Consider the following 230686-nt stretch of genomic DNA (forward strand, 5'->3'; position numbering starts at 1 on the left):
CCTCCAGACTCTCGCCATTGCCGCGGGCCAGAGTCACTCGCTCGACCAGCAGCTCCACCGCCAATTGCTGACACACGGCTTCACAATGAGCGACCCACTCATCGGCATGGGGGCTGAGGCCGTGGTGCACGTGCAGGGCGCGAAGTGGCAGGCCATGCTCGCGGGCATACTGCACCGCCAGCGCCAGCAGCAGGGTTGAGTCGAGGCCGCCACTGAAGGCCACCAGCAGACCGGTGGAACCTTCCGGCGCAGGCATAGTCAGACAAAAGCGAGAATAAAGATGAGAAATCATAGGCTTCCCCAAAACGGACCGGCCGATCTTAGCAGAGTCGGGCTTATCAAGCTGCAACCCTGCTGCTAGAGTGAGGCTCGCCCGCCCTCTCCACCAGGCTGGCCGCAAGGCGGTCGCACAACCGGTTGGAGCAAGGAAGATGGGCAGGGAAGCAAACAACCCGAATTGGAATCAAACAAGATGAACAATAAGAAAAGCTTACTGGCCGGCCTGATTGGACTGGCACTGCTGGCTGGCTGCAGTCAGGCACCGCAAGACTCCCCCAAACACTCCGGGCTGGCGCTGGCCAATATGGACACCCAGGTCAAACCCGGCGATGACTTCTTCCGCTACGTCAATGGCAAGTGGCTCGCCACCGCCAAGATCCCTGACGATCGCCCCGCCGATGGCGCCTTCTACATGCTGCGGGACAAATCCCTCGCCGATGTGCGGGTGCTGGTCGAGGGGCTGGCCAAGCAGGAGGCCGCCACCGGCACGCCGACCCAGCAGATCCGCGATCTCTACGCCAGCTATCTGGATCAGGCAGGCCGTGACGCCAAGGGGCTCACCCCGCTGGCACCGGCGCTGGCCGACATCGATCGGATCGGTGATCAGGCCGCGCTGGCCCGTGCCTTTGCCCAGTCGGGCCGCATGGGCGGCGGCGCACCGTTTGGCATCTGGATCGACGCCGATGCCAAATCCCCCGACCGCTATGCGGTCTACCTCTATCAAGGTGGACTGGGGCTGCCGGATCGGGACTACTACCTCAAGCAGGATAACGAGAGTCAGGCCCTGCGCCAGAAGTACCAACAGCATATCGCCGCCATGCTGAGCCGCCTCGGGGAATCTGACCCGAGCGGCAAGGCCAAGCGGATTCTGGCCCTCGAAACCCGGCTCGCCACCATCCAGTGGGACAATGTCGCCCTGCGGGATCGGGAGAAGAACTACAACAAGCGCCCCGCCAGCGAACTGGCACGGCTCGCCCCCCATCTCGACTGGCAGGCTTATCTCAATGCCGCGGGCATTGCTAGCCAGCCGGATCTCATCATCGGCCAGCCGACCTATCTGAGCGCGCTGGATCAGGTGATGGCCCAGACCCCCATCGCCGACTGGCAGGCCTACCTCAAGTGGCAACTGCTGACCGATTACGCCCCCTATCTCGACAGCGAGACCGACCGCGCCAACTTCGCCTTCTACGGCACCACATTGAGCGGCACGCCCAAGCAGCGGGCCAGCTGGGAGCGGGCGCTCGGGGTGCTGAACGATCATCTGGGTGAAGCAGTCGGCCAGCTCTATGTGGCCCGCTACTTCCCGCCAGCAGCCAAGGAGCGGATGGAGCAGCTGGTGGAGAACCTGCGCACCGCCTACGGCCAGAGCATCAAGGAGCTCGACTGGATGTCGCCCGAGACCAAGGCGCAGGCACTCGAGAAGCTGGCCAAGTTCCGCCCCAAGATCGGCTACCCCGACAAGTGGAAGGATTACAGCGCCATCACCATCAAACCGGATGATCTGGTGGGCAACCTGCAACGCTCGCAAGCCTTTGAATACGCAGACAGTCTGGCGCGCCTCGGCAAGCCGGTCGACCGGGACGAGTGGCACATGTCGCCGCAGACGGTGAACGCCTACTACAACCCGAGCAACAACGAGATCGTCTTCCCGGCGGCCATTTTGCAGCCCCCCTTCTTCGACATGACGGCGGATGATGCGGTCAACTACGGCGCCATCGGCGGGGTCATTGGTCACGAGATGGGCCACGGTTTTGATGATCAGGGGGCCAAATCCGACGGCGACGGCATGATGCGCGACTGGTGGACGCCGCAAGATCTCAAGGAGTTCCGCTTCCGCACCAGCCGTCTGGTGGCCCAGTACAACCGCTTCGAGCCCATCAACGGCCAGTTCGTCAACGGCCAGTTTACCCTGGGGGAGAACATCGGTGATCTGGGCGGCCTAACCATCGCCCACAAGGCTTACGAGTTGTCGCTTGATGGCAAGGAGGCACCGGTGCTGGATGGCTTCACCGGCGAGCAGCGCTTCTTCCTCGGCTGGGCGCAGGTATGGAAAGGGATGTATCGTCCCGAACTGATGCAGATGTTGCTGCGCTCCGACCCCCACTCGCCGCCCGAGTACCGGGTCAACGGCGTGGTGCCGAACATTCCCGCCTTCTACGAGGCATTCAACATCCAGCCGGGGGACAAACTCTATCTGCCGCCCCAGAAACGGGTGAAGATCTGGTAATGCACGCCTCTTGTGAGGCATAACAGAGGGGCGGATGCCATGTGTCGGCACCGCCCCATCTCCATACGTTGACGTCAGTGAACGGCCCTGCCGCTCACCGCAGTAACAAGGGTAACGCCTATGAAAACCTTGCTGATGACACTCGGTCTGCTCACTCTGCCCTTGACCGGCCAGGCAGCGGAGAGCTTCTTCAAACAGCTGACACTCCCCTCCGGTCAGGTGATCACGGTGGCCGAAGGACGCGGTGAACCCGCCTCCATCGGCAGCTACGATGTGCGCCTCTACTCCGGCGCCAATCCCCAGTTCCCGCTGGATCAGTTCATCGATGGCAAGGTGCTGCCGCGTGATGGCTCCATCAAGGAGCTGAAATTGCTGGATCTCAACGGTGACAAGCAGCCCGAGCTGGTGGTCATCATGGAGAGCGCCGGCAGCGGCAGCTACCTGAGTGCCGACGCCTTTACCATCAGTGCGCAGGAGGGGCTCGACACCTTCAACCATGTCGAGGGACTCGGCCCCAAGGAGGATGTGATCGAGGCGCTCAAGGATCCCAAGGATTAAGGCGCGACAGCCCCACATCCTTCAGAAATAGAAAAAGCCCTGACCAGCAGGGCTTTTTTGTATCCAGAATCGGCGACGCTGCTACTCAAGGCGAGTGGCCCGGGTACGCACCAGCGGCAACGCCATTTCGTGCTGGGCCGCCACCAGTTGCAGCTCGTAGGCCCCCGTCAGCCAGGTGCGAGCCAGCACCGCATCAACACTGGCGTTGGTGCGCTCGAACGCCACCACCGGAGTGAAACCGGCCAGCAGATTGGCCAGCATGGTGGCGCTCAGCAGATCCCCCACCCCGATGGGGTGGCGGGCAAAAGGGTAGAGCGGGCGCGAGAGGTGAAACGCCCCCTCCTCGCACACCAGCAGCATCTCGAAGCGGTCCATGGCAAAACCTGCCTTGCCAAGATGCTTGACCATCACCAGCTTGACCCCTTGCGCGCGCAGCTGCTGGCACGCCTCGATAGCCTCCGGCACATTGCGGATATCGCGGCCGGTGAGCTGTTCCAGCTCCAGCAGATTGGGGGCCAGCATATCGGCGCAGGCCAGTGCCCTGGTTTTCAGAAAATCGGCGACGCCGGGTGCCACTATGCACCCCTTGTCGGGGTGACCCATCACGGGGTCACAAAAATAGAGGGCGGCCGGATTGAGCGCCTTGAGCCGGGCCACCGCCGCCAGGATCTCCTCCCCCTGTTCGGCCGAACCGAGGTAGCCGCTCAAGATCGCATCGCACTCGGCCAGCACGCCGATCTCCGCCAGGCCGTTTACCAGCTGACGGATATGGCCGCCGGGCATCACCATCCCCTGCCAGCCTTCGCGGTATTGGGTGTGGTTGGAGAACTGCACCGTGTTCATCGGCCACACCTCGATCCCGAGGCGACGCATGGGAAAAACGGCGGCGCTGTTGCCGGCACAGCCAAAGACTACGTGGGATTGAATGGAGAGCACTCGCTTCATGGTTGGCGACTCACGCAATAAGAACAGGAATTCCGGAGGGAAAAACGGGCCTTGCGGCCCGTTGTTGTCACTTTCGATGGTTGTCGATATCGATTAACGCAGCACCTTGACGGTGTAGCTGCCATCGGCCTGACGATAGAGGCCGTGGATGTCGGTCTCGAAGCCCGGGTAGTGGGCACCGATCTCGCACAGCATCTCGAGGAACTCGAGCACCGGCAGAGAATCCTGAGTCACCATCTCGCCCGGCAGAACCAGCGGTACTCCCGGCGGGTACGGCAGGATCATGTTGGCGCTGATGCGGTCAACCATGTCACGCAGCGGCACTTCCACCACGTTGCCGGCCAGCTCTTGCTGCCATGCGGCGTGCGGAGTCATCTTCATTTCCGGCAGTACGTCGAACGCCTTGAACATCAGCTCCGGCAGACGGTACTTGCTGGTCAGCTCGTGAATGCGCTGCGCCAGCTCCTGGATACGCATCCCTTCGTAGAAGCTCGGGTCTTCACGATAGAGGCTCGGCAGGATGTTCTTGATGGTCAGGTTCAGGTCATAACCACGTTTGAACTCGGTCAGGGCGCGCAGCAGCTGCATCGCCTTGGACTGATCGATACCGATGGAGAAGAGGAACAGCATGTTGTAGGGGCCGGTCTTCTCGACCACAATGCCGCGCTCGTCCAGGAACTTGGAGACCAGAGAGGCAGGGATGCCCTTCTCCAGCAGCTGGCCATCACGACCCATACCCGGAGTCAGCAGGGTGACCTTGATCGGATCCAGGTACATGTGGTTGTCATCGATGTCCTTGAAGCCGTGCCAGTCATCTTTCGGATCCAGCTTCCAGCACTCGACGGTGTCGATGTTGTCCGGCTGCCATACGTCGAAGAACCAGCCTTCGCTCTGATCACGCAGACGCTTGATCTCTTTGCGGAAGGAGATGGCGCGATCGATGGAGTCCTTGATCAGACGCTTGCCGGTGTTGCCACGCATCATGGCAGCGGAGATCTCGGTCGATGCCACTATGCCGTACTGCGGCGAGGTGGAAGTGTGCATCATGAAGGCTTCGTTGAAGGTCTCTTCCTCCACGTCACCCTTGATGTGGATCATCGAGGCCTGGGAGAAGGCCGCCAGCAGCTTGTGGGTGGACTGGGTTTCATAGAACACCTTGCCCGGCATGGCTTCGCCACTCATGCCGCACTTGCCTTCATAGATCGGGCTGAAGTTGGTGTAAGGGACCCAGGCACTGTCGAAGTGGATGTAAGGGGTATCCAGACTCTCCTTGATGAAGCCGGTGTTGTAGAGCAGGCCATCATAGGTGGAGTTGGTGACTACGGCGTAACGGGGAGCCTGGGCACCCGGTGTCGCGGCAACCTTGGCAGCTATGGTGTCGCGGCTGAATTCGCTCTGCGGGATACCACCCAGAATGCCGTAGGCGTTGCGGGTCGGACGGAAGTAGATCGGCGTCACGTCGTTCATCATCATCAGGTGAGTGAGCGACTTGTGGCAGTTGCGGTCAACCAGCACTGTGCTGCCGGCCGGCGCGGAGTACATGCCGACGATCTTGTTGGCAGTGGAGGTACCGTTGGTAACGATGTAGGAGCGATCGGCGTTGAAAGTACGGGCGATATACTCTTCGGCTTCCTTGTGCGGACCGGAGTGATCCAGCAGGGAGCCCAGCTCCGGCATGGAGATGGAGACGTCAGCCTTGAACGCGTTCGGGCCGTAGAAGTCATAGAAGATGCTGCCGGCCGGGCTCATCTGGAAGGCGGTACCGCCCATGTGACCCGGAGTACAGAAGGTGTATTTACCCTCTTCCACGTACTTGAACAGCGCCTTGGTGAACGGCGGCAGGATGGCGTCCTGATACTCCTGAGTGGCTTGATCCATCTTGAGGGCGATGTCGTCAGCCATGCCGAGACGGTACTCGAAGAAGTGCACATTCAGACGCAGGTCGGTCAGGTGAATATCCAGAGTGGACTGGTCGTTGGCAAAGGCGAAGATCGGCAGCTTCTCGTTGCGATCGTGGATCTCCTTGCACAGACCCAGGGAGTATTTGTCCCAATCGAAGATGGCGCCGCAAACGCGGGGGTTCTTCTCGATCAGTTTCAGCAGGTCGGCCACATCGACCGGATAAACAACCTCGAAACCCTTGCGCTCGAGGGAGGCTTGCAGCTGGCGAATGGGTTCTTCTTTAAAGAAAACGCCCAGGTGGTTGAGGATGGCAATGATATTCATCGTAATGCTCCACACGTAATGGGGCGCTCTCCATCAGGGATGGTGAGTGAAGAGCGCTCGGAAGATAAAAGGGGGAATTAGTTGCTGGGCTGTTCGCTCAGCAGGGCATCGTGCTGACGCAGACCCTGTTTTTTGGCGTAGAACATCAGGATGATGAGCGACACCACGAAGGTAGCGGTAAGGTTGGAACCCTTGGCACCCATCAGGGCCACCAGACAGAAGACACAGGCCACACCGGAGAAGATCATCGCGCCGATGCTGCGGGAGGTCATGCCCTCGAAGCGGATCAGGTTAATGCTGGAGTAGAAGTAGGGCAGCATGGTCAGCAGCACCGCATCTGTGGTCAGCACGTTGAAGAGATCGGCAGCGTGAGCGGACTGGGAGGTGAAGGCGGTCAGGCCAACCATCAGGGCAGTCATCTTGAGGGAGCCCAGGATCAGACCCTTCTTGGCCACGCCGTTCTTGTCCACTTCGCCGTAGATTTTCGGGAAGTTGCCGTCGTTGGCGGCACGCTTGCCCGCCTCGCCCACCAGCATCATCCAGGAACCGAGCGAGGTGAAGCAGGCCAGAGCGGTGAAGGCAGAAACAAACGGCGCAGACCAGCTACCGAAGATGGCGGAAGAGGCCATGGCAAACGGGGCGCCGGAGGCAGCCACTTCACCAGCCGGGAACATGCCGCTGATCACCTGGGTAGAGAGGATGTAGATAACACCCGCGATACCGGTACCCAGCATGGTAGCGAGCGGTACGGTGCGCTTGGGGTTCTTCACCATGCCGGAAGAGACGGCGGCAGATTCAACACCGACGAAGGACCAGAGGCAGATCAGCACGGCACTGATGATCGCATGCAGGTCGCTACCGCTGGTGGTGTTCCAGTTCTGGCTGTAGACGGTGGCATCAAAATGACCCCAACCCATCACCGCAGTACCGACAACCGGCAGCAGGATCAGCACCAGACCCAGAGTACAGAGTCGGCTCACCCAACTACCGCCAAGCAGGTTGACGAAAGTGAAGATCCAGACGGCAGCGATGGTGGCTGCGGCGGCCGGAATTGGGCTGTTGAGAATGGGGAAGAAGACCGAGAGGTAGGAGACGCCGGTAATGGCGATTGCCAGGTTACCGATCCAGTTGGCGTGGTAATAAAGCACACCGGTCTGGAAACCGAACACCGGAGAGATCTCGCCAGCGTAAGCAATGGGGCCACCCTCTTGCGGGTTCTTGGTAGCCAGGCGGGCAAAGACAAAGGCGAGGCCCATGGCGCCGACTAGACAGATTGCCCAGCTAAAGACAGAGATGGAGCCGATGGTGGCCAGTGCCGAAGGCAGCAGCGCGATGCCACTCCCCATCATGTTGCCGGCCACCACACCTGTACAGGCGATAAGGCCAATCTTCTTGCTCGTATCTAGGGACATAAGATCTCCGGTTCTATAAAAGGTCGGGTCGTCACATACACATTTGGCGGAACGCCCCGCCAAAGAATGGGCACAGACTAGGCCTCTCATCCCCGGAAAACATAAAGACCAGCTAACGGATAAAAATATGAGCCAACTTTTTTCGCCGCCTCGTCACTTTTGATAAAAACCATTTAAAAACAGCAAATTGACATCAGGCCACACCGCCACCTTGATAAAACCTTGATATCCTTCCGCCCCATTTTTTCCCCTTGATAACCCCCTTATCACGCCGTCTTGATATTTTTGGCCAGATAAACCCGCGATAAAGCAGCTCCCATTGTGCCCCCCTGCCCTTGCGGCCATTTGGAAGCCCTGCGGATCATCACCCTGAGTGGCCGCTCACCTCCTGCTTTCCCCTTCGCTCGGCTCATCACAATCCAAACTCAGAGGTAAAGCGCAATGGCGATAACCGGTAAGCAATGAGAAATGGGTCGAGACAGACAGCTTATCCCGCCGCCAACCATGAGCAGATGTCACAAGCTGCACACGGCGTAAAGCCGAACAAACGCGAGTGCAACGAATGCCGTGGGCAAAGCAAAGGCAAGTGGGGATAGTGGGGAGCGGGGGGGGATAAATCATGACTCGCCAGAGCGACTATCCCCAATGGCAAAGAAGCAGGATTGAGACGAGCAGAAACCGCACAGGCCGCCCGAAGGCAGCCTGTGGATGGGGTCGACAACCGCGCCGACCGGGGGAAAACCAACACTGCGGCGCTAGAAGAGCTTCACCTTGCTCTGACCCAACGCATTGAACAGAGCCGGGGTGAGGCTCTCCATATTGCTGTAGAAACCGAGCTGCTGGCAGAGCAGATAGGTCTGCTCGGTCGCCTCCATCAGGAAGGCCTGACTGTAGGCATCACCCGCCGCCTCGGGGCGACCGTCCAGCTCCGCCAGCTTGCCCTGCAGTATGTAATAGAGCACCGAGCGGCCGCGACTCGCCGCCTTCTCCAGCAGATAGTTGGCCTGCTGTTGCTGGCCGTTGAGGATCGCCTGCAGGGTCAACGCCTCCCACACCCGAGCAGGGAGAGCGCCGCTGTTTTGCACCACGCTGGCGAGATGAGTGCCAATCCCCTGCAGCCGCTCGCTCTCGGATTTGCCCGCCAGGGTGGCCAGCGCCTCGCCCGCCAGATAGCGCTCCGCCAGCAGCAGCGGCTGATCCGGATGGGCAATCAGCGCCTGCTCCAGCAGATCGATGCCGCGCTTGAGGGCGACCGGATCCCGGCTGTTGATGTAGTACTGCGCCTCCATCATCGCCATCAGGGAGGCATCATCGGTCGGCCAGCCCATCCCCGGCTCGGCATCGGGCTGGTCGAGGGCGCGCAGCAGATCCTGGCTGCTGGCCTGCAACACGCCGTGCACACTGTGGCGACTGAGCTGGTACTGATGGCTGAACAGCACCCGGTTGGTGTTGATATTGCGATACTCCAGATCGAGATAGGTGCCGCGCGGCTGGCGGGTGACCCGCACACTCAGCTCCTTGCCGGGCATGATGCCCCCCATCAGAGTGGTGGCACCATACTGCACCCGCAGCGGCGTGGCCACCGCCACCTCCCCCATCAGGGCTCGGGTAATGCCATCGGCGAGGCGCACGTTCTCGTTGTTGTCATCCATGCCGGAGTGAAAGCGGAACACCAGCAGATTGGGATCCAGCATGGCATGCACCTGGGGGCTGGTGTGCTGGTAGCTGAGCATGCTGACAATGGCGATCAGCACGATGGCAACGAAGATATCGAAACTCACCATCTTCCAGCGGCTGCGGGCATCCTTGGCATGGGTGGAGATGGCGCGGGTCAGGGGCCCGGCGGGAAAAGGGGCGACATTGGGCTGTGCATCATCATCCTGCTCAGCCGCGGGCGGGCTCAGATCGGAGAGAGTCGGGTTGTCGGAGAGAGCGGTATTGACCGCGGGCACGGGTTGCTCGTCCGCCATCACTACGGAAACCACCTGCAGCGGTCGCACCGGCGCCACCAGCTTGTAGCCGCGCTTGGGCACGGTGACGATATAGTCGGTCGCATCGGTGCGACCATCTTTGAGGATCTTGCGCAGTTCGAAGATGGACTGGGTCACTACCTGATCGGTCACCTCGGCGCCATCCCACACCTCGTTGATCAGGGCATCGCGGCCAAACACGGTGCCGGCATTGTGGGCCAGAAACCGCAACAGATTGACCAGTCTGGGTTCGAGGTAGACCTCGCGGTCGGGGCGACACAGCATGTTGTCGTCAACGCTCAGGGTCCAGTCGTGGATCTCAAAAACCGATTCGCTCATGATTCACTCGCTGCAGATGGTGACAATGCACGATGAGAGAGACGCAAAACCCGGGCTGACTGAACGGAACAAGGCGCTATCACCACAGGTGACAGATAAAAAGAGAACCGAAGCAATCACATCTCTGAGAGTCAGTCTGGCCAGGCCATCCTGTTTACGTCTGAAGGGCATCCTTGCGGGCATTCCGACCACCGGGATCGGAAGGGATCACTTTAAGCAAAACGGGAGCTGGATCCCACTTTTTTTGGCTATAAATCGCCGTTGAGTTGATCCGACACCGCACTTTTCGGCAAATAGCGTGCCAACTAGTATTCATATGAACATCCCATATGCCTGAATCAAAAAGCCCTGAACATCAGGGCTTTCTCATTTCTTCGACCATCGGGGAGACGTTACTTCGCTACCGGGAGCACATCCTGCTGACGACTGCGGCGCAGATGACGCCGCCACAACGAGAAGCCGCCGTAGCCAAGACTGAGCACCACCGCATAGAGCACCTGAGTGGCGAGCGCCACCAGCACCAGAGCACAGAGCAGCACACTCATCCCCGCCAGCCCCTTGCCCACCCCGCCGAGCAGACGCCAGCCCGCCGCCATGCAGAGCAGGTAGACCAGCACGAAATTGCCGTTGGCGTAGCGGATCAGCTCATCGAGCGGCAGTCGCAGCCAGATGATGAGGGTGATGCAGAGCAGACAGATAGCGAGCACCAGACCGAGTGCCCGCAGCGGCGCGCCGCGGGCGGTGAGCACGGCCAGCGAGGGGGGCAACTTGCCTTCCCGCGCCATGCTCCAGATCAGCCGGGCAAAGCCCTGAATGTAGATGTTGATGCTGGCAAAGCAGGAGAGGTAGCCGAGCACCGCCACCAGCCACTTGGCGGTGGGGCCGAACAGCAGCGCCAGCAGAGAGGGGATGGCGGTGGCGTTTTTCGCCTCATCGCCGTAGAGGCCATATTTGAGCACCACCAGCGAGTGTACCCAGTAGATGAGCCCCGCCAGCAGTACACCGCCGAGCAGGGCAATGGGGTAGTCCCGCTCCGGCCGCTTGAACTCCTCCCCCATATGGGCGAAGGCTTCCAGCCCGACGAAACACCAGAACATCACCGCCAGCGCGGTGGCCATAGGGGGCCACTCGTCCGTCGTCGGCAGCGGCCGGGCCGCATCGCGCCAGCTCACCTCCCCCTTGAACCAGATAAGCAGGGTGAGCCCCAGAATGGCGAGCGCGATAAGCAACTGCAGGTTGCCGGAGGAGCGCGCCCCGCGCAGCCCCAGCAGAAAGACCCCGAGCAGGGTCAGCAGCTGGATGGCCCAGAGGGTCCACTCCCCCATCTCGAACAGGGCGTGCCAGAAGCCGGCGGCAATCATCAGGGCGGCGGGCAGCCCCACCGGCAGCACAGCCAGAAACAGGAAGGCGGAGAAGCGCTCGGCGCCGTTGCCAAAGGCGAGGCCGATGAGGTGCGGCGCGCCGCCCGCATGGGGATAGCGACGGCCGAGGCGAGCGAAGGTAAAGGCGATGGGCAGCACCAGCGCAATCAGCAGCAACCAGGCCCAGAGCGAGGCCCCACCCGCCAGCGAGGCGGCGGTCGCCGGTACCACGAAGATCCCGGTGCCGAGCAGCGAGGTGGCGAGCAGCCCCATCCCCTGCCAGAGCCCGAGATCCTTTTTCAACCCAGACATATCCTTTTGTCCTGACTAAAAAAACATCCCGCCATGTTAGGCCTGCCCCGCCCCTTTGTTAAGCACGGCAGCGAGAATATGCAGCCTTTTATTCAGGCTCGGACTCAGCTTGCAGGGATTCGGCCAGAAAATCCCCCAGCAGGGTGATTTTGAGCACCTGCCGCCGCGCCGCCGGATAGATGAAGTAGAGGGTCTTGGCCGGGCTCTGATAGTTGCCAAGCAGTGGCAGCAGACGTCCCGCAGCGATATGGTCACGCACCTGTTCGGCTGGCTGCAAGGTGATGCCAGCCCCCGAGAGCGCAGCCGTCAACAGCGCCGGCCAGTGATTGATGCGCAGGCGCGAGGCGACCCGTACCTCCTCGCTCTGGCCATCCTCACCGACAAACTGCCAACGCTCGTGCTCGCCCCAGTTGCCGTGCAGACACTGGTGGCGAACTAGATCGGCTGGATGACGGGGCACGCCGTGGCGATTGAGGTAGTCGGGAGCAGCGCAGAGCCGGTAGTGCTGGGTCAGCAGCGGACGGGCAATCAGCGCCTCATCCTGCGGGCGCAGGGTGCGGATGGCGGCATCGACCCCCTCCTCCACCAGATCGACCCAGCGGGGGGTGAGCTGCAGATCCAGATCCAGCTTGGGGTAACGGTCGAGAAAAGCAGGCAGCAGCGGCACCAGCCGGTGGTGGCCAAAGCTGAGGGGGGCGGCGATGCGCAGCCGTCCGGCCGGCTCGGCCAGCAGGTTCTGGGTGAGCGACTCGGTCAGTGCCAGCTCCTCCAGCACCCGCTGGCAGCGAGCCAAAAACAGCTGGCCCAGCTCGGTGAGAGTCTGCTGGCGGGTGGTCTTGTGAAACAGCTTGCCCCCCAGCCATTGCTCCAGCCCCAGCACATGCTTGCCCACCATCTGGGCGCTGATCCCCTCTTCGCTCGCCACCGCGCTGTAGGAGCCGAGATCCACCACCCGGGTGAAGATACGCATGCTGGTCAATCGGTCCACAACCCCTCCTTTTTGCCGGTTTCAAGGCCGTTTGGCCCGCGACAAGGGCCCTGATTCACAACCAAAAGTTTAGTAAGAAATGGATTTTAGCCAATTTATTCAACTTTTAGTTACCAATACAGTGATGCCATCCCTCCCCCACAGGATAAATTCCCATGAAAAGTACCTATCTGGCCGCATTACTGGTCGGTCTGCTGGCCAGCGGCGCCAGTCAGGCCGCCGAGAGCAGCTTTATCAGCAACCACGATCATACCCCTGCCTCAGCAACTCAGGCCCGGCCCGATATCTTTCGGGTCAGCCTGCTCGGCACCGGCACTCCGGTACCCCAGATCAGTCGGGGCGGTTACAGCACTCTGGTCGAAGCGGGCAACCAGAAGCTGGTGTTCGATTTTGGCCGCAACTCCGCTACTCGCCTGTGGCAGCTGCATATCCCCATCGGCCGGGTCAACGCCTTCTTCCTAACCCACTTTCACTCAGACCACACCAACGGGCTGGCGGATCTCTGGCTGACCGGCTGGCTGCAACCGGCCTATGGCCAGCGCCACGCGCCGATGGAACTCTACGGCCCCAAAGGCACCACAGCTCTCGCCCGTGGCTTGCAGCAGGCCTACGCCACCGATATCGCTACCCGGGTCAAGGATGAGGGAACGCCGCTGGATGGGGTGGAGATCAACAGCCACGAGGTCACCGCCGGGGTGGTCTACAACCATGACGGGGTAAAGGTAACCGCCTTTGACAACGACCACGGAGTCAACATCAAGCCGTCATTCGGCTATCGCATCGACTACCACGGCCACAGCGTGGTGCTCTCCGGCGATACCCGCTACAGCCCCGAAGTGGTGAAGCAGGCCAAAGGGGCCGATCTGCTGGTGCACTGCGTCTCCATGACCTCTGCAGAGCAGATGAAGGCCAACCCCGGCTACAAGGCGATCGCCGGTCACCTCGCCTCCCCCGAGCAGGCGGCCCGGGTAATGAACGAAGCCAAACCGGCGCTGACGGTATTCAGCCATATCGGCCTCAACGGCAAGATCAGGGTGAAGGATCTGGCGCAGGATCTGCGCGCCCGCTACTCGGGCCCCTTTGTCATCGGCAACGACCTGATGCAGATTGATCTGCCTACCACGGCCTCCGGCAAGGGCTATGCCCTCTGGCAGTCGGAGAATATCGACAATAAATAGCTGGCACGGATGCCGGTCAGCCATGGCCGGCATTCGCAATCGACACCGGGGGCTATCTTTAAGGGGTGTTTGACCACAAGGAGTTATCTCTATGAGCCTGAAATGGAAGCACCTCGCCCTGGCCACTCTTCCCTTGTTCGGCATGACGGCCGCGCAGGCGGCGGTGTTGACCAGCCTTGAATGGCCCCCTTACACCAGCGCCAGCCTGCCTGAACAGGGCAAGAGCAGTCAGGTGGTGACCGCAGCCTTTGCCCTGGCTGGCGACCCGCTGACCATCAAGTTCTATCCCTGGCAACGGGCCGTGGACGAGGCGACCAACAACCCCGAGGTACTGGGTTATTTCCCCGAGTATCTCGACCCCAAGAGCAGTTGCCTCTTCTCTGACCCCATAGGTAACGGCCCCCTCGGCTTTGCCGAGCGATCCGATCAGCCGATCCCCTGGCAGAGCCTTGATGACCTCAAGGGCAAGAAAATTGGTGTCGTCACCGGCTATGTGAATACCACCGAGTTCGACGAAAAAGTGGCCAGCAAGGCACTCTCGGCTGACGCCACCAGCTCGGACAGCCAGAACCTGCTCAAGCTCGGCAACGGTCGGCTCGATCTGGCGGTCATCGACCAGAATGTGATGACCTATCTGCTGGAAAGCGATCCCCAGCTCAAGGACGTTGCCGCCAACCTCGGCTTCAACGACAAGATCCTCGAGGACAAGTCGCTCCACGTCTGCTTTACCAACTCTGCCAAGGGGAAAGAGGCGCGGGACAAATTCAACAAGGCGCTGGCCAGCGACGAGGTGAAGAAGCTGATGAAGTAGCGATACCGCATCCGCTCGCCGCCCCAAACAGCCATAAAAAAAGCCGCCTCTTGCGAGGCGGCTTCTTCATTCAACTTGGTAACCGGCGTTATCAGGCAATCAGCTTGTAGATGATACCGGACATGGCGATCAGGCCGATGATGGTCACGAAGCCGTTGCTGATGTTGCCAGCGTATTTGCGCATGGCCGGAACCTTGGTGATGGCGTACATCGGCATCAGGAACAGCAGCATTGCGATGATCGGGCCGCCCAGGTCTTCAATCATGCCGAGGATGCTCGGGTTGATGGTGGCGATGGCCCAGGTGGTCAGGATCATGAACACAGCAGTGACTTTGTTCAGTTGCTTGGTGTCAACGTTCTTGCCCTTCTCGCGCAGCGCCTTGGCCATCAGGCCGTTCATGCCTTCTTGCGCCCCCAGGTAGTGACCCAGGAAGGATTTGCTAATGGCAACCATGGCGATCAGCGGAGCCACAGTACCGATAACCGGGTTATCGAAGTGGTTGGCCAGGTAGGACAGGATGGAGATGTTCTGTTCTTTGGCAGCAGCCAGGTCAGCCGGGGAGAGGCTCAGTACGCAGCTGAATACGAAGAACATAACGGTCATCACCATCATGACGTGGGCGCCCAGCAGGATGTTGCTGCACTTCTTCTCGGCACCTTCACCGTAACGACCTTTGTTGTCCACCGCGAAGGAGGAGATGATCGGGGAGTGGTTGAAGGAGAACACCATTACAGGGATAGCCAGCCACAGGGTCTTGATGAAGTCACCGTTGAAGGCGTCGGACAGGGCCGGAGCTTCAGTGATGATGGCACCGTTCCAGTGCGGGATCAGGTAGAACGCCAGACCCATCAGGGTGAGCACGAACGGGAATACCAGCACGCTCATCGCTTTAACGATAACCTGGCCGCCCAGACGAACAACCGCCATCAGACCGAGGATCAGGGCCAGTGACAGAACGGCACGGGGAGGTGCAGACATGCCCAGCTGGTGAACAATCACGCTCTCGACGGTGTTGGTGATGGCGACTGAATACATCAGCACGATCGGGTAGATGGCAAAGAAGTAGAGCAGGGTGATGAATTTGCCTGCGGTCTTGCCGAAGTGCTCTTCTACTACTTCAGTGATGTCGCCATCACGGGTAGAGCCGGACAGCACGAAGCGGGTCAGACCACGGTGAGCAAAGAAAGTCAGCGGCAGCGCCAGGATCAACATGGCAACCAGCGGCCACAGGCCACCTACACCGGCGTTGATTGGCAGGAAGAGCACACCGGCACCGATCGCGGTACCGTACAGACCCAGCATCCAGACCACATCGGCCTTGTTGACGCCGCGGGAGGTGTTGCTGGCTAAACGACCATCAGCTGCAATATTCATGTCAGACATACGTTGTTCCTGTCATCTAGGAAAATGGGATTCTTGTTTGGTCGGGCCTTGGCCCGGTTCCATCTCCCTGGAACGCCTGCTGTCCGTCCTTGAAATTAACCTCTCGCCCCCCGGCAACCTGGCCATCACTCCTTGTGACAACAGGATTGCAACAAACAACAGTGCGAGATTTTGACCCTGAGGGTCGGCGCCCGTCTCACTTAACAACCGATTAACGTGCACCACTCTTGATGGGCTGACTTTAATTAAATGCCCTTATTAATCACAGCGTTTTTTTGAATTAATCAACCAAAGTTTGATTTTGGTCGCCTTTCGGACGACCAAGATCACACTCAAAGCGCCTTATTGTGAGTTTTTTTTAACAATTCAACTTAGTTTCACTGGAATCAATGGCCTGCGAGCAGCTACATATTTGCAACAAGCCACCCATTTTGCGCGGATTGTGTGCAGCACGGCCTTGGCGTACCCTTGTGACTCACGCCTTTTTGTTGATTGATGATGACCATTACCCGTACCGATCTCGCCGAACTGGCGGTGTTTGCCGCCGTCGCCCGTCACCGCAGTTTCAGCAAGGCCGCCCTCGAACTCGGGGTCTCCGCCTCCGCCCTCAGCCATAGCCTGAAGGGGCTGGAAGCCCGTCTGGGAGTACGGCTGCTCAACCGCAGCACCCGCGCCGTGGTACCGACCGAAGCGGGCCAGCGGCTGCTCAAGCAGCTGCTCCCCACCCTCAATACCCTGGAAGAGGCGCTTTGCGAGCTGGCCCGCAACAGCGATGAACCGGTGGGACGACTCAAGCTCTGCGCTCCGCGCGGCGCAATCGACAGTCTGCTGGCACCTGTGCTGATCGACTATCTGGCCCGCTATCCGCGGATGCAGGTGGAGGTAGTGGAACAGGAGCTGATGCCCCGGCTGATTGAAGATGGTTACGATGCCGCGCTCTTTTATGGCGATCTGCTGCCCAAGGAGATGATCGGCATCCCCCTCGGCCCGCCCCAGCGTTATCTGGTGGTGGGCTCCCCGGCCTATCTGGCGGAGCACGGTACGCCGGAGCACCCGAGCGAGCTGAGCCGCCACGCCTGTATCGGCTATCGCCTCACTCCGCACCATCACTATCGCTGGGCCTTTGCCGCCGACGGCACCATGCTGGAGATAGAGGTAACCGGGCCGCTCACCACCAGCACCCCGGCCCTCTATCTGGGCGCCGCCGAGGCGGGGCTGGGGCTCGCCTACTGTCTGGAAGAAGAGGTGAGCCAGAAGGTCGCGGAGGGGAAACTGCTCACCGTGCTGGAGCCCTGGTGCCCCACCTTTGCCGGCTTCTACCTCTTCTATCCCAGTCGGCATCAACTGGGCAGTGGCCTGCGCATCCTGATCGACATGCTCAAGGCCCACTACCAAAACCCCGGATTAGTGAGTAATACTCAGCAATTCATCAAGTGAAACCCTGATTATCACCAAATAAGTATTAATCTAGACTAGCTGTTCGATAATCGAACTCCCCGAGAGAACAGATATGTCTGCCTATTTAACACTGCGGCAACGGGCCATGACCCGTCGCTTCTGGGCTTACGCCCTCCCCTCCATTCTTGCCATGCTGGTCTCGGGGGCCTACTACCTCATCGACGGCATCTTCGTCGGCCACTATGTCGGCGCCGCTGGCCTCGCCGGGATAAACCTGGTCTATCCGGTCATCATGGTGCTGATCGGTCTGGCCGCCATGATCAGCATGGGGGCGGCCACCGCCATCTCCTTCCTGCAAGGGGCGAAAAACGACACGCTGGCCCGTCAGGCGCTGGTCAACGCCCTCTGGCTGCTGGCCGGACTCGGGGGCGTTGCGCCGGTGCTGCTCTATTACACCCACACCGATATCCTGCTGGGGCTGGGGATTGAACAGGGCACCGAGACCTGGAAACAGGCGAGCGACTACCTCACCTGGATTGGCGGCGGTACCCTGCTGCTGGCCAGCAATCTGGCGGTGCCCTATCTGCTGCGCAACGATGGTCGCCCGAAACTGGCCATGGTGCTGGTGAGCAGCGGCGCCGTGCTCAATATCATCCTCAACTACATCATGGTGGGTCGGCTGGGGCTGGGATTGATCGGTACCGCGCAAGCCACCCTGATGGCAGAGGGTGCGGTGAGCCTGATCGGCCTTGGCTACTTCTTTACCCCCTGGGCGCGGCTGCGCCTCAGCTGGCGGGATCTGGTGCCCAACCTCCCCGCCATGCCGCACCTGCTCTTTACCGGCCTGCCAAGCCTGATTGCCCAGTTCAACCTCGGCCTGCTGCTGATGCTGCACAACAGCCAGCTGATGGTGTATGGCAATGTGAAGGATCTGGCGGGTTTTACCGTGGCCGGTTACACCGAAGCGGTCTTTATCGTCATTCTGCAGGGGCTGGCGTTCGGCATTCAGCCGCTGATCAGCAAGGCGGCAGGGGCCAAGCGCCATCGCAACCTCAAGTACCTGATGGAGATGGGGCTCAAGTTCACCTTTATCTACGGCATGCTGGTGTGGCTCACCATCCAGTTGCTGCCGGGACAGGTCGCCATGCTCTATACCGGCGACAAGGATCCCGAACTGCTGGCCGCTGCCATCAGCAGCCTGACCCTCAACCTCGGCGCCATTCCGCTGGAGGGGATCATCATGTTCGGCATAGTGCTGCTGCAATCCATGGCGCGTACCCGTCAGGCACTGGTCATCTCCATCGCCAAAACCGTGTTGCTGCTGCCGCTCATCTTCCTGCTGCCGCAACTGTGGGGCCGTGATGGGGTGCTGATGGCCCAGCCCGCGACCGTGCTGCTGCTCACCCTGCCGCTCTGCTGGCTGCTGTGGCGCGAGTGGCTGCGCCTGAAGATGGCCTGCGCGCCAAAAGCCAAACAGCGCCCACAACCGGCCCGCGCACGCGCCGCCGTCCAGCTGGCCCGTTAAGGCCACCCATCCCGCAAAACAATAAAAAACCGGCATCCCCTGATGCCGGTTTTTGCTATATGGGCGGGTCTGCCTGCCCTTACACAAGGATTCAGGCCAGCACCGCTACTCACACTTATGCCAATACTTCTGGCCTGAGCTGGGCCATCAGCCCCGGGTTGTCGGAGTAATCCACCGGGATCGCCACCACCGCAGGCCCCTCCACCGCCAGTGCGGCCCGCAGGGTGGCGCGCAGCTCGTCGGCAGAGCGCACCGCGAAACCGGCCGCCCCGAACGATTCGGCATAGCGTTTGAAGTCTATGGGGCCAAAAGAGACGCCGGAGGTGCGGCAATATTTCTGCTGCTCCTGCATCGCGACCATGTTGTAGCCGTTATCGACCCAGATGATGTGAACGATATTGCTCTTGAGCCGCACCGCCGTCTCCAGCTCCATGCTCGACTGCATAAAGCTGCCATCCCCCGATACCGAGATCACCTTCTCACCCGGCCGTACCAGCGCCGCACCGATGGCCCACGGCAGGGCCACCCCCATGGTCTGCTGACCATTGGAGATCAACACCTGACGAGCGCGGAAGCTGTAGAGGTAGCGGGCAATCCAGATATGGAAGCTGCCCATGTCGACGCAGAGTGTCATGTCGTCGCGCACCAGATCCTGCAGCTCGCGCACGATACGCAAGGGGTGAACCGGATTGCCGTGCAGATCGTCTGCCCGCATCGCCAGTCGCAACCGCTGCTGGCGAACCCCTTGCAGCAGCCGATCCACCTCGGGGGGGCGGATTTTCGGATTGCCCATGATGCGGGTCAGCTGCAACAGGTTGGCGCGGATCGACCCCACCAGCTCGGCGGTCGGGCAGTAGCTGCTGTCGATATCGGCAGGCAGCACGTCGATATGGAGGATGCGCCGCTCCCTGTCGCCATTCCACAACACGGGGTCGTACTCGATGGGGCTGTAGCCGATGCAGATCACCAGATCAGCCCCAGCCAGCAGCTGATCCCCCGGCTGGTTGTTAAAGAGCCCGACCCGTCCTGCAAAGTCATCGAAGTGGCAGCTGTCCACCACCCCGGCGGCCTGATAGGTACCGGTCACCGGCAGCCGCGCCTTGTCGAGGAAGGCGCGTACCGCTTCGGCATTTTCCGGCCGGCTCGCCATCAGGCCGAGCAGCACCACCGGATTCTGGGCGTTGTGCAGCAGGGTCAATGCCTGCTCCATATTCTGTTCATCGGCGCAGCCCGGCTCCGGCACCTCGCGGGGTACCAGCACATTGCCCTGCACCGGCTTGTTGATGATATCCATCGGCAGGCTGACAAAGGCCGCCCCCGGCCGCCCCAGCTCGGCAGCGCGAAAGGCGTTGGCCATCACTTCCGAAATTGCCGCCCCGCTGTTGACCTGAGCGCTGAACTTGGTGACCGGACGGCAGAGGTTGACCGTATCCATGCTCTGATGAGTGAGTTTGAGGCCGTCGGCACGGCGCACCGCACCGCCCAGCGCCACCATGGGGTCCCCTTCCGAGGTGGCGGTCGCCAGCCCGGTAATAAGGTTGGAGCAGCCGGGGCCCGAGGTGACCAGCGCCACCCCCGCCTTGCCGGTGAGACGCCCCACGGCGGCCGCCATAAAGGCGGCGTTCGCCTCGTGGCGCACCACTATGGTCTCGATGGGGGAGTCCTCCAGCGCATCGAACACCCGATCAATCTTGGCACCGGGAATACCGAACACCTGCTTGACCCCTTGCGCCTCCAGATGACGAACCACCAACTCGGCACCGCACTTCCACTGTCTGTTTTCCATGATATTGCTCCTTGTCTATCAGCCTTCGGCGGCCTGAATGGCGCGATCGAGATCGGCGGGGTTGAGGTCGGCATGCCGGAAAGCGGGATCCGATGGCAGGGCCAGATTGAGGTGACGCACCACAGAAAGTCGCAGGGTGCCGTGGGCCATGGTGTAGTCGAGCAGATGGCCGCCCCCCTTGCGATCGGCGGTGATCATGTGCTCGTGAAAACCCGCCACATTGACCCCCTGCACGAACGGCGGGCAGCGAAAGCCCACCAGAGTTCCCGCCACCTCGGCAAAGCGGAATAGCGGCTGCTGTTCGATGGCTTCCAGCATGGGGCGATAGGGGGGCTCCTGACGCGGCACGGTACGGACCTTGGCTGTTTCAAACTGGCCGTCGAGGCGCAGGGCGACGAAGACGTTGTCGGAGCCCACCAGCCGATCCACCCACTGGTGGATCTCGTCACGGCTCAGGGGATGGTCGAAGCGACGCTCCAGACAGGGGCGAAAATGGGTCATCACCGCAAAGGGGGTCTTCTGATCGGCGCGGGCGGGCCGGGCCGAGCCATCGGAGCGCAACTGGTGGATCTGGCGCTCGAAGGCGATCAGCTCGCCATCGAGGTGGTTGAAGGTGCCGAGGCCAAAGTCGCCGTGGCGCAGCAGCTCGCTCATGGTGGTCTCCCCTTCGTAGACCCCCGCCAGCAGGGCGCTCATCAGGGAACTCTGGTAGATCTCGCCACCGTCATGCTGCCTGCGCCAGCGGGAAAACTGCTGGCTCACTTCAAGGGCACAGCTGCACCCGGCACTGTCAGATGTTGCAATATGTTCCATTCGGGTTTCACCTCCACCGTGAATCCTGTTAGCGTTCGGATCCAATGGTGACTTGGTTCACATTTCAACACCAATACGCTGATCCCATGACTTTGAGACTCAATCGATATGGAACTTCGTACGCTCCGCTACTTCATGGCCGTTGTTGAAAAGCAGAATTTCACCCGCGCAGCCGAATCACTCAACATGGCCCAGCCGCCGCTGAGCCAGCAGATCCGCAAGCTGGAAGAGACCCTGGGCACCCCGCTACTGCGCCGTTTGACCCGCAGTGTCGAGCTGACCGAGGCGGGCGAGAGCCTCTATCGGGATGCGGCGCAGATCCTGGCGCTGGCCGATGCGGCAAAGCAGAAGGTAAAGCGGATTGCCCGGGGCGAGCAGGGGGCACTGCGGATCGGCTTTGCCGGCTCCACCGTGCTCCACCCCGCGGTGCTGACCCTGCTGCACGACTATCGGGAGCGCTACCCCGAGGTGGCCCTCAGCCCGCAGGAGGGCACCATGCCGTCACTGGTGGAGGCGCTGCGCAACGATCGGCTGGATGCGGCCATCTTGCGGCTCCCCTGCCGGGGTAGCGAGGGCTTTGCCCATCACCTTATCGAGCAGGAGCCGCTGCTGATCGCCCTGCCCACCAGCCACCCCAAAGCCAAGCCGGGCCCCTTGCCACTGGCCAGCCTGAAGGACGAGAGTTTTATTCTGTTTCCCCACGCCATCGGGCCCGGGCTCTATGATGGCATCGTGGGTCTCTGTCGGGAGGCGGGGTTCGAGCCTATATTGGGGCCCGAATGCCCGCAGGTGATCTCCACCGTCGGCATGGTGCAGGCGGGCTTTGGCGTGACCCTGGTGCCAAGCTCGGTGGCGGCGCTGCGCCCGCTCGGGGTCAGTTATCACCCCATTGAGGGCAACGGCATGATGACCAGTATCAGTCTGGCGACACGGCCACACCCAAGCAGTGCCGTGCTGCGGCACTTTATCGCCCAGATCCGTGCCGCCCAGATACGACAAGGCCTCCCGAAGGAGGCCCTGTTGAACAAGCTTGAACCGGCCTGATGGCCAGCTTGCCTGATGCGACTGCTTATTTGACGGTACTGCTTATTTGACAGTCACCCGGGCAAACTTGCGCTTGCCGACCTGATAGACGGCGGTACCGGCACCGATGAGTGCCTTGCCATCTTCCAGCTTCTCGCCATCCACCTTGACCGCGCCCTGCTTGATCATCCGCAGCGCTTCGGAGGTGGTGGCCACCAGATCGGCCTCTTTCAGCAGGTTGGCAATGGCCAGACCTTCACCTTCCAGTGCCAGCTCGATTTCCGGCATCTCGTCCGGAATGGCGTTCTTGGAGAAACGCTGGGTGAAATCTTCGTGGGCCGCTTCGGCCGCCGCTTCGTCGTGATAACGGGCGATGATCTCTTTGGCCAGCCAGATCTTCACATCGCGCGGGTTGAGGGTACCGGCAGCGATGCCTGCCTTGAACTCTTCGATTTCGGCCAGCGGACGGAAGGAGAGCAGCTCGTAGTAGTTCCACATCAGATCGTCGGTGATGGACATGATCTTGCCGAACATCTCGCCCGGAGCGTCGTGGACGCCGATGTAGTTGCCTGCGGACTTGGACATCTTCTTGACGCCATCCAGACCCACCAGCAGCGGCATCATCAGCACGCACTGGGTCGCCATGCCGGCATCTTTTTGCAGCTCGCGGCCCATCAGCAGGTTGAACTTCTGGTCGGTACCACCCAGCTCGACGTCCGCCTTCAGCGCGACCGAGTCATAGCCTTGCAGCAGCGGATAGAGGAATTCGTGAATCGCGATGGATTGGCCGCCGGTGTAGCGCTTTTTGAAGTCGTCACGCTCCATCATGCGGGCCACGGTCTGCTTGGCCGCCAGCTTGATCATGCCGGTCGCACCCAGCTCGCTCAGCCAGGTCGAGTTGTACTCGATGCGGGTCTTGGCGGGGTCGAGGATCTTGAACGCCTGCTCGGCATAGGTGAGGGCGTTGTGCTTGATAGCCTCTTCGGAGAGCGGCGGACGGGTAGCGTTCTTGCCGGAGGGGTCACCCACCATGGCAGTGAAGTCACCGATCAGCAGGATCACTTCATGGCCCAGATCCTGGAAGGTCTTCAGCTTGTTGAGGATCACGGTATGACCCAGGTGAATGTCGGGGGCCGTCGGGTCCATGCCCAACTTGATGCGCAGCGGGCGCCCTTCCTTCAACTTGGCGACAAGTTCTTCTTCAACCAGAATTTCTTCCGCTCCGCGCTTGATCTCGGCTAGCGCCACCTCGAGCTGGGACATTTTTTGACTCTCCATCACGATTCCACAGGGCCAAACATATTACTGGAATGGCGGGCCAATTGGAAAGGCTGTAAAATCCGTCCATTCTGCCCGACTTCATCTGCTTCTCATGGTTATTTGGCACGCCTTCAACGCACTCCCCCACTGGCACCGCAAGATGGTGCTGATCTTGAGCATCATGATCATGATGCTGGCTGCCTGGCCAAGCGAACAGGCAGTAGCAACACGGGTCGATGAAAACGGCAACGAAATTGCCCTGCGGGAACCGGCCAACGACAACACTCTGAACGACGAGCTGACCGCCGAGGCCGCCCCGTCTGTCACCCCGCCCAAACCGCGCTACATCACCAAGCAGGTGAAGGTACGCCGTGGCGACAACATGGGAGTCATCTTCCAGCGCATTGGCCTGAGCACCACGGATCTGCACCTGATCGATCAGCTCGAGGGCAGCGATCCCTTGCGGATGCTGCAACCGGGGCAGGAGCTCACCTTCAAGCTCACCGAGAACGGCGAGCTACACAGCCTCTATTACCCCCACAGTCTGGAGCAGGCGCTCAAGGTGAGCCGCAAGGAGGAGACCTTTGTCGCCCGCAACGTCAAAATCGCCCTCGACACCCGCGAACAGGTGAGCAAGGGCGAGATCCGCTCCAGCTTCTGGGGCGCCGCAGTGGATGCGGGGATGACCGAAGATCAGATCATGGACTTGGCCGCCATCTTCGGCTGGGACATCGACTTTGCCCAGGACTTGCAGCCGGGGGACAGCTTCCGGGTGGTCTATGAAGACAAGTTCCGCGACGACGAGCGGGTCGCCTCCGGCGATATTCTGGCGGCGGAGTTCGTCAACCAGGGCACCGCCTACCGCGCCGTGCTCAATGAAGATGGCAACTACTACACCCCGGAAGGGAAGGCGATGCGCAAGAGCTTCCTGCGTGCACCGGTCAACTTCAAATACATCAGCTCCAACTTCAACCCGCGCCGCCTCCATCCGGTGACCGGCAAGATCCGCCCCCATAACGGCATCGACTATGTAGCGCCGGTGGGTACCCCCATCATGGCGGCGGGCTCCGGCAGCGTGGTGGCCGCCGGTTACAACCAGTTCAACGGCAACTACGTCTTTATCAAGCATGCTGGCAACTATGTAACCAAGTACCTGCACCTCTCCAAGCGCACCGTCAACAAGGGACAGCGGGTGAAGCAGGGGCAGACCATCGGCACTCTGGGTGGCACCGGCCGCGTCACCGGCCCGCACCTGCACTACGAATTCGTGGTGGGCGGCATTCACAAGAACCCGCGCACCCTCACCCTGCCGCAGGCAGAGACCCTGAGCGGACGCGAGCTGGCCAACTTCAAAAAGCTGGCGATGCCGCAACTGGCCAAGCTCGACAACCCCGAGCTGCAGCTGGCCCAGAACAAGCGGGATAGTCGCGGCAACTAAGCTATCAGGGCTGGCAGGGTGAAGGCCCTGCCAGCCCCTTTTATTGAACCCGCGCCAAGCAACCAGATTGAAATGAGTCCACTTTCGGACATAAGATGAGATGGAACACCGGGAGCGGCATGTGGCACGGAAGCAAGGGCTTATCTATCCTGTCTCTCTCACTCTTTTTCCGGTCCGCATTGAGGATGCCCCATGGTTGAGCGTTATATCGGTCTGATGTCAAAGACCACGCCATGTGGCATGGGATGAAAGCCGTTCCCCTCTTCACCCTCTCTGCACACCGCATTTTCAAGCAGCAATGTAAGGAGACACATGGCTGAACGCTATATCGGTCTGATGTCGGGAACCAGCATGGACGGCATTGATGCCGTGCTGGTGATGATCGCCGGGGATGAACTGCGGGTCGAAGCGGCGCTTTGTCACCCCTGGCCACAAGAGACCGCACGCACGCTGCATGCACTCTGCACCCCGGGCGACAACGAAATCGACCGCATGGGGGTGGCCGATAATCTGGTGGCGCGAGAGTTTGCCGCCGCCACCCACGCGCTGCTGACCAAGGCGAAGCTTGAGCCCAAAAATATTCGCGCCATCGGCAGCCACGGCCAAACCATCCGCCATCGCCCCCAGCTCGGGTTTACCCTGCAGATCGGCAACGCCGCCCTGCTGGCCGCCCTGACCGGCATCGACGTTATCACCGATTTTCGCACCATGGATATGGCCCTCGGCGGTCAGGGGGCGCCGCTGGTGCCCGCCTTCCATCAGGCGCTGTTTGCCAAACCCGGCGCCCTGCGAGTGGTACTGAACCTCGGCGGCATCGCCAATATCTCGGTGCTGCCAGGCAATCCGGGCGGTGTCTATGGTTTTGATACCGGCCCGGCCAATACCCTGCTCGATGGCTGGTATCGCCGTCATCAGCCCCACGGCGGCAGCTATGACGCCGGTGGCAAATGGGCCGCCAGTGGCAAGCCCATCCCGGCCCTGCTGGAGAAACTGCTGGCTCACCCCTACTTCGCCGCCCCCGCCCCCAAGAGCACCGGACGGGAGATGTTTACCCTCGATTGGCTCGATGGGGAGCTGGCAGGCACTTCATACGCCCCCGTGGATGTGCAGCGCACCCTGCAGGCGCTCACCTGCCACAGCATCGCCCGCCAACTGCCCGCTCGGCCCGAATCAGTCGGTGCCAGCCAGCCGAAAGCCGAGCTGTTTGTCTGCGGCGGCGGTGCCCATAACGCCCCCTTGCTGAAGGAGCTGGCCAGCCTGCTGCCTGCATGGCGCATCGCCAGCACCGCCGAGCTGGGCCTTGCCCCCGACTGGGTGGAAGGCGCAGCCTTTGCCTGGCTGGCCATGTGCTTTGTTCACCGCAAGCCGGGGAACCTGCCCGCCGTCACCGGCGCCAGCCGTCCGGCTGTACTGGGGGCGCTTTATCCTGCCTGAGTGATGACAAGGGGGCTGCGGATCAGTGTGCCCCCTTGAACAGACGCACAACCTGTTGCCGGAACGGTGCAAACAGCGGGGGCTTTGGCGGCTCCAGATTGATATGGCGCCGCCCGGCACGGGTTTCACAGCGAAGCAGATTCTGGATGTAGTGGTGGTGGGAGCGATGGATCAGCTGTGAGGCTTGATACGCCCACTGTCTGGGCACGCCCCACAGAGTGCTGGCAATCGCCCCGACGATGCAGAAGAAAGCGGGCTCCTGAATTCCCATCCGGCTGGCATTCTCCAGCGCCTCCTTGAGCGAGTTGGAGTGGGCAATACAGGTCATGATATTGACCATGAAGGCGTCGTAATCATCCTCCCCACCCTTGCCAACACGCGCTGTCAGGGTCGCCGCGGGCTGATAACCAAACTGATGGCCGATATTTTCCAACACCGTATTCCGCTGGCGGATCACCTTGCCATAAAACATCAGCATCACCATGCAGTCGATCGCCTTGCACAGCGCCTCGTAGTGGGGATGGCTCTTCTTGGGACGCGGCGCCGTGGCGAGGGCCAGCTCTTCAGAGATGGCCAGCAGGCCCACAGGTACGGCGGTGCTGACAAACGAGAGATCAATCGACAGCTCCAGCCCCTCCTCCCCTTCCATGCGGGCCACAATCACATGTTCGCCAAACAGCCGACGCTGGCGCTCGATAAAGGCGCCAAAGACCAGATCACGAAACTGCTTTTGCGGATAAGGGGTATCGAGCAGGCTCTCGATGGTCATGATGGCGGCGGATACCCGGCCGCGCAGTCGGTAATCGGCAGGAATGGGAAAGCTCTTTCCCAGGCGAGGAGGTAACCGCTGCCCAGATGTTTGACAATACATATCGCCCAGAACGAAACCCAGCATAAATCCTCCACAGTCAGGTAATGATGATCGCGACGCGATCTCGTTTGCCAATCCTGGGCAATGGCCTGCCGGTGCTTCGATGCTCTCCGTCAGGGCTCCTTGATCACCTTATTAATCATACGATTAATAGCAATTGAAAAAAGCGACCTGACTCGCAATCACGCCACTAATTAACAGTTTCATCAAGAAACAATAAAAAGCGGTCGATAAATCCATTTTTTGACGCATTTCCCTTTAAAAACAGCATATTGAAATTTATTCCTGCGAAATCATCTAAACTGTTCATGAGCCCTGAAAACCATCCCAATCATCACAACCAGCAACAGATAACAGGGAGATCAGACAAAGCCACAAAAAGTGGAAAAAGCGATGACGCGGGGCAACCCCACCCATCGGGGGATACAACCGGCGTGAAGAGACGCGGATTGCCACCACATCCTCCTTCCTTATCCAGCACCACCTCTCATCCAACACCACTGCTCCCGCACGCCGTCACGCCAACGCCATGCTTCCCACTCCTGTGCAGCAGAGGCAGATCCGCCGTGCAAATTCATGGCATAGAACTTTATGGCGTTAATAACAGATCCAAGCTGCCAGCAAGGCGTCATCGAGTATGCCGGAATAATCATTTACAGAGAGGAATGCAAAAGCCGTGAATTATATTCCAGAGGTATCTTTAATAATGTTGATATGCATATTCACGGGAATTTTCATAGCCCCTTAAAAGAGCTGAAAACAGATATCCATGCACCATAATATGCATTATTTGCACATCGGCGCATAATATTAACCCTTTATTCACACGCCAATATCCCGAAGAGGGGGAGAGCAAACCCAGTCAGGGCAAGGCTGTTCGCCGGTTCGGCACCATTTGCGCACGAATTGGCTGCAATTTCGGGTGAATTGAATAGCAATATGATTAAATTTGCACCCATTGAGCCATCTCATAGAAATGCAATCAGCGGTTTGCAACCCCTGATAGCCACTCATAGAATCGCAGCGTCTGAAATATCTACCCTGTCCTCTTCTCCCTTATTCCTCTCAGTAATTGAGTGGATCACAAATAATAACCGGGGATGCCGCCGCTGGCGCAGTTGCCATGGCGCACCACAAGATGGGGTAAACCTGTACCTGAATGAACAACAAATATTAAAAAGAGGCATATCTATGAGTGGCACCATCATCAAGTCGGCAAGAAATACCCCCCATGCACCCCAGGACCTGAGCCCCAGCACCCAAACGGTGGCGTTTTCTCATTACAACAATATCTCCGCCCAGCTGCCGGTCGATCCCGCCACCGGCAAGATGGTGAGCGGCGATGTCACCGCGCAGGCCAGACAGTGCCTGAGCAACCTCAAGGCAATCATCGAGAGCATCGGCCATGTGATGGACGATATGGTGAAAGCGACCATCTTCCTGAAAGAGATGGCGGATCTGGAAGCGGTCAACGCCGTCTATCGCGAATTCTTCCCGGGCTATCTGCCGACCCGCACCACCCTCGCCGTCGCCGCCCTGCCGCTGGGTGCGCTGGTGCAGATCGATGCCATCATCTCCAACGGCGAAGGCACCTTCCCGCAAGATCCTTGCCCGCTGGTGAAGCTCGCCCGCAACAGTGACAAGGCGCCGCACAATCCGCTCTCCACCCACACCGTGGCCTTCTCCCACTACAACAATATCGGCGCCCAGCTGCCGGTCGATGCAGCCTCTGGCCAGCTGGTTGCCGGTGGCATCAAGGAGCAGGCGGGCCAGTGCCTGCGCAATATCAAGGCGGTGCTGGAGAGCATCGACGTGCCGTTTGACGATATCGTCAAGGTCACCGTCTATCTGACCGATCTGGCCGATCTGGAGGCCGTCAACGAGGTCTACACCACCTTCTTCCCCGACTCTGCCATTGCCCGCGCCGTCGCTTATCTGCCCGCCCGCTCGGTAGTCAGTGCCGCCGCCCTGCCCATGGGGGCGCGGGTGCAGATGGATGCGGTCATCTCCCACGGTGACGGCACCCCGCCGCAACTGGTGGAAGATCGTCACAATCTGGTGATCCGCGCCCGCAATACCGACAAGGCACCGCGCAGCCCGCTCCATTGCCAGACTGTCGCCTTCTCCCACTACAACCATCTCTCTGCCCAACTGCCGATAGACCCCGCCACCGGCAAGATCCTGGCTGGCTGCATCAAGGAGCAGACCGCCCAGTGCCTGAGCAATATCAAGGCGATTGTGGAGAGCATCGGCCATGTGATGGACGATATCGTCAAGGTGAATATCCAACTCGGCAATATCGCGGATCTGGAGGCGGTCAACGCCGTCTACACCAAATATTTCCCGGGTTATCTGCCTGCCCGCACCGTGATTGGCGTGAGCGAGCTGCCCGCTGGCGCCTTGGTGCAAATTGATGCGGTAATGTCCAATGCGGAAAGCACCCCGCCGCAGGTGTAATGTTGCGGGAAATAAAAAAGAGACCGGCTGATGGCCGGTCTATTTTTACATGCCAGACAAAGGGATGGCCCCTCAGCCCTCGATATCGCGGTTCCTGATCGCCACTCTGACCGCCTCTGCGGTAGTGGCCACCCCCAGCCGACGGCGGGCACTGCGCAGATGGTTCTCGACCGTGCGCACCGAAAGCTTCAGGGTGGTGGCGATATCGGCATGGCGCCAACCCCGGGAGACCCACTCCAGCACTTCGCGCTCGCGCCCAGTGAGGCCACGCTCGTGACCCGCTACCGGCATCTCCATCAGGCGACGAGCTGCATGAAAAGCCGCCGCCGCGATCAGCGCAAGGCCAACCCGAGTGTGGGCACTGGCATCGATCTGATCGCCGCCAAAGCTCATCGCCCCTTCCAGCCCCAACGGCCCATAGACGGGAACCTGCAAGCCATGTCGGCCCGGCCCCTCAGGCTGGCGAACGATACGGTACTGCTCGCCAGCAGCGCCAACCGTTTTGCTCCAGAAGAAGGGCTGGTCTCGCTCCCTGATATGCATCGCCATCGGGCACTCGCGCATATAGGCATGCAGGTCGACCGCCTCGCCGCTCTCCAGCCACTCCCCCTCCAGCCAGTAGAGATGCTCGACCACCCCCTCCTCGCTAGCACTGATGGAGAAGAGCGCAAAGCGGTGATACCCCAGCGGGGTGGCAAAAGCGCGCACCAGTTGCTGGATCTCCTCCAACCGCTGGCACCCTTCCAGCGCCACCGCGACCTGCAGCGCATTCGCTGGCGACGACGACAACCTCATCGCTTGGCAACCGCCTCCAGCAAGGTGGTAGCGGCCAGCTTGCCGAGGTTATTGCCCGCCAGCGGGCTGTCACCGGTCAGCAGATTGCGATCCCGGCACACCTCTCCCGAGATGCCGTTGTTGACGATCTCGAAGCCAATCTCTTTGAGCTTCTCGCCAAACTTCCAGGTGAGGTGGCCCGGCATATAGCCAATTGTCGGGGTCTGGGCATCCAGCTCGTCGGGGAAGGCGCAGATCTTGTAGCCCGCGAAGGTCTCTGGATTGGCCACCGCCAGCAACGCAGCAGGCCCGTGACAGAGGGAGATGATGAAGCGATCGTTGGCCATCGCCCACTCCAGCAGCGCTTTCACCTCGGCACTCTGCGGCAACCCCATCAGGGCGCCGTGGCCGCCGGGAATAAAGACGCCGATATAGTCCGAGTCGGCGGCCAGCGCCTCTTTCAGCAGATCGGCCAGCTTGGCCGGTTGGCGGAACTGCGCCTGATATTTGGCATAGAGCCCCAACACCTCTTCATCTTCGCCGGGCATGGCCCACCACTCGAACTTGACCGGATTGCCGGAGAGGGTGGCCACGTCAAAGGCAAAGCCCGCCTTGTCGAGGTGATACATGGGCAGCAGGGTTTCGACCGGATGGTTACCGGTGGAAAACAGGGTACCGTTGTCGGTGGGCAGATAGCGCTCATCGGCCCCGATCAGCAGGATCTTCCAGCGCCCCTCCCGATAGGGAGCGGGATAGTCGGCCCCGGCAAGGTCAGATTTGCGCGAGGTGAACTGGCTCAGGGAGTAGGGCGACGGGAAGAAGGCATTCTGCTCTGCCGGATCCGGGGTTGGTTGTTTATCGTCAACAAGCATGTCGGTCATGGGTCAGGCTCCAGTAGTGGTGGACTCGGTCTCACAGTATTGACTGTCAGAGACCAAGTAAATGAGGGTTTTCCCTCAACCGCCATGACTATGGCAAGAGGTGTGACCGCGCTGCGACAAAACCTGAACAGAATCCCCGCCAGATTTAGGCCATCGCGGCAAATGCCCTGACGATGGCATCCATGACCGCTCTAACCCGCGCGGCATGTTGCACATCCTGATGGGTCACCAGCCACACATCGTAGGATTGCTGTAACTGCCGCTCGGGCCAGACCCGCACCAACCCGGCTTGCTCTGCGAGCGGAACCGCTACCTCGCCAAGTCCCAGCCCCATCAACAGGGCCTGACGCAGCATCAGGCTGGTATTGACCCCCGCGGCGACCGTGGCCCCCTCGGCCGCCTCTTCGAGCATCATTGGCGAGCGAGCGCTCTGCCAGTGGGGCTCATACACCACCAGCGAATGGCCCGTAAAAGCGGTGCCCACTTCGGGTATGCCATGGCGAGCCAGATAGTCGGCGGAGGCATACAACCCGACCGGCCAGGAGGCCAGCTTGCGAATAATCAGGTCGGGATTGTCCGGCTTCACCGTCCGGATCGCGATATCCGCTTCCCGCAGGGACAGATTGACCACCTGGGTCGAGGTATTGAGGATGACCCTGATATCGGGATAACGCTGATGCAGCTCGGTCAGGGCCGGTATCAGAAAATCCATCCCCAGGGTGTCTGTGGTCGCCACACTGACCTCCCCGACCAGGCGGTTGTCGACCCCTTGCGCCGCCCGCACAAAATCAATGGCCGCCAGCTCCATCTGCTGGGCGCTGGCCAGCACTATCTCCCCGACATGGGTCAGCACATACCCTTTGGATGTGCGGAGAAACAACGTGGCAGCCAGACGATGCTCCAGTGCGGCAATCCGCCTGCCAATGGTTGCCTGATCGACCCCGACCACACGGGCGGCGCCCCTCAGGCTCCCCTCCCGATGCAACGCCAGAAAAATTTTCGCATCATCCCAGTTCATCACGACTCCCGGTTGAAATGCATTTTTGCATCACAGGTGAGGGATAATACTGCGTTTATTCATCGGCAATCTCCACTATCTTGGTGCTCATCCCACTCGGGGAACCTCATATCACCTCGTTACAAGGAGCCGCTGATGCATAACGCCTATTCCATTCCCGCCACCATGAGCGCGGTAGAGATTACCCAGCCAGGTGGCCCCGATGTCTTGCAGCTGACCACCCGCGCCACACCCAAGCCCAAGCCGGATGAGGTCTTGATCCGGCACTATGCAACCGGCATCAATGGGCCGGATGTGATGCAGCGCAAAGGGCTCTACCCGCCTCCGGCAGGAGCATCGGATATTCCCGGGCTGGAGGTCGCCGGGGTCGTGGTCGCCAAGGGGGAGCAGGTGGACCATCTCAAGGTTGGCGACAAGGTCGCCGCGCTGATTTCGGGTGGCGGCTATGCCGAGTACAGCGTCGCCCACCAGAGCAATGTCCTGCCCCTGCCGCCCGGATTAAGCTTTGTCGAAGCCGCGGCACTGCCGGAAACCTTTATGACGGTCTGGTCAAATATGCTTGAACGGGGTCAGTTCAAAAAAGGGGACATTATCTTGATCCATGGCGGCGCCTCCGGTATCGGCACGACCGCCACCATGCTGGCCAAGGCATTTGGCGCCGCCAAAATCATCACCACGGTCGGCTCACCCGAGCAGCAGGCCGCCAGCATCAAGCTGGGCGCGGATGTGGCCGTACTCTACAAGGAGGAAGATTTTGTCGAGGCCGTGCATGCCGCCACCGATGGCCATGGCGCCGACATCATTCTCGATATCATTGGCGGGGAGTATGTCGCGCGCAACTATGCGGCGGCCGCCATCAATGGTCGCATAGTCCAGATCGGCATTATTGCGGGCGCCGCCCCCAATCTGGATCTGTTTCCCATGCTGCAAAAGCGACTGACCCATATCGGCTCTACCCTGCGATCGCGTACTCCGCAGGAAAAAGCCGAACTGATTGCCCAGCTGCAAACTCATGTCTGGCCATTTATCGAACGCGGTGAGGTCAAACCGCAGGTTTACCAGACCTTCCCGCTGGATGAGGCCGCCGCCGCCCACCATTTGCTGGACTCAGGCCGCCATATCGGCAAGCTGGTGTTAACCATGGCACCGTTATCGTCAGATTGATAAAGCCCATAGTGGATCAGGCCGAGGTGGATGCGGTGATATCCAACGCGGAAAGTACCCCGCCGCAGGCGTAAGGGTTGCAATAAATAAAAAGAGACCGGCTAAATGCCGGTCTCTTTTTAGGTAACAGGAAGGGGTATTATTTTTATGGCATCGTCTTAAAGAACGCGAACGTCCGATTACGCTTCGCTAATCGAACCTGCGAGCTCTGTCTCATCAGTATGAAACATTCTTCTTATGAAGAACCGAAAGTAACTTTGTGAAGTTAGATAGTCAACTCCAAGATATGGCATGTCACCATGAATGGGATGTTCAGTAAGGCCATAAAAATGAGATGCTTTATAATCAAGATCTGTTACATCTTCATATAACCGCCTTAACAAGCCTGTTGGTCTTACAAGAAAGTTATGACAGTAAACATCCTCTAGAAGAGACCATTGATATTCTTCCCAATCTAAAAAGCCTTGATCAATATCTCCTTTTTTCCCATCTGTTGTCTGAGTGACCGCTTCAACCACACTCCGACCTATTATAGATAGCTGAGAGCTCCACACCGCATATAAATCAAACATTGTATCTTCATTATCATCGCGTGGAACTCCTTTTTTAATTAAGTCACAAATATTTGGCAAATAATTTAGTGGCGCAGGAATCTCACTTGGTTTAATTTTTATATTATCGACCAAGTACTGTGCACTTGCAGCCGCATAAGGATTCAACCCAACTAATACGAGGGAGTTGGTGTATGGGAATTTTTCAGACAGCTCTGACCAAAGTTGAGAGCAATATACAAAACCATGAATCCCTGATTCTTCCATTTTCTGAGCGGCAATTGTCGATATACTATTGAATTGCTCTCTTAATTCCGCAGAGGGATTTTCTCCCTTAGGAGCATCCCAACGTTCTTCATCGTACTCCCAGACAATCTTACAAACACTAAAGTTATCTTCTTTAAAAATAACATGACTGAACGTTGCTAACTCATTATCTGTCGGAATCCATAACTTCAGCCTCAAAGAGGTTATATTACTTGGATCGTCAAAATAGGGGATCAGAGCAACTATTTTTCGATTATCAAATGTTAATGTTTGAATGACAGCATCTCGCGCGATACGAGTTTCCATCGGTGATATCAAAATATAAACACTATCTTCTCTACTCATAGCAGGAAATAATGTTGTTAGATGGTTTGAATATGCAAGCAACTCAGTAAATGCTTGTCTTTCAGTCTGTTCACTTTTCTTTAGCTCTATAATTCCCACCCCAGTATCGCCAGGGAATGTAGCTAAAAAATCAGCTCTAATTGTTGAGTTTGATTGCTGTTCTAAAGGAACTTCACACCCAATTAATTTAATGCTGTATAGTTTGGCATGAAACTCCTCCAGTTTTTTATTAATTCTATTTCTTATTAAATTCTGTGCTGAAACATTTGATAAGTCATCTTCAAATTTAAAAATATCTAGACCTACAGGTTCATCTAAAAACGAGTCAAAGCTCTCTCGATTACTCCAAATATAATCTTGTATTTCTCTTTCGGTAAAAGATATTTTTCCCATGTCGCTCCTTGTTTGTAACTTATTAAAGTTTAACTTTTCGCATTACTTATAACCTATCAATATTATTTACTTATATCCATAAATGATATTTATAAATTTCAATAAAAAAACGCCTCCCAAGGGAGGCGCTTTTCAATTCAGTTCCAAGCAATCAGCTATTACAGGGATTCAGCGGTCGCAACCACGTTTTCCACGGTAAAGCCGAATTCCTTGAACAGCAGCTCGGCCGGTGCGGACTCACCAAAGGTGGTCATACCGATGATCTTGCCGCCGAAACCGACGTACTTGTACCAGTAGTCAGCGATGCCGGCTTCGATGGCCACACGCTTGGTGACGGAGGCCGGCAGGACTGACTCTTTGTACTCGGCAGACTGGGCGTCGAACACGTCGGTAGACGGCAGAGAGACCACGCGTACGGCACGGCCCTTGGCAGTCAGCTGCTCATAGGCGGCAACGGCCAGTTCCACTTCGGAACCGGTGGCGATCAGGATCAGCTCCGGAGTACCGGCGCAATCCTTCAGCACGTAGCCCCCCTTGGCGGTATCAGCCAGCTGCTGGGCGGTACGGTCCATCTGGGCCAGGTTCTGACGAGAGAAGATCAGAGAGGTCGGGCCGTCGGTACGCTCGATGGCGTGTTTCCAGGCGATGGCAGATTCAACCTGGTCACACGGACGCCAGGTGCTCATGTTCGGGGTCAGACGCAGGGAGGCAATCTGCTCAACCGGCTGGTGAGTCGGGCCATCTTCACCCAGACCGATGGAGTCGTGGGTGTAAACGAAGATGGCGCGCTGCTTCATCAGGGCGGCCATGCGCAGGGCGTTGCGAGCGTACTCCATAAACATCAGGAAGGTAGCGCCGTAGGGGATGAAACCACCGTGCAGAGCGATACCGTTCATGATGGCGGACATGCCGAACTCGCGTACACCGTAGTGGATGTAGTTGCCGGAGGCATCGTCGTTGGTCAGGGACTTGGAGCCGGACCACATGGTCAGGTTGGACGGAGCCAGGTCGGCAGAGCCGCCCATGAACTCCGGCAGCAGCTTGCCGAACGCTTCCAGAGAGTTCTGGGACGCTTTACGGGTCGCGATCTTGGCCGGGTTGGCTTGCAGGGTTTCGATGATCTTGGCGGATTCAGCAGCCCAGTTGGCCGGCAGTTCGCCAGCGGTGCGACGCTTGAATTCGGCAGCCAGAGTCGGGTGAGCGGCTTCATAGGCAGCGAACTTGGCAGCCCAGTCGGCTTCCAGTGCAGCGCCCTTCTCCTGAGCGTTCCACTCGGCAGCGATATCAGCCGGGATAACGAACGGCGCGTGGTCCCACTTCAGGAAGGCGCGAGCAGCGGCGATCTCGTCGTTGCCGAGCGGTGAGCCGTGGCAGTCGTGAGAACCGGATTTGTTCGGAGAACCGTAACCGATGATGGTGCGGCAGCAGATCAGAGTCGGCTTGCCGGTCTCGGCCTTGGCGGCTTCGATGGCGGCATTGATGGCTTCCGGGCTGTGACCGTCAACAGCCGGGATAACGTGCCAACCGTAAGCTTCGAAGCGCTTGACGGTGTCGTCGGTGAACCAGCCTTCTACGTGACCGTCGATGGAGATACCGTTGTCATCCCAGAACGCGATCAGTTTGCCCAGTTGCAGGGTACCTGCCAGGGAGCACGCTTCGTGGGAGATACCTTCCATCAGGCAGCCGTCGCCCATAAAGGCATAGGTGTAGTGGTCAACGATGTCGTGGCCCGGCTGGTTGAACTGCTCAGCCATGGCTTTCTCGGCGATCGCCATACCAACGGCGTTGGTGATGCCCTGACCCAGCGGGCCTGTGGTGGTTTCAACGCCCGGTGCATAGCCGTACTCCGGGTGACCCGGGGTGCGAGAGTGCAGTTGGCGGAAGTTTTTCAGATCGTCGATGGAGAGGTCATAACCGGAGAGGTGCAGCAGGGAGTACAGCAGCATGGAGCCGTGGCCGTTGGAGAGAATGAAACGGTCGCGGTCGGCCCACTTGGGGTTGTTCGGGTTATGTCTGAGGTGGCTACGCCACAGCACTTCGGCGATATCCGCCATTCCCATGGGGGCGCCCGGGTGACCGGAGTTGGCTTTTTGAACGGCATCCATACTCAATGCACGAATGGCATTGGCAAGCTCTTTACGAGAAGGCATCTGAATCTCCTGCGATTGCTTCATTTGATGGCCAAGATTAAGGCGCGTTATTGTCCCAGCAGGGCGCGCGGCGTGCAAATATTATCTGGATGAATAAAGTGGCTTTGGGAGGACAATCGCTTTTCTTGCTCTCTATTGACCAAAGCAACCAGAGAAAAACGTTTGATTTCCATCCCTTTCGGGATAGGAGAGCACCGCTTGTGACCCATTGGACACTGCGCGACAAAATAGTGCTGGCAATCACGGGGGGCGCTAATTAAAATAGACGTCCAGATGTAGATACCTCTACACCATCCCATTCATCCGGTTATTGCTGTGGCGATAACCCAGACAAGCTGAGACTCTTATCATGGCAAAGCTGTTTACTTCCGAGTCGGTCTCCGAAGGCCATCCCGACAAGATTGCGGACCAGATCTCCGATGCGGTACTGGACGCCATCCTCAAGCAAGATACCAAGGCCCGTGTCGCCTGCGAGACCCTGGTCAAGACCGGTATGGTCATGGTGGCCGGCGAAGTAACCACCTCTGCCTGGGTTGATATCGAAGAGATCGTGCGTGATACCGTACGTGAAATCGGCTACACCCACTCCGACATGGGCTTCGATGCTGACTCCTGCGCCGTGCTGAACGCCATCGGCAAGCAGTCCCCGGACATCAACCAGGGTGTTGACCGCAGCGATCCGCTGGAGCAGGGCGCGGGCGACCAGGGCCTGATGTTCGGCTACGCCACCAACGAAACCGACGTGCTGATGCCGGCCCCCATCACCTACTCTCACCTGCTGGTGAAGCGTCAGGCTGAAGTGCGCAAGAACGGCACCCTGCCGTGGCTGCGTCCGGATGCCAAGAGCCAGCTGACCTTTGCCTACGACGACGCAGGCAAGATCATCGGTGTGGATGCCGTTGTACTGTCTACCCAGCACGCTGAATCCATCAGCCACAAGGATCTGGTTGAAGCGGTACGCGAAGAGATCATCAAGCCGGTGCTGCCGGCCGAGTGGGTCAACAAGGACACCAAATACTTCATCAACCCGACCGGCCGTTTCGTTATCGGCGGCCCGATGGGTGACTGCGGTCTGACCGGTCGCAAGATCATCGTCGACACCTACGGCGGCATGGCCCGTCACGGTGGTGGCGCCTTCTCCGGTAAGGATCCGTCCAAGGTTGACCGCTCCGCTGCTTACGCCGCCCGCTACGTTGCCAAAAACATCGTTGCTGCCGGTCTGGCCGATCGCTGTGAAATCCAGATCTCCTACGCCATCGGTGTGGCCGAGCCGACCTCTATCAGCGTGGAAACTTTCGGTACCGCCAAAGTCGCCGAAGATCTGCTGGTCAAGCTGGTACGCGAGCACTTCGAACTGCGCCCGTATGGCCTGATCGAAATGCTGGATCTGAAGCGCCCGATCTACCAGGCCACTGCCGCCTACGGTCACTTCGGTCGCGACGAGTTCCCGTGGGAGCAGACCGACAAGGCCGAACTGCTGCGTTCTGCCGCTGGCCTGTAAGGCTCGCTGTTGTGATAAAAGGGGAGCCTGGCTCCCCTTTTGCTTATCCGCCATTTGACGAGATGTTGATGTCTGCCACTCCTTCCCAGCTTGTCGCCCTGCTGCAACAACGCGTAGAAGCCTGCTTTGTGCAGGCCGAGGCGCGCCTTGGCCGCACCTTCCCCCGCCCGCGGATCTACTGCAATATGCGGGGCCGGGCGGCGGGATCGGCGCGGCTGCAAACTTGGGAGCTGCGCTTCAACCCTGCCCTCTATCAGGCCAACCAGCAGGCGTTTCTGGATGAGGTGGTGCCCCACGAGGTGGCCCATCTGCTGGTCTATGCCCTGTGGGGGGAAGGACGCGGCAAAAACAGGGTCTTACCCCACGGCAAGCAGTGGCAGTCGGTGATGCGGGAAGTGTTCGGCCTTGAGCCCAGAACCACCCACAGCTTCGATCTGGCGGTACTGGCCCAGCGCACCATCCCCTATCGCTGCCTCTGCCAGCAGCATCAGCTGTCGGTACGCCGCCACAACAAGGTGGTGCGCGGCGAAGCCCGCTATCACTGCCGCCGCTGCAAGCAGCCGCTGGAGCGGGAACGGCCGGAGCCCGAACAGTAAGCCAGCCGGTGTCGCGCTCTTGTGGTAGGGTGCCCGCCATCGTTCTTCTATCATCCCGTTTGCAAGGAATCCCATGCGTTTCATCTCCTCCCTCGCCCTGACCCTGCTGGCCGGTTTGCCGCTACTCAGCACGCCTCTACACGCCCAGACCTTTCGCGAAGCCAAACAGGATCTGGTGAAGCTCTATCGCAGCCAGCCTGCGGTCACCACCTTCTACTGCGGCTGCGACATCGACTATCAGGGCAAGAAAATGAGCCCGGATCTCGCCAGTTGCGGCTATGAGCCGCGCAAGCAGGCCAAGCGCGCCGCCCGCATCGAGTGGGAACACGTGGTCCCGGCCTGGGAGTTCGGCCACCAGCTGCAGTGCTGGCAGGATGGCGGTCGCAAGAACTGCGAAAAAGCGAGCCCCGAGTTCAACAAGATGGAGGGGGACATGCACAACCTCTTCCCCGCCATCGGCGAGGTGAACGGCGATCGGGCCAACTACCGCTTCTCAGACTGGAACGGCAAGCCGGATCAGTACGGTCAGTGCCAGATGCTAGTGGATTTCAAGGATCGTCGGGTGCAGCCGCCCAAGGGGCCGGTACGGGGCCAGATCGCCCGCGCCTACCTCTACATGAGCCATCAGTATGGGCTGCGTCTGGCAGCGCAACAGCGTAAACTGTTCGAAGCCTGGGATCGCCAGTACCCGGCAGAGGGCTGGGAGTGCGAGCGCAACCGCCGCATCGGCAAGCTGCAGGGCAATACCAATCCCTTTATTGAAAAGCAGTGCCAATAACCCCATGTGACCAGGGAGGGGATCGCCCCTCCTAATCATGAAACTCTTTCCTTCTGCCGCGTGAGCCTTGCTCACCGCCTCGCAGCAGGATATGAAGGGTTTCCAAGCAAGAGACTGACAAGCAGCCATGCGCATTCCACGTATCTATGAACCGGCCACCCTGCAAGTTGGCCAGACCATCGCCCTGTCGGAAGACGGCGCCAACCATATCGGCCGGGTACTGCGCATGCAGCCGGGCCAGCAGCTCGAGTTGTTCAACGGCGATGGCAATCAATATCCCGCCACCATCGCCAGCGTCGGCAAGAAGTCGGTGGAAGTGACCATCGACCGCTGCGATGCCCAATCGGTGGAGTCACCGTTGGCCATCCATCTGGGTCAGGTGATCAGCCGTGGCGACAAGATGGACTTCACCATCCAGAAATCGGTGGAGCTGGGCGTCACCTGCATCACCCCGCTCTTCTCCGAGCGCTGTGGCGTCAAGCTGCCGGCCGATCGACTGGAGAAGAAGCGCGAGCAGTGGCAGAAGGTGGTGATCAGCGCCTGCGAACAGTGCGGCCGCAACGTGGTGCCCGAAGTGCGTATGCCGATGGAGCTGGATGCCTGGCTGGCGGAAGAGACCAAAGAGCTCAAGCTCAACCTGCACCCGCGCGCCGAGTACAGCATCAACACCCTGCCCGTTCCCGAGCACGGCGTGCGCCTGCTGATTGGCCCGGAAGGGGGATTGTCGAGCGACGAGATCGCCCGTACCGTGCAGGAAGATTTCAAAGAGATGCTGCTGGGGCCGCGGGTGCTGCGCACCGAAACCGCCGCCCTGACTGCGATTACTGCGCTGCAGTGCCGCTTTGGCGATCTAGCTTGATACTATCGGCCGCATCAATCAGCCCCATGGCTGCATCGACGCAGCCTCAAGCGGACGATTACGCTGCGCTAATCGACCCTACAACCCTATCGAGCCATTAAAAAGGAACAGCGGATGACCATTAAACTCGGCATCGTGATGGACCCCATCTCGGCCATCAACATCAAGAAAGATTCCAGCTTTGCCATGCTCGAAGAGGCGCAAAAGCGCGGCTATGAGCTCTTCTATCTGGAGATGAAGGATCTCTACATGGAAGCCGGTCGCGCCTTTGGCACCATGCGCCCGCTCACCGTCAAATATGACTATGCCGACTGGTACACCCTGGGCGAGGTGGTGGATCAGCCCCTCTCCAACCTCGATGTGATCCTGATGCGCAAGGATCCGCCGTTCGACACCGAATTTATCTATGCCACCTACATGCTGGAGCGGGCCGAGGATGAGGGTTGCCTTATCGTCAACAAGCCGCAGAGCCTGCGCGACGCCAACGAGAAGCTCTACACGGCCTGGTTTGCCGAGCATACCCCGACCACGCTGGTGACACGCCGCGCCGACAAGCTGCGCGCCTTCCACGCGAAGCATAAGGACGTGATCCTCAAGCCGCTGGACGGCATGGGCGGCGCCTCCATCTTCCGCATGAAGGAAGATGACGCCAACGTCGGCGTGATTATCGAAACCCTGACCGCCCACGGCAGCCAGTACTGCATGGCGCAGACCTATCTGCCCGCCATCAAGGAGGGCGACAAGCGGGTACTGGTAGTGGACGGTGAACCGGTTCCCTACTGCCTCGCCCGTATTCCGGCGCAGGGCGAAACCCGTGGCAATCTGGCGGCCGGTGGCCGTGGTGAAGCGCGTCCCCTGAGCGAAGCGGACTGGGCCATCGCTCGCGCAGTGGGCCCTACTCTGAAAGAGAAAGGCCTTATCTTCGTCGGCCTCGACATCATCGGCGATCGCCTGACCGAGATTAACGTCACCAGCCCGACCTGCATTCGCGAGATTGAAGCAACCTTCGACGTGCACATCACCGGTATGCTGATGGATGCCATCGAGCGTCGGCTGGGCAAATAATCGCCAGGCAGGCTAAGCCGGCCTGTTCAGGGGTAACCGCCACTGACAAGCCCGGAAACAGAGAGGGTGGCCCGGCGCCACCCCCTCTGTTTCAAGACAATCCGGAAAGGGGCGGGATCTCGCCCAGCCCAAAAAGCGGTTTTTCCCATGGGGATCAACTGCCATAATTGACCTCAAATACCTTTGCACTATTTGGCCTCTATGCAAACACTGCAAAATCACTTCCTGCTTGCCATGCCAAGCCTGACGGATCCCTACTTCGAGCGCTCGCTGGTCTATCTGTGCGAGCACAACGAAGAGGGCGCCATGGGACTGGTCGTCAACATTCCGGTCGAGATGTCGCTGGAAACCATGCTGACCCAGCTCCAGCTCAATCCGCCCAACAACCCGGAGCTCAAGCAGCCGGTGCTGCAAGGGGGGCCGGTTCACGCCGATCGCGGCTTCGTGCTGCACAGCTTCCGCCCCGGTTTCAACTCCACCCTGCAGGTGGGGGATGAGATGATGGTGACCACCTCCAAGGATATTCTGGAAACCCTGGGTACGAGCGAAGCCCCTGCCCATTGGCTGGTGGCCCTTGGCTATGCCGGCTGGAGCGCCGGGCAGCTGGAGCAGGAGCTGGTGGACGGCGCCTGGCTGGTGATCCCCCCCAATCCGGCTCTGGTGTTCAAGACCCCCATTCACAAACGTTGGCAGCAAGCTGCCGCCAGCATAGGGGTGAACCCGGTTCACCTCTCCAGCGACATCGGCCACAGCTGATCGGCTGGCCCGCTCCGCTCTCTATTTCAAGGATTTATCAGTTATGTCATCACGCAGCATCATGGGCTTTGACTATGGCACCAAGAGCATTGGCGTCGCCATCGGTCAGGAGCTGACTGGCACAGCCCAGCCTCTGCGCGCCCTCAAGGCCAACGACGGCATCCCCAACTGGGACGAGATTGAGAAGCTGCTCAAGGAGTGGCAACCGGACCTGCTAGTGGTCGGTCTGCCGCTGAACATGGATGGCACCGATCAGGAGATCACGGTACGGGCCCGCAAATTCGGCAACCGGCTGCATGGCCGCTTCGGCAAACCGGTGGAGTTCAAGGATGAGCGACTCACCACCACAGATGCCCGCGCCCGGCTGTTTGAGCGAGGCGGCTATCGCGCGCTGGAAAAAGGCAGTGTGGACGGGGTATCGGCGCAGCTGATCGTCGAAGCCTGGATGGAAGAGCAGTACAACTAAGCCATCAACAGCAAGGCAAGGGTCGCAGCCCTTGCCTTGTCTCGCACTATCCTCCCCTCATTACGCCTGTGATTGTCCCGCCACCAGCCCCTCGGCCTCTGTCGGCGTCGCATTCATCATCCGGTTGAGCCAGGGCACCATCAGCCCCATCACCACCGCAATCAGCAGGGTCGCCATCCCGATCTTGCCAAACACGCCGGTGTAAATCGGCAAGGTCTGCAGCGGATCCGTCATCCCTTGCGGCACGGCGGTAAAAGTCGCCACATAGCCACCCAGCAGGGACGCCATCGCTTGAGTCAGGAACCACATTCCGAGAATGAAGCCCATCAGGCGTTGTGGCACCAGCGCGGCGACCATCGCCAGTCCCAGGGCACTGATCATCAGCTCGCCCAGACTCTGGAACAGGTAGATAAGCACCATAAACCAGGGGGAGGTAAGCCCCTGCTCATCGGCAAACCACCAGCCGGATGCTGCCGCCGTCAGAAAGCCCAGCGAGCAGAAGAACATCCCGAGAGTGAACTTGAGCGGCATGGTGAGATCCCGCCCCTTGCTGCCCATTCGGGTATAGATCATCGCGAGTACCGGGCTACCCACCACCACCCAGAAGGGGTTGAGCGCCTGGAAGCTGACCGGGTTGACGCTCATGCCCAGCATTTCGTGGTGCATGTTGTTGATGGCAAAGAAGTTCAGAGACGTCGGCATCTGGGCATACAGCACATAGAAGAGCACCGCCTCCAGCATCAGCACGAAGGCCACATACATCTTGTTGCGGCCCACGGTATCGAGCCTGAACGCCTCGCGAAAGAAGAAGATCACCACGGCGATGGTCACCGTCATCAGCACCATGTTGGCGATCACCACGTGGTGCATCAGCCAGGCGCAGAAGAAGACCATGGCTACCGAACCCAATATAACCAGCAGCAGCTTGCTGTAATTAAGTGGCAGGTGATCCGGCTCGGAGCCAATATCCTTGACCATATTGCGACAGGCAAAGAAGGTGAGCAGCGCAATAATCAGCCCCACCCCGCACAGGTTATAGGTCACTGTATAGCCGTAGTGATCGGCAATCACCGGCGCGAGCGAGAGGGAAATAAGGGAGCCGATATTGATCGACATATAGAACAGGGTAAACGCCCCATCCAGCCGCGGATCTTTTGGCTGGTAGCATTTTGACAGCAGGCTGGCCGGATTGGCCTTGAACAGGCAGTTACCGACCGCGATGGTGCCCAGCGCATAGAAAATCAGGTCGGGATTGTAGATCGACAGGCCGGTCATAAAATAACCGACCACCAGCACTACGGCCCCCAGCACCATGGTGCGCTTGGTCCCGAGTACATGGTCACCGACATAGCCACCGACCGAGATCAGACCATATACCAGCGCCGAGAAGGCACCGAAAGTAATAAAGGATTGCTCTTGGGAAAATCCCAGTTGTTGCACAAAGAAAACCGCCAATATCCCCTGCACGCCGTAATAACCGAAGCGCTCCCAGAGTTCGACGAAAAATATCATAAAGAAGGGTTTGGGTTGTTGTAACAACCCGGTCGGTGCTGTTGCTGGACGCATATCAACCTGCCTTTGCTGAGATTTATTTTTATTAATCTGGTGGTGGCTACCGCACTATTTTTTTGCCCGCCATTGCCATAACGGGGAGCACAGTCAGCCTGCCAATCTGGCTATTTTCGGGTGCACGGGCCCCGTTCGATGAAAGGTGTTTTTCATCTAGCCGGTTTCAATTACGGGTTATCGGGGGATGGTGAGTGGCGTCTCCCAGTACAGTTACCGGCTCCGGGTTCTACCTTTGCTGCATCCCTTCACTCAAGCCGGTTTATCAACCTTGATGCTTATTCCCCTCTGCTCCATCACTCATGGCTGGTGGCCAGATAGCCGGGGCATGACACGGCCACAGACGACCTGTGGGGCTGGCTCACGCCGCGCTCTACTGGCAGTCACCTACGCAGGCGCTATCTAACCCCGCCATTCCAAGGGGAGTCATGCTATATCACTGCAAATACAGGAACTTAATGGTCGATCACACTTTAAAAGTGACCATCAGTGAAGTTTTCTAATGAAACAACATGAATTTTTTTCGTGAAAAGAGCTTCCCTCGAGACGTGCAACCAAGGCCAATATGTGCATAAAGAGAGTTGAATGGCACACATTTTGAACCCGATCTCGGCACTTAAGTCGTGCAAAAGCCCACTCATCCGGGCGATACGACAACAAAAGCCGGAGCAGATGGCTCCGGCTCATCGATAGGCACCGTCACGGCCACATTAGCGTGGCGATTCGTCGTTGTAGAGTCGCCGGATCTCGTTGCGCAGCCACATCACCTTGGCATCCTGATTGTGCCGCTTGTGCCACAGCAGGATGAAGGCGATCTCCAGCTGGGCGTAGAGCTTCTCGGGTAACGGCAGCGGCATGGCGATCAGATTGTCGTGATGCCGACTGGCATACCCCCCGCAGTAGGAGGGGGCCACCGCAATCAGCTCGTGGCTCGACTGGGAGGCAATATGCAGCGCCTGCTCGAAGCTGGAGACCATGATGGGCACCTCCCGCTTCAGCCCCTCGTCCTCCAGCAGACTGTCGAGAGCCCAGGTATCGTTCGCTTCCCACACCATGCTGATCTGGGGGCAGGCCAGAAAGTTCTCCAGCGACCACTTCTGCTGGAGCAAGGGGTGATCCTTGCGCAGGAACACCACTGGGCGATCGGTGAACAGCACCTCATGATCGATGTAATAAGGCAAGCGGTTGACCTTGGCCAGAGAGCGGCCATGGGTCTCGCGGGCACAAAAGCCGAGATCTGCATCGCCATTGACGATGTCGTTGAGGGAGTGGTGATCCCACCCCAGCATCCTGACCACCGAGTTGGGGTACTTCTGGTAGATGGTCATGGGCAGATCGCTCAGGAAGCTGATGTAGAAGGGGGACTCCATCACCAGGGTGAAGCGGGCACCATCGGGGATCGCCTCGCTATTGAGCGAGGTGATGCTGTCAGTGAGCTGGAACCAGACCTTCAGCTCCTCCTCCAGGGTCAGGGAGAGGTTGGTGGGCTGCAACCCCTGCCGTACCCGTACAAACAGGGGATCGTCAAACCACTCCCGCAATTTGGCCAAAGACTTGCTCACCGCCGACGGAGTGACACAGAGCTTTTTCGCCGCCCCTGCCACACTGCGCTCCTGCATCAGGTACTTGAATACCACCAGCAGGTTCAAATCGAGTTCACCCAGATTGCGCATATCCCCTCTCATCTTCCATCAGCCCTGCGACCGCGCTTCACGAAGCGCGAGCCATGGTAACAGCCCTTTGACAGCCAGGTAACTGAGCAGTGCCAGCAGCAGAGCGCAGATCAGCATCTCGGACGGAGTAAAGCCGAGCTGGCCAAGCAACCAGATATAGAGGCCGGAGAGGCTGATCTGCATGATGCAGAGCACCGCGCTGGCGAACGCCACATTGTGTTGACAACCATCGAGCGCCTCCCCCATCGCCACCCCGAAGCCACAGGAGAAGCCGACACAGACCAGTGCAAATCCCGGCAGCAGCAGATGGATATCGCCCCCCGTCTGCCAGCTGCCGAACAGTGAGCACGCCGCCAGCAGATAGCAGAGATGAGACACCGCCAGCACTTTCTGTTTGCCCAACCAGCGCAACAGCAGGGGCGTCAGGAAGGAGGTGGACATACTCACGCCGGCCATCACCATCATCACGATGGAGTACTGCTCGGTAGTGAAGCCAAACTCCTTCATCAGGATCAACGGCGAGACGCTGACATAGACCAGAATAGAGGTCACGCTGGCACTGGTCAGCAGGGATAGCAACATAAAGCGCGGGGAGCGCAGCAGGGCAAAGGGCAGCGCAGCACCACTGTCCGGTTGCCGAGCCGGACGGGTCTCCTTGAGCAGAAGCAGGTTGACCAGACCGCTGACGGCCGCCACCAGCGCCATCGCCATGAAGATCCCGCGCCAGTCAAAATGGGACAGGATGAGGTAACCGAGCACCGGCGCCAGCACCGGGATCACGCAGATCACCCCGTTAATCATCGAGAGCGCCATCGCCAACCGCTCCTGACTCAGCACATCCCGCAGCACGGTAAAGGTCATGATATAGAGCGCCCCCGCCCCGACTCCCTGCCAGAAACGGCCGAAATAGAACTGGCCAATCCCCTCCGCATGGCCTGCCACCAGCGAGGCAAGGACAAAAATCAGCGCGCCCCCGAGCACCACCCAGCGCCGCCCGTAGCGATCGGCAATCATCCCCCCCAGCAGCACGGTGGCCGCCATACCGAACAGATAGATAGAGAAGGCGGTGTGGATCTGCGCCTCGCTAGCCTGCAGGGTATCGGCAATCTGGGGCACGGCGACCAGATAGAGATCGATCCCGACCGGATAGAGAATGATCATCAGAAAAGTGCACAACAGGAATACAGGCATGGATGCTCCATAACAGATTGGCGTGCTGATACCTGCCAGATCACAGCGACAGGCGAACAGTGGCGGGGCCAAGGTGATGACAAAGGTAGCAACACAGCGCGTCGCAATGGGGGCAACTATATGGGTGCCCACCGCCCTCACCTAGTGAAGAGATGGCGATCGGTACATTCCAATCAGGAAATATTGTATTGAGCTGCGTGCCTGGGCGGCCATACTGAATCGACCAGAGGCCGTAATAAACCGGGTCACCTCCCGCTCATAGCCATCCCTGCGCTGCACTTTACCGCCCGTCTGTTATCTGCCTTGGCCCTTGCTGGCGTATAAGCTGTAGGTGCGACGCAATACAGGGAATGTGTATGAAGGGAATGAAAAGAGAAGAGCAGATTGCCGGGCTGCTGGCGGCACTGGAGCAAGTCATTCTGGGCAAGCCGCTGCAACTGAAAATCGCGCTTGTGGCCCTACTGGCGCGCGGTCATCTGCTGATCGAGGATCTGCCCGGCATGGGCAAAACCACCCTGGCCCACGCGCTGGCGCAGGTGCTGGGGCTGGCATGCAGGCGCATGCAGTTCACCGCCGATCTGCTCCCCGCCGACCTGCTGGGGCTGCAGATTTTTGACCCCCAGCAACAAACATTTCGCTTTCACCCCGGCCCCATATTCACCCAAGTGCTGCTAGCAGACGAGATCAACCGCGCCAGCCCCAAAGTACAAAGCGCCCTGCTGGAGGCGATGGCAGAGGGCAAGGTGAGCATCGAGGGCCACACGCACCCACTCCCCGATCCATTTTTCGTCATCGCCACCCAGAATCCGGCGGATCAGGCGGGCACCTATCCGCTGCCGGAGTCCCAGCTCGACCGCTTCGCCGTGCGACTCTCGCTGGGTTTTCCGCCGCGAGAGGCGGAGCGCCAGCTACTGCGGGGCCACCAACCGACTGGCCCATTGCCCGCCATGCTGGATGCTGCCGGACTCGCCACCTTGCAAAGCGAAGGGGATGCCATCCATGTTTCGGATGCCACCCTCGACTACCTGCTGGCACTGGTGCACCAGAGCCGCTTTGATGGGGATCTGCCACAGCCCCTCTCCCCCCGGGCAGCCCAGACCTTGCTGGCGGTGAGCCGGGCCTGGGCGCTGGTGGCGGGGCGGCGCTTTGTCACGGTGGAGGATGTGCAGGCAGTCTTCCCCTATGTGGCCGAGCATCGGCTGCGGGGCAGCTTTGGCGTACAGCACGGCGAAGCCTATCCCCATAGCCAGCGATTGCTGGCCCGGGTCGATCCGGACAATCCCTGATGAGCAAATTGCTTGACCGCTTGCAGCAGTGGCGAGCCCGCTGGCAACGACGCTGGCTCGACCGCCGCATTCCCCCGGCCCGCCAGATCACGCTGGGTACCCGCAGCCTCTTTATCCTCCCCACCCGCATGGGGCTGCTCTATCTGCTGGTGCTGCTCGCCATCTATCTGCTAGGCACCAACTACCAGAACAATCTGGTACTGCTGCTGGCCTACTGCCTCGGCAGCCTGTTTATGGCAGCCATGTGGCTCACCCACCGCAATCTGCTGGGGCTGGAGCTGCTGGGTGGCCCGCTGATGCTCGGGGAAGCGGGTAGCCAGCTTCCTATCCGTATCTTGGTGCAGAGCCCGCGCCCGGTGCAGGCACTTCACTTTAGCCTCAACGAAGGCACCCTCTGGCTAGCACAGGCCGACGCTGTGCCCAGCTCAGTTATCCTGCCTGTATCGGGCTCGCGCCGCGGGCCACTGCCCCTTGGTCGATTGCGGGTCGAGAGCCGCTACCCCCTCGGTCTGTTTCGCTGCTGGTCCCTGCTGGACTTGCAACTGGAGGGCTGGCTCGCCCCCAAACCGGCGTTCGGGGCGCTAAGAGGGGAACATGCGACCGAAAGCAAGGGGCATCAGGGCCAGCCCGCTCCGGCCACTCTCGGTGACTTTGATACCCTGCGGACACATCAGGCCGGTGAGCCACTGAGCCGGGTCGCCTGGAAGCAACTTGCCCAAGGGCGCGGCCTGCTGACCAAGCAGTTCCATGAACCACCGCTGGATGACACTCACCTCACCTTGCAGCGGGTCGCGGGCGGGGATCTGGAGCAGCGGCTGGCGGTGCTGGCCTGGTGGTGCGCCGATTACGGCAAGCGGGGCATCCCCTTTACCCTGACACTGTCAAACCAGACACTGGGGCCCGATAGCGGCGCCGCCTTTGTGCAGCGCTGCCTGCTGGCACTGGCCCAATTCGATGCCACACCACCGAAGAGCACGCCAGATGCTGCTCGATAACCGCCGCCTGTTGCCACTCATCATCCTGCAACAGCAGCTGCTGGTCGCGGCGCTCTGGCCCCAGTTGCAACTCTGGGTAGTGGCAGTGGGCGCCATCACTCTCGGCGTCCGGGCCATGATGCTGTGGCGCGGCTTGCCGCCCCTGCCTGCCCGCTGGTTGGCGCTGCTGGCCATCACAACCGTGGTGTTGCTGGGGTTGCAGTGGCGCACATTGGGCACCCTGCCCGCCCTGATCAATCTGCTCTGGCTCGGCTATAGCCTCAAGATGATCGAGGTACGGCGCGAGCGGGATATCGAGCAGGTGCTGCTGCTCGCCTTCTTCCTCATCGCGCTGGCGCTGGTACAACGCCAAAGCATCGGCTGGACAGCCGGGATGGCAGTGGCACTCTGGCTGGCAGTGACCGCGCTGGTGACCGCCGTCGTCCCCGAGCAGAAACGGCCTTGGCGCAGTGCGGGGAGCGCCCTGCTGCTGGCGCTGCCCTTGCTTATCACCCTGTTTATACTACTGCCAAGGCTGCCGCCCCTCTGGCAGATGCCCACCACCAGCCGTGCCCTGTCCGGCCTCTCGGAAGAGCTGGCCCCCGGCGATATCAGCGAACTGGTCAACTCCTCGGAACTGGCGTTTCGGGTCACCTTTGCCGATGGCCCGCCCCCTGTCCGCGAGCGCTATTTTCCGGTGATGCGCCAAGAAGTTTTCGATGGTCAGCGCTGGTTGCTGAGCCCCGAGGTCAAAGCATGGCAGCAGACAGTGCCGGTGCAGACCGGGCTGACCCTTCTGGCATCATCTTCACGGGCAAGCAATCAGCTGGCAGATAGTCCATTACCCGCCGGGAGCTACGAGGTGATCGCCGAGCCCCAGCGCCACCGCTGGGCCTTTGCCCAAAGTGAACCGACTATTCTGACTGGACCAGTGCTGCTCACCCCCATTCACACCCTCTATCGGCAGGGGAGCGGCGAGGTGGCGATCCGCTATCGCATTGGCCGCGGCGACGCGCAGCCAGAGGACGACAGCCAAGCCGCCCAGCGCAACCTGCAACTGCCAGCCGGGGGCAACCCGAGAGCACGAGCCTATGGCCAAGGGCTGGCGGCACGCTATCCGGATCGCAGCGCGCTGGTCGCCGCCCTGCTCGAACAGTTTCGCAGCCAATCCTATTACTACACCCTGACCCCACCACAACTTGACCGTGACGGAGTGGATGAGTTCCTGTTCGATACCAAGCAGGGCTTTTGCGGCCACTACGCCATGGCGACCGCTTTCGTACTGCGCACCGCCGGTATTCCGGCACGGCTGGTCACCGGTTATCTCGGCGGCGAGTGGAATCCCAGAGGCAACTATCTGGCGGTACACCAGTTCGATGCTCACGCCTGGGTAGAGTATCTCGATGAAGATGGATCATGGCGGCGAATCGACCCCACGGCGGCAGTGGCACCGGAGCGTATTGAAGGCGGCGTGAGGGAGGCGCTGAACGACGAGTTTACCGCTGCCGACCCCCTCGCTTTGCAGCGTTATCGCAACTGGGCCCTGCTCAATCAACTGCGCTGGTGGGGCAACAATATCGACTACCAGTGGAGTCGCTGGGTGATTGATTACGATGCGGGTCAGCTCTGGCAACAAATCGGCCTGCGCTGGCCCGCACTGGCGGGACACACTCCCTGGTTAATCCTCGCCAGCCTGATGCTGGTCGCCCTGCTGGTGAGCCTGCCCCTGCTGTTGCCCGCCCGCCTGCCGCCAGAGCGGCGCATCTGGCAACCCCTGCTCAAACGGGGTAAACGCAGTGGTTACCTACCCCAGCCCGCCGAAAGCATGGGGGCATGGTGCGAGCGGCTGGCACGGCAGCGTACCGACCTTGCCCATCCCCTGCTAAAGAGTGCATGGCTCTATCGCCGCTGGCGTTATGCCCCCCTCAGCGAACGGCAACAAGGGCGCTGCTGGCGCCAGTTGCGACAGCGTATCAGGCAACTCGTTCGGCGCTGGGATCAACAGCCAACGAGTGCGCCATAAAAGAAGGGGGAGCCACCGGCTCCCCCTTCAGGTTTTAATCAAGAGGTCTGACTCACCGCTTGTTACTTTTTGGTCGGATTGTCCCAGATCCCCTCTTCCAGCTGGGAACGGATCTCGGGGTATTTGTTGGCATCGAAGGTGGGCACCTTGCCCAGCCGGAGCTGGTCGTTGTAATCCTTGGCCAGCTTGATGGCGACGCTGGAGAGCAGCAGGATCGCCACCAGGTTGACGATGGCCATCAGTCCCATAGAGACATCCGCCATCGCCCACACAATCGGCAACTCACCCACGGCACCGAACATCACCATCCCCAGCACGAACACCCGGAACAGCATCAGGCCGCCCTTGTGGTTGTGCTCGAGGAACACCAGATTGGTCTCGGCATAGGAGTAGTTCGCCACGATAGAGGTGAAGGCGAAGAAGAAGATGGCCGCCGCAATGAAGATGTTACCACCGCTGCCAATCTGGGAGGAGAGCGCCCGCTGGGTCAGCTCGACACCGGTCACGCCGGATCCCGGCTCAAACTGACCTGACATCAGGATGATGGCGGCGGTACAGCTGCAGATGACGATGGTGTCCATAAAAACCCCCAACATCTGCACATAACCCTGGGAGGCCGGATGCGGCGGATAGGGAGTGGCAGTCGCCGCAGCGTTGGGCGCAGAGCCCATGCCCGCTTCGTTGGAGAAGAGACCGCGCTTGATACCGTTGATCATCGCTTGGGAGATGGCATAACCGAGCGCACCCGAGCCTGCCTGCTCAATCCCGAAGGCGGACTTGATGATCAGCATGAGGACATGAGGCAACTCGGTGATGTTCATCGCCACGATCACCAGCGCCAGCAGGATATATGCCAGTGCCATAAAGGGCACCACCAGCTCGGCAAAACGGGCAATGCCACGAATGCCGCCGAAGATAATCAGGCCGGAGAGCGCCACCAGCGCCAGACCGCTGACCCAGTCAGGAATGCCAAACGCCACCTTCATCGCCAAACTGATGGAGTTGGCCTGCACCGCGTTGAACACCAGACCAAACGCCAGGATCAGGCAGAGCGAGAAGACCACCCCCATCCAGCGCATGCCAAGGCCTTTCTCCATGTAGTAGGCCGGGCCACCACGGTAGTTGCCATCCTCATCCTTGACCTTGTAGAGCTGGGCCAGGGTGCTTTCGACGAAGGCGGTCGCCATGCCGATAAAGGCAATCAGCCACATCCAGAAGATGGCGCCGGGGCCACCCAGATAGATGGCGACAGCCACACCGGCCAGGTTACCGGTGCCGACACGGGCGGCAAGGCTGGTACAGAGGGCCTGGAAGGAGGAGATGCCCGCGTTGTCCGATTTACGGCTGTTTTTCAGCACGGAAAACATGTGACCAAAGTGACGGATCTGGATAAAACCCAGGCGGAAGGTGAAAAAGATACCGACCCCGATGAGCAGGTAGATGAGCACGGCTCCCCACATCAGGTCGTTTAGCATCGCAATCAAGGTGTCCATAATTCTCTCGTTGTTATTCACATCCATGGCCAGTCTGCGCTGACCGTTTTCTGTCTGTCGTTTAATTAGCGTTTCGCTAAAGGGGCGGAATCTAGCACAGCGGGAGAGCCCGGAATAGTGATCCCGGTCACGCGAGACACAAAAAACGAACGGTAAAAGCCCATAAAGCTCCATTTAAATCGCAAACTTTCAACAAACTCAATAATTCAATCAGACAGGCCACCATTAAGCCCCATAAGAGAACCATTTTGATATATCCCTGATGAGCTATCCGAAAACGCAAACGCTTGCATGAAATGGCTTTCAGACGGCGACATTTCGCCAAACGTTTTCGCTGTAATTAAATTTCAAGTACGTAGCGAGATAATTTATGTGATCGACGACACAAATATGGATATTGGCTAAAAAAGTTCAGCTGAAAGCAAACCGGAGCGAGGTCGAAGGTAAATGTAAAAAACCTTACTAATCATATAGTTTCACGCCATAAAACGGGATAACTCAACAGCCTGAATGTTTAACAACCAAGCGCCCCTATTGCAGGATGCAGCACATCAGTATTAATTAGGCAGGCAATGACGATGGGCCGCCCCCATCGCGCTTTTCTGAGCCTGAGGCACCAAGATCCTGTAATTTTATTTCAGAACCACCGTCTCAAGCCCGCAACCCAGGGATTACTCCCTCATTAAGAGATGATATTCGCTATGGCCGATAAATTAACCCAGCTGAAAGCCCTGACCACTGTTGTTGCCGACACCGGTGATATCGAAGCCATCAAACGCTATCAGCCCATCGATGCCACCACCAACCCCTCTCTGGTTCTGAAGGCCTCCGAGATCCCCGAGTACGCTCCGCTGATCGAAGACGCCATCAAATGGGCCAAAGCCCAGAGCCAGGACAAGGCACAGCAAATCATCGACGCGGGCGACAAGCTGGCCGTCAACATCGGTCTGGAAGTGCTGAAGATCGTTCCGGGCCGTATCTCTACCGAAGTGGATGCCCGTCTCTCCTTCGATACCGAAGCCAGCATCGCCAAGGCCCGCAAGCTGATCCGTCTCTACAACGAAGCGGGTATCAGCAACGACCGCATTCTGATCAAGCTGGCCTCCACCTGGGAAGGGATCCGTGCCGCCGAGGTACTGGAGAAAGAGGGTATCCAGTGCAACCTGACCCTGCTGTTCTCCTTCGCCCAAGCCCGTGCCTGTGCCGAAGCCGGTGCCTTCCTGATCTCCCCGTTCGTGGGTCGCATCCTCGACTGGTACAAGGCCAAGCACAACCGTGACTACACCGCCAGCGAAGATCCGGGCGTGGTCTCCGTCACCTCCATCTACAACTACTACAAGCAGCACGACTACCCGACCGTCGTGATGGGCGCCAGCTTCCGTAACACCGGCGAGATCCTGGAACTGGCCGGTTGCGACCGCCTGACCATCGGCCCGGCCCTGCTGGAAGAGCTGAGCAAGACCGAAGGCGCCGTGGTACGCAAACTGGACTACACCGGTGAGCGCAAGGCCAAACCGACCCCGATGACCGAAGCCGAATTCCGCTGGGAACTGAACCAGGATGCCATGGCTCACGAGAAGCTGGGCGAAGGCATCCGCATGTTCGCCATCGACCAGGGCAAGCTGGAAACCATGCTGGCAAGCCGTCTGTAATCAGTTCTTTTTTCTGATAAAAACCGGGCCCCTACCAAGGGGCCCGGTTTTTTTTCATGGGCTTTTTTAGCGCTGTCATAGAGTCGTCACGAAAACGTTTTAATTTCAGATTCGTTATGTTATACGGGTGGTGAAAACGATAAAAACCAAGGAGGGAGCCATGGAAATGTTCAACTTCGATTATGACGAGGTGGTTGAACTCGGTTCGCGTAGCCGCGGGACAACGGGAAAAAAACGTAAATGGCGTGAAATCGAGGCGTTGAAAGACAAACATCGCCTGCAGAAGGAGCTGCAATCCATCGATATCGCCTATGAAGGTCTTACAGACGAGATTGAACTGTAATACCGCCAGACACCTGTAAAAGCGCTCCGCATAGTCGGGGCGCTTTTTTATGCCGCAATAGGATGATCACGTGGCTTGTCATGCCATCGCTAGCGATGCCGCAGGATGCAGCGGGCAGGCGACAGACAACGCGTTGCCACAGTCCCTGACAGCCCTCACCAACAGCGTGGCATACCAACCCTGCCCCTCACCCGCGAAGAGTGAGCGGCGCCGTTTCAGGGCGCGTTGGGGCACTCACCTGAATGACAGATCAACCGCAATAAAAAGCCCCCGTCGATGACGGGGGCCTGAATAGTCGGGGGTGACGGCTGCGCTTAGCAGTAACCGTAGCCCAGCAGACGCTGGTAGCGCTGCTCCAGCAGTTGCTCGGTATCGAGCGGACGCAAGGCGTCCAGATCCTGCTTGATGCGAGCCTTGAGGTTTTTGGCCATCTTCTCCACATCGCGGTGGGCACCGCCGAGGGGCTCGTCGATCACGTGGTCGATCAGCTTGAGCTCTTTCAGACGCTGGGCAGTGATCCCCATCGCTTCGGCAGCCACAGAAGCCTTGTCTGCGCTCTTCCACAGGATGGAGGCACACCCTTCCGGCGAGATGACGGAGTAGGTGGAGTACTGCAGCATGTTGACGCGGTCACCCACGCCAATGGCCAGCGCACCACCGGAGCCACCCTCACCGATCACGGTGCAGACCACCGGCACGGTCAGACCGGCCATCACTTTCAGGTTGCGGGCAATCGCCTCGGACTGGCCACGCTCTTCGGCACCGACGCCAGGGTAAGCGCCCGGGGTGTCGATAAAGGTGATGATCGGCATCTTGAAGCGCTCGGCCATCTCCATCAGACGCAGGGCCTTGCGGTACCCTTCCGGACGCGGCATGCCGAAGTTGCGCTTGATCTTCTCTTTGGTCTCACGACCCTTCTGGTGACCAATCACCATCACCGGCTCACCGTCGAGACGAGCGATGCCGCCGACGATAGCCTTGTCATCGGCATAGGCGCGATCGCCAGCCAACTCGTCGAAATCGGTGAAGATATGCTCGATATAGTCAAAGGTGTAGGGGCGCTGGGGATGACGCGCCATCTGGGATACCTGCCAGGCACCCAGATCACCGAAGATCTTCTTGGTCAGCTCTTCGTTTTTCTTCTCCAGCCGGCGGATCTCGTCTTTCAGATCCACGGCGTGATTGCCTTCACTCACATGTTTGAGTTCATCAATCTGCGCCTGCAACTCGGCAATCGGCTGTTCAAAATCCAGAAAAAGACTCATAGGGCCTTAGAACCTCTAATCAAAAACCAATTCAACCCGCTCTCGTCCAAGCAGGACTCGCAAGTCATCTATCAGTTGATCGGTGGGCGTCACCCGCCACTCGGTACCGAGCGTCAATCGCACCCGGGAGCCGGGGCGACGATAGTTTACCTGAACCGGACAGACTCCGGCACGGGCGGGCTCCAAAATCTCGCACAAACGCGGGAAAAAGCGATCATCAATCCGCTGTTCATCGAGGGAGATGCGGATTGCTCTGGCAAAACGCTCCCTCGCATCGTTGATATCCAGTAATTCTCGAGCCGACATTTTAAGGCCACCGGAGAAGTCATCAAAGCTGACCTGTCCAGAAACCACCAAAATGCGGTCTTTTTGCATCAATTCTTCATATTTTTCCAGCGCTTCACTGAACAGGGTCACATCGAGGCGACCGGAACGGTCGTCCAGGGTGAAGATCCCCATCTTGTTGCCACGCTTGGTCACCATGCTGCGGGCCGCAATCACCAGCCCCGCCGCCGTGGTTACGGTATCGCGGGAGGTGGGATGCAGATCGCACAGGCGACCCGAGGTATAACGACGCAATTCGCTGCTGTACTGGTTGATGGGGTGGCCGGTGAGATAGAGCCCGAGGGTCTCGCGCTCCCCTTCCAACCACACCTTGTCAGGCCAGTGCGGCACGTTGGCAAACGCCTTCTTGACGTCGTCAATCTCTTCGGTGAGCACGCCGAACATGTCGACCTGCCCCACCGCCTGCGCCTTGGCGTGCTGCTCGGCGGCACGCATCGCCTCCTCCAGGGTCGCCATCAGGGCGGCGCGGTGCGGGCCGAGCCGATCCATGGCGCCGGAGAGGATGAGCTTCTCCATCACCCGCTTGTTGAGCTTCTTGATGTCGACCCGGTTACAGAAGTCGAACAGATCTCGGAACGGGCCGTCCTGATCCCGGGCGCTCAAGATCGCATCGATGGGGCCTTCACCGACCCCTTTCACCGCCCCGATCCCGTAGACGATATGGCCATCTTCGTTGACCGAGAAGCGATAGCGACCGGTGTTCACATCCGGCGGGATCACGGTCAGCCCCATCCGCTGGCACTCATCCACCAGGGTCACGATCTTGTCGGTGTTGTCCATATCGGCGGTCATCACCGCCGCCATGAACTCGGCCGGGAAGTGGGTCTTGAGCCAGAGGGTCTGGTAGGAGACCAGCGCATAGGCGGCGGAGTGGGATTTGTTGAAGCCGTAGCCGGCAAACTTCTCCACCAGATCGAAGATCTTCATCGCCAGTTCGCCATCGACGCCATTCTTGACGGCGCCCTCCTCGAAACCGGCCCGCTGCTTGGCCATCTCCTCGGGCTTTTTCTTACCCATCGCCCGGCGCAGCATGTCCGCGCCACCCAGCGTGTAGCCCGCCAGGGTCTGGGCGATCTGCATCACCTGCTCCTGATAGAGGATGATGCCGTAAGTCGGTTCCAGAATCGGTTTCAGGCTCTCGTGCTGCCACTTTTCGTCCGGATAGGAGATCGCTTCATTACCGTGCTTGCGGTCGATGAAGTTATCCACCATGCCTGACTGGAGCGGGCCCGGTCGGAACAGGGCCACCAGTGCGATCATATCTTCGAAGCAGTCGGGGCGCAGCCGCTTGATGAGATCCTTCATGCCGCGGGATTCCAGCTGGAATACCGCCGTGGTCTCGTAGCGCTGCAGCAGGTCGAACGACTTCTTGTCATCGATGGGGATGGCGGCGATGTCCACCGGCGGCTTGCCCTCTTTGGCAAGACGCGGGTTTATCATGCCGAGCGCCCAGTCGATGATGGTGAGGGTCCGCAGACCCAGGAAGTCGAACTTCACCAGCCCGGCGTACTCCACGTCGTTCTTGTCGAACTGGGTGACCGGGTGATGGCCTTCGTCATCGCAGTAGAGCGGCGCAAAGTCGGTGATCTTGGTGGGTGCGATCACCACGCCACCGGCGTGTTTACCGGCGTTGCGCACCACCCCTTCCAGGCGGCGAGCCATGTCGATGAGGTCTTTGACCTCCTCATCCTGTTCGTAGAGCTCGGGCAGCTTGGGCTCAGCCTCGAATGCCTTGGCAAGCGTCATGCCCGGATCCGGCGGGATCAGCTTGGAGATACGATCGACAAAACCGTAGGCGTGGCCCAGCACCCGGCCCACATCCCGCACCACCGCCTTGGCCGCCATGCTGCCGAAGGTGATGATCTGGGAGACCGCCTCCCGACCATACATATCTGAAACGTGCTCGATCACTTCATCGCGCCTGTCCATGCAGAAGTCGACGTCGAAGTCGGGCATGGATACCCGCTCGGGGTTCAGGAAACGTTCGAACAGCAGGTCAAATTCCAGCGGGTCGAGGTCAGTGATCTTGAGGGCGTAGGCCACCAGAGAGCCCGCACCCGAGCCCCGGCCCGGGCCAACGGGGATGCCGTTGTCCTTGGACCACTGGATAAACTCCATCACGATGAGGAAGTAACCCGGGAAGCCCATCTGGTTGATCACTTTCAGCTCAACATCGAGACGCTCGTCATACTCGGGACGACGCTCGGCCCGCACCGCCGGATCCGGGAACAGGAACTCGAGACGCTCCTCCAGACCCTCTTTCGATTTGGCCACCAGAAAATCTTCGGTGGTCATGTCGCCGGTCGGGAAGTTGGGCAGGAAGTACTCGCCAAGACGCACCGTCACGTTGCAGCGCTTGGCGATCTCCACTGTGTTTTCCAGCGCTTCGGGGATATCGGCAAACAGCTCCGCCATCTCCTCCTGACTGCGCAGGTACTGCTGGGGGCTGTAGCGACGGGGACGGCGTTTGTCCATCAGGGTATAGCCATCGTGGATGGCAACCCGGATCTCGTGGGCATCGAAGTCATCGGCGTTAAGGAACACCACCTCGTTGGTGGCGACCACCGGCAGCTCGAACTCGGTAGCGATGGCCACCGCCATGTGCAGATAGACCTCTTCGTCGGGTCGACCGGTGCGCAGCAGTTCGAGATAGTAGGCATCGGGGAAGTGGGTCTGATAGAAGGCGACACACTGCTCGGTCATCTGCCGGTTGCCCTTGAGCAGGAACTTGCCCACATCCCCCTCGCGGCCACCGGAGAGGACGATCACCCCCTTGGCATGCTCGGCGAGCCAGCTCTTGTCGATAACCGGACGACCCTGCACGTGGCCGCGCTGGTAACCGCGGGAAATAAGCAGGGTGATGTTCTGGTAGCCGTCGTTATCCATGGCGAGCAGGGTGAGACGGAACTGCTCGTCGCCGAGCTCATCGCTCTGCACCCAGAAGTCGGCACCGACGATGGGTTTGATCCCCTTGCCGTGGGCTGCGCCATAGAAGCGCACCAGACCACACATGTTCATCTGATCGGTCAGCGCCAGCGCCGGCATGTTGTTGGCCGCAGCCGCCCCGACGATGGGGTTGATCTTCTGCAGGCCATCGACCATGGAGAAGTCGGAGTGGACTCGCAGGTGGATAAAACGGGGGTCAGCCATCGTCATCTCCTCTCGCTGCTCAAACTAAATGACATGGTCTACTCGATCCCCAGTGCGCGGCGCACCGGTTTGAAGCTCTTGCGATATTCTGGCAACGGGCCACGCTCGGCCAGAATGGCGAGGTGCTCCGCAGTCGGATAACCCTTGTGACGGGCAAAACCATATTCGGGATGACGGCTGTCCAGCTCGGTCATCTCGCCGTCGCGGGTCACCTTGGCGAGGATAGAGGCGGCGCTGATGGCGGCCACCAGGCTATCGCCCTTGACCACGGCACGCGCCTCCATCGGCAAACTTGGGCAGCGGTTGCCATCGATAAAGACCAGCTCGGGGGTGACCTTCAACCCCGCCACGGCTCGCTGCATCGCCAGCATGGTGGCATGCAGGATGTTGAGCTCGTCGATCTCCTCCGGAGTGGCGCGACCAATGGCCCAGGCGAGCGCTTTCTCTTTGATCTCGTCAAACAGGGCGAGGCGCTTCTTCTCGGAGAGCGTCTTGGAGTCGTTGAGCCCCGCGATCGGATTGGCGGGATCGAGAATGACCGCAGCGGTGACCACGTCACCCACCAAGGGGCCACGGCCCACTTCGTCCACACCGGCAACCAGCTTGTCGTCAGGAATATCGATCATCATCTTGTAGCCTTGAATCAAAACAGGCCCCGTGGGGCCTGACAGGGGTCGACTGGCGCGGCATCACCGCTCGGAAAACGGATTAACGGGCTGCGCGGCGCAATCGACGGTCCGAAATAGCGTTATCTGCCGAGCAGATCCGCCACCGCATCGGCGGCCTGCGAGTCGGCATTGCAGCGGATCAGCTGGTGCAGCTCGGTGAAGGTGTTGACCAGCGCACTGTTGTCGTGCTCGAAGTACTTGCTCACCTCTTCCACCAGATTCTCCGCTGTGCACTCGTGCTGGATGAGTTCCGGCACCAGCATGCGACCGGCGAGCAGGTTGGGCAGAGAGACAAATTCGGTCTTCACCAGTCGCTGGGCCAGCCAATAGCTGAAGGGCTTGAGCTTGTAACCCACCACCATCGGCTTTTTCACCAGCATGGCTTCAAGTGCCGCGGTGCCGGAGGCCAGCATCACCACGTCGGCGGCGATCATCGCCTCGCGGCCCTGCCCTTCCAGCAGCACCATGTCGAGACCCGGCGCTACCTCGGCCTTGATGGCCATAAACTGCTCACGCCGTTTCTGGTTGACCAGCGGCACGATGAAGCCGAGATCCGGATAGCGCACCGTCAGGTGTTTGCACGCCTCGAGAAACAGGGGGGACATAAAGCCCACTTCTGCGGTGCGGCTGCCCGGCAGCACCGCCAGCCAGCGGCGATTGGCATCGATACCGAGATTGCGACGCACGGCCGCCTGATCCGGCACCAATGGAATATCATCCGCCATGGTGTGACCGACAAAACGGCAAGGGGCGTCGAAACGGTCGTAAAAGGCTTTCTCGAACGGCAGGAAGGCGAGCACCATGTCGGTGGCGGCCTTGATCTTGTGAATGCGGTTCTGGCGCCAGGCCCACACAGAGGGGCTGACATAGTGAACCGTCTTGATACCGGCGCGGCGCAGTTTCAGCTCCACTCCGATATTGAAATCCGGTGCATCCACGCCGATGAAGATATCGGGCGGATTGGCAATAAAGTGGCGCAGCAGTTCGCGACGGACCTTGAGGATGCGCGGCAGACGGCCCAGCACCTCGGTGATCCCCATGACGGAGAGCTCTTCCATCTCGAACAGCGCCTTGACGCCGAGGGCCTGCATACGCGGCCCGGCGATCCCTTCGAACTGCGCATCCGGGTAGCGGGCCTGCAGCTCGCGCACCAGACCGGCAGCCAGAATGTCGCCGGAGACTTCTCCGGCGACGATACCGATACGAACCGGATCAGGCACGGATGATCCCGCGCTCGTTATCTTTGAGGAAGTCCACATAGAGCTGGACGGCCGGTTCGGCTTGCGCCATCTCGATCAGCACCGGCAGCACCTCTTCGATGGTCTTGCCGGAGCGGAAGATCTCTTTGTAGGCACGCTTGACGGCAGATATAGCCTCAGGCGTATAACCGCGACGGCGCAGCCCTTCGGAGTTGACCCCGAACGGCTTGGCGTAGTTGCCGGCAGCCATCACGTAAGGCGGCACGTCCTTGTTCAGGGCTGCGCAGCCACCGACGAAGGCGTGGGAACCGACGCGGCCGAACTGGTGAATGGCGGAGAGACCACCAAAGATCACGAAGTCACCGATCACCACGTGGCCCGCCAGGGTCGCGTTGTTGGCGAAGATGCAGTTGTCACCGATGATGCAGTCGTGGGCAACGTGAACGTTGACCATGAACAGGTTGCCGCTGCCCACCTTGGTCAGGCTCTGATCCTGAATGGTGCCACGGTGGAAGGTGCAGTTCTCGCGAATGACGTTGTTGTCGCCGATCTCAAGGAAAGTGCGCTCACCGGCGTACTTCTTGTCCTGGCAATCCTCACCGATGGAGGTGTGCTGGAAGATCTTGTTGCCGCAACCAATCTTGGTCGGGCCCTTGATCACCACATGGGAACCTACCCAGGTGTTGTCACCGATTTCCACCTCGGCGCCGATGACAGAAAAGGGGCCGATTTCAACCCCTTTACCGATCACGGCAGACTCATGGACGATGGCAGTATCGTGAATGATGGCAGTCTGGTCGATCACGTGTGTTAAACCTCGCGTTTGGCGCACATCAGCTCGGCGGTACAGACCACTTCACCGTCGACGGTGGCGACACCGGTGAACTTGGCAATACCGCGACGCTCTTTCAGGAACTCCACGTCCAGCACCAGTTGGTCACCGGGGCCGACCGGACGCTTGAAACGAGCGTTGTCGATTGAGGCAAAATAATAGAGTTCGTTGGGAGACGGCTTGCCCACCATGGTAAAGGCCAGGATACCGGTGGCCTGTGCCATCGCTTCCAGGATCAGTACGCCCGGGAACACCGGCTTGGCCGGGAAGTGCCCCTGGAAGATCGGCTCGTTGAACGAGACGTTCTTGATGGCACGCAGGGTTTTGCGCTCATCGCTGATCTCGTAGTCGTCTACACGATCCACCATCAGAAACGGATAACGGTGGGGCAGCAGATCCATGATTTCCTGGATACCCAGGCTCTTCTTTTCAGTAGTCAAAACAGTACCCTATACCAATCGTGATTATTCTTGATCCAGCTTCTTCTCAAGCTTGCTTAACCGCTTGTGCATCTCTTCGATACGCATCACCCGGGCGGCGGTCTTGCGCCACTCTTTATTGGTTTGCAGAGGGATGCCGGAAGAGTAGACACCGGGCTCGGTAATGGGTCGCATCACCATGGCCATACCGGTAACGGTGGCCTGGTCGCAGATCTCCATATGCCCGTTAAAGACGGAAGCGCCGCCAATGATACAGTATTTGCCGACCTTGAGACTACCAGCCATCACGGTAGAGCCCGCCACGGCGGTGCCATAGCCGATCTCCACGTTGTGGGCGATCTGGCACTGGTTGTCGATGATGACGTTGTCAGCGATGCGGGTATCTTCCAGCGCACCGCGATCAATGGTGGTACAGGCACCGATCTCGACCCGGTTGCCAATAGTCACACCGCCGAGCTGGGGGATCTTGATCCACTCGCCACGCTCGTTGGCATAACCGAAACCATCGGCGCCGATCACTGTGCCGGATTGAACCAGACAGTCGGTGCCCATGGTCACATTGTGATAGAGGGTAACGTTGGCCCACAGCCGGGAGCGCGCTCCCAGCCGGGTATTTTTGCCAACAAAACAGCCCGGGCCAATGCGTACATCGTCACCCAGCACGACGCCGGATTCGATCACTGCATTGGCGCCGATAGCCACTCTCTCGCCCAGTTGCACGTCAGCCGCGATAACGGCGCTCGGATGAATATCCGTAGCCGGCTGCGGGGTGGTGTCCAGCAGTTGGGCTACCCGGGCAAAGCCCACATAGGGGTCTTTGAGCACCAGGGCATTGGTGGGACAAAATGGCAGATCCGCTTCTGTAATGAGCACGGCGGTCGCCTTGCTCTGCTCCAGATAGTGCCGGTACTTTTTGTTGGACAGGAAGGTGATATCCCCCTCCCCGGCCTTTTCCAGTGTCGCTACCTTGCGGATTTCCAGGGTTCCGTCGCCATGGACCTGGGCCCCCAGTTGCTGGGCCAGCTGTGCGAGAGTGAATGCCATCAATTAGTTGCTCTTGCTTACCTGAGAAATAACCTGGCCGGAGATGTCCAGCTTGCTGGCGGCATACGGGGCGGCATTGCGCTCCAGCACCAGATCGTAACCATTGCTCTTGGCGATGGAATCGATAGCAGCCTGCACCTTGGTCAGGATCTTGTTGCGTTCTTCGGACTGACGGCGACCGTTGTCCTGCTCAAAGGCTTGACGCTTCTGGTTGAACTCCATCTGCAGCTTGGCCAGCCTCTCCTGGTTCTGCTTCTTCTGCTCGGCGCTCATGAAGGCTTCATCCTTGCGGAACTTCTCGACCAGCTTCTGGCCTTCCTGTTCCAGCTTTTGCAGCTCACGCATACGCGGCTCGAATTCACCTTTCAGCTTGGCTGCAACGGCTTCACGCTGGGGCAGCTTTTGGAAGACTTCGCCCATATCGACCACGGCGATCTTGGTCTCAGCGAAGGCAGAACCCATGCCGGCAGCCATCAGTGCAAAGCTCAAACCAGCTACTTTCAACGCTTTATTCACACTTACTCCTTGTTCCCTCATGGCGAGGGCTACCTGATTTACCCGATTATGCAAGCGGCGTTAGGACCGTCTTGTTACCTGGTGAGGCACGCATACCGCGCGTCCCATCATTGAAGACCCCCACCGCATGGGTGGGGGCGAAACTCTGCTTAGAAAGTACGACCGATGTTGAAGGAGAAGAACTCGGTACGATCCCCTTCGTATTTCTTGATCGGCTTGGCCAGGGCGAACACCAGCGGGCCCATCGGCGAGAGCCACTGCAGGGAGACACCGGCAGAGACCCGGATATTGCCCGGGCTGGAGTAGTCCTGGCTCAGATAGTTGCAATCAGAACCGGCGGCGCAAGGATATGCTCCGTTGGCAAAATCAGTGCTCCAGACGGTACCTGCGTCCATAAAAACGGTGGAACGGATCTGCGGACGATAGGTCTCGGAGACGAACGGGGTCGGGAAGACCAGCTCCAGTGTTGCAACGGCCAGAGCGTTACCGCCCACCGAGGTGTCGGAACCTTCATAACTGCCGGTCTCACAAGGTTGACTGCCAGTACAAGTGCCAACCCCCGGTTTGTTGTAGGTCTTGTAAATCGCCTTGGGACCAATGGTGTTGCTCTTGAAGCCACGTACCGTATCGAAACCGCCGGCATAGTAGTTCTCGAAGAACGGCAGCATGGGGTCATCGCCATAGCCGTTACCGTAGGAGACGCGCCCCTTGCCGATCATCACCCAGTTATGATCCGCATCGAGCGGGAAGTAGTGGGCATCTTCGGCGGAAAGCTTGTAGTACTGCAGTTCCATCCCCGGCACGGTCACCTTGGCGTTGACACGCTGGCGGTCACCGGCGGTCGGGAACATCCCCTTGTTCAGGGTGGAGCGGGTCCAACCAGCGGTCACATCGATGGTCACAAAGTCGAGGTTGGAGCCATCCTGCGAATAGAGGTTCCAGAACTGATCCATCTGCACCGACTGGCGGTTGTCGTTCCACTGATCCCAGCAGTAGGTGTTGCCGTTGGTATCCGGATTGTCCTTCAGACACTCCTGATAGTTCTGGCTATTGAATGAGGGACGACTCAGCTTGGTGCTCTCGATACCGGTACTGAAGTCGAGACGGTTGAACTCGTTGACCGGGAAGCCGCTGGAGAGACGGAAACCGATGGTTTCGTTCTCGTAATCGACGATATCGGCATCATCGGCGCGGAACTGGTTATAGTAGACCCGCCCACCCAAGCTGACACCATCCACGGTGAAGTAGGGGTCGTTGTAGCTCAGGTCAACGTTCTTGGAGTAGTCGTTGGTGCTGGCGTTGATAGAGACCGTTTTACCAGTACCCATAAAGTTATTCTGAGAGATCCCCGCCTGCAGGCTCAGACCTGACTCGGTGCCGTAACCGATACCGGCGTTGATGGAGCCAGCAGGCTGCTCCTTGACCTTGAAGTCGAGGTCAACCAGGTCATCGTTGCCCGGTACCCGCTTGGTGTCCACTTCGACACTCTCGAAGTAGCCAAGGCGGTTGAGACGGCTCTTGGACTGCTCGATGTTGTCGGAGGAGAGCCAAGTGCCCTCCATCTGGCGCATCTCGCGACGCAGCACCTGATCTTCGGTAGTGGCGTTACCGCTGAAGTTGATATTGCGCACATAGACACGGGGGCCCGGCTCAACGTTGACGATCAGCTCGACCTCCTTGGTCTTGTCATTGACCTGCGGGAAAGTGACCACTTTCGGATAGGCGTAGCCGTAACGGCCGAGGAACTTGGAGAGCACCTCTTCGGTATGAGTCACCTGACTGGCAGAGTAAATGCTGCCGGCAGCGATCGGGATCAATCCCTTCATCTCGCCACCGCGATCGATCAGGTCACCCTTGAGCTGGACACCGGAGACCTTGTACTGATCCCCTTCCTTGATGTTGAGGGTGACGTAGACGCCCTTCTTGTCGGGGGTCATGGAGACCTGGGTAGACTCTTGCTGGAAGCGGATATAGCCGCGATCCATGTAGTAGGAGCGCAGGGTCTCGATATCGCCGGCCAGTTTCTGCTTCTGATAGCGCTGATCGGCGGTGAAGTTCCACCAGGGCACTTCGTCGCGCAGGGAGAGCTGGGCAATCAACTTCTCTTCAGGGAAGACGCTGTTGCCGACGATGTTGATCTGCTGGATCTTGGCCGCTTCCCCTTCCACGAAGGTGAACTTGAGGTCGACCCGGTTGCGCGGCAACGGGGTGACGATGGCCTTGACCTTGGCGGAGTATTTACCCACGCCATAGTAGAAATCTTCCAGTCCCTTCTCGAGGGAGGTGAGCACGGTGCGATCCAGCGGATCGCCCACACGGATACCGGAGGACTCCAGACTCTGGGTCAGTTGCTCCTCTTTGATATCCTTGTTGCCGGCAAACTCGATGCTGGAGATGGTCGGACGCTCCTTGACCATCACCTGCAATACCTGGCCGTCACGGTAAACCTTCACATCCTCGAAGTTACCCGAGGCATAGAGCTTTTTGATGGCGCTGGCCAGAGCCACGGAATCGACGGTATCACCGACCCGGATCGGCAGGTTCAACAGTGCGGCACCCAGGGTCACCCGTTGCAGACCTTCGACCTGGATATCTTGCACCACAAAAGAGGCAGGGGCCGCCTGGGCCAGGAAACTGGCACCCAGCAGGCAACTCAACACCAATGCTTTTTTAACAGCCATTTTGTTCTTATGTGTCCTTGTTGATGCTCTGGCCTCAGAGGCGAGCGAAATCGTTAAACAGCGCAATGCCCATCAATAACATCAGAATGGCGGCGCCGATCCTGAAACCCACTTCCTGTATTTTCTCTGATACCGGCTTGCCGGTGACCGCTTCGATCAGGAAATAGACCAGATGGCCACCATCGAGCACCGGCAGGGGGAACAGATTGATAATTCCCAGGTTGACGCTGATCAGCGCCAGAAAACTCAAGAAATAGACCAGACCATAGTCGGCACTGCTGCCGGCGCCCTTGGCAATGGAGATGGGGCCACTCAGGTTGTCCAGCGACACGATGCCACCGATCAACTTGCCAATCATGTCAAAGGTGAGCGTGATCAGGCTCCAGGTCTTGTCCGCGCCATGCCACAGCGCCTGCAAAGGCCCATACTGTAACAGAATTCGATATTCATCCGGTAATGGAACCAGTTGTGGCGAGAGACCGACGAATCCTACCAGCTTGCCCTGCACCTTGCGGCTATCCGGGGTCAGGGTCACGTTGAGAGCGCTGTTGTTGCGCTCAACCACCACTTGCAGGGGTTCGCCCGGTGCCTGTTGCACCAACTCGACAAACTGGGCCCACGCGGTAATAGGCTGATCGCCGACCTGTTTGATACGGTCACCGACCTGCAGCCCCGCCTTTTCACTGGCACTCTTGGCCACCACGGCAGCCACGACTGGCAGCACTTTGCCACTCAGGGGGACGATCCCCAAGCTACCGATAGGCGACTCTTTATCCGGATCGAAGGTCCAGCCGGTCAGCGACAAGGTTTTATCGGTGGCATAGCTGGTATTGGGTGCCTGCACTTTCAGGGTGACTGCATCATCACCCAGATGGCTGATAAGGGCGTAAGTGACGCTCTCCCAGTCACCGGTCTGCTCATCACCGACCCCGACAATCTCCATCCCCGGCAGCACACCCGCCTCGGCCACGATGGATGCCGGACGCACTTCACCGATCACCGGCTTGACGCTCGGCACCCCGATGATAAACATCAGCCAGAGGGCGAACAGGGCAAAGACAAAGTTGGCCATGGGGCCTGCGGCGACAATCGCCATCCGCGCCCAGACACTCTTGTGGTTGAAGGCATACTGCTCGTCACCGGGCTTGAGTTCATCGACCCGGCCATCGAGCATCTTGACGTAACCACCGAGCGGGATCAGCGCCAGCACATATTCGGTGCCATCTTTACCCATCCGGCGCCAGATCGCCTTGCCAAAACCGATGGAGAAGCGCTCAACCTTGACGCCACAACGACGGGCCACCCAGAAGTGACCAAACTCGTGCACTGCGACCAGCAGGCCCAGCGCAACAACAAAGGCACCGATATTCCACAACACACCGCCCATCAGCCAAGCTCCTCAATCAAAGTGTGAGCACGGGCTCTTGCCGCACCGTCCAGGGCAAACAGATCATCGAGTGAGCCGACTACGCTGCTCTCCAGCGCCAGCATCACTGCCTCGTTGATCCGGGCAATATCCATAAAGCCGATGCGCCCGGCCAAGAAGGCGGCAACCGCCTCCTCGTTGGCCGCATTGAGCGCAGTGGTCGCCGCTTGTCCCTTCTGGCAGGCATTGATGGCCAACGCCAGACAGGGGTAGCGATCGTAATCAGGCCGGATAAAGCTGAACTCTCCGACACTGAAGAAATCCAAAGGTTCCACACTGGAGGGGATGCGATTGGGATAAGCCAGCGCATGGGCGATGGGGGTACACATATCCGGATTGCCAAGCTGGGCCAGCACGGAGCCATCCTTGTACTGCACCATGGAGTGGATCACCGACTGCGGGTGGATCACCACCTGGATCTGCTCGGGCGCCGCATTGAACAGCCAGCGCGCCTCGATGTACTCCAGCCCCTTGTTGATCATGGTGGCGGAGTCGACCGAAATCTTGGCCCCCATCGACCAGTTGGGATGCGCGATGGCCTGCGCCGGCGTCACCTTCGCCAGATCGCTGATCTCGGTGTAACGGAACGGACCGCCGGAACCGGTCAGCAAAATCTTGCTGATCCCCGCCGCCGCCAGATCGCAAAAACCGGGCTGGCGCTGCACGGCAGTCGGCAGACACTGGAAGATGGCGTTGTGTTCGCTGTCGATGGGCAGCAGCTCGGCGCCATGTTCGCGCACGGCTTCCATGAAGAAAGCACCGGACATCACCAGCGCCTCCTTGTTGGCCAGCAAAATACGCTTGCCGGCACGCACCGCGGCCATGGTCGGGGCCAGACCAGCCGCACCGACGATGGCGGCCATCACGCTATGGGCATCGGGATGGGCGGCCACCTCGCACAGGGCGGTGGCACCAGACATGACCCGGGTCGCACTGCCGTGCGCTTTCAGACGGGCAGCCAGTTCACGGGCGGCATCCTCATCGACCATCACGGCAAAACGGGGGGAGAATTCGAGGCAGTCGCGCAACATGGCATCCACGTTGCGGGCGGCGGTCAACGCCAACACTTGCCAACTGCCCGGGTTATGGCGCAGCACTTTCAAGGTACTCTGACCAATGGAGCCGGAGGCTCCCAGAATAACCAGTGACTTGTGCATCAAAACTCCTGACTGAGTAGCAGATAACTGAGCAGAAACACCGGCAGGGCGGCGGTCAGGCTGTCGATCCGGTCGAGAATCCCGCCATGACCCGGCAACAGGGTGCCGGAGTCCTTGATGCCCGCCTCGCGCTTGAACATGCTCTCGGTCAGATCACCGAGTACGGAGGCTAGCACCGCCAGCAGAGAGCAAAACAGCACGGTGATCATCTTGGCAGGAACAAATCCCATCGACCAGGTGACACCGATGGCCAGCAGGCTGGCGGTAAAGAGGCCGCCACACATTCCTTCGATGGTTTTGCCCGGACTCACAGCCGGTGCCAGCTTGTGCTTACCGAACGCCTTGCCGAAAAAATACGCGCCAGAATCTGCCGCCCAGACCAGTCCCATCACGAACAACAGGATCCAGGCCCCCATCATGGGGTCATGGTAAAAGTTGTAACCACGGATGGCGACCAGCGACCAGAAGAAAGGAACCAGGGTCACCAGACCAAACAGCGACTTGAGCCAGATAGACTCTTTCCACAGCTTGGCGCTCTGGGGATAACGCAGTACCAGCAGCAGACCCAGCAGCCACCAGCTTACCGCGGTCCAGAGCACGCCCATCACGAGGGGGTGCAGATGGGGCGTCCAGAGTTGCTCTACCGGCAGCCAAAAGAGGCTGGCACCGAGCAACAGACAAAATACGATGGGTAACCATTGCTGCGGAGCAGCAGAGACAAACCCACTCCATTCGCGACTGGCCAACAAAAACACCAGCGCAGCCAACAGGGCAAAAAATTTCAATGGCAGAAAGAAGAGCGCCCCCAACACCAGGGGGATCAACATCAAAGCAGTAATAATTCGTTGTTTTAGCAAAAGAAACCTCTCTCTTGGGAGCGGGGTTTAGCCGGTCTGCTGCTCGGCGATCAATTCCCGTATCTGTTCACCCGTGCAACCGAAGCGACGCTCGCGTGCAACGAAAGAGGCGACCGCCTCACTGAACTCGGCCTCGTTGAAATCGGGCCACAATACCGGGGTAAAATAGAGCTCGGCATAGGCGAGCTGCCATAACACAAAGTTGCTGATGCGATGATCGCCACCGGTGCGGATCAACAGGTCCACGGGTGGCAGATCGGCCATGCAAACCTCGCGGGTCAACATGGATTCATCAATGTCGTCAGCGGCCAGTTCACCAGCCGCCACTGCTTTAGCCAGCTTGCGGGCCGCCTGGGCGATATCCCACTGGCCGCCATAGTTGGCCGCAATGTTCAGGGTCAACCCCTTGTTATTGGCGGTCAAGGCTTCCGCCTTGGCGATTTTGGCCTGCAACCGCTCACTAAAGCGAGCAGTATCGCCAATCACCTTGAGCCGGATCCCGTTGTTGTGCAGTTTCTGCACCTCACGACCCAGCACTGTAATGAACAGTTCCATCAAGGCACTGACCTCCCCTTCCGGGCGGCGCCAGTTCTCGCTGGAGAATGCAAACAGGGTCAATGCCTCGATCTTGGCACGCGCAGCAAAGGTAACGGCCTCGCGCACTGACTTGACGCCCGCCTTGTGGCCATAAACCCGCATCTTGCCTCGGTTCTGGGCCCAGCGACCGTTACCATCCATGATGATGGCGACGTGACGGGGTAAAGACGAGTTGGCACAATCACCCAACGCAGCCAAAAGCGACATGTAATTCTCCCACAAAGACAAAAGCGCCGTGCAGGGGCACTACACGGCGCTCGTAATATACCTTTCAGACGGTTAGATTTCCATTAGCTCCTTCTCCTTTACGGCAAGGGCCTCATCGACCAGCTTGATGTAGGAGTCGGTCAGTTTCTGGATCTCTTCCTGGGCGCGACGGTCGTCGTCTTCGGAGATCTCTTTGTCCTTCAGCAGCGCTTTCAGATCGGCGTTGGCGTCACGACGGATGTTGCGCACGGCAACACGAGCGTTTTCCGCTTCGGCACGGACGATCTTGGTCAGGTCGCGACGGCGCTCTTCGGTCAGCGGCGGCAGCGGCACGCGCAGGGTCTGGCCATTGCTGGACGGGTTCAGGCCCAGATCGGAGGTCAGGATCGCCTTCTCTACCGCCTGGATCATGGAGCGGTCAAAAATGGAGATGGAGAGGGTGCGAGCATCTTCTGCCACGACGTTGGCCAACTGTTTCAGCGGAGTGGCAGCACCGTAATACTCAACCTGGATGCCGTCGAGCAGGCTCGGGTGAGCGCGGCCGGTACGGATCTTGGACATTTGGGTCTTGAGCGCTTCTACGCTCTTGCCCATACGGTCCTTGGCGTCGTTTTTAATCTCGTTGATCACAGTGGTTTTCCTTTTGGCGAACGAGCCGCTACACGGCCCGTGTCTATCTTATTTACTGACGTGATGGATAGGGTAAGAGCGCCAGGTGGCTCACTTTTATCTTATTTACCAACGTGGTGGATCAGAGTGCCTTCCGGTTCACCCATGACAACCCGGCGCAGGGCACCCGGTTTGTTCATGTTGAACACGCGGATCGGCAGATCATGGTCACGTGCCAGGGTAAAGGCAGCAAGATCCATCACCTTGAGCTCTTTTTCAAGAACTTCATCATAACTCAGTTCATGATACAGCACGGCATCCGGATTCTTGACCGGATCTTCGTTGTATACACCATCAACCTTGGTGGCTTTGAGCACCACGTCAGCTTCGATCTCGATCCCGCGCAGACAAGCCGCAGAATCGGTAGTGAAGAAGGGGTTGCCGGTACCGGCAGAAAAGATAACGACTTTGCCAGCACGCAGCTGGCTGATTGCCTCGGCCCAGCTGTAGGAGTCGCAGACGCCTTGCAGGGAGATGGCAGACATCAGACGGGCATTCACATAAGCACGATGCAGGGCATCACGCATGGCCAGACCGTTCATCACGGTTGCCAGCATACCCATGTGGTCGCCCACCACGCGGTTCATGCCCGCTTTGGCAAGACCGGCACCACGGAACAGGTTGCCGCCACCGATGACCAGACCGACCTGAACACCCAACTCAACCAGTTCTTTGATCTCTTGGGCCATCCGCTCCAGCACCGCCGGATCAATGCCGAAACCCTCGGATCCTTGCAGGGCTTCACCACTCAACTTCAGAAGAACACGTCTGTATGCAGGTTTGGGATTGGTACTCATGTCACTGATTCCTGGTCATATAAAGACCGCGACATAAGTCGCGGTCTGGGGAAACGGAAAAACCGGTTCGATTAGGCCTTTTGAGCGGCCGCGATTTGGGCTGCAACTTCAGCAGCGAAATCGGTCTCTTGCTTCTCGATGCCTTCGCCCACTTCGAAACGGGTGAAGGAGACAACGTCAGCGCCTTCTTTCTTCAGCAGCTCGGCAACGGTCATGGAAGGATCTTTCACGAACGGTTGACCAGTCAGGGAAACCTCACCGGTGAACTTCTTCATGCGGCCTTCAACCATCTTCTCGGCGATCTCTTTCGGCTTGCCGGAGTTGATGGCGATGTCGATCTGGATTTCGCGCTCTTTGGCAACGACTTCAGCAGACACGTCTTCAGGCTTGACGAATTGCGGGCTGTTGGCAGCAACGTGCATGGCCAGATCTTTGGCCAGCTCGGCAGAACCACCGGTCAGCTTGGTGATAACACCAATGCGGGAACCGTGAACGTAGGTACCCAGGTTGTCACCTTCAACCAGCATCACGCGACGCAGGTTCATGTTCTCACCGATCTTGGCGATCAGGTTGGTGATGGTCAGCTCGACGGATTCGCCGTTACCGAAGTCAGCGGCTTTCAGCGCGTCAACGTCAGCAATTTTCTGGGTCGCAGCGATGTCAGCGATCTTCTGGCCCATTGCCATGAAGCTGGCATCTTTGGCGACGAAGTCGGTTTCGCTGTTCAGCTCGATCATGACGGCAACGTTGCCTTCGGTGCGAGCAAAGATAACGCCTTCAGCGGCGATACGGCCAGCTTTCTTGGCGGCTTTGGCCTGACCGGATTTGCGCATGTTCTCAATTGCCAGCTCGATATCACCAGCAGCTTCTTCCAGTGCTTTTTTGCAATCCATCATGCCAGCGGCAGTGCGCTCGCGCAGTTCTTTTACCAGGGCGGCAGTAACGTTAGCCATGTCCAGTATCCTCGGTCTTGAATTGACAAGAAACAGGGGCCACAAGGGCCCCTGCTAACCAATTACATCAGCTTGGTTAATAAGGGCTTTACAGTCCTTATCAATTACTCAGCTTCAACGAAGCCATCTTGTTCGGCTTGAACAACGATGTCCTGAGCGCGAGCTTCCAGTACGGTGTCAGCAGCAGCATTCAGGTACAGCTGTACGGCACGGATAGCGTCGTCGTTACCCGGGATGACATAGTCAACGCCGTCCGGGTTGGAGTTGGTATCAACGATGGAAACTACCGGGATACCCAGGTTATTGGCTTCTTTGATAGCGATATGCTCGTGGTCGGCATCGACAACGAACAGAACGTCAGGCAGGCCGCCCATGTTCTTGATACCACCCAGGCTCTTCTCCAGCTTTTCCATTTCGCGAGTACGCATCAGCGCCTCTTTCTTGGTCAGCTTGTCGAAGGTACCGTCCTGGCTCTGGGTTTCCAGATCTTTCAGGCGCTTGATAGACTGACGAACGGTTTTCCAGTTGGTCAGCATACCGCCCAGCCAGCGGTGGTTTACATAGAACTGGTCGCAACGCTCAGCGGCTTCTTTTACGGCTTCAGACGCGGCACGCTTGGTACCAACAAACAGTACCTTGCCTTTCTTGGCAGCTACGGAGCTGATGAAGTTCATGGCATCGTCAAACATCGGAACGGTTTTTTCCAGGTTGATGATGTGAACTTTGCTGCGGGCACCGAAGATGTAGGATTTCATTTTCGGGTTCCAGTAACGAGTCTGGTGACCGAAGTGAACGCCGGCTTGCAGCATGTCGCGCATAGAAACTTTAGCCATTTTATACCTCTGTATTGGGGTTAGGCCTCCACACATCCCATATAACCGACCCGTTAAGGCACCCCGGCATATGTGTCGATGTGTGTGTGTTGTTTAAGTAAGGGTGATGAAATCGGGACGCAAGTTCCCCATTCCGGCGCGCTTTATACCATAACTTTGTTCAGGACACCACCGGCCGACACCCTAAACAGGTGTAAATATGGATCCCGCCAGAGGATGCTGCGACGTTGATTTGACGTTGTGATGACAATCACACTGGAAGTACGCGGGGGTTGCGGATAAAATTTTGCCCTGATTGCAAACGCATCTATTTTTCATTACCTGTCCTGTCTGCCCTCACAGGCCCAGCGGCAGGCCGCAAGAGAGATCCCATGTCCATTAAAATCAAGACACCGGAAGAGATTGAAAAGATGCGCGTTGCCGGCCAATTGGCCGCCGATGTGCTGGTCATGATTGCGCCCCATGTCAAAGCTGGCGTCACCACTGACGAACTGAACACCCTCTGCCACGACTATATTGTCGACGTACAACAGGCGGTTCCAGCTCCGCTCAATTACCACGGCTTCCCCAAATCCATCTGCACCTCGGTGAACGATGTGATCTGCCACGGTATCCCGAATCACAAGAAGCTGCGTGATGGCGACATCATCAACCTGGATATCACCGTCATCAAGGATGGCTACCACGGCGATACTTCTGCCATGTTCATCGTGGGTGAAACCACTCCGCTGCGCCGCCAGCTCTGCAAGGTTGCGCAAGAGAGCCTCTACGCCGCCATCAAGAAGGTACGTCCGGGTGCCTGCATTACCGAGATTGGCGCTGTTATTCAGCCCATCGTCGAGAAGGCCGGTTTCTCCGTGGTGCGTGACTACTGCGGCCACGGCATCGGCGCCGAGTTCCACGAAGAGCCGCAGATCCTCCACTACCGCAACAGCGGCAAGCTGGAGCTGAAAGCAGGCATGTGCTTCACCATCGAGCCCATGGTCAACAGCAAGAAATATCACTGCAAGGTCAATCCGAAGGATGGCTGGACCGTGACCACCAAGGATGGCGGCGACTCCGCCCAGTGGGAACACACCCTGCTGGTGACCGAAGATGGCTGCGAGGTGCTCACCCTGCGCCCCGATGACACTATCGACCGCTTCATCAAACACAGCTAACATCGAACCCCGGCCCTGAACTTCCAAAGCGCCGGGGTTTTTACTTCTGTTTCTGCCATTTGCCTGCCACTTGCGTGTGAGATGCCATGGACGCCAGCCTGCTTTCTCCCCATTTGTTACCCGATGACCAGCTCACTCGCGACAACTGCAAAGAGTACCTGAGCCGCTTTCTCGGCTGGCTGCACGCCCGTTTCGATGCCGGTGACAACATCATCGAGCTGGTTGCCACCCGCTCCGAATACATGGATCAGCTGCTCTGCCGGCTGTGGCAGAAGTTCGGCTTCGACAAGAGCGACCTCACCCTCATCGCGGTGGGGGGATATGGTCGCGGCGAGCTGCACCCCCACTCCGATATCGACCTGCTGATCCTCTATGACGGCGACGAGCTGGACGAGGTGCTGGGGCTGCGCATCGGCGAGTTCATCACCTTGCTGTGGGATCTCAAGCTGGAGGTGGGTCAGGCGGTGCGCAACGTGGCGGAGTGCCTCGAGCAGGGGCGCGCCGATATTACGGTCGCCACCAACCTCATTGAGGCCCGCTACATCACAGGTCGCCAGGAGGGTTTCCGACAACTGAAAGAGGCAACCGGCCCCCAGCACTTCTGGCCGAGCGAAGCCTTCTTTCGCGCCAAGCGCCAGGAGCAAGCGGAGCGTCATCAGCAATTTCTCGGCACCGCCTACAAGCTGGAGCCCGATCTCAAGAGTAATCCGGGCGGCCTGCGGGATATTCAAACCCTCGCCTGGGTCGCCCGCCGCCACTTCGGCGCCACTACCTTGTTCGAGATGACCAGCCACGGCTTTCTCAACCGCGCCGAGTACCGCGAGCTGCTCGACTGCCAGAATTTTCTCTGGAAAGTGCGTTTCGCCCTGCATATGGCGATCAACAAGGGAGATAACCGCCTGCTGTTCGATCGCCAGCGCACCGTGGCCCAGATGTTGGGGTTCGAGGGGGAAGGCAACACTCCGGTCGAGCAGATGATGAAGCGCTTCTACCAGACGGTGCGGCGGGTCTCCGAGCTCAACGAGATGCTGCTGCAGCTGTTTGACGAAGCGATCCTCGGCAACACCGCCATGGATGTGCGCCGCCTCTCCGACGAGTTCCAGCTCCGTGGCCGCCTCATCGATGCGGTGGATGCGGAGCTGTTTAGCCGTGAACCGGCCGCTATCCTGCGCCTCTTCTATCAGATGGCCCAACACCCCGAGATTGCGGGTATCCACTCGGCAACCTTGCGCCAACTGCGCGAGGCGCGCCGCAAACTCAACTGCTGGTTGCAAGACTTACCCGACTGCCGTCGCCTCTTTATGGCGCTGCTGCGCCACCCCAACGGCATCGGCCTGCCGCTCACCCTGATGCACAAGTACGGCATTCTGGCGGCCTATCTGCCGCAATGGAACCTGATCGTCGGCCAGATGCAGTTCGACATGTTCCACGCCTACACGGTCGATGAGCATACCCATCGCCTCCTCAAGAACATTCATCAGTTTCCCAATCCGGCCAGTCGCCAGAGCCACCCGCTCTGCCACGAGGTCTTCACCCGGCTGCGCAAACCGGAGCTGCTCAGCATCGCCGCCCTGTTCCACGACATCGCCAAGGGGCGGCGCGGCGATCACTCGGAGCTCGGCGCCGTCGATGCGCTGGAGTTCTGCCAGCTGCACGGTCTGGATCGCTACGAGAGCCGACTGGTCGCCTGGCTGGTGCGCCACCATCTGCTGATGTCGGTTACCGCCCAGCGCCGCGATATCTACGATCCCGACGTGGTCACCGACTTTGCCCAGAAGGTGCGCGACGAGCAGCATCTCGACCTGCTCTACTGCCTTACCGTGGCCGATATCTGCGCCACCAACGACACCCTGTGGAACGACTGGAAGGGCACCCTGCTGCGGGAGCTCTACTTCGCGACCCAGAAGGCGCTGCGCCAAGGGTTGGAGAACCCGCCCGACATGCGGCTGCGCATTCGCGAAAACCAGCGTCAGGCCAAGCAACTGCTGGCGCAACGGGATGTATCGGAAGAGGCAATCAACCTGCTCTGGGCCGATTTCAAGGCCGACTACTTCCTGCGTCACAGCCCGGAGCAGATCGCCTGGCACTGCCGCCATATCATCGAGCATGGCGACAATCCGGCACCGCTGGTGATCATCGGCAAACACCCGACCCGCGGCGGCAGCGAGGTATTTATCTACTGCCGCGATACCCCGAATCTGTTTGCCACCGTGGCCTCGGCGCTCGATCAGAAAAACCTTAACATCCACGACGCCCAGATCATGAACTCGCGCAGCAACTATGTGCTCGATACCTTCGTGGTACTGGAGCCAAGCGGCGAACCCATCAGCCCCAACCGCACCGCCACCATCAAGAAAGCGCTGGAGAAGGCGCTGCAGGAGCCGGGCAAGCTGGTGCTGCGCAACAAGCCGCTGTCGCGGCGCCACCGCCAGTTCAGCGTACCGACCCGGGTAGTCTTTCTGCCCCGCTCTTCGCCCACTAAAGGGGAGAGCCGTCACACCCTGATGGAGCTGACTGCCCTCGATACCCCCGGCCTGCTGGCGCGGATCGGTGCGGTTTTCCAGCAGTGCGGGCTGTCGCTGCACGCCGCCAAAATCGCCACCTTCGGCGAGCGGGTCGAGGACTTTTTCAGCCTGACCAGCCTCGATGGCGAGCCATTGACCGCCGAGCAGCAAAAACAGCTGGAAGAGCGACTGGTACACCAGCTCAATCCCCAGCAGTCGGTACTGGATTAAGCGAAGAGTGATTCGAAAGAGGCTGATTGTCGGGCGTTTTTTACCATACCAAACAACTGGTTGGCGCACACCGGATGAAGAAATGGCCGCTGGCCGGAAGAATTCCGGTCCCCCCCTTAAAAACAGTCGGAAAAGTGTGATACAACAAACAGAATTTTTTAAAGGAAACCTGTCATGACCGAGTTGCAACAGATCATTGAAGCGGCCTTCGAGCGCCGCGACACCATTACTCCGGGCTCCGTGGATAGCGCCACCAAGTCCGCCATCCTGCAAGCCATCGACCTACTGGACTCTGGCAAGGCAAGGGTTGCCGAGAAGATCGCCGGTGAGTGGGTTGTCCATCAGTGGTTGAAGAAAGCGGTATTGCTCTACTTCCGCATCAACGACAACGGCATCATCAAGGGCGACGATGCCCAGTACTACGACAAGGTTCCCCTCAAATTCTCCAACTACACTGCCGAGCAGTTCAAGGAAGCGGGTGTGCGCGTGGTGCCGCCGGCAACAGCCCGCAAAGGCTCTTTTATCGCCCCCAATACCGTGCTGATGCCCTCCTATGTCAACATCGGCGCCTTCGTTGACGAAGGTACCATGGTCGATACCTGGGCTACTGTCGGCTCTTGCGCCCAGATCGGTAAGAACGTCCACCTCTCCGGCGGCGTCGGCATCGGCGGCGTACTGGAACCGCTGCAGGCCAACCCGACCATCATCGAAGACAACTGCTTTATCGGCGCCCGTTCCGAAGTGGTTGAAGGGGTGATCGTCGAGGAAGGTTCCGTTATCTCCATGGGCGTCTTCATCGGCCAGTCCACCCGCATCTATGACCGCGAAACCGGCGAGATCCACTACGGCCGCGTACCGGCTGGCTCCGTGGTCGTCTCCGGCTCCCTGCCCTCCAAATGCGGCAAGTACAGCCTCTACGCGGCGGTGATCGTCAAGAAGGTGGATGCCAAGACTCGCGCCAAAGTCGGCATCAACGCTCTGCTGCGCTCCATCGACGAGTAATCAGTATTGCTGTGAAGAAAAGGGCGCCTGATGGCGCCCTTTTGATTTTGGCGCCCCTGTCACAGGCAAGCCATGAGGCATCGGTTAAGATGGATGGGACAGGATCGTTTCAAACCGAGGAAGCCTGATGTACGAGAATCTGAAGAGCCTGGGGATCCAGGATCCCGCCTCCGTCGACAGCTACACCCTGCGCCAGGAGGCCAACCACGACATCCTCAAGATCTACTTCAAGAAGCAGAAGGGCGAGTTCTTCGCCAAGAGTGTCAAATTCAAGTATCCCCGCCAGCGCAAGACCATGCTGGTCGACTCCGGTACCCATGAGTACAAGGATGTCACCGAGATCAACGCCAACCTCAAATATGTGGTGGATGAGCTGGACAACCTGACCCAGGGCGTCCATCAGCAGGCCGACCCGGACATCAAGCAAAAGATCCTGCGCGACCTGCGCCATCTGGAAAAAGTGGTACAAAACAAGATCAGCGAAATCGAACGGGATCTGGAGAAACTCTAACCCTCCCCCTCTTGCTTAAAGAGCGCCCAATGTGGCGCTCTTTTTATTGGCTGACTTTATATAGGTTTATCAGGTGATGACATGCGATAAGTCGAGCGAGGCACACCAGCGGTTGTGCCGACATAGGGCATCCCGTTACACATCGCATCTTGGGTAACGAGACTCCTGCCGAGTTCGACCTGCTGTGACTCGCACGATCCATAACCAGAAATAGCAAGAGGGAGGCTTTCGCCTCCCTCTTCAAACACGCTGATATTCAGGCAACAGGATTAGTTGCTCTTCATCCAGATGTCCATGTCGGTTTTCAGGTTGTCGGACTTGGTACCGAAGATGGCTTGAACGCCGGAACCAGCCACTACCACACCGGCAGCACCCAGTTTCTTCAGACCAGCCTGGTCAACCTTGGCAACATCTTTCACACCAACACGCAGACGGGTGATGCAGGCATCCAGAGAAGCAATGTTCTCTTTACCACCGAAGGCGGCAACCAGAGCAGCAGACATCTCGTCTTTGCCTTGGCCAACGGCCTCTTCAGCAGTCTCGTCTTCACGACCCGGGGTTTTCAGGTTCATGGCACGGATAACGAAGCTGAATACGACGTAGTAGATAGCCGCGTAAACCAGACCCAGACCAACCAGCAGCAGCATGTTGTCGGCACGCGGTGATTGCACCACGAAGTCGATGAAGCCGTTGGAGAAGGTGTGACCGTGTACGATACCCAGAGAGTTGGTCAGCACATAAGCCAGACCAGCCAGTACAGCGTGGATTGCGTACAGAACCGGAGCGATGAACAGGAAGGAGAATTCAATCGGCTCGGTGATACCGGTCAGGAAAGAGGTCAGGGCTGCAGAGGCCATGATACCAACGATCTTGGCGCGGTTTTCCGGCTTGGCAGCGTGAGCAATGGCGAACGCAGCAGCAGGCAGACCGAACATTTTGAACAGGTAGCCACCAGCCAGCTGACCAAAACCGTTACCGGCAGCGCGGGAAGCGTCATCAGCAGTCAGGAAGCAGGTCATGATACCGTGAACAGTTTCACCGGCACCGTTGACGCAGGTACCAGCCTGATAGAAGAACGGTACGTTCCAGATGTGGTGCAGACCGAACGGGATCAGGGAGCGCTCAACCACGCCGTAGATACCGAAGGCCAGTACCGGGTTCTGGTTGGCAGCCCAGTCAGAGAAGGCACCGATGGCACCACCCACTGGCGGCCAAATCACGGACAGGATCACACCCAGACCGATGGAGAGGAAACCGGTGATGATGGGTACGGCACGTTTGCCCGCGAAGAAGCCCAGGTACTCTGGCAGCTGGATCTTGTAGAAACGGTTGAACGCCCAGGCAGCGATACCACCGGCCAGGATACCACCCAGCACGCCGGTTTCGATGGTTTCAACACCCATCACAGGTGCCATGACCTTCAGGGTTGCGACCATGATGCCGTAGCCAACGATGGCTGACAGACCGGATACACCGTCGTTATTGGTAAAGCCCAGAGCAACACCCACTGCGAACAGCAGGGCCATCTGGCCAAATACGGAACCACCGGCTTGCTCCATTAATTGGGAGACAATTTCCGGCATCCAGCTGAAGTGGGCAGCACCCACCCCCAGCAGAATACCTGCGACTGGCAAGACTGATACTGGCAGCATCAGCGCCTTACCAACCTTTTGCAGATTAGAGAAAGCATTTTTGAACATTGTGTGCGCTCCTGAATGGATTGTCGTCCCTGAACGATCTATCTGGATGAAATAAGGACTGATTCATTCAGATATCTTCGAGTCGGGCTTGTTTATTTTGACCATCAGAATATAACCCAGCGGGTCATAAATTGCTGCTTTCGAAGGCGGGGGAATATTGAATTTGGAGGGAAGATCACAACTTGTTTAGCGGCTAAAAAACGCATCTAATAGAAATTAATAATCCGCATTATCACTCTATTACAAAGACATATAAATAGCAGTTTCACTTTGTATTTTAATAATGCCATTTACATCAAATAGCAACTCACTGTAACAGAATGTAACGGCGTGATTTTTATTTATTACAGTCTACCGATTAAAAAGGCCTCCAACAAGGGAGGCCTCAATAAATATATCTGACCAGCAAACGGTCGTATTACTCTATTGTTGCGAGCGCTTGACCGCATCAATAAACACGCTTTTTGCTTTGGTTGAACCAGCCCGCTCGGCCTCGTTCACCAGCTTCATCGCCTTGTCGATATCCCCCGCCTTGACTGCTTTTTCGATCTGGCTCTGATAGAAGGCTTCAGTTTCACTCAACATGGCAGGAGCAGGTTTGGCTGCGACCGCAGCTGTTGCAGTTGTGGTAACGGCTGCGGTAGTCGCTATCGCTGCAACCTGCTGACCCTGGCTCATAGCCACCTTGTCGGCATATTCGGGTTTGAATACCGCTTCAAGACCACTTCCACGGGCCATATCTTTGACTTTGATCTGCACCAAGCCCCACGGGGAGTGCGGGATCACCGGATCCTTGATATCAGGCTCAACGGTACCATTAGCACGAGCAAACGCTTTTGATGGATGCAGGATTGTTGTGCTGCCTGAGAGCTTATCCGCGGGCGCATAAACGATCATGTATGTTTCGCTGGCCGGGTTGCCAGGCATGCTGCGATCAACAAAAACACGCCCTTCAATACGGTCGTTATCGAGCAAGTGAGCAGGCTGATAGCTGAATACTGACTCACCCAGGACCCGAGTCACCTTGAACTCGGCATCCAGCATAATGACCTTGGGCACCATCACGGTTTTACTCACCTGTGATGCCAGGCTGATCGCCAGATTGCCGGTGTTGGTCGGCAAGCGATAAGCAGCAAAGTAACTCATCCCCTCATCAAACTGAAAAGTGGGTTGCTTGCCATCAATGGCCAGCAAGGTCTCACCTTCAGGCAAGGGGGCATAACTGAAATCTTTAAACGCCACACAGCAGCTTGAGGCTTTGGCCAACGCTTGCTTGGCTTGATCTGCATCGCTCAAGATCGAGCCATGTTCTTGCAGAGGAACAACCATGTTTCCGGCACAACCGGTTAATAGCGCAGTGATTACGGCTGCAATAGACATCTTTACCCGTTTCATTTTTCTTATCTCCATAATCCGGTGGCCGTGATCCGGCGAAACAAAACTGCCCCCATAAGGGGGCAGTCACTAACTTAACTTAAACTTTTGCTTACCACCAAGCTTCTGCTTGAACACCAAACTGGTAGGTGTCTTTGGAGGTATTGCCTTCGAAGACTTTCTTGTCTTCGTCGTTAGCCAGGTAGGAGGCGAACACACGGATTTCCGGACGGGCCCAGAAGCTGGAACCAGCAGACCAGGCTTGAGCCAGGGTCAGCTTGTAGCCGGCATCTTTGTCTTCGCTGCCATTGGTGGACTTGTTGTTGTCCTTGAAGTAACCGCCTTCAAAGATGGTCTTGTTGAAGTCATCCCACTTGTACATCGGGCGAACAACAACAGACATGGTTTCCCACTTGTCGTTGCCGTCCCACATTTCGTTGCCTACACCGTAAACCAGCTGGTGACCCATCTCCCAGGAGTTGCCCATCGGAACAACGCCCCAGTTGATGATACGGAAACCGTCAGCACCGTCTTTGGCTTCAGCGCCGTACCAGGAACCATCGCCATAGAAAGCCATGGTCTTGGAGTAACCTTCGGTACCGTATTGCAGCACGGTTTTGTTGAAACCACCGAGGATGCCAGCGGTCAGTTCAGCAGTCAGCATCACGCCATCTTGCGGATTCTTTTTCAGTGCTTTCTGATCGTTGGTCTCATTGACCAGAGCATAGTCAACGCCCAGTTCCAAGGACGCATCGGTCCACAGCGGGATGCCGGCATAACGCAGATCCAAGGTGTTAACGTTCAGATCTTCATTCTTCTGATAGGTCGGGTTACCGTTGCCATCCACTCCGGTTTGGGTGTACTGGCCAAACACATCGGCAGCGCTGCGATCGTTGCGTACCCATGCGAAAGATACTTTACCCGGACCAGCCTGGATGCCTTCGATACCAGCACCGGCACCGGAGATGTTCCAGTAGTAGAAGTCGGAGATGTGGATGTCATGGCGTTGATAGTAACGCTTACCAGCCCACAGGGTTGCTTCAGGAGCAAAGTTCAGCAAGCCTTTGGCTTGTACGTTGAACTGACGCAGAGCGAAGTCGGAATCACCATTGCACTGCTTGGCATCGAAGTTACAAACAGTACCGGTACCTTCCCAGTCGTTTGAACCGTTGGAAGCCATGGCAAACATGGAATCAACATAGAAAGTCTTGCCATCTTTGTTGAATACTTCCTGACCCAGTTGCACTTCACCGTAGGTATCATTTTCGTTACCAAGACGGCCAACTTTATTGACGTTGTATTTAACCATGTCGCCGTCGCCGGAAACACCGACGCCGGAACGGAAATAACCGTGGAAATCTACGGCAAAGGCGGCTTGGGAAGCCAGGGCGGCAGTAACAGCTGCTGCAATCGGGAGCCACTTCATTTTCATTGTCATATTCCTTATTTCCCGCAGTGAGGAGTGTGATCCTGAATATTCAACTTCTTATCACCATGTAATCCTGTTGGTGATAACCGAGGTTGATTATAGGGAGCGTATTTCACGACAAATATGAAGCGACTCACAAAATGGCGACAAATCGCTCGGCAAACGATCTCCACAACAACAACAAGTAAAAAAGCCATAAACCGCGCAATTAAAATCCGGAAAACAAGAAAAACACACAACAACAACAACTCTGAAAGCGTTATCATTAATTAATTCGCGATAGAACTAAAGTCATTATTTTACGTTCGAATGACAAAAACATGACTGAGATCGCTTTCAAGATGGAACTTTTATTTGGATGACGGGTCTGCGGTGCGCGTGAAACCATTACGGCAATGGAATGCTAAAAGGGGAAAATACCCCTCCGCCATCAGGGGAAATATGCGTTGCAGAGTGAGATGGTTTTTGTGCAAATAACAATCCCCTGCTACTTAAGGCTCAGGGGATTGATATGGCTCTATTCAAGAGAATATTCAGGGCTGAATATCCCACTTTTTCAGCCAGCTGAGTGCCACCTGTTCGGGTTCATCGTGCACGGTGGCATCCAGCTCCAGCGGGGAAATCACTCGCGTGGCCCCCAACTCTTGCAGCAATCCGTCCAGCCGACGGCCCGCGCCACAAAAATGGTCATAGCTGCTGTCCCCCATGGCAATCAGGGCATAACGCAATCCCTTAAGCCAAGGTGCCTTGTCGGCCAGCTCGCTAGCAAAGGGCTGCAGATTGGGAGGAATGTCCCCCTGCCCGGTGGTGGCACTGACCAGCAATAAAAAACGGCCGGGGTCTATGTCCGCCAGCCGTGCTTCTTCGTGCAGGGTACAGTGATGCCCCTTGCGTTCCAGCTCATCTGCCAAGGTCTCGGCCACCAGCATGGCTGCGCCGTAGACAGTTCCTACCACGATATCGATCTGCGCCATTCTCCTCTCCCTGCTTGAGTCACTCTTTTGAGCAACTCTATCAGCAAGCTGGCGTCAGATGCCACCGATTCAAGGCTGAGCATCAGGCGCTTAGTAGTCGCTCTCGCTGGCGGGCCAGCCCAGCTCGGCAAACAGGCGCAGCACATCCTGACCGAGTGGCGCCTGGATCCGCATCGGCACCTTGAGCACCGGATGGGTAAAGCTCAGGGTGCGGGCCACCAGCAGCAGCCGCTCGCAACCGAAGTGCTCGCGAAAGAAACGGTTGTGACGACCATCCCCGTGGGTGGTATCCCCGACGATGGGGTGGAACAGGTGATCCATATGGCGGCGCAACTGATGCTTGCGACCGGTCTTCGGGAACAATCTGACCAGACTGTAGCGACTGGTAGGGTGCTTCTTGGAGACCGCGTGGGGCAGCTCGACCTGATGCAGGCGACGGAAGGTGGTGACGGCATCCTGCGCCGGGCGATCCGGGTTGCTCATGGCATCGGCAATCTTGTCCAACTGCTCCTTGAGGGGATAGTCGATCACCCCCTGCTCGGGCGCCCAGCCACGCACCAATGCCAGATACTCCTTGTGTACCTGACGTTGGGTAAAGGCTTCAGTGAGTGCGCGGGCAATCACCGGATCGAGCGCAAACAGCAGCACGCCTGAGGTGGGACGGTCGAGGCGATGCACCGGATAGACATGGCGACCGCCGATGAGATCCCGGGTCATCTGCATGGCAAAACGGGTCTCGCCCTTGTCGAGCCAGCTGCGATGCACCAGCAGACCGGACGGCTTGTTGACCGCCACCAGCCACTCATCCTGATAGAGCAGGGTCAGCTTCAGGTCACTCTCTTCTCGGGTTTGATCTGGCATCATTGTTCTATCACTTTGCCGGAGAGCAGCAGATCGAAGCGGGCGATCAGGCGCAGCAGCGCTTCAGCTTCGGCCAGATCTTCTTTGTAGACTTCGCTGGCCATGGGATAAAGGGAGACGCTGGTGGGCAGCGGCGCCTGCAACATCACCAGCTGCTCCATGCGCGGGATCAGCACGAACTGCAGCCACTGATCAAAGCTCAGGGTATCGACACAAAAAGGCAGGGTGCTTGCCAGGGCTTCGTCACCGGGATGGTCAGCTTGCCAGCGCTCAAGGCGCTGCAACTCGGCGGTGAGTTCCCCCAACAGGCCAGCTACCAGCAAATATTGATTCATCTCGCTCTCTTCCTCATAACCACAGATTGATCCGCTGACCCGACAGGGTCAGCCAGGATGCCGATACATTCGGTCGCGCAGCACCGGCGATTAAGCCTGCTCGTCGACATACACGGCAGCCAGCGCGGCCTGCCGACTTTAAAAAAGGGCGATACTATACACCTCCCCCCGCATGGCTGCCATGTTGATATCTGCCGCAACGCGCGTCTGCTGCCACTGGCTATCCTCGGCAAGGGCCTTATAATCGGCCCGCATCACCATTAGCCGGATCTCACCATGTCTGTGACGCCTACTGCCATCAATACCTTGACCGAATTTCTGACTCAGGCTGGCACCCAGTTCCAGCTGTTTGACATGGGCCGCCAGGTGCGGCCACTGGCCAGCGACACCTTTGTGCGCATCGAACAGCAGCAAGAGCCCTACCCCTGGCCGCTGCAACAGCACGCCTGGTTGGGTGTGCACTTCTTCCAGCCGAGCGAGTCTCGCCACTACCTCTGGTTCCTCAAGTTCGCCCTCGATGAGCACGGCCTGCTGATGTCAAATGGTCCCAAGCTGTTCATGGATCAGGTGGTGGAGACCCTGGGCTACAAGCTCACCGGCGATCTGGACGAGGAAAAAGCCCAGCGCTTGGCCGACAATCCCTACACCTTCCGCCCGGCGGAGGCAAAAATGGCCAGTCTGCACGCCAAGCTGGCGCGCCAGCTGGAGCAGGCCCCTTCCGCCTATTACGATGCCCTCTGCCACTATCTGGCCGCCCCCAACGACACCGGTTGGCAGACGCTGGGACTACAGGGCTTTGCCGATCTGGCCGAGCGACTGCATGATGAACGCAATCTGGCGCTGATCTGCAAGGCGCTGCCCAAACTGCCGCAAGAGCCGCTCTATGCCCTCTGCCAGAGCCTTGAAAACGCCCCGCTGCCGCCAGCAGTACAAGGCGCCCTGCTTGAGCGGATCGGCAAGGAGCAGGAGTGCGCAGCCCCCAACCCTGAGACCCTGGCCTACCTCTGCCGCGCCATGGCCTCCTGTCCCGGCAGCTCTTTGCGCACCAACAAGCTGCTGACCCTGCTGCAAACCCAGCCGAGCCCGGCACTGCTGCTCGCCATCGCTGGCCGGCTCTGGCCCGATCTGAAGGATGCCAATCTGCTCAGCCACTATCTGGAACAGCTGGCGCTACAACCGACCCAGTTCTTCAATCAGGTTTTTGCCGAGTTGGTCACTTTACCGGCCCTGCGCAATGATATGCTGGCCAGACTGCGTGACCCCAACCGCAGCGATGCGCTGGGCAAGGCCATAGGCCGCTTGTTTGCCTCGGCTTGATCCCTCGCCTCCCCCTCACGCCACGAGGCAACACGGCGGGAAATAGAAAGGAGATCGGGAGTGCCGAGCAGGACTCCCGGTTATCGACATCACGATAAGGAAGCCCGCCTATGGGAGAGATGCTCGGAATTTTGTTGCTGATTGCGATTGCCGGCCTGTTCTGGCTGCAACGCCAACAGGCAGAAGTGGCCTGGCAATATATGCGCCGCTACTGCCAGCACCATGATCTGCAACTGCTGTCACTGGCTCGCCATCGGCGGGAGCTGGCACATAATCCCCTGCGGCTACTGACCCACTATCAGTTTGAATTTTCCAGCGATGGCGAGAGCCGCTATCAGGGCACCCTCAAGATGCAGGGGCTGCACATCGTGGGCGTTGATTTGCCACCCCATCGCATCCCCTCTGCCTGATCCCCAATCTCGTCTCTGCGCCCGATGGCTGTGCCTGTCTATAATCTCAGGGATTAAACAAAGGGAGAGACGAGATGGAACCCCTTGTCCACGATCTGCCAGCCCTGTTTGCCCAGCTCGGGATGGCCAACGACGAGCTGAGCCTGCACCGCTTTGTGCACGACCATCACCTCGACAATGAGACCCTGCTGCCGGAGGCCGGTTTCTGGAACGCCGCCCAGGCAAGCTTTCTGCGCGACGCCCTGTGGAACGACTCCGACTGGTGTGAAGCGATCGACCAGCTCGATGTGATGTTGCGCCAGCCCCGCTAGCCGCCCGCCCCTTTCCTCCCCTGCCGGCTTTGGTTAAGATCCCGCCCCGATATCGATCCCCCCTTCTCACCCAGAGCATGCTTATGTCCGCCCACGAGATCATCCGAATTGCCAACGAGCTGGCCGCCAAGGGCCTGACGCCCACCACTGCCATGATCAAGGCCCGCCTCACCCAGCCTGTGCCGATGGCCGAGCTGCTGAAAGTGCTGAGCCAGTGGAAGCAGCAGCCAGTTGCGACCGCCGAGAGCGAGATCCTGCCAGAGGCTGTGCCTCAGCCAGCACCGGAGCTCACCCTGCAGCAACTCGCCGAACAGCTCGCGCGCATCGAACAGAAGGTGGATCGCCTGACCGACCTGCTCCTCCAGCAGGGGCAAGGCTGAACCATGTATATCGTCGAACTCTGCTTTGAGTGTTACCGCGATACCTCCCTTGGCGACGCCGAGCGGGCCATCGTCAACTACCTCGACATGCTGCGTTATCAGGGCCAGATCCTCGGGCGGGAGTTCCCCACCAGCATGCATGACGGCTATTTCGTCAGTCGGGTGGTCTGCCCGGAGCAGGATAGCCTGCACCCCGACAACCAGAGCGAGCAGGTCAAACTGGCCGAGCAGCAGCTCAATCAGGCGGGGTTGCTGGCGCCAAAACTCCAGCTGCAGGGGGCGGATCTGCTCTCCGATAGCACAGATCCTTGCGGCCAGCAGGGCGAGCGGCCGAGCTGGATGATGCTCTACACCAGCTTCCTGCACACCTGCTCGCCGCTGCGCTGTGGCGACCACTTCGCCCCCATTCCGCTCTACCAACTGCCCGCGGTCGCCAACGGCGATCAGAAACAGATCATCAAGTGGCAGGAGGATTGGGAGGCGTGCGATCAGTTGCAGATGAACGGCTCCATCGCCGAACATGCGGCGCTGCACGAAATCGGCGAAGTGGGCAGCCGCCTCTACCGGCGCGGCAGCGATCTGGCCAAACGGCTGGAAGTGCTGAGCGGCATCCCCACCTACTACTACCTCTACCGGGTGGGCGGGCTGAGCGCCGCCGAGGAGAAGGCGCGCCCCTGCCCAAGCTGTGGCGGTGAGTGGGCGCTAGCTGCGCCGCTGCACGAGATCTTCGACTTCAAATGCGACAGCTGCCGACTGGTCTCCAACCTCTCTTGGGATTTCAAGGATTGAGCCTTCACTTGAAGGCTGCTTTCGCTAATTGAGATGGCAAATGTCCGATTACGCTTCGCTAATCGAACCTACCCCTTGCTCTCAACTCCTGCTGGATGGGGAGCTTATTGCGGCAATGTCTCCAGCCGTTCCAGAAATGCCGGCAAGGAGGGCGCCAGCGTCAGACGGCGGCCGGAATCGAGCCACTCCAGCCACACCTGACCACTCTCGTTATCCAGCGAGATGAGCGTCATCTCGTTGCGGGTGGTGGCAATAAAGATGGAGGGGGTTCGTTTTAGCTTGCGCAGCATCAGCAGGTGGCCGATGAGGTTCTCCCTGAGCAGGTCGAGATCCGCGTCGTTCCACGGCAGGATCAATTCAAGGCGCAGCCCCTTGAAAAGGCAGGGGATGGGGCGGCTGAACCAGTGTCCGAAAAGGGCGATAGCGCTGGGATGAATTGTCAGCTCGAGGGCATCGGCCATGGCTGTAAAATCGGCGGGTTCGGGACGATGGTGAGGACGCCAGGCAACCCGACCATCGGCGGGCTCCCCAAGCTGGCAGGGGGAACGCCAGTCCGCCTCCCACTCGCACAGGGGCAGGCCTCGTCTGGCCTCGCCATCCCGTTGCCAGCGGGCAAAAAAGTGCTCCAGGGCAGACAAAACTTGATCCGACATCGAAAATCCCCACAATTGCTGGCAAAGTCCGCTATTGCACCACCAAACCCGGTAACAGACAAGGTTGCCAGCCGACCTAGTGACCCGGGAAGCAGAACCCGGGATACAGAGAGGCCGACGCCCAAGCCAAGCGGCTGCAACCATCCGGCCCTGCAATGGCCCGTTTCATTCCACTCATCATGAGCACATTACGTGAGCAACCCTGTGAGCAAACAAGATAGATACGCCGGGGCCAGCGCCCTGACCGGCCTGAGCCTGGGCCAGCAATCCGATTACATCAGCCAGTACACCCCCTCCCTGCTGCAGCCGGTTCCACGTAGCCTGAACCGGGATGATCTCCAGCTGGGCGATGACCTGCCCTTTAGCGGTTGCGATCTCTGGACCCTCTATGAGCTCTCCTGGCTCAATGCCAAGGGCAAGCCGATGGTGGCGGTGGGTGAAGTGGCCATTCCGGCCACCAGTGCGAACCTGATCGAATCCAAATCCTTCAAGCTCTACCTCAACTCCTTCAACCAGACCCGTTGCGACTCTATCGAGGCAGTCGCCGCCATGCTGACCAAGGATCTGAGTGCCTGTGCGGGTGAGACCGTCAAGGTGACCCTGTTCCCCCTCGACAAGGCGCCGCACCAGATTGCCCTGCTGCCCGGCGAGTGCATCGATGAGCAGGATATCGAGGTAGACAATTACGAGTTTGATGCGTCCCTGCTGCGAGGGGCTGCCGGTAGCGAGCTGGTCGAGGAGACCCTGCACAGCCACCTGCTCAAATCCAACTGTCTGGTGACCAGCCAGCCGGACTGGGGCTCCGTGGTAATCCGCTACAAGGGGCCGAAACTCGATCGGGAGAAGCTGCTGCGCTATCTCATCTCGTTTCGCCAGCACAACGAGTTCCACGAGCAGTGCATCGAGCGGATCTTTATCGACCTAAAGCACTATTGCCAGCCTGAGCAGTTGACCGTCTATGCCCGCTATACCCGCCGCGGCGGCCTCGACATCAACCCGTTCCGCTCCGATTTCGAAGCCGTGCCCGCCAACCTGCGTCTGATCCGCCAATAAAGTCGAGTTGCGACAGAGAGGGCAGTCGCACTGCCCTCCATGACTGGTAAAAAGGTTTCAATCGATGCTTTACGCAGCTGGGATAAGGGGGCTGGATAATAAAATCCAGACGAAACCCACTTGCCGGCTACCAGCAAACCACAGTAAACGCTGGACTCGCAGGGGGGGGCTTGGATAACATGCCAACACCTCTGCGCCGTCCTTAATCCAATGAATCAACTGTTTTTTCTGGCCATGATGATGTCCTCCCTGTCAGCTCCGAATCTGGATCTGGACAAGGAGCAACTCTCAATCGATCTGCAACAAGCGCAATCGATGGTACTGACCGATCCTGCCAGATGCGTCCAGATCACCACCGCCTTCCTGACGCGCGCAGCCAATAATCCCCAGCAAATCATCAGCAATCGCCAGGAGTTCGGTTATCGCGAACCCATCCTGAGTTACAGCACGGCAGCCCAGACCATAGGCGCCCATCTGCTCAAAGGGGAGTGTCTGCTGCAACTGGGCCAATATCAGGCCACCCAGCAAGCGCTCGACAAGGCGATGGCGCTGGCAGACAAAGAGCGGCAACCGGAACTCAAGGCCCACGGCCTCTATCTCAAGATCCGCAGTCAGGCCCTCAAACCGGATAACCAGAGCACCAGCCGCGCCCTGATGGATCAACTGGACGAACAGTTGGCCGTCCCCACGCTCAAGCAGAGCCAGCTGCAGATCTATGGCCGCCTACAACGCACCAGCTACGACATCGAGAACCAGCACTTCGATGATGCCAAGGCCCACTTGGCAGATGCGCGGATCTGGGCCGCCAAGACCCCCAATCCCCTCGCCAGTGCCTGGGTCAGCGCCATCAGCGGCGACCTCTATCGCGCGCTGCAGCAGCCACAGCTGGCACTGGGGGAATATATCGATGCCCAGCAACAGGCCAAAAGCCTCAACGACCCGCTCTTTCTCGGCCTGCTGTCGAACCAGATAGTCAAACTCTATCAGCAGGAGCAGGAGCCCCAGAAAGCGCTACAGTATGCCAATGAGGCGGCCAACTACTTCCACTCCATCGGCAACCCTTCCCTGCTGTGCGACTCCCTGATGGTGCTGGCGCGACTCAACCGCGAGCAGGGCGACCTCAATATGGCGCTGGTCTACTTCTTCAATGCGCTGGATCTGCTCGATGAGGGGAGCAACCGACCACAAGCCTCCCTGCTCAAATATGAAATCGGCAAGACCTACCTGCAAAGCGGCAACCTCTCGCTGGCCAGCAACTACCTCAATGCGGCCCGTCAGTCTCACGAACTGAGCGATGCCAAAGAGCCGCTGATCGATACCCTGCTGCTGCTCGGCGAGCTCTATCTGAAGAAGCAGGAGGCCGCCATCGCCATTCTGCAGTTGGAGAATGCCCGCGCGCTGGCCAATCAGCTCGGTGATACCCGCCGTCAGTACGAGGTATTCCGCCTGTTGTCGCTGGCCTATGAGCAGAAGGGGTATCTGCGCCAGGCCCTCGACAGCTACAAGCGCTTCCACCGTCTTGGCGAGGAGGTACGCCAGCAGGAACAGGCCATGGAGCAGGCGGCGATCCGCGACAACTATGTCCAGGTCGAGCGGGTGCAACATATCAAGGAGCTGGAGCAGCGACTTAACAACAGCCAGCATCAGCAGGAGCGCTATCTCTGGTCGAGTATCACCACCAGCCTGCTGCTGGCGCTCTTTATCTACCTCTTCTTCACCCTCTGGCTCAAGCTGCGTACTGCCCGCCTGCAACTGAAACGGACCAATGAGGCCTTGCTGATCGAGCCACGCTCGGGGCTGGCCAACTGGCAGCGGCTGATGAACCGCTGGCCGCGGGAGATGGCAAAGCGCCAGCTGAAATCGGATCGCTGGTACCTCAGTGAACAGCCCTCCAGCGAGTTCGATGACAAGCTGCACTATCTGCTGTTCCGGGTGCCCTTCCTGGTCAACACGCTGGAGCGCCACGGCTATCAGGCCAGCAGAGAAATCGAGCAGGCCTTCGGTGCCTATATGGACACCCTGACCCCGCAAGATGGCCGTATCTATGACTTGCGTGAAGGACACATGCTCTATGTGGTACCACAGCGCCACGTCACCAACCTGCATCAACTGGCGGGAGACCTGCTGACCGCCATCGCCGCCTTCCCTTGCAACTATCCGCTGGATCGCCGGATCAGCCTCGGGATTGTCAGTCACCCCTTCCTGCCGAAAGCGGCGACCGCGCTCGATCACAATGGCCTGTTTGACCTCTGCTATCTCGCCCTGTCGGGAGCCATTCAGCTCAGTGAAAAATGCCAGCAAAACGCCTGGTTGGAGCTCGCGGCGATCGATTGCCAACAAGCGGCATTTTTTAATGGAGATGTGTGGCAATGCGGCCTGATGGCAATTGACAAGGGACTGGTAAAAGTCAATTCTTCTCATGAAAAGCAATGGGTTAATTGGCCCAGCCTTGCAAGGAAGCTGGCAGCCGATAACCACCAGGAAACAATGTAGATAACAGGCGAGGATCGAAACCAGGTTCGACCACTGTTGCTATCCAACACCAAAAACAATAATGACAACAGGGCGACCTGATAATGAATGACATCGCTGCCGTAGCAGGACAATTGGCAAGACTCAGGGAATCCCTTCAGCAGAAACAGCTGGAACTCGACGGCGTACTGTCGTTTTCCGATGCAGAGCGTGCTCGCGGCATCCAGTTTATCAACAAGTTAATGCTCTCCTGCCGTGGCTTCGACCGCGAGCTGGACAATCGCTTCGCCAAGCTCAAGCAGAAACTGGATAACAATCCCGCATTTACCTCGCTGGACGCCGACCTGCTGGCCATTGAAAAATTGCTGCAGCAGCACAGCAATGCGCTGGAAGAGTCGATCACCCTGACTCAAACTGCCATCGATCTTGGTTCCAAACAGCTGAAAACCATCAAGGGCTTCCCGGAAGAGACCCGCAAGTCCCTCAAGGAATTTCTGGCAAGTCCCGCCGGTTACGGCATTGCCGATCACCAAAAGAAGGTTATCAAGCTGCTGGAGTTCTACCAGCAGGCGATCAAGATCCAGCTGCTGCCAAGTCAGCCCCTGTTGGCACCTTCAGGTGCAACTCAACAAGAAAGCGATACTGCCAGCAACGATGGCCAGCCCGATGTCGACCCGTTTGATCTCAAGGATCACGCTCGCATCGCCGATGAGCTGCAGCGGCTTATCACCGAACTCGACTTTGCCGGCGCCATCGGCGAGAGCCTGAGCGACATTCGCCGCCAACTACTGATCGGGATCAACCCTGCCCTGCTGGCGGAAACCTGCCTGCAGGTGATCGAGCTCATCATCGAAGGCACCCGTGAGGAGCGTAAAGCCTCTCGCGCCTTCCTCAGCGCCCTCAACGAGAGCCTGTCCGCAGTACATGTCGGCTTTACCGAATCCCTCGATGAGGGGCGCGCGCTGCAAAACGAAACCCGCGAGACCCGCGAGGCGCTGGTCAACGAGTTGCAGGCGATCGATCACTCCCTGGCCAGCTATAACTCCATCGATGCGCTCAAGCGCGCCATCTCCGGCCATATGGGTGCCATCAACCTGCTGCTGCAGGAGCGTGACAGTACGGCGGCGCGGGAGCGTCACCTGCTCACCCGCCTCTCCACCATGGAGTCCAAGCTGCGCTTGATGAAGGAGGAGACCGCCGAGTACAAGAAGCGGCTGACCATTCAAAAACACAAGCTGTTCCTCGACAGCCTGACCCAGGTACACAACCGGGCCGCCCTCGATGAACGGCTGGAGCAGGAGTACAAACGTTGGCTTCGTTACCGCACTCCGCTCTGCATGGCGATCATCGACATCGATCACTTCAAGAATATCAATGACAACTACGGCCATATGGCGGGTGACAAGGCACTGAAAGTGGTCGCCAAAGCACTGCAGAGTGCACTGCGTGACACAGATTTCATCGCCCGTTTTGGTGGGGAAGAGTTCGTGGTGTTGCTGCCCAACATCAACCCGGACAAGTTCCAGAAGCCGCTGGAGACCCTGCGCCAGACCATCAAGAGCATCCCGTTCCGTTTTCGCGATGCCAAGGTGGAGATCACCATCTCCATCGGCGCAACCCTGTTCAAGGATGGGGACAACCCGTCAGATGTGTTCGAGCGGGCGGACAAGGCGCTCTACCACTCCAAGCACACCGGTCGGGATCAAGTGACACTGGCCTGAGTGGTGACTAAAAAAACAGCGAACAGTCGTCGCCCTATTTCCCTCCCCCCTCCGTTGCCACTACTATCAAACTCAGGGGATGCAACATGGCATCCCTTTTCTCCCCAGGGAAAAAACACAACGATAACAAGTGAGTAAAGGGGAACCTATGATTACGCACATCAATCCCGTCGGCAGCATGGATTTGCTGTCACAGCTTGAGGTGGATCGCCTCAAGCAGACTGCCTCCAGCGATATCTATCAACTGTTTCGCAACTGCTCGCTGGCAGTGCTCAATTCCGGTAGCCATACCGACAGCTCCAAGGAGATCCTGGAGCGCTTCAAATCATTCGACATTCATGTGATCCGGCGCGAGCGCGGGGTCAAGCTGGAACTGTTCAACGCCCCCGAGCACGCGTTCGTCGATGGCGAGATCATTCGCGGCATTCAGGAGCACCTCTTCTCGGTGCTGCGCGACATTCTCTATGTCTCCAACCAGCTTGAATCGAACCGGCTGGTCAACCTCACCAATTCGACTCATATCTCCAACGTGGTGTTCGCCATCCTGCGCAACGCCAAGGTGATCCTGCCTGGCGCCGATCCCAACCTGATCGTCTGCTGGGGTGGCCACTCCATCAACGAGATCGAGTACCAGTACACCCGCGCCGTGGGCAGCGAGCTGGGCTTGCGTGAGCTGAACATCTGTACCGGTTGCGGCCCGGGAGCCATGGAGGGCCCGATGAAGGGGGCCGCCGTCGGCCATGCCAAACAGCGGGTGCGCAACGGGCGCTACATCGGCCTCACAGAGCCCTCCATCATTGCGGCCGAGCCGCCCAACCCCATCGTCAACGAGCTGGTGATCCTGCCGGATATCGAGAAACGGCTGGAAGCATTCGTGCGTCTGGGCCATGGCATCATCATCTTCCCGGGCGGGGTCGGCACCGCCGAAGAGCTGCTCTATCTGCTCGGCATCATGATGCATCCGGCCAACGAACGACAACCCATGCCCATCATCCTGACCGGCCCGAAAGAGAGTGCCGACTACTTCCGAGCCATCGACGACTTCATCAAGGCGACCCTCGGTGAACCGGCGACCAAGCTCTACCGGATCATTGTTGGCGATGCACCGGAAGTGGCCCGAGTGATGAAGGAGGCGATGCCGAAAATCCGCGAATACCGCAAATCGGTCGGTGATGCCTACTCCTTCAACTGGTCCCTCAAGATTGAGCCGGAGTTCCAGCTCCCCTTCGAACCGGATCACGCCAGCATGGCCAGTCTGGATCTGCACCGCAACCAGCCGCCCCAGTTGCTGGCCGCCAACCTGCGTCGTGCCTTCTCCGGTATCGTCGCCGGCAACGTCAAGGAAGGGGGCATTCGCGCCATCGAGAAGAAAGGCCCCTTCAAGCTGCACGGCGACAAGGAGCTGATGCACCTGATGGACAAGCTGCTGGAGAGTTTCGTCAAGCAGCAGCGGATGAAGCTGCCGGGCAGCCAGTATGTGCCCTGCTACGAAATCGTCCGCTAGGGTACAGATACATCATCGACAGAGGGGCGCATCGGCGCCCCTCTTTATTGGCTCAATGCCTTCCCGACTGCCATCAATCCCCCATAAGGCGAGCGGTTTGTTACAATGGGGCGTCCCTACCGCCAAGAGTGCCCCATGTCAGCTATCCGGCCACACCTGCTCATCATCGATGCCCTCAATCTCATTCGCCGTCTGCACGCGGTACAGGCCCAGCAGGCACTGACCCCTGCCCAGGCGCTGGTTGCAACTCGCGCCAACCTTATCAATACCTGCCGCAAGCTGCTGGCCAATAGCGAGCCAACCCATGTCATTGCCGTGTTTGATGGCGAGGTGCATAGCTGGCGCAAAGAGGTCTATCCGGCCTACAAGGAGGGGCGAACCCCCATGCCCCCTGAACTGCGTGAGGGGTTGGCGACCCTGCAGGATGCCTTTTGGGAGTGCGGTGTCGATGCCCTGCTCTCCGAGACCGATGAAGCGGATGACCTTATCGCCACCCTGGCCAGCGGCATCGCCAGCCATGGCCATCAGGCGACCATCATCTCCACCGACAAGGGCTTCTGCCAACTGATCTGCCCGCAGATCCGGGTACGCGACTACTTCAACAAACGCTGGCTGGATGCCGCCTTCGTCCAGCAGCAATATGGGGTAGCCCCTGCTCAGCTGGTCGACTTCTGGGCCCTGACCGGTATCAGCGGTTCCAATATCAAGGGGGTTCCGGGGATCGGCCCCAAGACCGCCACCCAGCTGTTGCAGCAATATGGCAATCTGGCAGCCATGCTCGAAGCCTGTCAGCAAGAGGATGCCGCCAAGCCACTGCTCAAGCTGCGCCAGCATCAGGATGAGGCCCTGCTGGCCCAGCGGCTGGTGCGCTTGCAGCGGGATATTCCACTGGGATTCAACCTGCGGGACATCCGCTACCCGCCCCAGCCGGACTAAATGGCCGAACAAAAATGCAGGCAAGGGGGCGAACCATGACGAGACTCACCCTCGCTGTTGATGAAAGTGAGTAGAATGTAAAGGAATGTGGTTGGTTTGCTGAGTAAATGCTATAAAACAGCCCCATCCTCCCCTATACCCTGGAAGTGGAACCCTCTCATGTCCAAAAGAAAAATTACCGTGATCCCCGGCGACGGCATCGGCCCCAGCATCATTGAATCAGCCATCCAGATCCTGACCCATGCGGGTTGTGACTTTGAGTACGAATACGCTGATGCGGGTCTGGTTGCCCTCGAGAAGCATGGCGAGCTGCTGCCCCAATCCACCCTGGATCTGATTGAGAAGAACAAGGTGAGCCTGAAAGGGCCATTGACCACACCGGTCGGCGGCGGTTTTACCTCCATCAACGTCTCCCTGCGCAAGAAGTTCAACCTCTACGCCAACGTGCGCCCGGTCATCTCCTTCAAGGGCACCAGAAGCCGTTACGACAACATCGACATCATCACAGTGCGTGAAAACACCGAAGGGATGTACTCGGGTGCAGGCCAGAAGCGCAGTGATGACAACAAGAGCGCCGAGGCGATGAGCATCATCACCCGCGAAGGGGCCGAGCGCATCGTCAAGTTCGCCTTCGAGCTGGCCCGTCAGGAAGGTCGCAAGAAGGTCACCATCATCCACAAGGCGAACATCCTCAAGTCGACCTCCGGCCTGTTCCTCGAAGTGGCACGTGAAATCGCCAGCCACTACCCGGATATCCAGAGCGAAGAGATGATCGTCGATGCCGCCTGCATGAATTTGGTGATGTATCCGGAGCGTTTCGATGTCATGGTCACTACCAACCTGTTCGGCGACATCCTCTCGGATCTCTGCGCCGGTCTGGTTGGCGGTCTCGGCATGGCGCCCGGCGCCAACATCGGCGATGGCGCGGCCATCTTCGAAGCGGTTCACGGTTCTGCGCCTGACATAGCTGGCAAGAATATCGCCAACCCGACCTCGGTGATCCTCGCCTCCATTCAGATGCTGGAGTACCTCGGCATGCAGGATAAGGCAGAGCGGATCCGCGAGGCAGTACGAGCCACCATCGAATCCGGTGATCGGGTCACCCGCGATCTGGGTGGCACGGCTTCCACCAGCGAATTCACCCAGGCCATCATCGATCGCCTGTGAGTTAATTAATTGATTTTAAAAGGGAGCTTCGGCTCCCTTTTTTATATTTCCGAATCCTTTGCCACTCCCTAAACAGCAACTATGTTCAATAGAGAAGAAGAACAGGGAGTGTTTTTCATGAAGGGATACGGGTGCTATCTGGTTTCGGGTCTGATGCTGGTGTGTGGTACTGCAAGTGCCTTCGAACAGGATCAACAGACCCAAACTGCCAAACTGCCACAGCAGGAAAAACGGACTGCCACCGAGGTATGGCGTTCAAGCCTGGATACCAACGACCTGCTCAAGGCACCCAAACCCCTGTCATTTGGTATTGAAGTCTCCACCGACAACTTTGGTAATCAAAAGATCACCTCCTACCCGCAGCTTAATCTGACCCCGGAAAAGAGCGTCAGTCTGTCGGTCGAACGCTTCAGACCCAAGGTCAAGTTCAAGGCTGGCGGAATGAACACCGCCCTCAGGCTGAGAGGAGACGGGATAAAGATGCAGTTCAATCCGGTAGACAAAACCATCCCGCTGCAGATAGAGATCAAGGTGACCGACGACGAATCCTCCCTGCGCCTCGATTACCGTTTCTGATATTTTCCGGCAGCCGAATAGCAAAAGGCCGACAGGTTTCCCTGTCGGCCTTGGTATTTATCGTACAGGCAGAACTGCTACATCACGCCTTGGGCTCGAGTTTGGAGACCCAGTACTTGTTGTAAACATGCACGGTGATCTCTTCTCGATCGTGATAGAGCTGCTTGGCCTGGATCACGAACGCGTTGTCGATCTCCTTGAGCATTTCGCGCAACACCTCGATATTGTGTACCGATTCAGCATAACGCTTCTTCATCGGCAGCTTGAGGTTGAACATCGCCTCCTGGCAGTCGCCCTCACGGAACCAGTCTGCAATCATGTGAACGACCCGCGCCGGTTTATCGACCATGTCGCACACCAGCCAGTAGGTGTTCTTCTTGCTCGGACGCCAGACGAAACCGTCATCCCGGATATGCTTGACCTGACCGGTATCCATCAGGGATTGGGCCATCATGCCGTTGTCGACCGCCGTCACCATCATGCCACGACGCACCAGCTGATAGGTCCAGCCACCCGGACAGGCACCCAGATCCACCGCCTTCATGCCTGAGCAGAGACGCACATCCCACTCTTCCCGCGGCACGAACACGTAAAACGCCTCCTCCAGCTTGAGGCTGGAGCGGCTCGGCGCGTCGGCCGGGAAGCGCAGGCGCGGGATCCCCATGTGGAATCCGGAGTTGTTGAACGAATAGGAGTAGCCCAGCAAGACATGATCATTGGCCATGAAGAAGGCGTGGAACACCGGACGGTTTGGCGTCTCCTTCTTGGTCAGGATCTCGTTGCTGCGCAGCGCCTGACGAAGCGGCACGGTGAACTTGCGGCAGAAGGCCGACAGCTCTTTCGCTTCGTTGGTGTCCGCGGTTTCGACCCGCAGATCACCGCAAATGGTGTAGTCACTCACAGCCTCAAGGATCGGGGAGATCCTGTCCGCGACATCCAGCTCCTTCAGCTCATGGGTGACCACCAGCATCTGGCGGATGAAGATGAGCTCCCGGAATGGCAGCTTGCGAGCCAGCAGGTCCGCCTGCTCCTCGTCATACAGTTCGAAGATCACATAACCGCTGTCGTCCTTGACCCGGGCGAAACCGTAGCACTGCATGTTACCGGCACGCTCGGTGATCTCTGCAGCCGCCTCTTTCTCAAAACCGGGGCGGCAATAAAGCAGCAGATTATTCATTTTTTCCTCCAAGACGACAGCCAGCCCAGATCAGGGCCGCCCATCCCAACATAAAACAGAGGCCACCGGCCGGAGTAATCAACCCCAGCCCCTTGCTGCCAAGCAGCACCATGGCGTAAATACTGCCGGAGAATCCGATGATCCCCAGCACAAAAGCGGTGCCAGCCAGGTGGATCACCTTGCTACGCACACCACACCAGCCCAGAACCAGCAGGGCCAATGCGTGAAAAAACTGATATTGCACGGCGGTATTGAATGCCGCCAGACGCTCGGGTGTAATACCGGTCGCCGCCAATCCATGGGCGCCATAAGCCCCCAGCATGGTGGCCGTCAACCCGAAGAGACCGGCCAGTATCAGCCAATGTCGATGGATCTGCATCCTCACAATCCCTCTCTCATCACGGCTGGCAATAAAACCAACCCTATCGTGCTATCCATGCTGGGCCACAAAATGGCTGATGGCCGCAGCTGCATGCTGCATATTCTCCTGCTCACTCACGCCACTGGCTTTACGCGGTTTGAAACCATGATCACCATCGGTCAACCAATGGACCGATACGGCGGGTGAGAAGGGGAAATCGGCCAGTTCGGCGCGACTACCGAAGGTATCGCGCTCCCCCTGCAATAGCAGGGTTGGCATTGCAATATGCTTGAGTACCTCGCCTCGCCAGCTGTCGGGCTTGGCCGGAGGGTGGAAAGGATACCCGAGAATGAGCAATCCTGCAGCATTCATCTCACCCTCGCCTTCACGATAGAGTTCCGCCGCCATCCGCCCGCCCATCGACTTGCCCGCCAGAAAGAGTCGTGGATGGGCAAACTCGCGGATCATGTCGTGCCAATGGGCGAGCAGCACAGGCGCCCTGTCAGGCGGGCGGCGCTTGCCATCCTGTGCACGCCTTGTCATGTAGGGAAAGTTGAAGCGCACCACTTCGATGTCGGGGCCAGCCAGCAGGCGTGACAACTCGGCAAGAAAGACATGATCCATCCCCGCGCCTGCCCCGTGGGCCAGCAAAATGCGAACGGGGGCATCAATTGCCCCCTCGCGGATCACATCAGGCATCGGCGAGCCTTGCCCTGCGACGCGCCTCTTCCTGCTCCACCAGCTCCAGCATCCAGTCGCGGAAGGCAACGATCTTGCCCTGATCCGATTGCTGCTCCTGGCACACCAGATAGAAGGCATTTTTGCTCACCAGCACCTGCTCGAACGGGCAGATAAGGCGGCCGGCCTCAATCTCGGGCTGAGCCAGCACGCTGTGACCAAGTGCCACCCCCTGACCGTGGATCGCCGCCTGGATCACCATGGTGGAGTGGCTGAAGATGGGGCCCTGATTGACGTTGGGCGCATCGATGTCGAGCTGGCGGAACCACGCCTTCCAGTCGCGGCGGGAGGTATCGTGCAGCAGGGTATGAAGAGTCAAATCTTGCGGCGTACGCAGCGGTTTGGGCCCGGTCAGCAGCAAGGGGGAACAGACCGGGATCAGGTATTCGGTATGCAGCTTGTCCGAGCGCAGACCCGGCCAGTTGCCGCGCCCGTAGTAGATGGCCACATCCACATCGTCGGTAAGCGACCCTTCATCGAGGTCAACCGCCTTGATCCGCACGTCGATATCGGGGTGGCGCTCGCTGAACTTGACCAACCGCGGCACCAACCACTGGATGGCGAAACTCGGCTGCAAACTGACAGTCAACGCCCCCTTGGCACTGCGGGCCAGCAGCTTGTCGGTCGCCTCAGAAATGGAGGCAAAGATGTCCTTGATATCCAGGAAATAGCCCTGCCCCTCTTCGGTCAACAACAAGGAGCGGTTTTTGCGGCGGAACAGCTTGATGCCAAGATACTCCTCCAGCGCCTTGATCTGGTGACTGATGGCAGCCTGAGTCACAAACAACTCTTCTGCTGCGCGGGTAAAGCTTAAGTGACGAGCCGCTGCTTCAAAGGCCTTGAGGGCATTGAGCGGGGGTAAACGACGAGACATGACACCAGCCGACGATGAGTTTTTCTAATGGGGCGCATTATAATTTGTCGGTTGCGGGTCGACCAGTGAATAAACATAATTCGCCCAGCAATCAGTCGTCATATGGCTCACATTTTCTACTACGTGTTGGTTTACATGTGTTTTTAGTGAGTCTTTCGACTGCGATTGTGGTGTTGTGTTTCTTCCTCTGCGGGAAGAGGGGCTCAAATCTCACCGGTTTGACCCAGTCTGTCATCTGAATGTGTTTGGCGCCTCCAGCTGGATGGCGCCTTTTTTCATCCCTTCTATACCTTGAACTGCCCCACCAGCTGCTGCTGTTTATCCGCCAGCGCAGAGAGCTCGCGACCATTTTCGGCGGATGTCGCCGCCTCGGCCCGGATGGTGTGGCTCACATCACGAATGTTGCTGACGTTGCGGTTGATCTCGTCCGCCACCCGGCTCTGCTCCTGCGCCGCCCGGGCAATCTGCTCGTTCATCTGATGGATGGTGGAGACCGACTGGATAATCTGCTCCAGCACCTGCACCGAGAGATCCACCTTGGCGAGGGTCTCGTCAGCCTGTCCATGACCATCGCGGATCGCCTTGACCACGGCGCCGGTACCGGATTGCAGTTGGCTGATCAGGGTCTGGATCTCGACGATGGCATTCTGGGTGCGACCCGCCAGATTGCGCACCTCATCGGCCACCACGGCAAAGCCACGGCCCTGCTCACCGGCACGCGCCGCTTCAATAGCCGCATTCAGCGCCAGCAAGTTGGTCTGCTCGGCAATTCCCTGGATCACGGTGAGAATATCGTTGATGTTGTCGCTGTTGGCGGAGAGTCGCTCCACCACCGGCTGGGCATCGTTGATGATGGTCATCAGCTTGCGCATCGCCTCCTGGGTGTCGGCAACGACATATTTGCCCTCTTGCGCCGCGGCATCAGTGGTGTTGGCGGCTGCCACCGCCGAGCCGGCATTACCGGAGACCTGCATCGCCGTGGCGCTCAGCTCTTCAAATGCCGTCGCCACCAGATCGATCTCCTGATACTGGGCCTGCATGCCGCTGCTGGTGCGCTCGGCCACTTGCGCGGCTCGCTCGGCACTGTTGCGCGTACCGGAGACGGTATCAATCACCTGACTGATGGTGGATTGCAACTTGTTGAGGAAGCTGTTGAACCACTTGGCCAGTTCGCCGATCTCGTCTTGCCGCTGGATCTCGATACGCTGGGTCAAATCCCCCTCACCACTGGCGATATCCTTGAGGCGGGCAACTACAGCGCGGATGGGCGCCACAATCTGGCGCGCCATCAACCAGATAAAACTCAGGGCCACCAGCGAGATCAGCACCCCGATCGACAGTTGCGAGACCACGCTGCGATTGGCCTCACTGGCCAGCTCATCTTGCAGTTGCTGGGCCGAGGCCAGCACTACGGCCCGTGGCAATTCAATGTAGATGCCCCATTTACGGTCGGTGCCACGCATGGATACCGGGACAAAGGTCTGCAACAGGGTGCCATCGCTGCTCCAGCGAGTCAGCTCCTGAGCCTGACTGAGCCAGCCTTTCAGCTCGCTGGCCAGCCCCTGATACTTCTGATCCAGCCCGCGCCCCATGGTCACATCGAACTCATCGGCTCCCGCCACGCGCCCTTCGTGACTGACCAGCAAGATTCTGCCCTTGCCCTCATAGAGCTCCTTGTCCATGGTGCTGACCAGACTCTGCAAAGTGGCCAGCGAGATATCGACCCCGACCATCCCCAGCAAGGTCTCCTGCTCCAGCAGCGGGACCGTCACCGAGGTCATCAATATCTGTTTATCGCCCACATCGTCCAGATAGGGCTCCAGCAGGCAGAGGGTACGGGCGCGAATGCTGCAGCGATACCACTCGTTTTCGATGCCACCAGCCTCGGTCGGGCTCTCATCGGCCAGTACATCCTCATTCTGCACTTCCGGCTCAATCTTGCCGTTGTCATAGGCCCAGTAACTGGAAAAGCGCCCCTTGTCGTTGGAACCCAGCGCCGTTGAGCCCTGATAGTTGCTGTCTTCCCCATCCAGCTGGTCAGGCTCGAACACCGCATAGACACCAAGCAGATTGGTCGATGAGGCAACGGCATCGTGCAGTTGCTGATTGACGGCGCTGCGCAGCGCCTCCGAATGGACAAAGTTCTCAGCCGCATTCTTGCGCTGGAACAACACGCTCTCTGCCAGCAAACTGGCGCGGAAATAGGCCTCATCGAGATAGCTGGTCACCTTGGCCGCCTGCTCCGAGCCCATCGCCTTCATCCAGTTCTCGGCAGACTGCTGCGCCTCGTGCATGGTGGCTTGCCGCACCTGCTGCTGCATCTTGTTCGCGTTGTAAATCGAAGAGGCAACCAGAGCGGCGGCTGTCACCAACAGACAGCAACCGGCGATCAGGGTAATCCGACCCTGGACAGAAAGAGCGCTCATGCCAATATTCCTACGTCATACAGATATGGATAGATTATCGACTTTATAAACAAAAACTTAACTCTCTCACAGCAAATCCAGCGAGAGTTGATTAACTTCACCCTCTTTTGGCAAACCCACCACCAAGCCCAGCAGGCGAACCGAACGCCCTTGCGCCCGCTGTAGCCCCTCTTTGAGCAGGGGAACGAACAAGGCTGGCTGATAGCCACCCTGACTGCGATAGACGGTGGTCTGGTGGAAGTCGGCAAACTTGAGTTTAATCCCCTGCCCCATCACCTGCTCGGCAGGGCACGCCAGCTGAAATCGCCGCTCAAGCTCCGGCAGCAGTTGCTGCAATACCGTCAGGCAGGCGCCTTCGTCACAAACATCGCTCGCCAAAGTGGTCTCCACCCCGATGGTTTTGCGGATCCGGTGCGCCTGCACCGGCTGTTCATCCAGCCCCCAGATCCGGGTCGTCAACATCTCCCCCAGCTTGCCAAAACGGCTGCACAGCTCTTGTGCCGACAAGGCCCGCGCATCCTCACATGTGTAAAGCCCCTGAGCCTCCAGCCGCTCGGCAGTCTTGCGCCCCACCCCGGGCAGTTTGCCGAGGGGCAACTGGCAGACAAATTCGGCCACTTCGTCGGGACGAATGACAAACAGACCATCGGGTTTGCGCTGCTCCGAGGCGAGCTTGGCGAGAAACTTGTTGGGGGCCACTCCGGCCGAGGCGGTCAATCCCAGTTCGGTGACGATGGCTTGCCGGATCTCTTGCGCCATCAGGGTGGCGCTGCCGCCACAGCAGCGACTGTGGGTCACGTCGAGGTAAGCCTCGTCCAGTGACAGCGGTTCAACCTGATCGGTATAGCGCAGGAAAATGGCCCTGAGCTGACGGGAGATATCCTTGTACACCGCCATTCGCCCAGGGATCAGTACCAGCGGCGGGCAGAGTTTTTTCGCCAGCGCGCTCGGCATGGCGGAGCGCACCCCGAACCGGCGCGCCACATAGTTGCAGGTCGAGATGACACCGCGCCGCTCGGAGGCCCCACCGATGGCGAGCGGCACCTCCCGCAACGCCGGATTGTCCCGCATCTCCACCGCGGCAAAAAAGCAGTCCATGTCGATATGGATGATCTTGCGCATACTACTGTATAAATAAACATACTTGGCATCATCTTACCCCAAGGATAACCGCAGCTCTATCTCTCTCGTTACGGCTAAAATAGTAGACTCCAAGGAGACCTTTACTACCACAATGACAAGGAGCGTTCGGGATGAAATATCTTTGGCTGGGACTCTGTTTGCTGCCGTTGACCGGCATCGGCAAGAACAACCCGACGGCAGAGTGCCGCTGGCTGTACGACCGGATTGAGATACTGGAACAGGCTATCAAGAAAGGAGACAAGCTCGGCACAGAGCAAGAATTGGCACGCTGGAAAACTGAGTACAACAAAAAACAGTGCTCACAGTACGACTACTGAGCCGGACAAGATGGCGTAACCGACAACAGCAGATAACAAACGAGCCCCGATCAAGACGATCGGGGCCCATTTTTCAAAGCATGACCAGCTTGATTCTGCAGCAGAGTGCGCTCAAGGCAGCACCATAGGGCCAGCGACAGTGGCCGCCACTTCGTCCCCACGCAGCATCCGGATCAGTTCAAGCGCAAACTCGATGGCGCTGCCCGGCCCCTGACTGGTGATAAGACGATGAGCCTCATCTCTGACGACCCGCTCATGTGACAGCTGCGATGTCGGTAGTCGGGACTGAAAGCCGGGATGACAGGTAACGATGGCATCACCCAGCAGAGCGTGATGTTGCAACACCACCACAGGGGCGGCGCAGATGGCAGCGCGCCAGCGACCAAGAGCGGCCTGCTCTTTGAGCAGATCGATGGCCAGCGGGGTATCGCGGATCACTTCGCTGCCGGGCAAACCGCCGGGCACCACGATGGCTTCAAAGTCCCGACGGGTCAGCTCGTCGATATGACAATCAGCCACCAGCTGTACCCCACGCGATGCCTTCACCTGACGGGATCCGGCTGGACAACAAGAGGCCAGCACCACCTCGATGCTGGCACGCACCAGGGTATCGACAATCGCAACCGTCTCTATCTCTTCCGACCCAGGGGCCACCAGCACCAGTACACTCACGTTCGCCTCCTTGCTGCTTGCTCTGCCATGTAAAAGGTCAGACGGCCTGACTCTTCTCTTTGATCGCCTGATAGAGACCCTGATTGACCGGTACGGCAATGCCATGCCGGGCAGCCTTGGCCAGCAGGAAGCCGGTGATGGCCTCAATCTCGGTCTCGCGTCCCAGCTCCATATCCTGATGCATGGAGGAGTAATTGTCAGCGGTCAGTTCCACCACTGTCATCACCCGGCGTTGCAACTCCTCTGCCGTGGTCGCAACTCCTTCGGCACACATCACATCCGCCACTTCCACGCAGATCTGCTGCAGGGCATCGGCAAAACGGGGGCCAGCCAGCTCGCCATTTTTCAGCTTGTAGAGAGCCGTCAGGGGATTGATGGCACAGTTGATGGCCAGCTTTTGCCACTGGCGCGTCAATACCTGCTCATCCCAGCCAGCCTGCCCCAATGCAAGCGCCAGCTCGTCCGCGAGCGCAGCATGGGCCTTGGCGGCGTCGTTGATCGGGCCAAGCCAGGTTTCACCCTTGCCAGTATGACGGAAGACAAAATGGCCACACTGCATGGCGCCATGACTGGTGACACCGGCAATCACCGGATTGTGCGGGAACATCTCGACCACCTGCTCGGCAATGCCCATCCCGTTGTGCAGCAGCACGATCGGCACGCCGGCATCCAGCTTACCCACCAGCGGCGTCAGTGCGGCAATCACCTGACTGGCCTTGGTCATCACCAGCAGACGCTGGATCTTGCCGGGTTTGCTGACAAATCCGCGCTCGATATTGAGCAGCTGAACATGCCCCTCCAGCGAGGTGAAATCGATCCCCGGATGGAGCGTGGACTTATGATGTTCGCGCAACAAGACACGGGTTGATTGACCACTCTGGGTCAGCAGGGAGGCAAAAACGCCGCCGAGGGCGCCACAACCCAACAGTGACCACTTCGGAGCAACGGGTGGAATAACGGGCTGTCGGGAATTTTTTAATCCGCTTGGCATGGTGTGACTCTGTCAGGGTAAGGGTTGCAATCCTCTCAACCTGTTACCGGGGATAAGTGAAGATGTCGCTGGTGGACACTAACGGGTCCACCCGTCCTGTGCGCAGGGGATTCTAGCAGAGCAACCCCATCAAAATCAGCAAATTTGCCCGTTTTCTGGTAGATTTGCCCCCCGATAACGCAACATGAGGAGCTCCGGCTATGCCGTCATTCGATATTGTCTCTGAAGTCAAAATGAACGAGGTGTTGAACGCTGTCGACAACGCCAATCGTGAACTGGCCACCCGTTTCGATTTTCGTGGGGTAGAAGCCAGCTTCGAGTTGAACAAGGAAGAGGTAAAACTGGAAGCCGATGCCGATTTCCAGCTCAAGCAGATGGTCGAAATCCTGCGCGGCGCCCTGCTCAAGCGCAACATCGAAAACAGCTCCATGGAAGTGGGTGACTCGGTTCACTCCGGCAAGCGTTTCCACCTGACCGTCAAATTCAAGCAGGGGATCGAGAAAGAGATCGCCAAGAAGCTGGTCAAGCTGATCAAGGACTCCAAAATCAAGGTACAGGTCGCCATCCAGGGTGATGAAGTACGTGTCACCGGCAAGAAGCGTGACGATCTGCAAGAGACCATGGCACTGGTCCGTGGCGCCGAACTGGGTCAACCGATGCAGTTCCAGAACTTCCGCGACTGATTTATCCACTCAGCCGTGGCGCACTTGATGACTCGCGCCACGCTATCTAAATCGCGGCCATAAAAAACCGGAGCAGATGCTCCGGTTTTTTGTACCCCAAGTTTTATTAGAACTTGTAGGTAACAGAGAAGTAGTGGCTGAAGCCGGTGCTCTTCCAAGGAGTACCATCGTATGCAGTGGAACCATCTTTGGTACCATAAGCATCCATAAAGTACTTCAGACCGTAACCAACGGCATAACGATCGGAGTGCCAGTAGATACCGTGGAAAGTAGCCAGGTTGTCGCTGGTACGGTCAGCACGGTCATGGGTATCCAGACCGAACTGATAATCCAGATAGCCTTGGTAGGAGACAAAGCTGCCATTGCCGAAGGTGTAGAAGGGCTTGAACCAGTTCATAGAGAACTGATAACCGTTCCAGTCGCCTTCTTCTTCAGTAAAGAACTGGTTCTCAGTGGAATGACGGGCATACAGGTTCATGCCTACCTTGCCAAACCAAGGAACCATCACATCGGCGCCCAGACCAATCTGATTTTCCATCTGCTTGTCGCCGACGTTGTTCAGGTTGGCAATGTAGAGCTCTTGCACAGGACCAAAGGAGAGATCTTTACCGGTCAGAGCATCCAAAGACATGCGCGGCGCAAACTTCATGAACAGGTTCTGACCATGGTGTTTGTTGCTGTGGCGGGAGTCGAAAATATCGAATACGTCGACATAGCCGTACAGATCAAACAGGCCGGAGCGACCACCGAATTCCATTTCAAAATAGGTATCGTTGTAGTCCTCTTCACCGGTGGTGAAAGGGCGCTGGTCGATGGTGTGCATTACGTTGAACTGCATCCACTTGTAGTCATTCTTGTGGATATCACCGCTGTAGTCAGCAGCGAAGGCCGGGGTAGCGGCAGCAGCCAGCAGACCGGCAGCGATCAGAGTCTTGGTAAATTTGGCCATTTTATTGGTCTCTTGTGCGTTAGTTGAGGTTTTCCGTAGCCTGCCCACAAGGAGCGAGAGGGATTCTAATCAAATAAAATTGGGGGTGAAACAACTTCTCGGGAACTTTATCCGGAAGTGTGAATCTAATCACCCCCGATTCTACGCAAACGCTTGCTATTTGTCAGCCGTTGAGAGCAACTCACTCCCTTCTCTGGCGACAAGCACAATCAACAACAACACGGGCAAGCCCAATAAACTGGTTCCGACAAAGAAGGCACTGTAGCCAATCTGCTCCACAACCTGCCCGGAAAAACCGGCCAGCAACTTGGGTAGCAGCAACATTACCGAGCTGAACAGGGCGTACTGAGTGGCCGAAAATGCCACATTGGTCAGGCTGGAGAGATAGGTCACGAAGGCCGCGGTCGCGATACCTGCACTGAGGTTGTCGAGGGAAATGATGAGCGTCAGAAGTTCCAGATTGTGACCAACCTGATTGAGCAGGGCAAACAGCAGGTTGGTGCTGGCAGTGAGCAGCGCCCCCAAGAACAAGATACGCAGCGTACCGAAGCGCATCACCAGCACGCCCCCCAACGCCGCCCCTACTAGCGTCATGATGACGCCAAACACCTTGGTAATAGTCGCAACCTCGGTCTTGCTGAACTGCATATCCACATAGAAGCTGTTGGACATCACCCCCATCACCACATCGGCAACCCGATAGCAGGCGATCAGAGCCAGGATCAGCAGCGCCGAACTGCCATAGCGACGAAAGAAGTCGGCAAACGGACGCCAGACCGCCTCATAGCCCCAGGCCCCCGCACTCGCCAGCAGCGCAGGCCACCCTTTTTCCAGGAGCTGTGCCTTGCGTTCGGCCTGCTGTTTACCCTGCTCGGCCAGATCGATATCCGGCTCGTGGCAAAACAGCGTGGTGATGACCCCGAGTGACATCAGACCCGCCATCACCAGATAGGTAATCTGCCAGCCACGATAGTCATAGCCGCTGTTGCTGCCAAACCAGGCTGCCAGCGCCAGCGCACCGGCGCCCGCCATGATCATCGCCAGCCGGTAGCCGGTCATATAAGAAGCAGCCATCGCCGCCTGTAGCCGCTCGGGGGCGGATTCGATGCGATAGGCATCGATGACGATATCCTGCGTGGCCGAGGCAAAGGCCACCAGCAGGGCAAACATCGCCAGCTGGGCCAGCTCGGTCTTGGGATCGCAGAACGCCATGCCGACCAGCGCGGCGGCAATCAGCAGCTGGGAGAAGAACATCCAGCTGCGGCGACGTCCCAGCAGCGTGGAGAGCAACGGCAGCGGCATGCGATCCACCAGCGGCGACCACATCCATTTAAAGCCATAGGCGAGCGCCACCCAGCTCATATAGCCGATATCGGTCAGGCTGACATCGGCCTCGCGCAACCAGAATGAGAGGGTACCGAACACCAGTAGCAGCGGCAGACCCGATGAAAAACCCATGGCAAAGAGAATAAACACCCGAAATTCGAGATAGACGGCGAGGGACTCTCTCCAGCTTGGTTTGCGGATCATGTTCAACTACCTGACGACTTTGGAAAAGTGCGTCATTTTGGCAGGTTGATGGCAGATAGCCAAGGCGAGCAAAGAGATAGGTCAAAGAAGCCCGGATAGAGAAAAGGCCCATCCCGAACGGGATGAGCCTTGTATTGTGACCTGACGAAGCGAGGTGACGAACCGCGTCCGGAGAGTTACTTGCCCGCTTTCTTGTCGACTTTCTTGTCTGCCGGAGTTTCTGCCAGCAAGACCACCTTCTTCAGAATGATGGGACTGGTCGGCACATCGTTGGCGCGCAGAATGGGGCTGTAACCGGTCTGTACCTGAGCCAGTTTGTCCAACACCTCCATCCCCTGAACCACCTGACCGAACACGGTATAACCCGCAGAGCCACCGGCGTTGAGGTTATTGTTGTCGACCAGATTGAAGTAGAACTGGCGAGTAGCGCTGTCGACCGCCTGGGTGCGAGCCATGGCGATGGAGCCACGCTTGTTGGGCAGACCGCCACGCGACTCGTTGACCACAGGCTCATAAGTCGGCAGCTGCTGGAACTGCTGGTTGTAGCCCCCACCCTGCACCACGAAATCCTGGATCACCCGGTGGAAGATGCTGCCGTCATAGCTGCCATCAGCCACGTAACGCAGGAAGTTCTTCACCGTCTGGGGCGCCTGCTTGGACGCCAGCTCCACCACGATATTGCCGTGGTTGGTCTCCATTCTGACTTTCGGGCCCGCGAACGCCAGCGGGGCGATCAGCATGGCCAGCAACCAGAGTTTTTTCATCATCAGACCCCTGCACCGTTCGGTTGACCTTTCAGGTAACCGCGCAGCGCATCATCCGCCATGATCTGCTGCAGCACGCTACCCAGTTGCAGGTTCAGTGTAGACTCTAGATCGGCCATGCTTGGCTCGCTCGGGCTCTCCTTGCTGGAAGACATGTTGAACTGCTTGGTCAGACGGTTACCCTGGAAATCAGCGATCACCTGCAGGCTGACGCGGGACTTGGTGACATAGGTAAAGGTCTTCTCTTCCACATTGACTGCGGCGTTGGAGATCACCAGCGTCAGGTTGGTGGTGCCACTGTTGCCCACTTCGAGACCCTGGCTGCGCAGACCTTCGGCCAGCCGCTCGGCTATCAGCAGGTTGAGCGGACGCTCGCTGTTGACCAGCACGGGCGCTTTCTCTTTATGTTTGATGGAGAAGACGTAGGCAGCCTCACGCTTGTCTACCCCTTCCATGGTGATGCGATTGCCAGAGTAGTATTGCTGGTTGGCGGGGATCACCTGCGGATTGAGCAGCGCTGTCTCCGGCCAATGAGTGGCACACCCGCCCAGCATCAGGGCGGCCAGCAGCAAGAGTGACTTTTTCATCATGGTTTCCTTTGGCTTTAGCGTTTGATGGCTTTCAAAATAACGAATTTGCTGTTCGACGCAACGACTTGTGCGTTGGCAAACAAGCGCTTGAGTTTGTTGTGATAGTCCAGATGACGGTTGCCTACTATCCAGAGTTCACCCCCTTGAGGCAACACCCGGTGCGCATCGCTGAACATCTGCCAGGCGATATGATCGGTGATCGCCTGTAACTGATGGAAAGGAGGGTTGCAGAGGATCCGATCCGCCGAGCCGACCGCCACCCCGTCGAGACAGTTATTGACCATAAAGCGGGCGCGCGGCAGTGCATCGGCCAGATTCTGTTCCACATTGAGCCGGGCCGAGGCAACCGCCATGTAGGACTCATCGATAAAGGTCACCTCCACCTCGGGATCCCGCGCCAGCAGCGAGAGTCCCAGCACGCCGTTGCCGCAACCGAGATCGATCACCTGACGTGCGCTGTGGATGGGCAAGTTGTCCAGCATAAAGCGGGCACCAATATCGAGACTGGTGCGCGAGAAGACGTTGGCATGGTTGTGGATGAGCATGCCACTCCCCTCCAGCGGCCAGACAGTCGGGAAGGGGTTGGCCAGCGCGGGACGTTCTGCCTGCGGCTCGCAGTGAATGAGGCGCGCCTTCTTCCAGGCCAGCGAGGTACGGGTAGGCCCCAAATACTTCTCGAACAACTTGAGGGTGGATGTATGAATATCCTTCGCCTTGCCGGCAGCAATAACGCGGGTTGCCGGTGTCACCACCGCACGCAATGCCAGCAGTTGCTGCTCCAGCAGTGCCTGATATTTGGAGACCTTGATCACCACCAGCGCAGGGGCATCGGGCAGCGGCGCCAGCGCATCCTGCAAGCGGATACCACCCACATCCAGTCCGTTTTCGGCCAGATTGACCAGGGTCGCCCGCTCACTGATGTAGGAGTCGGTGACGCAGCAGGGAGAGTGAGGATGCAGATAGGCGGCCAACGCGCCAAAACCATCATTCATGATGATGAGGGGGCCCGCCTGCTCGAGGGGAGACTCCGCCAGGGTGTTGATCAGGTATTCGTCAGCCGCATCCCAAGCTTGCAGGGTCTCCTGACTCTGGCGCGGATAGCGGTAGAGCGTGAGCTGGCAATGGGGTGTGTCGAGAAGGGTTTGCATAGGAAGAGTCCAACCTCGGCTTGATTCGTGTATACAGGCGCCAGGGGCGACGCAAAGTGGCGCTATTCTAGCGAGGAGCAGGAATTTCACCAGTTCGATGCGCATCAAGGGGGCAACTGACGGGTGATTTCCCTCTTACGGGGGCTTATTCCATCCCGCGACTGCCGATAGAATGGCCCGACATTCACTCTGGAAGCCGATCCGATGACCATCCAACAACTGATTGAAGCCAAGCTGACCGCCGCCCTCTCCCCCATCGTGCTGGAGGTGATCAACGAGAGCCACATGCACCGTGTGGAACCGGGATCTGAAAGCCACTTCAAGGTGGTGATCGTCAGCGAGCAATTTGCAGGGCAGCGGCTGCTGGCCCGTCATCGTCAGGTCAATGCTGTGCTGGCCGACGAGCTGGCCGGTGCCGTTCATGCACTGGCACTGCATACCTACACAGAGACCGAGTGGCAGGAAAAAGGCCATGCCCCACGCACTCCGAGCTGCGTTGGCAAACCGTCACTCTCCTGAAACCGGTTGTACCACAGGATTTCCCTCGAGAAACTGCCAACAAAAATTAAACAAATTTCCCCCATTGGCCCCGAAAAGGCTACATCGAAGGGGGTATATTTCGACATCAAGGCTTTTTGCTGATAGTGGAGGCAACGGCAAATACCCCCATCGAGGTATCGAAATAAAAAAACCTTTAAAACCACTACTTACAAGGTGTCAGGGGCTTATTCATTGCAGGTTAATTTTGTGATGGCACGGGGATTTTGCCCATTTGGCATGGCAGAAAATGCACCTTAAGTGGTAAACTCAAGCGCTTTTGAGTGAGCCTGCATGTTGAATAATTGTTGAGCCTGCCCACCTGGCACAACCACAACATCGACTCATTCAACCACCCGTCGTGATGTATTTCTCGGCGCTAACCAACCTCTCCCGTAACGGTAGTGCAAGTAAGTATGATTACAATCAAAAGAGGACTGGACATCCCCGTGCTGGGTGCGCCAGAGCAAGTAATCTACGATGGCCCCGCCATCACCCGTGTTGCGACACTGGGCGAGGAGTTTGTGGGGATGCGACCTACTATGTTCGTCAAAGTAGGTGATCGCGTCATCAAAGGTCAGGATCTTTTTGAAGACAAGAAGAATCCGGGCGTTAAATTCACAGCTCCTGCCACCGGTGTGGTTTCAGAGATCAACCGTGGTGCCAAACGTGTTCTCCAGTCTGTGGTCATCGACCTCGACGGTTCCGATGAACAGGTGACGTTTGAGCATTTTGCCTCTGCCGAGCTTGCCAAGCTCGAGCGCAGCAAGGTGCAAGAGATCCTGGTCGCATCAGGTCAGTGGACTGCGTTGCGTACCCGTCCGTTCAGCAAAGTCCCCGCGGTAGCGTCTGCCCCGCGCGCCATCTTTGTGACTGCAATGGACACCAACCCGCTGGCTGCCGATGCCGAGCTGATTATCAAGGAACAGCCGCAGGCCTTCCTCGATGGTCTGGCCGTATTGACCCGCCTGACCGACGGCGCCGTCTACGTCTGTAAAGGCGAAGGCAGTCTGCCCCACTCTCCGCTGGCTCAGGTCAAGGAAGAGATCTTCGTTGGTCCGCACCCTGCCGGTCTGCCGGGTACCCATATCCACTTCCTGGATCCGGTCAGCAGCACCAAGGTGCAGTGGCACATCAACTATCAGGATGTGATCGCATTCGGCAAGCTGTTCACCACCGGTCAGATCTTCACTGACAAGGTGATCGCGCTGGCTGGCCCGAACGTGCTCAAGCCGCGTCTGCTGCGTACCCGTCTGGGCGCCTGCATCAGCCAGCTCACCAACAATGAGCTGCGTGCCGACGAAAACCGTATCATCTCCGGTTCTATCCTGAGTGGTGCCAAAGCCGAAGGTGTTCACGACTACCTGGGCCGCTACCACAATCAGGTTTGCGTGCTGGGTGAAGGTCGCGAGAAAGAGTTCCTGGGCTGGATCAACCCCAGCGCCAACAAGTTCTCTATCACCCGTACCACCCTCTCTCATCTGATGAAGGGCAAGCTGATCAACTTCACCACCACTACCAACGGTAGTGACCGTTCCATGGTGCCTATCGGCAACTATGAGCGGGTGATGCCACTCGACATCCTGCCGACCCTGCTGCTGCGGGACATGGTCTCCGGCGATACCGACGGTGCGCAAGCACTGGGCTGCCTGGAGCTGGATGAGGAAGATTTGGCGCTCTGTACCTTTGTCTGCCCCGGCAAGACAGAGTACGGCCCGATCTTGCGTGAGTGCCTGACCAAGATTGAACTGGAAGGTTAAGCGATGAGTTTCAAGCAACTTCTTGAAAATATGGAACACCACTTCGAACCGGGTGGAAAGTACGCCAAGTACTATGCCCTGTTCGAAGCGGCGTACACCCTGTTCTACACCCCGGGTAGCGTTACCCGCAACGCCTCCCACGTTCGTGATGCGCTCGATCTGAAGCGCATGATGATCATGGTGTGGCTGGCCGTGTTCCCGGCCATGTTCTGGGGCATGTACAACGTTGGTAACCAGGCGATTGCCGCCATTGCCCACATGGGCTCGGCTGCTGGTGCCAGCAGCTGGCAATATGCCCTGGCTACCATGCTGGGCGCCTCCCTCGATCCGGCTGTAGCCGGTATCGGCAGCAAGATGCTGATCGGCGCCACCCACTTCTTCCCGATCTACATCACCGTCTTCTTTGTCGGTGGTTTCTGGGAAGTGCTGTTCGCCATGGTGCGTAAACACGAGATCAACGAAGGCTTCTTCGTAACCTCCATCCTGTTTGCCCTGATCGTGCCGCCCGAGCTGCCCCTGTGGCAAGCTGCGCTGGGTATCACCTTCGGTGTGGTGATGGCCAAAGAGGTGTTCGGTGGTACCGGCAAGAACTTCCTGAACCCGGCGCTGGCTGGTCGTGCGTTCCTGTTCTTCGCCTACCCGGGCCAGATCTCCGGTGACGCCGTGTGGGTTGCCGTTGACGGCTTCTCCGGCGCGACTGCCCTGAGCCAGTGGGCCCAAGGCGGCCAGATGGCGCTGATCAACGGTGCAACCGGCCAGGCTATCAGCTGGATGGACGCTTTCCTGGGTAACCTGCCGGGTTCCATCGGTGAAGTCTCTACCCTGATGATCCTGCTGGGTGCCGCCATGATCGTCTACATGCGCATCGCCTCCTGGCGCATCATCGCCGGCGTGATGATCGGTATGATCGCCACCTCCCTGCTGTTCAACGTCATCGGTTCCGATACCAACCCCATGTTCAACATGCCGTGGCACTGGCATCTGGTACTGGGTGGCTTCGCCTTCGGTATGGCCTTCATGGCGACCGACCCTGTCTCCGCCGCCTTTACCAACAAAGGCAAGTGGTGGTATGGCGCCCTGATCGGCGTAATGGTCGTGCTGGTTCGCGTGGTTAACCCTGCGTTCCCAGAAGGCATGATGCTGGCCATTCTGTTTGCGAACCTGTTTGCTCCCCTGTTTGACCACTTCGTCGCTCAGGCAAACATCAAGCGGAGGATTGCTCGTGGCGTTTAATAAAGATTCAACCCTCGGCACCGTCAGCGTGGTCACCGGCCTCTGTCTGGCCTGTTCCATCGTGGTATCCGTTGCCGCTGTGGGCCTGCGTTCTACCCAGCAGGAAAACAAGGCGCTGGACAAGCAGAGCAACATTCTCGCCGTAGCCGGTGTGGATGTAAGCGAAGTGGCCAAGCGCGACCTGGCCAAACTGTACGGCGAGAAGATCGAAGCGCGTCTGGTGGATCTGGCGACCGGTGACTTTGTTGACGGCGATGCCGACAACTTCGACACCAAGCAGGCAGCCAAAGATCCGGCCCGCAGCATCCGTCTTGCCGCCGCTGACGACAAGGCCAGCCTGCGTCAGATCTCCAAGCAGATCCCGGTATTCTTCGCCAAGGATGCCGAAGGCAAGATCGACAGCATCATCCTGCCCATCTACGGTCAGGGTCTGTGGTCGACCATGTATGCCTTCGTCGCCGTTGCCGCTGATGGCCAGACCATCAAGGGCATCACCTACTATGACCACGGTGAAACCCCGGGTCTGGGTGGCGAGATCGAAAACCCGGCCTGGCAGGCGCTGTTCAAGGACAAGAAACTGTTCGACCAGAATGGCATGCCGGCGCTGCGCGTCATCAAGGGCCATGCTCCGGCGGGCTCCGAGCACGAGATCGATGGTCTCTCCGGTGCCACTCTGACCGGTAACGGCGTACAGCATACCTTCGACTTCTGGATGGGTCCCAAGGGCTTCGGTCCTTTCCTGGCCAAGGTTCGTGCAGGAGAAATCAACAATGGCTGACAAGAGCGAAATGAAGAAGTTGCTGTTGACGCCTGTGCTGGGCAACAACCCCATCGCCTTGCAGGTGCTGGGTGTCTGTTCTGCACTGGCGGTTACCAGCCAGATGAAAACTGCGTTTGTAATGACCCTCGCGGTCATGGCGGTCACCGCCTTCTCAAACCTGTTCATCTCCCTGATCCGCAACCAGATCCCGAACAGCGTCCGGATTATCGTACAGATGGCGATCATCGCCTCACTGGTTATCGTGGTTGACCAGGTGCTCAAGGCTTACGCCTATGACATCTCCAAGCAACTGTCGGTCTTCGTGGGTCTGATCATCACCAACTGTATCGTAATGGGCCGCGCTGAAGCGTACGCCATGAAGAGTGCCCCGCTGCCCTCCTTCCTAGATGGTATCGGCAACGGTCTGGGCTATGGTGCCATTCTGCTGAGTGTCGCAACCGTGCGTGAACTGCTGGGCTCCGGCACCTGGTTCGGCATCGAGCTGCTGCCGCTGGTGAACAACGGTGGCTGGTATGTGCCCAACGGCCTGCTGCTGCTGCCGCCGAGTGCATTCTTCATCATTGGTCTGATCATTTGGGGCGTACGCACCAAGGATCCCAAGCAGGTGGAGGCGAAGGATTAAGGTATGGAACACTATCTGAGTCTGTTGATTAAATCGATCTTCATCGAAAACCTGGCACTCTCCTTCTTCCTGGGGATGTGTACCTTCCTGGCGGTGTCCAAGAAGGTAAAGACCTCCATGGGTCTGGGTATTGCCGTTATTGTGGTGCAGACCATCGCGGTTCCTGCCAACAACCTGATCTACAACTACGTGCTTAAAGATGGCGCTCTGGTATCCGGTCTGGATCTGAGCTTCCTGAGCTTCATCACCTTCATCGGTGTGATTGCAGCACTGGTACAGATCCTGGAGATGGCGCTGGACAAGTACTTCCCGGCACTCTACAACGCGCTGGGTATCTTCCTGCCGCTCATCACCGTGAACTGCGCCATCTTCGGTGGCGTCTCCTTCATGGTGCAGCGTGACTACAACTTCATGGAGTCTGTGGTCTACGGTGTGGGTTCAGGGGCAGGCTGGATGCTGGCGATCGTTGCGCTGGCAGGTATCCGCGAGAAGATGAAGTATTCCGATGTTCCGGAAGGCCTGCGCGGTCTGGGCATCACCTTCATCACCGCCGGTCTGATGGCGCTGGGCTTCATGTCCTTCTCTGGTATCTCCCTGTAATCGGCTTTCCTGCAATCAGAAAGGAACGATAGATGGAAATTATTTTGGGTGTGGTCATGTTTACCGTGATCCTGCTGGCACTGGTGGCAGTCATTCTGTTCGCCAAGTCCAAGCTGGTGACCGCGGGCGACGTGACAATCAGCATCAATGGTGACCCGGCCAAGGCTGTGACCAGCCCGGCCGGTGGCAAGCTGCTCGGCGTGCTGGCTGGCAGCGGTATCTTCGTCTCCTCCGCCTGTGGCGGCGGTGGCTCCTGCGGCCAGTGCAAGGTACGGGTGAAATCCGGTGGCGGCGACATTCTGCCGACCGAACTGGATCACATCAGCAAGGGCGAAGCCCGTCATGGCGAGCGTCTGGCCTGTCAGGTTACCGTTCGCTCCGACATGGATATCGAACTGCCGGAAGAGATCTTCGGGGTGAAGAAGTGGGAATGTACTGTTATCTCCAACGATAACAAGGCCACCTTCATCAAGGAGCTCAAGCTGCAGATCCCCGATGGCGAGAGCGTGCCGTTCCGCGCCGGTGGTTATATCCAGATTGAGGCCCCGGCTCACCACGTGCACTACAAGAACTTCGATATTCCCGAGGAGTATCGCGGTGACTGGGATCGCTTCAAGATCTTTGAGCTGGAGTCCAAGGTCGATGAGCCAATCATCCGTGCCTACTCCATGGCCAACTATCCGGAAGAGTTCGGCATCATCATGCTGAACGTGCGTATCGCGACCCCGCCCCCGAGCAACTGGACTGCCCCTCCGGGACAGATGTCCTCCTACATCTTCAGCCTGAAGGCTGGCGACAAGGTGACTATCTCCGGTCCGTTCGGTGAGTTCTTCGCCAAAGACACCGATGCCGAAATGGTATTCATCGGTGGTGGTGCAGGTATGGCGCCGATGCGTTCCCATATCTTCGACCAGCTGCGTCGCCTGAAGTCCAAGCGCAAGATGAGCTTCTGGTACGGTGCCCGTTCCAAGCGCGAAATGTTCTATGTCGAAGACTTTGACATGCTCGCCGCCGAGAACGAGAACTTCACCTGGAACGTCGCCCTGTCTGATCCGCAACCGGAAGACAACTGGGACGGCTACACCGGCTTCATCCACAACGTGCTCTACGAGAACTATCTCAAGAATCACGAAGCACCGGAAGATTGCGAGTTCTACATGTGTGGACCTCCGGTGATGAACGCTGCCGTCATCAACATGCTCAAAGACTTGGGCGTTGAAGACGAAAACATCCTGTTGGATGACTTTGGTGGTTAATCCATGCACAGTGTTGTAAAGACCTGGCTAGCCTTCGGGCTAGCCTTTTTCTTGACTGGGTGCGGTCAGGAGACTGTCCAATCCAAACCGGAGATCCACATCACCGGCAGCACCATGGGCACTTATTACTCCATCAAGGTGGCGGACAGCGCCATCAGCGATCCGGCCAAGCTTCAAGCTGAGGTGGATGTGTTGCTGGAGCGGGTCAACGATCAGATGTCGACCTATCGCCCCGATTCCGAACTGTCGCGCTTCAACCAGAGCCGTGACAACAAACCGGTAGTGGTCTCCCGCGATACCGCACGGGTCGTCACAGAGGCCATTCACATTGGCCGTGAGAGCCAGGGGGCGCTGGACGTCACCGTTGGCCCCTTGGTCAATCTGTGGGGCTTTGGCCCGGACAAGAAGCCGACCAAGGTCCCTTCCGATGAGCTGATCACCCAGACTCGCCAGAAGACCGGTCTGGGCAACCTGCACGTCATCACCTCGGTGGATGCCGATACCCTGCAAAAAGATATTCCGGACCTCTACGTCGATCTCTCTGCCATCGCCAAGGGCTTTGGTGTGGACAAGGTAGCCGAGTATCTGGAGTCACTGGGTGCGCGTAACTATCTGGTGGAGATTGGCGGCGAGCTGCGGATCAATGGCGTCAACGGCAAGGGGCACCCCTGGCGCGTGGCCATCGAGAAGCCCACCGCAGGCACCGGCACGGTGCAAGAGGTGATCGTGCCCGGTGACAACGGGGTGGCCACCTCCGGCGATTACCGCAACTACTATGAACTGGATGGTCAGCGCTTCTCCCACACCATAGATCCGCGCAGCGGCAAGCCGATCCAGCACCGTCTGGTGTCGGTCACCGTGATCCACCCCTCCTGCATGACCGCAGACGGGCTGGCCACCGTGTTTATGGTGATGGGGACCGAGAAGAGCCTGGCCTATGCCAACGAGCGCGGCTTGGCGATCTTCGTGATCACCAAGACGGACAACGGCTTTGAAGAGGCTTACTCCGATGCCTTCAAGCCCTATCTGGTCAAGAAGTAAGAGGTAGAGATGCAGATTTTTCTGATCACCTTCGGGGTATTCATGCTGGTGATAGCCGCCATGGCTATCGGTTATATCTTCCAGAAGAAGACCATCTCCGGCTCCTGTGGCGGTCTGGGTAGCGTCGGCATCGAGAAAGAGTGCGATTGCCCGGAACCCTGTGACAACCGCAAGAAGAAGATGGCCAAGGAAGAGGCCCGTCGCAAGATGCTGGAAGAGAACCGCATCATCTGATGACTCTGGTTTTTCGGTAAACAAAAGCGCGCCCGAGGCGCGCTTTTTACTGGCCGTTATCTTGCGTTAACGGTCAGGGCTGACGTTCGATATAGAGGATCACCTCGCCAAGATGGATACCGAACTTGCTGATCTCGGCACGATTGATCAGACGATCTTCGTCCAGCAGATACATCCAGTCATCGAAGCTCACCCGCACTACCTCGCCATCCGGCAGCGCCAGATCAAGCTGATAACGCCAGTTGAGGGCAAACCCTTGGCTTTTGCCCATCGCCTCCCCCACCACATCGGAAGCAGTACCTCGCCAGTGACCGTCAACCCCCTTGCTCAGATACCAGGTACGGGTCTGCTGGCGGCCATCGTCAAAGTAGAACTGCTCGAACAGCTCTCCCTTGCCATCCTTCCAACGACCCACCATCTCGACCCGAAAGCGACTGATCACTTCGCCGCTGCGGTCGGTTACCAGGCCGTGAGCCACCAGTTTGCCGTTGAAGAAACGGGCGAGATCCCAGTTTGGCCCCTGCCCCCGATAGTCATCGAGGCTGGCACCACAGCCACTCAGCAGCAAAAAGGGGAGCAACAGCAACCAGCGGTATGCACGATAGAAAAACATTGGAAACTCCATGTTCAGGGTTGGCCACGCAGGCGGCGGGTCAGGGCGGGATCGCGGCTGTTGTCAGCCAGCCAGATGGCGAGAAAAGCGGCCGAGAATTGCGGATCGGCCAGGGTGCCGAGGGATTTTTCCTGCCACCAGAAGTGGCCTGCCCCGCCCTTGTCGACATAGAAGGTGAGCTTGTCGCCTGCCTGCACATCGGGCCAGAGTGCTGCGAGCTGGCCGAGCCAGCGCTGACGCTCGGCGTCAGAGCCAAGACCGAGCCGCTGCCACTCCGCGGCAGTAGCGCTCAGCAGATCTTCCCGCTCGATGGATCTGGCATAGGTGAGGGTCAGGGCCTGCGGATAGTGACCGGGCTGATAGCGCCCGCTCACACTGTAGAGGGTGGCATCGTAGAGCTTGAACCAGAGCCAGTTCATCTCCCCCTGCCCGACCGGGCGCAGCTGCTGCCAGGGGGCGGCAGAAGCCTGCACTGTGGTTGCAGCCAAGAGCGTAAACGCCAGCAGTAGCGGGTTAATTCCACCCCATATGCCAGTGGTTGGGGTCTTCCAGTTCATGCCAGTCCATCTCCTGTTCCTGCAGGGTGTTGATATCCTGCATCACCACCTGCACCAGCTGCCCCTGCGCATCCCGCTGGCAGGCAACCACCAGATAGAAGCGATCAGTCAGCTCATGCTGGCTCTCTTTGGTCCATTTGGAAAAAAGCAACGAGTCGGTCGAAAAGGTGTTTGTCATGACTCCCCCTCCAGCTTGACCATTACCCACAGGAGTACGGGTAACCACCACATCCAGATCACTGCCAGCAACGCAGTGCTGATCCAGATGCCCCAGGGTAAGTTTACTGCCCCCATGGCGGCCCCCGCCACATAGGAGGAAGCACCGCCAAATACGCCAAACAGCGCCTGCTGCCAGCGAGGCAAGCGCAGCAGCCAGCGCATACCATGGGCCAGCGTCAGGGCAAAACCAAGCCAGAGCAGCACCAGCCAGAGGGGAAAACCGGACGGGAACCGGAACAGGCCGAGCTGCCAGAGCAGCACATCCAGCAGACAGCCGGCAACCGCAATGGGGAGCAGCCGCCAGTCACGCTGGCGGCTGGGTGAGAAGAGAAAGTGCAGCAGCAACATTGCCAGCAGCGGGCCCGGCTGCTGCCACTTCACCGCCAGCAACCAGTAGAGGTTGAACCCCAGCAGGTGAGCCCACTGCCACATGGTCAGTGACCGCTTACTGGCACATCACCCGACCAGCCAGCGGGCCCCGGCTTGGCGGCCTCCAGCTGCACCAGACTGATGGTGCGCTCCCAGAATCCCCCCTCGCAATAGGCAAAGTAGAAGTGCCACAACCGGATGAAATCCTGGCTGTAACCGAGCTTGGGCAGCTCGGGCGCCAACGCCAGAAACCGCTCGCACCAGTGAGCCAGGGTGCGGGCATAGTGATGGCCGTGATCGTGCAACCGCACCAGCTGCATGTCGGTCTCCCGCGCCAGCAACCCCGCCATCTGGGAGACGCTCGGCAAGCAGCCACCGGGGAAGATGTAGCGCTGGATGAAATCGACTCCGCGCAGATATTGGGCGTGGCGCTGATCGGCGATGGTGATGGCCTGAATGAGCAGGCGGCCACCGGGCTTGAGCAGCCGTGACAACTGGCGGAAATAGTCGGGCAGGAAGGCGTGCCCCACCGCCTCGATCATTTCGATGGAGACCAGCTTGTCATAGGTGCCTTCCAGCTTGCGGTAATCCTCCAGCAGCAAGGTGATGCGATCCCCCAGCCCCTCCCGCGCAATCCACTCCTTGGCATAGTCATGCTGGGCCCGGGAGATAGTCGTGGTGGTCACCCGGCAGCCATAGTGGCGGGCGGCATAGACGGCGAGGCCACCCCAGCCGGTGCCGATCTCCAGCAGATGATCGTCAGGCCCCAGCTCCAGCCGCTCGCAGATGGTGCGCAACTTGGCTTGCTGACCCTCTTCCAGAGTGGCGTCGGCGCTCGGGTAGATGGCGCTCGAGTACTGCATATGGCTGTCGAGAAACCCCTGATAGAGGGTATTGCCGAGATCGTAGTGGGCGGCGATGTTGGAGCGTGAACCGGTCAGGGTATTGCGGTTGAGCCAGTGGCGCACCTTGTTGAACGGGAAACTGAGCCAGCCGAGGCGCCGCTCGAGGGAGTCAAGCAGGGTCAGATTGCGGGCCAGCAGCCGTACCAGCGCCACCGGATCCGGGCTGGTCCAGAGCCCCTCCACCCAGGTTTCTCCGGCGGCAATGCTGCCCCCCAGCAACAGGCGACGATAGAAGGCCGGATCCTGCACCACCAGTTCGGCATGCAGATCGGTGCCCGCGACGCCAAAGCTGTGGCGCTCACCGCCATCCCGCAGCAGCAGCTGGCCATGTTCGAGGCGACCCAGCAGATTGAGCAGCAGTTGTCTTGCCCCCTTGTCGATGAAAGAGGCAGAGAGGGTTGATTGAGCAAGTTCCATTAGCGGCTCTCCGGATGGGTAAAAATCGGGGTTCGTTTGATAAATAGACGCAGGGCCTGCCAGTAGATCCCGAGCAGCACCTTCATGGTCATCCATGGCCAGCGGGCCAGCAGGGCCACCAGCCCCTTGCGTGACAAGGGTTCGCGCGTGAGCGCCAGAGTGGCGTCAAACAGCTTTGCTTCACCGGATACGGGATGACTCTCGATATGGATCAGTGTCTCCTGCGCGGGCGGCCTGATCCGCCAGTGATAACGCATCGCCAGCCCCATAAAGGGGGATACGTGAAAATCCTTGTCATGGGGTGCCAGCGCCGCCAAATCCAGCAGGTAGTAGTGACGCTCGTTCCAGGGAGTGTTCGACACCTCTGCCAGCAGATAGCGCGCCTCGCCCTGCCGGTAGCAGAAGTAGAAGTTGACCGGGCTGAAGTAGAACCCCAGACAGCGCACATTGCCGAGCAGCAGCACCCGCCCCTCGGGGTCGGCATCGCCACCCAGCTCGCTCACCTTCTGCCACACCGCCTGCTTGAGGCTTCCCTCACTCCCCTTGAGATAGTCATGGCGGTGAAACGAAAGCAGTCCCGAGCGCTCCACACCGAACCAGCGCCCCTGATCGAGCTGCGGCAGCTCGTCGAGATCCAGTCCCAGCATAAACAGGCTGTAGGAGAAGGCGTGAGCCCGCGGTGCAAAACGGCGGTGGCGCACCGAGCCCTGCCAGATGGCGCTGGTGACGCCAGCCAGTTCGTCTGTACGCTCATGTTCGGTGGCCACGGTGGCGCCGTTCATAGCTCGGCTCCGAAGCGCCTGGCGACATCCAGCGCGCTGCGCACCCCATCCTCGTGGAAGCCGTTGTACCAGTAGGCACCACAGAAGTGTGTGTACTGCTGGCCGCAGATCTCCGCACGCCGTTGCTGGGCGGCAATAGAGGCCAGATTGAACACCGGATGGTGGTAGACGAAGCGGCGCAGCACCTTGCTCTCATCCACCTTGCCCTTGGGATTGAGGCTGACGCAGAAGGGCTCCGGCGAGTTCACCCCCTGCAGGATGTTCATGTTGTAGCTCACCAGCGGCCGCGCCTCGTCGTTGCCATCGAGCTGATAGTTCCAGCTGGCCCATGCCTTGCGGCGAGTGGGCAGACAGCGGGCATCGGTATGGAGCCAGACATCGTTGGCCTGATAGGGCATGTCGCCGAGGATGGCCTGCTCCCGCTCGCAGGGATCCGCCAGCAGTGCCAGCGCCTGATCGCTGTGGCAGGCGAAGATCACCTCGTCAAACCGCTCCTCGCCGTAACTGCTCTGGATCACCACGCCATCCGCGTCCCGCCGTACGCTCTGCACCGGACAGGCGAGGCGGATTTGCGACTGCCAACCCGCGGTAAGGGGGCCGATATATTCCCGCGAGCCACCCGGGATCACGTACCACTGGGGGCGATTGGCCACATCCAGCAGGCCGTGGTTGGCAAAAAAGCGCAGGAAGAAGCCAAGGGGGAAGGCGCGCATATCGGCCAGGGTCGATGACCAGATCGCCGCTCCCATCGGCAAGATGTAGTGGCGGGCGAAGTAGTCGCTAAACTCCCCCGCCAGCAGAAAGTCCCCCAGGGTCAGCTCGGGGCCAGCCCCCTGATGCTGACCATCCGCCAGCCAGGCCCGTGCCTCCCGGTTGAAGCGCAAAATCTCGCCAACAAAACCGTAGAAACGGGGGCTCAACAGATTGCTGCGCTGGGCAAACAGGGTGTCGAGGTTATGGCCGTTATACTCCAGCCCCTCCGGGCTCTTCACCGAGAAGCTCATCTCGGCCGGTTGCCGCGCCATGCCGATCCGTGCCAGCAACTTCAAGAAGTTGGGGTAGGTGCGATCGTTGAAGACGATAAAGCCGGTGTCGATGGCATAGCTGCGGCCAGCCTGATTCACATCGACAGTGGCTGTGTGCCCCCCCAGAGTCGGCGCCGCCTCGAACAGGGTTATGTCATGGAGTTTGTGGAGCAGAAAACCGGCGGTGAGCCCCGAGATCCCTGAACCGACGATGGCGATCTTTTTCTTCATGAATGGCTTCCTTTCGATACGAGTGCGCGGCCAAGGCGCAGCCAGAGCCCCACCGGCAGCGCACCAAGCAGGCGCAGCAACCAGATGAAACGGCGGGGAAAGTGGATCTGGTGACGACCAGCGGTCAGCCCGTCCATGATGGCGCGGGAGGCCTGCTCCACCGTCACCAGGCAGGGCATGGGAAAATCATTTTTGGCGGTGAGCGGCGTCTGGACAAAGCCGGGGCGGATCAGGGTCACCCCGATCCCTTTGCTGGCCAAATCGAGGCGCAAGGTATCCGCCAGATAGTCGAGGGCCGCCTTTGAGGCGCCATAGGCCTCGGCTCGCGGCAGCGGCAGCCAGCTCACCGACGAGCTGACGATGGCCAGCCGTGACCCAGCCCCGAGCAACGGCAAGAAGGCGGCCAGCGCATGGCCGGTGGCGGTCAGATTGGTGTCGATGACACGGGCAAACAGCTCGCTGTCAAACCCCTCCGCCACATCCATGTACTCGCAGTTGCCTGCGTTGAGGATCAGCAGATCGAGGAATGGCAGCGTAGCAGCCACCCCGCTCATTGCGGCCAGATCCCGGGCATCGAACTGCAGCGGCGTGACGCCATCCAGCCCCAGCTCCTGCAGCCGTTCACCATCGCGGCCACAACCCCACACCTGCCAGCCTGCCCGCCGGTAATCCAGCGCCAACTGGCGACCGATGCCGGAGGTCGCGCCGGTGATCAGCACCCGGCCGCTCATGCGCCAAGCCTAATCTTGATGGTGCGCACCACGAGCCCGAGCAGCGGCAACTGCTCGTAGAGCATGGCGCCCAGGTCAAAATAGTCCCGGTGCTGGCACACCTTGCCCGCCTCGTCGAATTCGAGGCGGGTGGCCCCCTCCACCGTCACCGGCTCACCACCACGCAATCTGGGGTGAGAGAAGGTCATGGTCCAGCCGAGCCAGGCCTGCTGCCCTTGTTGCTGCTGACTGGTGATGACGAAACGGCAGTAGGCGAGGCGCTGATAGAGGGTGGCAAAATAGTCGCCAAGGGCCGCCAGCCCCTCGATACGGTGGGCCGGATCGGTAAAGACTACCTGTTCGGCATAGACCTCGGGCAAGCGGTGCAACTGCTGTTTGTCCAGTTGCTGATAGAGGCCAATAAAGCGGGCCAGCGGCTCGTTCATCCTATTTCTCCAGAGAGCGAAACATCTCGATGGCTCTCACCCGGGCAACGGCGTGATCCACCATGGGTGCCGGATAATCACGTCGCCCCTTGAGCCGCAACCAGTCGTGGGGCTGATGCACATAAGCGGCGGGAATATCGGCAAGTTCAGTTACCCAGGTACGGATAAACTCCCCTTGTGGATCAAATCGTTGCCCCTGAGTGGTGGGGTTGAAGACCCGAAAGTAGGGGGCCGCATCGGCGCCGGTGCCCGCCGCCCACTGCCAGCCGCCGTTGTTGGCCGCCAGATCCCCATCGATGAGCCTACTCATGAAATAATCCTCCCCGAGCCGCCAGTGGATATGGAGATCCTTGGTGAGAAAGCTCGCCACTATCATTCGCAGCCGGTTGTGCATCCAACCGGTGGCGTTGAGGCAGCTCATCGCTGCATCAACGATGGGGTAGCCGGTACGGCCCTCGCACCAGGCGGCGAAGGCATCCGGATCCCAGCTCCACGGCAAGGCCGCCGTCTCCGCCTTGAAGGGGCGATTCATGGAGAGAGTCGGGATCAGCACCAGCAGGTGGCGATAGAACTCGCGCCAGATGAGTTCGTTGAGCCAGACAAAGCCGGGCTGAGCCTTGGACTGGGGCCGATAGCCGAGCCGCTGCTGGAGCGCCGCCACACACTGACGGGGACTGATGATGCCCGCCGCCAGATAGGGGGAGAGCACGGACGTGCCCGCGATGGCAGGAAAATCCCGGGTCTCCCCATAGTCGAGCACTGCCTGTTCCAGAAAAATGTTCAAACGGCGCAGAGCTTCCGCCTCCCCCACCGGCCAATGCGGATCAACCGTCAGCTCGCCGAGAGCTTCATCAACCCACGCCCGCTCAGCCAGCGGCTGCCAAGGCAAAGGCTCGCCACGCGGTGTCGGCGCCCGATGAATGACAAACCCCTCCTCGTCGAGGGCCTTGAGCCAGGCGCGGCTGAAAGGGGTGAACACCTTGAACATCTCACCCGAGCCGGTCAGCACCCGCCCCGGTGGCAATACGCAACAGCCGTTGAGCCAGTGACAGCTCACCTCCTGCTCTGCCAGCGCGGCGCTGACGGCATGGTCGCGACGCAGCTCATCGATCTCGATAGCCTGATTGGCGTAGAGCTGGGTCACCCCCAGCTCGCGGCAGAGGTCTGCCAGCGCGACAGGCACCTCGGCAAAAGTCTCCACTCGCAGCAGATGGAGCGGGATGCCAAGGGCCGCCAGCTCGCGGCCCAACTCATCCACCTGCGCCAACATAAAGCGCTGACGGATGGGGGCCATTTTGTGCTGCCGCCACTGGGTGGGGGAGATGATAAAGAGCGCGGCGACCGGCTCATCACCGGCGCAGGCATGCCGCAGCGCGGGGTTGTCGGCGAGGCGCAGATCATTGCGAAACCAGACCAGTTTCATGATTTTTTCCTCCCGCGTCCGCTGGTGCCAGCAGCATCTGGGGCATCCGCTATCAACTCGGCAAGGCTCGCCTGCCAGCCATGGGCTTTAAGCCACTCATCGTCGTAGAGGCGCCCCAGCTCGCCAAACAGGCATGTGCCTGCGGGCCACCCGGCGGCCAGCTCCTGCTTGCCGAGCCCGGCACCCAGCAGCACCAGCCAGGGGGTAACGGCACGCCCCTCCAGCAGGCTGGCATGGCGCGGCTCGATCGCCCCCAGCAGTTGCACCTCATAGCCCTGACCGATCAGCTCGTAGGCGGCCCACACCAGATCGAGGGGGCCAACCTGTCCCCAGCTCGCCAGCGTGATCGGCACGCCTTTCTCCTGCTCGATCAGGTGACGGGCGAAGCGGGTATGGAGCCAGCCCAGCCACACCTGTTGCAGCAGCTCGCCATCGGGCCGCTCGCGCCACAGCCCCAGCAGCCGCTCCACCAGCGGTTGCAGTATCCGGCTGCGCACCAGCTCGAACGGGTAGCTCGCCAGCAGATCGTTGAGTTCAGCCTCCGCCTTGCGCTGGTTGAAGGCGAGCAGCGCCTGACTGAACTGCTCCAGGGTTTGCTGCCAGTGATCGCTCACTGGCTCGGAATGGGGTTCGCTCAAGAGCCCCTTCACCTGCCCGATACTCACTCCCCGCTCCAGCCAGCTCAGGATCTCGCCGATCTGGCGAATATCCTGCTCGCTGTAGAGGCGGTGGCCCTTTTCGGTGCGGGCCGGTTGCACCAGACCATAGCGGCGCTGCCAGGCGCGCAGGGTCACGGCGTTGACACCGGTGAGACGGGAGACCTCGCGAATGGGGTAGATCCCCTCATCAGCCAGAGGAGCAACTTCTTGCGATAAATCAGACATGACAACGTCCATCAAACAAAGGAGTAAGGCTACCCGGCGCAAACCATCCGCCGGGGCAACAGAACGGATTCAGAGCCCGTAACGCAATTTGAGCGTATCGGGGTGTGGATTGAGATATACCTGCTCGGCGAGATAGGGATTGGGGTACTCGCGCAGGTAGTGACGGATCAGGGTGAGCGGCACCAGCAAGGGGAATATGCCGGTGCGGTACTTGTCGATGGTATCGGCAAGCTCCTGCTTCTGGGCCGGGGTCAGCACCCGCTTGAAGTAGCCCTGCAGGTGCATCAGCACATTGGTGTGGCTGCGGCGGTTGGCTCGCAGGGTCAGCGCCGTCATCAATCCCTTGATGTAGTTGTCGGCCACCTCCTGCAAATTGGTGGACTTGCCCAGATTGCCGAGCAGCTTGCCGAGCGCCCTGTAGTGGGTGGTGGCGTGGGAGAGCACCAGATACTTGTAGCGGGAGTGGAAGCGGATCAGCGCAGAGGCAGTAATACCACGCGCACAGAGCTGCTGCCAGTCGTGGTAGGCGAAGACCCTCAGCACGAAGTTCTCCCGCAGGATGGGATCACAGAGCCGACCATCCTCTTCCACCGGCAGCAGGGGGTTGGCCTCCATCAACGCCTTGGCAAAGAGGCCGATCCCCTCCTTGGCGCTCCCCTCGTTGTTGGCGCCATAGACCTTGACCCGCTCCATGCCGCAGCTGGGTGATTTGGCACAGAGGATATAACCGGAGATAAAGTCGAGCTGGCGCGCTTTCTGCTCGCTAAAGGCAATCAGCTTTTCGGTGACATCGAAGCTACCGTTGCTCGCCTCGGCGCGGATCTCGCCGTTGCGCTTGACCAGCCGGATGGCGGCGCGAGGCGCCCCTAGACCGATGGCCATCTCGGGACAGACGGGGTGATAGTCAAAGTGAGCGCCAAGATCCCGTTCACAGAAACTGGAGCGCTTGTGGCCCCCATCGAAACGTACCTCTTGTCCCAGCAGGCAGGCACTGATACCGACTTTAATCTTGTACATGACGACACTCCTTGTATAAGCATTGATTCAGTTATAGCAGTTATACAAAAAAATGGAAGTTGTATAACTATTGCCGACTGATACGACACAAGGAGAAAAAAGAGATCACTGGAAAACGAAAAAACCCATGGCGAACGCCATGGGTAAAAATCAAGACACTACAGACTACTGGAAGGAGGATTAGAAGCTGTACTTCACACCCAGGCTGGAGATGGAACCTTTTTGCAGATCCCAGTTGCGATAGGTGTAATCGGCAGTCAGCGCCCAGTTCTGGTTGAGCTTGTAGGCACCGCCCACCTTGAAGTCGTGCATATCGTCGGTCATGTTGGCGTAGCGGTAGGCCGTGGAGAGCTCGACATTGCCGATGTCGTAGCGCAGACCCACTTCACCGTACATGCTGCCGCTATCTTTGCGAGCGACCGCATCCCAGCCCTTACCGGCAACATTATTCGCCAGCTCACGCTCCAGGGTGTAGCCCATCACACCGGTTTCACCATAGAGATTGAGACCAGTGCTGAGCGGGGTAAAGACACCGACACCGATGCTGGAGATCGACATGCTGTCGTTGCCATCGTTGCGGGAGGTATATTCGGTCCCGGCACGACCGTAGAAGTTGGAACCAAAGCTCTTGGAGAGATCCAGGCTCAGACCGCCAAAATTACGGGTCCCTTTGCTGTCATTGCTGAAGGTACCGTTGAGATAGTCGGATTTGGTGTGCGCCCAGGTAGCCGCGCCCTTGGCGTAGCTGAAGGCATCCTGCGCCATGACGGAAGTAGAGGCAAATCCGGCCAGAACCAGAAGAGAGACAGTTGCTTTTTTCATGATGATAACTCCATGTGATTGGGCCCGTTGCTAGCGAGCTGGTATGGAGTCATTTTGCGATCAGGTTTCCAGCTTGCCGAGCTGCAAGCTGTTGCAGAACCATGTCAGATGTAAGCAGATATTGCAGGGGGTGTCAGCGGCAACAAGTTGCCGGCCCAAGCGGTTTGCATGGGCCGGAACAACGCCAAATCAGCGGAAGACCACCTCGTCAATTTCGACCCGCACCAGCGGCTGACCAGTCAATCCGGCAGGACGGGGGATCTCGAGGGCCAGCGAAGGACGGGCTTGCCCCTTGCGCAGATAGGTCTCCGGCAGACGATTCTCAGCAACCCAGAAGCGGGCCTCCTGACGGCTCAGCTGCACCCCGTCAGCACTGAACAGGGTCACCATGCCACGTACCCCGACCACATTGCGGGTGCCGGTATTGCTCACCATAAAGGTCAGCACCAGCGGGTCAGATCCCTCGATCTTGTCCAGCTTGACCACCACACCGTCACGCGCCATCTGGGCAAGCAGTTCCGGATTGGCCTTGGCCTGATCGGTCAGCACCGGAGCAGCGACGGCCACCACGGCCCCAGCCTTCCCATCAGCAGCCACGCCCTGCACGGGCTCGGCCGGTTTGACCACCAGATACTCCCAGGTGAAGTCGTCGTTGAGCTGAACCTGCCGACCATCGGGCAGCGTCACCTGAGAAAGAGGGGCAGCCTGCGCCAATACGGGGGAGAGGCACAGGGCAATCAGCAGACGGGAGAAGGGTTTCATAGGGCAAAGCTCGGTAACGGGTGAAAGGGCGACAGTATAAACAGTCCCGTCGCCCCTTGCCTATGACGGCACTCACGTTCTGGAACCCGCATCGCTTGCCCGCAGGCTAGATGGCGACATCGTGTCGCTCTTTCTGTGCCATATCCAGGGTCACCAGATCGAACTTGCTCCCCTTGAGGGCAGACAAAATATCCGATTGCATATCAAAGGCCTGCGCACGCTGATGCTCGGGCAGACGCACCCGGGCCAGGGTGGTGGAGCAGTCACACAGGGTATGGAAAAAGACCTGTGCCTCGTCCAGCCCCATGTCGGCCAGCATCTGCTCTGCCTGATCCACCATTCGTAGATAACGCTGCTCAAGCAGCCGTGGATTGGTGAAGCGATTGCTGAGGCAACCGTTGCTCCCCTTGCCCCAACGACCGAGCTGACGCTTGTTGAAGCCGTAACGATAATCGCGGCGCATCAATCCGTTGTCGGCAAAAAACCAGATAGAGTTGGCAGGCAGAGACCCGAACTGGGCAAGATAATCATCACGCTCCTCCACCGCGGCCGGAACCAGCAACGGCAGATGAGACCATTCCGGACGAGCCTGCACATACTCACCAATGCGGCGAACCGGGTCGATCAGCCCTTCAATATTTGGCAGGCGATCGCAAAAGACGATCTCGTCACTCTTGATGACCCAGTGCTCAATGCCATAACGCTGGCAATAACGACGGGCACGGGCCACTTCGCTGCGACTGCGGGTTGGATTATCGAGGGTAATTGCGTGGATTTTCACACCGGCAGCGCGGCACAGCTCGATGCTGTAGCAGGATTCCAACCGTCCCGAAAAAGAGACAACCAGCTCGTCAAAACTTGCCAGTCGCTCAATCAGCAGCTGTTCCCTGGCTTGAAAAGAGTGATCATATCCCTGATTCAGTACAACTACATTGGCACCCATTAAACAGCTCCGGATGATGAACAGGTGCAGTATTGTGCGGCAAACAAACTGAATAGACCCTTAAAGAGTCTGGTTAAAATTAAAACTTGATGATTATTTCCTGTGATTCTGCTGCTAAATCTTCATTTTGGGCGTCATAAATTCGTAATCTTGCTTGGTGAACCCGATGGGCTCGCAAGAAACCCTGCGCCTGATCCAGCGAGGTGAAGGTCAGGTGCCCTCCCTCACTGTCGGTCAGGCAGAGGCACTCCCCTTCTGCCTCAACACAGAGCTGATAACCGCTGCCATCCTTGCAGGCGATGATCAGGGTCGCCTCGGGATAGTGACTGAGCCAATTGCGAAACCGGCCATGCTCCATAGTGCTCCTAGAGGGGCATCACCCCCTGCCGGTGGCGGGCAAACAGCCCAGCTCACCCAGTTGCTGGCGGCAACTCGCCGCGTCGGTAAAGACGATCCCCCTGATACCGAGGGCCTCGGCGGCCGCAATGTTGGCGGGACTGTCATCGATGAAGATGCACTCTGCCGGTTTCAGATCGAACGACACCAGCAGATAGCGGTAGATATCCGGCTCCGGCTTCATCATCCGCACCCGCGCCGAGACCGCCTTGCCGCTGAAGAAGCGCCAGAAATCCTGATGCTGCTCCAACCAGTCGATGCTGGCATGACCCATGTTGGAGAGGGCATACAGAGTGTGCCCCGCCCCGTGCAGCTCGGCTATCAGGGTTAGCATAGCGGGATCTGGCAGCAGGGAAGCGGGAACTGCCTGTAAAATGGCCAGATTCTCCGCCGTCGAGAGGCCGGTGCGCGCTTGCGCTTCCCGGGCCATGGTGTGGAGCGACATGGTGCCTCTGTCTACCTCCAGCCAATCCGGGTGGTTAAAGAGCTGCTCAGCCAACTGTTCGGCCCCTTGCGGACCACGCACGGAACGCACTATGCCTACCGGATCCCAGCTCACCACCACCCGTCCCAGATCGAAAATAATCGCCATCGTCTTTACCTCCCCCACTGGGTTTCAGTCATAAAAACAGAGTCAATAGAACATCGCTCATACGCCATTTTCTTAACCGGATACCCTGCCCCCATCCCCGCCTGCGGGCAAGTTTTACTTGCATCAGACCGGCAAATCCCTTAATGGTTATGACGTTACTTCAAGGACACACCTATGCACGCACCATTCTTCTTTGCTTTCTCGTTTATCCGGCCCGCTTGAGGGAAGGCCTGTCGTCGTGTGAACAGAAAGCAAAGACGAATCGAGCCTCCCCTAGCGGAGGCTTTTTTTTGCATTAATATCAATCGATTACTTGGATAGGGAACAATCATGGCAACGCTCGACGAGATCAGACAAGACATCACCCGGTTGGATCAGGAGCTGCTTGCCCTGCTGGCGAAACGCAAGACCCTCAGCATCGAGGTCGCCCGTGCCAAGCAAGCCAACCCGCGCCCCATTCGTGACCACCAGCGGGAGCAGGAGCTGCTGGTCGCCCTGATCCAGAAAGGGCGCGTGCTGGGGTTGGATGCCCAGTACATCACCCGCATCTATCACACCATCATCGAAGACTCTGTGCTCTCCCAGCAGGCCTATCTGCAGAGCCTGCTCAACCCGGAGCAGCAGGAGCCGATGACCAGCGTCGCCTATCTGGGACCGCGCGGTTCCTACTCCAGCCTGGCCGCCCGCAAATATCTGGCGCGCTACAAGGATCAGGTGATCGAGGTGAACTGCCAGAACTTCCGCGAAGTGCTGGATGCGGTGGAGTCAGGCCGCGCCGCCTTCGGCGTGCTGCCCATCGAGAACACCAGCTCGGGCTCCATCAACGAAGTCTATGACGTGATGCAGCATACCAGCCTCTCCATCGTCGGCGAGCTCACCTACCCCATCGAGCACTGTATCCTCACCGCCGTACCGACCGAGCTGAGTCGCATCAAAACCTTCTATGCCCACCCGCAGGTGTTCCAGCAGTGCTCCCACTATCTGAGCAAGCTGGAAGGGGCGCGTCACGAGATCTGCGACTCCTCCTCCAGTGCCATGATGAAGGTGAAAGAACTGGCCAGCCCGGAGGCCGCCGCCATCGGCAGCGCCGCCGGTGGCGAACTGTATGGTCTGGATGTGCTGGCCGAGCAGCTTGCCAACCAGAAAGAGAACTACAGCCGCTTCATCGTGGTGGCGCGCAAACCAATCGACGTGGCACCGCAGATCCCGGCCAAAACCACCCTCATAATGTCCACCTCCCAGAAGCCGGGTTCGCTGGTCGAGGCGTTGCTGGTACTGCGCAGCCACGAGATCAACATGACCAAACTGGAGTCCCGTCCGGTGCAGGGCAACCCGTGGGAAGAGATGTTCTATCTCGATGTCTCCGCCAACCTGCAGACCCCGGCGATGCAGGCCGCACTGGTGGAGCTGACCAAGATCACCCGCTATATCAAGGTGCTTGGCTGCTACCCGAGCGAGGATGTGAAACCCACCGCAGTGCCGCCGGTGCTGATGGGGAGCTAACCAGCCCACAACGACAAAAGGCGAGCACCCTGCTCGCCTTTTGTTTTGATGCCGGTTTTCACGGCAAGCCCATCAACTCAGAACTGACCGGCCATCAGCTGGTTGATGTTGTAGAGGGCACGGGTATCGAGCTCCATCTCGGTGGCATAGGTGTTACCGCGCGGATAAGAGGCAACCACCCGGGCACCACGCACCACACCGGCGACCGACACATCCAGCGAGTTGGAGGTCTGGGTCAGGTCACGATAGCTGCTCTGACCGCGCACCTGCTGACCATTGAGCTGCTCTGCCAGCTCGCGATAAGCATCCATCTTGGAAGCGCGAATGGCTTGTAGCATCTTCTCCGACTGGGAGGGGCCAGGCTGGATGTCGATCACCGCATAGCCCACCGCCTTGAGCACCGGAAAATCATCGGGCTTGCCACCCTGGGTGTAATCAGTCACCCGGTTGTAGCTGCAACCGGTGAGCAAGAGAGCCAGCAGGCAACTAAACAACATCTTCATGACTCGCTCCTTATGGGGTCAGGTTGACCAGATGACCACCCGGTCGGGCCTGACTGTCACGCATCAGATAACCGCGGTTAATCGATGCCCGACCAAACGAGTTGTTGGCACCGAACAGATATTTCTGCGGGATCAGGCTCTGGGCCGTGGTCTCGACCATCTTGGTGCGCATATCGATGATGCGGGCGTTGACCAGAACCCCCTTGCTGTTGCGACTGAAGGTGCCGACTAGAATGCGCGAGATGGGCAGACGGGGAGAGAGCTCCTTGTAGTTGCGGCTCAACACAAAATCCCCCTGCGGCGTCACCTTGATGCTGCCGGTCAGCTTGAAGTCCACCACCACCTCGCCGCGACGGTTGAGCTCGTAGATAAAGCTCTCCTCAATCTGCTGCCCCATCCAGTTGGTATCCTGCAGGGTATCGAGATCGACAAAAGAGGCTACCGCGATGGGATCGGTCAGGGTGGAGAGCGATTTTCGCTCCATCAGCTGATCGGTCATGCGCGCCACCAGCCAGTTGAGCTCCATCCCCTGCGCCGCCTGACGCGGATCCCCCTGATCCCGATTGATAGGGTCGGAGCCGCAGCCGGCCAATGCCAGAGCGAGCGCCAACGCCGTGATGAATTTGTTCATGGATACCTTTCCTGTATCTGCACCTGATTTGTTATCGGACGCGTCGGCCAAACCTTGAGCCGGGAATGAGGCATGATTCTTGCTGAAACACTCGCTGTTAAGCCAATCTCTGGCGGATGGTCAGAAAAACGCCATCGAACAACTGTTGTGATCCATGTCGGCCCGCCATGCCCTCTTCAAGAGAAGAGGCTGCGAGTCGCCTAATCAAGGTATCTGCTATGAAATTACCGCTGCTGTTGACCCTGCTGCTGGCCAGCCTGAGCGCCCGCGCCGAGCTTATCGAAGCGCAGGGCAGTGCTGCCATTCTGGGGGGGGATGAAGTCTACGCCCGCGAACAGGCGACTCGCGATGCCCTGCGGCAGGCGCTGCTGGCCAGCGGCGCCGCCGTCTCCAGCGTGCAGCGTCTGGAAAATGGCAGCCTGCGATCCGAGCAGATCCAGATCCGCTCCGGCGGCGACATTCGCCAGTACCGCCTCAAACGGGAAGAGGTGCGCAACGGCCGCATGTACATCACGCTAGTGGCCGACATTCAGGCCGAGCGCCAGATCTGCCAGACCCAGCACTTCGCCAAGGATTTGACACTGGTGAGGCTGCGGATGCGCTATCCGGATCAGGCCAGCTACGGCGCCATGGACGACATGCCGGAAAACCTCTCGCGACGGCTGTTCGAAACCCTCGCCAATGCGCCGCAAGGGGTGGCGGTGCGCCAGTGGCTGGATGAAAATCTGCGCATCGATCCGCTCCATCTGCAACAGGGGGATCGCAGCGCCCTCGAGGAGATCAAGGCACTCAGCCTGCGTACCGACAGCCAATATCTGGTGCTCGGCAGCATCGACGATCTCTCCATCGAGCCTCAGGGCAACCAGCTGACCAGCTGGTATGAGGATCCCGTGCGCAACTTTCGCATGCAGCTCTACCTGTTTGACGGCATCAACGGCAGCCTGATCAACCGCAAGGTCTACGAAGGGCGCGCCACCTGGACCTTCGGCAAGCGGGAGCAAGTGGGCAGCAGCAGCGGCCAGTTCTGGCAGTCAAGCTACGGCCAGGAGGTCAACTACCAGCTGAAGCAGGCCGCTCAGGATCTGGTGGCCCAGCTCACCTGTGCCCCGGTCACCGCCCGGGTGGTTGGCCAGAACGAACGCGGTCCCTACATCAATCTCGGCCGACGCAACGGCGTCAAGCTCGGCGACCAGTTCAGGATCCAGCACAACGCCGACTTCATCGACCCCTACGGCAAGTCCCGCATGATGCGCAACCCGGCCGACGGCCTGTTCGAGGTGGTGCAGGTATTCGACGATGGCGCCATCATCAGTAGCCAGAACAAATATTCGCCGTTTAACATCCAGAATGGGGATTTGGCAGTATTGGAATAAGAATCAAGGGTTTAAAAGGGAGTTGCTTCTTGTATAATGCCCGCCACACAGCTCCCGTAGCTCAGCAGGATAGAGCGGTCCCCTCCTAAGGGACAGGTCACTGGTTCGACTCCAGTCGGGAGCGCCATATAAAACAAGGGGTTGGCATCATCATGGTGCCAACCCCTTGGTCGTTTTTGGCGACAATGAATCCGACCATCCAACCGTAATTACCCTCTCCTTTCTGCGTTCAGAGCATGCGCTCTCTGATAGACTGCTTCTCTTCGGCTTGTCTGTGAGGCCAAGCCCTGTTTCATCTTGCAAAGGAGTGTTGGATGTCCGGATGTTCCTGGTGGGATAGATCCACCGGTTTTGCACTGCTGACCATTGTGCTGTGGGCTTCACTGGCGGCGCTGACGTCACGGGTCACCAGCGTGTCACCACTGGTGCTGGTCGGGCTGGTGCTGTTTTTCTGCGGGGTCGGGGCCTTGCCGTTTTGGCGCCAATGGCGCGCTCGCCCTATTACCTGGCTGGTGACGGTTACGGCATTGCTGCTCTACCATCTGCTGCTCTTTATGAGCTTTCGCCATGCCCCGGTGCTGGAGGCCAACCTCATCAACTACCTCTGGCCGCTCTGCATCATTCTGTTCACCCCGCTGTTGTTGCCCGGCCATCCCCTCCATGCCCGTCACCTGCTGGCTGGCGCCTTTGGTCTGGCGGGTTCCATGCTGGTGATGGTCAATAGCGAGCTGCAACTGCAGCAGGCCTATCTGCCGGGATACCTGTTGGCGCTCGGTGCAGCTGTCGTCTGGGGGGCCTATTCGGTGCTATCACGCCGTCTGCCGCCAGCCCCTGCCGTGGTCACTGCGGCAGCCTGCCTGCCCGCTGGTTTGCTGGCTCTGCTGCTCGCCCGTCTGCTGGAGGGGCCCCTGCCACTCGCGCAGATCCCCACCAGTGACTGGTGGCTGATCATCGGGCTGGCGCTGGGCCCGATGGGGGCGGCCTTTGTGACCTGGTATCTGGCACTGCGAGACGGCGATCCACGCCGGATCGGTGCCCTTGCCTACCTAACACCGCTGCTGAGTACCTTGCTGCTGGTGTTGCTCAATGGAGAAACGCTGACCTCGCGCCATCTGCTGGCCGGGGCACTTATCATAGGAGGCGCCCTGCTCGGTATGCTGGGCCAACGCAACAGCGTGCAGGTATCCCAAGCCAGTTAAGTCGGCAAAATGGGGCCACCTGACCATGCTGTCATAAAAACGCCATCATCCCTGTTTAGGCTCTGGCCACGCTCCCCCATGGTCTGTGCTGACAGGAATTACCCCGTGAAAATCGCCCATTACGCCACCCTATCCTCCCTTGTTTTGCTACTGGTTGCTGGAGGACAGGCGCTGGCCCTCTACCACGGCTGGCAACAGCTTGCCCATACCAATCAGGCCCAGCATCAGCACGAGACGCTGCAACAACTGGTGACGGTGAACCTGCAAAACAGCCTGCGTGACTACCTCAACAGCGGCGATCCGCAACAACTGACAGCAGCGGAGAAGGTCCGTCAGCAAGCGCTCTCCTCGCTGGCAGCTCAGGATGATGCCGTGGCAGCCCCGCTCAGACAGCAACTCGAACAGATGGCGCAGCGCATCGCGCACGACTATCAGGCCGCAGGCAAGCTCTCGGGCAACAGCCAGCTGCTGCTGCAAAACGCTGAGAGTGAGCTGGGCAGCCAGGCCATGGCGCTGATCCGCTATGGGGAGCAAGGCGCCAGCACGGAACAATCTGCCGCGGCACAGCAATATCGCAGCAGCGCTGCCGAGATCCTGGCGGGCCTGCCGCGCCTCGCCCATTTGCGCCAAAGCTATATGGAGCAGGGCAATGAAAAGCTGCTCGAAGGGATCCGCTTCGAGCTGGAGGCACTGCAAAAACAGGCGCAAGCGCTGCAAGCCTTGCCGCTGCTCGGCCTGTATGAAGAGGCGCCCGCCGATGAGTTCACGCTGGGGGAGCCGGTGCGCAAGGAGCTGGGAGAGCAACCGCGCAGCGAATTACGCTCGCTGCTGGGCCGCTATCCGCAGGAGCTGGCCAACAGCCGCACGGCGCTACAACAGCAACAGGCTGGCCGCCAGACCGTGCAGCAAGACATCATGGCGATGTTGCAAGCGACCAGACAGATGGGGGAACAACTTGCCCGCGAACGGCAAGCCGTCAATCAGGAGCTGGCCACCATCCTCGGCACGTTAGCGCTCTGTCTGGTGATAGTCGCCCTGCTGTTTGCGCTGGTGCAACGACGTTGGCTGCTCACCCCCTTGTTGCGACTGCGCGGAGCTTTTATGCAACTCGATCAGACGGGGCAGGCCGAGCCGTTGCCTACCGGGCGCGATCGCAACGAGCTGGCTGATATCGTTGCCAGCTACAACCGGCTGATCGGTCGCCTGCAACAGGATCAGCAACAAAAAGAGGGGCAGCTGTCAGCGGTATCCCTCAGTCTGCAAGGGATGGTCAGTCAGGTTGACGAGATCCACCACAGCACCCGCACCACCGAACAGGTGGTCGATGAGAGCGGTCAGATGATGGATGAGCTGAACCAGCTGGCCGGAGAGGTCCATCAGGTCGCCGCCGACATCGCCCAGCATGCCCACCATAACGAACAGGCGATGAGCCAGAGCGAAGATCTGGTGGGGAGCATGCTGCACGCCACTCATCAGACCGGACTGGCGATTGACGAGAGCGATGAGGCGCTGCAAGCCCTCACCCGCTCGGTTGCCGATGTGACGGCCATTGTCGATGTGATCGGTCATATCGCTCAGCAGACCAACTTGCTGGCCCTCAACGCCGCCATCGAAGCGGCCCGCGCAGGGGAACAGGGACGCGGTTTTGCCGTGGTTGCCGATGAAGTGCGCCACCTCTCGGCCAATACCCAGCAATCACTCAACCAGATCACCGATATTCTGGGGCGCCTGACCCAATCCGGCGAACAGCTTGGCACTGTACTGAACCGGATCACCAGCGAGTCAAGCCGTCAGCGGGCGCAGGCGGAACAACTGCGTCAGACCACCCAGGCGGTGCGGGAGATCGCCCGCAACACCGCAGTGATCGCCCTGCAGGGCGCCGACAACGCCAAGAGTCAGGAGCACAAACTGGCCAGTTTTGCCGATCTGATCGCCCGTATCCATCAGCATGCCCGTCAGGTGAGTCAGCTCTCGGTGCAGGTCTCCTCCCATATTCACCATCAGGCGCAGCAGATCCCCCACATCCTCGGCCAGCAAGGCTGAACCCTATTCGCCCCGCATCCTCACCAGATCACTTTCCCTCAACCAGAGGGAAAGTTTTTTTGTAGCACAAAATTATCTGTTATCGGCAGGTTAACTGACACCTTTTCCCCTGTACCGGATGAAAACCCGTACTGGCGCTGGCTGCGGCCTCAAGAAAACGCTCTCATCACCGTGATACCTGCCATGAGGCTGTTTACGACCTTGCCCATGATTATTTGCACTCGGTCATACTTTTGAAACGTTGAGGGAACTTTTCATTGATATTTCGCACCGCGAACGTACTCTTGGGGTTGTCCGATAGCCAAGAATCGGAACATAAAAAAACAACATGTGATGATCAGGACTGCCAACTACAGATGTGCCAAGACATCCGGGTTTGCAGGTAGCCAAGACAAGATTTTTTGCCCTTCGGGGTTTTGATTGCAATGCCAATACCGAGCGGTAGGCCCGATGCCAACTGCCGGAAAAAAAAGCTAAGTCCATAAAATCAGGAGCAATAAAAATGGAAAAAGTGATCTTCAAGCGCGCCGCTTTGAGTGCCGCTGTGGTAGCCGCTCTGGTCGCCCCCGGTATGGCGTTGGCAGCTCAGGATATGATGAGCCCGGAATACGGCCAGTCCTATGAAACCTTCGTTAAAGACTCCAAACTGACCGGCGGTCTGTTCTACTTCCAGCGTGATCGTCAGCGCATCGATGGTGACCCGACTGCAGCCAAGAAAGAAGGCAAATACCAGTCCAACCTGAGCCATTCCACCGTTCAAGCCGCTCTTAACTTCAACTCCGGGTATGCCTGGGACACCGTAGGTCTGGATCTGGGCGGCTTCGGTGCCTATGACCTGGCCGTTACCGAAAATCACCCGGTCAACCAAGAAAACGAATTCTCCTTCGCTGGCCGTTCTTGGGGCAACAACGCCAAAGATGGCTCCCCTGAAGGTGGTTTCAGCCTCTCCAACGCAGCGATGAAGCTGAAATTCCTGGACGGCGGCATCACTGCCAAGGGTGGTTATACCCAGCTGTATGTCCCTGGCCAAATCGGTGTTAACTGGTCTTATCAGCCGGGTACCTATCGTGGTGGTCAAGTTGAAGGTAACTTCGGTGGCCTCTACCTGACCTACGCCATCGCTGACGAGTACAAGGCCCCCTGGTACAAAGAGACTCAGGTCTTCTCCCGTGCCAAAGCGTGGATGGATCCGTTCGCTGATGAAAACGTCATCGACTACATCCACGGTATTGCAGCCCGTTACACCTTCGAAAATGGCACTGCTGTGACCGGTTCTTTCGGTCAGTCCGAAGGCTACATGGACAGCTACCACTTCAAACTGGCTCACAAGTTTGACGTACTGGGCGGCCTCTCCACCAGCTACCAGTTCTACGGTTCCGAGACCGAGACCTACACCAAGGGCGCTTCCCAGATCGAGACTTATGACGGTCTGGCATGGCAACAAGCTCTGACAGCCGCCTGGGGCATGGGCCCGTACGGCTTCCGTCTGGAAGGTCTGTGGACCAAGGCTGAAGGTGCGGAAGGCAACTACCTGCCCCGTCTGACCCGTGGCTACGCCAACTCTCAGGGTGCCAACGAAATTTGGTGGGACTCCCGCTCTGACTGGAACGCCAACAACGAGAAAGCGCTGTTCTTCGGCGTGACCCGTTCTCTGGATGACCTGGTTGGTGCGCCTGGCTGGTCCGTCGGTGTATCCGGTGCTTACGGTTGGGATATCGAAACCGGTCAAGGCAAGAAAGCAGCCAACGGTGAAGATACCGAATGGGCTGCCAACTTCGATGTCACCTATACCGTGCAGGATGGCAAGCTGAAAGGCACCCTGTTCAAACTGCACTACACCGACTACAACAACGACATCAGCCAGGGCGGCGGTTGGACCGATTACCCCAACATCTTCGCCTCCGAGCACGACGTCAAGTTCCACATCATCATGCCGCTTACCTTCATGTAATCAGGCAATACGATGTCAGCAAACCGGGCCACTTGGCCCGGTTTTCTTTTTACCGGTTGGCAGGCTAACATGCGAACCGGATAAGGGTTTTATCCGCTAACCAGCCCGCACGCTTTTGTCAGCAGTCACAAGGACGCCATCATGCCCCGTTTTGTTCTGATCACCGGTTGTTCCAGCGGTATTGGCCTCGCCGCCGCACAGGCGCTCGGGCAGCACGGTTTTACCGTGATCGCCTCGGCGCGCAAGGCGGAAGATGTGGCCCGTTTGCAGCAACAGGGATTGCTGGCAGTTCAGCTGGATCTGGCGGACCCTGCTTCCATCGAACTGGGGGCCAGTGCGGCGCTCCATCTGGCAGGCGGGCGCCTCTATGGCCTGTTCAACAATGGCGCTTATGGCCAACCCGGGGCGCTGGAAGATCTGCCCACCGAGGCGCTCAGGGAACAATTCAATACCAACCTGTTTGGCTGGCACCATCTGATCCGTCAGGTGCTGCCGCCGATGCTGGAAGCCAAAGAGGGGCGGATAGTGCAGAACAGCTCGGTTCTGGGACTGGTTGCCATGAAGTATCGCGGCGCCTACAACGCCAGCAAATTTGCGCTGGAAGGTTATAGCGACACTCTGCGCCTCGAACTGGCGGGTAGCGGGGTACATATCAGCCTAATTGAACCGGGCCCCATCGATACCCGTTTTCGTGCCAATGCCCGCAGCGCCTTCTTGCGGCACATCGATCCGGCCCAGAGCCGTCATCAGTCGGCCTACCGCCAAACCCTGACGCGGCTGGAAAAAGAGGGGGCCACCAGCGGCTTTACCCTCCCGAGCGAAGCCTGCATCCCGCCGCTGCTCCATGCGCTGACCCACGCCCATCCCCAGGCACGCTATCCGGTGACCACGCCAACCCGGCTGTTTGCCTTCTTGCGACGGGTATTGCCCACTCGCTGGCTCGATAAACTGCTGGCCAAATCGGCCTGATCCCGTGATTGGCGACAAGCATCCTGCCGCCCAGTTTGAGTTAGCTGTATAGCGGCGTAATCCAATCCGCCAACCTTGTTTGTCCCTCTTTTCAATGGTGCTCGCCATTGCTGTAGTAGGCACTCTTGACCAAAGGGATCACCTGCACCACCACATAGATCTGCTCCCCCAGCACCCGTTTCAAATGGCGCGTGATAAGGCGCGCGGCGGCGTCCTGCATCTCTTGTGGCCGCTCGAACCAGTGCAACTCGACAAACGGAAATCCCGTCTCTGGCTCGCCGTTGCGGATCCAGCAACTCTCCACCCGCTCCATGGTGACTAACTCCGGCTTGCCGCCGGTCAGCTCGCAAAGCTCGGCCAGCAGCGGGCCGCTCACCTGTTGCAGGGTATCGAGCGCCACGGCGCGAAAACGAAGATGGGGCATGGCAAACCTCTTGGTTATCTGAAATGAGGACTTATCATAGGAGTTATTGTCAGCAAGAGAAGTCACCCGGCGCACATTAAGGATCCCCATGAGATTTCATCGCACCCTCTTTGCCTTCCTGCTCTGCCTGCTGCTACCACTGCACGCCTTTGCCGATCCCGCGTTCTATCGGGTGAGCAAGGGCAACCAGCAACACTGGCTGCTGGGCTCCATCCATGCGGGCAAACCTTCCCTCTATCCTCTGCCCGAGCCGGTGGAGCGTGCCTGGCTGCAGAGTCGCGCACTGGTGATGGAGGTGGACATGAACAGCATCACGCCGGATCAGTGGCAACAGACAGGCTCCCTCACCCGACTGGTGGATGGCAAACCGCTCAAGGATCATCTGCCTGCCGAGCTCTATCAACGCACCCTGATGGCGGGCGCCCGCTATGGCATCGACGAGGCGACCCTCGCCACCCTGCGCCCCTGGTTTGCCGCCATTACCCTGACCCAGGCCGCCATGGCCCGCTCCGACTTCAAGAGTGAACTCGGGATAGACCAGCACTTTGCCGTCCGGGCCGCCAAAGAGGGCAAACCGGTAGTGGGTTTTGAAACCCTGCTGGAGCAGCTCGGTTATCTGGCCAGCGTGGGTGACAACCAGACCCTGATGCTCGCCAGCACCCTGGATGAGCTACCGATGCTGGAGAGTGGTTTCGCCGCCGTGATGAAGGCGTGGCAGCAGGGAGATGAGGCGACGCTGATCAATCTGCTCAAGGAGGAGATGGCCCCGCCCGCGCTACAGAGCTGGATGGAGCAGACCCTACTGGCCGAGCGCAACCATAACTGGCTGAAAAAATGGTCCACCCTGCCCAACGAGAGCTTTATCGTGGTAGGCGCCATGCACCTTTACGGCGAACAGGGGTTGCTGGCGTTGCTGGAGCAGCAGGGGTGGCGCATTACCCCGCTCACCACACCGGGCCCTGTGCAGGCTCGGTCGCAAGGAGTCCAGTGAGAACGATCACAGATCGCGCTGGTTATTAAACAACCTGCAAGGGAGTTGATCGGGATCATCTCGGACGGGACAAAGAGGTATTTATCATACCTGTCATCAACCGGGTGACAGGAGCAATAAAATGGATTTTTGGCTGGACCTGATGTTTGGCAACAGCGTGGGATTGATGTCGATGCTGGTGATTATCGGCACCTTCTTGCTCATCAGCTCTTACGCGGCCTACTTCATCTACAAGGTGATGCACTCGCAACCGCCTCATTCACAGCAACCCCATTCTCAACAACCCAAAGAGGGCAAATAATCCTCTGACCACAGGCGGCAGTTCACACTGACCGCCTGTGCTGCTTTATGGTTCGCGACTGTGATTCCCGGGCCAAGCTGCACTGGTATCCATGCTGGGCCTCCCTTATCCCCCTCCCCCCTTTCCCCGTTTTCTGTGCCAGTTGCGACCGTTATAATGACCCCCACTTTTTCTTATGGGGAGCCTGCCGTGTCTCATAACGACGAACTCTCGCTATTCATGAATGAAGTGGCCGACGTGCGGCCCATTCGCAGCGACAACATCCATCCCCATGCGGCCAAATCCGCCCCGACCGAGGCGCAGCTCGCTCGCCGCCAGGCTGCCACTGCCGAACAACTCGCCCTCGACCACCTCACCATGGAGGCCATCGAGATGCGCGATCCGCACGAAATCGTCGGCTTCAAACGCGATGGGGTGCAGGAGGGGGTCTACAAGAAGCTGCGGCTCGGCAAATACGAGCTGCAGGCCAGCCTGGACTTGCACCAGAAAACCCTCAACGAAGCGCGCCAGACGCTGGTGCAGTTCATTGCGGATTGTGAAGTCCGGGATATCCGCTGCCTGCTTATTCTGCACGGCAAGGGGGAGCGCAGCACCCCACGCGCCCTGCTGAAAAGCTATGTGAGCGCCTGGTTGCCGCAACTGCCCGCCGTCATGGCGATCCACAGCGCAGAGCGTCGCCACGGCGGCAGCGGCGCGCTCTATGTGCTGCTGCGCAAAAGCGAACGCAAAAAAGCGGAAAACCGCGAACGGCACCAGAAGCGGCTCGGCTAATCCGCGTTTCGCCCCCACGCCTTTGGCCCGCCTGCGTGAAGGTGGTCAACTATACAGCGGCGGTGTTAGCATCGAACGGCCCCGAGCATGCCAGGTACGGGGCGGCATACCATCAGGGACGATAATAAGGACAATCCCATGTCATATCAAAAGCTTGAACAACATCAGCAACAGATCCACCGCTTTAGCCACCTCGCCGCCATCTGCGGCTGGGATCAGGCGGCCATGATGCCGGAGGGGGGCAACGATGCTCGCGCCGAAGCGATGGCCGAACTCGGTCTGCTGATCCACCAGAAGCGTACCGCCCCCGAGCTGGGTGACTGGATTGCCAGGGCCGAGAGCGAACCGCTCGATGAAGTGCAACGTGCCAACCTCGGCGAGATCAAGCGCCAGTGGCAAGATGCCAGCCTGCTGCCCGGTGAGCTGGTCGAAGCGCTATCGCTCGCTGGCAGCAAGTGCGAGCACGCCTGGCGCAGCCAGCGCAAGAACAACGACTGGGCCGGTTTTGCCCCCAATCTCGAGGAGGTGGTGAAACTCTCCCGTGAAGTGGCGCAACTGCGGGCCGATGCCCTTGGCGTGCGCCCCTACGACGCCATGCTGGCGCTCTATGAGCCGGGCATGACCAGCGCACGGCTCGATCAGATCTTCGGCGATCTCGCCAGCTGGCTGCCGGCTCTTATCCAGACCGTGAGTGAACAGCAGAAGGGCGATGCCCTGCTGCTGCCGCAAGGCCCCTTCCCCATCCCCACCCAGCAAGCGCTCGGTCAGGAGGTGATGGGACTGCTCGGCTTTGATTTCGCCCACGGCCGCCTCGATGTGAGCAGTCACCCCTTCTGTGGCGGCGTGCCAACCGACGTGCGGATCACCACCCGCTATAACGAGCAGGAGTTTGTCTCCAGCCTGATGGGCATAGTGCACGAGACCGGTCACGCCCGTTACGAGCAGGGGCTGCCGCGCCATCTGCTGGGTCAGCCGGTGGCCGAAGCGCGCTCCATGGCGATCCACGAGAGTCAGAGCCTGTTTTGCGAGATGCAGCTGGGGCATCATCCGGCCTTCCTCGCGCTGCTGGCACCACGCATTCGTCACCACTTCGGCGAGCAGGCGGCGTTTGCGCCGGACAATCTGGCCAAGCTCTACAGCAGGGTCGAGCCGGGCTTTATCCGGGTCGATGCAGACGAGGTGACTTATCCGGCCCACGTTATCCTGCGCTACGAGCTGGAGCGCGATCTGGTGGAAGGGAAGATCGAGGTGGCCGATATCCCCGAGCTGTGGGACACCAAGATGCAGCAGTGGCTGGGGCTCTCCACCAAGGGCAACTACCGCAATGGCTGCATGCAGGATATTCACTGGACCGACGGCTCGTTCGGTTACTTCCCGAGCTACACCCTGGGCGCCATGTATGCCGCCCAGCTGCGCTTTGCCCTCGAGAAAGAGCTGGGCAGCATGGGTGAGGTGATCGCGGCGGGCCGCCTGCCGGAGATCTTCGGCTGGCTCGGACGCAACATCTGGTCACAGGGGAGCCTGCACAGCACCGACGAGCTGGTGCGCCGTGCCACCGGTGAAGCGCTCAACCCGCACTGGCTGCGCCAGCATCTGGAACAGCGTTATCTGAAGTGATGCGTGCTACACGGGTAAAACAAGACGGGGCCATGACAGGCCCCGTTTTTATGGCGGTGCATGGCACAGCACGCCACCACCATGCTGTAAAAAGAGAGGGTTCAGAGGGGGTCCGGGGAACCCAGCAACTCGCGCAGTTGCAGGATATTGCCCTCAGGGTCGAAGGCATTGCGCACCACAAAGCCGGGCCCATTCCACTGCTGTGGCAGCAGGCCACCGCCGAGATCCGCCGCCTTCGCTTCCGCCCAGGCAAGGCTGGGGACGGTGAAGAACAGCTTGATGGCCCCCTCTTCCCGCAGTGCTGGCGGCCGCTTGATAACAACTTGCCCGACATAAGGCTCAGGAATGGCGTGGATCAGCAGCTGGATATCGCTGTTTTCCAGCACTACCAGCTGCTCATCCTGACTACAGACCACCATCTGCAGCAATGTACGATAAAAGTGGGTCAGCAGGCCCGGATCCTTGGCATAGATCAGGGCACCGGCGCGAGCGGGGCCTGGCATGGAGCACTCCTCAATAGTGAACTGCTGGGTGGACAGATCTCCACCTTCTCACAGTTGCGTGCCCCATTCGATCCTTTTTAGCGGCTCACCAGCCTCACTGCACAAAGTGCCACTGCCGCAGTGCCAGCGTCGGAGGCGGCCCCTGGTCGTCCCCCAGATCTGCCATGCCCAGCGCCTCGTCATAGTGCACCCCGCCCGCACCGCTCTCGGTCAAGTGTTTTGCCCGCACCGCCCCGTACAAACCGCCACTTCCGCTGATCTTCATCTCGGTCAGCGGGGCATAGAGGGCGGCATAGAGCGGGGTATTGCCCGACAGCTTGATCCCATCCTTGCCGCTATACGCGGAATAGATGGAGATAGCGGGCGTACCGCCAGCGGTCAGCCCCTGCTTGGCTGCCGTCACCTCGGCACCAGCCCCGAGATCAACCTTGCCGCTGACGATCAGGGTCAGACTGCTCCCCTCGCTCACCGTCAACTTGTTGCTGCCAGTCATGGTGAAATCCTTGTCGATCAGCAGCACCACATCCCCCTTGATGGTGAGACTGGCATCGGCCCCCATATTGAGGCTGTCGAGCTTGTAAACTGTCTGCTCCTTGCCAAACAGCTCCCCCTTGCCGGGTAGCGGCAGCCCGGGCTTGTGCTGATTGCTGCTGGTGACCGAGCCAGTGGCAGGATCCGTGGTCAGCACCATCTGCTGGGTGGCGCCCAGCGTCAACGGGCCATTCAGCGGCAGATTGGCCAGCTTGGGAGAGTTCGGCAGCGCGGTCACATTGAGCGGGTCACACACCTGCCCGGCCACCGGTGGCAACCTGGGATCGTTGCGGTACTCGGGATCCAGATATTTCTGATTCTCCTGATCTTTAAAAAAACCAGCACCACCATAACTGAGTTTGCCGCTGTCGATGCTGGTACCCCAGTCCATGGAGACATTGCCATTGACCGCCACCTGACCACCGATGCGCCCCCCTTTCAGGGTCAAACTGCCGCCCCCTTTCACATTGCCGGAGACCCGGACAATCTTGTCCGAAGAGGGGGAGATAATGACGTCGCTCCCGGCATTCACGTTGCCGGAGATGGGAGAAGATCCGTTCAGGGTCACGGAGCCGGTCGCCCGTACATCGCCCCAAATTGGCGAATTGCCGTCGAGCACTACATTGGCCTTGTCACTGACGGTCGCCACCTTGGCATTCTGGTTAATGTTGGTGCCGCCATATTTGCCCTTGCGCGAGTCATAGCTGTCGATAAAACCGCTACCGGAGAGGCTCAACCCTTCACACGCCACCACCGAATCCTGAAAGATGAGATTGCCGGGTTCGCGCTTGAGGGCAAACAGGGCGTTGAGGCTGGCATTGCCCTCCAGATAGCGGCCATGGCTCTGCAACTCCAGCTTGCTGCCGGCGGAGGCATCAAGCTGCTCGATGCTGAAGCGGCTGCCCGCCATGGCTCCTTCCCCCTTGCCAGGCACCTTCTGCACCAGTTGAGCCCACTCGATGCGCGGTTCGGCGCCAAGGGCCTGATGCAGGGCTCGATAACTCTCGTTCATCCCCTGCTCGGCACTGAGCTGCGCATTGATCTTCTTGTGAAAATTGCCGCTCAGACGAGTCTGCAACTGGTTCTCCTGAATGCTGGTAAACACCAGCAGACTCGACAGCAGGCTCACCACCAACACCACCAGCAGTACGGCTCCCCGCTGCCCCTGCAATCCCTTGTTCATCCCGCTCCCCCTGCTGTGGCGTTGGCACCGGATGTGGCCAACGCTGCCGCCCAGACCGCCTTGCGGCGGGCCACCTGCACCTCGACTCCCGGCGCCAGATAGCTGGGCAGCCCTTCGGGCAAGATGCGGATATTGACCAGCGCCCCCTGCTGGCCGAATTCAAGATCCTGAAGATGGGCCAACAACAGGCGCGGGCCATCCCCGTCATCGCAACTGAGTACCGGCGGCGTGAAGCGGTACTGCTCGGTAAAATCGGCGGTTTTCTGGTTGCCAAGGCAGGAGAGCACCTGACTGCCCCCCTCTACCTTGAAGGCCAGCGTCAGGCGATCAGGGGTCACGGCTATCAGTTGATCCGCCTGCTTGATGCTGTTGGTAAAGGTGAGGGTGGCAAAGCGCAGCACTTCGTTCGCCTGCTCCAGCGCCTTGCTCTGTTCGACCGTGCTCTTGATCGGGGCGTAACCGGCAAAAATCGCCAGCATCAACATCAGACCGAGCACCATGGAGATCATCAGCTCGACGAGACTGACGCCTCGTTGCCGTGAGGGGACGCTCAGCATAAAGGCGGAAATCCTGCGTTCAGCTCCACCCGCTTGGCGCCGGAGACCCGCTCATCCTGCCACTCGATAGCGACCACAAAGTTGTCGCTATAACGGTTCGGCAGCACCAGCCGGTGGCCATCCTGCAGGGTGAAGCGGGCAAGAAAATCGGCCTGGGTGAACCGCTCGGGCTTGCGCTGCACTTCACACAGCGAGCTCCAGATCTGCTCCACGCTGTTGCTCGCCTCGATCGTAGCCAGCGTGCTCTGCAAGCTGTAATGCGCCTGCTGCAACGAGACTACCTGCCCCTTGGCGAGACCGAGAAACACCATCACCGCCAACACCATGGAGACCATGATCTCCACCAGATTGAAGCCCTGCTGGCGGGCAAGTGCGGCGTGTCTCATGAGCAGCTCCCTTGCAGCAGCTGGCCGCTCGGGGCCACGCAGAGCACCCGCTGCTCACCGAGGCGATTGGCCAGAATGATCTCGGCGTGGCTGCTGCTGCCGGTTGGCGCGATCTGGATGGGGTCAAACGGCTTGATCACCACTCCGCCAGCAGGTGCTGCCGCCTTACGCAGCAACTTGCTGTCAGCCATCACCTCCCAGCCACCGTTCTCGGTGCCCTGCAGTACCACCGGCAGGGTCAGCTTGACCGCTTCGCTGCGGGCAAAGCGGTAGGCTGAAGCGAGTTCGGTCGCACTACGATCGAGCCGTTCGGCCGCGAGGCGCTGACTCATGGAGGGCAACCCGACCAATAGCAAGATGGCGGCGATGCCGACCGTGATCATCAACTCAATCAGAGTAAATCCGCGCACATTCATCTTATGATCCCCAGCAGTCATGGCGATTGGCCGCGCGATAACCGGTCTGATCGAGGGTCAGTGTGCCGCACTCATCCTGTTGTCGCGTCGTTGGAATGGCTTTGAGCAGGTAGTCGCCAGCATCTTGCTGGCTGTAGCTGAACTGGTAGAAATCCGTGTTGGAAGGGGTAGCAAACGTGTCTGGATAACGGCCCTGTTGGGTATAGATACGTTCGAGGGCGAGCGCCTGCTCCAGCAATTGCTGCTGCGCTTCGTAACGACGTCCCTGTTGCAGATAACCCTGATACGCTGGCAACGCGATGGCCGCGAGAATGCTGACAACCGTCATGGCGATCAACAACTCGATCAGACTAAAGCCCCGGCAATGGAGCCATGCCTTACAGTCGTTCACTTATCATCCTTGGCAAGTGTTGTTGTTATTGGTCGGCCTAAGGCCGCAGATGTGATGACTTAATAATCATCAAAAATTAACTGACTCGATTGAACAACACAAAATCGCCACACTCAACGTAAAAAAGTTAGTTATGTGATCTGTTATTAATTTTTAAGCAGTTTTCGCCGCCACTAATCTCGCTAAGCAAATAAAGCTAGGCCAATCGTGCCTCCGACCCGTCCGTTATGCCCCCTTCTGTCGAGCCGCGATACATGAAAAACAGCGTGACGAAGAGTGAAACCCGGCCGTGCAATGAAAGAGCAAAATAACCTTTGGCCAATTTTTGCTATCTCTGTCCGTTTCTGGCTAGTCATGGCCCCCGAGCCCCCTTACTCTCTTGCCATCTATTCCAGCAAAGCCGCCAACACCATGAATGCAAAGCCAAGCCCTGAGTCGTCACCGGATGAGGTGATCAACACCCTCAGCCGCGAGCAGTGTCACGCCGCACGGCTCGCCCGCGACGCTCGCTTTGATGGCCGCTTCTTTACCGGCGTGCTCTCGACCGGCATCTACTGCCGGCCAGTCTGCCCGGCACGGCCACCCCACGAGCACAATGTGCGCTACTTCCAAAGCGCCGCGGCCGCCGAGCAGTATGGGCTGCGACCCTGCCTGCGTTGCCGCCCAGAGCTGGCCCCCGCCGCCCGTGGCGATCTGCCGGTTGAACTGGCACGTCTGCTGGCGCGCATCGATCGCGGCGAGCTGGCTGACGGCACGCTCGCTGAATTGGCCGAAGAGGCCGGGATCAGCGAACGCACCCTGCGCCGCCAGTTCGAGCAGCACCTCGGCGCCTCGCCAAAACAGGTGGAGCAGACGCGCCGCCTGCTGCTCGCGAAACGGCTGCTGACCGAAACCGGGCTGCCCATTACCGACATCGCGTTTGCCGCTGGCTTTGCCAGCATCCGCCGCTTCAATGACGCCTGGCTCAACGCCTACGGGCTGGCCCCACGCACCCTGCGCCAGCAGGAGCAGCACGCTGACGCGCCAGAGCACATGAGCGCGCAGCTGCGCGGCGCAACCCTGACGCTGCAACTGCCCTACCGCCCTCCGTATGACGTGGCGGCCATGCTGGCGTTCTACCGGCTGCGGGCGATCCCCGGGCTGGAGCAGGTAGATGGTGAGGTGTATGAGCGGCGCTACCGGGTCGGCGATCAGGTCGCGCTAGTGCGTATCGCGCAGGGCAAGGGGCACAGCCTGCAGCTCACCGTCCATGATCTGCCGCTCGCAGCACTGCCCGATCTGCTCTATCGGGTGCGCCGGATGTGGGATCTCGATGCCGATATGCAGCGGATCGGCGATCTGCTCGGTCAGGATCCGCTGCTCGCCCGCTTGCAGGCGCGCTGGCCCGGCGTACGGCTGCCGGGAGGCTGGGACGAATACGAGGTGATGCTGCGCGCCATCGTCGGCCAGCAGGTCTCGGTCAAGGGAGCAATTACCATACTCGGGCGACTGGTGGCACGCACCGAGGCACAATTCGGGGTAACGCAATTGCCGACCCCCGCCCAGCTGTGCGAACTCGATCTCGACGGTATCGGCATGCCCAGCAGCCGCATTCGCACTCTGCGGGGAGTGGCACAAGCACTGGCCAGCGGTGAGCTGACCCTCACTACGGCCAGTGACGAGCAGTTGCTGGCGCTACCGGGTATAGGCCCCTGGACGGTCTCGTACTGGCGGCTGCGCTGCGGGCTGGATACCGATGCCTTCCCCGCTTCCGATCTGGTGCTGCAAAAGGCACTCGGCGGCGGCACCAAGCTGCCGGTAAAAGAGGTGTTGGCGCAAAGCGCAGCATGGCAGCCGTGGCGCAGCTATGCGGCCAGCTGGCTGTGGCACGCCATGAGTGAAGCGCCCAATTTGCTGCTCCATGCCACCGGCAACGAACAACAGCCAGATAACCAACCATAGGAGATAACCCCATGATCCGCTACGATATCCTGCCGACCCGCTGCGGCAATCTGCTGGTTGCCATCAACGAGTATGGCTTGGTGCACGTGGACTTTGTGGCGGGCCTGCGGGCGCTGCTCGATATGAGCGGCTGGCTGCAAGACCCCGCAGCGCTGGCCCCCTTCCTCGCCGAATTTGACGCCTATTTTGCCGGTCGCTTGCAGCGCTTCTCCCTGCCCCTTGCCGCCCGTGGCACAGCTTTTCAGCAGGCGGTGTGGCAAGCGCTGTGCGACATCCCCTACGGCGAGACCCGCAGCTACAGCGATATCGCTCGCACCATCGGCAAACCCGATGCGGTGCGGGCAGTGGGCGCGGCGAATGGCCGCAATCCGCTCTCGATCATCGTCCCCTGCCATCGGGTGATCGGCCAAAACGGCAGCCTGACCGGCTATGCGGGGGGATTGGAGATTAAAAAAACGCTGCTGGCGCTGGAGAGGGGCAATTAAAGGAGGGTAGGCAGAGAACCTGCGATAAAAATTGCCCCTTTCCGGATGGAGAAAGGGGCTCATTGATCAGCGTTTCAGGCTGCCCATCACATGCATTTCGCAGCGGTTACAGTCAAAACGCAGGCGGAAGGTGTCTTTACCCATTTTGAGTTCCAGCGGCTCGGCCTTGAGACCTGGCACCTCGTTCGGGCAGAGGTTCTGGCTATAGCGGATGCAATGCTTGGTGATCATCAGCACCACTTCCCGCTCCTCCTTGTTCGCCTCATAGGCGGGAGCAATCCGATCCACCCCGTGTTCGCGGAAGAACTGCTCGGCCGCGCTGTTCAGCACATTGCCAAGGTAGGAGAGACGGTGCTGGGGATAGTTGATATCCCGCAGGGCAATGCGTCGCTCGGGGCGCTGGTAGCTGGCCACGCGTGCGGCCTCCAGTGCAGCGATACCATCCCGGCGCAAACCGTTGAGCTGTGATGCGGCGATAAATAGCGGGTGAGTGAATGCCAACTCAATCTTGCGCGCCACAAACAGGGTATTGCCGAGTTTGCCAAGCTGATCCCGCGCCTGTTGCAGCGCCCGCTCCGGGTTGTCGGCAGGCTGCTTGTCGCAAGGCAGGGTCACCGCAACGCTGATGCCCTGCTCGTCGGTGAGCGTGAGGATCACACCCTCATCGCACTCAGCCAGCACCATATCGACCCGGATGCGGCGATCCGCGCTCGCCTTCTCCAGCATCTTGCTGAACGCCTGATCGTGGTTGCGGTAGATTTCTGTCCCCACCTTTAGCCCTGGCATGCGTTCTGACAGGAGTAACTGCTTACCTTCGACCTTGTTGAGGCGCATACCCACCAGCTCGTTATTCGGCTTGAAGAAGCCCAAACCGTCGCCGTTGTTGAGGGTGACCTGTTTGCCATCAATCTCGATACCGTCACGGGTCACCTTGGTGACACGCCCCAGCGGTTCACCCACATATTTCGGGCTTTTGGTGGAGTCGATCCCCTGCTGGCGACCATGGAGGAAGTAATCGGTGCTGCCGCGGTTGAAGCTCTTTTTGGGGTCAGGCGTGAAGCTGTAGCTGCAACGGCCAGCAGAGGCCGCCACCAGATCGGAGCGACTATCCAGAATGGCGTCCAGCTTCTGGCGATACCAGGCGGTAACGTTTTTGACGTAGTCGAGCCCCTTGAGTCGCCCTTCAATCTTGAAGGAGCGGATCCCCGCCTCGATCAAGGCCTCCAGGTTGTCGGTCTGATCCATATCCTTGAGCGACAGCAGGTGGCTGTCGGCCACCAGCACTTCACCGTCCGGCTTTTGCAGCGAGCAGGGCAGACGGCAGAGCTGGGCACACTCGCCACGGTTGGCGCTGCGGCCGGTACGGGCATGGCTGATATTGCACTGGCCGCTGTAGGAGACACAGAGCGCGCCGTGGATAAAGAACTCCAGCTGCACATTGGTCGCCGCGCTGATCTCGCGGATCTGCGCAAGGGACAGTTCGCGCGCCAGCACCACCTGAGAGAAGCCCACATCCTGCAGAAACTTCACCTTCTCCGGCGTGCGGTTGTCGGTCTGGGTACTGGCATGAAGCGCGATGGGTGGCAGATCGAGCGCCAGCAGCCCCATATCCTGGACGATGAGCGCATCTGCTCCTGCTTCATATATTTGGTGGGTCAGCCGCCGGGCCTGCTCCAGCTCATGATCGTGCAGCAGGGTGTTAAAGGCGACAAAGACTTGGGCGCCGAAACGGTGGGCGTGGCGCGCCAGCGCTTCGATATCTTCGAGGGAGTTGCCCGCCGCACTGCGGGCGCCAAAGGCCGGACCGCCCATGTAGACGGCATCGGCACCATGGTTGATGGCTTCGATGCCGTAGGCGAGGTTCTTGGCCGGAGCCAGCAGCTCCAACCGGTTGTTATGGCTTAACGGGTGCTTGTTCTGGTGCATGGTCTCGGGATCAGGGCGGACAGCAAATGGCCGCTACTCTAGCCCATTCACCACCCCCGTGCCTTGATCCCGCTTAAGGTATCTGCGAAATACAGGATTAGATAACCACCTTGAGCGCCAACCCGAGCAGCACCAAGCCACTCACCTTATCGATCACAAAGGATTTGGCTTTGAGCCACGCCAGTACGGGACCACGAGAGAGCACCAGCGCCACCAGCACGTACCAGACTGCATCGATCCCGCCAGCGGTGAGCATCATGATGCCCCCTTCGCTCCAGCCGGTATCGGCCCGCACAAACTGGCTGAACAGGGCGATGAAGAAGACCGCCAGCTGGGGGTTAAGGAAGGCCACCATAAAACCTTCAAAGGCCCCTTGCCGACCACGCAGCTGGTGAACTTCTTCACTCGCGTCACCACTGGCTGGTTTTGCCAGCAGGGCTTTCACCCCGAGCCAGGCAAGAAATGCGGCGCCGCCGTAGCGGATCAGATCAAACAGGAGCGGAGTCTGGGTGATCAGAATGGAGAGGCCAAGCGCGGTGACCAGTGCATAGATACCCACCCCGAGGCCGTGGCCAAGCGCAGTAGCGACGCCATGCCCCTGCCCGCCCTGCACCGTGTTGCGGATGATCAGCGCCAGACTCGGCCCCGGGCTGATGGCCCCCATCACGCAGATTGCGGCCAGTGCCAGCCAACTCGTCAGTTCCATGCTTTTCCTCTTTTGTGCTCGATATGATGACCTGCACTCAGGGTACGGGCTGAGCCATTATGCCAGTAGTGAAAGTTATGAATAGATTCCATAACCCATGGCTATAACGCCACACAACTGACCGGGGCTAACCGCCGAGATCGAGCAGCTTGCGACTCTCGCCAACGGTGCGTTGCAGATGATCCCGCAGGAAGGGGTAGGCCAGCTCGCGAAACCAGCGGTGGGCTGGATCCTGATGGTGGCGCTGATGCCACAGCAGATGATACTGCTGGTCGCGGGTAGCAAAGGGCAGATCGACAAAGGTGAGCTCATGGCCACAGGAGAGCTGCCAGGCGATATGGGCCGGGGTGGTCATCAGGCAATCGGTGCGCAGCAACACCTCCACTGCCGCCTGAAAGAAGGGAACTCTGGCAAACCAGCGCCGACTCAGTCCCTGCGGCGCCAACACCTGCTCCACCGGGCTGTCCTTGTCGCCTCCCCCGCTCACCTGCAGGTGAGGCCAGGCGAGATAGTCATCGAGACTCAGCGCCTTGCCCGCCAGCGGGTGGTGACGTCCCATCAACGCCGCCAGCCGATCTTCCCCCTGATGCAGACCACGGATCTGATCCGGTACCTGCTCGGTGATGGTGGAGACCAGATCCAGCTCGGACTGCCACAACTGCGGCAGCTGACGCTTGTCCCACAGGCTGTACTCCAGCGCCGCCAACGGCGCCTCTTTGGCGAGCGCGGCACAGATATCGGGCAGGATATGCTGGGCCACATAATCGGAGGAGGCGAGCCGAAATACCCGCTCGCAGCGGCTCGGGTCAAATCCGGGCGCCTCGTAGAGCCGCTCCAGCGCACCGAGAGAATCCGCCAGCTGGGCGGCCAACAGTTCGGCCCGTGGCGTCAGCAGCCAGCGTTGCCCCTCCCGCACCAGCAACTCGTCATCAAACTCGCTGCGCAACTGGGCAAGCTGCTTGCTGATGGAGGGCTGACTCAGGTGCAACAGCTCGGCGGCGCGGCTGATATTGCGGGTCTCCAGCAGCACCTTGAGGGTCGGCAACAAGTTGAGATTGGCTCTGAGCAAGGAGATACCCTCATCGGTGGTGAAACGCCTATCTTAGGGCAGATGAGTCCCGCGTTTTAAGCAAAATTTCCAGCCATGTTCCGCGCGTTGCAGCCCTTTGCGACCAGATGGCACAGCTGAGCCCCCTGCACATAACCATGACCACAAGATGACAGTGGTTGTCTCGTACGGCATAATTGCACGATTTTCCGCCCGCGGGCGATCCACTTGAGAAGCGGTAACAAGATGAAATACGCCAATATCACCGGCTGGGGCAAATGCCTGCCTCCCTCCGTGCTGACCAACGACGACCTCAGCACCATCATGGATACATCAGACGAGTGGATCTATCCGCGCACCGGCATCAAGGCCCGCCGGATCTCCCATGTCAGCACCTCGGATCTCGCCACCCTGGCCGGTCGCCGCGCACTGGCCTGCGCCGGTCTGGAAGCCAGCGATCTCGATGGCATCATCCTGGCCACCGCCACCCCGGACAACCTGCTGCCAAGTGCCGCCTCTGCGGTGCAAAAGAAGCTGGGCGCCGTCAACGCCGCCGTGTTTGACCTCAACGCGGCCTGCACCGGTTTCGTCTACTCCCTCTCCGTCGCTACCTCGCTGGTGCAGACTGGCATGATGAAGAAGGTGCTGGTGATTGGCGCCGAGCGCCTCACCTACCTGCTGGACTGGGCACGCCGCGATACCGCCGTACTGTTTGGCGATGGTGCCGGTGCCGTGGTGATAGAGGCAAGCGAGCAGGAGTGTGGCCTGATCGCCAACAAGCTGGGTTGCGACAGCGAAGCGCGTGAGATCCTGCACGTACCAAACTTCGGTACCGACCGGGTGCGTTTTGCCGATATCGATGGCCTGTTCACCTTCAACTTCGAAGGGCCGGAGATCTTCAAACGTGCTGTGCGCGGCATGGGTGAGGCCACCAGCACTGTGCTGGCGCAGGCCGGTATTGCGCCGGAGCAGGTCGACCTGATCGTGCCGCACCAGGCCAATATCCGCATCATCGAGACCCTCGCCAAACGGATGAATGCGCCGATGGAGAAGGTGATGGTCAACATCGAAAACTACGGCAACACCTCCGCCGCTACCGTACCTATCGCCCTGTGCGAAGCGCTGGAGCAGGGGCGCGTCAAGCCGAATTCCTATCTGCTGACTGCCGCTTTCGGTGCCGGCCTGACTTGGGGGGCAGCCATCATCAAGTGGGGCGATCGAGTTACCCCCATCAAGGCGTGCGATGCCGAACTGCCCCCGTGCGACCAGAGCGCGCTGGAGCTCATCGCCCATGCGGTGGAAGGTTGCCAGAAGGCCCACGCCAACGAGGCGTGATCCTCATCAGGAGCCTGAATCCTCAGGCTCCTTCTCTCCTTTTCATCCCCACCTAGCTCTGCCCCCACCTCGCAAGCCGCTTGATACGGCAATCGCTGATACAAACAACTCCGATTTGCAGCCAATTAATTTTTTTCCGCTAACCTTATTGTGCCAACTATAAATAAAGAAAAGAGCGTCAAGGGGCACCATGACTGTTTCGGTCCTGCGCCTTTACCTCTTACCAAATAATTGCACAGGGATAAGCTACGTATGGCACAACACAAAAGTGGCGTGAACACACCGCTTTGGGAACCGGTTTGCTGGATTTGCTGCATCGGGCTTGCTCTGCTGAGCTGCCTGTTGCTGCAGCTCGCCGATGCGCTGTCACCTCTCTACCTGCTGCTCAATGTGCTGGTTGCCATTGCCGCCGCCCTCTGGACATCGAATCACTTCCATCAACACTTGCAACGAAGCCGGGCCGAACAGATAGAACCCGCCGCCACGGATGCCATTGCCCACTCCATCGTCGGGCTGGAACAGGTGTGCGAGAAGGCTCTACCTATCTGGTCCCAGCAAATTGAAAGCTCTCGTCAACAAACCGAAGCCGCGATGATTGACCTGACCCAACGCTTCAGCGGCTTGGCCAACAAGCTGGAGGAAGCAGTCAATGCTTCTCATCTGGCAGCTGGAGAACTGGGTGATGCCAATTCCCGTGGCATGGCAGGAGTCTTGAGCGAGAGCCAGCAGCAGCTCAATGAGGTAGTGGCCATCCTGCACTCCGCCCAAGCCAATCGGGACGCCATGTTGGGTGAGATAAAAAGCCTGACCACCTACACCATAGAGCTCAACACCATGGCCATGGATGTGGCCAAAATAGCCTCCCAGACCAACCTGCTGGCCCTCAACGCCGCCATTGAAGCGGCTCGTGCAGGGGAAGCAGGCCGTGGCTTTGCTGTGGTCGCTGATGAAGTGCGCAACCTCTCCCGCCTCTCCAGCGAAACCGCCCAGAAGATGACCGACAAGGTAGACACCATCAATACTGCTATCGGTCGCGCCTTCCAGATTGCCGAAAATGCTGCCGCACGGGATCACGCCTCAGCGCTCAATTCGGAGCAGACAATTGAACAGGTACTGGCCCGTTTTCGCCATGCCACTGACAGCCTGGCGGAATCCGCCTCCCTGCTGCAAAACGAGAGCACCAATATCCATCGCGAAATCTTCAGCGTCATAGTCTCGCTGCAATTTCAAGACAGGGTCAGCCAGATCCTCAGCCACGTCAGACAAAACATGGAGAGCCTCTCAAGCCATCTGGTTGCTTCGGAGCAGAGCAGCAATGCGACAGGGCCAATCCAGATTGATGCCAATCGCTGGCTGGCAGAGATGGAGCTCTCATACGCCACCGACGAACAGCGCAATATTCACCATGGTCGCACCACCCGTTCTGTCAACGCGCAACCAAGCAGCGCCGACATCACATTTTTCTAGGAGAGAGATATGGGCAAAACGATCCTGATCGTGGATGACTCGGCAACTATTCGCCAAGTCGTGGGCATGACCCTCAAGGGAGCCGGTTATGAGGTCATGGAAGCCTCTGACGGCAAAGATGCGCTCAACAAACTAGATGGCAAGAAGATCAACCTGATCATCAGTGACGTCAACATGCCGAACATGGATGGCATCACCTTCGTCAAAGAGGCCAAAAAGCTGGCCAACTACAAATTTACCCCAGTCATCATGCTGACCACCGAGTCTCAGGACAGCAAGAAGCAGGAGGGACAAGCGGCAGGAGCCAAAGCCTGGGTGGTCAAACCCTTCCAGCCCGAACAGATGCTGGCCGCAGTCGCCAAGCTCATCATGCCGTGATCCGGAGCGCATCATGCAACTACAGAGCGAGCTACTCGACAACAAGGTAGTGGTGACCATGCCGGACGAGATCACCATTTATACAGTCAGCGAGCTGAAAGATGCTCTCTCGCCCTTATTGCATCAGGGGAACGAACTGGAGCTGAATCTGGCAGCGGTATCCGAGATAGACAGCGCCGGGCTGCAACTGCTGCTGGCAGCGAAGAAGACCGCTCTGCAGCAGGGCACCTCCCTGGCGCTGGTCTGGCACAGCCATGTTGTGCTTGAACTGCTGGAGCTCTGCCAGCTCTCGGCCTTTTTTGGGGACCCCACCCTCATCACCCATGGCGAACGGCCCTGAGCCACCATGACAAGGAGTCACCGTGAGCATCGATCTTGATCAGGCTTTACAAACCTATATCGCCGAGGCACGCGAGTTGCTTGAAGAGATGGAGTCAGCCCTTCTATCACTGGAATCTGAACCTGACAATAGCGAGCTGATTGGTGCCATCTTCCGTGCTGCTCATACCATCAAGGGGTCGGCTGGCCTGTTTGGTCTGCAACCCATCGTCGGGTTTACCCATATCGTCGAGGATCTGCTAGACCAGATACGCAATCAGCAGCTCACCGTCACCTCTCCTCTGATCAAGGATCTGCTGGAGAGCTGTGACCACATCCAGACGCTCATCAGTGTCGTTGCAGAACAGGGCAGCACCTTAAGCAATGGCGATGCCAACCAGGATGAACGGCTGAGGCTCACCCTCACCCGTCATCAGTGCGTCCCCCATGCCACGCTGCCAGATACTGTGCATACGCCGGAACCCAAGATCGAAAAAGAGGGAGGAATTACCAGCTCCGCCTCCCTGTGGCATATCTCCCTGCGTTTTGGCCCCGATGTGCTGCGCAATGGCATGGATCCGGCCGCATTTCTGCGCTATCTCGGCACCCTCGGAACCATATGTTCAGTGGAGACAATCCATCAGGCGCTACCGAATTGGGAACAGTTCGATCCTGAGAATTGCTACCTCGGCTACGAGATAGACTTCGACTCGCAGGCAGACAAGGCGGCCATCAGCGATGTCTTTGAATTTGTCAGAGATGACTGCCAGATCACCATCTTGCCACCCCACAGCAAGATCGCCGAGTTCATCAACCTGATCGAGTCGCTGCCGGAAGATAGCGCCATGCTGGGGCAGTTGTTGGTCAACACCGGCGCCCTCACCGCAGAGGAGTTAGCCAGCGGTCTGCAGGCACAACAAGCGACCCCGGCAGAACAAGCGCCCAAACTCGGGGAGATCCTGATTGCGCAGGGTGCTGTCAACGAAGCCGTCGTCGATGCCGCCCTGAAAAAACAGAACCAGACCAAGGAGAGCAAGAGCAAAGAGGGCCGTTACGTCAGGGTGCATGCCGACAAGCTGGACGATCTAATCAATCTGGTCGGGGAGTTGGTAGTCGCCAGTTCAGGAGCCAATCTGCTGGCCCAACGCACCCGCGAAAGCCAACTGCAGGAAGCCACCTCGGTCATTGCCATGCTGGTGGAAGAGATCCGCGACAGTGCACTGCGCCTGCGAATGGTGCCTATCGGCGATACCTTCAACCGCTTCCAGCGGGTGGTGCGCGATGTCAGTCAGGAACTGAACAAGGATATCACTCTGGTGATCTCCGGAGCCGAGACCGAACTGGACAAGTCGGTGGTAGAGAAGATCGGCGATCCGCTGATGCATCTGGTCAGAAACTCGATGGATCATGGCATTGAATCGGCAGAGCAACGGCTGCTGGCAGGAAAACCCCCCCGTGGCACCCTGAATCTCAATGCCTATCACGACTCCAACAGTATCGTCATCGAAATTCGGGATGACGGTGCAGGTCTCAACAAAGCCAGGATCCAGCAAAAAGCCATCGAGCGCGGTCTGATCAACCCAACCACCACGCTGACGGATCAGGAGATATACAACCTGATCTTCGAGCCGGGGTTCTCTACCGCCGAGGCGATAACCAACCTCTCCGGTCGCGGGGTTGGCATGGATGTCGTCAAACGCAACATCACTGCCCTGCGCGGCACGGTCGATCTGGACAGCATCCCGGGAAAAGGAACCCGTGTGCAGATCCGCCTGCCGCTTACCCTTGCCATCATCGACGGCTTCCTGGTGCGAGTCTGCGACACCCACTACGTCATTCCCCTCGATATGGTGATCGAGTGCGTTGAATTGACCCAGAGTGCACTGTCCGACACCCAGGGTCGCAATTACATCAATTTGCGTGGCGAGGTGCTGCCCTTTATCCGCCTGCAACACTACTTCGATACCAATGGCAGCAAAGGGAGGCGCGAGAACATTGTCGTGGTCAGCCATGCAGGCAAAAAATCCGGACTGGTGGTGGATGAACTGCTGGGAGAATTCCAGACCGTCATCAAACCGTTGGGGAAATTGTTCCAGCGCCTGCAGGGCATCAGTGGTTCAACCATTCTGGGGGGGGGAGAGGTCGCCCTGATCCTCGACATTCCTTCGCTGATCCAGCACGCAATCACTCAGGAATCCTGTCAGCTCAACAGGTTGACAGTGTCGCGCAACCTGCCTCAATCCAGCATCAACTGAGGGGACCATCATGTTAAAAAATTCCACCATCAAATTGCGTCTTATTGTACTGCTCTGCATGCTCTGCCTGCTGCTGCTGGCCGTTGGCAGCCTCGGGTTATACAACATGCAGAGCAGCAATACCGGGTTGCAGCGCGTTTACAACGACAGGGTGGTTCCCCTCAAGCAGCTGAAGACTATCTCCGACAGCTATGCCGTCTCGATCATCGACAACCTCAACAAGGCCAATGCGGGGCTGATCCCGGCAGAAGAGGCTTTGAAGCAGATACAACAGGCCCAGCAGACAATCAAAAACGAGTGGCATCACTACCAGTCCACCACTCTCACACCGGATGAACAGCGTTTGTCAGCCGAGGCGACAACCCTGTTCAACGCGGCTGATACCGATATTGGCAAGCTGGAGAAATACCTCACCACCCAGCACGGCATGATTACTGGCATGCTGAACAATTTTGACGGTGCCCTCTATGGCTCCATCGACCCGATAGGCAACAAAATCACCGAGCTGGTCAACCTGCAGCTCAATGTGGCCAAGTCGGAATATACCGCAGCGCAATCCTGGTATGACGTGATGCTGATAACCATGGCGGTGGTTATCGCGGTCGGCATCGCACTCGCAGCCTGGTTTGGCACCCTGCTGATCCAAAGCATCGTCACCCCTATCGAACAGGCTCTGCGCGTGGCCAATAGTCTGGCCGATGGCAATCTGGATGTATCGATCCAGATAGACTCCAACGATGAAGCGGGTCAGCTCTTGATGGCGATGGATAACATGGTCAAGAAACTGGGGGCCTTGATCACGGATATCGAGACGCTGGTCACCGCCGCTGTCGAACAGGGCGACTTCAGCCACAAGATTGCGCTGGAGGATCGTCAGGGCTACATCAAGCGGGTATCAGAGCTGCTGAATCGCCTCTCCCATGTGACAGATACCAGCCTGGAAGATGTGATGCGCATCGCCACCGCGCTCTCCAAGGGTGATCTGACCCAACGGATCGATGAGCCCTACCCAGGTATTTTCGGCCAGACCAAAGACGGCCTCAACCGGACCATCACTGCGCTGACCAATATCATCGAAGAGGTACGCAACGCCGCCGACAACCTGACCAATGCCTCCAATCAGGTGAGCAACACGGCGCAGGCATTGAGCCAAGCCACCAGCGAGCAAGCGGCCAGCGTTGAAGAGACCAGCGCCTCTATCGAGCAGATGAGCGCCAGCATCAATCAGAACACCGAGAACGCCAAGATCACCGACAGCATGGCCAGCAACTCGGTGTTGGAGGCCACCGAAGGGGGCCAATCCGTTCAACAGACGGTGACCGCCATGCAGCAAATCGCCAAGAAAGTCAGCATCATCGACGACATTGCCTACCAGACCAACCTGCTTGCCCTCAACGCCGCCATCGAGGCGGCTCGCGCCGGAGAGCATGGCAAAGGCTTCGCGGTGGTTGCTGCCGAGGTGAGAAAACTGGCAGAACGCAGCCAGATCGCTGCGCAGGAGATTGGCGAGCTCTCCTCCGACAGCGTCAGCAAGGCAGAGAGGGCTGGCAACCTGCTGGAAAGGATCGTCCCCTCCATTCGCAAAACCTCTGATCTGGTACAAGAGATCAATGCCGCCTCAGGTGAACAGGCCAGCGCAGCCAACCAGATTAGTCTGGCCATGAACCAGCTTAATCAAGTGACACAGCAGAATGCGGCCAGTAGCGAGGAACTGGCGGCCACGGCCGAAGAGATGAGCTCGCAAGCCAGCGAACTGCAGCAAACCATGGCCTTTTTTGCTCTGGAGAAAAGTGCGCAGCTCAACACCAGGCCCAATGAAACCGGCCACAAGGGCATGCCTCCCAGAGGCAGTTTCATCGCCCCCCCACAAAGGGCCAGCCAGCCCAATCAACCATCATCCCATTCCATTGATGACGCGGATTTTGTCCGCTTTTAACCGGAGGCGACCATGCATACATCCACCGACATCACGGTGCCATCAGCGGCCGCTGACGAGAGCAGTGGCGATGCCCAGTACCTGACATTTCTGATCAACAACGAGATGTTCGCCATCAATATTCTGGGGGTCAAAGAGATCATCGAATACGGCAATATCACTCCGGTTCCGATGATGCCGGGTTTTATTCGCGGCGTAATCAACCTCAGAGGAGCGGTAGTGTCGGTCGTAGACTTGAATGCCCGCTTTGGCAATGCACCTTCGGTCATCACTCGCCGCAGTTGCATCGTCATTATTGAGGGGGTGGCCCCGCAGGGCGATGAACCTCTAGGTCAGGATATTGGCGTTGTGGTGGATTCCGTATCGGAAGTACTGGGTATCCCACAAGCAGATATCGAGCCCCCACCCAGTTTTGGTGCCCGCATCCGGGCCGATTTCATCAGCGGCATGGGCAAGGTCAACGGCAAATTCGTCATCCTCATCGATACCGGGAAAGTGTTGTCACTCGATGAGATGGCTCAACTCAACGAACTGGCACAGCCACAGGCAAGGTTGCCACAAGGCAACCTGCAACCCTCCTGAACAGGCCTCCATACTCCACGACATGCAGCATAAGGAAACGCTCATGACCCAATCACTCTTAGGAAAACTCTTCGGAGACAATACCACCGAAGTGAAGCAGCGGACCCAGTTACTCGACGCAATCGGCCAGCTGCAACACGCAGTCCTGGCAGAGCAGGTTCCAGCACCACTCGATCTTTCCGGTATGGACAGTCCCTTTCGTGAAGTAGGACATGCCATCAACGAGGTGGTCACCTTGCTCAGCGACAAGCTGGAACAGAGCCGCAACGACATTAAAAAGAACCAGGTGCTGCTCCATGAGAACCAGCTGGTTCGCAAAGCCCTCGACTGCGCCAGTACCAACGTGATGATTGCCGATACCAACCTCGACATTATCTATATGAACGAGGCAGTGACCGGCATGCTCAATCAGGCTGAGACCGACATCAAGAAAGAGCTATACAGCTTCAACGCCAATCAGCTGATGGGTGCCAACATCGACAGCTTTCATAAAAATCCCGGCCATCAGCGCGCCATGCTGGCCAAACTCAACAGCACCTACCGCACCCAGATACAGCTGGGGGGGCGCACCTTCTCCCTGATCGCCAATCCGGTCTTCAACGATACCGGTGAACGGTTGGGGTCCGTGGTCGAATGGGCCGACAGAACCAAGGAGGTGATGATAGAGAAAGAGATGTCCGACATTGTGCAGGCCGTGATCAATGGCGAGCTGCACCGCAGGATGGAACTTGCTGGCAAGAGCGGCTTCTTTCAGGCGATGGGAGAAGGGATCAATCAAATTGCCAACGTGATCGACAGTACCCTCAACGATGTCATCCGGATCGTGCAATGTCTGGCAAAAGGGGATCTGACCCAGCAGATTGAGGCGGACTACCCCGGCGTGTTTGGCACCACCAAGGATGCGCTCAATACAACCATCGCCTCCTTGACCAAGATTGTTACCGAAGTACGCGGCGCCTCTGACAACCTCTCCAGTGCCGCCGAGCAGGTAAGCGCGACCGCCCAGTCGATCAGCCAATCCAGCAGTGAACAGGCCTCCAGCATGGAGGAGACCAGCGCCTCCATCGAGCAGATGAGCGCCAGCATCAACCAGAATACCGACAATGCCCAGGTCACCGATGGCATGGCCAGCAAGGCAGCCAAAGAAGCCGTAGAGGGAGGAGAAGCGGTCAAACTGACTGTGGATGCCATGAAGCAGATCGCCAGACGGATTGGCATCATCGATGACATCGCCTACCAGACCAACCTGCTGGCACTCAACGCAGCTATCGAAGCGGCGCGGGCAGGCGATCACGGCAAAGGCTTTGCCGTAGTGGCGGCGGAGGTGCGCAAACTGGCCGAACGCAGCCAGGTTGCAGCCCAGGAGATTGGCGAGCTGGCCTCCAGCAGTGTCGAGATGGCGGAAAAAGCCGGTCGTTTGCTGGATCAGATGGTTCCTTCCATCAACAAGACCTCGGATCTGGTGCAGGAGATCAGTGCCGCATCTAATGAGCAGTCTACCGGCGTTAGCCAGATCAACCTTGCGATGAGCCAGCTGAGTCAGGTTACCCAGCAGAACGCTTCTTGTAGCGAAGAGCTGGCTGCCACAGCAGAAGAGATGAGCAGCCAGGCTGAACAGCTGCAACTGGCCATGGAGTTCTTTACCCTGGAGGCCCACGCCAAAGAAGGTAAAGCAGCCACCTCGCATCTTCACCCCAATACCCGAGGTCGCTTTATGAACGAGAGCAATGCCAACAGTCGGGAACGAGCCGCCACCGTCCAACGCCCCATCGGCGATGGCGATTTTGTCCGGTTCTAGTCACGGGAGAGGCGTTGCCTCTCCCATCTCCGACCACACAGGTAGAGGGACTGTTTTTTGTATCAAACCCAGCTGCATGATGATGAGTTCTCCCGTTTCCAACGCTGGCTTCATCAAACGGCGGGGATAGAGCTGTCTCCAGCCAAGAAGGCGCTGGTGGCCAGCCGCCTGGCGAAACGCCTCTGCCACTATGAGCTCGATAGTTATGACGACTACTTCCAGCTCATCATGAACGATCGCAGCAGCGAACTGCAGTTGGCGCTCGATCTGCTGACCACCAACGAAACCTACTTTTTCAGGGAGCCCAAACACTTCGAGTTTCTGACGCGGGAGATAGTCTCAGCGCTCCCGCCCGAGCAACCACTGCGGGTCTGGAGCGCTGCCAGCTCATCCGGCGAGGAGCCCTACAGTCTGGCCATGACCCTCGCGGAAAAACGCAGCACCTTCAACTGGGAGATCCTGGCCTCCGATATCTCGTCCCGGGTGCTGGAACAGGCGATGAGCGGGCGCTACCCCATCGAGCGGGCGCAAAATATTCCACTGCCCTTATTGATGAAATATTGCCTCAAGGGTGTTGGCCTGCAAGAGGGCATCTTCATCATCGATCGCAAGTTGCGGGACAAGGTGCAGTTCATGCAGATCAACCTCAATCAGGATCTGCCGGACATCGGCATGTTTGACGTCATCTTCATCAGAAACGTGATGATCTACTTCAACAAGGAGACCAAAGGGCAAGTATTGCAGCGGCTGGTACCCAGACTCAAACCCGGTGGCTACCTGCTGGTGAGCCACGCCGAGAGCCTGCACGGCCTGCACCACGGCCTGCAGCTTGTCTCTCCTTCAATCTATCAGAAGAGATAAGTCATGACTCGGGAGGTGATCCTGCAACCGGGAGAACTCTTTTTTGGCAAGGAGGATGTGGTGGTCAGAACCTTACTGGGCTCCTGTATTGCCATCACCTTGTGGCATCCGGAGCAGAAACAGGGAGGAATGTGTCACTACATGCTGCCAAGTCGGCGCAATCTCTCTGCCAAGCTGGATGGGCGCTATGCCGATGAGGCCCTCGCCTTGCTGCTGCAAGCGGCCAGTCACTATCCCGCCCCCATCCATGAATATGAGGCCAAGTTGTTCGGGGGTGGCAACATGTTTACCGAGCCTCAATACGCACAGAGCGACAACAATGTCGCCACCAAAAATATTCAGGCAGCCTGGCAGCTGACCCGACACCTTGGCCTTGATATCAAGGCTCATCATCTTGGCCATAGCGGCCACCGAAGCTTGCTCTTTGAGCTCAGCAACGGCAGTGTCTGGCTCCGCCATCATCGTCTGCCACATCAACGGGAGTCGCGAGAATGAAGCAGATCCGGGTCATGCTGGTGGATGATTCCGCCGTGGTCAGACAGGTATTGCAAGCGGTGCTGGAGCAGGAGCCTGATATCCGGGTGATCGCCACAGCATCAGATCCCCTGTTTGCCCAGGAAAAACTGAAGAAAGAGTGGCCTGACGTCATCGTGCTTGATGTGGAGATGCCCCGTATGGACGGCATAACCTTTCTCACCAAGATCATGGCGGAGCATCCCACCCCGGTGGTGATCTGCTCCTCCCTCACCGAAAAGGGGGCCGAGACAACCTTGCAGGCAATGGCTGCCGGCGCGGTGGACATCATCACCAAGCCGACCATGGGGATAAAAAGCTTTCTGCAAGAATCTGCCCACGACCTGGCTATGGCGGTACGTGCTGCGGCCCAGGCCAACCTCAAGCGCGTGGGCAAGCCCTCCTCTGTACCGGTCAGCACCAAACTCAACGCGGATGCCATGCTGGCGCCCAACCAGCACGCCATGGCACAAACCACCGAACGGCTCATCGCCATCGGCACCTCGACCGGCGGCACCCAGGCGCTGGAAGCAGTGCTGACAGCCTTGCCCCGGGTCAGCCCCGGCATTGTCATCGTGCAGCACATGCCGGAAAAATTTACCGCCATGTTTGCCGAACGCCTGAACGGGGTCTGCCAGATAGAAGTACGGGAGGCGAGGAACAATGACCGGGTGATCCCGGGGCTGGCGCTGATTGCCCCCGGAGGCAAGCATATGCTGCTCAAACGCAGCGGTGCCTACTATCACGTCGAGGTGGTCGACGGGCCGCTTATCAACCGCCATCGCCCCTCGGTGGATGTGCTGTTTCGCTCCGTCGCCAAATATGCCGGCAAGAATGCCACCGGCATCATCATGACCGGCATGGGGGATGACGGAGCCCGGGGATTGCGCGAGATGCTGGATGCGGGTGCCAACACCTATGCCCAGGATGAGGCATCCTGCGTGGTCTTCGGCATGCCCAAGGAGGCGATCAAGCTGGGAGCTGCTCGCCATGTGCTCCCCTTGCAAGAGATGCAATACGCCATCCTCGGCAAGTAATCCCTTATCGCGCGTTTTGACCATAAAAAAGTCCGGCTCCCCAAGGGGAGCCGGACTTTTTACATCAACCGGAACCAATCCGGTATCAGGCGAGCAGATTACTCTGCAGCAGGCGCTTCTTCAGCGGCCGGAGCGGCGTCAGCAGCAGGTGCAGCTGCTTCGGTCGGGGCGTTCGCTTCCTTGATGGAGAGACGTACACGGCCCTGACGGTCCACTTCCAGTACCTTCACCTTGACCACGTCACCGATGGTCAGATGGTCAGCCACGTTCTGCACGCGAGCGTCGGTGATCTGGGAGATGTGTACCAGACCATCTTTGCCCGGCAGAATGTTGACGAATGCACCAAAATCGGCCAGACGGACAACTTTACCTTCATAGATGCGGTTCACTTCGATCTCGGCGGTGATGGCCTCGATGCGACGGATCGCTTCCATGGCAGCTTCGTTGGCCACGGCGGAGATACGTACAGTACCGTCATCATCCAGCTCGATGTTGGTGCCGGTCTCTTCGGTCAGCGCACGGATCACGGAACCACCCTTACCGATCACGTCCTTGATCTTCTCTGGATTGATCTTGATGGTGTGGATACGCGGTGCGAAATCAGAGATCTGGGCACGGGGAGCCTGGATTGCTTCATCCATCACTTTGAGGATGTGCAGACGGGCGCCACGAGCTTGCTTCAGGGCAATCTCCATGATCTCTTTGGTGATGCCTTCGATCTTGATGTCCATCTGCAGCGCGGTCACACCTTCGGTGGTACCGGCTACTTTGAAGTCCATGTCGCCCAGGTGATCTTCGTCACCCAGAATGTCAGACAGCACGACGAAACCTTCTTCTTCCTTCACCAGACCCATGGCGATACCGGCGACGGAGGCCTTGATCGGCACACCGGCATCCATCAGCGCCAGGGAGGAACCACAGACAGACGCCATGGAGGAGGAGCCGTTGGATTCGGTGATTTCAGAGACCACGCGCACCACGTACGGGAACTCGGCGGCGCTCGGCATCACGGCAGCAACGCCGCGCTTGGCCAGACGGCCGTGACCGATTTCACGACGCTTCGGGCTACCCATCATGCCGGTCTCACCGACGCAGTATGGCGGGAAGTTGTAGTGCAGCATGAAGCGATCGGCACGGTTGCCGGTCAGCTCGTCGATGTTCTGGGCGTCACGCTCGGTACCCAGGGTCGCAACGACCATAGCCTGGGTTTCACCACGAGTGAACAGGGCAGAACCGTGAGCACGGGGCAATACGCCGGTAGCGACAGACAGGGCACGGATCATTTCCGGATCGCGACCGTCGATACGCGGCTCACCACGTACGACACGACCACGAACGATGCGGCTTTCCAGGCTGTGGAACTCTTCGCCAATCTTCTTGGCATCTTCTTCCACACCTGACGCGATAACTTGCTCAACCACACGGCCCTTGATGGCAGCGATGGTTTCGTAACGAACAGCCTTCTCGGTGATGCGGTAGGCTTCACCCAGCTCGGCGCTCGCCAGCTCGGCAACCTTGGCTTTCAGCGCTTCGTTGACGGCAGGCGGAGTCCAGTCCCACGGCTTGGTGCCGACGGCAGCGGCAAACTCGTTGATCGCATTGATCACGGTCTGCATCTGCTCGTGACCGTATACCACGGCGCCCAGCATCACTTCTTCGGAGAGGATGGCCGCTTCGGACTCAACCATCAGCACGGCATTGGCAGTACCGGCAACCACCAGATCCAGATCGCTCTGCGGCAGTTCGGTAGTGGTCGGGTTCAGCACATACTGACCGTTCATGTAACCCACGCGAGCAGCACCGATCGGGCCGCCAAACGGGATACCGGAGATGGCCAGTGCAGCAGAGGCACCGATCATGGCAACGATGTCGGGGGATACGGCCGGATTCACGGACATTACGGTCGCAACGACCTGAACCTCATTGAGGAAGCCTTCCGGGAACAGCGGACGAATAGGACGGTCGATCAGACGGGAGATGAGGGTCTCGCCTTCGCTCGGACGGCCTTCACGACGGAAGAAACCACCCGGGATACGACCAGCAGCATAGGTACGCTCCTGGTAGTTGACGGTCAGCGGGAAGAAATCACGGCCGTGATCGGCCTCTTTCTTGCCGACTACGGTCACAAATACGCAGGTATCGTCCATGCTGACCATAACGGCCGCAGTGGCTTGACGGGCCATCACACCGGTTTCCAGAGTGACGGTGTGTTGACCGTACTGGAATGACTTTACAATAGGATTCACGTGAATTTCCTTTTTACAATTTGGCTCTTTAAATTCGCGCACAAGTATACTTGATTCGATGCAAAAGGTAAGCGGCGACGCGAATTCTGTGAGGCAGGCAACGGCTTGAAGAGCAATAAAAAAGGGGAACCTGACGGTTCCCCTTTTTCGCGAAATCTGAAGGTCGATTAACGACGCAGACCCAGCTTGGCGATCAGAGCAGCATAACGCTCGGAATCTTTACGCTTCAGGTAGTCCAGCAGCTTACGACGCTGGGAAACCATGCGCAGCAGACCGCGACGACCGTGGTGGTCCTTGGAGTGCTCTTTGAAGTGACCTTGCAGATGGTTGATCTGGGCAGTCAGCAGGGCAACTTGCACTTCGGGGGAACCGGTGTCGTTGGCGCAACGAGCGTTGTCAGCAACGATTTGAGCTTTGATCTCAGCATTTAGAGACATGGTAATACTCCAGTAGAGTGTTTAAAGGTTCACAGCCAATCTCTAATTCAGCCGTGAAATGAGGGCGGTATCATAATCGTCCCCGCCCCTTTTCGCAACGATAAAGAGGCGAAACGGGAAAGACGCGCTGATACCGACTGAGGATCACTCCTCGTCGTGATAACGCACCAGTCGCTTGGGAGCGACGCGGCCATCATCATCAATCTCGCCAACCCCGATGAACTCGCGCTCCGGGCCGACCGTCATGCGAACCTGACCGCTTTGCGGCGCACCTGCCACCTGCACGGCCTGGCCCTGATTCACATAGGCAGCCACAACAGCCAGCATGTTCACCTCGGGCAAGCTTGCTACGGCGGTGTCCATCGGCAGCAACAGCGGATCCAGCTGCTCGCGCGGCGGGATGCTCTCGGCCTTGGCCTGCTCGAAAATGCACTCGAGTTGCTCCAGCGTCAGCATCCGCTCGTACGGATAGCTGGCCACCTGGGTACGACGCAACTGGGTCACGTGGGCGCCACAACCCAGCACTTCACCCAGATCATCCACCAGAGAGCGGATGTAGGTGCCCTTGCTGCAGTGCACTTCAAGGCGCACCTCATCACCTTCAAAGCTCAGCAGTTTGAGCTCGAATACGGTGATGGGACGGGCTTCACGCTCAATCTCGATGCCTTCGCGGGCATATTCGTAGAGCGGACGGCCGTTGTGCTTGAGCGCGGAGTACATGGACGGCACCTGCATGATGGGGCCACGGAACTGGTCCAGCGCCTCGATCAGGGTACCGACAGCCACGTTCACCGGACGGGTGGAGACCACCTCACCATCGGAGTCGCTGGTGTTGGTGCGCTCGCCCAGTTTGGCGGTCACCTCATAGCGTTTGTCCGCTTCCAGCAGATACTGGGAGAACTTGGTGGCCTCGCCGAGGCAGATCGGCAGCATGCCGGTCGCCAGCGGATCCAGTGCGCCGGTGTGACCGGCCTTGGCGGCGTTGTAGATGCGCTTGACCTTCTGCAACACATCGTTGGAGGTCAGGCCGGTCGGCTTGTCCAGCAGCAGAATGCCGTGCACATCACGGCCCTTGAAACGACGTCTTCGGGTCATCTCAGGCTTTATCCTCAGTCGTGTCATCCGGTGCGGATTCAGCTTCTTCGTCACGGCCGGATTCGGCCATGCGACGCTTGTCTTCACGCACAGTGTTGGTCACCAGGTTGGAGAGACGCATCCCCTCGACCAGGGTCTGGTCGTAGAAGAAACGCAGCTCGGGCACCACGCGCAGACGCATGGCACTGCCCAGCAGACTACGGATATATCCGGCTGCTTCGGTCAGACCCTGCAAGCCTTCCTTGATGCGCTCGGCATCATTTTCCAGCTGCAAGAAGGTGACGTAAATCTTGGCATAGTTGAGGTCACGGGACACTTCCACATCGGAAACGGTCACCATGCCGATGCGCGGGTCTTTCACCTCGCGCTGCAGGATCAGCGCAATTTCACGCTGGATCTGCTGTCCGACCCGACGGGTCCGGCTGAATTCTCTGGCCATATTCTATCCTGCGATAAAAGGGGGCCGCGGCCCCCTATTTTGTCTAACTCTCGGCTTACAGAGTCCGTTGGATTTCAACAGTCTCATAAACTTCGATCTGGTCGCCTTCGCGCACGTCGTTGTAGTTCTTGACCGCGATACCACACTCGTAGCCGTTGCGAACTTCGTTGACGTCATCCTTGAAGCGGCGCAGGGATTCCAGTTCGCCTTCATAGATAACCACGTTGTCACGCAGAACACGGATACGGTTGGAGCGCTTGACCACACCTTCGGTAACCATACAGCCGGCAACTGCGCCGAACTTCGGAGACTTGAAGACGCTACGCACTTCGGCCAGACCGATGATTTCCTGACGATACTCAGGGGCCAGCTTGCCGCTCATGGCCTGCTTCACTTCGTCGATCAGGTCATAGATGACGGAGTAGTAACGCAGATCCAGGCTCTCGGATTCGATGACCTTGCGCGCAGATGCGTCGGCACGGACGTTGAAACCAACCAGAATGGCGCTGGAAGCAGCAGCCAGGGTCGCGTCGGTTTCGGTGATACCACCTACGCCGGAACCCACGATCTTCACCTTCACTTCGTCGGTGGAGAGTTTGACCAGCGCATCGCAGATCGCTTCCACAGAACCTTGTACGTCGGCCTTGATCACCACGTTCACTTCGGACACTTCGCCCTCGGTCATGTTGGCGAACATGTTTTCCAGCTTGGCCTTCTGCTGGCGAGCCAGCTTGACTTCGCGGAACTTGCCCTGACGATAGAGCGCCACTTCACGGGCTTTCTTCTCGTCACGGACAACGGTGGCTTCGTCACCGGCAGAGGGTACGCCGGACAGACCCAGAATCTCTACCGGCAGGGACGGACCCGCTTCCTTGATCTCGCGACCCAGTTCGTCACGCATGGCGCGAACACGGCCGTACTCGAGACCACACAGAACGATGTCGCCCTGACGCAGAGTACCTTCTTGTACCAGTACGGTAGCAACCGGACCACGACCTTTATCCAGGAAGGATTCGATCACGACGCCGTTGGCCATGCCGTCAACCACCGCTTTCAGCTCCAGTACTTCGGCCTGGATCAGAATGGCTTCCAGCAGGTCGTCGATGCCTTCGCCAGACTTGGCGGATACGTGCACGAACTGGCAGTCTCCACCCCAATCTTCGGACATGACGTTGTAACGGGCCAGTTCGGTCTTGACGCGATCCGGATCCGCTTCAGGCTTGTCGATCTTGTTGACCGCAACAACCAGCGGTACACCAGCAGCCTTGGCGTGCTGGATAGCTTCGATGGTTTGCGGCATCACGCCGTCGTCAGCTGCAACAACCAGAACAACGATATCGGTCGCCTTGGCACCACGAGCACGCATGGAGGTAAACGCCGCGTGACCCGGGGTATCCAGGAAGGTGATCATGCCACTGTCGGTCTGGACGTGGTAAGCACCGATATGCTGGGTAATACCACCGGCTTCGCCAGCAGCAACCTTGGCTTTACGAATGTAGTCGAGCAGCGAGGTCTTACCGTGGTCAACGTGACCCATGATGGTAACGACCGGTGCGCGCGGCTTGGCTTCGGAGGTCTCGTCACGATCGGACAGTACCGCCTCTTCCAGCTCGTTCTCACGACGCAGCACAACCTTGTGACCCATCTCCTCGGCGACCAGCTGAGCGGTCTCCTGGTCGATCACCTGGTTGATGGTGGCCATGGCACCCATCTTCATCATCACCTTGATGACTTCAACGCCCTTGACAGCCATCTTGTTGGCCAGCTCGGCCACAGTGATGGTCTCGCCGATGACGACATCGCGGTTCACCACGGCAGCCGGCTTGTTGAAACCGTGCTTCATGGCGTTCGGCATGGCAACCTTGCCGCGCTTGCCTTTACGGGCACGCGGGTTACGAGAGTCGCGATCATCTTCACGACGACCGGCTTTCTTCGGTGCCTTGGCAGCTGCGGCAGTGCGGCGGCTGGTCTCTTCTTTCCGATCCAACTCGTCTTCTGCGGCTTGCGCATGCTTGTTGGTGGTCAGATGGTAGTCGCTGCTCTCTTTGGCGCGAGCGGCCTCTTCTTCAGCCCAGCGGGCTGCGTTCTGTTCCGCCATGAGACGAGCCTCTTCGGCTTTCTTGGCGGCGAGTTCTTCAGCTTTTTTCAAAGCTGTTTGTTCCTGTTGGCGCTTCAGTTCTTCTGCTTCGCGCTTGGCCATCTTTTCTGCCTCTTGCTGAGCTGTGCTACTGGCTGCTTTGGCGGGCTGTGAAGCCTGTCGAGCCTTTGATTGTGCCTCGATCCGCGCCTTTTCCTCAGCTTCACGACGAGCTTGCTCAGCCTCACGGCGAGCCTTCTCTTCAGCTTCGAGGCGAGCCTTCTCTTCGGCCTCGCGACGAGCTTTTTCTTCTGCTTCCAAACGCGCTGTTTCCTCGGCTTCCGCCTGACGCTGTTCATCTTCCAGCGCCGAGCGTCTTACATAGGTGCGAGACTTGCGCACTTCTACCTGCACTTCCTTGTTCTTGCCGCCAGTCCCCTGAACACTGATGGTGCTCTTGGTCTTGCGCTGCAAGGTCATGCGGGCAGGAGCGGCGACCTCGTCACCTCCATGCTGTTTCTTCAGGTGTGCCAGCAGAGCCTGTTTCTCAGACTCGCTGACCATGTCGTCGGCCTTGCTCTTGCTGATACCGGCATCGACAAACTGCTGGAGAAGACGATCAACCGGTGTGTCGATGTCAGTGGCAAGTTGTTTGACTGATACTTCTGCCATTCATTTTCCTCCGTTTGATCTTACTCGGACTGCTCTTCTCCGAACCAACAGATATTGCGAGCAGCCATAATGAGCTCACCTGCCTTCTCGGCAGTCAGCCCTTCAATATCAGCAAGGTCATCGATACCTTGCTCAGCCAAATCTTCCAGGGTACCCACGCCATGGCCCGCCAGAGCGTAAGCCAGTTCGCGGCTCAGACCGTTCAGATTGAGCAGCTCTTCGGACGGCTCAACGCCATCGAAAGACTCTTCTTTGGCCAGTGCCTTGGTAGTCAGGGCATCTTTGGCGCGCTTGCGCAGCTCTTCGACCATGTCTTCATCCAGACCGTCGATAGCCAGCAGCTCGTTGACCGGTACAAAGGCGATCTCTTCCAGGGTAGAGAAGCCCTCTTCCATCAGCAGACCGGCGAAATCGTCGTCGATATCCAGGGTGCTGGTGAACAGGTTCATGATGCGGTCGTTTTCGGCCTGGTGCTTGGCACGCATGTCCTCAACGGTCATCACATTCAGCTCCCAACCGGTCAGCTGGGAGGCCAGACGCACGTTCTGACCATTGCGACCGATGGCCTGAGCCAGGTTGGCAGCTTCCACGGCGATATCCATGGTGTGGTTGTCTTCATCAACGATGATGGAGGCCACATCGGCAGGTGCCATGGCATTGATCACGTACTGGGCCGGGTTGTCATCGTACAGCACGATGTCGGCGCGCTCACCGCTCAGCTCGGCGGAGACAGCTTGCACACGGGCACCACGCATGCCGATACAGGCACCGATCGGGTCGATACGACGATCGTTGGTCTTCACCGCGATCTTGGCGCGGGAACCCGGGTCACGGGCTGCGCCCATGATTTCGATCATCTCTTCACCGATCTCCGGTACTTCGATACGGAACAGCTCTTTCAGGAAGTCCGGGCTGGAACGGCTGACAAACAGCTGGGAACCACGGGCTTCCGGACGCACTGCATAGAGCAGGCCACGGACACGGTCGCCCGGGCGGAAGGTTTCACGCGGCAGCATGTCATCACGGAAGATCACGGCTTCAGCATTGCTGCCCAGATCCAGGATGACGTTGTCACGGTTACTCTTCTTGACCACACCACTGATGATGGTGCCTTCTTTATCTTTAAACTGATCAACTACTTGTGAACGCTCGGCTTCGCGCACTTTCTGCACGATAACCTGCTTGGCGGTCTGGGTAGTGATACGGTCGAAGGTCACAGAGTCGATCTGGTCTTCAACATACTCACCGATCTGGATATCCGGCTGATCAATTTGTGCCGCTTCCAGGGTGATTTCAGCATAGGGGTTTTCCATCGCGGCTTGATCCGCAATGACTACCCAGCGGCGATAAGTGTCGTAGTCACCGGTCTTGCGATCGATTTCGACCCGAACTTCAATCTCGCCTTCATATTTCTTCTTGGTCGCAGTCGCCAGCGCGGTTTCCAGAGCCTGGAAGATCTTCTCGCGGGGTACAGCTTTCTCGTTGGATACTGCGTCAACGACCAGCAAAATCTCTTTATTCATATCCGATAGCCTCGTTAACCAAAGTTCGGCACTATGTTCGCTTTTTGGATATTGGTGAAAGCCAACACGTCGTCCTTACCATCTACTGTCAGGGTGATCATGTCGCCTTGCACAGCTTTGATTACGCCTTTGAACTTGCGGCGGTTGTTTGTTGCCATCCGAAGCGTTACCGCCGCCTCTTGGCCAACGTATTTTTCGAAATGGGCAACCTTGAACAGGGGACGATCCAGGCCTGGGGAGGACACCTCGAGGTAGTACTCCTCGGTGATGGGATCTTCGACGTCCATGATGGCGCCAACCTGATGGCTGACCTCAGCACAGTTCTCGACAGTCACACCCTGCTCGCCGTCGATATAGACACGCAAGGTGGAGTGTTTACCCGCACGGATAAACTCAATACCCCAAAGTTCAAAACCCAAGGCAACGACCGGAGCCTCGAGCAGATCGGTCAAACGTTGTTCCAACGTAGCCAAAGTCACCCTCCGAAAAACAAAAAAAGGGCATAAAGCCCAGATAGATATCGATTCAGAGTAAATTGCACATAACAAAAAGCCCCGATGTCAAATCGGGGCTTGGCGCTTTACCCTGATTGTCGCCTCGCAGCGACCGCCTTCCTGAGCGTAGGAAATGCGTGAAATTTGGTTGCGGGGGCCGGATTTGAACCGACGACCTTCGGGTTATGAGCCCGACGAGCTACCATGCTGCTCCACCCCGCGTCCGAAATCGTGCGAGATTATAGCCACTTCACTCTCTCGATACAAGACTGACTGGCTATAATACACTCGGTTTCCCGAGCTCACTGCTTAATTGGTGCCGTGGGCGGGACTCGAACCCGCACACCCTAGAGCACTACCCCCTCAAGATAGCGTGTCTACCAATTCCACCACCACGGCAAAACTCTTACTCGGGAACGTCAGTATCTTTCTTCACTGGCGCTTTGGTCTGCTCAACCTGTTGGGTTTGTTGCAGATTTTCCCACTCACTACCCTGCTTGACCTTGTTGCTGGACATAGATCCGAGCACCAAGCTAATAACGAAAAACAAAGTAGCCAAAATTGCTGTTGTTCGGGTCAGGAAACTGCCTGAACCACCGGAGCCGAATACTGTGTTCGATGCCCCTGCGCCGAAGGAGGCGCCCATATCAGCCCCTTTACCTTGCTGAATCATCACCAGACCAATCAGAGCCAGTGAAACCAGCAGATAAACGACTAAAAGAATCTCGTACATTTAACTTGCACCCTTTGCCGCTTCAACAATTCCTAAAAACGCATCGCTATCGAGGCTTGCTCCGCCAATCAGTCCTCCATCAATGTCGGGCTGTGCAAACAAATCTCTCGCGTTGCTCGGCGTTACGCTCCCACCATAGATGATTCTAACTTTCTCACCTATTACCGGAGTATCCTCCGCCAAGCGACCACGTATAAAGGAATGAACCTCTTGTGCCTGCTCGGGTGTGGCGCATTTACCTGTACCTACAGCCCAAATCGGCTCGTAGGCGATGATAGCATTATCGAAAGCCATCGCGCCATTTTTCTCTATGACGATATCCAGCTCTTCAGCGATCACCTCGAAGGCTCTTCTCGCCTGCCTAGCCGCACCTGATTCACCTAAACAGAGGATGGGAATCAAGCCTGCCGCTCTGGCTGCCGCAAACTTCTCTGCGACGATAAAACTGGTCTCACCAAAGAGACGCCTGCGCTCGGAGTGCCCTACCAATACGTAACGACACCCTGCCTCAACCAGCATCTGACACGATATTTCTCCGGTGTAAGCGCCAGCCGCGTGCTGACTCACATTCTGAGCCCCCAACTTTACTACCTTCTGCTCATTTAGCAGTGAAGCGCTAAAGTCAAGATGCACATGGGAAGGGCAGAGAACCACATCTACTTTTCCGTCAACGCCCTTCAGGCACTGACTCGTAAACTGCTCTAACTGCGACTTACTACCGTGCAACTTCCAGTTGGCTGCTACAAACGGCTTGCGATGTCCCATCGGCAACTCCCTTGCGAAAGCGGGGCTGATAATATCCAGAGGATGCTCAGCTGACAAGTGCTATTTTTAAATTTTTGAATCGTTTGAACAAGATACAACCAGGGCGGCTAAAAAGCCGCCCTGGTTGTTCATTAAAACGCCGATTCAACCTGCTTGGCGATGCGCTGAGCCATATCACGCACCTGCTGTTCATGCTCCCCTTCGACCATGACCCGGATCAGCGGTTCGGTACCTGATTTACGCAACAGTACGCGACCACGACCAGCCAGCTCCTGTTCCACCTTGGCAACCTCAGCCATGACAGCATCAGCGGCCAGCGGATCCTTGCCTTCGGCAAAGCGAACATTCACCAGCACCTGCGGGAACTTGCTCATGCCGGAGCGCAGCTTGGCAAGCGGCATCTCGGCACTGCGCATGGCGGTAAGCACCTGCAAGGCGGCTACGATGCCATCACCCGTAGTGGTCTGATCCAGACAGATAATATGGCCGGAGTTCTCACCACCGATGCGCCAGCCCTTCTCCTCCATCATCTCCAGCACATAGCGGTCACCCACCTTGGCACGGGCAAACGGGATGCCTAGGGTTTGCAGCGCCAGCTCCAGACCCATGTTGGCCATCAGGGTGCCGACGACACCGCCTTTGAGGCGACCATTGCGCAGGGCATCGCGCGCGATGATATAGAGCACTTCATCACCGTCGATGAGATAGCCGGTATGGTCGACCATGATCAGACGGTCACCATCACCATCAAAGGCAACCCCCAGATCGGCCTTGCACTCCAGCACCTTGGCAACCAGTGCGTCAGGCGCAGTCGAGCCGACACCATCGTTGATGTTGAGACCATCCGGGGCACAGCCCATTGTGATCACTTCAGCACCCAGCTCGCGGAAAACCGACGGCGCAATGTGGTAAGTAGCGCCGTGGCCACAGTCGACCACCATTTTCACCCCATCCAGATTCATGTGGGAGGGGAAGGTGCTCTTGCAAAATTCGATATAGCGACCGGCAGCATCATCAATGCGCACCGCTTTGCCAAGTTCGGCAGACTCGACACACTTGAGCTCGTGATCCAGCTCGGCTTCGATAGCCAGCTCGACATCATCGGGCAGCTTGGTGCCATCGGCGGAGAAGAACTTGATGCCGTTGTCGTAGAAGGGGTTGTGGGAAGCGCTGATGACGATGCCAGCTTCGGCACGGAAAGTGCGAGTCAGGTAGGCAACCGCCGGCGTGGGCATGGGCCCCATCAGAATGGCTTTAAGGCCTGCCGCGGAGAGCCCCGCTTCCAGCGCGGATTCCAGCATGTAACCGGAGATGCGGGTATCTTTGCCAATCAGCACCTTTTTGGTGCCCTTCTTGGAGAGCACTTTGCCGGCAGCCCAACCCAATTTCATTACAAAATCAGGGGTGATCGGGTATTCGCCAACCTTGCCGCGCACACCATCGGTACCGAAATACTTTCTTGCCATTGTCTGTTCTCTTTATTATTTGGAAATAAAATCTTGTCCCGTCATTGCCAGCCAACCGACGCGCAATGCGTCCATGGTCTCCCGTACATCGTGTACCCTGATGATGCGGGCCCCATGCTGCATGCCGATAAGGGCGCATGCCAGACTGCCCGCCAGACGCTCATCCACCGGACGGCCCAGCAGGTTGCCTATCATAGACTTTCGCGACATCCCCACCAATAGCGGCAAGCCATAATCAAGCAGTTCCTTTTGAGCCGCCAACAGCTGATAGTTGTGTGCAAGGGTTTTGCCAAAGCCATATCCCGGATCCAGCAACAGCTCTTCACGACGGATCCCGACCGCCAGACAAGCCGCAATACGCTCATCAAAGAAGGCGCGTACCTCCCCGATCAGGTCGTCATAGTGCGGCTCGACCTGCATGGTTCTCGGCTGCCCCTGCATATGCATCAGACAGACCGGAACCCGAGCTTCGGCCGCGGCTTGCAGTGCTCCAGGTTCTTGCAGTGCCCGCACATCGTTAATCAGATGGGCTCCCGCCTTGCAACCCTCCCGCATCACCGCCGCTTTGGAGGTATCGAGGGAGATCATCACATCCAGCTCACGGACCATCTGTTCCACGATAGGAATGACCCTGTCCAGCTCCTCCTGCTCGCTCACATCGGGCGCACCAGGGCGGGTTGACTCGCCACCGATGTCGATGAGGGTCGCACCGTCAGAGACCATCTGGCGCGCATGGGCCATTGCCCGTTCAAACTGGTTGAAATTACCGCCATCAGAGAAGGAGTCGGGCGTCACATTGAGGATCCCCATCACATGGGGACGATCGAGGGAGAGGCTGAGCCCCTTGCTGGTTAACTGCATTTTCACGTCCATCTGATAAAGAAAAACCCCGGGCAAGCCCGGGGTTTGGAGAGTCACAATTATTTGGCCGGTGCGTCGTTGGCTTTGTCGATAGTGACATCCGACACCGGTGCAGCCTCATCGGCAGGCTTGGTCTCGGCAGCCACAGTGGAACCGCCTTGCGGGGTATCACCGTGCTCGTCATGCCAGTTGCTCGGAGCACGAACCTCGCGACGAGCCATCAGATCATCGATCTGTTTGGCATCGATAGTCTCGTACTTCATCAGCGCATCTTTCATGCTGTGCAACACATCCATGTTATCCAGCAGGATCTGCTTGGCACGATCATAGTTACGATCAATCACCTGCTTCACTTCTGCATCAATGATACGAGCGGTATCGTCGGACATATGCTTGGCTTTGGCCATGCTGCGACCGAGGAATACCTCGCCATCTTCTTCCGCGTAGAGCATGGGGCCAAGACGCTCGGACATACCCCACTGGGTCACCATCTTGCGTGCAATCTCGGTCGCCCGCTCGATATCGTTGGACGCGCCGGTCGATACCTTCTCGGCACCGTAGATCAGCTCTTCTGCCAGGCGACCGCCATACAGACTGGAGATCATCGACTCCAGATGCTGCTTGGAGTGGCTCCAGCGATCCTGCTCCGGCAGATACATGGTCACACCCAGCGCACGACCGCGCGGAATGATGGAGACCTTGTAAACCGGATCATGATCCGGAACCAGACGACCAATGATGGCGTGGCCAGCTTCATGATATGCAGTCATCTCTTTCTCGGACTCTTTCATCACCATGGAGCGGCGTTCCGCACCCATCATGATCTTGTCCTTGGCCTTCTCGAACTCGGCCATGGAGACCACTCGGCGGCTCTCACGGGCAGAGAAGAGGGCTGCTTCGTTGACCAGGTTGGCCAAGTCCGCCCCGGAGAAACCGGGGGTACCACGGGCAATCAGCGCCGGATTGACGTCATCCGCCAGCGGAACTTTGCGCATGTGCACTTTCAGGATCTGCTCGCGACCACGGACATCCGGCAGACCGACCACAACCTGACGGTCGAAACGGCCCGGACGCAGCAGTGCCGGATCCAGTACGTCAGGACGGTTGGTGGCAGCAATGACGATGATGCCTTCATTGCCCTCAAAACCATCCATCTCGACCAGCATCTGGTTAAGGGTCTGCTCACGTTCATCGTGACCACCACCCAGACCGGCGCCACGCTGGCGACCGACCGCATCAATTTCATCGATGAAGATGATGCAGGGAGAAGATTTCTTGGCCTGTTCAAACATGTCACGCACCCGGGAGGCACCGACACCGACGAACATCTCCACGAAATCGGAACCCGAGATGGTGAAGAACGGCACCTTGGCCTCGCCCGCAATGGCCTTTGCCAGCAGGGTCTTACCGGTACCGGGAGGACCAACCAGCAGCACACCGGTCGGGATCTTGCCACCCAGTTTCTGGAATTTGCTCGGGTCGCGCAGATAGTCGACCAGCTCCTTCACCTCTTCCTTGGCTTCATCGCAACCTGCAACGTCAGCAAAGGTGGTCTTGATCTGATCTTCGCTCATCAGGCGAGCCTTGCTCTTGCCAAACGACATGGCACCTTTGCCACCGCCGCCCTGCATCTGACGCATGAAGAAGACCCAGACACCGATCAGCAGCAGCATCGGGAACCAGGAGATGAAGATAGAGGTCAACAGAGACGGCTCTTCCGGCTTCTCGCCCATCACTTTGACATTGTGATTGAGCATATCGTTGAGCAGCTGGGGATCCGGCGCAGGGATGATGGTGGTGAATCGTTCACCAGTACGCTTGACGCCATTAATGACCTTACCGTCCATCCGCACTTCACGGATCTGCTCTTGGGTCACCTCTTTAACGAAGCTGGAATAGTCCAGCTGGCGACTGGTGGTATCGCTGGGGCTGAAGCTATTGAACACCGACATCAAAACGACGGCGATGACCAGCCACAGGATTAAGTTTTTCGCCATGTCACTCAAATCAGTAACCTCGCAGACTGACAGTTAACGATGAAGGTTAGGGTACTACAGTTTAAAACCGGTAGCCACAATGTAGACTTCCCGTGATCTGGCGCGGGATGAGTCTGGTTTACGAATTTTGACAGCGGAGAAAAGTTTACGAATTTCATTGAGATAGGCATCAAAGCCCTCTCCCTGAAACACCTTCACTACGAAACTGCCTTCACTACGCAATACCTGATTGCACATGTCCAGCGCCAGCTCGACCAGATACATGGCGCGAGCCTGATCCACCTGCTGGGTACCGCTCATGTTGGGCGCCATATCAGACATCACGACATCGACCTTGTCGGGACCCACTCGTTCCAGCAAGGCGCCGAGCACAGTTTCCTCCCGAAAGTCCCCTTGCAGGAAATCGACACCAGCAATGGGATCCATCGGCAAAATGTCACATGCGATGACGCGACCCGAATCACCAACCTGTTCAACCGCGAACTGGGACCAACCACCGGGGGCAGCTCCCAAATCCACTACGGTCATGCCATGTTTCAGCAAGCGATCCTTGCCCTGGATCTCGTCAATCTTGAAAACAGCACGAGAACGCAGGCCCATTTTCTGGGCTTTTTTGACGTATTGATCGTCGAAATGTTCTTTTAACCAGCGAGTTGAACTGGGGGAACGTTTTTTCTGGGTCATGATAATCGACTTTAAAAAACCACAAGGGTTATTAGTATTAAGGGCTAAGTGGGGGTAGAATACGCCCCTTTCAACCCTGACTTATGAAGAAATTGCGATGATTCTCAACAATAAACAGAAACAGTACCTCAAGGGCCTTGCCCATAGCCTCAAGCCTGTCGTCCTGCTGGGTCAGCATGGTCTGACCGAAGGTGTACTGGCCGAGATCGATCTGGCACTGAACCATCACGAGCTGATCAAGGTTAAGGTTGCCTCTGAAGATCGCGAAATGAAACAACTGGTTATGGATGCTATCGTCCGTGAAACCGGTTCAATCAAGGTGCAAAGCATGGGTCATGTGCTGACCATTTATCGTCAAGCCAACGAACCCAAAATCCAGCTGCCCCGCAAGTAAAAGGAAAGAGCATCGCTCTTTCCTTATTCCACTTCTTCCCGAGTCGCTTGCCAAAGTAGTCGCAAAGCCCTTAACCTGCGATGAATACTTCCGGACACGCATTATGGCTCACCATCCTATTCTGACCGACGATGAGCTGGCCATGCTGCGGGACTTGGGGAGCAATCAGGACACCCATGTTCTGAGTGGTCACCTCGATGCCCCCATGCTTGGCTTGCTGCAAAAAGCCGAACACCTTGTACTCGAAGCCCGCTTCGCTGGCCATCAGCTGCGTTTTCCCCTGAGCTTTACTCAAGGGGAAGATGGCTTCGTCGAGCCCCGCTTATCTGCACCGGTCATCAGGGAGCTGGGGTTTGCCCAACCGCGCGCCTGGCGTCTCACCCAAAAAGCCAAGCTATGCAGCGAACTGGGCCTGTTTCAGGTTCTCAGCCTCTCCCTCAACGGCCTCATCGTGGAAAATTTGCCAATCGACATGGTGGCCGATACCCCCATCAACGGCGAGCTCTGCATCGAGCAAGAGGACCCTCTTCCACTGCAGGGACGACTGGTAAGGCGCATCAAAGCCAATGCCGACCATGCCACCTGGGCACTGAGCTTTCAGATGAGCGAAAACAACATCGAACGGCTGCGCCACTGGTTGTTTCAGCGCCATCAGGACGCCTTTACCGAGGCGTATCTGTCCTGATTTTTATCAATAATCACATAGATAAAGACAAACAGGGGAGCGCAAGCCCCCCTGTTTCATTGTCTGTAGCATTAGCTTAGATATAAGCAACTTCCAGCACTTCGTATTCCACATCACCGCCCGGCGTCTTGACGATAGCGACATCGTCCACTTCCTTGCCAATCAGGGCGCGGGCAATGGGGGAGTTGACAGAGATGAGGTTCTGTTTGATATCAGCCTCATCGTCACCCACGATGCGGTAAACCACCTCTTCTTCTGTCTCGCTCTTGAGCAGAGTCACTGTCGCGCCAAAAATAACGCGGCCGTTGTTGGTCATCTTGGTGACATCGATCACCTGGGCATTGGAGAGCTTGGCTTCAATCTCCTGAATGCGACCTTCACAGAACCCCTGCTGCTCGCGAGCGGCATGGTATTCGGCGTTTTCCTTCAGATCGCCGTGCTCACGGGCATCGGCAATCGCTTCGATAATCTGGGGACGAAGCTCGGTCTTGAGATAATCGAGCTCTTCGCGCAGCTTCTCAGCGCCGCGAACAGTCATCGGAGTATGATTCATAGTCGAAACCTGGGTTGCTTGAAAATAGAAACTGCGGCCATCTGCAAGGAGGCCGCAGCAATCGGTTCGGATGAGGCATCTTAATATGAAGCCAACACAAAATCCACGTCAGCCCCCTGATGCAGATCCCACTTGCGTCATCGGCATTCCCTTCACTTACTTCCCTTCCGGTACGGAAATGGGGGCTGAAACGGTCGGTTTGCCCTGCATGATGGCGATCTCCACTCGCCGATTCATCCGACGATTTTCCGGGGTAGTATTGGGCACCAATGGCTGGGAATCCGCCATCCCCTGCACCACCAGTCGCCCCTGATCAAAACCGGGGACCTTCAGCATCTGGTGCGCCACCGCCACCGCCCGTTGCGACGACAGCTCCCAGTTGGACTGGAACAGCTCATCTTCGGTCGCCACGTTGTCGGTGTGACCGGAGATGGTGATTTCACCCGGCACATCCTTGAGCAGGGTCGCGACCTTGCGAATGACCGGCCAGAACTGTGGCTGCAGAAATGCCGAACCGGCCGGGAAAGATGCTTTTTCCCTGATCCGGATGATGATCTGCTGGCCCAGCGCCTCAATTTCGATGGCACCGTCCTGGATCTGATCTTTCATCTGCTCGGCGAGGGCTTTGGCCAGGGTATTGGATTGTTCTTGCGCCTTCTTCGCATCCTGCGCGGTATCGCCCCCCGTCTGTTTGCCATCACTCTTGTCCTGACCACCGGCCTGATCCGCCTCACCGGGCAGAAACTCCAGTTCGGTCTGGGTCAGATCGATGGTCTGCTGCATCACGGTATCAATCGGCGTGGGTTCCGGGCGACCGGGCCTGAACTCCTGGGCAATCACCGAGGTTCCCTTGGGAATATCTTTCACCTCAAGGATGTTCTGTACCCCGAATGCCTTGTCCATGGAACCGGCTATCTGCTTGAACTTCTGCACATCCATCTCGGCAAAGGAGAGCAATAGCACGAAGAAGCACATCAGAAGCGACATCAGGTCGGCAAAGGTTCCCATGTAACCAGGAAGACCTGGTGGTGGGCACTTGCAATCAGACATAGCGCCCCCTATTCGGTGCCAGTATTACGTTTGGACTGGTTCAGATAGTTTTGCAGCATGGACTGGATCACCCGTGGGTTCTGGCCATCCTGAATCCCCATAATGGCATCAAGGATCAGGGTACGACTGAGCTTCTCCTCTCCGCTGCGCAGCTCCAGCTTGTCGGCAATCGGGATAGCCAACATATTGGCCTCTATCGCACCGTACAGGGTGGTAAGCAAGGCTACCGCCATCGCCGGCCCGATCGACTTGGGGTCACTCATGTTGGCCAACATGGCCACCAGACCCACCAACGTACCTATCATCCCCATGGCAGGGCCCAGATCCCCAAGGGTACGGAAGACCTTGATGGCAATGACATGGCGCTCGGCTGTCAGGTCGATATCCTTTTCCATCACGGCACGCACCACTTCGGCATCGTGACCATCCACCAGCATGTCGATCCCTTTTTTCATAAATGCATTGGGGATCTCTGCGGCCTCCAGCGCCAGAAAGCCCCCTTTGCGAGCCGCGTCAGCCAGTTCAACGGCTTTGGTAATCAGGTCTTCAATCTTGTCGCCCTTGTACATAAAGGCTTTGCCCGCCACCTTGAATGCCATCAGGAACTGGCCAAGGTTGAACTTCATCATGGCGATGAAGATTGAGCCCAATACAGTGATGTAGACCGATGGCATATCAACATACATGCTCATGGGGCCACCCAGCAGCATGCCGTACACCACCACCCCGAAACCCAGCACTATCCCTATCAGACTGCCTAGATCCACGTCCCTACTCCTGTCACCGGTTCTTATGTCTATTTATAGTCTGTTGAATTTTCTGCTATTGCGACCCATGCGGCAAGCATGCATCCACTGAGAATGATGGCTCATTATCGGCCAGTTTAGCGAGAGTTTGAGGGGGCAATGCTTTTCTGCCTCCCCCCTGTGGACGGTCGATGTTAATATAAGCCGTTTTTTTCAATCCCCGAGGATGGACATGGCCAGTAAAAAAATCGACCGTCTGAGTTTTGATGCCACTCTGGAAGAGCTGGAAACCATCGTTCATCAGCTGGAACAAGGTTCCCTACCCCTGGAAGAGGCACTCAAGCAGTTCGAGCAGGGCGTTCATCTGGTTCGGGCCGGTCAGCAGAAGCTGGAACTGGCCGAACAGAAGATCCAGATCCTGCTCAGTCAAGCCGATGGCGGTGACCAGCTCGCCTCCTTCCAGCCAGAACAAGGAGAGGAGTGAGTGGCGCTGGACCATTTTTCCCGTCTGCATCGTCAGCGTATTGACGACTGTCTGTCAGCACAACTTGAATCCTTGCCCGCCATGGCGCCACGCCTGCGCGATGCCATGAGTTATGGCCTGCTGCTGGGCGGCAAGCGGGTTCGCCCGTTTCTGGTCTACGCGGTCGGCGAGATGCTGGGCGTCAAGAGCGAACTGCTGGATGGCCCCGCGGCTGCCGTAGAGTGCATCCACGCCTACTCCCTGCTGCACGATGACCTGCCCGCCATGGATAACGACGACCTGCGTCGTGGTCAGCCAACCGTTCACAAGGCGTTTGACGAAGGAACCGCCATTCTGGCCGGTGATGCGCTGCAGACCCTGGCGTTCTCCATTCTGGCCGATCACCCCATGCCCGACTCCTTGATGGCCAACCGGGTGCGGATGCTGAGTACCCTCGCCCGCGCCTCCGGCTATCTCGGTATGTGTGGTGGTCAGGCGCTGGATCTGCAGGCCGAAGGACGCCAGATCTCGCTCGCCGAGCTGGAGCAGGTACACCGCCACAAGACCGGTGCACTGATTGAATGTGCCGTGGCGCTCGGCGCCCTGTGCAAAGCCGATGTCGATGACGCCACGCTGGCTGCCCTGCAAACCTATGCCGCCGCGATTGGCCTCGCCTTTCAGGTGCAGGATGACATCCTCGACATCACAGGTGATACCGCCACCCTGGGCAAGCCGCAAGGTTCTGACCTGGCGCTGGAGAAAAGTACCTATCCGGCCTTGCTCGGACTCGAAAATGCCCGTGAGCTGGCTCGCGAACTGCATGGGAAAGCCTTAACAGCCCTGCAATCCTTGCCCTACAATACCGACATTCTGGAAGCGTTTGCCGATTACATCATCGAGCGAACCCACTAAACGCTGGATAACAGTAACAATATGAGCGTTGATATTAGCAATTTCCCCAACCTGGCCCTCGCGGACACTCCGGTCGAGCTGCGTTCCTTGCCCAAAGAGCGGCTACCGGTGCTGTGCAACGAGCTGCGCGAATATCTGCTGCGCTCCGTCAGCCGTTCCAGCGGACACTTTGCCTCCGGGCTCGGCACGGTCGAACTGACCGTGGCCCTGCACTACGTCTACAACACCCCGTTCGATCGGCTGATCTGGGACGTGGGCCATCAGGCCTATCCCCACAAGATCCTGACCGGGCGCCGTGACCAGATCCACACCATCCGTCAGAAAGACGGTCTGCACCCCTTCCCCTGGCGTGGCGAGAGCGAGTACGACGTGCTCTCCGTCGGCCACTCCAGCACCTCCATCGGTGCGGCGCTCGGCATGGCGGTCGCCGCCGAGAGCGAAGGGCTGGGTCGCAAGGTGGTGGCAGTGATCGGTGACGGTGCCATTACCGCAGGGATGGCCTTCGAAGCGCTCAACCACGCCGGCGATGTTCACAAGGACATGCTGGTGATCCTCAACGACAACGAGATGTCCATCTCCGAGAATGTCGGGGCGCTGAACAACCATCTGGCCCGGGTCATGTCCGGCAAGCTCTACACCACCATCCGCGAAGGCGGCAAGAAGGTGCTGGCGGGTTTGCCACCGGTCAAGGAGCTGGCCAAGCGGGCCGAAGAGCACCTCAAGGGGATGGTGGTGCCCGGCACCCTGTTCGAGGAGTTCGGCTTCAACTATATCGGCCCCATCGACGGTCACGATATCGAGGCGCTGGTCGAGACCCTGCGCAACATGCGCAACCTCAAGGGCCCGCAGCTGCTGCACGTCAAAACCAAGAAGGGCAAGGGTTACGAGCCGGCCGAAAAAGACCCTATCGGTTATCATGCCGTGCCCAAGTTCAATCCGGACGAGTGCGCCCTGCCCAAGGCGAGCAGCGCCAAACCCACCTTCTCCGCCATCTTTGGCCAATGGCTGTGCGACATGGCCGCCAAAGACGAAAAGCTGGTCGGTATCACCCCCGCCATGCGTGAAGGCTCGGGGCTGGTGAAATTCAGCCAGCAATATCCGGATCGCTACTTCGATGTGGCCATTGCAGAGCAGCATGCGGTCACTTTCGCCGCGGGTCTTGCCATCGCCGACAAGAAGCCGGTGGTGGCCATCTATTCGAGCTTCCTGCAGCGCGCCTACGATCAGGTGATCCACGACGTAGCGCTGCAAGATCTGCCGGTGCTATTCGCCATCGACCGGGCCGGTCTGGTGGGCGCCGATGGCCCGACCCATCAGGGGGCGTTCGATATCAGCTTCCTGCGCACCGTGCCCAACATGGTGGTGATGACGCCATCTGACGAGAACGAATGCCGCCAAATGCTCTATACCGGCTATCTCCATCAGGGCCCTGCCGCAGTGCGCTACCCCCGCGGCAGCAGCCTGAGCGACGCCCCCATCTCGTCAGAAATGCAGGCACTGGAGCTCGGCAAGGGACGAATCCTGCGAGAGGGCAAGGGCACTGCCATTCTGGCGTTTGGCACCTTGCTGCACCACGCCAAAGCGGCCGCAGAGGCACTGGATGCCACTCTGGTGGACATGCGCTTCGTCAAACCGATGGATGAGGCGCTGGTGCTGTCGCTGGCGGCCAGCCACGATCACTTCGTCACCATCGAAGACAACGCCATCATGGGCGGCGCCGGTTCGGCGGTGAACGAACTGCTGATGCGCAGCAAGCAGTGCAAGCCGGTGCTCAACCTCGGCCTGCCGGATCGCTTCGTGGAACAGGGTACCCAGCAGGAGATCTATGCCCTGCTCGGTCTGGACGATGCTGGCATCCAGCGCAGCATCGAAAGCTGGCTGCAAGCCTGACGAGACACGAACAGCTCAGAAAGTGCGTGTCACCATGATGTGATGCAATAGACTGGAAAATTCAGTAATGGTTCGAAAAAATCCCCAGGTAATGCCTGGGGATTTTTTTAAGATGACAGCAGAGTGTGACTACTGTTGTGACGATACCGAATCGACAGCTCTTAGTTACACCCTTCGGCAGATGTTGAGTTCAGATAGGTCACCTCATTGGACGGTTGATAATCGGCCACGTTGATCACCTTCTTGATCTCGATGAACTCTTTCAGCACGGCAGCATCCACCAAACCGGCGTTGATGGTATCGATCTTCGGATAGCCGTCACCACCGGAGGCGCTGAAGCTCGGGATCGCGAAGCTGTAGGTTGCTGCCGGATCAAACGCCTTGCCACCGATGCTGGTGATATTGACGCTCTTGGCTTGGCAATCCACTGCCATGTTGATACCGCCAAACTGGGCATAACCACCGGTATTGCGGGTCTTGCTTGCCACCTGGCCCAGATAGGTCGCCAGCTCGCTTCCCTTCATGACAGCCTTGTTGACCGTGTTGCCAAACGGGTGCACCAGCAGCACGCTGCGGTAAGTGATATCACCGGCCGGGATGCTGTCACGGACGCCGCCAGAGTTGACGATACCAAAGTCGACACCCAGCTTGCTGCTGGTCGCCGTAGTGATGAGGCGACCCAGGTTGGTCTGCTTGTTGCGAACCGAGTTGCGATCACCAACCAGCAAGCCATCTGCCGAGCCAATGACGACATTCAGCTCTTGCTGACCTTTCTCCTGATAACCCAGCAGGGTGTTATACAGCTCGGGATCCTTGGTGATCTCGTCCTGTACGAACTGCATCTTGGCCGGATCCTTGGTTACGGCGCCGTTGGCATCGATCGCCTCGCCCTTGGCGTTGCGCTTGATCAGGTTGACCGGGATCAGGTCATAGCTGGTCAGGGTCAACTTGCCATTCTGGTACTCAAACTGGGCACGGCCCACATACTTGCCCCACTCGTGGGCCTGCATGATCCAGGTGCCGTTTTGCTGGTCCGGTTGGCAGTTATCACCCGGTTTGAAATTGGCGTACTTGTTGGTGGTACCCGGTTCCATACAGACCGGATTCTGGGAGTGGCCACCAATGATGGCATCCAGAGTCCCTGCCGGCAGTGCACGAGCCATCTCTACATCGCCCGGCGCATTGCTGCCGTGCTGGCCATTCTCGTAATGGCCCATGTGAGTGATGGCGAAGACCAGATTGGCCTCCTTGTTGCTGCGGATCTGCTGGCCCAGTTTGGCCGCCTCGCTGGTCGGATCGCGGAACTCCAGGGTCTGCACGTTGTTGGGATCAACCAGCTGGGCGGTATCCTCGGTGGTCAGACCCAGTACGGCAACCTTGAGACCGCTCTCCAGCTTGAACACCTTGTAGGGGTCAAAGTAGTGTTTGCCACTGGCCTTGTCATAGATGTTGGCCGAGAGCATGGGGAACTGGGCCCACTTGCGCTGCTTCTCCAGTACGCTGAGAGGGTTGTCGAATTCATGGTTGCCCACTGCCATGGCATCGTAGCGAATGTTGTTCATCGCCATGAAGTCAGGCTCGGCATCCTGCAGATCGGACTCCGGCACCCCGGTATTCACATCACCACCGGAAAGAACCAGTACGTCACTGCCAGCAGCCTTGGCATCGGCACGCAGCTGCTCGACCAGAGTCTTCTGGGCTGCCATACCATACTCATTTTCAGCGTTGTGCCAGAAACGGCCGTGGGTATCGTTGGTGTGCAGGATGGTCAGTTTGCAGACATTTTCGGTGCAGGGTGCAACGGTGTCATTGCTCGAGGTATTACAGCCAGTCAGTGCAGCAAGCACGGCCAGTGCCACGCCGCCTTTGATAAAGTTATTATTCATTTCCATATCACCTTGATTGTTTTGTTATTTATCAACCCTGTCCAGCGGGTCGGGCGCCAATATAACAAACAACAGATGACCGTTTTTCATCGATGACTCACAAATTCTGCTAATTGTGATCTTCGGCCCAACATCCGGCTTCCTGCTGATTTATCAGGTTTTTTGTTGAGCAGTCACTCACTTGCTCCCCTCCCGCACCAAGGAGGCGCCACCCGGACGCGCCTTTATGGCATACTCCCCAGCCAGCCATGCCCGAGGAGATGATTTGATGGCCAAGTACGACAAGATTTCCCCTGAGACCCAGCAGGAGGCGATGAAAATTGCCCGTGCCAACCAGAAGCCGGGGCAGACCAAGGAACAGACCCAGCTTATCGCGCAAGGGATCCAGAAAGGCATCGACGAGTACAAGAAGCAGATGAAGGCGCGGGCCCGTGAAGCGAGCCGCCAGAAAAAATTGCAGGCCAAAGCCAGGCAGCCACAGGTCGCGCCCCAAACCGAAGAGCAAGACGATCAGCTGGAGCTGGTTGAAGTAAGCCATCAGCATCCCCTGCCCTGGATCTTGCTGGTGCTGAGCTGGCTGGGATTTGCAGCAGCCTGGTTCTGGTTGCACTAAGACGCGCTAGCAAACCTTTATCCGGGATCCTCTTCACAGCCCGGACCCGGGCTGCTGGTGATTACCTGCGAAGAGTGATTAAATCCCGCGCCTCTTGCACCGGACTCCCTATTTTTTGACGATCAGTTTTCAGGAAAGATGTTATGAACCCCGCTCCGCTCTATCTGCTGGCCCCTTTTGTACTGTTCCTTGTGACCATGCTGCTCTATCGCATTTCGCCGCTGCGGGCGGTCGCCGCCGGTGGGGTACGCTGGTTTATCCTGCCGGCCTTCACCCTGTTTATTTTACTGATCATCATCAACGGTGCCGCCGATCCCACCCTGCGCGATCCGGCATTCCACTGGTTGATGCCGGGCCTTGGCTTTGCCCTGAGCCTGTTTCCGGCCCTGCCCAAGGCGCTGGTGCCACGGCTCGCGATCAAGGAGGGGGCCTTTGCCGCCCTCGGCCTGATGCTGATGAGCCTGGCCATGGTCTACTGATCGGCTGGCACAGCCGTTAGCATGGCTCAAGGGGCGCTCTGTGACGGGCGCCCCTTGTACAAACAATGGCCTGCAGGCATCTTGGTGACAGGATAACCAGCAAGGAGGCCAAATGGACAATCCGCCCGATTTCATGGCGCTGTGGGATTATCAGGATCCCGCCGCCAGCGCCCTGCGTTTTCACACCCGTCTTCCCGAAGCGCGCGCCGCCGCCGACCTGCAACTCGAACTGGAGTTGCTGACCCAAATTGCCCGCACCCACTCGCTGCAGCGCCAGTTTGCCGAAGCCCATCAGCTGCTCGACGAGATAGAGCCCCGCCTCACCGATAAAACCCCCAGAGCGCGGATCAGGGCCCTGCTGGAACGAGGCCGCACCTTTAACTCGGCGGGCGACAAAGCCAGTGCCAAACCGCTGTTTGAACAAGCCTGGCAATGGGGGCTCAAGGAGAAAGAAACCTATCTCGCCATCGACGCCGCTCACATGATCGCCATCGCCGCACCATTGGAAGAGCAGAGCCGCTGGCATCAACTGGCGATGGAGCTGGCGGAACGCAGCAGTGACGAGAAGGTGCGTGGCTGGCTGGCCCCCCTTTACAACAATCAGGGCTGGACCCTGTTCGAACTGGGCCGCTTTGATGAGGCGAAAATCCAGCAGCAGAAGTGTCTGGCCTGGCATCTGCAACATAACCAGCCGGCCAAGGCGTTTATCGCTCGCTGGAGTCTGGCTCGCCTGACCCGGGCCCAGGGTCAGCACCAGCAGGCGCTGGCAGAGCTGCACCAGCTCAAGGCCGATATGGCCGAGGCTGGCGAACCTGAGGATGGTTATCTGTTCGAGGAGCTGGGGGAGAATGCCTTGGTGCTGGACGATCCGCTGGCCGCGGAATACTTCTCCCGCGCCTGGTTTCTGCTGTCACAGGACCGCTGGTTCAGCGCCAACGAGGGGGAGCGACTGGCCCGCCTCAAGCGCCTCGCCAAACTCTGATCCCCCAAAATAGAAAGGGCGGCACGCTAGCCGCCCTTTCTGCTGGCAAGATGGTTCAGGCCCGATTGGACTCCTCCCACCCCTGCTTTTTACGGTAAATGGTGGAGGGGCTGATCTCGAGCAGTGCCGCCGCCTTGGGAATGTTGCCGTCACAGCTGGCGATGGCCTGTTCGATCACCTCTTTTTCCACCAGCCAGAGCGGACGAATTGGCCCGTTGGCCACCCCGGTGGTGGCCGGAGCCGATGCCACCGCTGCCGCAATCGCAGTCGGTAGCTGGGGACGAACCCCATTGAGCGGTGGCGGCAGAATATCCGGGCTCACCAGCTCCTTGTCATTGAGCACCACGATATTGCGTACCACGTTTTGCAACTCGCGTACGTTGCCGGGCCAGGGGTAGTCGAGCAGCACTCGTGCAGCCTCGACATCAAAATCCTTGAAGCGTTTGTTCTCCTCCTTGGCGTAGCTCTGCAGCAGGGTACGCGCTAGCAGCAGGATATCCTCACCCCGCTCCCGCAGCGGCGGCAGGGTAAGCGGAATGACGTGGAGCCGATAGTAGAGATCCTCGCGAAAACGGCCCGCTTTTACCTCTACCAGCGGATCCCTGTTGGTGGCGCAGATAAAGCGCACATCCACCGTCTCGAGCTTGCCGCTACCGACCCGCTGCACTGTGCCGGTCTGGATAAAGCGCAGCAGCTTGCTCTGCAGATCCAGGTCCATCTCGCAGATCTCGTCGAGAAACAGGGTACCGCCATCGGCCAGACTGGCCGCCCCCTTGCGATCCCCCTGCGCACCGGTAAAAGAGCCCTTCACATGACCGAAGATCTCGCTCTCCATCAAATCGTGGGGAATGGCGGCGCAGTTGAGGGCAATAAAGGGCTGTTCGCTGCGGGGACTGCACTGGTGAATCGCCTCGGCACACACCTCTTTGCCGGTGCCGCTCTCGCCAGTGATAAAGACGGTCGCCTTGCTGGGCGCCGCACTTTCGATGATGCGATAGACCGCCTGCATCGACATGGAGGCGCCGATAAAACCGAAGAAGGAGCTGCGCTCGAAGTTCTCCCGATAGTGGGCAACCAGCGAGCTCAACTGCTGATGTTTCAGGGCATTGCGAACGGTGGCGCAGAGCCGCTTGCTGTCAAACGGCTTGGTCAGAAAATCGAAGGCACCGAGGCGCATCGCCTCCACTGCCACATCCACCGAGCCGTGGGCGGTGATCACCACCACAGAGCAAGGCAACTGCTGTTCGGTGATCATTTGCAGAATATCCATACCGGACATATCCGGCAGCTCCAGATCCAGCAGCACCACGGGGGGAGGACTTGCCAGCAACTGCGCCAACGCTTGCTGACCACAGTCGGCCAGCACCACCTCATACCCCTCCTGGCGCAGGTACTGTTCATAGACCACCGCCAGACTACGGGTATCTTCCACCAGCAGGACACGCGATTTATTTTCAGCCACTGGACTCATCCTTGTATTTGATTCTGCGATCTATTTTGCCTTATTTTCGCGCGCAAACCCAACGCCAAGACAGCTCTGTTATCCCGCGATTGCAGGGAATACACAAGTAAAAACGGCTCCTTAAGGAGCCGTTTTTAACTACAAGAAGGGATTACTTCTTGGCGTCGTCTGCAGTCGGCTTCTCGATAGCCAGCAGCTCAACGTCAAACACCAGCACGGCGTTCGCCGGGATGGAGCCTGCACCGTGCTCGCCATAGGCCAGCTTGGACGGCAGGAAGAACTTGAACTTGGAGCCAACCGGCATCAGCTGCACACCTTCAGTCCAACCCGGGATAACCTGGTTGAGCGGGAAGGTAGCCGGCTCGCCGCGATCGACGGAGCTATCGAACTTGGTGCCATCGGTCAGGGTACCGGTGTAGTGAACCTTGACGATATCGGTAGATTTCGGCTTGGCGCCAGTGCCCATCTTCTCGACCATGTACTGCAGGCCGGATTCAGTGCTCTTCACACCCTCTTTCTTGGCGTTGGCAGCCAGGAACTCTTCGCCCTTCTTCAGATTCTCAACGGCGTCTTTCTCGGCCTTGGCCTTGGTCAGCTCGTTGATCTTGGCGTCGTAATCCTGCAGTACCTTCTGGATCTCTTCATCAGTCATCTTGGCTTCTTTGCCCAGACCGTCAGTCACCCCTTTCAGGATCACGGCGTTGTCCAGTTTGATGCCCAGTTCCTGCTGACGCTCCAGGGTATTGGCGATGTAACGCCCCATGGAGAGGCCAATTGCGTAGCCAGATTGCTCTTCAAAGCTCTTGGCTTCGGCCTTGGTCGCCTCTGCCGGCTTGCTGGCTTCTGCCTTCACTTCGGCGGTATTGGCCGCAGCAGGCTTCTCGTCTTTTTGGCAAGCAGTCAGACCGACGGCAACGGCCGCCGCCAACAGGGACACCTTCAGAAATTTGTTCATCAGTTTCTCCAAACTCCAAATACCGCTCTCGGTTCCATCGTGAAATGAGAGGTTTATCGTGATAAGCGCCTTATACTAACGCCGTGATCGCAGGTAACAAAAGCGTGAGACCGCAAAAATGATAAAAAGTGCCATTTATCTGGTGAGCCTCTGTTTAATGCTCACCGGTTGCGAGCAAAGCTCCCAACCCAACCAGCAAATGACCCTCGCCAGCACGGGTCTGCTGACCGCAGATCTCTCCAGTGATGGCAAGCAGGCCATCGTCTCCAGCATCAGCCAGGGCATCATCGTCTGGGATCTGGAACAGAACCGTCAACGCTGGCGCTGGAAGCAATCCGACTCTACGGATGATCTGGTATTCATTACCCGTTTTTCCGAAGGCAACAGCCATGCCGTCACCGCCACCTCCAGCACCTTTGCAACCTGGCGGCTGAGCGACGGGCAATCACAAGGCTACTACTCACTTCCTGAATCCAGGCTGAGGGACATCGCGCTCTCTGCCGACGGTCGTTATGTGCTGATCGGGCGGGAAGATGGCAAGGCCGAGTGGCTCGACACCCGAAGCGGCCGTCGCCTGCAGTTTCTGGGGCACACCGAACAGGTCAATACGGTGGATCTCTCCGCCAACGGTCGCTACGCCCTGACCGGTGGCAACGACTACAGCGCTTATCTGTGGGATACCCGTAGCGGGCAGGTGATCTGGCGCTTCAACCATGGTGGCCGGGTGATCATGGCCAGACTGGAGCCGAGCGGCCGCTACGCCTTCACCGCCGACAGCAGCCGGGCCAGCATCTGGGATCTGAAAACCGGCAAGGAGGTGAGTCAGCTGCAATATGATCACCGCTTCGAGGTCTACACCAGCGCCCGCTTTGCCAACGATGGCAAGTGGCTCATCACCGGCGCCCCTTCCCGTCAGCTCTCCCTGTGGCGAGTGAGCGATGGTGCCCTGCTGCAGAGCTGGCGCGTCTCGCCGCAACCCAAGGTGAAACCGCCCAGCGCAGTGGTCTACGGCGTCGCTTTGCGCGACAATAGCCACCTTGTCAGTGCCAGCTCCAGTGGTCTGGCCGAAATCTGGACAATCAAGTAAGGACCCGAAGGCCCATGAGTCAGCAACTTAACGATCGCATCGAAACCCTGGAAACCCGTCTCGCCTATGCGGAATACACCATAGAGCAGCTCAACGACGAGGTGACCACCCAGGGCCGTGAACTCGATCGACTCAAATACCAGATCCAGCTGCTGATCGACAAACTACAAAGCGTACAGCCCAGCCAGATTGCCAGCATGGCCGAAGAGACCCCGCCGCCGCACTACTGATGGGTGTGCAATCAACAAGCTGTCTGCTCAAGACCAATAAAAATCCGAAACCGGCTAAACCGGTTTCGGATTTTTTTCATCCAAATGACCTGACAGCTGCGACTCGGCGCCTCAGAGTCGGCCCGCGTTAACCTTTGTAGATCTTGGGGTTAAACACATCCCGCAGCCAGTCACCCAGCAGGTTGATGACCAGCACCAGCACCACCAGACAGATACCCGGGAAGGCGGTGATCCACCAGGAGCCGGAGAAGATGTAGTTGAAGCCGACGCTGATAAGCGAACCGAGCGAGGGCTGATCAACCGGCATTCCCAGCCCAAGGAAGGAGAGTGCAGCTTCACTCATGATGGCGTTGGCCACCTGCACGGTGGAGATGACCAGAATGGGCGACAGGCAGTTAGGCAGAATGTGGCGGAACATGATGCGCGGGGCGCGGAACCCCATCACCTTGGCCGCTTCCACATACTCCTTCTTCTTCTCCGCCAGCACAGAGGCGCGCACGGTACGGGCGTACTGCGGCCACTCGGCGATCCCGATGATCACCACCAGCATCATGATGGCGAACTTCGAGTAGAACTCGGAGCCAAAGGTCGCCTGAAAGATGGCAGAGATGATGATCGCCACCATCATGGTGGAGAACGACAGCTGCACGTCGGCAAAGCGCATCAGCAAGTTGTCGATGCGGCCACCGAAGTAACCGGCAATCAGACCGATGACGATACCGAGCACCAGCTGCAGCGCCACCGCAAACAGGCCGATGGTGAGGGAGATACGGGCGCCATAGAGGATGGTGCTCCAGATATCCCGTCCCTGGTTGTCGGTACCGAGCCAGAAACGCTCCTCGCCGCCTTCGAGCCAGGAGGGGGGCAACTCGGCATCCATCAGATCAAAACTGGTCTGGTCATAGACATTGTGCGGTGCCAGCCAGGGCGCCAGCAGCGCCGCCAGCACAAATACCACGAACACCGCAAAGCTGAACATGGCTACCTTGTCCCGCAGGAAGTAGTAGACGATGTCTGAGTTCTTGAATCGTGCCCAACGGCTTGGGCTTGCAGTTACAGCATTAGTCATCTGTTACCCCTTGGCGGTCAGGTTAACGGTCGGGTTAATCAACCCGTAGAGCAGGTCGACCAGGGTATTGGTCACCACGAAGATCAGTCCCACGAAGATGACGTAGGCGGTGATCAGCGGGGTATCGACCCGGTGGATCGCCTCGAGGAACAGGAAGCCGGTGCCCGGCCACTGGAACACACTCTCGGTCAGAATGGTGTAGGCCACCATGGTGCCGATCTGCACCCCTCCGACAGTAATGACCGGCAGCATGGTGTTCTTCAGTGCGTGCTGATAGTAGACCTTGTTGTTATCCAGCCCCTTGGCGCGGGCGAATTTGACGTACTCGGAGGAGAGCTGCTCCAGCATCTCGGAGCGCACCAGTCGGATAAACAGCGGCAGCATGATGGAAGAGAGGGACACCGCCGGCAGGATCAGATGCAGGATGCCATCCCAGGTAAAGAAGCCCGACTCCCAGCCCAGCAGGTTACGGGTCTCGCCGCGGCCATAGGCCGGCAGCCAGCCCAGCTGGATGGAGAAGAGGTACATCAGCATGATGGCGGTCAAAAATACCGGGATCGAAATGCCGATGCTGCTCCCCGCCATGATGATCTTGGTGGGAATGCTGCGCGGGCGGATCGCCGAATAGACACCGAGTGGAATGGAGACCACCACGATGATAAGCGCGGCAGCAAACACCAGCTCAAGGGTAGCCACCAGCTTGTCGAGGATCACCTCGAGAGCGGGTCGCTTGAAGAAATAGGAGGTGCCCAAATCCCCATGCACCGCATTTTTCAAAAAGCGGCTGTATTTGATGAGGAAGGGATCGTTAAGGCCCATCTTCTCGCGCAACTCGTGACGCTGGGCTTCGGAGACGGATTGTCCCACCAGCTCGCGCAACGGGTCACCCAGGTTATCCTGGATGGAGAAGGCGACCAGGCTGATGACGAACATCACTATCACGGCCTGATAGAACCGTTTCAGCAGGAATGTAAACATGCTTGTCCTTCTACGTGGCCTGTGTCGTGGCACAGGCTTCTGTTAGTGGGCGGAGTGGCCAGCTGACCACCCCGCCCCGTCCTTCCTTGCGACGTTCTCTTACTTGCTGACCACCAGGTCACCCAGGTAAGGGAAGTTCATCACGTTGACCACCGGCTTGATGTCGACGTTCTTCTTGGCGCCATAGGCCAGATCTTCCCAGTGCAACGGCACGTAGGCAGCATCTTCGATCAGCATGGCTTCGACCTTCTTCAGCATCTCGGCACGCTTTGCCGGATCTGTCTCGGCGTTGGCATCCATCACCAGCTTGTCAGCTTCGGCGTTGGCGTAACCGGCGCAGTTGTACTGACCCATACCGGTCTTGGCATCCTTGGTGAAGGTCAGGAACTCGAAGAAGTTCGCGGTATCTTCGGTGTCGGAGTGCCAGCCGATCAGCTGCATGTCTGCTGCGCACTTGTCAAACTCGGGCCAGTACTGGGCCACCGGCATGGTCTTCAGATCCACCTTGATGTTGATCTTGGCCAGCATGGCGGAGACCGCCTGGGCAATCTTGACGTCGTTGACGTAGCGGGCTGCCGGGGAGATGAAGGTCATCTTGAAGCCTTTCTCGTAACCGGCCTCTTTCATCAGCTCCTTGGCCTTGGCCAGATCATACTGGGGTGCCAGCGCCTCGTTGTGACCGGCATAGCCTTTCGGGCTCAGCTGACCAGCAGGGGTACCGAAGCCCTTGTTGATCTTCTCGACAATGCCCACCTGGTTGATGGCATAGTTGATCGCCTGACGCACGCGCTTGTCTTTCAGTGCCGGGTTGGTGTTCTGGTTCAGCTCGATGATAATGGCGCGGGTACCGGACAGGGTGACCAGCTGGGAGTCCTTGCCATTCTTCACGCGCTCCAGATCGTTCGGCGCAACCGGATAGATCATGTCCACGTCGCCACCCAGCAGGGCTGCAACACGGGTCGCATCTTCCTTGATGGGCACCACGGTCAGGTTCTCAACGTTACCCTTGGAGGCCTTGTCCCAGTAGTTGGCGTTGCGGGCATAATCCAGCTTCACGCCCTGCTCGCGGAACTTGACGGTGAACGGGCCAGTACCGGAGACGTGGGTAGAGGCATAGGAGTCGCCGTTTTTGACGATCTCGGCCTTGTCTTTGCCCGCTTCGGTTTTGCCGGTGTAGAACTTGGAGTCCATCGGGAAGATGTAGGTGACGGTCTGCAGCACCAGCGGGAACGGCTTGGCGGTAATCAGATCGACGGTGTAGTCATCGACTTTCTTCACTTCGCTGATGGGATCGAAGATCGCCTTGAAGTCGACGGAGGATTTCAGGCGGTTGACGGTCCACACCACGTCGTCTGCGGTGAAGTCGTTACCGGAGTGGAACTTGACCCCTTTGCGCAGGTGGAAGCGGACGGTCTTGTCGTCAATACGCTCATACTTCTCGGCCAGACGGGGCTCGAACTGCAGGTCCTGGGTGTAACGCATCAGGGGATCGAATACCAGGTGCGACATCTCCAGGGTCTGACCGGAGAGCTGCTCCTGCGGATCCAGCGAAGTGGCGTCAGAAGCGACACCCACCTTGATATCGGCGGCTGAGACACTGAAGGCGAAACCGGCGGCAAACAGCGCCAGGGCAATCTTGGACAATCCTTTCTTCATCTTGTTCTCCATGCTTTTGGCTTTCTTATGACACTTTTTTTGACAAGCAGACCGGCGCACCGGCGCTCTCCTAGCTTGCGATTTCCAGCCCCTCGCGGGACATTCCCTTGAACTCCGGCATGAGGGAGATCAGCTTGCGGCTGTACTCATGCTCGGCATTGGTAAAGAGTTTCTCGGTCTCGGCCACTTCCACCAGATGACCGTGCTGCATCACCCCGATGCGGTCGCACATCTGGCGGATCACCGGCAGATCGTGGCTGATAAACAGCATGGTGAGCTTGAGCTCCTGCTGCAGATCCTTGAGCAGGTTGAGGATCTGGGCCTGCACCGACACATCCAGCGCCGAGGTCGGCTCGTCGCAGATAAGGAAGCGCGGGCGAGTGGCCAGGGCGCGGGCAATGGAGATGCGCTGGCGCTGACCGCCGGAGAACTCGTGGGGATACTTGAGGCCAGCACCACGACCGAGACCCACGTGATCCAGCAGATCGCCGACGATCCCCTCGATCTGGCTCTCGCTGCTCGCCAGCTGATGGAAGCGGATCGGCTCGGCAATGATGTCGCGCACCTTCATCCGCGGGTTCATCGAGGAATAGGGGTTCTGGAACACCATCTGCATCTGGCGACGCAGCGGGCGACGCTCGCGCTCGCTCTTGAGAGCGGTCAGATCGATCCCCTCGAAGAAAATCTTGCCGGTATCAGGCGGATAGAGACCGGTGATGGCGCGGGCAATGGTCGATTTGCCGGAGCCCGACTCCCCCACCAGACCGAAGGTTTCACCCTCGAAGATCTCGAAGCTGATGTTGTTGCAGGCACGCACATACTGGCGGCGGCTCGGGAAGATGGAGTCCTTGGTGACGAACTTCAGATCGACGTTCTCCACCCGCAGCAGCGCCCCTTCATAGGCACGCTCGTCCTGACTCTGGCCGAGCCAGTGGGTCTTGAGGTCGATATTGGTATCCGGCGCACTGGCATCCTCGATATAGGAGACCAGCGGGAAACGCACCAGCTTCACATCGGAGCGGGGCACCGCCGAGATGAGGCTGCGGGTATAGGGGTGATTGGGGCTGCCCAGTACCTGTTCGGTCAGGCCGAACTCCACCAGATCGCCGCGATACATCACCGCCACCTTGTCGGTAACGTTGGAGACCACGCCCATGTCGTGGGTCACCAGCATGCAGCCCACCTGACGCTCTTTGCAGAGGGCGCGGATAAGCTGGAGGATCTGATCCTGAATGGATACGTCGAGCGCCGTGGTCGGCTCATCAGCGATGATCAGCTCCGGATCGCAGGAGAGCGCGATGGCGATAACCACCCGCTGACGCATGCCACCGGAGAACTGGTGCGGATACTGTTTGATGCGCAGCTCCGGCTGCGGAATCCCCACTGCCCCCATCAGCTCCAATGCCTTGGCAAAAGCGGCTTCACGAGAGAGGTCGGTATTGGCCAGAATGGTCTCCACCAGCTGATGCTCAACAGTGAACAGCGGGTTGAGAGAGGTCATGGGGTCCTGGAAGATGAACCCAATACGGGAGCCACGGATGGCCCGCATCTCATTCTGGCTCTTGCCGGAGATGAGCTCGCCATTGAGATAGATATCACCACGGGCGATGCGACCCGGCGGGCTCAGGAGATCGATAACGGCGTTGCCGATGGTGGACTTGCCGGCGCCGGATTCACCGACCACTCCGACAATCTCACCCTTTTCGATAGAGAAAGAGAGATCCTTCACCGCGGCCAGCACCCCGTAGCGGGAGGGGTACTCGATCCGCAAGTTCTTTACTTCGAGCAAGGACATGTTTACCTCTGCGGGGGACATCCGTCCCAAATAATTCGTCCGTAAATCAGCCGCAGATGCCGGTTGTTACCTTGGGCAATATTTGCTCAATCCATGAGGCAGCGAAACCAGCGATCCGGGCGGGTTTTTTGCATTTTTTTGGAATAACCCGCGAGTAACTTAGACGGTTTGACCACGGGTGTAAATGATTGAGTTATACAATTCCGCAATGTTTTGTGCAGATAACCACCAATTCAGCAGAGATAAATGATGATTTTCATCACACAAATGGCCGGTGCGTCCGTACTTCTATTGGTATCATTACTTTAATTTCAACAACAACGCAACAAGCAGCATTTATCACTATTTCCAAAACAATCACCAGCCCCGAATGAGTAGTGAATATTTATGTGAAATGGATGATAAACGGCAGCATATGCCGATGAATGAAAATTAAGCAGATATAAATCGGGGGATGCCAGAACGGTCATCCCCCGGAAGATGGCTCTCAACCGAGCCAGAATGCCAGTAATTGCATACAAAACAGGGCGAACAGGCCGGCGATCAGATCGTCCAGCATGATGCCCAGGCCACCGTGGATCCGGCGATCAAACCAGGAGATGGGCCAGGGCTTGAGCACATCAAACAACCGGAACAGCGCGAAGCCCGCCACCACCCACTCCCAACCGGCTGGCGCGGCGATCATGGTGACGCCAAAACCGATCACCTCGTCCCAGACGATGGCGCCGTGATCCGGCATGCCGATGGCATCGGTGGCGCTCTGGCAGATACGAATACCGACCACAAACCCAACCGCCAGCAAGGCGATAAACCAATAGGTCGGCAGACCGCTCACCAGCAGATAGAGCGGAATCGCCGCCAGGGTGCCCATGGTGCCCGGCGCCTTGGGGCTGAGACCGGAACCAAACCCCACCGCCAAAAAATGAAGCGGATTTTTCAGATCCAGTCGTGTCAGCTCGGGCTTTATCCTGAACAAACTCATGCGAAGTGATCCCACCCTTTCAGTTGCAGCTCGACCGCTTGGTCGCCACGCAGGTAGTCGATGCCCGGCTCGCCCGCCACGATGCGGCCGATGCGGCTGAACTTGACCCCGCTGTGGGCCAACGCCGTATCGAGCGCGCCGCGGTGCTCCTCCGGTACGGTAAAGCAGAGCTCGTAGTCATCGCCACCGGCCAGCGCCAGTTGCCACGCCTCCTGCTCGCTCACCGCATCCTGCAGCACCGGCGAGAGCGGCAGCAGATCGAGATCGATCTGGGCACGCACGCCGGAGGCCTTGAGGATATGGCCGAGATCCGATGCCAGACCATCGGAGAGATCCAGCGCACTGCCCGCCAGCCCGCGCAGGGCCTGACCGGCCAGAATGCGGGGATGGGGGTGGTCGAGCCGTGGCAGCACGGCCGCCAGCTGGTTCTCGTTGAGAGTGCGTTTGCCCAGCAGGTGGGAGAGCGCCAGCGCGGCATCTCCCAGAGTGCCGGTCACATAGATGCCGTCACCGGCTTTGGCACCGCTGCGCATCAGGGCGCGACCGACAGGCACCGATCCCTTCACCGAGATGGTGATGGAGAGCGGCCCGCGGGTCATGTCTCCGCCCACCAGCGCCACATTGTAGTACTCGGCCAGCTCCAGAAACCCTTCGGCAAAACCGGCGACCCAACCTTCGTTAATGGCAGGCAGGGTCAGCGCCAGCGATACCCAGCGCGGCTCGGCCCCCATGGCGGCGAGATCGGAGAGATTGACCGCCAGCGCCTTGTAGCCGAGATCCACCGGATCCATGTCGGGAAAGAAGTGTACGCCGCTCACCAGAGTGTCGGTGCTCACCGCCAGCTGGGTATCGGGGGGCAGGGTCAGCAGGGCACAATCATCTCCAGGGCCCATCACCACGTCCTTGCGGGCGTGGGGGACCTTGAAGTACTTATCAATCAGCTCAAATTCACCCATACAGTAAAAAGCCAGCAATAAGCTGGCTCCTCTCTTAGATGCTGACGGACAGCAGGATCAACGCTTGTTCAGCGACTTGATCACCTTGTCCAGTACACCGTTGACAAACTTGTGGCTGTCATCGGCAGCAAAAGCTTTGGCCAGCTCGATCGCTTCGTTGATGACCACGCGCGGCGGTACATCATCACGACGGGTCAGCTCGTAGGTCGCCAGACGCAGGATCGCCTTGTCCACCATGTCCACTTCTTCCAGCGGACGGGAGAGGAAAGGTGCAAACACCTTGTCCAGCTCGCTGCAGTGGAGGGCTACCCCGAACAGCAGATCGCGGAAATAGTTCAGGTCTACACCCTTGGTGTCCTGATCGATCTTGAACTGCTCTTCGATGTCACCCACGTTAGCCTTGGTCATCTGCCACTGGTAGATGGCCTGGGTGGCGCAATGGCGGGCTTTACGGCGCTCAGACGGTTTCAATGTACTTCTCCTCGTTACACGTCCAGTTCTTTCAGGACGTTGATCATTTCGAGCGCTGCCAGTGCAGCCTCTGCACCCTTGTTACCCGCCTTGGTACCTGCACGCTCGATGGCTTGTTCAATGTTTTCAGTGGTCAGCACACCGAAGGCAACGGGAATTTCATATTCCATCATTACCTGGGCCATGCCCTTGCTGTTCTCGTTTGCCACCAGGTCGAAGTGGTAGGTGCCGCCACGAATGACAGTACCGACCGCCACGATGGCGTCATATTGACCACTCTTGGCCAGCTTCTTGATGACCAATGGCATTTCAACCGCGCCCGGCACTTTTACCAGTGTCAGGTTGCTGTCCTGCACTTGACCTTGACGCTTCAGTACGTCCACCGCGCCGTTCACCAGACTGTCGTTGATGAAGCTGTTGAAACGGGCAACAACAATAGCAACGCGCGCCTCAGGAGCGGCGATATTTCCTTCGATAACCTTCATTGGAAATCCTGTATCTGTGCAATCAAAAGGGCCGGAGTCAAAAGTGCGCACATTCTAGCACAACAGACCCACGACAAAAACCATGGCCGCAATAGACGGCCATGATCGCGATTTAACCAGTCCGGCGCGCTTACTCGCCGACCTATTCCATGACTTTCAGACCGAAACCGCCCGAAAGGGGATGGTACTTCTCTGGTGGAACTTTTACTCGCCGACGTACTCAACCACTTCCAGACCGAAACCGCCGAGGGCATGGTACTTCTTCGGCGAGCTCAACAGGCGCATCTTGCTCACGCCAAGGGCCTTGAGGATCTGGGAGCCCACGCCAACCCGGCGCGAGGTGCCCTGCCACTTGGCTCCTTCCGGCGCCAGCCCCTTGTCGGCGGCTTCAAAACCCTTGACCCTAGCCAGCAGCTCGGCGCCATGGGATTCCGCCCCCAAAATCACCAGCACGCCGCCCTCGTCGGCGATGCGGGCCATGGATTTGGGCAGCGGCCAGCTTCGGGCGGCGTGGCGATCGGTCAGCAGCAGATCGCTCAGCACGTCGTGCAGGTGCACCCGCACCAGCGTCGGCTGGTCGGCCTGTACCTCACCCTTTTTCAGGGCGAAGTGCACCTGATTGTCGATGGTGTCGCGGAAGGTGATGAGGTCGAACTCGCCAAACTCGGTGGGCAGCTTGCACTCGGCCACCTTCTCGACCGTGGTCTCGTGCTGGTTGCGGTACTCGATGAGGTCGGCGATGGTGCCAAGCTTGATGCCATGCTCCTCGGCGAAGATCTCCAGGTCAGGACGGCGCGCCATGGTGCCGTCTTCATTGAGGATCTCGACGATGACGGCGGCAGGCTCGAAACCGGCCAGACGGGCCAGATCGCAGCCCGCTTCGGTGTGGCCGGCACGGGTCAGCACACCGCCATCCTGCGCCATCAGCGGGAAGATGTGGCCCGGCTGCACCAGATCGGCCGCCTTGGCATTGGCCGCCACAGCCGCCTGCACGGTCACCGCGCGATCGGCGGCGGAGATACCTGTGGTCACCCCTTCTGCCGCCTCGATGGAGACGGTGAAGGCGGTGGAGAACTGGGCATTGTTGCGATCCACCATCAGCGGCAGCGCCAATTGCTTGCAGCGATCTCGGGTCAGAGTCAGGCAGATGAGGCCACGGCCGTAACGGGCCATGAAGTTGATATCCTCCGGACGGACACAGGAGGCGGCCATGATGAGGTCCCCTTCGTTCTCCCTGTCTTCGTCATCCATCAGGATCACCATCTTGCCAGCCTTGATGTCGGCAATGATTTCCTGGGTTGTGCTCAGCGCCATGGGCTACTCCATCTGTCTATTTGGGGATTGAGCCCGCAGGCTCAACGGGAATGCGAGATATGCTGCTCTAGATTGGGGCGCATGGCCCCATTTCAATCGGAGCGGGATCACAGAAAATCGTTTTGGTCGGGGCCAGCACCCCGACCATCAGAGAAAACCGGCCTTGGCCAGCTTGTCCAGAGTCAGGGTGGAGGCGCTGCTCTCCTGACTCTTGCCCATCATCAACCGCTCCAGATAACGGGCGATCTGATCGACCTCGAGGTTGACCTTGTGACCCGGCTTCCAGCTGGCGATGGTGGTCTCCTGGGCGGTGTGGGGCACGATCGTCAGGCGAAACAGGTCGCCCCGCACCGCGTTGACGGTGAGGCTGATGCCATCCACCGCAATGGAACCTTTCTCGGCGATGTAGCGGGAGAGTTCCCCCGGCGCCTTGATCCAGTACTCGATGGCGCGGCCGCTGCTGGAGACGCTTTTAACTTCCCCTACCCCGTCCACGTGGCCGGAGACCAGATGGCCGCCGAGACGGGAGGTGGGCATCAGCGCCTTCTCGAGGTTGACCCGATCGCCCACTCTGGCGGCGGCAAAGCCGGTACGGGAGAGGGTTTCCAGCGACACATCGGCGGTATAGCTCTTGTCGCCCAGCGCCACCACGGTGAGGCAGACGCCGTTGGTCGCGATGGAGTCGCCCAGCTTGACGTCGCTAAAATCCAGGCCCGGGGCGTGGACGGTGAGGGCCATGTCCTCCCCCTGACGACGCAGTTCGGCCAGGGTCCCCACCGCTTCGATAATTCCGGTAAACATGCAGATCACCTTGCTGATGACGGGGGCAGCAGATGCCCCCTTGAACATTGAAAGATCAGGCTATTTTGGCGGTAATGCGAATATCCGGCCCCACCATGCGCACATCCTTGATGGCGAGCTTGGGCGCCTGGAACAGCCGGGTCAGGCCGGGCAGATGGAACAGGCCGCGCCCCTCGTCGCCCATCAGTTTGGGCGCCTGATAGAGCACCAGCTCATCCACCAGCCCTTTCTCCAGCAGAGCGCCGCACAGCCGTGGCCCCGCCTCGACCAGTACCGAGTTGACGTTCTGCTTGGCCAGCAGCATGAAGAGGCTGACCAGATCCAGCTTGCCATCCAGCAGCGGCAGCTCCAGCTGCTGCACCCACGCGGGCCACTCGCCGGATGCCTTGTGGCGAGCCAGCAGCACCGGACTCTCGCTCTGGAATAGCGGCAAGTCGGGAGTGAGCCTGTTTTGTGAATCGACGATGACCCGCAGCGGCTGGCGCAGGGTCTCTTTGGGATAACTCGCCTTGACCGAGGGGGGCAGCTCGTCCCAGCGCACGGTCAGGGAGGCGCCATCGGCCAGCACGGTTTCGGCGCTGGAGAACACCGCATCGTGGCGGGCCCGCAGTCGCTGCACATCGCGGCGCGCATCCGGGGAGGTGATCCACTGGCTCTCGCCGCTCGCCATGGCGGTGCGACCATCGAGGCTGGCCCCCAGCTTGACGGTTACCCGCGGGAAGGCGGTCCGCATCCGCTTGAAAAAGCCCGGGTTGAGCGCTTCCGCTTCGCTCGCCAGCAGGCCGAAATCGGTCTTGATACCCGCCTCGGAGAGCATCCGCAGGCCGCGTCCGCCCACCTGGGGATTGGGATCGACCATGGCCGCCACCACCCGGGCTACACCGGCGTTGATCAGCGCCTCGGCGCAGGGGGGAGTACGACCGTGGTGAGAGCAGGGTTCGAGGGTCACATAGGCGGTGGCGCCACGGGCGTTGTCACCGGCGGCGCGCAGGGCGTAGACCTCGGCATGGGGCTCGCCCGCCTTCTGATGCCACCCTTCACCAACCACCACGCCATCTTTCACCAGCACGGCGCCGACGCAGGGGTTGGGGGCCGTAGTGTAACGGCCGCGGCGGGCCAGTTCGAGGGCCCGATTCATCCATTGGTAATCATCTTGACTAAACATTCGGGCTCCTTTGACAACACATCTCGACTTTACGCAGTATCGTAGGTTCGATTAGCGCAGCGTAATCGGACGCGGCAACATGGGTGAGCATGGAGGTTTACTTCTCCAGCTTGGCAATCTCTTCGCCGAACTCGCGAATATCTTCGAAGCTGCGATAGACGGAGGCAAAGCGGATATAGGCCACCTTGTCCAGACTCTTGAGCTCATCCATCACCAGATTGCCCACCAGCTCGGAGGCGACTTCGCGCTCGCCGGTGGCACGCAGGCGGGATTTGATATGGTTGACCGCCTTTTCGATGGCCTCCATGCTCACCGGCCGCTTCTCCAGCGCCCGCAGGATGCCGGCGCGCAGCTTGTCCTCGTTGAACGGCTCGCGGGAACCGTTGGACTTGATGACGCGGGGCATCACCAGCTCGGCCATCTCGAAGGTGGTAAAACGCTCGTGACAGAGCAGACACTCACGACGGCGGCGCACCTGATGGCCTTCTGCCACCAGACGGGAATCGATCACCTTGGTATCAACCGCACTACAGAATGGGCAATGCATCGGACCTCCGGCGTTAATGGAACAGGGACCGGCCCGGCGGGCCAGGATCATCTAGGTCGGCCAGTGTAGCACGGCCATCCAAAACCGGTAAAAGCCAGAAAAAACAATGCCACCCGCAGGTGGCATTGGTCTCAAACCGGACGGTCTGACTTATCAGCCATAAACCGGGAAGCGGCGGCAGATATCCAGCACCTTCTCGCGCACGGTGGCCAGCACGGCATCGTTGTCGTGGTTGTCCAGTACGTCGCAGATCCAGTGGGTCAGCTCGATGGACTCGGCTTCCTTGAAACCGCGGCGGGTGATGGCCGGGGTACCGATACGCACACCGGAGGTGACGAACGGGGAGCGCGGGTCGTTGGGCACGGAGTTCTTGTTGACTGTGATGTTGGCTTTGCCCAATGCAGCGTCAGCATCCTTACCGGTCAGCTCGCGACCGATCAGGTCAACCAGCATCAGGTGGTTGTCGGTACCGCCGGAGACGATCTTGTAACCGCGCTCGATAAAGGTGGCAGCCATCGCCTTGGCGTTTTTCACGACCTGAGCCTGATAGGTCTTGAACTCCGGCTCCAGCGCCTCTTTGAAGGCAACGGCTTTACCGGCGATGACGTGCATCAGCGGGCCACCCTGACCACCCGGGAAGACGGCAGAGTTGAGCTTCTTGTAGAGCTCCTCGTCGTCAGCGGCGGAGAGGATCAGACCACCGCGCGGACCGGCCAGGGTCTTGTGAGTGGTGGATGTGACCACGTGAGCGTGGGGAACCGGGTTCGGGTAGACGCCAGCGGCAATCAGACCCGCCACGTGGGCCATGTCGACGAACAGGTAGGCACCGACCTTGTCGGCGATTTCGCGCATGCGGGCCCAGTCAACGATGCCGGAGTAGGCGGAGAAGCCACCGATCATCATCTTCGGCTTGTGCTCGACAGCCTGACGTTCCATCTCGTCGTAGTCGATCTTGCCGGACTCATCGATACCGTAAGGCACGATGTTGTAAAGCTTACCGGAGAAGTTGACCGGAGAGCCGTGGGTCAGGTGACCGCCGTGGGCCAGGTTCATGCCCAGTACGGTGTCGCCAGGCTGCAGCAGAGCCATGTAAACGGCGCTGTTGGCCTGAGAGCCGGAGTGCGGCTGCACGTTGGCGTAAGTGGCACCGAACAGCTCTTTGGCGCGCTCGATAGCCAGGGTTTCGACCACATCCACATACTCGCAACCACCGTAGTAACGCTTGGAGGGGTAACCTTCGGCGTACTTGTTGGTCAGCTGGGAGCCCTGGGCTTCCATGACACGGGGGCTGGTGTAGTTCTCAGACGCAATCAGCTCGATATGCTCTTCCTGACGACGGGTTTCGTCTGTGATGGCCTGCCACAATTGCGGATCATAATTGGCGATGGTCATGTCACGTTTCAACATCCGTTTCTCTCCTGAAAATCGTTTGCGCGTTAGGTGAAGTGGGCGCGGGCATTGTAACGTGAGCTGGATCAAAGAGACAGTCCAACCACCTAAAAAAATGTTGAATTTATGTTGTAAAAAGCAAGATTCCCTCCCCGTTCAATACCCTGGCCGCTCCGCCAAACGACACATTTTTCATCCCGCTGCGGGCGGGCAAAACCCGAAGGGGATCACAACGCCCTCTTTATCCATCCTGTAACATATTCATTCGAAACAAATTTAATGAAGATGGAGCTGATTGCAGCCATGCATCCGAGGGGCTGCACCTAACCGGAGGAGTTCAAGATGGACCATCTGCTGACATTCGTGATCCTGGCTGTCTTTTTTCTGTTCTACTGGGTCTACTACACCAGCCAACGCAAACATCTCCCCACCACCTCGTGGGAGCAGCTCCCAACCAAAGCCGACTATCTGGCGGCCCACCCTGAATCAGTCGATGGCGACATCATCTTCTGTTATCACTGCGGCCACCACGAGTTGCTGGAGGTGGGCATGGTGCACCTGACCGATTTTCGCCGGGAATGGGTCTGTGCCAAGTGCAAGCAGGTGCTGTTTCGCGAGATCGAATAACGGCGCAGGGACTGGCCCCCTCTGAACGTTGTGCATCGCCAGCAGGGATCAGAACGGCGCATCCCTGTTGGCCACCAACCACTGCTGCAACCCGCTCACCGCCGCGTCAAATTGCGCCCCGATTGCCGCAGGCTCCCCGCCTCCCGCCTCAAGAGCCGCACAGTGGCTGGCAAATTCGGTCAACCCCAGCGCCAGCGCACTCCCCTTTAGCTTGTGCGCCAGCTGACGTTGCTCACTTCCCTCACCCTGAGCCAACTTATCCACCAACACCCACCCTTGCGACTCAAACAGCGAGACCAGCTGGCGGATCCGCGCCATGCCGAGCAGGGGCAGATCGGCATCCAGTACCGGATTGGCCCACCCGGGCTGGTTAGTTGGGGGCACGGCTACTGATAACTGCACCTGCGGCTCGATAGAGGCCCCTTCTTGCCGAAATAGTTGATCTATGGCGTTCGCCAGTACCGCCAGCCGCACCGGCTTGCCGACAAAATCGACAAACCCAGCGGCAAGGCAGTGGCGGATATCCTCCGGATACATCTGGGCCGAGATGGCGATGGCGGGCAGCGGCCGCTCATGCATCTCCTCGCTGATGGCGGCCAGATCCTCGCGCAGGGTCATGCCGTCCATATCGGGCAGATTGATATCGAGCAGCGCCAGCTCGAAGGGGCGTTCGGTCACCAGCGCCAGCGCGCTGCGACCATCCTCCGCCAGGGTGACGCGATGGCCGAGGCGGGTCAGCATGCCGTGCGCCACCAGCCGGTTGATCTCGTTATCCTCCACCAGCAGGATGTCGCGGGACTGGCCAAGGTGCAACGGCTGCGCCTCGGCGGGCAGCTGGGCGCTCGAACGCTGCAACGGCAAACTGAAGCTGAATTCACACCCCTTGTCCGGCTCGCTGGCAAGAATCAGCTCGCCCCCCATGGCGGCCACCAGCTTGCGGCTGATCGCCAGCCCCAGCCCGGTGCCGCCCTGATGGCCTATATCACGCTTGCGCTGGCGAAACGCCTCAAACACTGCCTCTTGCTCATCGGCCGGAATGCCGGGGCCGGTATCGCGCACCACGAAGCGGATGCAGGGCTCGGCGCAAGGTCCCTGACAGACAAGGGGCGCCACCGTCAGGGTAATCTGGCCACGGGCGGTAAACTTGACCGCATTGCCGAGCAAGTTGCCGAGCACCTGCCGCAGTTTGCCCAGATCCCCCTCGACCACAGGCGCCAGCCCGGGCGCATATTCCAGCGCCAGGGTGACCCCCTTGGCCGCAGCCTTTGGCCGGAACAGCGCGCTCAGCTCATCCACCAGCTGGAACAGGGGGAAGGGCTCGCGGCGCGCTTCCACATGGCCCGCCTCTATCTTGGAGTAGTCGAGAATGTCGTTGAGGATCTCCAGCAGGGATTCGCCGCTGTGCTCGATGGCGGCCAGATATCGCTGCTGGGTATCGCTCAGGTGGGTATCTTCCAGCAGCGTCAGGCCCCCGAGAATGCCGTTCATAGGGGTGCGGATCTCGTGGCTCATGGTGGCGAGAAACACCGACTTGGCGCGGTTGGCCTGTTCTGCCTCGGCGCGGGCCTGCCGCTGCTTCTCCACCTCCTCATTGAGCCGCTCGTTGGCGTGGCTGAGCTGGCCGGTGCGCTCCTCGACCCGCGACTCAAGCTCGCGCTGATAGCGGCCCAGCTCAACCGCATTGTCACGAAACACCTGCAGGGCCCGCCCCAGCTCCGCCAGCTCATCGCGCCCGGTACTGGCGATCGGCTCAAGATGGGCCAGATCCCCGCGCGCCAACCGGCTCATCCCCGCCACCGTCCGTTGCAGCGGCCAGACGATCCGGCCGTAGACCATGCGCCACATCAACAGCATCAGCAGTACCAGCGTGAGCAGGCCAATGCCCATCAACGCCTGCTCCAGCAGCCTGAGGCGCTGGCTTAGCGCCTGCTGGCTCTGCCCCAGCGAATCGCGGGCACGGCTGACCAGCTCTCCGACCTGCTGGTTGAGGCTGCTCATCAGGGCCTCATTGGCATTGGCCAGCACCCGCAGCGCCTCCCCCTTGCCGAGCCAGTCACTGCGCAGTTGTACCAGCTTGTCGCTCTGCGCCAGCACGGTCAGCGCCTGCTCCACCGCCTGCCTGCGGGCCGGATCGGTCACCACCGCGGCCCGCAGTTGCAAGATAGCCAGCTCCCTCTGCCCCTCTTGCAATAGCGTTTGCAACTGTTCCTGTCGTTCGCTGCGCCACATCTCTTCGATGCGCTGCTGCTGCATCAGGGTGCGATGGCGCAGCTCGGTCATCTGCTCCAGCCAGTCGAGATCCTGCTCCAGCAGGCGGTCCAGCGTCCGGGTCGCCTGCGCACCTTGCTGTTGGTAGAGGGAACCCAATCCCGCCACCATCACGGTTTCGGCGTTCTCCATCTGGCTGCGCGCCAGCTCGGCAATCTGCCCGGCCGCCGCCACCAGACGGGCCCGCTGCGCTTCACCCTGCACCATCAGGGTCAGGCGCTCTCCCACCAGCCAACCCTGCTGGCCCAGATTGCCGATGATGCTCTGACTGAGCTGATCGAGGCTTGTTGAACCCTGCCCACGACCGAGTTGCGCCAGCACCTGCTGCAGCTGTTGTCCCTGCAGAGTGAGCAGGCGTCCCTGATGCTCCCGCTCCTGCTCGCTGGTTGCGGTGGCCAATAGCCGTGACGCGCTCTGGATCTCGCCACTGAGACGAGAGAGGGTACGCGCCAGCTCCTGATCGGCCAGGGTCTGCTGCACCCCTTGTTCCAGCTGGCGCAGATGGCTAAGCCCCACCCAGCCCAGCAGGGAGGCACTCAGTGTCAGTAATGCCATCAAGGAGAAGGCCAGCAGCAACTTGCCACCCAGGCCGGAAAAGATTCTCACGGGAAGTCCCTTGGTTGTGGTCGGCTTTGACCGGATAATATGGCCCAACACTTTAACAAAACCCCTGACCATGCGAAGCGTCTATCTCTCCCCGTTGTTGCTGATCTGGTTGCTAATGCTTCCCCGAGCCGCCCTCGCCTTTGCGGTCGATATCTGGCCCGGCGGCGAATTCAGCGGCCAGCCGGTGCGCCAGCAGTGGCCGGAACCCGCTGCCGCAACCAAACCGCTGGCCCTCTGTGCCCTCTACCCCCATCTGCGCGACGCCTACTGGCTTTCGGTCAATCAGGGCATGGTTGACGAGGCGAAGCGGCTGGGAATCAAGTTGCAGATCCACGAAGCGGGGGGCTATGGCGCCCTCGCCGAGCAGCGCCAGCAGTTGCAGCGCTGCGTGCAGGAAGGGAGCGACGCCATCTTGCTCGGCGCGGTGAGTTATCAGGGCTTACGCGAAGCGATCACAGCCACGCAACTACCGGCCTTTGGACTGGTCAACGATCTGCCCAGCGGTCTGGTGCAGGCGAAGGTGGGAGTATCCTGGTACCAGATGGGCTGGCAAATCGGCCACTGGCTGGCGCAGCGCCACCCCGCCGGCAGCAAGCCGGTCTCGGTCGCCCTCTTCCCTGGCCCGCAGGCAAGTGGTGGCAACAACTTCGTCGAGCCGGGCTTTGCCGATGCCATCAAGGGGAGCGCCATCAAGCTGGTCACCACAGAGCGCGGCGACAACAGCCGGGAAATCCAGCGCACGCTGGTGCAGCAGACGCTGGCCCGCTATCCAGAGCTCGACTATCTGGTGGGAGGCGCCATCGCCGCCGAAGTGGCGGTCAACGAGCTGGCGCAGCGCCATCTCGACAGGCCCCGGGTGCTGAGCACCTACTTCAGCCACGGGGTACAGCGGGGCCTGCGCCGGGGCAAGATCCTCGCCGCCAACAGCGATCAGATGCGGCTGCAGGGGCGCCTTGCGGTCGCTCAGGCGGTCTGCCTGCTGCAACACCCTGATGCCAATGCCGAGGAGTGCCCTCGGGTGATGGGGCCGCCCATTCTGACGCTGTCTGCACCGCTGGCCGACCCCGCCGATTCCCTCTCGGATGGCGCTTTTCGTCCCGTCTATCGGGTCGAATAGCCGTTCCAAATCCGATCAGCCCACTCAAGGAGAAGATATGAAAGAGTTACATGCCAGCTGCCTGTGCGGCGCCATCGCCCTGACCCTGCCGGATCAGTTCGACTATATGGGGAACTGCCACTGCAGCGAATGCCGCAAGTTTTCAGGGGGAGATTACGCCTCGGTCGGCGGACTTGATGGCAACAAGGTCACCATAGTGAAGGGGGAAGAGGCCATCGGCCGCTACCGGAAATCGGCAGAGACCACCCTGGCCTTCTGTCGTCACTGCGGCTCCAGCCTGTTCAGCCAAAAGAGCAGCAGCGGCAAGATCAACCTGCGCCTCGGGGTACTGGACGACGTGCCGAGCCAGCGGCCCGCGTTTCACATTTTTGTCGGCTCCAAGGCGCCCTGGCACCAGATTGGCGACGACTGCCCGCAATTTGATACCCGCCCGCCGGTCTGATACCCGGTCAAACAGGTCAAGGCCACCGCAACGGAGTCAGGAGGTTATCTCGCCGGCAAACAGATAGCCTTCACCATGGACGGTGACAAACAGCTGGGGATCCCGCGGATCCGCTTCCATCTTGCCGCGCAGCCGCCGGATCAGCACGTCTATGGTGCGATCGCTCGGGCCATCGCCGCGATGGCTGATGAGGGTCAGGATCCGCTCCCGACTGAGCACCCGCCCGGCATGGGCGACAAAGGCCACCAGCACTTCATATTCGGCCTTGGTCAGACGCACCGGCACTCCGTCCTTGCTGAGCTGGCGGCGGGGAATATCAAAACGCCAGGGGCCAAAGCGCACCGCATCGTCAGCCACCGCAGGCTCGCTCGACGCGGCGACCGCCAGCGAGATCCGCCACAGCAGATTCTTGACCCGCACCAGCAACTCCCGCAGCTCGAACGGCTTGGTGACATAGTCGTCGGCCCCCATCTCGAGGCCGACAATCCGGTCCACCGCATCGCTGCGGCCGGTGACCAGAATGATCCCCACCGTGCTGCGCGCCCGCAGCTCACGGGTCAGCAGCAGACCATCTTCTCCCGGCAGGTTGATATCCAGCATCACCAGATCGACCGTCTGTTCCGCCAGCACGGCGCGCATCTCCTGGCCGTTTTCGACCGCCGTCACCCGATAGCCCTCCCGCTCGAAATAGCCGGTCAGCTTCTCGCGGGTAACCGCATCATCTTCAACAACCAGAATGTGGTAGCTCATGGGCAGGGTTCACGATGGTCGACAAGGGAGGATTATTCTATTCACATTTTGTCATAAATACCCCTATTTCATTAATTTGTGGCGGCAACCCTGTTCACAACGCCTCCCTATCATGGCTCCCATCAAAAAAGTGATGTGAGAGAGCATGATGAAAAAACTGTGGCACTTCCTGCGCACCCCCAGCCGTCGCTGGTCGGTACTGGCGCTGCTTCTGGTGGGCGTCGGCGTCACCCTCGCGGGCACCGTCGGCCTGCACTATGGCTTTGAGAAAACCAGCAGCCTCGAATTCTGTATCTCCTGCCACTCCATGAAAGACACCGTCTATCCGGAGTACAAGGAGTCCATCCACTTCAAGAATGCCTCAGGGGTACAGGCGGTCTGTACCGACTGTCACCAGCCGAAAGACTTTGTCGGCAAGGTGGCCCGCAAGATGGAGGCGGCCAACGACCTCTATCAGGAGTACATAGGCCACAGCATCGACACCCAGGAGAAGTTCGAGGACCGGCGCCTTCATCTGGCCGAGAAGGTGTGGGCGCGGATGAGCAGCCAGAACTCCAAGACCTGCAAGTCCTGCCACAGCTACGACAACATGGATCACGCCAAGCAGTCCCCGGCAGCAGCGCTGGCGATGAAAGATGCGGCGGCGAAGAACATGAACTGCATCGAGTGCCACAAAGGCATCGCCCACGAACTGCCCAACATGGCGGGCGGCTTCCGGGCCACTTACGCCACTCTGGTCAACGACGCGCAAGAGGCGCCAGCCGCCGAGACCCTCTACAACCTGGGTGAAAAAGATCTCTATGCCAGCGAACAGAGCAGCGACCCGGTCGGCAAACTGCTGCCTGCATCCCGCATCGACGTCGTAGACCGCAGCGGCGATCGCCTCAAGGTGACCATCGAAGGGTGGCGCGAGAGCGATGGCAAGGGCCGGGTGCTGAGCGAATACATGGGCAAGCGGGTCTTCGTCGCCACCATCCGTGACGAACTGAAAGCGAGCGAGAAAGTGCTCAAGCAGGAGACCGACAGCGCCACCCATATCAAGTGGGAGCAGGTTCAGGTGCAGGCCTGGGTCGATGGCAAGGGCTTTGAGTCCTCGCTCAAGCCAATCTGGGATTACGCCGGCGAGATGTACAAATCCACCTGTAACTCCTGCCACGGCGCGCCGGATCCCGCTCACTTCACTGCCAACGGCTGGATTTCGGGACTCAAGGCGATGTCTGCCTATTACCGTCTGAGCAAGGAAGAGGAGCGCACCCTGCTCAAATACCTGCAAAACCATGCCGCCGATACCGGTGGTCAGGGCAGCCACTAAGTCCGGATTCGAAAGAGGAATAATAAGATGATCAATATTTCCCGTCGTGGTTTTCTGGGTGGCTTGCTGGCCAGCGGTGCCTCTGCCCTGATCGGCCCCTCCCTGCTCGGTCGCGCTGTGATGGCCGCCGAGTCTGGCGACAAGCTGGTGCAGTCCGGCTCCCACTGGGGCGCCTTCCGTGCCCGGGTGGTCGATGGCCGCTGGGTCGAGACCCTGCCGTTCGAGCACGACAAGCACCCCACCGACATGCTCAAGGCCTTGAGTGAAGTGGTCTACAACCCCTCCCGTATCCGCTACCCCATGGTGCGGCTGGACTGGTTGCGCAAGGGCCACCAGTCCGACACCAGCGAGCGCGGCCAGAACCGCTTCGTGCGGGTGACCTGGTCCCAGGCGCTGGACTTCTTCTATCACGAGTTGGAGCGGGTGCAGAAGACCTATGGCCCGAGCGCCCTCTATGCCGGCCACTCCGGCTGGCAGTCGGTGGGCAAGCTGCACTCCGCTGGCGCCATGCTGGGACGCGCCATGAACCTGCACGGCACCTATCTGGCCAAGGCCGGTGACTACTCCACCGGTGCCGCCCAGGTGATCCTGCCCCACGTGGCGGGCGCCATGGAGGTGTACGAGCAGCAAACCTCCTGGCCGCTGGTGCTGGAGCACAGCAAAACCATCGTTATCTGGGGCTCCGATCCCATCAAGAACCTGCAGGTGGGCTGGCTGGTGCCGGATCACAGCGTCTACGACTACTGGGCACAGCTGAAAGAGAAGGTGGCCAAGGGCGAGATCCGGGTGATCAGTGTCGATCCGGTCAAATCCAAGACCCAGAAGTACCTCAATTGCGATCAGGTGACCCTGAATCCGCAAACCGACGTGCCGCTAATGCTGGGTATCGCCCACACCATGTATAGCGAGAAGCGTCACGACGAGGCGTTTTTGAAGAACTACACCACCGGCTTTGACAAGTTCCTGCCCTACCTGCTGGGCACCAGCGATGGTCAGGTGAAGGATGCGGAGTGGGCCGCCGCCATCTGTGGCGTACCAGCCGAGACCATCCGCGAGCTGGCCCGCGCCATGAGCAGTGGCCGCACCCAGCTTATCGGCGGCTGGTGTGTGCAGCGCATGCACCACGGCGAGCAGTACGCCTGGATGCTGGTGGTTCTGGCCTCGATGATTGGCCAGATCGGCCTGCCGGGGGGCGGTTACGGCTTTGGCTGGCACTACAACGGAGCGGGCACCATCACCTCCAGCGGCCCCATCATGTCCGGTTTCAGCTCGGTCATTCCCGGGGTCAAGCCGCTCCATGACGGCGACTGGAAGGGCTACTCCAAGTACATTCCGGTGGCCCGTTTCGTCGACTGCATCCTCAATCCGGGCAAGCAGATCGCCTTCAACGGCCAGACCATCACCTACCCCCACATGAAGATGGCGGTATTCTGCGGCAACAACCCGTTCCACCACCAGCAGGATCGCAACAAGATGGTCGCGGCCTGGCGCAAGCTGGAAACCGTGGTCAGCATCGATCACCAGTGGACCGCCAGCTGCCGCTTCGCCGATATCGTGCTGCCCGCCACCACCACCTATGAGCGGGATGACATCGAGCAGTGGGGTTCTCATTCCAACGCGGGCATTCTGGCCATGTACAAGGTGGTGGAGCCGCTGTTCGAGGCGCGCGATGACTATGACATCTTCGCCGATCTCTGCCGTCGCTTCGGTCGCGAGGCCGAGTTCACCGGCGGCAAGAGCAAGCTGGAGTGGATCCAGAGCATCTATGACGACGCCCGCCTGCAGGGCCGCGGCATCGGCATTCGTCTGCCCCGTTTCAGCCAGTTCTGGCACGGCGAGGGCTTCGTCACCTTCCCGGCGGGCCAGCCCTGGGTGCGCCACGAGTCGTTCCGTCAGGAGCCGGATCTGGAACCCCTCGGTACCCCGTCTGGCCTTATCGAGATCTACTCCAAGACCATCGCCGACTACGGCTATGGGGATTGCCCGGGTCACCCGGTCTGGATCGAGCCCTACGAGCGCTCCCACGGCGGGCCGGGCAGCAAACAGTACCCGCTGCACCTGCAATCCTGCCACCCGGACAAGCGGCTGCACAGCCAGCTCTGCTCCTCCGACAACTATCGCGCCACCTATACAGTGCAGGGTCGCGAGCCTGTCTATATGAATCCGCAGGATGCCAAATCCCGCGGCCTCAAGGACGGCGATCTGGTGCGAGTGTTCAACGGACGCGGTCAGGTACTGGCCGGGCTGGTGGTGAGCGATGACTATGCCCCCGGCGTGGTGCGCATTCAGGAAGGAGCCTGGTATGGTCCGCAAGAGGGTGGCAAGGTGGGCACTCTCTGTACCTACGGCGATCCCAACGTGCTGACCGCCGACATCGGCTCCTCCAGCCTGGCGCAGGCCACCACGGCCCATACCGCGCTGGTGGAGATCGAGAAGTTCCGCGGGCAGGCACCCGCCATCACTGCCTTCGGCGCGCCGGAATCGGCCAAAGGCATCGACCCCATGTTCCCGGCACTCTGACCCCGGGGGGACGAAAGCGCCCCCTTGAGTTTCCTTTATTTTTAAAGTCGTTAGAATCGGGAGCCATCAAGGCTCCCGATTGCCATCCACGGAGGAAAAATGCAGGAATTTATGGCTACCAGCGAACGCCGGGCCGAACTCTACTGGTGGTTCTCCACCCTGTTCGCCGCCGAACTCAGTGATGAGCAGATCGCCGAATATGACACCTATGATGTGCGAAGCTTCCTGAAAAGCCTCTCCACCCTGGATCCGATGCGCGAAGCCGTGGCCGAGCTCAACGATGCCATCGCCCGCCTGCTGGTGCGCCCGGATCGCCAGCTGGAACTGGCCGCCGACTTCGCCGGCCTGTTTCTGGTGGATCCCAAACAGGGCGCCCTGCCCTACGAATCGCTCTATCGTGGTGAGGCCAAGCTGCTGATGCAGGCCCCGATGGCCGAGATGCAGGCCCGCCTCGATCGCCTTGGTATCAATGTCAGCGATAAATACAAAGAGCCTGCCGACCATCTGGCCATCGAGCTGGATCTGATGGGCAATCTCATCATCCGTGCGGCGGAAGCCAAGAGCGCAGCCGAGCGGGAACGCTGGCTCGACGAGCAGGAAGCACTGCTGCACGGTCATCTGCTGGGGTGGTTCGACAAGTTCGAAAGCGCCTGTCGCGCCGCCGACGGGTTTGGCTTCTACGGCGCCAGTGCCCGTCTGCTGGGGGTTTTCCTCAAGATGGATGCCAACTACCTCTCTCTAGTCAAATCGGCACCGTCCGCCGACTGAGGCCGCGATGAAGACAGCCCTGCTTCTGATTGCATGCTGGCTGCTGGCCCTGATCCCGCTGGATCAGGGCATTACTCCCCTGATTGTGCTGCTGTTCAACCCGGATCGCGAGCTCTACGGCACCGCCCAGCTCACCGGATTTGCCGGCATCCTGCTCACCCTCTACCTTGCCAATCTCGGCGTCGAGGTGGTGTTGCGCCGCCGCTTCCAGATCGCCGGCATGCTGGCGCTGCTGGCCGCCTGGATCGACTTCATCAACAGCAGCGGCAGCGAGTCGCACTTCCTGCTGCTCTATCTGCTTGCCCTCCCGTTCCATCTGCTCGGCTGGCTGGTACTGGTGCGCGGCATTCAGGCGTTTGGTCGCCAGAAGGGATAACCACTCGCCCCCTTTTCCCATCCTTTTTATCAGGTTTTTCTGCCTATTCTTGCCGTCAAAACAACCAGATAACTCCGCTTGACTCCCAGCCAAAAAGTTCGTGCCATACTGACAACTGATGCAAGTGACAAAACAATCAATGCCGAGGTCATCATGGATGGGAAGCTTTTCAACGCCGACACCGAGGCAATGTTGACCCAGCTGTCAGATCACACCGTCCTGGAACAGCTGATGGATAATGCCCCTCTGGGCATCGGCGTCTTTGACTGCGAATTTCGCTACCGTAAAGTCAATCAGGTACTGGCCGACATCAATGGCAAGAGCATCGAGGAGCATCAGGGCAAGCACCTCAGAGAGGTGGTTCCCAAGCTGGCCCCGACCCTGGAGCCCATGTTTCAGCAGATCATGCGCAGCGGCCTGCCCTACGTGGATATCGCCATCACGGGCCAAACCGCGGCGTATGACAGCAGCTCCCGCCGCTTCCAAGCCACCTACAGCCCTATGCGTGATGAGAAAGGGGAGCTGAACGGCATCCTCGCCATCGTACGGGACATCACCGAGCAGTACGAAACCGAACAACGGCTGCAGCTGGCAATGCGAGCGGCCCAAATCGGGGTGTGGGAATGGCACGTTGCGGAAGACAGACTGCTGTTTGACGGCCAGATTGAGCCGCTGCTGGGTATCGAGGCCAACCAATTCCACGGCGGGCTGCAAGCGTTCGTCGACTGTTTTGAACCGGAATCCGGCAGCCAGCTCAAAGCCGCCCTGCAAAGTCATGACCCCATCCATCTCACCCTGAGCTACCTCACCGCTCTCAACGAGCGCCACTGGGTCGATATTCATGCCGACCATGTCCCCGCCACCGAGTCGGTCGGCCACCGGGTCATGGGAGTCATTCACAATGCCACCGCCCGCCGCCGTCAGGAGGAGCGGCTCCATCAGGCCAACGTGGTATTCGATACCACCGCCGAGGGGATCATCATCCTCGACAGCGAGCACCATATTCTGTCGGTCAACCCGGCCTTCACCATGCTGACCCAATACAATGCCGAGGAGGTGATAGGCCGCACCCCAGATATCATCATGCATCCCAGGCGCTACACCGACCTCGACTATCCCTGGTATCACCTGCGCCCCGGCAACAACGCCTGGCATGGCGAGATGGTTTGTCTGCGCAAGGATGGCAGCTACTTCTCCTCCTGGCAGCAGATCAGCGCTGTCTATGACAACTTCAACAACACTACTCACTATGTGATCGCCCTCTCCGACATCAGCGCCATTCGCAAGGTGGAGGCCGAGCTGAATCACCTTGCCTATCACGATCCCCTGACCGAGCTGGGCAATCGTCATCTGTTGCAGGAGCGGCTGGCCCTTGAGCTGAAAACCGCGCAGCTCAATCGCAAACGGTTGGGGCTGCTTTTTATTGATCTGGATGGCTTCAAGCTGATCAACGACAGCCTGGGCCACGGAGTCGGCGATGAGCTGCTCAAGCGGCTGGCAGAGCGGATCCGCAGCTGCCTGCAGCACAACGATCTGGCGACCCGCCTCGGGGGAGACGAGTTTCTGGTGCTGATCCCCTATCTGGAGGAGCCTGACGAGCTGGCAACCCTGGCCAATACCCTGCTGACCGTGTTGCGTGAACCTGTTGAGCTGGCCCATGAGCTGGTGGCGATCTCGGCAAGTATCGGTATCGCCATCTATCCCGATCATGCAGACACCCCGGAAACCCTGGTCAGCGCCGCCGACAGCGCCATGTACGAGGCGAAAAGTCAGGGGCGCAACGGATTCCAGTTCTATACCCCCTGCATGGCGGCTCGAGCCCGCGAGCGGATGCAGATTGAGCAGGGTCTGCTCAAGGCCCTGGAGCTCGAACAGCTCTGCATCTTCTATCAACCCATGACCAATCTGGCCAACGGCCACCTGAGCGGACTGGAAGCCCTGCTGCGCTGGCAGCACCCCAATGAGGGGATGATAGCGCCGACCCGTTTTATTCCGGTGGCGGAGGAGTGCGGCCTGATCGAGAAAATTGGGGAGTGGGTAATGCGCAACGCCTGCGAGCAGGGACAAAACTGGCTGGCCGCCGGACTGCCGGTGCCCCGCTTGTCGGTCAATGTGTCGGTACGGGAGATGCGCTCCCCGGGCTACGTTGAACGGGTCGCCGCTATTCTGGCCGAGACCGGATTTCCTCCAGAACGGCTGGAGATTGAAGTGACTGAGAGCATCATCCAGCGGGTCGAACAGAGTCTGGATCTCTTTACCCGCCTGAAAAATCTCGGCGTGCAGATTGCCATCGATGACTTTGGCACCGGCTTCTCGTCACTGAGTCTGCTCAAGACCCTGCCGATCGATCGCATCAAGATAGACCGGGCGTTTGTGCAGGCATTGCCGGAAGACAAGAACAGTCGGGAGCTCTGCCGCACCATTATCAATCTGGCCGACAGTCTGGATATGGAGGTCACCGCCGAAGGGATTGAAACCAAGGCACAACACGCCTTTCTGCAGTCACTCAACTGCGGCGAAGGACAGGGCTATCTGTTCAGCAAACCACTGCATGTAGAACAGATGCACGAACGCTTGGATTGCCAAAACGTTCAACATTAGCGATACCAAGGAAACAAACGGCCAGTCAAACTATTTTCCAAACGTCAGGGTAGGAACACCACCATTATCCCGTTCATTGGCCATGCGAGTGAGCGGTGAGTCGCCAGAGTAACGGGATCCTGGCTCACTGAGAGCAAACTTGGTTCCCGACTTTTTGTCCTGCCATGCATGACCAAGCTGATCAGCAACCCGCTCCCGCACAGTCTGTGAAGGCTCCTGGTGTGTAATCGCAAACTCTTTGGGAGGCTTGTCTGCAAGAACAGTCGTATCAAACTGCCACAGGGATGCACAGAGCAATAGAGAGAACATAACTACCTCCATCCATCGAAGTCCTCCTTTTTACCGACTCACTGCGTGAGTGTCACCCATAACCCTGTAACCAAATGTTGCTGTCTATCCAAAAGTCTAATTGCCCCCATCAGCCAAAGGTATAAGTTGTTACTTAATTATTAAAAGTATGTATTCAAAGGAGTGAGTGATGAGCGAGAGCAAGGTCTACCCGGTCAAACCCCACATCAGCAGCAATGCACTGCTAGACAAGGGCGACTACGCCGCCATGTATCAGGCCTCCGTCGAGGATCCCGATACCTTCTGGGGAGAGCAGGGAAAAATTCTCGACTGGATGAAACCCTATACCAAGGTCAAGAACACCTCCTACGATCCGGGCCATGTCTCCATCA

214 protein-coding genes, 3 tRNA genes and 1 other annotated feature (2 of these 218 running past the window's edge) are annotated in these 230686 nt (G+C 58.7%); of the genes, 93 read left to right on the plus strand and 124 right to left on the minus strand.

Annotation, left to right across the window (positions count from 1 at the left end; genetic code table 11):
- Positions 1–292, minus strand: the beginning of a protein-coding gene (tilS, locus tag I6L41_RS11160; protein ID WP_216958870.1) for a tRNA lysidine(34) synthetase TilS. 1067 nt of this gene lie to the left of the window's left edge; only the first 292 of its 1359 coding nucleotides appear in the window; it begins with the start codon at positions 290–292; the stop codon falls past the left edge of the window.
- A gap of 180 nt (positions 293–472) precedes the next feature.
- Here tilS and I6L41_RS11165 point away from each other — a divergent pair, with 180 nt between their 5' ends.
- Together I6L41_RS11165 and I6L41_RS11170 are read left to right on the plus strand one after the other, a co-directional pair.
- On the plus strand, positions 473–2506 hold the full coding sequence (locus I6L41_RS11165) for a M13 family metallopeptidase (protein ID WP_216958873.1): 2034 nt from the start codon (positions 473–475) through the stop codon (positions 2504–2506).
- A gap of 120 nt (positions 2507–2626) precedes the next feature.
- Entirely contained in the window at positions 2627–3064 is a 438-nt protein-coding gene (locus I6L41_RS11170) for a PliI family lysozyme inhibitor of I-type lysozyme (protein ID WP_005347855.1), read from the plus strand.
- A gap of 81 nt (positions 3065–3145) precedes the next feature.
- Here the strand turns inward: I6L41_RS11170 and pdxY are convergent, their stop codons facing one another.
- The 6 genes from pdxY to I6L41_RS11200 form a co-directional block, all read right to left on the minus strand.
- Positions 3146–4009, minus strand: coding sequence for a pyridoxal kinase PdxY (gene pdxY, locus I6L41_RS11175; RefSeq protein ID WP_216958876.1), 864 nt, complete (start codon positions 4007–4009; stop codon positions 3146–3148).
- A gap of 93 nt (positions 4010–4102) precedes the next feature.
- Positions 4103–6235 (minus strand): lysine decarboxylase CadA, encoded by a 2133-nt coding sequence (locus I6L41_RS11180; protein WP_216958879.1) that lies wholly within the window; start codon positions 6233–6235, stop codon positions 4103–4105.
- A 77-nt stretch (positions 6236–6312) separates the two neighbouring features.
- Positions 6313–7647, minus strand: a complete 1335-nt coding sequence (gene cadB / locus I6L41_RS11185) for a cadaverine/lysine antiporter (RefSeq protein ID WP_216958882.1) — start codon at positions 7645–7647, stop codon at positions 6313–6315.
- A 755-nt stretch (positions 7648–8402) separates the two neighbouring features.
- Positions 8403–9956, minus strand: a complete 1554-nt coding sequence (gene cadC / locus I6L41_RS11190; RefSeq protein WP_042055196.1) for a lysine decarboxylation/transport transcriptional activator CadC — start codon at positions 9954–9956, stop codon at positions 8403–8405.
- A 392-nt stretch (positions 9957–10348) separates the two neighbouring features.
- The gene (yjeH, locus tag I6L41_RS11195) at positions 10349–11629 is read right to left on the minus strand and encodes an L-methionine/branched-chain amino acid transporter (RefSeq protein WP_216958885.1); all 1281 of its coding nucleotides are present in this window, start codon (positions 11627–11629) and stop codon (positions 10349–10351) included.
- 88 nt (positions 11630–11717) lie between these two features.
- Positions 11718–12617: a LysR family transcriptional regulator gene (locus I6L41_RS11200; protein WP_216958888.1), complete on the minus strand. Its 900-nt coding sequence runs from the start codon at positions 12615–12617 to the stop codon at positions 11718–11720.
- A 155-nt stretch (positions 12618–12772) separates the two neighbouring features.
- Here I6L41_RS11200 and I6L41_RS11205 point away from each other — a divergent pair, with 155 nt between their 5' ends.
- Positions 12773–13795 carry an MBL fold metallo-hydrolase gene (locus I6L41_RS11205; RefSeq protein WP_216958891.1) on the plus strand — a complete coding sequence of 341 codons (1023 nt, stop codon included), beginning with the start codon at positions 12773–12775 and terminating at the stop codon, positions 13793–13795.
- A gap of 91 nt (positions 13796–13886) precedes the next feature.
- Positions 13887–14606, plus strand: a complete 720-nt coding sequence (locus I6L41_RS11210) for an ABC transporter substrate-binding protein (protein WP_216958894.1) — start codon at positions 13887–13889, stop codon at positions 14604–14606.
- Positions 14607–14697: 91 nt separating this feature from the next.
- On the opposite strand, the gene I6L41_RS11215 is transcribed toward I6L41_RS11210, so the two are convergent.
- On the minus strand, positions 14698–15990 hold the full coding sequence (locus tag I6L41_RS11215) for an HAAAP family serine/threonine permease (protein ID WP_005338498.1): 1293 nt from the start codon (positions 15988–15990) through the stop codon (positions 14698–14700).
- Between the two features lie 498 nt (positions 15991–16488).
- Here I6L41_RS11215 and I6L41_RS11220 point away from each other — a divergent pair, with 498 nt between their 5' ends.
- Positions 16489–17427 (plus strand): LysR family transcriptional regulator, encoded by a 939-nt coding sequence (locus I6L41_RS11220; protein WP_042055187.1) that lies wholly within the window; start codon positions 16489–16491, stop codon positions 17425–17427.
- Between the two features lie 73 nt (positions 17428–17500).
- Complete coding sequence (locus I6L41_RS11225; RefSeq protein WP_216958897.1) at positions 17501–18913, plus strand: MATE family efflux transporter; 1413 nt, start codon at positions 17501–17503, stop codon at positions 18911–18913.
- Between the two features lie 115 nt (positions 18914–19028).
- On the opposite strand, the gene alsS is transcribed toward I6L41_RS11225, so the two are convergent.
- Entirely contained in the window at positions 19029–20699 is a 1671-nt protein-coding gene (gene alsS, locus I6L41_RS11230) for an acetolactate synthase AlsS (protein WP_157161226.1), read from the minus strand.
- 18 nt (positions 20700–20717) lie between these two features.
- Positions 20718–21512: an acetolactate decarboxylase gene (gene budA, locus I6L41_RS11235; protein WP_216958900.1), complete on the minus strand. Its 795-nt coding sequence runs from the start codon at positions 21510–21512 to the stop codon at positions 20718–20720.
- Positions 21513–21620: 108 nt separating this feature from the next.
- Here budA and I6L41_RS11240 point away from each other — a divergent pair, with 108 nt between their 5' ends.
- Complete coding sequence (locus I6L41_RS11240; RefSeq protein WP_103422082.1) at positions 21621–22556, plus strand: LysR substrate-binding domain-containing protein; 936 nt, start codon at positions 21621–21623, stop codon at positions 22554–22556.
- A gap of 42 nt (positions 22557–22598) precedes the next feature.
- Here the strand turns inward: I6L41_RS11240 and tyrS are convergent, their stop codons facing one another.
- Positions 22599–23798, minus strand: coding sequence for a tyrosine--tRNA ligase (gene tyrS, locus I6L41_RS11245; RefSeq protein WP_005347884.1), 1200 nt, complete (start codon positions 23796–23798; stop codon positions 22599–22601).
- Positions 23799–23907: 109 nt separating this feature from the next.
- Here tyrS and I6L41_RS11250 point away from each other — a divergent pair, with 109 nt between their 5' ends.
- Positions 23908–25233, plus strand: a complete 1326-nt coding sequence (locus tag I6L41_RS11250; protein WP_216958902.1) for a peptidoglycan DD-metalloendopeptidase family protein — start codon at positions 23908–23910, stop codon at positions 25231–25233.
- A gap of 312 nt (positions 25234–25545) precedes the next feature.
- Complete coding sequence (locus I6L41_RS11255; RefSeq protein ID WP_040066620.1) at positions 25546–26667, plus strand: anhydro-N-acetylmuramic acid kinase; 1122 nt, start codon at positions 25546–25548, stop codon at positions 26665–26667.
- 22 nt (positions 26668–26689) lie between these two features.
- Here the strand turns inward: I6L41_RS11255 and I6L41_RS11260 are convergent, their stop codons facing one another.
- Complete coding sequence (locus I6L41_RS11260; protein ID WP_005358744.1) at positions 26690–27562, minus strand: hypothetical protein; 873 nt, start codon at positions 27560–27562, stop codon at positions 26690–26692.
- Between the two features lie 1167 nt (positions 27563–28729).
- On the opposite strand from I6L41_RS11260, the gene I6L41_RS11265 reads away from it, so the two are divergent.
- A complete protein-coding gene (locus I6L41_RS11265) occupies positions 28730–29995 on the plus strand; it encodes a RidA family protein (RefSeq protein ID WP_216958906.1) in 1266 nt (421 codons plus the stop codon).
- A 72-nt stretch (positions 29996–30067) separates the two neighbouring features.
- Here the strand turns inward: I6L41_RS11265 and I6L41_RS11270 are convergent, their stop codons facing one another.
- The 3 genes from I6L41_RS11270 to I6L41_RS11280 form a co-directional block, all read right to left on the minus strand.
- Positions 30068–30790: a PA1136 family autoinducer-binding transcriptional regulator gene (locus I6L41_RS11270; RefSeq protein WP_123173592.1), complete on the minus strand. Its 723-nt coding sequence runs from the start codon at positions 30788–30790 to the stop codon at positions 30068–30070.
- Positions 30787–31650: a glyoxalase III HchA gene (gene hchA, locus I6L41_RS11275; protein ID WP_216958909.1), complete on the minus strand. Its 864-nt coding sequence runs from the start codon at positions 31648–31650 to the stop codon at positions 30787–30789. Before hchA ends, I6L41_RS11270 begins: the two co-directional genes overlap by 4 nt.
- Before the next feature lie 145 nt (positions 31651–31795).
- Positions 31796–32668, minus strand: coding sequence for a LysR family transcriptional regulator (locus I6L41_RS11280; RefSeq protein WP_216958912.1), 873 nt, complete (start codon positions 32666–32668; stop codon positions 31796–31798).
- 135 nt (positions 32669–32803) lie between these two features.
- Between I6L41_RS11280 and I6L41_RS11285 the strand changes: the two genes are divergently transcribed.
- Positions 32804–33832: an NAD(P)H-quinone oxidoreductase gene (locus tag I6L41_RS11285; RefSeq protein WP_216958915.1), complete on the plus strand. Its 1029-nt coding sequence runs from the start codon at positions 32804–32806 to the stop codon at positions 33830–33832.
- A 179-nt stretch (positions 33833–34011) separates the two neighbouring features.
- Here the strand turns inward: I6L41_RS11285 and I6L41_RS11290 are convergent, their stop codons facing one another.
- Together I6L41_RS11290 and tkt are read right to left on the minus strand one after the other, a co-directional pair.
- On the minus strand, positions 34012–35388 hold the full coding sequence (locus I6L41_RS11290; RefSeq protein WP_139460051.1) for a hypothetical protein: 1377 nt from the start codon (positions 35386–35388) through the stop codon (positions 34012–34014).
- A 158-nt stretch (positions 35389–35546) separates the two neighbouring features.
- Positions 35547–37538 (minus strand): transketolase, encoded by a 1992-nt coding sequence (tkt, locus tag I6L41_RS11295; protein WP_149153405.1) that lies wholly within the window; start codon positions 37536–37538, stop codon positions 35547–35549.
- Positions 37539–37887: 349 nt separating this feature from the next.
- Here tkt and metK point away from each other — a divergent pair, with 349 nt between their 5' ends.
- The 7 genes from metK to ruvX all read left to right on the plus strand — a co-directional run bounded on the left by metK (position 37888) and on the right by ruvX (position 43559).
- Positions 37888–39039 carry a methionine adenosyltransferase gene (metK, locus tag I6L41_RS11300; RefSeq protein ID WP_005343827.1) on the plus strand — a complete coding sequence of 384 codons (1152 nt, stop codon included), beginning with the start codon at positions 37888–37890 and terminating at the stop codon, positions 39037–39039.
- 68 nt (positions 39040–39107) lie between these two features.
- Positions 39108–39635, plus strand: a complete 528-nt coding sequence (locus tag I6L41_RS11305) for a SprT family zinc-dependent metalloprotease (RefSeq protein ID WP_216958919.1) — start codon at positions 39108–39110, stop codon at positions 39633–39635.
- Positions 39636–39708: 73 nt separating this feature from the next.
- On the plus strand, positions 39709–40413 hold the full coding sequence (locus I6L41_RS11310) for an endonuclease (protein WP_216958922.1): 705 nt from the start codon (positions 39709–39711) through the stop codon (positions 40411–40413).
- 127 nt (positions 40414–40540) lie between these two features.
- Complete coding sequence (rsmE, locus tag I6L41_RS11315) at positions 40541–41272, plus strand: 16S rRNA (uracil(1498)-N(3))-methyltransferase (RefSeq protein WP_019445235.1); 732 nt, start codon at positions 40541–40543, stop codon at positions 41270–41272.
- A gap of 114 nt (positions 41273–41386) precedes the next feature.
- On the plus strand, positions 41387–42337 hold the full coding sequence (gene gshB, locus I6L41_RS11320) for a glutathione synthase (RefSeq protein WP_216958927.1): 951 nt from the start codon (positions 41387–41389) through the stop codon (positions 42335–42337).
- A gap of 201 nt (positions 42338–42538) precedes the next feature.
- Positions 42539–43093, plus strand: coding sequence for a YqgE/AlgH family protein (locus I6L41_RS11325; protein WP_005349793.1), 555 nt, complete (start codon positions 42539–42541; stop codon positions 43091–43093).
- 43 nt (positions 43094–43136) lie between these two features.
- The gene (gene ruvX, locus I6L41_RS11330) at positions 43137–43559 is read left to right on the plus strand and encodes a Holliday junction resolvase RuvX (protein ID WP_005343821.1); all 423 of its coding nucleotides are present in this window, start codon (positions 43137–43139) and stop codon (positions 43557–43559) included.
- A gap of 60 nt (positions 43560–43619) precedes the next feature.
- On the opposite strand, the gene dtpB is transcribed toward ruvX, so the two are convergent.
- The 3 genes from dtpB to I6L41_RS11345 form a co-directional block, all read right to left on the minus strand.
- Positions 43620–45125, minus strand: a complete 1506-nt coding sequence (gene dtpB, locus I6L41_RS11335; protein ID WP_216958930.1) for a dipeptide/tripeptide permease DtpB — start codon at positions 45123–45125, stop codon at positions 43620–43622.
- A gap of 710 nt (positions 45126–45835) precedes the next feature.
- Entirely contained in the window at positions 45836–46798 is a 963-nt protein-coding gene (yidZ, locus tag I6L41_RS11340; RefSeq protein ID WP_179903310.1) for an HTH-type transcriptional regulator YidZ, read from the minus strand.
- Between the two features lie 18 nt (positions 46799–46816).
- Positions 46817–47989: an MFS transporter gene (locus I6L41_RS11345; RefSeq protein ID WP_216958933.1), complete on the minus strand. Its 1173-nt coding sequence runs from the start codon at positions 47987–47989 to the stop codon at positions 46817–46819.
- A 365-nt stretch (positions 47990–48354) separates the two neighbouring features.
- Here I6L41_RS11345 and I6L41_RS11350 point away from each other — a divergent pair, with 365 nt between their 5' ends.
- From I6L41_RS11350 to I6L41_RS11360, 3 genes are read left to right on the plus strand one after another with little or no spacing between them, the layout of a single operon-like run.
- Positions 48355–49275 carry a MoxR family ATPase gene (locus I6L41_RS11350; RefSeq protein ID WP_216963944.1) on the plus strand — a complete coding sequence of 307 codons (921 nt, stop codon included), beginning with the start codon at positions 48355–48357 and terminating at the stop codon, positions 49273–49275.
- Positions 49275–50270 (plus strand): DUF58 domain-containing protein, encoded by a 996-nt coding sequence (locus tag I6L41_RS11355; RefSeq protein WP_216958938.1) that lies wholly within the window; start codon positions 49275–49277, stop codon positions 50268–50270. The genes I6L41_RS11350 and I6L41_RS11355 overlap by 1 nt, the downstream gene beginning before the upstream one ends.
- A complete protein-coding gene (locus tag I6L41_RS11360) occupies positions 50257–52272 on the plus strand; it encodes a DUF3488 and transglutaminase-like domain-containing protein (protein WP_216958941.1) in 2016 nt (671 codons plus the stop codon). Before I6L41_RS11355 ends, I6L41_RS11360 begins: the two co-directional genes overlap by 14 nt.
- A 62-nt stretch (positions 52273–52334) precedes the next feature.
- On the opposite strand, the gene I6L41_RS11365 is transcribed toward I6L41_RS11360, so the two are convergent.
- Positions 52335–53765, minus strand: coding sequence for a sodium:alanine symporter family protein (locus I6L41_RS11365; protein ID WP_128815675.1), 1431 nt, complete (start codon positions 53763–53765; stop codon positions 52335–52337).
- A 701-nt stretch (positions 53766–54466) separates the two neighbouring features.
- Here I6L41_RS11365 and tal point away from each other — a divergent pair.
- The gene (gene tal, locus I6L41_RS11370) at positions 54467–55417 is read left to right on the plus strand and encodes a transaldolase (RefSeq protein WP_139443195.1); all 951 of its coding nucleotides are present in this window, start codon (positions 54467–54469) and stop codon (positions 55415–55417) included.
- A 160-nt stretch (positions 55418–55577) separates the two neighbouring features.
- The gene (locus tag I6L41_RS11375) at positions 55578–55760 is read left to right on the plus strand and encodes a DUF3545 family protein (protein ID WP_005338547.1); all 183 of its coding nucleotides are present in this window, start codon (positions 55578–55580) and stop codon (positions 55758–55760) included.
- A gap of 314 nt (positions 55761–56074) precedes the next feature.
- Here the strand turns inward: I6L41_RS11375 and accA are convergent, their stop codons facing one another.
- The 17 genes from accA to rpsB form a co-directional block, all read right to left on the minus strand.
- Positions 56075–57025, minus strand: a complete 951-nt coding sequence (gene accA / locus I6L41_RS11380) for an acetyl-CoA carboxylase carboxyl transferase subunit alpha (protein WP_005338549.1) — start codon at positions 57023–57025, stop codon at positions 56075–56077.
- A gap of 15 nt (positions 57026–57040) precedes the next feature.
- Positions 57041–60520, minus strand: a complete 3480-nt coding sequence (gene dnaE / locus I6L41_RS11385) for a DNA polymerase III subunit alpha (protein WP_064338543.1) — start codon at positions 60518–60520, stop codon at positions 57041–57043.
- A 38-nt stretch (positions 60521–60558) separates the two neighbouring features.
- Positions 60559–61149 (minus strand): ribonuclease HII, encoded by a 591-nt coding sequence (gene rnhB / locus I6L41_RS11390; protein WP_216958944.1) that lies wholly within the window; start codon positions 61147–61149, stop codon positions 60559–60561.
- Between the two features lie 119 nt (positions 61150–61268).
- Complete coding sequence (lpxB, locus tag I6L41_RS11395; RefSeq protein ID WP_194496541.1) at positions 61269–62408, minus strand: lipid-A-disaccharide synthase; 1140 nt, start codon at positions 62406–62408, stop codon at positions 61269–61271.
- Positions 62401–63192, minus strand: coding sequence for an acyl-ACP--UDP-N-acetylglucosamine O-acyltransferase (lpxA, locus tag I6L41_RS11400; protein WP_216949524.1), 792 nt, complete (start codon positions 63190–63192; stop codon positions 62401–62403). Before lpxA ends, lpxB begins: the two co-directional genes overlap by 8 nt.
- Before the next feature lie 5 nt (positions 63193–63197).
- The gene (gene fabZ, locus I6L41_RS11405) at positions 63198–63620 is read right to left on the minus strand and encodes a 3-hydroxyacyl-ACP dehydratase FabZ (RefSeq protein ID WP_013724020.1); all 423 of its coding nucleotides are present in this window, start codon (positions 63618–63620) and stop codon (positions 63198–63200) included.
- Between the two features lie 63 nt (positions 63621–63683).
- Positions 63684–64703 carry a UDP-3-O-(3-hydroxymyristoyl)glucosamine N-acyltransferase gene (gene lpxD, locus I6L41_RS11410; RefSeq protein ID WP_005338561.1) on the minus strand — a complete coding sequence of 340 codons (1020 nt, stop codon included), beginning with the start codon at positions 64701–64703 and terminating at the stop codon, positions 63684–63686.
- Between the two features lie 3 nt (positions 64704–64706).
- Positions 64707–65219: an OmpH family outer membrane protein gene (locus I6L41_RS11415; RefSeq protein WP_216958948.1), complete on the minus strand. Its 513-nt coding sequence runs from the start codon at positions 65217–65219 to the stop codon at positions 64707–64709.
- 149 nt (positions 65220–65368) lie between these two features.
- Positions 65369–67900 carry an outer membrane protein assembly factor BamA gene (gene bamA / locus I6L41_RS11420; RefSeq protein ID WP_216958951.1) on the minus strand — a complete coding sequence of 844 codons (2532 nt, stop codon included), beginning with the start codon at positions 67898–67900 and terminating at the stop codon, positions 65369–65371.
- A 34-nt stretch (positions 67901–67934) separates the two neighbouring features.
- Positions 67935–69287, minus strand: a complete 1353-nt coding sequence (rseP, locus tag I6L41_RS11425; RefSeq protein WP_040066584.1) for a sigma E protease regulator RseP — start codon at positions 69285–69287, stop codon at positions 67935–67937.
- Positions 69287–70483, minus strand: coding sequence for a 1-deoxy-D-xylulose-5-phosphate reductoisomerase (ispC, locus tag I6L41_RS11430; protein WP_216949526.1), 1197 nt, complete (start codon positions 70481–70483; stop codon positions 69287–69289). Before ispC ends, rseP begins: the two co-directional genes overlap by 1 nt.
- A complete protein-coding gene (locus I6L41_RS11435) occupies positions 70483–71310 on the minus strand; it encodes a phosphatidate cytidylyltransferase (protein WP_005338571.1) in 828 nt (275 codons plus the stop codon). Before I6L41_RS11435 ends, ispC begins: the two co-directional genes overlap by 1 nt.
- A 57-nt stretch (positions 71311–71367) precedes the next feature.
- Entirely contained in the window at positions 71368–72144 is a 777-nt protein-coding gene (gene uppS, locus I6L41_RS11440; protein ID WP_005338574.1) for a polyprenyl diphosphate synthase, read from the minus strand.
- 72 nt (positions 72145–72216) lie between these two features.
- On the minus strand, positions 72217–72774 hold the full coding sequence (gene frr, locus I6L41_RS11445) for a ribosome recycling factor (protein ID WP_005338576.1): 558 nt from the start codon (positions 72772–72774) through the stop codon (positions 72217–72219).
- 101 nt (positions 72775–72875) lie between these two features.
- On the minus strand, positions 72876–73610 hold the full coding sequence (gene pyrH / locus I6L41_RS11450; protein WP_005338577.1) for a UMP kinase: 735 nt from the start codon (positions 73608–73610) through the stop codon (positions 72876–72878).
- Positions 73611–73681: 71 nt separating this feature from the next.
- Positions 73682–74563 (minus strand): translation elongation factor Ts, encoded by an 882-nt coding sequence (tsf, locus tag I6L41_RS11455; RefSeq protein ID WP_005338578.1) that lies wholly within the window; start codon positions 74561–74563, stop codon positions 73682–73684.
- Between the two features lie 104 nt (positions 74564–74667).
- Complete coding sequence (gene rpsB, locus I6L41_RS11460) at positions 74668–75396, minus strand: 30S ribosomal protein S2 (RefSeq protein ID WP_005303470.1); 729 nt, start codon at positions 75394–75396, stop codon at positions 74668–74670.
- 371 nt (positions 75397–75767) lie between these two features.
- Here rpsB and map point away from each other — a divergent pair, with 371 nt between their 5' ends.
- The 4 genes from map to I6L41_RS11480 all read left to right on the plus strand — a co-directional run bounded on the left by map (position 75768) and on the right by I6L41_RS11480 (position 80804).
- Positions 75768–76556: a type I methionyl aminopeptidase gene (gene map, locus I6L41_RS11465; protein WP_005338579.1), complete on the plus strand. Its 789-nt coding sequence runs from the start codon at positions 75768–75770 to the stop codon at positions 76554–76556.
- Positions 76557–76642: 86 nt separating this feature from the next.
- Positions 76643–79291, plus strand: coding sequence for a bifunctional uridylyltransferase/uridylyl-removing protein GlnD (gene glnD / locus I6L41_RS11470; RefSeq protein WP_139735704.1), 2649 nt, complete (start codon positions 76643–76645; stop codon positions 79289–79291).
- A gap of 174 nt (positions 79292–79465) precedes the next feature.
- Complete coding sequence (dapD, locus tag I6L41_RS11475; RefSeq protein WP_005338581.1) at positions 79466–80293, plus strand: 2,3,4,5-tetrahydropyridine-2,6-dicarboxylate N-succinyltransferase; 828 nt, start codon at positions 79466–79468, stop codon at positions 80291–80293.
- Between the two features lie 127 nt (positions 80294–80420).
- Positions 80421–80804, plus strand: coding sequence for a DUF3461 family protein (locus I6L41_RS11480; RefSeq protein ID WP_005338583.1), 384 nt, complete (start codon positions 80421–80423; stop codon positions 80802–80804).
- A gap of 269 nt (positions 80805–81073) precedes the next feature.
- On the opposite strand, the gene ptsG is transcribed toward I6L41_RS11480, so the two are convergent.
- The 6 genes from ptsG to I6L41_RS11510 form a co-directional block, all read right to left on the minus strand.
- A complete protein-coding gene (gene ptsG / locus I6L41_RS11485) occupies positions 81074–82504 on the minus strand; it encodes a PTS glucose transporter subunit IIBC (protein ID WP_005338586.1) in 1431 nt (476 codons plus the stop codon).
- A gap of 423 nt (positions 82505–82927) precedes the next feature.
- Positions 82928–83899 carry a MalM family protein gene (locus I6L41_RS11490; RefSeq protein WP_216958954.1) on the minus strand — a complete coding sequence of 324 codons (972 nt, stop codon included), beginning with the start codon at positions 83897–83899 and terminating at the stop codon, positions 82928–82930.
- A 91-nt stretch (positions 83900–83990) separates the two neighbouring features.
- Positions 83991–85310, minus strand: coding sequence for a maltoporin (locus I6L41_RS11495; RefSeq protein ID WP_302054505.1), 1320 nt, complete (start codon positions 85308–85310; stop codon positions 83991–83993).
- Positions 85311–85840: 530 nt separating this feature from the next.
- On the minus strand, positions 85841–86281 hold the full coding sequence (locus I6L41_RS11500; RefSeq protein ID WP_216951888.1) for a flavodoxin: 441 nt from the start codon (positions 86279–86281) through the stop codon (positions 85841–85843).
- Positions 86282–86371: 90 nt separating this feature from the next.
- Positions 86372–87145, minus strand: coding sequence for a tRNA pseudouridine(65) synthase TruC (gene truC, locus I6L41_RS11505; protein ID WP_041202291.1), 774 nt, complete (start codon positions 87143–87145; stop codon positions 86372–86374).
- Complete coding sequence (locus tag I6L41_RS11510; protein ID WP_005338596.1) at positions 87142–87477, minus strand: YqcC family protein; 336 nt, start codon at positions 87475–87477, stop codon at positions 87142–87144. Before I6L41_RS11510 ends, truC begins: the two co-directional genes overlap by 4 nt.
- Positions 87478–87753: 276 nt before the next feature.
- On the opposite strand from I6L41_RS11510, the gene I6L41_RS11515 reads away from it, so the two are divergent.
- The 5 genes from I6L41_RS11515 to I6L41_RS11535 all read left to right on the plus strand — a co-directional run bounded on the left by I6L41_RS11515 (position 87754) and on the right by I6L41_RS11535 (position 90684).
- Positions 87754–88794 carry a DUF3549 family protein gene (locus tag I6L41_RS11515; RefSeq protein WP_216958957.1) on the plus strand — a complete coding sequence of 347 codons (1041 nt, stop codon included), beginning with the start codon at positions 87754–87756 and terminating at the stop codon, positions 88792–88794.
- A gap of 110 nt (positions 88795–88904) precedes the next feature.
- Positions 88905–89204: a DUF3301 domain-containing protein gene (locus tag I6L41_RS11520; protein ID WP_216958961.1), complete on the plus strand. Its 300-nt coding sequence runs from the start codon at positions 88905–88907 to the stop codon at positions 89202–89204.
- Positions 89205–89278: 74 nt separating this feature from the next.
- Positions 89279–89515, plus strand: coding sequence for a DUF2789 family protein (locus I6L41_RS11525; protein ID WP_005338602.1), 237 nt, complete (start codon positions 89279–89281; stop codon positions 89513–89515).
- 83 nt (positions 89516–89598) lie between these two features.
- Positions 89599–89895, plus strand: a complete 297-nt coding sequence (locus I6L41_RS11530) for a DNA-binding protein (RefSeq protein WP_005343755.1) — start codon at positions 89599–89601, stop codon at positions 89893–89895.
- Positions 89896–89898: 3 nt separating this feature from the next.
- Positions 89899–90684: a Zn-ribbon-containing protein gene (locus I6L41_RS11535; protein ID WP_128836323.1), complete on the plus strand. Its 786-nt coding sequence runs from the start codon at positions 89899–89901 to the stop codon at positions 90682–90684.
- A gap of 104 nt (positions 90685–90788) precedes the next feature.
- On the opposite strand, the gene syd is transcribed toward I6L41_RS11535, so the two are convergent.
- A complete protein-coding gene (syd, locus tag I6L41_RS11540) occupies positions 90789–91337 on the minus strand; it encodes a SecY-interacting protein (RefSeq protein ID WP_213389966.1) in 549 nt (182 codons plus the stop codon).
- 204 nt (positions 91338–91541) lie between these two features.
- Here syd and queF point away from each other — a divergent pair, with 204 nt between their 5' ends.
- The 7 genes from queF (at position 91542) to I6L41_RS11575 (ending at position 100766) form a co-directional block, all read left to right on the plus strand.
- The gene (gene queF / locus I6L41_RS11545) at positions 91542–92390 is read left to right on the plus strand and encodes an NADPH-dependent 7-cyano-7-deazaguanine reductase QueF (protein WP_216958964.1); all 849 of its coding nucleotides are present in this window, start codon (positions 91542–91544) and stop codon (positions 92388–92390) included.
- A gap of 210 nt (positions 92391–92600) precedes the next feature.
- Positions 92601–94883, plus strand: coding sequence for a hypothetical protein (locus I6L41_RS11550; RefSeq protein ID WP_158112041.1), 2283 nt, complete (start codon positions 92601–92603; stop codon positions 94881–94883).
- A gap of 83 nt (positions 94884–94966) precedes the next feature.
- Entirely contained in the window at positions 94967–96583 is a 1617-nt protein-coding gene (locus I6L41_RS11555) for a diguanylate cyclase (protein WP_216958967.1), read from the plus strand.
- Between the two features lie 148 nt (positions 96584–96731).
- The gene (ppnN, locus tag I6L41_RS11560) at positions 96732–98087 is read left to right on the plus strand and encodes a nucleotide 5'-monophosphate nucleosidase PpnN (RefSeq protein ID WP_019445906.1); all 1356 of its coding nucleotides are present in this window, start codon (positions 96732–96734) and stop codon (positions 98085–98087) included.
- A 135-nt stretch (positions 98088–98222) separates the two neighbouring features.
- The gene (gene xni, locus I6L41_RS11565) at positions 98223–99023 is read left to right on the plus strand and encodes a flap endonuclease Xni (protein ID WP_216958970.1); all 801 of its coding nucleotides are present in this window, start codon (positions 98223–98225) and stop codon (positions 99021–99023) included.
- A 159-nt stretch (positions 99024–99182) separates the two neighbouring features.
- A complete protein-coding gene (locus I6L41_RS11570) occupies positions 99183–100190 on the plus strand; it encodes an isocitrate dehydrogenase (protein WP_216958973.1) in 1008 nt (335 codons plus the stop codon).
- 117 nt (positions 100191–100307) lie between these two features.
- Positions 100308–100766: a hypothetical protein gene (locus tag I6L41_RS11575; RefSeq protein ID WP_043819010.1), complete on the plus strand. Its 459-nt coding sequence runs from the start codon at positions 100308–100310 to the stop codon at positions 100764–100766.
- A gap of 82 nt (positions 100767–100848) precedes the next feature.
- Here I6L41_RS11575 and rlmM read toward each other — a convergent pair whose 3' ends face one another.
- The 6 genes from rlmM to dinB all read right to left on the minus strand — a co-directional run bounded on the left by rlmM (position 100849) and on the right by dinB (position 107464).
- Positions 100849–101943 (minus strand): 23S rRNA (cytidine(2498)-2'-O)-methyltransferase RlmM, encoded by a 1095-nt coding sequence (gene rlmM, locus I6L41_RS11580; protein WP_139405780.1) that lies wholly within the window; start codon positions 101941–101943, stop codon positions 100849–100851.
- Positions 101936–102322, minus strand: coding sequence for a DUF423 domain-containing protein (locus I6L41_RS11585; protein ID WP_058052208.1), 387 nt, complete (start codon positions 102320–102322; stop codon positions 101936–101938). Before I6L41_RS11585 ends, rlmM begins: the two co-directional genes overlap by 8 nt.
- 51 nt (positions 102323–102373) lie before the next feature.
- Positions 102374–103003, minus strand: coding sequence for an alpha/beta family hydrolase (locus I6L41_RS11590; RefSeq protein WP_216956156.1), 630 nt, complete (start codon positions 103001–103003; stop codon positions 102374–102376).
- On the minus strand, positions 102996–103916 hold the full coding sequence (locus I6L41_RS11595) for a transcriptional regulator GcvA (protein WP_005338622.1): 921 nt from the start codon (positions 103914–103916) through the stop codon (positions 102996–102998). Before I6L41_RS11595 ends, I6L41_RS11590 begins: the two co-directional genes overlap by 8 nt.
- A 284-nt stretch (positions 103917–104200) precedes the next feature.
- The gene (locus I6L41_RS11600; protein ID WP_216958976.1) at positions 104201–106342 is read right to left on the minus strand and encodes a methyl-accepting chemotaxis protein; all 2142 of its coding nucleotides are present in this window, start codon (positions 106340–106342) and stop codon (positions 104201–104203) included.
- 66 nt (positions 106343–106408) lie between these two features.
- Complete coding sequence (gene dinB, locus I6L41_RS11605) at positions 106409–107464, minus strand: DNA polymerase IV (RefSeq protein ID WP_204385167.1); 1056 nt, start codon at positions 107462–107464, stop codon at positions 106409–106411.
- 131 nt (positions 107465–107595) lie between these two features.
- Between dinB and I6L41_RS11610 the strand changes: the two genes are divergently transcribed.
- Entirely contained in the window at positions 107596–107802 is a 207-nt protein-coding gene (locus tag I6L41_RS11610) for a hypothetical protein (RefSeq protein WP_005338629.1), read from the plus strand.
- Positions 107803–107913: 111 nt separating this feature from the next.
- On the opposite strand, the gene I6L41_RS11615 is transcribed toward I6L41_RS11610, so the two are convergent.
- Positions 107914–108474, minus strand: a complete 561-nt coding sequence (locus tag I6L41_RS11615) for a DJ-1 family glyoxalase III (protein ID WP_201904743.1) — start codon at positions 108472–108474, stop codon at positions 107914–107916.
- Positions 108475–108511: 37 nt separating this feature from the next.
- Entirely contained in the window at positions 108512–109465 is a 954-nt protein-coding gene (locus I6L41_RS11620; protein ID WP_204382683.1) for a ketopantoate reductase family protein, read from the minus strand.
- Positions 109466–109665: 200 nt separating this feature from the next.
- On the opposite strand from I6L41_RS11620, the gene I6L41_RS11625 reads away from it, so the two are divergent.
- Positions 109666–110148, plus strand: coding sequence for a YajQ family cyclic di-GMP-binding protein (locus I6L41_RS11625; protein WP_005338634.1), 483 nt, complete (start codon positions 109666–109668; stop codon positions 110146–110148).
- Positions 110149–110254: 106 nt separating this feature from the next.
- Here I6L41_RS11625 and I6L41_RS11630 read toward each other — a convergent pair whose 3' ends face one another.
- The 5 genes from I6L41_RS11630 to I6L41_RS11650 form a co-directional block, all read right to left on the minus strand.
- Positions 110255–111097, minus strand: coding sequence for an outer membrane protein OmpK (locus I6L41_RS11630; RefSeq protein ID WP_069554294.1), 843 nt, complete (start codon positions 111095–111097; stop codon positions 110255–110257).
- A gap of 156 nt (positions 111098–111253) precedes the next feature.
- Positions 111254–112633 (minus strand): MFS transporter, encoded by a 1380-nt coding sequence (locus I6L41_RS11635; protein WP_216958979.1) that lies wholly within the window; start codon positions 112631–112633, stop codon positions 111254–111256.
- A 170-nt stretch (positions 112634–112803) separates the two neighbouring features.
- Entirely contained in the window at positions 112804–113391 is a 588-nt protein-coding gene (locus I6L41_RS11640) for a peptidylprolyl isomerase (RefSeq protein WP_042053243.1), read from the minus strand.
- Positions 113392–113393: 2 nt separating this feature from the next.
- Positions 113394–113978: a YajG family lipoprotein gene (locus tag I6L41_RS11645; RefSeq protein WP_201984002.1), complete on the minus strand. Its 585-nt coding sequence runs from the start codon at positions 113976–113978 to the stop codon at positions 113394–113396.
- Positions 113979–113995: 17 nt separating this feature from the next.
- On the minus strand, positions 113996–115129 hold the full coding sequence (locus tag I6L41_RS11650; RefSeq protein WP_216958982.1) for a methyltransferase: 1134 nt from the start codon (positions 115127–115129) through the stop codon (positions 113996–113998).
- Between the two features lie 204 nt (positions 115130–115333).
- Between I6L41_RS11650 and I6L41_RS11655 the strand changes: the two genes are divergently transcribed.
- From I6L41_RS11655 to nqrM, 9 genes are all read left to right on the plus strand, one after another.
- Entirely contained in the window at positions 115334–115648 is a 315-nt protein-coding gene (locus I6L41_RS11655) for a BolA family transcriptional regulator (RefSeq protein ID WP_216958985.1), read from the plus strand.
- 434 nt (positions 115649–116082) lie between these two features.
- Positions 116083–117426: a Na(+)-translocating NADH-quinone reductase subunit A gene (locus I6L41_RS11660; protein WP_005349684.1), complete on the plus strand. Its 1344-nt coding sequence runs from the start codon at positions 116083–116085 to the stop codon at positions 117424–117426.
- Between the two features lie 3 nt (positions 117427–117429).
- Complete coding sequence (locus I6L41_RS11665) at positions 117430–118659, plus strand: NADH:ubiquinone reductase (Na(+)-transporting) subunit B (protein WP_005338642.1); 1230 nt, start codon at positions 117430–117432, stop codon at positions 118657–118659.
- On the plus strand, positions 118649–119437 hold the full coding sequence (locus I6L41_RS11670) for a Na(+)-translocating NADH-quinone reductase subunit C (RefSeq protein ID WP_005338643.1): 789 nt from the start codon (positions 118649–118651) through the stop codon (positions 119435–119437). Before I6L41_RS11665 ends, I6L41_RS11670 begins: the two co-directional genes overlap by 11 nt.
- Positions 119430–120062, plus strand: a complete 633-nt coding sequence (locus tag I6L41_RS11675) for an NADH:ubiquinone reductase (Na(+)-transporting) subunit D (RefSeq protein WP_005338644.1) — start codon at positions 119430–119432, stop codon at positions 120060–120062. The genes I6L41_RS11670 and I6L41_RS11675 overlap by 8 nt, the downstream gene beginning before the upstream one ends.
- Before the next feature lie 3 nt (positions 120063–120065).
- A complete protein-coding gene (nqrE, locus tag I6L41_RS11680) occupies positions 120066–120662 on the plus strand; it encodes an NADH:ubiquinone reductase (Na(+)-transporting) subunit E (protein WP_005338645.1) in 597 nt (198 codons plus the stop codon).
- A gap of 32 nt (positions 120663–120694) precedes the next feature.
- Positions 120695–121918 carry an NADH:ubiquinone reductase (Na(+)-transporting) subunit F gene (nqrF, locus tag I6L41_RS11685; RefSeq protein ID WP_005338656.1) on the plus strand — a complete coding sequence of 408 codons (1224 nt, stop codon included), beginning with the start codon at positions 120695–120697 and terminating at the stop codon, positions 121916–121918.
- Between the two features lie 3 nt (positions 121919–121921).
- The gene (locus I6L41_RS11690; RefSeq protein WP_005338666.1) at positions 121922–122959 is read left to right on the plus strand and encodes an FAD:protein FMN transferase ApbE; all 1038 of its coding nucleotides are present in this window, start codon (positions 121922–121924) and stop codon (positions 122957–122959) included.
- A 9-nt stretch (positions 122960–122968) separates the two neighbouring features.
- Positions 122969–123193, plus strand: a complete 225-nt coding sequence (gene nqrM / locus I6L41_RS11695; RefSeq protein WP_005338668.1) for a (Na+)-NQR maturation NqrM — start codon at positions 122969–122971, stop codon at positions 123191–123193.
- Positions 123194–123266: 73 nt separating this feature from the next.
- Here nqrM and I6L41_RS11700 read toward each other — a convergent pair whose 3' ends face one another.
- From I6L41_RS11700 to I6L41_RS11780, 17 genes are all read right to left on the minus strand, one after another.
- Positions 123267–123806: a DUF3833 domain-containing protein gene (locus I6L41_RS11700; protein ID WP_216958990.1), complete on the minus strand. Its 540-nt coding sequence runs from the start codon at positions 123804–123806 to the stop codon at positions 123267–123269.
- A gap of 14 nt (positions 123807–123820) precedes the next feature.
- The gene (locus tag I6L41_RS11705; RefSeq protein WP_216958992.1) at positions 123821–124363 is read right to left on the minus strand and encodes a chalcone isomerase family protein; all 543 of its coding nucleotides are present in this window, start codon (positions 124361–124363) and stop codon (positions 123821–123823) included.
- A complete protein-coding gene (locus I6L41_RS11710) occupies positions 124320–124541 on the minus strand; it encodes a TIGR02450 family Trp-rich protein (protein WP_005338671.1) in 222 nt (73 codons plus the stop codon). The genes I6L41_RS11705 and I6L41_RS11710 overlap by 44 nt, the downstream gene beginning before the upstream one ends.
- Positions 124538–125014 (minus strand): DUF2878 domain-containing protein, encoded by a 477-nt coding sequence (locus I6L41_RS11715; RefSeq protein ID WP_021230328.1) that lies wholly within the window; start codon positions 125012–125014, stop codon positions 124538–124540. Before I6L41_RS11715 ends, I6L41_RS11710 begins: the two co-directional genes overlap by 4 nt.
- A 2-nt stretch (positions 125015–125016) precedes the next feature.
- Positions 125017–126273 (minus strand): cyclopropane-fatty-acyl-phospholipid synthase family protein, encoded by a 1257-nt coding sequence (locus I6L41_RS11720; RefSeq protein ID WP_216958994.1) that lies wholly within the window; start codon positions 126271–126273, stop codon positions 125017–125019.
- On the minus strand, positions 126273–127055 hold the full coding sequence (locus I6L41_RS11725; RefSeq protein ID WP_139473991.1) for a DUF1365 domain-containing protein: 783 nt from the start codon (positions 127053–127055) through the stop codon (positions 126273–126275). The genes I6L41_RS11720 and I6L41_RS11725 overlap by 1 nt, the downstream gene beginning before the upstream one ends.
- On the minus strand, positions 127052–128311 hold the full coding sequence (locus I6L41_RS11730; RefSeq protein WP_216958998.1) for an NAD(P)/FAD-dependent oxidoreductase: 1260 nt from the start codon (positions 128309–128311) through the stop codon (positions 127052–127054). Before I6L41_RS11730 ends, I6L41_RS11725 begins: the two co-directional genes overlap by 4 nt.
- Entirely contained in the window at positions 128308–129042 is a 735-nt protein-coding gene (locus I6L41_RS11735; protein WP_216959001.1) for an SDR family NAD(P)-dependent oxidoreductase, read from the minus strand. Before I6L41_RS11735 ends, I6L41_RS11730 begins: the two co-directional genes overlap by 4 nt.
- Positions 129039–129467: a nuclear transport factor 2 family protein gene (locus I6L41_RS11740; protein WP_216959004.1), complete on the minus strand. Its 429-nt coding sequence runs from the start codon at positions 129465–129467 to the stop codon at positions 129039–129041. Before I6L41_RS11740 ends, I6L41_RS11735 begins: the two co-directional genes overlap by 4 nt.
- 1 nt (position 129468) lies before the next feature.
- Positions 129469–130890 (minus strand): deoxyribodipyrimidine photo-lyase, encoded by a 1422-nt coding sequence (gene phrB / locus I6L41_RS11745; RefSeq protein ID WP_216959007.1) that lies wholly within the window; start codon positions 130888–130890, stop codon positions 129469–129471.
- On the minus strand, positions 130887–131774 hold the full coding sequence (locus I6L41_RS11750; RefSeq protein WP_216959010.1) for a MerR family transcriptional regulator: 888 nt from the start codon (positions 131772–131774) through the stop codon (positions 130887–130889). Before I6L41_RS11750 ends, phrB begins: the two co-directional genes overlap by 4 nt.
- 69 nt (positions 131775–131843) lie before the next feature.
- Entirely contained in the window at positions 131844–132791 is a 948-nt protein-coding gene (locus I6L41_RS11755; protein ID WP_005343644.1) for a DUF523 and DUF1722 domain-containing protein, read from the minus strand.
- Positions 132792–132971: 180 nt separating this feature from the next.
- A complete protein-coding gene (locus tag I6L41_RS11760; RefSeq protein WP_158112028.1) occupies positions 132972–133613 on the minus strand; it encodes an autotransporter in 642 nt (213 codons plus the stop codon).
- A gap of 189 nt (positions 133614–133802) precedes the next feature.
- Positions 133803–134375 carry a DUF3157 family protein gene (locus tag I6L41_RS11765; RefSeq protein ID WP_118854234.1) on the minus strand — a complete coding sequence of 191 codons (573 nt, stop codon included), beginning with the start codon at positions 134373–134375 and terminating at the stop codon, positions 133803–133805.
- 106 nt (positions 134376–134481) lie between these two features.
- Positions 134482–135318 carry a hypothetical protein gene (locus tag I6L41_RS11770; RefSeq protein ID WP_201937343.1) on the minus strand — a complete coding sequence of 279 codons (837 nt, stop codon included), beginning with the start codon at positions 135316–135318 and terminating at the stop codon, positions 134482–134484.
- A gap of 79 nt (positions 135319–135397) precedes the next feature.
- Complete coding sequence (locus tag I6L41_RS11775) at positions 135398–135676, minus strand: DUF6482 family protein (RefSeq protein WP_201937345.1); 279 nt, start codon at positions 135674–135676, stop codon at positions 135398–135400.
- 18 nt (positions 135677–135694) lie between these two features.
- On the minus strand, positions 135695–136306 hold the full coding sequence (locus tag I6L41_RS11780) for an HAD family phosphatase (RefSeq protein ID WP_216959012.1): 612 nt from the start codon (positions 136304–136306) through the stop codon (positions 135695–135697).
- Positions 136307–136476: 170 nt separating this feature from the next.
- Positions 136477–136598, plus strand: a sequence feature (Phe leader region).
- Positions 136599–136636: 38 nt separating this feature from the next.
- Between I6L41_RS11780 and pheA the strand changes: the two genes are divergently transcribed.
- Positions 136637–137809, plus strand: coding sequence for a prephenate dehydratase (pheA, locus tag I6L41_RS11785; RefSeq protein ID WP_005343631.1), 1173 nt, complete (start codon positions 136637–136639; stop codon positions 137807–137809).
- Positions 137810–137886: 77 nt separating this feature from the next.
- Here pheA and I6L41_RS11790 read toward each other — a convergent pair whose 3' ends face one another.
- Both I6L41_RS11790 and I6L41_RS11795 read right to left on the minus strand, forming a co-directional pair.
- Complete coding sequence (locus I6L41_RS11790) at positions 137887–138312, minus strand: LPP20 family lipoprotein (protein WP_216959014.1); 426 nt, start codon at positions 138310–138312, stop codon at positions 137887–137889.
- Positions 138313–138322: 10 nt separating this feature from the next.
- Positions 138323–138943, minus strand: coding sequence for a FlgO family outer membrane protein (locus I6L41_RS11795; RefSeq protein ID WP_041208019.1), 621 nt, complete (start codon positions 138941–138943; stop codon positions 138323–138325).
- 218 nt (positions 138944–139161) lie between these two features.
- Here I6L41_RS11795 and I6L41_RS11800 point away from each other — a divergent pair, with 218 nt between their 5' ends.
- From I6L41_RS11800 to I6L41_RS11825, 6 genes are all read left to right on the plus strand, one after another.
- Positions 139162–140316: a flagellar assembly protein FlgT gene (locus I6L41_RS11800; protein ID WP_216959017.1), complete on the plus strand. Its 1155-nt coding sequence runs from the start codon at positions 139162–139164 to the stop codon at positions 140314–140316.
- 50 nt (positions 140317–140366) lie between these two features.
- Positions 140367–140443, plus strand: a tRNA-Arg gene (locus I6L41_RS11805).
- A gap of 187 nt (positions 140444–140630) precedes the next feature.
- Positions 140631–141515 carry a DMT family transporter gene (locus I6L41_RS11810; protein WP_204484021.1) on the plus strand — a complete coding sequence of 295 codons (885 nt, stop codon included), beginning with the start codon at positions 140631–140633 and terminating at the stop codon, positions 141513–141515.
- 105 nt (positions 141516–141620) lie between these two features.
- On the plus strand, positions 141621–143558 hold the full coding sequence (locus tag I6L41_RS11815; protein WP_204484022.1) for a methyl-accepting chemotaxis protein: 1938 nt from the start codon (positions 141621–141623) through the stop codon (positions 143556–143558).
- A gap of 502 nt (positions 143559–144060) precedes the next feature.
- The gene (locus I6L41_RS11820) at positions 144061–145509 is read left to right on the plus strand and encodes an OprD family outer membrane porin (protein WP_005338723.1); all 1449 of its coding nucleotides are present in this window, start codon (positions 144061–144063) and stop codon (positions 145507–145509) included.
- A 141-nt stretch (positions 145510–145650) separates the two neighbouring features.
- Positions 145651–146478, plus strand: coding sequence for an SDR family oxidoreductase (locus I6L41_RS11825; protein WP_120414913.1), 828 nt, complete (start codon positions 145651–145653; stop codon positions 146476–146478).
- Between the two features lie 91 nt (positions 146479–146569).
- Here the strand turns inward: I6L41_RS11825 and I6L41_RS11830 are convergent, their stop codons facing one another.
- A complete protein-coding gene (locus tag I6L41_RS11830) occupies positions 146570–146902 on the minus strand; it encodes a DUF1904 family protein (RefSeq protein ID WP_216959020.1) in 333 nt (110 codons plus the stop codon).
- An 88-nt stretch (positions 146903–146990) separates the two neighbouring features.
- On the opposite strand from I6L41_RS11830, the gene I6L41_RS11835 reads away from it, so the two are divergent.
- The 4 genes from I6L41_RS11835 (at position 146991) to I6L41_RS11850 (ending at position 150582) form a co-directional block, all read left to right on the plus strand.
- Positions 146991–147893, plus strand: coding sequence for a TraB/GumN family protein (locus I6L41_RS11835; protein WP_216959023.1), 903 nt, complete (start codon positions 146991–146993; stop codon positions 147891–147893).
- Positions 147894–148014: 121 nt separating this feature from the next.
- The gene (locus tag I6L41_RS11840; RefSeq protein ID WP_005338733.1) at positions 148015–148194 is read left to right on the plus strand and encodes a DUF3149 domain-containing protein; all 180 of its coding nucleotides are present in this window, start codon (positions 148015–148017) and stop codon (positions 148192–148194) included.
- A gap of 189 nt (positions 148195–148383) precedes the next feature.
- Positions 148384–148965 carry a DNA endonuclease SmrA gene (smrA, locus tag I6L41_RS11845; RefSeq protein ID WP_005338734.1) on the plus strand — a complete coding sequence of 194 codons (582 nt, stop codon included), beginning with the start codon at positions 148384–148386 and terminating at the stop codon, positions 148963–148965.
- 138 nt (positions 148966–149103) lie between these two features.
- On the plus strand, positions 149104–150582 hold the full coding sequence (locus I6L41_RS11850; protein ID WP_216959026.1) for a carboxypeptidase M32: 1479 nt from the start codon (positions 149104–149106) through the stop codon (positions 150580–150582).
- A 101-nt stretch (positions 150583–150683) separates the two neighbouring features.
- On the opposite strand, the gene I6L41_RS11855 is transcribed toward I6L41_RS11850, so the two are convergent.
- From I6L41_RS11855 to I6L41_RS11880, 6 genes are all read right to left on the minus strand, one after another.
- Entirely contained in the window at positions 150684–151085 is a 402-nt protein-coding gene (locus tag I6L41_RS11855) for a VOC family protein (protein WP_216959029.1), read from the minus strand.
- Between the two features lie 94 nt (positions 151086–151179).
- The gene (locus I6L41_RS11860; protein WP_216959033.1) at positions 151180–152799 is read right to left on the minus strand and encodes a hypothetical protein; all 1620 of its coding nucleotides are present in this window, start codon (positions 152797–152799) and stop codon (positions 151180–151182) included.
- Positions 152796–153356, minus strand: coding sequence for a PilW family protein (locus tag I6L41_RS11865; protein WP_005338746.1), 561 nt, complete (start codon positions 153354–153356; stop codon positions 152796–152798). The genes I6L41_RS11860 and I6L41_RS11865 overlap by 4 nt, the downstream gene beginning before the upstream one ends.
- The gene (locus I6L41_RS11870) at positions 153350–153742 is read right to left on the minus strand and encodes a prepilin-type N-terminal cleavage/methylation domain-containing protein (RefSeq protein ID WP_005358533.1); all 393 of its coding nucleotides are present in this window, start codon (positions 153740–153742) and stop codon (positions 153350–153352) included. The genes I6L41_RS11865 and I6L41_RS11870 overlap by 7 nt, the downstream gene beginning before the upstream one ends.
- Positions 153739–154158: a GspH/FimT family pseudopilin gene (locus I6L41_RS11875; RefSeq protein WP_100646643.1), complete on the minus strand. Its 420-nt coding sequence runs from the start codon at positions 154156–154158 to the stop codon at positions 153739–153741. The genes I6L41_RS11870 and I6L41_RS11875 overlap by 4 nt, the downstream gene beginning before the upstream one ends.
- Before the next feature lies 1 nt (position 154159).
- The gene (locus I6L41_RS11880; protein WP_167570433.1) at positions 154160–154549 is read right to left on the minus strand and encodes a type IV pilin protein; all 390 of its coding nucleotides are present in this window, start codon (positions 154547–154549) and stop codon (positions 154160–154162) included.
- 411 nt (positions 154550–154960) lie between these two features.
- On the opposite strand from I6L41_RS11880, the gene I6L41_RS11885 reads away from it, so the two are divergent.
- Together I6L41_RS11885 and I6L41_RS11890 are read left to right on the plus strand one after the other, a co-directional pair.
- On the plus strand, positions 154961–156490 hold the full coding sequence (locus I6L41_RS11885) for a DNA-3-methyladenine glycosylase 2 (RefSeq protein WP_216963947.1): 1530 nt from the start codon (positions 154961–154963) through the stop codon (positions 156488–156490).
- Between the two features lie 11 nt (positions 156491–156501).
- The gene (locus I6L41_RS11890; protein ID WP_216959036.1) at positions 156502–156975 is read left to right on the plus strand and encodes a methylated-DNA--[protein]-cysteine S-methyltransferase; all 474 of its coding nucleotides are present in this window, start codon (positions 156502–156504) and stop codon (positions 156973–156975) included.
- A gap of 66 nt (positions 156976–157041) precedes the next feature.
- On the opposite strand, the gene I6L41_RS11895 is transcribed toward I6L41_RS11890, so the two are convergent.
- From I6L41_RS11895 to I6L41_RS11905, 3 genes are all read right to left on the minus strand, one after another.
- Entirely contained in the window at positions 157042–158901 is a 1860-nt protein-coding gene (locus I6L41_RS11895) for a U32 family peptidase (RefSeq protein WP_216959039.1), read from the minus strand.
- A 97-nt stretch (positions 158902–158998) separates the two neighbouring features.
- A complete protein-coding gene (locus tag I6L41_RS11900) occupies positions 158999–159607 on the minus strand; it encodes a LysE family translocator (RefSeq protein ID WP_159143109.1) in 609 nt (202 codons plus the stop codon).
- Positions 159608–159734: 127 nt separating this feature from the next.
- Positions 159735–160676, minus strand: coding sequence for a LysR family transcriptional regulator (locus I6L41_RS11905; protein WP_216959042.1), 942 nt, complete (start codon positions 160674–160676; stop codon positions 159735–159737).
- Positions 160677–160901: 225 nt separating this feature from the next.
- Here I6L41_RS11905 and I6L41_RS11910 point away from each other — a divergent pair, with 225 nt between their 5' ends.
- The 11 genes from I6L41_RS11910 (at position 160902) to I6L41_RS11960 (ending at position 173135) form a co-directional block, all read left to right on the plus strand.
- The gene (locus I6L41_RS11910; RefSeq protein ID WP_042080660.1) at positions 160902–161990 is read left to right on the plus strand and encodes a ketoacyl-ACP synthase III; all 1089 of its coding nucleotides are present in this window, start codon (positions 160902–160904) and stop codon (positions 161988–161990) included.
- Positions 161991–162242: 252 nt separating this feature from the next.
- Complete coding sequence (locus I6L41_RS11915) at positions 162243–163457, plus strand: methyl-accepting chemotaxis protein (RefSeq protein WP_216959045.1); 1215 nt, start codon at positions 162243–162245, stop codon at positions 163455–163457.
- Positions 163458–163466: 9 nt separating this feature from the next.
- Positions 163467–163835 carry a response regulator gene (locus I6L41_RS11920; protein ID WP_005338778.1) on the plus strand — a complete coding sequence of 123 codons (369 nt, stop codon included), beginning with the start codon at positions 163467–163469 and terminating at the stop codon, positions 163833–163835.
- 13 nt (positions 163836–163848) lie between these two features.
- A complete protein-coding gene (locus I6L41_RS11925) occupies positions 163849–164175 on the plus strand; it encodes an STAS domain-containing protein (RefSeq protein WP_005349569.1) in 327 nt (108 codons plus the stop codon).
- 22 nt (positions 164176–164197) lie between these two features.
- Positions 164198–166408: a chemotaxis protein CheA gene (locus I6L41_RS11930; RefSeq protein ID WP_216959050.1), complete on the plus strand. Its 2211-nt coding sequence runs from the start codon at positions 164198–164200 to the stop codon at positions 166406–166408.
- Positions 166409–166418: 10 nt separating this feature from the next.
- Positions 166419–168344 (plus strand): methyl-accepting chemotaxis protein, encoded by a 1926-nt coding sequence (locus I6L41_RS11935; protein WP_216959053.1) that lies wholly within the window; start codon positions 166419–166421, stop codon positions 168342–168344.
- Between the two features lie 12 nt (positions 168345–168356).
- Positions 168357–168926: a chemotaxis protein CheW gene (locus I6L41_RS11940; protein WP_110303373.1), complete on the plus strand. Its 570-nt coding sequence runs from the start codon at positions 168357–168359 to the stop codon at positions 168924–168926.
- Between the two features lie 43 nt (positions 168927–168969).
- Positions 168970–170724 carry a methyl-accepting chemotaxis protein gene (locus I6L41_RS11945; protein WP_216959056.1) on the plus strand — a complete coding sequence of 585 codons (1755 nt, stop codon included), beginning with the start codon at positions 168970–168972 and terminating at the stop codon, positions 170722–170724.
- Positions 170725–170781: 57 nt separating this feature from the next.
- Complete coding sequence (locus I6L41_RS11950) at positions 170782–171585, plus strand: protein-glutamate O-methyltransferase CheR (protein ID WP_216959059.1); 804 nt, start codon at positions 170782–170784, stop codon at positions 171583–171585.
- Positions 171586–171588: 3 nt separating this feature from the next.
- A complete protein-coding gene (gene cheD, locus I6L41_RS11955; RefSeq protein WP_216959062.1) occupies positions 171589–172080 on the plus strand; it encodes a chemoreceptor glutamine deamidase CheD in 492 nt (163 codons plus the stop codon).
- The gene (locus I6L41_RS11960; RefSeq protein WP_005338795.1) at positions 172077–173135 is read left to right on the plus strand and encodes a chemotaxis response regulator protein-glutamate methylesterase; all 1059 of its coding nucleotides are present in this window, start codon (positions 172077–172079) and stop codon (positions 173133–173135) included. Before cheD ends, I6L41_RS11960 begins: the two co-directional genes overlap by 4 nt.
- A 98-nt stretch (positions 173136–173233) precedes the next feature.
- Here I6L41_RS11960 and pnp read toward each other — a convergent pair whose 3' ends face one another.
- From pnp to rlmE, 15 genes are all read right to left on the minus strand, one after another.
- Positions 173234–175381, minus strand: coding sequence for a polyribonucleotide nucleotidyltransferase (pnp, locus tag I6L41_RS11965; protein ID WP_124930101.1), 2148 nt, complete (start codon positions 175379–175381; stop codon positions 173234–173236).
- Between the two features lie 167 nt (positions 175382–175548).
- Positions 175549–175818: a 30S ribosomal protein S15 gene (gene rpsO, locus I6L41_RS11970; RefSeq protein ID WP_005338797.1), complete on the minus strand. Its 270-nt coding sequence runs from the start codon at positions 175816–175818 to the stop codon at positions 175549–175551.
- A 144-nt stretch (positions 175819–175962) separates the two neighbouring features.
- Positions 175963–176913 (minus strand): tRNA pseudouridine(55) synthase TruB, encoded by a 951-nt coding sequence (gene truB / locus I6L41_RS11975; RefSeq protein WP_005338798.1) that lies wholly within the window; start codon positions 176911–176913, stop codon positions 175963–175965.
- Between the two features lies 1 nt (position 176914).
- A complete protein-coding gene (gene rbfA / locus I6L41_RS11980; protein ID WP_075115420.1) occupies positions 176915–177352 on the minus strand; it encodes a 30S ribosome-binding factor RbfA in 438 nt (145 codons plus the stop codon).
- A 55-nt stretch (positions 177353–177407) separates the two neighbouring features.
- Entirely contained in the window at positions 177408–180101 is a 2694-nt protein-coding gene (gene infB / locus I6L41_RS11985) for a translation initiation factor IF-2 (protein WP_005338806.1), read from the minus strand.
- Between the two features lie 20 nt (positions 180102–180121).
- On the minus strand, positions 180122–181624 hold the full coding sequence (nusA, locus tag I6L41_RS11990; RefSeq protein ID WP_216959065.1) for a transcription termination factor NusA: 1503 nt from the start codon (positions 181622–181624) through the stop codon (positions 180122–180124).
- A 14-nt stretch (positions 181625–181638) separates the two neighbouring features.
- Positions 181639–182097: a ribosome maturation factor RimP gene (rimP, locus tag I6L41_RS11995; protein WP_005338809.1), complete on the minus strand. Its 459-nt coding sequence runs from the start codon at positions 182095–182097 to the stop codon at positions 181639–181641.
- A gap of 166 nt (positions 182098–182263) precedes the next feature.
- Positions 182264–182340 (minus strand) — tRNA-Met (locus I6L41_RS12000).
- A gap of 92 nt (positions 182341–182432) precedes the next feature.
- A tRNA-Leu gene (locus tag I6L41_RS12005) sits at positions 182433–182517 on the minus strand.
- A gap of 7 nt (positions 182518–182524) precedes the next feature.
- Complete coding sequence (gene secG / locus I6L41_RS12010; RefSeq protein WP_005338811.1) at positions 182525–182851, minus strand: preprotein translocase subunit SecG; 327 nt, start codon at positions 182849–182851, stop codon at positions 182525–182527.
- Positions 182852–183616 carry a triose-phosphate isomerase gene (tpiA, locus tag I6L41_RS12015; protein ID WP_216959069.1) on the minus strand — a complete coding sequence of 255 codons (765 nt, stop codon included), beginning with the start codon at positions 183614–183616 and terminating at the stop codon, positions 182852–182854.
- A 131-nt stretch (positions 183617–183747) separates the two neighbouring features.
- The gene (gene glmM / locus I6L41_RS12020; protein ID WP_005338823.1) at positions 183748–185082 is read right to left on the minus strand and encodes a phosphoglucosamine mutase; all 1335 of its coding nucleotides are present in this window, start codon (positions 185080–185082) and stop codon (positions 183748–183750) included.
- A gap of 15 nt (positions 185083–185097) precedes the next feature.
- Positions 185098–185943 (minus strand): dihydropteroate synthase, encoded by an 846-nt coding sequence (folP, locus tag I6L41_RS12025; protein WP_216959072.1) that lies wholly within the window; start codon positions 185941–185943, stop codon positions 185098–185100.
- Positions 185944–186002: 59 nt separating this feature from the next.
- Positions 186003–187949: an ATP-dependent zinc metalloprotease FtsH gene (gene ftsH / locus I6L41_RS12030; RefSeq protein WP_216959076.1), complete on the minus strand. Its 1947-nt coding sequence runs from the start codon at positions 187947–187949 to the stop codon at positions 186003–186005.
- A gap of 45 nt (positions 187950–187994) precedes the next feature.
- Positions 187995–188624: a 23S rRNA (uridine(2552)-2'-O)-methyltransferase RlmE gene (gene rlmE / locus I6L41_RS12035; protein WP_216959079.1), complete on the minus strand. Its 630-nt coding sequence runs from the start codon at positions 188622–188624 to the stop codon at positions 187995–187997.
- Between the two features lie 97 nt (positions 188625–188721).
- Between rlmE and yhbY the strand changes: the two genes are divergently transcribed.
- Together yhbY and I6L41_RS12045 are read left to right on the plus strand one after the other, a co-directional pair.
- Complete coding sequence (yhbY, locus tag I6L41_RS12040; RefSeq protein ID WP_005338829.1) at positions 188722–189018, plus strand: ribosome assembly RNA-binding protein YhbY; 297 nt, start codon at positions 188722–188724, stop codon at positions 189016–189018.
- 103 nt (positions 189019–189121) lie between these two features.
- Positions 189122–189703, plus strand: a complete 582-nt coding sequence (locus I6L41_RS12045) for a hypothetical protein (RefSeq protein WP_021230375.1) — start codon at positions 189122–189124, stop codon at positions 189701–189703.
- Positions 189704–189779: 76 nt separating this feature from the next.
- Here the strand turns inward: I6L41_RS12045 and greA are convergent, their stop codons facing one another.
- The 3 genes from greA to pomA all read right to left on the minus strand — a co-directional run bounded on the left by greA (position 189780) and on the right by pomA (position 192073).
- Complete coding sequence (gene greA / locus I6L41_RS12050; protein ID WP_005338833.1) at positions 189780–190256, minus strand: transcription elongation factor GreA; 477 nt, start codon at positions 190254–190256, stop codon at positions 189780–189782.
- A 156-nt stretch (positions 190257–190412) separates the two neighbouring features.
- The gene (locus I6L41_RS12055; RefSeq protein WP_139405724.1) at positions 190413–191306 is read right to left on the minus strand and encodes a flagellar motor protein MotB; all 894 of its coding nucleotides are present in this window, start codon (positions 191304–191306) and stop codon (positions 190413–190415) included.
- Positions 191307–191314: 8 nt separating this feature from the next.
- Complete coding sequence (gene pomA / locus I6L41_RS12060) at positions 191315–192073, minus strand: flagellar motor protein PomA (protein WP_216959082.1); 759 nt, start codon at positions 192071–192073, stop codon at positions 191315–191317.
- Positions 192074–192284: 211 nt separating this feature from the next.
- Between pomA and xseB the strand changes: the two genes are divergently transcribed.
- From xseB to dxs, 3 genes are read left to right on the plus strand one after another with little or no spacing between them, the layout of a single operon-like run.
- The gene (gene xseB / locus I6L41_RS12065) at positions 192285–192536 is read left to right on the plus strand and encodes an exodeoxyribonuclease VII small subunit (RefSeq protein WP_058059434.1); all 252 of its coding nucleotides are present in this window, start codon (positions 192285–192287) and stop codon (positions 192534–192536) included.
- Entirely contained in the window at positions 192537–193427 is an 891-nt protein-coding gene (gene ispA, locus I6L41_RS12070; protein ID WP_005349523.1) for a (2E,6E)-farnesyl diphosphate synthase, read from the plus strand.
- Positions 193428–193448: 21 nt separating this feature from the next.
- A complete protein-coding gene (gene dxs / locus I6L41_RS12075) occupies positions 193449–195317 on the plus strand; it encodes a 1-deoxy-D-xylulose-5-phosphate synthase (RefSeq protein WP_216959085.1) in 1869 nt (622 codons plus the stop codon).
- Positions 195318–195478: 161 nt separating this feature from the next.
- Here dxs and ushA read toward each other — a convergent pair whose 3' ends face one another.
- On the minus strand, positions 195479–197203 hold the full coding sequence (gene ushA / locus I6L41_RS12080) for a bifunctional UDP-sugar hydrolase/5'-nucleotidase UshA (protein WP_139405720.1): 1725 nt from the start codon (positions 197201–197203) through the stop codon (positions 195479–195481).
- Positions 197204–197471: 268 nt separating this feature from the next.
- Here ushA and I6L41_RS12085 point away from each other — a divergent pair, with 268 nt between their 5' ends.
- The 3 genes from I6L41_RS12085 to I6L41_RS12095 all read left to right on the plus strand — a co-directional run bounded on the left by I6L41_RS12085 (position 197472) and on the right by I6L41_RS12095 (position 199277).
- Positions 197472–197816 carry a DUF2956 domain-containing protein gene (locus I6L41_RS12085; protein WP_216959088.1) on the plus strand — a complete coding sequence of 115 codons (345 nt, stop codon included), beginning with the start codon at positions 197472–197474 and terminating at the stop codon, positions 197814–197816.
- Between the two features lie 143 nt (positions 197817–197959).
- On the plus strand, positions 197960–198295 hold the full coding sequence (locus tag I6L41_RS12090) for a hypothetical protein (protein WP_005335280.1): 336 nt from the start codon (positions 197960–197962) through the stop codon (positions 198293–198295).
- A 112-nt stretch (positions 198296–198407) separates the two neighbouring features.
- Positions 198408–199277 (plus strand): hypothetical protein, encoded by an 870-nt coding sequence (locus tag I6L41_RS12095; protein ID WP_216959091.1) that lies wholly within the window; start codon positions 198408–198410, stop codon positions 199275–199277.
- Between the two features lie 55 nt (positions 199278–199332).
- Here the strand turns inward: I6L41_RS12095 and I6L41_RS12100 are convergent, their stop codons facing one another.
- Together I6L41_RS12100 and fkpA are read right to left on the minus strand one after the other, a co-directional pair.
- Complete coding sequence (locus I6L41_RS12100; RefSeq protein ID WP_042080633.1) at positions 199333–200739, minus strand: sigma-54 dependent transcriptional regulator; 1407 nt, start codon at positions 200737–200739, stop codon at positions 199333–199335.
- Between the two features lie 151 nt (positions 200740–200890).
- Positions 200891–201694, minus strand: coding sequence for an FKBP-type peptidyl-prolyl cis-trans isomerase (fkpA, locus tag I6L41_RS12105; protein ID WP_005358476.1), 804 nt, complete (start codon positions 201692–201694; stop codon positions 200891–200893).
- 118 nt (positions 201695–201812) lie between these two features.
- Here fkpA and I6L41_RS12110 point away from each other — a divergent pair, with 118 nt between their 5' ends.
- Both I6L41_RS12110 and I6L41_RS12115 read left to right on the plus strand, forming a co-directional pair.
- Complete coding sequence (locus I6L41_RS12110) at positions 201813–202781, plus strand: hypothetical protein (RefSeq protein WP_216959094.1); 969 nt, start codon at positions 201813–201815, stop codon at positions 202779–202781.
- A 14-nt stretch (positions 202782–202795) separates the two neighbouring features.
- A complete protein-coding gene (locus tag I6L41_RS12115; protein ID WP_005335285.1) occupies positions 202796–203011 on the plus strand; it encodes a SlyX family protein in 216 nt (71 codons plus the stop codon).
- 127 nt (positions 203012–203138) lie between these two features.
- Here I6L41_RS12115 and I6L41_RS12120 read toward each other — a convergent pair whose 3' ends face one another.
- The 13 genes from I6L41_RS12120 to glyA form a co-directional block, all read right to left on the minus strand.
- Positions 203139–204080 (minus strand): ABC transporter permease, encoded by a 942-nt coding sequence (locus I6L41_RS12120; RefSeq protein ID WP_019445927.1) that lies wholly within the window; start codon positions 204078–204080, stop codon positions 203139–203141.
- A gap of 3 nt (positions 204081–204083) precedes the next feature.
- Positions 204084–205058 (minus strand): ABC transporter permease, encoded by a 975-nt coding sequence (locus tag I6L41_RS12125; protein ID WP_005349514.1) that lies wholly within the window; start codon positions 205056–205058, stop codon positions 204084–204086.
- A 99-nt stretch (positions 205059–205157) separates the two neighbouring features.
- A complete protein-coding gene (locus I6L41_RS12130; RefSeq protein WP_216959097.1) occupies positions 205158–206714 on the minus strand; it encodes an ABC transporter substrate-binding protein in 1557 nt (518 codons plus the stop codon).
- A 70-nt stretch (positions 206715–206784) separates the two neighbouring features.
- Positions 206785–208509, minus strand: a complete 1725-nt coding sequence (locus I6L41_RS12135; protein WP_100654430.1) for an ABC transporter ATP-binding protein — start codon at positions 208507–208509, stop codon at positions 206785–206787.
- 487 nt (positions 208510–208996) lie between these two features.
- Entirely contained in the window at positions 208997–209491 is a 495-nt protein-coding gene (locus tag I6L41_RS12140) for a phosphatidylglycerophosphatase A (RefSeq protein ID WP_021230380.1), read from the minus strand.
- Entirely contained in the window at positions 209488–210447 is a 960-nt protein-coding gene (gene thiL, locus I6L41_RS12145) for a thiamine-phosphate kinase (protein WP_216959100.1), read from the minus strand. Before thiL ends, I6L41_RS12140 begins: the two co-directional genes overlap by 4 nt.
- A 57-nt stretch (positions 210448–210504) precedes the next feature.
- The gene (gene nusB, locus I6L41_RS12150) at positions 210505–210918 is read right to left on the minus strand and encodes a transcription antitermination factor NusB (protein WP_005343514.1); all 414 of its coding nucleotides are present in this window, start codon (positions 210916–210918) and stop codon (positions 210505–210507) included.
- A 14-nt stretch (positions 210919–210932) separates the two neighbouring features.
- Positions 210933–211403 carry a 6,7-dimethyl-8-ribityllumazine synthase gene (ribE, locus tag I6L41_RS12155; RefSeq protein ID WP_005338866.1) on the minus strand — a complete coding sequence of 157 codons (471 nt, stop codon included), beginning with the start codon at positions 211401–211403 and terminating at the stop codon, positions 210933–210935.
- Between the two features lie 204 nt (positions 211404–211607).
- Positions 211608–212717, minus strand: coding sequence for a bifunctional 3,4-dihydroxy-2-butanone-4-phosphate synthase/GTP cyclohydrolase II (gene ribBA / locus I6L41_RS12160; protein ID WP_005343511.1), 1110 nt, complete (start codon positions 212715–212717; stop codon positions 211608–211610).
- Between the two features lie 147 nt (positions 212718–212864).
- Positions 212865–213518: a riboflavin synthase gene (locus I6L41_RS12165; protein ID WP_139394118.1), complete on the minus strand. Its 654-nt coding sequence runs from the start codon at positions 213516–213518 to the stop codon at positions 212865–212867.
- A 55-nt stretch (positions 213519–213573) separates the two neighbouring features.
- Complete coding sequence (ribD, locus tag I6L41_RS12170) at positions 213574–214683, minus strand: bifunctional diaminohydroxyphosphoribosylaminopyrimidine deaminase/5-amino-6-(5-phosphoribosylamino)uracil reductase RibD (RefSeq protein ID WP_216959105.1); 1110 nt, start codon at positions 214681–214683, stop codon at positions 213574–213576.
- A 97-nt stretch (positions 214684–214780) separates the two neighbouring features.
- On the minus strand, positions 214781–215230 hold the full coding sequence (gene nrdR, locus I6L41_RS12175; protein WP_005338880.1) for a transcriptional regulator NrdR: 450 nt from the start codon (positions 215228–215230) through the stop codon (positions 214781–214783).
- 153 nt (positions 215231–215383) lie between these two features.
- Positions 215384–216637, minus strand: a complete 1254-nt coding sequence (glyA, locus tag I6L41_RS12180) for a serine hydroxymethyltransferase (protein ID WP_216959107.1) — start codon at positions 216635–216637, stop codon at positions 215384–215386.
- Between the two features lie 324 nt (positions 216638–216961).
- Here glyA and I6L41_RS12185 point away from each other — a divergent pair, with 324 nt between their 5' ends.
- On the plus strand, positions 216962–217246 hold the full coding sequence (locus tag I6L41_RS12185; protein WP_042060069.1) for a hypothetical protein: 285 nt from the start codon (positions 216962–216964) through the stop codon (positions 217244–217246).
- Positions 217247–217294: 48 nt separating this feature from the next.
- Here the strand turns inward: I6L41_RS12185 and torS are convergent, their stop codons facing one another.
- Positions 217295–220120, minus strand: a complete 2826-nt coding sequence (gene torS, locus I6L41_RS12190) for a TMAO reductase system sensor histidine kinase/response regulator TorS (RefSeq protein ID WP_216959110.1) — start codon at positions 220118–220120, stop codon at positions 217295–217297.
- Between the two features lie 70 nt (positions 220121–220190).
- Here torS and torT point away from each other — a divergent pair, with 70 nt between their 5' ends.
- Both torT and I6L41_RS12200 read left to right on the plus strand, forming a co-directional pair.
- On the plus strand, positions 220191–221237 hold the full coding sequence (gene torT, locus I6L41_RS12195) for a TMAO reductase system periplasmic protein TorT (protein ID WP_216959113.1): 1047 nt from the start codon (positions 220191–220193) through the stop codon (positions 221235–221237).
- A 37-nt stretch (positions 221238–221274) separates the two neighbouring features.
- Positions 221275–221679, plus strand: a complete 405-nt coding sequence (locus tag I6L41_RS12200; RefSeq protein WP_040095811.1) for a GFA family protein — start codon at positions 221275–221277, stop codon at positions 221677–221679.
- Positions 221680–221715: 36 nt separating this feature from the next.
- Here the strand turns inward: I6L41_RS12200 and torR are convergent, their stop codons facing one another.
- On the minus strand, positions 221716–222429 hold the full coding sequence (torR, locus tag I6L41_RS12205; RefSeq protein ID WP_216959116.1) for a two-component system response regulator TorR: 714 nt from the start codon (positions 222427–222429) through the stop codon (positions 221716–221718).
- Positions 222430–222574: 145 nt separating this feature from the next.
- Between torR and torC the strand changes: the two genes are divergently transcribed.
- From torC to I6L41_RS12230, 5 genes are all read left to right on the plus strand, one after another.
- On the plus strand, positions 222575–223741 hold the full coding sequence (torC, locus tag I6L41_RS12210) for a pentaheme c-type cytochrome TorC (protein ID WP_080771394.1): 1167 nt from the start codon (positions 222575–222577) through the stop codon (positions 223739–223741).
- A gap of 27 nt (positions 223742–223768) precedes the next feature.
- A complete protein-coding gene (torA, locus tag I6L41_RS12215) occupies positions 223769–226261 on the plus strand; it encodes a trimethylamine-N-oxide reductase TorA (RefSeq protein WP_216959119.1) in 2493 nt (830 codons plus the stop codon).
- Between the two features lie 99 nt (positions 226262–226360).
- Complete coding sequence (gene torD / locus I6L41_RS12220) at positions 226361–227029, plus strand: molecular chaperone TorD (protein WP_216959122.1); 669 nt, start codon at positions 226361–226363, stop codon at positions 227027–227029.
- A 7-nt stretch (positions 227030–227036) separates the two neighbouring features.
- Entirely contained in the window at positions 227037–227405 is a 369-nt protein-coding gene (locus tag I6L41_RS12225; protein ID WP_127006323.1) for a hypothetical protein, read from the plus strand.
- Positions 227406–227594: 189 nt separating this feature from the next.
- On the plus strand, positions 227595–230006 hold the full coding sequence (locus tag I6L41_RS12230) for an EAL domain-containing protein (protein WP_254203425.1): 2412 nt from the start codon (positions 227595–227597) through the stop codon (positions 230004–230006).
- A gap of 30 nt (positions 230007–230036) precedes the next feature.
- On the opposite strand, the gene I6L41_RS12235 is transcribed toward I6L41_RS12230, so the two are convergent.
- Complete coding sequence (locus I6L41_RS12235; RefSeq protein WP_129504639.1) at positions 230037–230315, minus strand: hypothetical protein; 279 nt, start codon at positions 230313–230315, stop codon at positions 230037–230039.
- 169 nt (positions 230316–230484) lie between these two features.
- Between I6L41_RS12235 and acs the strand changes: the two genes are divergently transcribed.
- A protein-coding gene (gene acs, locus I6L41_RS12240; protein WP_201955122.1) for an acetate--CoA ligase crosses the window boundary here: on the plus strand, positions 230485–230686 show its start. It continues 1745 nt past the right edge of the window; only the first 202 of its 1947 coding nucleotides appear in the window; the start codon lies at positions 230485–230487; its stop codon lies beyond the right edge, outside the window.

Source organism: Aeromonas sp. FDAARGOS 1411, assembly GCF_019047125.1.
GTDB lineage: Bacteria > Pseudomonadota > Gammaproteobacteria > Enterobacterales > Aeromonadaceae > Aeromonas > Aeromonas veronii.

Bases quoted from the DNA above. Each gene is read 5' to 3' on its own strand.
- I6L41_RS11360 (WP_216958941.1), top strand. From the start codon at position 50,257: ATGCTGCTCGATAACCGCCGCCTGTTGCCACTCATCATCCTGCAACAG.
- nqrF (WP_005338656.1), top strand. From the start codon at position 120,695: ATGGAAATTATTTTGGGTGTGGTCATGTTTACCGTGATCCTGCTGGCA.
- I6L41_RS11355 (WP_216958938.1), top strand. From the start codon at position 49,275: ATGAGCAAATTGCTTGACCGCTTGCAGCAGTGGCGAGCCCGCTGGCAA.
- metK (WP_005343827.1), top strand. From the start codon at position 37,888: ATGGCAAAGCTGTTTACTTCCGAGTCGGTCTCCGAAGGCCATCCCGAC.
- I6L41_RS11640 (WP_042053243.1), bottom strand. From the start codon at position 113,391: ATGAAAAAACTCTGGTTGCTGGCCATGCTGATCGCCCCGCTGGCGTTC.
- thiL (WP_216959100.1), bottom strand. From the start codon at position 210,447: ATGGGTGAATTTGAGCTGATTGATAAGTACTTCAAGGTCCCCCACGCC.
- I6L41_RS12165 (WP_139394118.1), bottom strand. From the start codon at position 213,518: ATGTTTACCGGAATTATCGAAGCGGTGGGGACCCTGGCCGAACTGCGT.
- gshB (WP_216958927.1), top strand. From the start codon at position 41,387: ATGACCATTAAACTCGGCATCGTGATGGACCCCATCTCGGCCATCAAC.
- I6L41_RS11435 (WP_005338571.1), bottom strand. From the start codon at position 71,310: ATGTTGATCCCCCTGGTGTTGGGGGCGCTCTTCTTTCTGCCATTGAAA.
- greA (WP_005338833.1), bottom strand. From the start codon at position 190,256: ATGAATCATACTCCGATGACTGTTCGCGGCGCTGAGAAGCTGCGCGAA.
- I6L41_RS11735 (WP_216959001.1), bottom strand. From the start codon at position 129,042: ATGAGCGGCCGGGTGCTGATCACCGGCGCGACCTCCGGCATCGGTCGC.
- accA (WP_005338549.1), bottom strand. From the start codon at position 57,025: ATGAGTCTTTTTCTGGATTTTGAACAGCCGATTGCCGAGTTGCAGGCG.
- glnD (WP_139735704.1), top strand. From the start codon at position 76,643: ATGGACGCCAGCCTGCTTTCTCCCCATTTGTTACCCGATGACCAGCTC.
- pyrH (WP_005338577.1), bottom strand. From the start codon at position 73,610: ATGAGTACCAATCCCAAACCTGCATACAGACGTGTTCTTCTGAAGTTG.
- I6L41_RS11690 (WP_005338666.1), top strand. From the start codon at position 121,922: ATGCACAGTGTTGTAAAGACCTGGCTAGCCTTCGGGCTAGCCTTTTTC.
- cheD (WP_216959062.1), top strand. From the start codon at position 171,589: ATGACTCGGGAGGTGATCCTGCAACCGGGAGAACTCTTTTTTGGCAAG.
- alsS (WP_157161226.1), bottom strand. From the start codon at position 20,699: ATGGAAAACAGACAGTGGAAGTGCGGTGCCGAGTTGGTGGTTCGTCAT.
- torA (WP_216959119.1), top strand. From the start codon at position 223,769: ATGATCAATATTTCCCGTCGTGGTTTTCTGGGTGGCTTGCTGGCCAGC.
- I6L41_RS11255 (WP_040066620.1), top strand. From the start codon at position 25,546: ATGGCTGAACGCTATATCGGTCTGATGTCGGGAACCAGCATGGACGGC.
- I6L41_RS11715 (WP_021230328.1), bottom strand. From the start codon at position 125,014: ATGTGGCAGTGGGCTCACCTGCTGGGGTTCAACCTCTACTGGTTGCTG.
- I6L41_RS11625 (WP_005338634.1), top strand. From the start codon at position 109,666: ATGCCGTCATTCGATATTGTCTCTGAAGTCAAAATGAACGAGGTGTTG.
- I6L41_RS11525 (WP_005338602.1), top strand. From the start codon at position 89,279: ATGGAACCCCTTGTCCACGATCTGCCAGCCCTGTTTGCCCAGCTCGGG.
- cadB (WP_216958882.1), bottom strand. From the start codon at position 7,647: ATGTCCCTAGATACGAGCAAGAAGATTGGCCTTATCGCCTGTACAGGT.
- I6L41_RS11170 (WP_005347855.1), top strand. From the start codon at position 2,627: ATGAAAACCTTGCTGATGACACTCGGTCTGCTCACTCTGCCCTTGACC.
- I6L41_RS12120 (WP_019445927.1), bottom strand. From the start codon at position 204,080: ATGACTAATGCTGTAACTGCAAGCCCAAGCCGTTGGGCACGATTCAAG.
- I6L41_RS11850 (WP_216959026.1), top strand. From the start codon at position 149,104: ATGTCATATCAAAAGCTTGAACAACATCAGCAACAGATCCACCGCTTT.
- torD (WP_216959122.1), top strand. From the start codon at position 226,361: ATGCAGGAATTTATGGCTACCAGCGAACGCCGGGCCGAACTCTACTGG.
- I6L41_RS11260 (WP_005358744.1), bottom strand. From the start codon at position 27,562: ATGCTGGGTTTCGTTCTGGGCGATATGTATTGTCAAACATCTGGGCAG.
- rlmE (WP_216959079.1), bottom strand. From the start codon at position 188,624: ATGACCCAGAAAAAACGTTCCCCCAGTTCAACTCGCTGGTTAAAAGAA.
- xni (WP_216958970.1), top strand. From the start codon at position 98,223: ATGTCAGCTATCCGGCCACACCTGCTCATCATCGATGCCCTCAATCTC.
- I6L41_RS11165 (WP_216958873.1), top strand. From the start codon at position 473: ATGAACAATAAGAAAAGCTTACTGGCCGGCCTGATTGGACTGGCACTG.
- folP (WP_216959072.1), bottom strand. From the start codon at position 185,943: ATGCAGTTAACCAGCAAGGGGCTCAGCCTCTCCCTCGATCGTCCCCAT.
- I6L41_RS12055 (WP_139405724.1), bottom strand. From the start codon at position 191,306: ATGTCTGATTGCAAGTGCCCACCACCAGGTCTTCCTGGTTACATGGGA.
- I6L41_RS11655 (WP_216958985.1), top strand. From the start codon at position 115,334: ATGACCATCCAACAACTGATTGAAGCCAAGCTGACCGCCGCCCTCTCC.
- tyrS (WP_005347884.1), bottom strand. From the start codon at position 23,798: ATGTCCCAGCTCGAGGTGGCGCTAGCCGAGATCAAGCGCGGAGCGGAA.
- I6L41_RS11285 (WP_216958915.1), top strand. From the start codon at position 32,804: ATGCATAACGCCTATTCCATTCCCGCCACCATGAGCGCGGTAGAGATT.
- I6L41_RS11305 (WP_216958919.1), top strand. From the start codon at position 39,108: ATGTCTGCCACTCCTTCCCAGCTTGTCGCCCTGCTGCAACAACGCGTA.
- I6L41_RS11240 (WP_103422082.1), top strand. From the start codon at position 21,621: ATGGAACTTCGTACGCTCCGCTACTTCATGGCCGTTGTTGAAAAGCAG.
- I6L41_RS12095 (WP_216959091.1), top strand. From the start codon at position 198,408: ATGGACAATCCGCCCGATTTCATGGCGCTGTGGGATTATCAGGATCCC.
- I6L41_RS11840 (WP_005338733.1), top strand. From the start codon at position 148,015: ATGGATTTTTGGCTGGACCTGATGTTTGGCAACAGCGTGGGATTGATG.
- uppS (WP_005338574.1), bottom strand. From the start codon at position 72,144: ATGTCGCTTTTGGCTGCGTTGGGTGATTGTGCCAACTCGTCTTTACCC.
- I6L41_RS11780 (WP_216959012.1), bottom strand. From the start codon at position 136,306: ATGGCGATTATTTTCGATCTGGGACGGGTGGTGGTGAGCTGGGATCCG.
- I6L41_RS11885 (WP_216963947.1), top strand. From the start codon at position 154,961: ATGAATGCAAAGCCAAGCCCTGAGTCGTCACCGGATGAGGTGATCAAC.
- I6L41_RS12235 (WP_129504639.1), bottom strand. From the start codon at position 230,315: ATGTTCTCTCTATTGCTCTGTGCATCCCTGTGGCAGTTTGATACGACT.
- I6L41_RS11520 (WP_216958961.1), top strand. From the start codon at position 88,905: ATGGGAGAGATGCTCGGAATTTTGTTGCTGATTGCGATTGCCGGCCTG.
- infB (WP_005338806.1), bottom strand. From the start codon at position 180,101: ATGGCAGAAGTATCAGTCAAACAACTTGCCACTGACATCGACACACCG.
- I6L41_RS11795 (WP_041208019.1), bottom strand. From the start codon at position 138,943: ATGAACAAATTCATCACGGCGTTGGCGCTCGCTCTGGCATTGGCCGGC.
- I6L41_RS11855 (WP_216959029.1), bottom strand. From the start codon at position 151,085: ATGCCAGGCCCCGCTCGCGCCGGTGCCCTGATCTATGCCAAGGATCCG.
- rbfA (WP_075115420.1), bottom strand. From the start codon at position 177,352: ATGGCCAGAGAATTCAGCCGGACCCGTCGGGTCGGACAGCAGATCCAG.
- nqrM (WP_005338668.1), top strand. From the start codon at position 122,969: ATGCAGATTTTTCTGATCACCTTCGGGGTATTCATGCTGGTGATAGCC.
- I6L41_RS11650 (WP_216958982.1), bottom strand. From the start codon at position 115,129: ATGCAAACCCTTCTCGACACACCCCATTGCCAGCTCACGCTCTACCGC.
- dapD (WP_005338581.1), top strand. From the start codon at position 79,466: ATGACCGAGTTGCAACAGATCATTGAAGCGGCCTTCGAGCGCCGCGAC.
- torR (WP_216959116.1), bottom strand. From the start codon at position 222,429: ATGAGCTACCACATTCTGGTTGTTGAAGATGATGCGGTTACCCGCGAG.
- I6L41_RS11720 (WP_216958994.1), bottom strand. From the start codon at position 126,273: ATGGAACTTGCTCAATCAACCCTCTCTGCCTCTTTCATCGACAAGGGG.
- I6L41_RS11590 (WP_216956156.1), bottom strand. From the start codon at position 103,003: ATGCCTGATGTGATCCGCGAGGGGGCAATTGATGCCCCCGTTCGCATT.
- xseB (WP_058059434.1), top strand. From the start codon at position 192,285: ATGGCCAGTAAAAAAATCGACCGTCTGAGTTTTGATGCCACTCTGGAA.
- I6L41_RS11960 (WP_005338795.1), top strand. From the start codon at position 172,077: ATGAAGCAGATCCGGGTCATGCTGGTGGATGATTCCGCCGTGGTCAGA.
- I6L41_RS11630 (WP_069554294.1), bottom strand. From the start codon at position 111,097: ATGGCCAAATTTACCAAGACTCTGATCGCTGCCGGTCTGCTGGCTGCT.
- rlmM (WP_139405780.1), bottom strand. From the start codon at position 101,943: ATGAATAATCTGCTGCTTTATTGCCGCCCCGGTTTTGAGAAAGAGGCG.
- I6L41_RS11725 (WP_139473991.1), bottom strand. From the start codon at position 127,055: ATGAACGGCGCCACCGTGGCCACCGAACATGAGCGTACAGACGAACTG.
- ribBA (WP_005343511.1), bottom strand. From the start codon at position 212,717: ATGGCGCTGAGCACAACCCAGGAAATCATTGCCGACATCAAGGCTGGC.
- I6L41_RS11890 (WP_216959036.1), top strand. From the start codon at position 156,502: ATGATCCGCTACGATATCCTGCCGACCCGCTGCGGCAATCTGCTGGTT.
- I6L41_RS11310 (WP_216958922.1), top strand. From the start codon at position 39,709: ATGCGTTTCATCTCCTCCCTCGCCCTGACCCTGCTGGCCGGTTTGCCG.
- rseP (WP_040066584.1), bottom strand. From the start codon at position 69,287: ATGGGCGGTGTGTTGTGGAATATCGGTGCCTTTGTTGTTGCGCTGGGC.
- torT (WP_216959113.1), top strand. From the start codon at position 220,191: ATGCGAAGCGTCTATCTCTCCCCGTTGTTGCTGATCTGGTTGCTAATG.
- cadC (WP_042055196.1), bottom strand. From the start codon at position 9,956: ATGAGCGAATCGGTTTTTGAGATCCACGACTGGACCCTGAGCGTTGAC.
- I6L41_RS11620 (WP_204382683.1), bottom strand. From the start codon at position 109,465: ATGCCAAGCGGATTAAAAAATTCCCGACAGCCCGTTATTCCACCCGTT.
- ppnN (WP_019445906.1), top strand. From the start codon at position 96,732: ATGATTACGCACATCAATCCCGTCGGCAGCATGGATTTGCTGTCACAG.
- I6L41_RS11940 (WP_110303373.1), top strand. From the start codon at position 168,357: ATGCATACATCCACCGACATCACGGTGCCATCAGCGGCCGCTGACGAG.
- syd (WP_213389966.1), bottom strand. From the start codon at position 91,337: ATGTCGGATCAAGTTTTGTCTGCCCTGGAGCACTTTTTTGCCCGCTGG.
- I6L41_RS11480 (WP_005338583.1), top strand. From the start codon at position 80,421: ATGTACGAGAATCTGAAGAGCCTGGGGATCCAGGATCCCGCCTCCGTC.
- ushA (WP_139405720.1), bottom strand. From the start codon at position 197,203: ATGAATAATAACTTTATCAAAGGCGGCGTGGCACTGGCCGTGCTTGCT.
- I6L41_RS11205 (WP_216958891.1), top strand. From the start codon at position 12,773: ATGAAAAGTACCTATCTGGCCGCATTACTGGTCGGTCTGCTGGCCAGC.
- I6L41_RS11595 (WP_005338622.1), bottom strand. From the start codon at position 103,916: ATGTCTCGTCGTTTACCCCCGCTCAATGCCCTCAAGGCCTTTGAAGCA.
- I6L41_RS11835 (WP_216959023.1), top strand. From the start codon at position 146,991: ATGAGATTTCATCGCACCCTCTTTGCCTTCCTGCTCTGCCTGCTGCTA.
- I6L41_RS11215 (WP_005338498.1), bottom strand. From the start codon at position 15,990: ATGTCTGACATGAATATTGCAGCTGATGGTCGTTTAGCCAGCAACACC.
- rsmE (WP_019445235.1), top strand. From the start codon at position 40,541: ATGCGCATTCCACGTATCTATGAACCGGCCACCCTGCAAGTTGGCCAG.
- I6L41_RS11945 (WP_216959056.1), top strand. From the start codon at position 168,970: ATGACCCAATCACTCTTAGGAAAACTCTTCGGAGACAATACCACCGAA.
- I6L41_RS11810 (WP_204484021.1), top strand. From the start codon at position 140,631: ATGTCCGGATGTTCCTGGTGGGATAGATCCACCGGTTTTGCACTGCTG.
- I6L41_RS11550 (WP_158112041.1), top strand. From the start codon at position 92,601: ATGAATCAACTGTTTTTTCTGGCCATGATGATGTCCTCCCTGTCAGCT.
- I6L41_RS11225 (WP_216958897.1), top strand. From the start codon at position 17,501: ATGTCTGCCTATTTAACACTGCGGCAACGGGCCATGACCCGTCGCTTC.
- nusA (WP_216959065.1), bottom strand. From the start codon at position 181,624: ATGAATAAAGAGATTTTGCTGGTCGTTGACGCAGTATCCAACGAGAAA.
- I6L41_RS11860 (WP_216959033.1), bottom strand. From the start codon at position 152,799: ATGAACAAGGGATTGCAGGGGCAGCGGGGAGCCGTACTGCTGGTGGTG.
- I6L41_RS12135 (WP_100654430.1), bottom strand. From the start codon at position 208,509: ATGTCCTTGCTCGAAGTAAAGAACTTGCGGATCGAGTACCCCTCCCGC.
- I6L41_RS11675 (WP_005338644.1), top strand. From the start codon at position 119,430: ATGGCTGACAAGAGCGAAATGAAGAAGTTGCTGTTGACGCCTGTGCTG.
- ribE (WP_005338866.1), bottom strand. From the start codon at position 211,403: ATGAAGGTTATCGAAGGAAATATCGCCGCTCCTGAGGCGCGCGTTGCT.
- I6L41_RS11800 (WP_216959017.1), top strand. From the start codon at position 139,162: ATGAAATTACCGCTGCTGTTGACCCTGCTGCTGGCCAGCCTGAGCGCC.
- tsf (WP_005338578.1), bottom strand. From the start codon at position 74,563: ATGGCTAACGTTACTGCCGCCCTGGTAAAAGAACTGCGCGAGCGCACT.
- I6L41_RS11920 (WP_005338778.1), top strand. From the start codon at position 163,467: ATGGGCAAAACGATCCTGATCGTGGATGACTCGGCAACTATTCGCCAA.
- dnaE (WP_064338543.1), bottom strand. From the start codon at position 60,520: ATGGCTGACCCCCGTTTTATCCACCTGCGAGTCCACTCCGACTTCTCC.
- I6L41_RS11645 (WP_201984002.1), bottom strand. From the start codon at position 113,978: ATGAAAAAGTCACTCTTGCTGCTGGCCGCCCTGATGCTGGGCGGGTGT.
- hchA (WP_216958909.1), bottom strand. From the start codon at position 31,650: ATGACCGACATGCTTGTTGACGATAAACAACCAACCCCGGATCCGGCA.
- I6L41_RS11500 (WP_216951888.1), bottom strand. From the start codon at position 86,281: ATGGCGCAGATCGATATCGTGGTAGGAACTGTCTACGGCGCAGCCATG.
- truB (WP_005338798.1), bottom strand. From the start codon at position 176,913: ATGACCCGAAGACGTCGTTTCAAGGGCCGTGATGTGCACGGCATTCTG.
- I6L41_RS11290 (WP_139460051.1), bottom strand. From the start codon at position 35,388: ATGGGAAAAATATCTTTTACCGAAAGAGAAATACAAGATTATATTTGG.
- I6L41_RS11345 (WP_216958933.1), bottom strand. From the start codon at position 47,989: ATGCCTGTATTCCTGTTGTGCACTTTTCTGATGATCATTCTCTATCCG.
- I6L41_RS11325 (WP_005349793.1), top strand. From the start codon at position 42,539: ATGCAAACACTGCAAAATCACTTCCTGCTTGCCATGCCAAGCCTGACG.
- I6L41_RS11210 (WP_216958894.1), top strand. From the start codon at position 13,887: ATGAGCCTGAAATGGAAGCACCTCGCCCTGGCCACTCTTCCCTTGTTC.
- nqrE (WP_005338645.1), top strand. From the start codon at position 120,066: ATGGAACACTATCTGAGTCTGTTGATTAAATCGATCTTCATCGAAAAC.
- pheA (WP_005343631.1), top strand. From the start codon at position 136,637: ATGGCAACGCTCGACGAGATCAGACAAGACATCACCCGGTTGGATCAG.
- yidZ (WP_179903310.1), bottom strand. From the start codon at position 46,798: ATGCGCAATCTGGGTGAACTCGATTTGAACCTGCTGGTGGTATTCAAG.
- I6L41_RS11180 (WP_216958879.1), bottom strand. From the start codon at position 6,235: ATGAATATCATTGCCATCCTCAACCACCTGGGCGTTTTCTTTAAAGAA.
- I6L41_RS11740 (WP_216959004.1), bottom strand. From the start codon at position 129,467: ATGAACGAGCCGCTGGCCCGCTTTATTGGCCTCTATCAGCAACTGGAC.
- I6L41_RS11280 (WP_216958912.1), bottom strand. From the start codon at position 32,668: ATGAACTGGGATGATGCGAAAATTTTTCTGGCGTTGCATCGGGAGGGG.
- I6L41_RS12225 (WP_127006323.1), top strand. From the start codon at position 227,037: ATGAAGACAGCCCTGCTTCTGATTGCATGCTGGCTGCTGGCCCTGATC.
- I6L41_RS11775 (WP_201937345.1), bottom strand. From the start codon at position 135,676: ATGGAGCATGGCCGGTTTCGCAATTGGCTCAGTCACTATCCCGAGGCG.
- I6L41_RS11265 (WP_216958906.1), top strand. From the start codon at position 28,730: ATGAGTGGCACCATCATCAAGTCGGCAAGAAATACCCCCCATGCACCC.
- I6L41_RS11770 (WP_201937343.1), bottom strand. From the start codon at position 135,318: ATGGGTGCCAATGTAGTTGTACTGAATCAGGGATATGATCACTCTTTT.
- I6L41_RS11730 (WP_216958998.1), bottom strand. From the start codon at position 128,311: ATGAAGAAAAAGATCGCCATCGTCGGTTCAGGGATCTCGGGGCTCACC.
- dinB (WP_204385167.1), bottom strand. From the start codon at position 107,464: ATGCGCAAGATCATCCATATCGACATGGACTGCTTTTTTGCCGCGGTG.
- I6L41_RS11865 (WP_005338746.1), bottom strand. From the start codon at position 153,356: ATGCTGAGCGTCCCCTCACGGCAACGAGGCGTCAGTCTCGTCGAGCTG.
- I6L41_RS12230 (WP_254203425.1), top strand. From the start codon at position 227,595: ATGTTGACCCAGCTGTCAGATCACACCGTCCTGGAACAGCTGATGGAT.
- I6L41_RS11925 (WP_005349569.1), top strand. From the start codon at position 163,849: ATGCAACTACAGAGCGAGCTACTCGACAACAAGGTAGTGGTGACCATG.
- I6L41_RS11935 (WP_216959053.1), top strand. From the start codon at position 166,419: ATGTTAAAAAATTCCACCATCAAATTGCGTCTTATTGTACTGCTCTGC.
- I6L41_RS11250 (WP_216958902.1), top strand. From the start codon at position 23,908: ATGGTTATTTGGCACGCCTTCAACGCACTCCCCCACTGGCACCGCAAG.
- yjeH (WP_216958885.1), bottom strand. From the start codon at position 11,629: ATGTCTGGGTTGAAAAAGGATCTCGGGCTCTGGCAGGGGATGGGGCTG.
- I6L41_RS11660 (WP_005349684.1), top strand. From the start codon at position 116,083: ATGATTACAATCAAAAGAGGACTGGACATCCCCGTGCTGGGTGCGCCA.
- I6L41_RS11910 (WP_042080660.1), top strand. From the start codon at position 160,902: ATGAAATACGCCAATATCACCGGCTGGGGCAAATGCCTGCCTCCCTCC.
- I6L41_RS11870 (WP_005358533.1), bottom strand. From the start codon at position 153,742: ATGAGACACGCCGCACTTGCCCGCCAGCAGGGCTTCAATCTGGTGGAG.
- glmM (WP_005338823.1), bottom strand. From the start codon at position 185,082: ATGGCAAGAAAGTATTTCGGTACCGATGGTGTGCGCGGCAAGGTTGGC.
- I6L41_RS11915 (WP_216959045.1), top strand. From the start codon at position 162,243: ATGGCACAACACAAAAGTGGCGTGAACACACCGCTTTGGGAACCGGTT.
- I6L41_RS11585 (WP_058052208.1), bottom strand. From the start codon at position 102,322: ATGCAGATCCATCGACATTGGCTGATACTGGCCGGTCTCTTCGGGTTG.
- ruvX (WP_005343821.1), top strand. From the start codon at position 43,137: ATGTCATCACGCAGCATCATGGGCTTTGACTATGGCACCAAGAGCATT.
- I6L41_RS11790 (WP_216959014.1), bottom strand. From the start codon at position 138,312: ATGAAGATGTTGTTTAGTTGCCTGCTGGCTCTCTTGCTCACCGGTTGC.
- I6L41_RS11220 (WP_042055187.1), top strand. From the start codon at position 16,489: ATGACCATTACCCGTACCGATCTCGCCGAACTGGCGGTGTTTGCCGCC.
- rpsO (WP_005338797.1), bottom strand. From the start codon at position 175,818: ATGTCTCTAAATGCTGAGATCAAAGCTCAAATCGTTGCTGACAACGCT.
- I6L41_RS11535 (WP_128836323.1), top strand. From the start codon at position 89,899: ATGTATATCGTCGAACTCTGCTTTGAGTGTTACCGCGATACCTCCCTT.
- tkt (WP_149153405.1), bottom strand. From the start codon at position 37,538: ATGCCTTCTCGTAAAGAGCTTGCCAATGCCATTCGTGCATTGAGTATG.
- phrB (WP_216959007.1), bottom strand. From the start codon at position 130,890: ATGAAACTGGTCTGGTTTCGCAATGATCTGCGCCTCGCCGACAACCCC.
- rpsB (WP_005303470.1), bottom strand. From the start codon at position 75,396: ATGGCTAAAGTTTCTATGCGCGACATGCTGCAAGCCGGCGTTCACTTC.
- tpiA (WP_216959069.1), bottom strand. From the start codon at position 183,616: ATGGGACATCGCAAGCCGTTTGTAGCAGCCAACTGGAAGTTGCACGGT.
- map (WP_005338579.1), top strand. From the start codon at position 75,768: ATGTCCATTAAAATCAAGACACCGGAAGAGATTGAAAAGATGCGCGTT.
- lpxD (WP_005338561.1), bottom strand. From the start codon at position 64,703: ATGGCATTCACTCTCGCACAGCTGGCCCAGCAACTGGGGGCCCAGGTC.
- I6L41_RS11710 (WP_005338671.1), bottom strand. From the start codon at position 124,541: ATGACAAACACCTTTTCGACCGACTCGTTGCTTTTTTCCAAATGGACC.
- ptsG (WP_005338586.1), bottom strand. From the start codon at position 82,504: ATGTTCAAAAATGCTTTCTCTAATCTGCAAAAGGTTGGTAAGGCGCTG.
- fabZ (WP_013724020.1), bottom strand. From the start codon at position 63,620: ATGGATCTGCTGCCCCACCGTTATCCGTTTCTGATGGTGGATCGTGTA.
- I6L41_RS11755 (WP_005343644.1), bottom strand. From the start codon at position 132,791: ATGTACAAGATTAAAGTCGGTATCAGTGCCTGCCTGCTGGGACAAGAG.
- I6L41_RS11830 (WP_216959020.1), bottom strand. From the start codon at position 146,902: ATGCCCCATCTTCGTTTTCGCGCCGTGGCGCTCGATACCCTGCAACAG.
- I6L41_RS11820 (WP_005338723.1), top strand. From the start codon at position 144,061: ATGGAAAAAGTGATCTTCAAGCGCGCCGCTTTGAGTGCCGCTGTGGTA.
- I6L41_RS11350 (WP_216963944.1), top strand. From the start codon at position 48,355: ATGAAAAGAGAAGAGCAGATTGCCGGGCTGCTGGCGGCACTGGAGCAA.
- I6L41_RS11900 (WP_159143109.1), bottom strand. From the start codon at position 159,607: ATGGAACTGACGAGTTGGCTGGCACTGGCCGCAATCTGCGTGATGGGG.
- fkpA (WP_005358476.1), bottom strand. From the start codon at position 201,694: ATGAACAAATTTCTGAAGGTGTCCCTGTTGGCGGCGGCCGTTGCCGTC.
- pdxY (WP_216958876.1), bottom strand. From the start codon at position 4,009: ATGAAGCGAGTGCTCTCCATTCAATCCCACGTAGTCTTTGGCTGTGCC.
- I6L41_RS11495 (WP_302054505.1), bottom strand. From the start codon at position 85,310: ATGAAAATGAAGTGGCTCCCGATTGCAGCAGCTGTTACTGCCGCCCTG.
- I6L41_RS11760 (WP_158112028.1), bottom strand. From the start codon at position 133,613: ATGAAAAAAGCAACTGTCTCTCTTCTGGTTCTGGCCGGATTTGCCTCT.
- I6L41_RS12090 (WP_005335280.1), top strand. From the start codon at position 197,960: ATGAACCCCGCTCCGCTCTATCTGCTGGCCCCTTTTGTACTGTTCCTT.
- dtpB (WP_216958930.1), bottom strand. From the start codon at position 45,125: ATGCGTCCAGCAACAGCACCGACCGGGTTGTTACAACAACCCAAACCC.
- I6L41_RS11825 (WP_120414913.1), top strand. From the start codon at position 145,651: ATGCCCCGTTTTGTTCTGATCACCGGTTGTTCCAGCGGTATTGGCCTC.
- I6L41_RS12140 (WP_021230380.1), bottom strand. From the start codon at position 209,491: ATGAGTTTGTTCAGGATAAAGCCCGAGCTGACACGACTGGATCTGAAA.
- I6L41_RS11490 (WP_216958954.1), bottom strand. From the start codon at position 83,899: ATGAAACGGGTAAAGATGTCTATTGCAGCCGTAATCACTGCGCTATTA.
- I6L41_RS11555 (WP_216958967.1), top strand. From the start codon at position 94,967: ATGAATGACATCGCTGCCGTAGCAGGACAATTGGCAAGACTCAGGGAA.
- I6L41_RS12045 (WP_021230375.1), top strand. From the start codon at position 189,122: ATGGCTCACCATCCTATTCTGACCGACGATGAGCTGGCCATGCTGCGG.
- I6L41_RS11895 (WP_216959039.1), bottom strand. From the start codon at position 158,901: ATGCACCAGAACAAGCACCCGTTAAGCCATAACAACCGGTTGGAGCTG.
- bamA (WP_216958951.1), bottom strand. From the start codon at position 67,900: ATGGCTGTTAAAAAAGCATTGGTGTTGAGTTGCCTGCTGGGTGCCAGT.
- tal (WP_139443195.1), top strand. From the start codon at position 54,467: ATGGCCGATAAATTAACCCAGCTGAAAGCCCTGACCACTGTTGTTGCC.
- I6L41_RS11510 (WP_005338596.1), bottom strand. From the start codon at position 87,477: ATGAATCAATATTTGCTGGTAGCTGGCCTGTTGGGGGAACTCACCGCC.
- I6L41_RS12185 (WP_042060069.1), top strand. From the start codon at position 216,962: ATGGACCATCTGCTGACATTCGTGATCCTGGCTGTCTTTTTTCTGTTC.
- yhbY (WP_005338829.1), top strand. From the start codon at position 188,722: ATGATTCTCAACAATAAACAGAAACAGTACCTCAAGGGCCTTGCCCAT.
- I6L41_RS12200 (WP_040095811.1), top strand. From the start codon at position 221,275: ATGAAAGAGTTACATGCCAGCTGCCTGTGCGGCGCCATCGCCCTGACC.
- rnhB (WP_216958944.1), bottom strand. From the start codon at position 61,149: ATGATGATCGATATTCCTGACGACAAGCTGGTTGCCGGTGTGGACGAA.
- I6L41_RS11610 (WP_005338629.1), top strand. From the start codon at position 107,596: ATGAAATATCTTTGGCTGGGACTCTGTTTGCTGCCGTTGACCGGCATC.
- secG (WP_005338811.1), bottom strand. From the start codon at position 182,851: ATGTACGAGATTCTTTTAGTCGTTTATCTGCTGGTTTCACTGGCTCTG.
- I6L41_RS11575 (WP_043819010.1), top strand. From the start codon at position 100,308: ATGAAGGGATACGGGTGCTATCTGGTTTCGGGTCTGATGCTGGTGTGT.
- I6L41_RS11750 (WP_216959010.1), bottom strand. From the start codon at position 131,774: ATGTCTGATTTATCGCAAGAAGTTGCTCCTCTGGCTGATGAGGGGATC.
- I6L41_RS11875 (WP_100646643.1), bottom strand. From the start codon at position 154,158: ATGAATGTGCGCGGATTTACTCTGATTGAGTTGATGATCACGGTCGGC.
- dxs (WP_216959085.1), top strand. From the start codon at position 193,449: ATGAGCGTTGATATTAGCAATTTCCCCAACCTGGCCCTCGCGGACACT.
- I6L41_RS11700 (WP_216958990.1), bottom strand. From the start codon at position 123,806: ATGTTTTTCTATCGTGCATACCGCTGGTTGCTGTTGCTCCCCTTTTTG.
- ribD (WP_216959105.1), bottom strand. From the start codon at position 214,683: ATGTTTAGTCAAGATGATTACCAATGGATGAATCGGGCCCTCGAACTG.
- I6L41_RS12115 (WP_005335285.1), top strand. From the start codon at position 202,796: ATGAGTCAGCAACTTAACGATCGCATCGAAACCCTGGAAACCCGTCTC.
- glyA (WP_216959107.1), bottom strand. From the start codon at position 216,637: ATGTTGAAACGTGACATGACCATCGCCAATTATGATCCGCAATTGTGG.
- budA (WP_216958900.1), bottom strand. From the start codon at position 21,512: ATGGAACATATTGCAACATCTGACAGTGCCGGGTGCAGCTGTGCCCTT.
- I6L41_RS11570 (WP_216958973.1), top strand. From the start codon at position 99,183: ATGTCCAAAAGAAAAATTACCGTGATCCCCGGCGACGGCATCGGCCCC.
- torC (WP_080771394.1), top strand. From the start codon at position 222,575: ATGATGAAAAAACTGTGGCACTTCCTGCGCACCCCCAGCCGTCGCTGG.
- I6L41_RS12085 (WP_216959088.1), top strand. From the start codon at position 197,472: ATGGCCAAGTACGACAAGATTTCCCCTGAGACCCAGCAGGAGGCGATG.
- I6L41_RS11530 (WP_005343755.1), top strand. From the start codon at position 89,599: ATGTCCGCCCACGAGATCATCCGAATTGCCAACGAGCTGGCCGCCAAG.
- I6L41_RS11365 (WP_128815675.1), bottom strand. From the start codon at position 53,765: ATGGACACCTTGATTGCGATGCTAAACGACCTGATGTGGGGAGCCGTG.
- I6L41_RS11515 (WP_216958957.1), top strand. From the start codon at position 87,754: ATGTCTGTGACGCCTACTGCCATCAATACCTTGACCGAATTTCTGACT.
- I6L41_RS11765 (WP_118854234.1), bottom strand. From the start codon at position 134,375: ATGAAACCCTTCTCCCGTCTGCTGATTGCCCTGTGCCTCTCCCCCGTA.
- I6L41_RS11270 (WP_123173592.1), bottom strand. From the start codon at position 30,790: ATGAGGTTGTCGTCGTCGCCAGCGAATGCGCTGCAGGTCGCGGTGGCG.
- nrdR (WP_005338880.1), bottom strand. From the start codon at position 215,230: ATGCATTGCCCATTCTGTAGTGCGGTTGATACCAAGGTGATCGATTCC.
- I6L41_RS12110 (WP_216959094.1), top strand. From the start codon at position 201,813: ATGATAAAAAGTGCCATTTATCTGGTGAGCCTCTGTTTAATGCTCACC.
- I6L41_RS11600 (WP_216958976.1), bottom strand. From the start codon at position 106,342: ATGAGCGCTCTTTCTGTCCAGGGTCGGATTACCCTGATCGCCGGTTGC.
- I6L41_RS12125 (WP_005349514.1), bottom strand. From the start codon at position 205,058: ATGTTTACATTCCTGCTGAAACGGTTCTATCAGGCCGTGATAGTGATG.
- I6L41_RS11705 (WP_216958992.1), bottom strand. From the start codon at position 124,363: ATGAACTGGAAGACCCCAACCACTGGCATATGGGGTGGAATTAACCCG.
- truC (WP_041202291.1), bottom strand. From the start codon at position 87,145: ATGATGCCAGATCAAACCCGAGAAGAGAGTGACCTGAAGCTGACCCTG.
- I6L41_RS12130 (WP_216959097.1), bottom strand. From the start codon at position 206,714: ATGAAGAAAGGATTGTCCAAGATTGCCCTGGCGCTGTTTGCCGCCGGT.
- ispC (WP_216949526.1), bottom strand. From the start codon at position 70,483: ATGCACAAGTCACTGGTTATTCTGGGAGCCTCCGGCTCCATTGGTCAG.
- I6L41_RS11375 (WP_005338547.1), top strand. From the start codon at position 55,578: ATGGAAATGTTCAACTTCGATTATGACGAGGTGGTTGAACTCGGTTCG.
- I6L41_RS11665 (WP_005338642.1), top strand. From the start codon at position 117,430: ATGAGTTTCAAGCAACTTCTTGAAAATATGGAACACCACTTCGAACCG.